Source organism: Guptibacillus spartinae (assembly GCF_028610625.1).
Taxonomy (GTDB): Bacteria; Bacillota; Bacilli; order Bacillales; family Guptibacillaceae; genus Guptibacillus; species Guptibacillus spartinae.
Map to the genome: position 1 here is coordinate 1 of NZ_JAQQWU010000003.1, position 230,686 is coordinate 230,686.

209 protein-coding genes, 3 pseudogenes and 1 riboswitch (1 of these 213 cut by a window edge) are annotated in these 230,686 nt (G+C 40.6%); of the genes and pseudogenes, 170 read left to right on the forward strand and 42 right to left on the reverse strand.

Features of this window, described 5'->3' with window-relative positions; genetic code table 11:
* Positions 1–258 precede the first annotated feature (258 nt).
* On the forward strand, positions 259–834 hold the full coding sequence (locus PQ511_RS06740; RefSeq protein ID WP_273851147.1) for a cupin domain-containing protein: 576 nt from the start codon (positions 259–261) through the stop codon (positions 832–834).
* Positions 835–923: 89 nt separating this feature from the next.
* On the opposite strand, the gene PQ511_RS06745 is transcribed toward PQ511_RS06740, so the two are convergent.
* Positions 924–1,388, reverse strand: coding sequence for a DinB family protein (locus PQ511_RS06745; RefSeq protein WP_273851148.1), 465 nt, complete (start codon positions 1,386–1,388; stop codon positions 924–926).
* A 347-nt stretch (positions 1,389–1,735) separates the two neighbouring features.
* On the opposite strand from PQ511_RS06745, the gene PQ511_RS06750 reads away from it, so the two are divergent.
* From PQ511_RS06750 to PQ511_RS06760, 3 genes are read left to right on the forward strand one after another with little or no spacing between them, the layout of a single operon-like run.
* On the forward strand, positions 1,736–3,022 hold the full coding sequence (locus tag PQ511_RS06750) for an ammonium transporter (protein ID WP_273851149.1): 1,287 nt from the start codon (positions 1,736–1,738) through the stop codon (positions 3,020–3,022).
* Between the two features lie 24 nt (positions 3,023–3,046).
* Positions 3,047–4,024 (forward strand): DUF294 nucleotidyltransferase-like domain-containing protein, encoded by a 978-nt coding sequence (locus PQ511_RS06755; protein ID WP_273851150.1) that lies wholly within the window; start codon positions 3,047–3,049, stop codon positions 4,022–4,024.
* Positions 4,025–4,756, forward strand: coding sequence for an exonuclease domain-containing protein (locus PQ511_RS06760; protein WP_273851151.1), 732 nt, complete (start codon positions 4,025–4,027; stop codon positions 4,754–4,756).
* A 233-nt stretch (positions 4,757–4,989) separates the two neighbouring features.
* Here PQ511_RS06760 and PQ511_RS06765 read toward each other — a convergent pair whose 3' ends face one another.
* Positions 4,990–6,348, reverse strand: coding sequence for an SLC45 family MFS transporter (locus PQ511_RS06765; protein ID WP_273851152.1), 1,359 nt, complete (start codon positions 6,346–6,348; stop codon positions 4,990–4,992).
* 417 nt (positions 6,349–6,765) lie between these two features.
* On the opposite strand from PQ511_RS06765, the gene PQ511_RS06770 reads away from it, so the two are divergent.
* A complete protein-coding gene (locus tag PQ511_RS06770) occupies positions 6,766–8,385 on the forward strand; it encodes a DUF2207 domain-containing protein (protein ID WP_273851153.1) in 1,620 nt (539 codons plus the stop codon).
* Positions 8,386–8,557: 172 nt separating this feature from the next.
* Positions 8,558–10,102 carry a glycosyltransferase family 2 protein gene (locus PQ511_RS06775; protein ID WP_273851154.1) on the forward strand — a complete coding sequence of 515 codons (1,545 nt, stop codon included), beginning with the start codon at positions 8,558–8,560 and terminating at the stop codon, positions 10,100–10,102.
* Positions 10,103–10,281: 179 nt separating this feature from the next.
* Here PQ511_RS06775 and PQ511_RS06780 read toward each other — a convergent pair whose 3' ends face one another.
* From PQ511_RS06780 to PQ511_RS06790, 3 genes are all read right to left on the reverse strand, one after another.
* Complete coding sequence (locus PQ511_RS06780; protein WP_273851155.1) at positions 10,282–11,370, reverse strand: HD-GYP domain-containing protein; 1,089 nt, start codon at positions 11,368–11,370, stop codon at positions 10,282–10,284.
* Between the two features lie 23 nt (positions 11,371–11,393).
* Entirely contained in the window at positions 11,394–12,095 is a 702-nt protein-coding gene (locus tag PQ511_RS06785) for an EAL domain-containing protein (protein WP_273851156.1), read from the reverse strand.
* Positions 12,096–12,294: 199 nt separating this feature from the next.
* Positions 12,295–12,990, reverse strand: coding sequence for a LytTR family transcriptional regulator DNA-binding domain-containing protein (locus PQ511_RS06790; RefSeq protein WP_273851157.1), 696 nt, complete (start codon positions 12,988–12,990; stop codon positions 12,295–12,297).
* A gap of 444 nt (positions 12,991–13,434) precedes the next feature.
* On the opposite strand from PQ511_RS06790, the gene PQ511_RS06795 reads away from it, so the two are divergent.
* The 4 genes from PQ511_RS06795 to PQ511_RS06810 all read left to right on the forward strand — a co-directional run bounded on the left by PQ511_RS06795 (position 13,435) and on the right by PQ511_RS06810 (position 18,045).
* The gene (locus PQ511_RS06795; RefSeq protein ID WP_273851158.1) at positions 13,435–14,229 is read left to right on the forward strand and encodes an SDR family NAD(P)-dependent oxidoreductase; all 795 of its coding nucleotides are present in this window, start codon (positions 13,435–13,437) and stop codon (positions 14,227–14,229) included.
* A gap of 39 nt (positions 14,230–14,268) precedes the next feature.
* Positions 14,269–15,741 carry an FAD-binding oxidoreductase gene (locus tag PQ511_RS06800; RefSeq protein WP_273851159.1) on the forward strand — a complete coding sequence of 491 codons (1,473 nt, stop codon included), beginning with the start codon at positions 14,269–14,271 and terminating at the stop codon, positions 15,739–15,741.
* Between the two features lie 13 nt (positions 15,742–15,754).
* On the forward strand, positions 15,755–17,188 hold the full coding sequence (locus tag PQ511_RS06805; protein ID WP_273851160.1) for an FGGY-family carbohydrate kinase: 1,434 nt from the start codon (positions 15,755–15,757) through the stop codon (positions 17,186–17,188).
* A 146-nt stretch (positions 17,189–17,334) separates the two neighbouring features.
* A complete protein-coding gene (locus PQ511_RS06810; RefSeq protein WP_273851161.1) occupies positions 17,335–18,045 on the forward strand; it encodes a MurR/RpiR family transcriptional regulator in 711 nt (236 codons plus the stop codon).
* A gap of 58 nt (positions 18,046–18,103) precedes the next feature.
* Here the strand turns inward: PQ511_RS06810 and PQ511_RS06815 are convergent, their stop codons facing one another.
* The 6 genes and pseudogenes from PQ511_RS06815 to PQ511_RS06835 all read right to left on the reverse strand — a co-directional run bounded on the left by PQ511_RS06815 (position 18,104) and on the right by PQ511_RS06835 (position 22,223).
* On the reverse strand, positions 18,104–18,442 hold the full coding sequence (locus PQ511_RS06815) for a hypothetical protein (protein ID WP_273851162.1): 339 nt from the start codon (positions 18,440–18,442) through the stop codon (positions 18,104–18,106).
* 24 nt (positions 18,443–18,466) lie between these two features.
* Complete coding sequence (locus PQ511_RS06820) at positions 18,467–20,317, reverse strand: DUF6792 domain-containing protein (protein ID WP_273851163.1); 1,851 nt, start codon at positions 20,315–20,317, stop codon at positions 18,467–18,469.
* Positions 20,318–20,321: 4 nt separating this feature from the next.
* Positions 20,322–20,921 (reverse strand): hypothetical protein, encoded by a 600-nt coding sequence (locus PQ511_RS06825; protein ID WP_273851164.1) that lies wholly within the window; start codon positions 20,919–20,921, stop codon positions 20,322–20,324.
* A 233-nt stretch (positions 20,922–21,154) separates the two neighbouring features.
* Positions 21,155–21,226 (reverse strand): annotated as a pseudogene (locus PQ511_RS23810) (hypothetical protein); the annotation flags it as partial.
* 38 nt (positions 21,227–21,264) lie between these two features.
* Positions 21,265–21,387, reverse strand: a complete 123-nt coding sequence (locus tag PQ511_RS06830; protein ID WP_273851165.1) for a hypothetical protein — start codon at positions 21,385–21,387, stop codon at positions 21,265–21,267.
* A 101-nt stretch (positions 21,388–21,488) separates the two neighbouring features.
* Positions 21,489–22,223 carry a PIG-L family deacetylase gene (locus tag PQ511_RS06835; protein ID WP_273851166.1) on the reverse strand — a complete coding sequence of 245 codons (735 nt, stop codon included), beginning with the start codon at positions 22,221–22,223 and terminating at the stop codon, positions 21,489–21,491.
* A 111-nt stretch (positions 22,224–22,334) separates the two neighbouring features.
* Here PQ511_RS06835 and PQ511_RS06840 point away from each other — a divergent pair, with 111 nt between their 5' ends.
* The 4 genes and pseudogenes from PQ511_RS06840 to PQ511_RS23800 form a co-directional block, all read left to right on the forward strand.
* Positions 22,335–23,459, forward strand: coding sequence for an acyltransferase family protein (locus tag PQ511_RS06840; RefSeq protein WP_273851167.1), 1,125 nt, complete (start codon positions 22,335–22,337; stop codon positions 23,457–23,459).
* 190 nt (positions 23,460–23,649) lie between these two features.
* On the forward strand, positions 23,650–25,098 hold the full coding sequence (locus PQ511_RS06845; protein WP_273851168.1) for a cell wall-binding repeat-containing protein: 1,449 nt from the start codon (positions 23,650–23,652) through the stop codon (positions 25,096–25,098).
* A gap of 62 nt (positions 25,099–25,160) precedes the next feature.
* Positions 25,161–26,582 carry a hypothetical protein gene (locus PQ511_RS06850; RefSeq protein WP_273851169.1) on the forward strand — a complete coding sequence of 474 codons (1,422 nt, stop codon included), beginning with the start codon at positions 25,161–25,163 and terminating at the stop codon, positions 26,580–26,582.
* A 417-nt stretch (positions 26,583–26,999) separates the two neighbouring features.
* Positions 27,000–27,230, forward strand: a pseudogene (locus tag PQ511_RS23800) (TM2 domain-containing protein); the annotation flags it as partial.
* Between the two features lie 139 nt (positions 27,231–27,369).
* Here the strand turns inward: PQ511_RS23800 and PQ511_RS06860 are convergent.
* The gene (locus tag PQ511_RS06860) at positions 27,370–28,710 is read right to left on the reverse strand and encodes a hypothetical protein (RefSeq protein ID WP_273851170.1); all 1,341 of its coding nucleotides are present in this window, start codon (positions 28,708–28,710) and stop codon (positions 27,370–27,372) included.
* A 597-nt stretch (positions 28,711–29,307) separates the two neighbouring features.
* Between PQ511_RS06860 and PQ511_RS06865 the strand changes: the two genes are divergently transcribed.
* From PQ511_RS06865 to PQ511_RS06895, 7 genes are all read left to right on the forward strand, one after another.
* Complete coding sequence (locus tag PQ511_RS06865) at positions 29,308–30,573, forward strand: glycosyl hydrolase family 18 protein (protein ID WP_273851171.1); 1,266 nt, start codon at positions 29,308–29,310, stop codon at positions 30,571–30,573.
* 198 nt (positions 30,574–30,771) lie between these two features.
* Positions 30,772–31,299 carry a sigma-70 family RNA polymerase sigma factor gene (locus PQ511_RS06870; RefSeq protein WP_273851172.1) on the forward strand — a complete coding sequence of 176 codons (528 nt, stop codon included), beginning with the start codon at positions 30,772–30,774 and terminating at the stop codon, positions 31,297–31,299.
* A complete protein-coding gene (locus PQ511_RS06875) occupies positions 31,300–31,944 on the forward strand; it encodes a DUF6241 domain-containing protein (protein ID WP_273851173.1) in 645 nt (214 codons plus the stop codon).
* A gap of 37 nt (positions 31,945–31,981) precedes the next feature.
* Entirely contained in the window at positions 31,982–32,512 is a 531-nt protein-coding gene (locus PQ511_RS06880) for a DUF6241 domain-containing protein (protein WP_273851174.1), read from the forward strand.
* 19 nt (positions 32,513–32,531) lie between these two features.
* The gene (locus tag PQ511_RS06885; RefSeq protein ID WP_273851175.1) at positions 32,532–32,726 is read left to right on the forward strand and encodes a hypothetical protein; all 195 of its coding nucleotides are present in this window, start codon (positions 32,532–32,534) and stop codon (positions 32,724–32,726) included.
* Positions 32,727–32,930: 204 nt separating this feature from the next.
* Positions 32,931–35,060, forward strand: a complete 2,130-nt coding sequence (locus PQ511_RS06890; RefSeq protein WP_273851541.1) for a PAS domain-containing sensor histidine kinase — start codon at positions 32,931–32,933, stop codon at positions 35,058–35,060.
* 243 nt (positions 35,061–35,303) lie between these two features.
* Positions 35,304–35,573: a hypothetical protein gene (locus PQ511_RS06895; protein ID WP_273851176.1), complete on the forward strand. Its 270-nt coding sequence runs from the start codon at positions 35,304–35,306 to the stop codon at positions 35,571–35,573.
* An 878-nt stretch (positions 35,574–36,451) separates the two neighbouring features.
* On the opposite strand, the gene PQ511_RS06900 is transcribed toward PQ511_RS06895, so the two are convergent.
* A complete protein-coding gene (locus PQ511_RS06900; RefSeq protein ID WP_273851177.1) occupies positions 36,452–36,670 on the reverse strand; it encodes a DUF2922 domain-containing protein in 219 nt (72 codons plus the stop codon).
* Positions 36,671–36,713: 43 nt separating this feature from the next.
* The gene (locus PQ511_RS06905; protein ID WP_224594531.1) at positions 36,714–36,932 is read right to left on the reverse strand and encodes a DUF1659 domain-containing protein; all 219 of its coding nucleotides are present in this window, start codon (positions 36,930–36,932) and stop codon (positions 36,714–36,716) included.
* 259 nt (positions 36,933–37,191) lie between these two features.
* Between PQ511_RS06905 and PQ511_RS06910 the strand changes: the two genes are divergently transcribed.
* From PQ511_RS06910 to PQ511_RS06945, 8 genes are all read left to right on the forward strand, one after another.
* Positions 37,192–38,256 carry an acyltransferase family protein gene (locus PQ511_RS06910; protein WP_273851178.1) on the forward strand — a complete coding sequence of 355 codons (1,065 nt, stop codon included), beginning with the start codon at positions 37,192–37,194 and terminating at the stop codon, positions 38,254–38,256.
* A gap of 290 nt (positions 38,257–38,546) precedes the next feature.
* The gene (locus PQ511_RS06915; RefSeq protein ID WP_273851179.1) at positions 38,547–39,551 is read left to right on the forward strand and encodes a LacI family DNA-binding transcriptional regulator; all 1,005 of its coding nucleotides are present in this window, start codon (positions 38,547–38,549) and stop codon (positions 39,549–39,551) included.
* 196 nt (positions 39,552–39,747) lie between these two features.
* A complete protein-coding gene (locus tag PQ511_RS06920) occupies positions 39,748–40,503 on the forward strand; it encodes a sugar phosphate isomerase/epimerase family protein (protein WP_273851180.1) in 756 nt (251 codons plus the stop codon).
* A gap of 42 nt (positions 40,504–40,545) precedes the next feature.
* Entirely contained in the window at positions 40,546–41,820 is a 1,275-nt protein-coding gene (locus tag PQ511_RS06925; RefSeq protein WP_273851181.1) for an ABC transporter substrate-binding protein, read from the forward strand.
* Between the two features lie 53 nt (positions 41,821–41,873).
* Positions 41,874–42,812 (forward strand): carbohydrate ABC transporter permease, encoded by a 939-nt coding sequence (locus PQ511_RS06930; protein ID WP_273851182.1) that lies wholly within the window; start codon positions 41,874–41,876, stop codon positions 42,810–42,812.
* Positions 42,812–43,633 (forward strand): carbohydrate ABC transporter permease, encoded by an 822-nt coding sequence (locus PQ511_RS06935; protein WP_273851183.1) that lies wholly within the window; start codon positions 42,812–42,814, stop codon positions 43,631–43,633. The genes PQ511_RS06930 and PQ511_RS06935 overlap by 1 nt, the downstream gene beginning before the upstream one ends.
* Before the next feature lie 21 nt (positions 43,634–43,654).
* The gene (locus PQ511_RS06940; protein WP_273851184.1) at positions 43,655–44,743 is read left to right on the forward strand and encodes a Gfo/Idh/MocA family protein; all 1,089 of its coding nucleotides are present in this window, start codon (positions 43,655–43,657) and stop codon (positions 44,741–44,743) included.
* Between the two features lie 24 nt (positions 44,744–44,767).
* On the forward strand, positions 44,768–45,817 hold the full coding sequence (locus PQ511_RS06945) for a Gfo/Idh/MocA family protein (protein WP_273851185.1): 1,050 nt from the start codon (positions 44,768–44,770) through the stop codon (positions 45,815–45,817).
* A gap of 42 nt (positions 45,818–45,859) precedes the next feature.
* Here PQ511_RS06945 and paaK read toward each other — a convergent pair whose 3' ends face one another.
* Complete coding sequence (paaK, locus tag PQ511_RS06950) at positions 45,860–47,206, reverse strand: phenylacetate--CoA ligase PaaK (protein ID WP_273851186.1); 1,347 nt, start codon at positions 47,204–47,206, stop codon at positions 45,860–45,862.
* A 291-nt stretch (positions 47,207–47,497) separates the two neighbouring features.
* Here paaK and PQ511_RS06955 point away from each other — a divergent pair, with 291 nt between their 5' ends.
* Positions 47,498–48,325, forward strand: a complete 828-nt coding sequence (locus PQ511_RS06955) for an alpha/beta fold hydrolase (protein WP_273851187.1) — start codon at positions 47,498–47,500, stop codon at positions 48,323–48,325.
* A 93-nt stretch (positions 48,326–48,418) separates the two neighbouring features.
* On the opposite strand, the gene PQ511_RS06960 is transcribed toward PQ511_RS06955, so the two are convergent.
* From PQ511_RS06960 to PQ511_RS06975, 4 genes are read right to left on the reverse strand one after another with little or no spacing between them, the layout of a single operon-like run.
* A complete protein-coding gene (locus PQ511_RS06960) occupies positions 48,419–49,516 on the reverse strand; it encodes a GerAB/ArcD/ProY family transporter (RefSeq protein WP_273851188.1) in 1,098 nt (365 codons plus the stop codon).
* Between the two features lie 15 nt (positions 49,517–49,531).
* Positions 49,532–50,623, reverse strand: coding sequence for a GerAB/ArcD/ProY family transporter (locus PQ511_RS06965; protein ID WP_273851189.1), 1,092 nt, complete (start codon positions 50,621–50,623; stop codon positions 49,532–49,534).
* A 26-nt stretch (positions 50,624–50,649) separates the two neighbouring features.
* A complete protein-coding gene (locus tag PQ511_RS06970) occupies positions 50,650–50,865 on the reverse strand; it encodes a hypothetical protein (RefSeq protein ID WP_273851190.1) in 216 nt (71 codons plus the stop codon).
* A gap of 37 nt (positions 50,866–50,902) precedes the next feature.
* Positions 50,903–52,483 (reverse strand): spore germination protein, encoded by a 1,581-nt coding sequence (locus tag PQ511_RS06975; protein WP_273851191.1) that lies wholly within the window; start codon positions 52,481–52,483, stop codon positions 50,903–50,905.
* A 146-nt stretch (positions 52,484–52,629) separates the two neighbouring features.
* Between PQ511_RS06975 and PQ511_RS06980 the strand changes: the two genes are divergently transcribed.
* Both PQ511_RS06980 and PQ511_RS06985 read left to right on the forward strand, forming a co-directional pair.
* The gene (locus PQ511_RS06980) at positions 52,630–53,826 is read left to right on the forward strand and encodes a Ger(x)C family spore germination protein (RefSeq protein WP_273851192.1); all 1,197 of its coding nucleotides are present in this window, start codon (positions 52,630–52,632) and stop codon (positions 53,824–53,826) included.
* A gap of 74 nt (positions 53,827–53,900) precedes the next feature.
* Positions 53,901–54,272 carry a hypothetical protein gene (locus PQ511_RS06985; protein ID WP_273851193.1) on the forward strand — a complete coding sequence of 124 codons (372 nt, stop codon included), beginning with the start codon at positions 53,901–53,903 and terminating at the stop codon, positions 54,270–54,272.
* Between the two features lie 168 nt (positions 54,273–54,440).
* Here the strand turns inward: PQ511_RS06985 and PQ511_RS06990 are convergent, their stop codons facing one another.
* Positions 54,441–55,091 (reverse strand): cyclase family protein, encoded by a 651-nt coding sequence (locus tag PQ511_RS06990; RefSeq protein ID WP_273851194.1) that lies wholly within the window; start codon positions 55,089–55,091, stop codon positions 54,441–54,443.
* A gap of 182 nt (positions 55,092–55,273) precedes the next feature.
* On the opposite strand from PQ511_RS06990, the gene PQ511_RS06995 reads away from it, so the two are divergent.
* The 9 genes from PQ511_RS06995 to PQ511_RS07035 all read left to right on the forward strand — a co-directional run bounded on the left by PQ511_RS06995 (position 55,274) and on the right by PQ511_RS07035 (position 65,025).
* Positions 55,274–56,389, forward strand: coding sequence for an NAD(P)/FAD-dependent oxidoreductase (locus tag PQ511_RS06995; protein WP_273851195.1), 1,116 nt, complete (start codon positions 55,274–55,276; stop codon positions 56,387–56,389).
* A gap of 176 nt (positions 56,390–56,565) precedes the next feature.
* Positions 56,566–58,176 (forward strand): gamma-glutamyltransferase family protein, encoded by a 1,611-nt coding sequence (locus tag PQ511_RS07000; RefSeq protein WP_273851196.1) that lies wholly within the window; start codon positions 56,566–56,568, stop codon positions 58,174–58,176.
* A 33-nt stretch (positions 58,177–58,209) separates the two neighbouring features.
* Positions 58,210–58,797 (forward strand): chromate transporter, encoded by a 588-nt coding sequence (locus PQ511_RS07005; RefSeq protein ID WP_273851197.1) that lies wholly within the window; start codon positions 58,210–58,212, stop codon positions 58,795–58,797.
* Positions 58,794–59,324 (forward strand): chromate transporter, encoded by a 531-nt coding sequence (locus PQ511_RS07010; RefSeq protein ID WP_159785525.1) that lies wholly within the window; start codon positions 58,794–58,796, stop codon positions 59,322–59,324. The genes PQ511_RS07005 and PQ511_RS07010 overlap by 4 nt, the downstream gene beginning before the upstream one ends.
* A 234-nt stretch (positions 59,325–59,558) precedes the next feature.
* Positions 59,559–60,164 carry a TetR/AcrR family transcriptional regulator gene (locus PQ511_RS07015; RefSeq protein ID WP_273851198.1) on the forward strand — a complete coding sequence of 202 codons (606 nt, stop codon included), beginning with the start codon at positions 59,559–59,561 and terminating at the stop codon, positions 60,162–60,164.
* A gap of 11 nt (positions 60,165–60,175) precedes the next feature.
* Entirely contained in the window at positions 60,176–61,339 is a 1,164-nt protein-coding gene (locus tag PQ511_RS07020; protein ID WP_273851199.1) for an FAD-dependent oxidoreductase, read from the forward strand.
* A 269-nt stretch (positions 61,340–61,608) separates the two neighbouring features.
* On the forward strand, positions 61,609–62,268 hold the full coding sequence (locus PQ511_RS07025) for a GntR family transcriptional regulator (RefSeq protein ID WP_273851200.1): 660 nt from the start codon (positions 61,609–61,611) through the stop codon (positions 62,266–62,268).
* Positions 62,269–62,284: 16 nt separating this feature from the next.
* The gene (gene gabT, locus PQ511_RS07030) at positions 62,285–63,643 is read left to right on the forward strand and encodes a 4-aminobutyrate--2-oxoglutarate transaminase (protein WP_273851542.1); all 1,359 of its coding nucleotides are present in this window, start codon (positions 62,285–62,287) and stop codon (positions 63,641–63,643) included.
* A complete protein-coding gene (locus PQ511_RS07035; RefSeq protein WP_273851201.1) occupies positions 63,643–65,025 on the forward strand; it encodes an APC family permease in 1,383 nt (460 codons plus the stop codon). The genes gabT and PQ511_RS07035 overlap by 1 nt, the downstream gene beginning before the upstream one ends.
* 104 nt (positions 65,026–65,129) lie before the next feature.
* Here the strand turns inward: PQ511_RS07035 and PQ511_RS07040 are convergent, their stop codons facing one another.
* Positions 65,130–65,852, reverse strand: coding sequence for a coiled-coil domain-containing protein (locus PQ511_RS07040; protein WP_273851202.1), 723 nt, complete (start codon positions 65,850–65,852; stop codon positions 65,130–65,132).
* 298 nt (positions 65,853–66,150) lie between these two features.
* Between PQ511_RS07040 and PQ511_RS07045 the strand changes: the two genes are divergently transcribed.
* The 6 genes from PQ511_RS07045 (at position 66,151) to PQ511_RS07070 (ending at position 72,697) form a co-directional block, all read left to right on the forward strand.
* Positions 66,151–67,371, forward strand: a complete 1,221-nt coding sequence (locus tag PQ511_RS07045) for a Gfo/Idh/MocA family protein (protein WP_273851203.1) — start codon at positions 66,151–66,153, stop codon at positions 67,369–67,371.
* Between the two features lie 93 nt (positions 67,372–67,464).
* The gene (locus PQ511_RS07050) at positions 67,465–68,199 is read left to right on the forward strand and encodes a GntR family transcriptional regulator (RefSeq protein ID WP_226654972.1); all 735 of its coding nucleotides are present in this window, start codon (positions 67,465–67,467) and stop codon (positions 68,197–68,199) included.
* A 263-nt stretch (positions 68,200–68,462) separates the two neighbouring features.
* Complete coding sequence (locus PQ511_RS07055; protein WP_273851204.1) at positions 68,463–69,713, forward strand: ABC transporter substrate-binding protein; 1,251 nt, start codon at positions 68,463–68,465, stop codon at positions 69,711–69,713.
* Between the two features lie 88 nt (positions 69,714–69,801).
* Complete coding sequence (locus PQ511_RS07060) at positions 69,802–70,659, forward strand: carbohydrate ABC transporter permease (RefSeq protein ID WP_273851543.1); 858 nt, start codon at positions 69,802–69,804, stop codon at positions 70,657–70,659.
* Between the two features lie 21 nt (positions 70,660–70,680).
* Positions 70,681–71,493, forward strand: a complete 813-nt coding sequence (locus tag PQ511_RS07065; RefSeq protein ID WP_273851205.1) for a carbohydrate ABC transporter permease — start codon at positions 70,681–70,683, stop codon at positions 71,491–71,493.
* A 34-nt stretch (positions 71,494–71,527) separates the two neighbouring features.
* Positions 71,528–72,697, forward strand: a complete 1,170-nt coding sequence (locus tag PQ511_RS07070; protein ID WP_273851206.1) for a diphosphate--fructose-6-phosphate 1-phosphotransferase — start codon at positions 71,528–71,530, stop codon at positions 72,695–72,697.
* An 87-nt stretch (positions 72,698–72,784) separates the two neighbouring features.
* Here PQ511_RS07070 and PQ511_RS07075 read toward each other — a convergent pair whose 3' ends face one another.
* Together PQ511_RS07075 and asnB are read right to left on the reverse strand one after the other, a co-directional pair.
* Positions 72,785–74,206: a peptide MFS transporter gene (locus PQ511_RS07075; protein ID WP_273851207.1), complete on the reverse strand. Its 1,422-nt coding sequence runs from the start codon at positions 74,204–74,206 to the stop codon at positions 72,785–72,787.
* A 302-nt stretch (positions 74,207–74,508) separates the two neighbouring features.
* Positions 74,509–76,329, reverse strand: a complete 1,821-nt coding sequence (gene asnB, locus PQ511_RS07080) for an asparagine synthase (glutamine-hydrolyzing) (protein WP_273851544.1) — start codon at positions 76,327–76,329, stop codon at positions 74,509–74,511.
* A gap of 330 nt (positions 76,330–76,659) precedes the next feature.
* Between asnB and PQ511_RS07085 the strand changes: the two genes are divergently transcribed.
* From PQ511_RS07085 to PQ511_RS07130, 10 genes are all read left to right on the forward strand, one after another.
* The gene (locus PQ511_RS07085; RefSeq protein WP_273851208.1) at positions 76,660–76,983 is read left to right on the forward strand and encodes a hypothetical protein; all 324 of its coding nucleotides are present in this window, start codon (positions 76,660–76,662) and stop codon (positions 76,981–76,983) included.
* 109 nt (positions 76,984–77,092) lie between these two features.
* The gene (locus PQ511_RS07090) at positions 77,093–77,239 is read left to right on the forward strand and encodes a hypothetical protein (protein WP_273851209.1); all 147 of its coding nucleotides are present in this window, start codon (positions 77,093–77,095) and stop codon (positions 77,237–77,239) included.
* A 128-nt stretch (positions 77,240–77,367) separates the two neighbouring features.
* Entirely contained in the window at positions 77,368–78,180 is an 813-nt protein-coding gene (locus PQ511_RS07095; protein WP_273851545.1) for a YitT family protein, read from the forward strand.
* Positions 78,181–78,328: 148 nt separating this feature from the next.
* Positions 78,329–79,003, forward strand: coding sequence for an MgtC/SapB family protein (locus PQ511_RS07100; protein WP_273851210.1), 675 nt, complete (start codon positions 78,329–78,331; stop codon positions 79,001–79,003).
* 155 nt (positions 79,004–79,158) lie between these two features.
* Positions 79,159–79,833 carry an MgtC/SapB family protein gene (locus tag PQ511_RS07105; protein WP_273851211.1) on the forward strand — a complete coding sequence of 225 codons (675 nt, stop codon included), beginning with the start codon at positions 79,159–79,161 and terminating at the stop codon, positions 79,831–79,833.
* A 440-nt stretch (positions 79,834–80,273) separates the two neighbouring features.
* Positions 80,274–81,863: an FMN-binding glutamate synthase family protein gene (locus PQ511_RS07110; protein ID WP_273851212.1), complete on the forward strand. Its 1,590-nt coding sequence runs from the start codon at positions 80,274–80,276 to the stop codon at positions 81,861–81,863.
* Between the two features lie 187 nt (positions 81,864–82,050).
* On the forward strand, positions 82,051–82,335 hold the full coding sequence (locus tag PQ511_RS07115; RefSeq protein WP_273851213.1) for a YhdT family protein: 285 nt from the start codon (positions 82,051–82,053) through the stop codon (positions 82,333–82,335).
* The gene (gene panF / locus PQ511_RS07120; RefSeq protein ID WP_273851214.1) at positions 82,332–83,798 is read left to right on the forward strand and encodes a sodium/pantothenate symporter; all 1,467 of its coding nucleotides are present in this window, start codon (positions 82,332–82,334) and stop codon (positions 83,796–83,798) included. The genes PQ511_RS07115 and panF overlap by 4 nt, the downstream gene beginning before the upstream one ends.
* Before the next feature lie 248 nt (positions 83,799–84,046).
* Positions 84,047–84,139 (forward strand): putative holin-like toxin, encoded by a 93-nt coding sequence (locus PQ511_RS07125; RefSeq protein ID WP_224594651.1) that lies wholly within the window; start codon positions 84,047–84,049, stop codon positions 84,137–84,139.
* A gap of 380 nt (positions 84,140–84,519) precedes the next feature.
* Positions 84,520–85,764: a M20 family metallo-hydrolase gene (locus PQ511_RS07130; protein WP_273851215.1), complete on the forward strand. Its 1,245-nt coding sequence runs from the start codon at positions 84,520–84,522 to the stop codon at positions 85,762–85,764.
* Between the two features lie 91 nt (positions 85,765–85,855).
* Here PQ511_RS07130 and PQ511_RS07135 read toward each other — a convergent pair whose 3' ends face one another.
* Positions 85,856–86,290, reverse strand: coding sequence for an acyl-CoA thioesterase (locus PQ511_RS07135; RefSeq protein ID WP_273851216.1), 435 nt, complete (start codon positions 86,288–86,290; stop codon positions 85,856–85,858).
* 169 nt (positions 86,291–86,459) lie between these two features.
* Between PQ511_RS07135 and PQ511_RS07140 the strand changes: the two genes are divergently transcribed.
* Positions 86,460–87,422 carry a 2-hydroxyacid dehydrogenase gene (locus PQ511_RS07140; RefSeq protein ID WP_273851546.1) on the forward strand — a complete coding sequence of 321 codons (963 nt, stop codon included), beginning with the start codon at positions 86,460–86,462 and terminating at the stop codon, positions 87,420–87,422.
* A gap of 86 nt (positions 87,423–87,508) precedes the next feature.
* Here PQ511_RS07140 and PQ511_RS07145 read toward each other — a convergent pair whose 3' ends face one another.
* Complete coding sequence (locus PQ511_RS07145) at positions 87,509–88,456, reverse strand: polysaccharide deacetylase family protein (RefSeq protein WP_273851217.1); 948 nt, start codon at positions 88,454–88,456, stop codon at positions 87,509–87,511.
* A gap of 279 nt (positions 88,457–88,735) precedes the next feature.
* On the opposite strand from PQ511_RS07145, the gene PQ511_RS07150 reads away from it, so the two are divergent.
* A complete protein-coding gene (locus tag PQ511_RS07150) occupies positions 88,736–89,317 on the forward strand; it encodes a transposase (protein ID WP_273851218.1) in 582 nt (193 codons plus the stop codon).
* Between the two features lie 63 nt (positions 89,318–89,380).
* On the opposite strand, the gene PQ511_RS07155 is transcribed toward PQ511_RS07150, so the two are convergent.
* The gene (locus PQ511_RS07155; RefSeq protein ID WP_273851219.1) at positions 89,381–89,857 is read right to left on the reverse strand and encodes a hypothetical protein; all 477 of its coding nucleotides are present in this window, start codon (positions 89,855–89,857) and stop codon (positions 89,381–89,383) included.
* 157 nt (positions 89,858–90,014) lie between these two features.
* Here PQ511_RS07155 and PQ511_RS07160 point away from each other — a divergent pair, with 157 nt between their 5' ends.
* Positions 90,015–90,980 carry an ankyrin repeat domain-containing protein gene (locus PQ511_RS07160; RefSeq protein WP_273851220.1) on the forward strand — a complete coding sequence of 322 codons (966 nt, stop codon included), beginning with the start codon at positions 90,015–90,017 and terminating at the stop codon, positions 90,978–90,980.
* Positions 90,981–91,039: 59 nt separating this feature from the next.
* On the opposite strand, the gene PQ511_RS07165 is transcribed toward PQ511_RS07160, so the two are convergent.
* From PQ511_RS07165 to PQ511_RS07175, 3 genes are all read right to left on the reverse strand, one after another.
* The gene (locus PQ511_RS07165) at positions 91,040–91,933 is read right to left on the reverse strand and encodes a glycerophosphodiester phosphodiesterase (protein ID WP_273851221.1); all 894 of its coding nucleotides are present in this window, start codon (positions 91,931–91,933) and stop codon (positions 91,040–91,042) included.
* Between the two features lie 366 nt (positions 91,934–92,299).
* A complete protein-coding gene (locus PQ511_RS07170; protein WP_273851222.1) occupies positions 92,300–92,806 on the reverse strand; it encodes a GNAT family N-acetyltransferase in 507 nt (168 codons plus the stop codon).
* Positions 92,807–92,906: 100 nt separating this feature from the next.
* The gene (locus tag PQ511_RS07175; RefSeq protein ID WP_273851223.1) at positions 92,907–93,044 is read right to left on the reverse strand and encodes a hypothetical protein; all 138 of its coding nucleotides are present in this window, start codon (positions 93,042–93,044) and stop codon (positions 92,907–92,909) included.
* Between the two features lie 237 nt (positions 93,045–93,281).
* Here PQ511_RS07175 and PQ511_RS07180 point away from each other — a divergent pair, with 237 nt between their 5' ends.
* From PQ511_RS07180 to PQ511_RS07235, 12 genes are all read left to right on the forward strand, one after another.
* Complete coding sequence (locus tag PQ511_RS07180; RefSeq protein ID WP_273851224.1) at positions 93,282–94,088, forward strand: histidinol-phosphatase; 807 nt, start codon at positions 93,282–93,284, stop codon at positions 94,086–94,088.
* Positions 94,089–94,380: 292 nt separating this feature from the next.
* Complete coding sequence (yhfZ, locus tag PQ511_RS07185) at positions 94,381–95,313, forward strand: GntR family transcriptional regulator YhfZ (protein ID WP_273851225.1); 933 nt, start codon at positions 94,381–94,383, stop codon at positions 95,311–95,313.
* A 68-nt stretch (positions 95,314–95,381) separates the two neighbouring features.
* On the forward strand, positions 95,382–95,744 hold the full coding sequence (locus PQ511_RS07190) for a PRD domain-containing protein (protein WP_273851226.1): 363 nt from the start codon (positions 95,382–95,384) through the stop codon (positions 95,742–95,744).
* A gap of 12 nt (positions 95,745–95,756) precedes the next feature.
* Positions 95,757–96,116 carry a DUF2620 domain-containing protein gene (locus PQ511_RS07195; protein WP_273851227.1) on the forward strand — a complete coding sequence of 120 codons (360 nt, stop codon included), beginning with the start codon at positions 95,757–95,759 and terminating at the stop codon, positions 96,114–96,116.
* Positions 96,117–96,137: 21 nt separating this feature from the next.
* A complete protein-coding gene (locus PQ511_RS07200) occupies positions 96,138–97,433 on the forward strand; it encodes a YhfT family protein (protein WP_273851228.1) in 1,296 nt (431 codons plus the stop codon).
* Positions 97,434–97,447: 14 nt separating this feature from the next.
* Positions 97,448–98,365 (forward strand): phosphotriesterase family protein, encoded by a 918-nt coding sequence (locus tag PQ511_RS07205; protein WP_273851229.1) that lies wholly within the window; start codon positions 97,448–97,450, stop codon positions 98,363–98,365.
* A 2-nt stretch (positions 98,366–98,367) separates the two neighbouring features.
* Positions 98,368–99,462 carry an aminotransferase class V-fold PLP-dependent enzyme gene (locus tag PQ511_RS07210; RefSeq protein ID WP_273851230.1) on the forward strand — a complete coding sequence of 365 codons (1,095 nt, stop codon included), beginning with the start codon at positions 98,368–98,370 and terminating at the stop codon, positions 99,460–99,462.
* A 50-nt stretch (positions 99,463–99,512) separates the two neighbouring features.
* Positions 99,513–100,667: a YhfX family PLP-dependent enzyme gene (locus PQ511_RS07215; RefSeq protein ID WP_273851231.1), complete on the forward strand. Its 1,155-nt coding sequence runs from the start codon at positions 99,513–99,515 to the stop codon at positions 100,665–100,667.
* 1 nt (position 100,668) lies between these two features.
* Positions 100,669–101,856, forward strand: coding sequence for a phosphopentomutase (locus PQ511_RS07220; RefSeq protein ID WP_273851232.1), 1,188 nt, complete (start codon positions 100,669–100,671; stop codon positions 101,854–101,856).
* Between the two features lie 12 nt (positions 101,857–101,868).
* Positions 101,869–103,149 (forward strand): serine hydrolase, encoded by a 1,281-nt coding sequence (locus tag PQ511_RS07225; RefSeq protein ID WP_273851233.1) that lies wholly within the window; start codon positions 101,869–101,871, stop codon positions 103,147–103,149.
* 188 nt (positions 103,150–103,337) lie between these two features.
* On the forward strand, positions 103,338–104,945 hold the full coding sequence (locus tag PQ511_RS07230) for an ATP-binding protein (RefSeq protein ID WP_273851234.1): 1,608 nt from the start codon (positions 103,338–103,340) through the stop codon (positions 104,943–104,945).
* Complete coding sequence (locus PQ511_RS07235) at positions 104,938–105,636, forward strand: response regulator (RefSeq protein ID WP_273851235.1); 699 nt, start codon at positions 104,938–104,940, stop codon at positions 105,634–105,636. Before PQ511_RS07230 ends, PQ511_RS07235 begins: the two co-directional genes overlap by 8 nt.
* Before the next feature lie 51 nt (positions 105,637–105,687).
* Here the strand turns inward: PQ511_RS07235 and PQ511_RS07240 are convergent, their stop codons facing one another.
* The 3 genes from PQ511_RS07240 to PQ511_RS07250 all read right to left on the reverse strand — a co-directional run bounded on the left by PQ511_RS07240 (position 105,688) and on the right by PQ511_RS07250 (position 108,756).
* Complete coding sequence (locus tag PQ511_RS07240; RefSeq protein ID WP_273851236.1) at positions 105,688–107,205, reverse strand: tripartite tricarboxylate transporter permease; 1,518 nt, start codon at positions 107,203–107,205, stop codon at positions 105,688–105,690.
* A 15-nt stretch (positions 107,206–107,220) separates the two neighbouring features.
* The gene (locus PQ511_RS07245; protein ID WP_273851237.1) at positions 107,221–107,670 is read right to left on the reverse strand and encodes a tripartite tricarboxylate transporter TctB family protein; all 450 of its coding nucleotides are present in this window, start codon (positions 107,668–107,670) and stop codon (positions 107,221–107,223) included.
* A gap of 72 nt (positions 107,671–107,742) precedes the next feature.
* A complete protein-coding gene (locus PQ511_RS07250; RefSeq protein ID WP_273851238.1) occupies positions 107,743–108,756 on the reverse strand; it encodes a tripartite tricarboxylate transporter substrate binding protein in 1,014 nt (337 codons plus the stop codon).
* A 421-nt stretch (positions 108,757–109,177) separates the two neighbouring features.
* Between PQ511_RS07250 and PQ511_RS07255 the strand changes: the two genes are divergently transcribed.
* The 38 genes from PQ511_RS07255 (at position 109,178) to PQ511_RS07440 (ending at position 149,787) form a co-directional block, all read left to right on the forward strand.
* Entirely contained in the window at positions 109,178–110,857 is a 1,680-nt protein-coding gene (locus PQ511_RS07255) for a serine hydrolase domain-containing protein (RefSeq protein ID WP_273851239.1), read from the forward strand.
* A gap of 24 nt (positions 110,858–110,881) precedes the next feature.
* Positions 110,882–112,963 carry a glycoside hydrolase family 3 N-terminal domain-containing protein gene (locus PQ511_RS07260; protein ID WP_420541668.1) on the forward strand — a complete coding sequence of 694 codons (2,082 nt, stop codon included), beginning with the start codon at positions 110,882–110,884 and terminating at the stop codon, positions 112,961–112,963.
* A gap of 55 nt (positions 112,964–113,018) precedes the next feature.
* Entirely contained in the window at positions 113,019–114,302 is a 1,284-nt protein-coding gene (locus tag PQ511_RS07265; RefSeq protein ID WP_273851240.1) for an exo-beta-N-acetylmuramidase NamZ family protein, read from the forward strand.
* Between the two features lie 243 nt (positions 114,303–114,545).
* A complete protein-coding gene (locus tag PQ511_RS07270) occupies positions 114,546–115,946 on the forward strand; it encodes a PTS transporter subunit EIIC (protein WP_273851241.1) in 1,401 nt (466 codons plus the stop codon).
* Between the two features lie 14 nt (positions 115,947–115,960).
* Positions 115,961–117,025: a DUF871 domain-containing protein gene (locus PQ511_RS07275; RefSeq protein ID WP_273851242.1), complete on the forward strand. Its 1,065-nt coding sequence runs from the start codon at positions 115,961–115,963 to the stop codon at positions 117,023–117,025.
* A gap of 4 nt (positions 117,026–117,029) precedes the next feature.
* Positions 117,030–117,935, forward strand: a complete 906-nt coding sequence (murQ, locus tag PQ511_RS07280; RefSeq protein WP_273851243.1) for an N-acetylmuramic acid 6-phosphate etherase — start codon at positions 117,030–117,032, stop codon at positions 117,933–117,935.
* A gap of 60 nt (positions 117,936–117,995) precedes the next feature.
* Positions 117,996–118,847 carry a MurR/RpiR family transcriptional regulator gene (locus PQ511_RS07285; protein ID WP_273851244.1) on the forward strand — a complete coding sequence of 284 codons (852 nt, stop codon included), beginning with the start codon at positions 117,996–117,998 and terminating at the stop codon, positions 118,845–118,847.
* Positions 118,840–119,856, forward strand: coding sequence for a serine hydrolase domain-containing protein (locus tag PQ511_RS07290; protein WP_273851245.1), 1,017 nt, complete (start codon positions 118,840–118,842; stop codon positions 119,854–119,856). Before PQ511_RS07285 ends, PQ511_RS07290 begins: the two co-directional genes overlap by 8 nt.
* 25 nt (positions 119,857–119,881) lie before the next feature.
* Entirely contained in the window at positions 119,882–121,153 is a 1,272-nt protein-coding gene (locus PQ511_RS07295) for an ABC transporter substrate-binding protein (RefSeq protein ID WP_420541672.1), read from the forward strand.
* Between the two features lie 12 nt (positions 121,154–121,165).
* Complete coding sequence (locus PQ511_RS07300; protein ID WP_273851247.1) at positions 121,166–122,122, forward strand: carbohydrate ABC transporter permease; 957 nt, start codon at positions 121,166–121,168, stop codon at positions 122,120–122,122.
* A gap of 12 nt (positions 122,123–122,134) precedes the next feature.
* Positions 122,135–122,959: a carbohydrate ABC transporter permease gene (locus tag PQ511_RS07305; protein ID WP_273851248.1), complete on the forward strand. Its 825-nt coding sequence runs from the start codon at positions 122,135–122,137 to the stop codon at positions 122,957–122,959.
* The gene (locus PQ511_RS07310; protein WP_273851249.1) at positions 122,946–123,911 is read left to right on the forward strand and encodes an N-acetylglucosamine kinase; all 966 of its coding nucleotides are present in this window, start codon (positions 122,946–122,948) and stop codon (positions 123,909–123,911) included. Before PQ511_RS07305 ends, PQ511_RS07310 begins: the two co-directional genes overlap by 14 nt.
* A 15-nt stretch (positions 123,912–123,926) precedes the next feature.
* Positions 123,927–124,832 carry an N-acetylmuramic acid 6-phosphate etherase gene (murQ, locus tag PQ511_RS07315; protein ID WP_273851250.1) on the forward strand — a complete coding sequence of 302 codons (906 nt, stop codon included), beginning with the start codon at positions 123,927–123,929 and terminating at the stop codon, positions 124,830–124,832.
* Between the two features lie 146 nt (positions 124,833–124,978).
* Complete coding sequence (locus PQ511_RS07320; RefSeq protein ID WP_273851251.1) at positions 124,979–125,110, forward strand: paeninodin family lasso peptide; 132 nt, start codon at positions 124,979–124,981, stop codon at positions 125,108–125,110.
* 60 nt (positions 125,111–125,170) lie between these two features.
* Entirely contained in the window at positions 125,171–125,815 is a 645-nt protein-coding gene (locus PQ511_RS07325) for a hypothetical protein (RefSeq protein WP_273851252.1), read from the forward strand.
* A 299-nt stretch (positions 125,816–126,114) separates the two neighbouring features.
* Positions 126,115–126,849: a YveK family protein gene (locus PQ511_RS07330; protein WP_273851253.1), complete on the forward strand. Its 735-nt coding sequence runs from the start codon at positions 126,115–126,117 to the stop codon at positions 126,847–126,849.
* Entirely contained in the window at positions 126,827–127,492 is a 666-nt protein-coding gene (locus PQ511_RS07335; RefSeq protein WP_273851254.1) for a CpsD/CapB family tyrosine-protein kinase, read from the forward strand. Before PQ511_RS07330 ends, PQ511_RS07335 begins: the two co-directional genes overlap by 23 nt.
* Positions 127,493–127,865: 373 nt before the next feature.
* Positions 127,866–129,686, forward strand: coding sequence for a polysaccharide biosynthesis protein (locus tag PQ511_RS07340; RefSeq protein WP_273851255.1), 1,821 nt, complete (start codon positions 127,866–127,868; stop codon positions 129,684–129,686).
* Between the two features lie 56 nt (positions 129,687–129,742).
* Entirely contained in the window at positions 129,743–130,897 is a 1,155-nt protein-coding gene (locus tag PQ511_RS07345) for a glycosyltransferase family 4 protein (protein WP_273851256.1), read from the forward strand.
* A complete protein-coding gene (locus tag PQ511_RS07350) occupies positions 130,882–132,033 on the forward strand; it encodes a glycosyltransferase family 1 protein (RefSeq protein WP_273851257.1) in 1,152 nt (383 codons plus the stop codon). Before PQ511_RS07345 ends, PQ511_RS07350 begins: the two co-directional genes overlap by 16 nt.
* On the forward strand, positions 131,996–132,892 hold the full coding sequence (locus PQ511_RS07355) for a glycosyltransferase family 2 protein (protein ID WP_273851258.1): 897 nt from the start codon (positions 131,996–131,998) through the stop codon (positions 132,890–132,892). The genes PQ511_RS07350 and PQ511_RS07355 overlap by 38 nt, the downstream gene beginning before the upstream one ends.
* 29 nt (positions 132,893–132,921) lie before the next feature.
* Positions 132,922–133,995, forward strand: a complete 1,074-nt coding sequence (locus PQ511_RS07360; protein ID WP_273851259.1) for an EpsG family protein — start codon at positions 132,922–132,924, stop codon at positions 133,993–133,995.
* A gap of 29 nt (positions 133,996–134,024) precedes the next feature.
* Positions 134,025–134,189 carry a YwzD family small protein gene (locus PQ511_RS07365; RefSeq protein WP_273851260.1) on the forward strand — a complete coding sequence of 55 codons (165 nt, stop codon included), beginning with the start codon at positions 134,025–134,027 and terminating at the stop codon, positions 134,187–134,189.
* 9 nt (positions 134,190–134,198) lie between these two features.
* Entirely contained in the window at positions 134,199–134,798 is a 600-nt protein-coding gene (locus tag PQ511_RS07370; protein WP_273851261.1) for a sugar transferase, read from the forward strand.
* 1 nt (position 134,799) lies between these two features.
* Complete coding sequence (locus tag PQ511_RS07375) at positions 134,800–135,438, forward strand: acetyltransferase (protein WP_273851262.1); 639 nt, start codon at positions 134,800–134,802, stop codon at positions 135,436–135,438.
* 22 nt (positions 135,439–135,460) lie between these two features.
* On the forward strand, positions 135,461–136,591 hold the full coding sequence (locus tag PQ511_RS07380; protein ID WP_273851548.1) for an aminotransferase class I/II-fold pyridoxal phosphate-dependent enzyme: 1,131 nt from the start codon (positions 135,461–135,463) through the stop codon (positions 136,589–136,591).
* A gap of 24 nt (positions 136,592–136,615) precedes the next feature.
* Positions 136,616–136,963 (forward strand): helix-turn-helix domain-containing protein, encoded by a 348-nt coding sequence (locus tag PQ511_RS07385; protein WP_273851263.1) that lies wholly within the window; start codon positions 136,616–136,618, stop codon positions 136,961–136,963.
* Between the two features lie 12 nt (positions 136,964–136,975).
* Entirely contained in the window at positions 136,976–138,130 is a 1,155-nt protein-coding gene (locus PQ511_RS07390) for a glycosyltransferase family 1 protein (RefSeq protein WP_273851264.1), read from the forward strand.
* Positions 138,102–139,280, forward strand: coding sequence for a glycosyltransferase (locus tag PQ511_RS07395; RefSeq protein ID WP_273851265.1), 1,179 nt, complete (start codon positions 138,102–138,104; stop codon positions 139,278–139,280). Before PQ511_RS07390 ends, PQ511_RS07395 begins: the two co-directional genes overlap by 29 nt.
* A 10-nt stretch (positions 139,281–139,290) precedes the next feature.
* Complete coding sequence (locus PQ511_RS07400) at positions 139,291–140,319, forward strand: glycosyltransferase family 2 protein (protein WP_273851266.1); 1,029 nt, start codon at positions 139,291–139,293, stop codon at positions 140,317–140,319.
* Positions 140,316–141,518: a CDP-glycerol glycerophosphotransferase family protein gene (locus tag PQ511_RS07405; RefSeq protein WP_273851267.1), complete on the forward strand. Its 1,203-nt coding sequence runs from the start codon at positions 140,316–140,318 to the stop codon at positions 141,516–141,518. Before PQ511_RS07400 ends, PQ511_RS07405 begins: the two co-directional genes overlap by 4 nt.
* Positions 141,505–141,921: an FAD synthase family protein gene (locus tag PQ511_RS07410; protein WP_273851268.1), complete on the forward strand. Its 417-nt coding sequence runs from the start codon at positions 141,505–141,507 to the stop codon at positions 141,919–141,921. Before PQ511_RS07405 ends, PQ511_RS07410 begins: the two co-directional genes overlap by 14 nt.
* Positions 141,922–141,953: 32 nt before the next feature.
* Positions 141,954–142,970 (forward strand): phosphotransferase family protein, encoded by a 1,017-nt coding sequence (locus tag PQ511_RS07415; protein WP_273851269.1) that lies wholly within the window; start codon positions 141,954–141,956, stop codon positions 142,968–142,970.
* Between the two features lie 23 nt (positions 142,971–142,993).
* Positions 142,994–144,184, forward strand: coding sequence for a glycosyltransferase (locus PQ511_RS07420; RefSeq protein ID WP_273851270.1), 1,191 nt, complete (start codon positions 142,994–142,996; stop codon positions 144,182–144,184).
* An 18-nt stretch (positions 144,185–144,202) separates the two neighbouring features.
* Positions 144,203–145,399: a glycosyltransferase gene (locus PQ511_RS07425; RefSeq protein WP_273851271.1), complete on the forward strand. Its 1,197-nt coding sequence runs from the start codon at positions 144,203–144,205 to the stop codon at positions 145,397–145,399.
* A 225-nt stretch (positions 145,400–145,624) separates the two neighbouring features.
* Positions 145,625–147,403, forward strand: a complete 1,779-nt coding sequence (locus PQ511_RS07430; RefSeq protein WP_273851272.1) for an ABC transporter ATP-binding protein — start codon at positions 145,625–145,627, stop codon at positions 147,401–147,403.
* A gap of 186 nt (positions 147,404–147,589) precedes the next feature.
* On the forward strand, positions 147,590–148,621 hold the full coding sequence (locus tag PQ511_RS07435; protein ID WP_273851273.1) for a glycosyltransferase family 2 protein: 1,032 nt from the start codon (positions 147,590–147,592) through the stop codon (positions 148,619–148,621).
* A gap of 65 nt (positions 148,622–148,686) precedes the next feature.
* On the forward strand, positions 148,687–149,787 hold the full coding sequence (locus PQ511_RS07440) for a polysaccharide pyruvyl transferase family protein (protein ID WP_273851274.1): 1,101 nt from the start codon (positions 148,687–148,689) through the stop codon (positions 149,785–149,787).
* A gap of 140 nt (positions 149,788–149,927) precedes the next feature.
* Here the strand turns inward: PQ511_RS07440 and PQ511_RS07445 are convergent, their stop codons facing one another.
* Positions 149,928–152,264: a right-handed parallel beta-helix repeat-containing protein gene (locus tag PQ511_RS07445; protein ID WP_273851275.1), complete on the reverse strand. Its 2,337-nt coding sequence runs from the start codon at positions 152,262–152,264 to the stop codon at positions 149,928–149,930.
* A 256-nt stretch (positions 152,265–152,520) separates the two neighbouring features.
* On the opposite strand from PQ511_RS07445, the gene PQ511_RS07450 reads away from it, so the two are divergent.
* The 14 genes from PQ511_RS07450 (at position 152,521) to PQ511_RS07515 (ending at position 165,160) form a co-directional block, all read left to right on the forward strand.
* Positions 152,521–154,449 carry an asparagine synthase-related protein gene (locus PQ511_RS07450; RefSeq protein ID WP_273851276.1) on the forward strand — a complete coding sequence of 643 codons (1,929 nt, stop codon included), beginning with the start codon at positions 152,521–152,523 and terminating at the stop codon, positions 154,447–154,449.
* A gap of 14 nt (positions 154,450–154,463) precedes the next feature.
* Positions 154,464–154,589: a paeninodin family lasso peptide gene (locus PQ511_RS07455; RefSeq protein ID WP_273851277.1), complete on the forward strand. Its 126-nt coding sequence runs from the start codon at positions 154,464–154,466 to the stop codon at positions 154,587–154,589.
* 74 nt (positions 154,590–154,663) lie between these two features.
* Positions 154,664–155,599, forward strand: coding sequence for a phosphoenolpyruvate carboxykinase (ATP) (locus tag PQ511_RS07460; RefSeq protein ID WP_273851278.1), 936 nt, complete (start codon positions 154,664–154,666; stop codon positions 155,597–155,599).
* Positions 155,592–155,882: a lasso peptide biosynthesis PqqD family chaperone gene (locus PQ511_RS07465; RefSeq protein ID WP_273851279.1), complete on the forward strand. Its 291-nt coding sequence runs from the start codon at positions 155,592–155,594 to the stop codon at positions 155,880–155,882. The genes PQ511_RS07460 and PQ511_RS07465 overlap by 8 nt, the downstream gene beginning before the upstream one ends.
* 33 nt (positions 155,883–155,915) lie before the next feature.
* A complete protein-coding gene (locus PQ511_RS07470; RefSeq protein ID WP_273851280.1) occupies positions 155,916–156,365 on the forward strand; it encodes a lasso peptide biosynthesis B2 protein in 450 nt (149 codons plus the stop codon).
* Between the two features lie 25 nt (positions 156,366–156,390).
* Positions 156,391–157,587 (forward strand): nucleotidyltransferase domain-containing protein, encoded by a 1,197-nt coding sequence (locus PQ511_RS07475; RefSeq protein WP_273851281.1) that lies wholly within the window; start codon positions 156,391–156,393, stop codon positions 157,585–157,587.
* The gene (locus PQ511_RS07480) at positions 157,584–159,371 is read left to right on the forward strand and encodes an ABC transporter ATP-binding protein (protein ID WP_273851282.1); all 1,788 of its coding nucleotides are present in this window, start codon (positions 157,584–157,586) and stop codon (positions 159,369–159,371) included. Before PQ511_RS07475 ends, PQ511_RS07480 begins: the two co-directional genes overlap by 4 nt.
* 30 nt (positions 159,372–159,401) lie before the next feature.
* Complete coding sequence (locus PQ511_RS07485) at positions 159,402–160,394, forward strand: metallophosphoesterase (protein WP_273851283.1); 993 nt, start codon at positions 159,402–159,404, stop codon at positions 160,392–160,394.
* Positions 160,395–160,563: 169 nt separating this feature from the next.
* Positions 160,564–160,767, forward strand: a complete 204-nt coding sequence (locus PQ511_RS07490; protein ID WP_273851284.1) for a hypothetical protein — start codon at positions 160,564–160,566, stop codon at positions 160,765–160,767.
* 65 nt (positions 160,768–160,832) lie between these two features.
* Entirely contained in the window at positions 160,833–161,606 is a 774-nt protein-coding gene (locus PQ511_RS07495) for a hypothetical protein (RefSeq protein WP_273851285.1), read from the forward strand.
* A complete protein-coding gene (locus PQ511_RS07500) occupies positions 161,606–161,872 on the forward strand; it encodes a PqqD family protein (protein ID WP_273851286.1) in 267 nt (88 codons plus the stop codon). Before PQ511_RS07495 ends, PQ511_RS07500 begins: the two co-directional genes overlap by 1 nt.
* Before the next feature lie 16 nt (positions 161,873–161,888).
* Positions 161,889–162,308: a S24/S26 family peptidase gene (locus tag PQ511_RS07505; RefSeq protein ID WP_273851287.1), complete on the forward strand. Its 420-nt coding sequence runs from the start codon at positions 161,889–161,891 to the stop codon at positions 162,306–162,308.
* A gap of 27 nt (positions 162,309–162,335) precedes the next feature.
* Positions 162,336–164,141, forward strand: coding sequence for an ABC transporter ATP-binding protein (locus PQ511_RS07510; protein WP_273851288.1), 1,806 nt, complete (start codon positions 162,336–162,338; stop codon positions 164,139–164,141).
* Positions 164,142–164,167: 26 nt separating this feature from the next.
* A complete protein-coding gene (locus tag PQ511_RS07515; protein WP_273851549.1) occupies positions 164,168–165,160 on the forward strand; it encodes a nucleotidyltransferase family protein in 993 nt (330 codons plus the stop codon).
* An 81-nt stretch (positions 165,161–165,241) separates the two neighbouring features.
* Here the strand turns inward: PQ511_RS07515 and PQ511_RS07520 are convergent, their stop codons facing one another.
* Positions 165,242–165,388, reverse strand: coding sequence for a BH0509 family protein (locus tag PQ511_RS07520; RefSeq protein WP_273851289.1), 147 nt, complete (start codon positions 165,386–165,388; stop codon positions 165,242–165,244).
* Between the two features lie 249 nt (positions 165,389–165,637).
* Entirely contained in the window at positions 165,638–166,792 is a 1,155-nt protein-coding gene (locus PQ511_RS07525; protein ID WP_273851290.1) for an amidohydrolase, read from the reverse strand.
* Positions 166,793–166,991: 199 nt separating this feature from the next.
* On the opposite strand from PQ511_RS07525, the gene PQ511_RS07530 reads away from it, so the two are divergent.
* From PQ511_RS07530 to PQ511_RS07615, 18 genes are all read left to right on the forward strand, one after another.
* A complete protein-coding gene (locus PQ511_RS07530) occupies positions 166,992–167,450 on the forward strand; it encodes an Lrp/AsnC family transcriptional regulator (protein WP_273851291.1) in 459 nt (152 codons plus the stop codon).
* 91 nt (positions 167,451–167,541) lie between these two features.
* Positions 167,542–168,390 (forward strand): M55 family metallopeptidase, encoded by an 849-nt coding sequence (locus PQ511_RS07535; protein ID WP_273851292.1) that lies wholly within the window; start codon positions 167,542–167,544, stop codon positions 168,388–168,390.
* 24 nt (positions 168,391–168,414) lie between these two features.
* Complete coding sequence (locus PQ511_RS07540; protein ID WP_273851293.1) at positions 168,415–169,341, forward strand: ABC transporter permease; 927 nt, start codon at positions 168,415–168,417, stop codon at positions 169,339–169,341.
* A gap of 1 nt (position 169,342) precedes the next feature.
* Positions 169,343–170,284, forward strand: a complete 942-nt coding sequence (locus PQ511_RS07545; protein ID WP_273851294.1) for an ABC transporter permease — start codon at positions 169,343–169,345, stop codon at positions 170,282–170,284.
* A gap of 12 nt (positions 170,285–170,296) precedes the next feature.
* Positions 170,297–171,319: an ABC transporter ATP-binding protein gene (locus PQ511_RS07550; RefSeq protein ID WP_273851295.1), complete on the forward strand. Its 1,023-nt coding sequence runs from the start codon at positions 170,297–170,299 to the stop codon at positions 171,317–171,319.
* A complete protein-coding gene (locus PQ511_RS07555; RefSeq protein WP_273851296.1) occupies positions 171,319–172,314 on the forward strand; it encodes an ABC transporter ATP-binding protein in 996 nt (331 codons plus the stop codon). The genes PQ511_RS07550 and PQ511_RS07555 overlap by 1 nt, the downstream gene beginning before the upstream one ends.
* Positions 172,295–173,896: a peptide ABC transporter substrate-binding protein gene (locus tag PQ511_RS07560; protein WP_273851297.1), complete on the forward strand. Its 1,602-nt coding sequence runs from the start codon at positions 172,295–172,297 to the stop codon at positions 173,894–173,896. Before PQ511_RS07555 ends, PQ511_RS07560 begins: the two co-directional genes overlap by 20 nt.
* A 71-nt stretch (positions 173,897–173,967) precedes the next feature.
* The gene (locus PQ511_RS07565; protein WP_273851298.1) at positions 173,968–174,336 is read left to right on the forward strand and encodes a DUF3899 domain-containing protein; all 369 of its coding nucleotides are present in this window, start codon (positions 173,968–173,970) and stop codon (positions 174,334–174,336) included.
* A 34-nt stretch (positions 174,337–174,370) separates the two neighbouring features.
* Complete coding sequence (locus PQ511_RS07570; RefSeq protein ID WP_273851299.1) at positions 174,371–176,377, forward strand: alpha/beta hydrolase family protein; 2,007 nt, start codon at positions 174,371–174,373, stop codon at positions 176,375–176,377.
* A 2-nt stretch (positions 176,378–176,379) separates the two neighbouring features.
* A complete protein-coding gene (locus PQ511_RS07575) occupies positions 176,380–176,994 on the forward strand; it encodes a pyroglutamyl-peptidase I (protein ID WP_273851300.1) in 615 nt (204 codons plus the stop codon).
* Positions 176,991–178,205, forward strand: a complete 1,215-nt coding sequence (locus tag PQ511_RS07580; protein ID WP_273851301.1) for a metal-dependent hydrolase family protein — start codon at positions 176,991–176,993, stop codon at positions 178,203–178,205. The genes PQ511_RS07575 and PQ511_RS07580 overlap by 4 nt, the downstream gene beginning before the upstream one ends.
* An 87-nt stretch (positions 178,206–178,292) precedes the next feature.
* Positions 178,293–178,401: riboswitch (SAM riboswitch) on the forward strand.
* A gap of 175 nt (positions 178,402–178,576) precedes the next feature.
* On the forward strand, positions 178,577–179,383 hold the full coding sequence (locus PQ511_RS07585; protein WP_273851302.1) for a MetQ/NlpA family ABC transporter substrate-binding protein: 807 nt from the start codon (positions 178,577–178,579) through the stop codon (positions 179,381–179,383).
* Positions 179,384–179,404: 21 nt separating this feature from the next.
* Positions 179,405–180,439 carry a methionine ABC transporter ATP-binding protein gene (locus PQ511_RS07590; protein WP_273851303.1) on the forward strand — a complete coding sequence of 345 codons (1,035 nt, stop codon included), beginning with the start codon at positions 179,405–179,407 and terminating at the stop codon, positions 180,437–180,439.
* Positions 180,429–181,103: a methionine ABC transporter permease gene (locus PQ511_RS07595; protein WP_273851304.1), complete on the forward strand. Its 675-nt coding sequence runs from the start codon at positions 180,429–180,431 to the stop codon at positions 181,101–181,103. Before PQ511_RS07590 ends, PQ511_RS07595 begins: the two co-directional genes overlap by 11 nt.
* Before the next feature lie 21 nt (positions 181,104–181,124).
* Positions 181,125–182,225, forward strand: a complete 1,101-nt coding sequence (locus tag PQ511_RS07600) for an alpha-hydroxy acid oxidase (RefSeq protein WP_273851550.1) — start codon at positions 181,125–181,127, stop codon at positions 182,223–182,225.
* Positions 182,226–182,237: 12 nt separating this feature from the next.
* Positions 182,238–183,335 carry an iron-containing alcohol dehydrogenase family protein gene (locus PQ511_RS07605; protein ID WP_273851305.1) on the forward strand — a complete coding sequence of 366 codons (1,098 nt, stop codon included), beginning with the start codon at positions 182,238–182,240 and terminating at the stop codon, positions 183,333–183,335.
* Positions 183,336–183,850: 515 nt separating this feature from the next.
* On the forward strand, positions 183,851–185,245 hold the full coding sequence (locus tag PQ511_RS07610) for an L-cystine transporter (RefSeq protein ID WP_273851306.1): 1,395 nt from the start codon (positions 183,851–183,853) through the stop codon (positions 185,243–185,245).
* A 189-nt stretch (positions 185,246–185,434) separates the two neighbouring features.
* Positions 185,435–185,935, forward strand: a complete 501-nt coding sequence (locus PQ511_RS07615; RefSeq protein ID WP_273851307.1) for a DUF6843 domain-containing protein — start codon at positions 185,435–185,437, stop codon at positions 185,933–185,935.
* Positions 185,936–185,973: 38 nt separating this feature from the next.
* Here PQ511_RS07615 and PQ511_RS07620 read toward each other — a convergent pair whose 3' ends face one another.
* Both PQ511_RS07620 and PQ511_RS07625 read right to left on the reverse strand, forming a co-directional pair.
* Positions 185,974–186,540: a histidine phosphatase family protein gene (locus PQ511_RS07620; protein ID WP_273851308.1), complete on the reverse strand. Its 567-nt coding sequence runs from the start codon at positions 186,538–186,540 to the stop codon at positions 185,974–185,976.
* A 44-nt stretch (positions 186,541–186,584) separates the two neighbouring features.
* Positions 186,585–188,549: a LuxR C-terminal-related transcriptional regulator gene (locus PQ511_RS07625; protein WP_273851309.1), complete on the reverse strand. Its 1,965-nt coding sequence runs from the start codon at positions 188,547–188,549 to the stop codon at positions 186,585–186,587.
* Positions 188,550–188,687: 138 nt separating this feature from the next.
* Here PQ511_RS07625 and PQ511_RS07630 point away from each other — a divergent pair, with 138 nt between their 5' ends.
* A complete protein-coding gene (locus PQ511_RS07630; RefSeq protein WP_273851310.1) occupies positions 188,688–189,065 on the forward strand; it encodes a DUF4870 domain-containing protein in 378 nt (125 codons plus the stop codon).
* Between the two features lie 63 nt (positions 189,066–189,128).
* On the opposite strand, the gene galU is transcribed toward PQ511_RS07630, so the two are convergent.
* Positions 189,129–190,019 carry a UTP--glucose-1-phosphate uridylyltransferase GalU gene (gene galU, locus PQ511_RS07635; RefSeq protein WP_273851311.1) on the reverse strand — a complete coding sequence of 297 codons (891 nt, stop codon included), beginning with the start codon at positions 190,017–190,019 and terminating at the stop codon, positions 189,129–189,131.
* A gap of 730 nt (positions 190,020–190,749) precedes the next feature.
* Here galU and PQ511_RS07640 point away from each other — a divergent pair.
* The 9 genes and pseudogenes from PQ511_RS07640 to PQ511_RS07680 all read left to right on the forward strand — a co-directional run bounded on the left by PQ511_RS07640 (position 190,750) and on the right by PQ511_RS07680 (position 200,137).
* A complete protein-coding gene (locus PQ511_RS07640) occupies positions 190,750–191,805 on the forward strand; it encodes a glycosyltransferase family 2 protein (protein ID WP_273851312.1) in 1,056 nt (351 codons plus the stop codon).
* Entirely contained in the window at positions 191,765–192,538 is a 774-nt protein-coding gene (locus PQ511_RS07645) for a CDP-alcohol phosphatidyltransferase family protein (protein WP_273851313.1), read from the forward strand. Before PQ511_RS07640 ends, PQ511_RS07645 begins: the two co-directional genes overlap by 41 nt.
* A gap of 130 nt (positions 192,539–192,668) precedes the next feature.
* Positions 192,669–193,064, forward strand: a complete 396-nt coding sequence (tagD, locus tag PQ511_RS07650) for a glycerol-3-phosphate cytidylyltransferase (protein WP_224596785.1) — start codon at positions 192,669–192,671, stop codon at positions 193,062–193,064.
* Between the two features lie 37 nt (positions 193,065–193,101).
* Positions 193,102–195,261, forward strand: coding sequence for a bifunctional glycosyltransferase/CDP-glycerol:glycerophosphate glycerophosphotransferase (locus PQ511_RS07655; RefSeq protein ID WP_273851551.1), 2,160 nt, complete (start codon positions 193,102–193,104; stop codon positions 195,259–195,261).
* Positions 195,262–195,379: 118 nt separating this feature from the next.
* On the forward strand, positions 195,380–196,582 hold the full coding sequence (locus tag PQ511_RS07660; RefSeq protein WP_420541669.1) for a CDP-glycerol glycerophosphotransferase family protein: 1,203 nt from the start codon (positions 195,380–195,382) through the stop codon (positions 196,580–196,582).
* A gap of 2 nt (positions 196,583–196,584) precedes the next feature.
* Positions 196,585–197,388: an ABC transporter permease gene (locus PQ511_RS07665; protein ID WP_273851314.1), complete on the forward strand. Its 804-nt coding sequence runs from the start codon at positions 196,585–196,587 to the stop codon at positions 197,386–197,388.
* A gap of 15 nt (positions 197,389–197,403) precedes the next feature.
* Positions 197,404–198,189: pseudogene (tagH, locus tag PQ511_RS07670) on the forward strand (teichoic acids export ABC transporter ATP-binding subunit TagH); the annotation flags it as partial.
* A 196-nt stretch (positions 198,190–198,385) separates the two neighbouring features.
* Positions 198,386–199,429: a UDP-glucose 4-epimerase GalE gene (galE, locus tag PQ511_RS07675; RefSeq protein ID WP_273851315.1), complete on the forward strand. Its 1,044-nt coding sequence runs from the start codon at positions 198,386–198,388 to the stop codon at positions 199,427–199,429.
* Between the two features lie 150 nt (positions 199,430–199,579).
* Entirely contained in the window at positions 199,580–200,137 is a 558-nt protein-coding gene (locus tag PQ511_RS07680) for a class I SAM-dependent methyltransferase (RefSeq protein WP_273851316.1), read from the forward strand.
* A gap of 112 nt (positions 200,138–200,249) precedes the next feature.
* Here the strand turns inward: PQ511_RS07680 and PQ511_RS07685 are convergent, their stop codons facing one another.
* Both PQ511_RS07685 and PQ511_RS07690 read right to left on the reverse strand, forming a co-directional pair.
* The gene (locus tag PQ511_RS07685) at positions 200,250–201,473 is read right to left on the reverse strand and encodes a DHHW family protein (RefSeq protein WP_273851317.1); all 1,224 of its coding nucleotides are present in this window, start codon (positions 201,471–201,473) and stop codon (positions 200,250–200,252) included.
* 21 nt (positions 201,474–201,494) lie between these two features.
* Positions 201,495–202,919 carry an MBOAT family O-acyltransferase gene (locus PQ511_RS07690; protein ID WP_273851318.1) on the reverse strand — a complete coding sequence of 475 codons (1,425 nt, stop codon included), beginning with the start codon at positions 202,917–202,919 and terminating at the stop codon, positions 201,495–201,497.
* A 341-nt stretch (positions 202,920–203,260) separates the two neighbouring features.
* Here PQ511_RS07690 and PQ511_RS07695 point away from each other — a divergent pair, with 341 nt between their 5' ends.
* From PQ511_RS07695 to PQ511_RS07750, 12 genes are all read left to right on the forward strand, one after another.
* Entirely contained in the window at positions 203,261–204,550 is a 1,290-nt protein-coding gene (locus tag PQ511_RS07695; RefSeq protein ID WP_273851319.1) for an ABC transporter substrate-binding protein, read from the forward strand.
* A gap of 235 nt (positions 204,551–204,785) precedes the next feature.
* Positions 204,786–206,066: an ABC transporter substrate-binding protein gene (locus PQ511_RS07700; protein WP_273851320.1), complete on the forward strand. Its 1,281-nt coding sequence runs from the start codon at positions 204,786–204,788 to the stop codon at positions 206,064–206,066.
* Between the two features lie 61 nt (positions 206,067–206,127).
* A complete protein-coding gene (locus PQ511_RS07705) occupies positions 206,128–206,979 on the forward strand; it encodes a carbohydrate ABC transporter permease (RefSeq protein ID WP_098445132.1) in 852 nt (283 codons plus the stop codon).
* Between the two features lie 107 nt (positions 206,980–207,086).
* Positions 207,087–207,878 (forward strand): carbohydrate ABC transporter permease, encoded by a 792-nt coding sequence (locus tag PQ511_RS07710; RefSeq protein WP_273851553.1) that lies wholly within the window; start codon positions 207,087–207,089, stop codon positions 207,876–207,878.
* A gap of 12 nt (positions 207,879–207,890) precedes the next feature.
* Complete coding sequence (locus tag PQ511_RS07715; RefSeq protein WP_273851321.1) at positions 207,891–209,609, forward strand: glycoside hydrolase family 35 protein; 1,719 nt, start codon at positions 207,891–207,893, stop codon at positions 209,607–209,609.
* A 13-nt stretch (positions 209,610–209,622) separates the two neighbouring features.
* Entirely contained in the window at positions 209,623–211,821 is a 2,199-nt protein-coding gene (locus PQ511_RS07720) for an alpha-galactosidase (RefSeq protein WP_273851322.1), read from the forward strand.
* 16 nt (positions 211,822–211,837) lie between these two features.
* The gene (locus tag PQ511_RS07725) at positions 211,838–212,827 is read left to right on the forward strand and encodes a LacI family DNA-binding transcriptional regulator (protein ID WP_273851323.1); all 990 of its coding nucleotides are present in this window, start codon (positions 211,838–211,840) and stop codon (positions 212,825–212,827) included.
* A 19-nt stretch (positions 212,828–212,846) separates the two neighbouring features.
* Entirely contained in the window at positions 212,847–214,025 is a 1,179-nt protein-coding gene (locus tag PQ511_RS07730) for a galactokinase (RefSeq protein WP_273851324.1), read from the forward strand.
* A 25-nt stretch (positions 214,026–214,050) separates the two neighbouring features.
* A complete protein-coding gene (galT, locus tag PQ511_RS07735; RefSeq protein ID WP_273851325.1) occupies positions 214,051–215,583 on the forward strand; it encodes a UDP-glucose--hexose-1-phosphate uridylyltransferase in 1,533 nt (510 codons plus the stop codon).
* A gap of 68 nt (positions 215,584–215,651) precedes the next feature.
* Positions 215,652–217,661, forward strand: coding sequence for a beta-galactosidase (locus PQ511_RS07740; protein ID WP_273851326.1), 2,010 nt, complete (start codon positions 215,652–215,654; stop codon positions 217,659–217,661).
* A gap of 59 nt (positions 217,662–217,720) precedes the next feature.
* Positions 217,721–218,713, forward strand: a complete 993-nt coding sequence (galE, locus tag PQ511_RS07745) for a UDP-glucose 4-epimerase GalE (RefSeq protein ID WP_273851327.1) — start codon at positions 217,721–217,723, stop codon at positions 218,711–218,713.
* Positions 218,710–219,789, forward strand: a complete 1,080-nt coding sequence (locus tag PQ511_RS07750) for a M24 family metallopeptidase (RefSeq protein ID WP_273851328.1) — start codon at positions 218,710–218,712, stop codon at positions 219,787–219,789. The genes galE (PQ511_RS07745) and PQ511_RS07750 overlap by 4 nt, the downstream gene beginning before the upstream one ends.
* 86 nt (positions 219,790–219,875) lie before the next feature.
* Here the strand turns inward: PQ511_RS07750 and PQ511_RS07755 are convergent, their stop codons facing one another.
* The gene (locus tag PQ511_RS07755) at positions 219,876–221,435 is read right to left on the reverse strand and encodes a zinc ribbon domain-containing protein (protein ID WP_273851329.1); all 1,560 of its coding nucleotides are present in this window, start codon (positions 221,433–221,435) and stop codon (positions 219,876–219,878) included.
* A gap of 6 nt (positions 221,436–221,441) precedes the next feature.
* Positions 221,442–221,924, reverse strand: a complete 483-nt coding sequence (locus tag PQ511_RS07760; protein WP_273851330.1) for a zinc ribbon domain-containing protein — start codon at positions 221,922–221,924, stop codon at positions 221,442–221,444.
* A gap of 178 nt (positions 221,925–222,102) precedes the next feature.
* On the opposite strand from PQ511_RS07760, the gene PQ511_RS07765 reads away from it, so the two are divergent.
* From PQ511_RS07765 to PQ511_RS07790, 6 genes are all read left to right on the forward strand, one after another.
* Complete coding sequence (locus PQ511_RS07765) at positions 222,103–223,512, forward strand: zinc ribbon domain-containing protein (protein ID WP_273851331.1); 1,410 nt, start codon at positions 222,103–222,105, stop codon at positions 223,510–223,512.
* 161 nt (positions 223,513–223,673) lie between these two features.
* On the forward strand, positions 223,674–224,339 hold the full coding sequence (locus tag PQ511_RS07770; RefSeq protein ID WP_273851332.1) for a DUF4867 family protein: 666 nt from the start codon (positions 223,674–223,676) through the stop codon (positions 224,337–224,339).
* A 15-nt stretch (positions 224,340–224,354) separates the two neighbouring features.
* On the forward strand, positions 224,355–226,136 hold the full coding sequence (locus tag PQ511_RS07775; RefSeq protein WP_273851333.1) for a solute:sodium symporter family transporter: 1,782 nt from the start codon (positions 224,355–224,357) through the stop codon (positions 226,134–226,136).
* Between the two features lie 24 nt (positions 226,137–226,160).
* Positions 226,161–228,206 (forward strand): alpha-glucosidase, encoded by a 2,046-nt coding sequence (locus PQ511_RS07780; protein WP_273851334.1) that lies wholly within the window; start codon positions 226,161–226,163, stop codon positions 228,204–228,206.
* Between the two features lie 93 nt (positions 228,207–228,299).
* Entirely contained in the window at positions 228,300–229,643 is a 1,344-nt protein-coding gene (sftI, locus tag PQ511_RS07785) for a sulfoquinovose isomerase (RefSeq protein ID WP_273851335.1), read from the forward strand.
* Positions 229,644–229,657: 14 nt separating this feature from the next.
* A protein-coding gene (locus PQ511_RS07790) for a diphosphate--fructose-6-phosphate 1-phosphotransferase (RefSeq protein ID WP_273851336.1) crosses the window boundary here: on the forward strand, positions 229,658–230,686 show its 5' portion. It continues 135 nt past the right edge of the window; 1,029 of the gene's 1,164 nt are visible here — the first part of the coding sequence; it begins with the start codon at positions 229,658–229,660; the stop codon falls past the right edge of the window.

Below are 230,686 nucleotides of genomic sequence, written 5' to 3' on the forward strand. Positions count from 1 at the left end.
TCGCTACGATAGCGTCCTCTTTTTTCATGTATATTTGGTTGAAAAGCTTCTATTATATTCTTTATTTAGGGTTAGCTATTAAGTCTAAGAAAAAAACGTTAGTTTTTCACTGGTCTCGAACCGTCCCCGCGAATCGCCGCGAATCCCCCCTACGATTCCCAGCGAATCACGACTTCACCACGAACCAAACTAGGCATCTATCACGGGTTCCTTTCTCTTACATAAGATATAGAAAATACTTCTAAGGGAGTGGTTCGAATGGCGGCACCTTATCCGAATACGAGTCATCTACAATACTTTTCAGACGTGAATCAAAATCGCTTGTTTACGCGTAACGAAATGAATTACATTAATCGGCTGGGGAGAGATGTCCTGAATACCCTTGGAAACGTATCTCTACTTGATATTTATCTTAGTCAGGGACGCGTCGTTGAGCCACATTACCATCAGAATGCGTCAGAACTTGTTTATTGTATGACTGGTGCAGCAGGTGTTTCACTGATTAATCCATTTTCGAATGAAGTTGTTAACTTAACGATCCACCCAGGTCAGGTAGCGAATATTCCTCAAGGCTGGTGGCATTGGGAAGTGGCTTATCAAGATAACACCCATCTTCTCGCCATTTTTGATGCGCCTTATCCGGAATATATATTTGGTTCTGATCTTCTAACCAAAACGCCAATCGAGGTGTTCGCCCATACGTATTGTTTAGATCCAAAGCAGTTACGAAAAGCGTTGAAGCCGTTAAATAATGAAACGATTATTATTGGACCAACCGATCAGTGTTTGGAAGGACATACTTATGAACAAAACAAGATTAATCATCATTATTAGTAACCTTAGTGATGTTTCATTTAGAAAGAACATCTTAATAGGGGAATTTAAAGTGGAAATAGGAATCAACAAAAGCAAACCGTTGATTTCTATTTTTTCATTTTCCGAATATAAATGATTTGGCCAATGTGGTTTGCGTTATGCGTTGCTGTGTTCGATAGAATAGCCCACCATTCCGCTTTCTCAGGAAACCCATTAACAGTAGAAGTGAGTTGATTGATATCAAGTATCTCCTGCCAATGCAGGAATACCTCTAATAGTTTCTCTTTCAAAGAGAAAAAGGTTTCTCCGTCGCTTATGAGAAAAGTGTTGGCATTTATAGACATGGTTGGCACTGCGTTAACTTGATTTTCTTTATACCTTAATTGCCAGGTTTCATTCCAATAAATAAGGTGCTGCACAATTTCAGCGATACTATGGCTCGTATCGTCAGGTTTCCAAAAGGCATCAGATTCAGAGAGACTATCAACCGCTTCAGAAAATGAAAGATACCAGCTACGATCATTTGCGTTTGCTAGAAGTTGGTCTAATAAAATCGTCTTTATATCAGCCATTTACATATCACCTCCTTAAGGGAAAAGGCCATTTTAAATAGTATATCATTGGCTAGGTGAATCCGTATCTCGAGCATCTCAAAGGGTAATGATGTGATATAAAAATGAGCTGATTCTTTCTTTTCACATTAGAAATCATCTCGTTTTCGTCCAAGAACGAAGCAACCTTACTACAAGGATCAATCCTGACTACTCCTCATATATAGTCAGAGAGATAATGTGACATGATTGTTGAAGACGATTTTTGTTCATGCAAAAATACTTATAAACATAAATGTCAGATAAATTCACATTTTCTGAAAAACACTGGTTTATTGGTGTTTTTAAAAATGAAAGGGGAAGTTGGAATGGATTCGATGTTTTTAATGAATAGTCTTTGGGTGATGTTTTCAGCAGTCCTAGTGATCTTAATGCTAGGCGGCTTCATCCTACTTGAAGCTGGTTCAACACGAATGAAAAATGCTGGCCATATTGCTGGTAAGACAATCTTTACTTTCGGAATTGCTTCACTCGTTTTTTGGGCAGTGGGATATGGGTTAATTTTCGGAGAAGGAAATGCTTTCTTTGGTTTAACAGACTTTTTCTATTCAGGTTATGAAATTGATGGTTTAGGACTCTCGGCGCCGGTTTTCTTCTTATTTCAACTAGCGTTCGCAGGAATTTCCTTAACAATCGCATTTGGTGGCTTTGCCGAACGCGCGAAATTAACAGCGTATATTCTGTTTGCGGTATTATTTTCAGTTCTCGTTTATCCGGTTATTGCCCATTGGATTTGGGGCGGTGGCTGGTTAGCTGAGCACGGAAAACAGGACTTTGCTGGTTCAACGGTTGTTCACTTAACAGGTGCCATGGGCGCTTTTGCCGCAACGATTCTTTTAAAACCACGAATTGGGAAATACAATAAAGATGGTTCTCCCAATAACATTGCCGGACATAACCAGGTATTCACGGCACTTGGTGTACTTGTTTTATGGGTCGGTTGGTTCGGATTTAATGCGGGTAGTACGTTATCCGCTGACGCTGCGTTCTTTGGATTTGTTGCGATGAATACCAACTTAGCAGCAGGTGCTGGAGCCGTCGCTGCCTTAGTTGTAGCATGGGCAGTGACAGGAAAAGCAGATGTACCAACCATGCTAAACGGTGGATTAGCTGGACTTGTTGCAATTACGGCTTCTTGTGCTTTTGTTGATACGTGGGCTGCGGTTGTCATTGGACTCGTTGCCGGATTCATTGTCTTTTACAGCATGCGATTTTTTGAAAAGAGGAAAGTGGATGATCCGATCTTTGCTTTATCCGTTCACGGTGTAGCAGGTGTATGGGGTACGTTATCAAACGGCTTATTCGCAACACCAGAACTTGCGACTGTTGGGAAGCCAGGCCTTTTCTACGGTGGCGGTTTCGAGCAGCTAGGCGTTCAAGCACTTGGAGTTGGTGCGAGTGGTGCTTATGCGTTTATTGTTTCATTTATTCTGCTAGTGATCATTAAGAAAGTGCTTAACGGTTTACGTGTTACAGAAGAAGAAGAGATTATCGGTCTCGATCTTAGTGAGCACGGTAGCTATGGTTATCCAGAATTCTTGGAAACGCGCCACCAATCAGGACATCAAGGAGAAAGCAGCTCAAAGTCCGGTTAATCGAAAAGAAAAGGGGCTATCGATATGGAAGATGATCATACTTATGAAGATCTAAAGAACATGAGACAACAACAAATCAAGCATGTTGCCACAGATCATTCTGAGCTGAATCATTTCCATGATCACCTGATCGGTCAAGTCGTGCATCGTGCATTAGAGAAAGTGAAAAACGAGTGGGGGCCTCCCCCGTCTCCTTTTTCATTTTTTTTAATGGGAAGCGGAGGTCGGTTTGAGCAAGCGTTATGGAGCGATCAAGATCATGGGATTGTTTATGAGATTGCGAGCGACGAGGCGCAGGACTATTTTCTTAAGCTTGGAAAAGAAATTTCGGATGGCATGTATTTTGTTGGCTATGAATACTGTGATGGGAACGTAATGGCGTCCAATCCACTTTGGTGTAAATCTGTAGAAGAGTGGAAACGGCAGCTTGAAAATTGGATGGAGGATGAAAGTTTTGAAGCGATTCGCCATTTATTGATTTTTATAGATGCCAGAGTGTTGGTAGGACGAGAGTCGCATATTAAGGATTTAAAACGTGTGATTCACACTCAAATCGCTAAATCACCATACTTATTAAAAAGAATGCTAAAAAATACGATGCGGCTTCAAAAGGGGATAGGTGTATTCGGACAAATACTCGTTGAAACGCATGGTTCTCACACCGGAGAAATCAATTTAAAACAAACCGCTTTATTTCCGTACGTGAATGCCGTCCGACTACTTGCGTTAAAAGAGGGAGTAATGAAAAACTCTACTTTAGCAAGACTCGATTCTGTGTCAGACAAAACAAGTCGTATAAAATATCATGAGTGCAAAAATAAATTTAGACAGCTTCTACAATTCCGCTTAGACTATGGAAAACAGGAGGATTATGAAGCTGTTCATTTTGTAACGATTGATTCTCTTCCGAAAGAACAGAAGAAAGAACTTAAAAGGATTATGAAAACAGGAATTGAGCTATACAATGACACCACAAAGACCATCGAAAAAGGGTGTTCCTAAATGAAGATGAATCAAATGGTTCAATATTTAAAGCAGCTCTCCGGCAAGGTGAATACGAGCATGTACGCCTCGATACAGGACCAGTCCAATCCTCATCATATTTCGATGCTAAGGCAGATGCAGAAAGAAATTAAAATGAAAAACACGTTGGAAGTTCCTTTAAATGAACTACGCGTTGTTGTGTTTGATCTTGAAACGACCGGTTTCTATCCGAATAAAGGCGATGCGATGCTGTCAATCGGAGCTGTGAAGGTAACAGGTGAAACGATCAAGGAAGAGACGTTTTATTCACTCATACAGTCAAATACAGCTCCTTCTGAAGAGGTGACCGATTTAACCGGCATTACAGCAGAAGATCTCGATTCAGCGCCACCTCTATCAGACGTCCTCGCTCGCTTTTATGAATTTATTAAAGGGCATACCTTAGTTGCGCATCATGCCAAGCACGAACAGGCCTTCATGCAGCATGCCACCTGGAGTTTGATGCGCGCCAATTTCGACCATCGCATTGTGGATACTTCTTTCTTAATTCGAATTGCAAATCCTGAACTAAAAGGGTTTCAATTGGAAGACTGCTGTGAAGATTGTGGAATTGAAGTAAAAGACCGCCACCATGCACTCGGTGATGCCAAAATGACAGCGGAGCTTTGGTGTCACTATTTGAAGAAAATTCAGGAGATGGGATTTAGGAATTTGCGTGAGGTGTATGAGCAGTTGGCGAAGATGGGGTAGGGGGAGAGCTATGCATCACTGGTGCATCACTGGGACGGTTCTCGTGATTCTTTAAATAAGAACGAAGAAAGTTATATGATTGTGAGTCATGATAGAGTACTAGTAAGTTTTTGATGATAACAATACTTAAAAACCAGGTGAACGAATCAATCAAATGATTCGTTCACCTGGTTTTTTGTTTATAAAGTTAGGAGAATCAACAGAACCGTCCCGCTGATTCACCGCTGATTCAATTACTTCGCATAAGTCTCCTTAATAATCGGAACAGCCAACGCCCCAACCACTAGAAACACACCCGAAAGCAAGATCATAAACGGCATTGAAGATCCGATCAATGGGAATAAAACAAAGCTTAAGCATGAAGCAATGATCTGCGGCAAACAAATGCTGCCGTTAAAGAGTCCAAGATAGGTTCCCATGTTATTTCCTTTTAGCGCATTCGTTAGAATCGTGAATGGGAAGGTCATCATCGCTGCCCATGCGATTCCGATTAACGTAAAGGAAATCACAAGTGCCCACTGGCTGTGAACGAAGAAGACAGATCCAAATCCGATTCCGCCTAGTAACAAGCTAATCGCATAGTAGAATTTTCTTGAGTTATTAGGGATTCGAGATAAAGCGAGAGACCAGAGGACAGCGCCAATTGATTGAACCGCTGTTAAAATCCCAAACCAGTTTCCTGCATCTTGATACGCCGCGCTAGAAGGATCGCTTGTATTCCAAACGTTTAATGCAATGGCTCCTGTGCCGTACGTCCACAAATATTGAAAACCCATCCAGCAGAACAATTGAACGAGCGTCACGGTCCAAAATACTTTTGGAGCGCTTCCGAGTAACTTAAAAACGTTTACTTTTTCCTTCGTTGATTCTTTTGTAATGCCATGATAAACCGCAAATTCATCTGGTGTATACTCTTTTACCTTCCAAACTGTAATAAGACTACAAACGATGAGGACACCAGCCCCAACATAAAAGGAAAGCACAACCGATTGTGGCACAACGCCTTTTGGAGCACTGTTTGAAATGCCGATCATCGTTAAGAGAAACGGGAAAATACTAGCTAACACAGCACCGCTGTTTGATAGAAAGCTTTGGATGGAATAGGCGAACCCTTTTTGTTCCTTATTTACCATGTCGCCAACCATCATTTTAAATGGCTGCATTGCCATGTTTGAGGAGACATCCATAAAGAGAATGGCAATGGCGCCAAACGTCATCGCTGTCACTGCCGTAAATCCAAAACTACCTGAATTGGGCAAGAGGCACATGACAATAACAGCTACAACCGCTCCAACGAGTAGATAAGGAATACGGCGACCAAGTCCTGGAATCCATGTCCTGTCGGAGAAATAGCCAACTAAAGGCTGGACAACTAATCCGGCAAGTGGTGGTAAGATAAAGAATAATCCGAGGTTATGAGGATCTGCCCCAAGCGTTTGGAAAATACGTCCCATATTGGCACTTTGCAATGAAAAGGCCATCTGAACACCTAAAAAACCGAAACTGATTAACCAAATTGTTGTAAGAGGGAGAGCGGGTAATTCTTTTTGATATCGTTTTTCGCTGGTTGTGGCAACTTGTTCTTGTAACATCGTTATCCTCCTGTACTATGAATTAATTCGTAAATGATGCCAATAATTAATGACATTTGTGCAATCGCTTGCATTTGCGATAAAAAATATATGCTGTAAGTTTCGTGACTTCGTACGTTCCTTTTAAAGGGTATGTACAACATGATAACACTTTATTTATAAGGATTTCTTCCTTAGTAGTAGTAAGATACTAAAGGAACACTTCGTTAATAAGGTAAAGCGTTTTCTTTGAATAGTATATACTACGATCAAACAATTACGCAACCGTTTGCATTAACATTTTTCTCTTTTGACAAGAGAAGATGGTACGAAAAAACCTCATTAGTCTAAAATTAATTTGTAACTTTTCTCCTAATTCTTCGTATATATAGTGATCGCATTGCACTTGTGAAACGTACCAGAAAGAAGGGAAAGCCTATGAAAAAAATGCTAGGTTTCTGTATTTTTCTATTTTTCTTCCTTATTCCAACAAATGTATGGGCTGTTGATTTTTCCATTGAATCCACTGATATTACAGCCGAGTTGCGCCAGGATGGTCAGGTCGATGTAACCGAAACCCATACGTATCAATTTGATGGTGATTTTAACGGCATTACGAGAACACTGATTCCGAAAGAGAACGCGACGATAAAAAACGTTCAAGCTTCCGAAAACGGAGCGAAACTTAAGGTGAAGAAAGAAGGAGACCTGTACAAAGTTTACCGCGGGGGCTCTGATGAAACCGTTACGGTTGATCTGACTTACACGATCAGTCAAGGCGTAGAACGTTTTGAAGATGTGGCACAGTTTTATCACCCTTTTTTCGATGATAGTAATGAAGCTACTTACGAAAAGATGACGATCACCGTTGTCCCTCCTGAACCGGCAGAAGTGAAAGCGGCTTTTGGCTATGATGAAGCTTATGATACGGTTGAATCGATCGATAATGGGACAGTGGTGTTCCGTCTTGGTGAAGTCCAAAGCGAAGAGAAAGGGGATATCCGCGTTGCGTATGATGCATCGCTATTTCCTGAAGCCTCTCTGACAGCTGAGAAACCGATGCTTGATCAGATTCTCGCCGAGAAAGAGAGAATGGATGCAGAAGTAGCCGCAAAAATAGCAGCGAAAGAGAAATGGAGTAGCGCAGCCCCCGTGATTGTTGGTGTGTTACTTCTAACTGCGGTTGGATTGATTGTTCAAGCTATCTGGAGAAAAAGGCAGACTGGATTTGAAGTTGAACGACAGCTTAATAGTAATGGACGATTTCCTGATACAAACATGAGCTTACCCGCGATGCTTTTATTTACAGCTGGCAGCTTGAAAACTTCTACCGTTATCGCTTCTTTACTTGAGCTAGAGAGAAAGGGAAAGATCAAGAAAGTTTCGGATGAAGAGTTTGAGCTGATAAGCAGAAAGACGGACTATGAACATGAAACGAGATTAATTGAATGGTTGTTTGATGACATTGCTTCTAGTACGACGTTTCACATTGACGATCTGGAACGCTATGTGGAAGAGAAGAAAAATCATGAGAAGTACCAAAGAAGTTTCTCGATGTGGAAGGAAGCGGTTCGGAAAGAGTATAAGCAAAATAACCTGACTGAAAAAGCGGTGAAGACACGCTGGGTTTCAGGTATAGCCGGACTAGTCTCTTTTATAAGCATTATTTTGTTTGCCTACCATGGGCTATTTCTCTGGATGTTTTCATCTACTTTACTTTTTGTTTTCTTCCTCATTTTTGCCATTGCGTACCGCCCATTAAATGAAGAAGGAAGAAGGGTGAAAGAGGAATTAACCCCACTTAAGCTAAGTGATGAGTGGAAATCGTGGGATAAGGAAGAACAAGTGCCTGCTTTGCTGTATCAAATTGGAGCAGGAAAACGAAAGATGTCCGCTTATGCCGCGCCTAATAATGACTGGATGGTTTATCTTCTTCTTGCTGAAACCTTTCAATCAGGCTTTGATCAAGCCGATCAACATACCGCCGTATCCGCTGCTGGCAGTGCGGGTGGGGGAACTGGCGCAGGTGGAGGTGGCGGTGGATCAGGGGCGTTTTAAAATATAAAGGAATTAGTGATAATAAACCGTAAAAAGCCAGGAGGTGAGAACTCATCCTGGCTTCTTAGTTTCCGCTGGATGCCAGAATAATGCTGTTTAATTGATATGATGATATACTATTACTTTCTTTGAAAAAAGAAAATATATCACTATATTATTGTGAGGGAAATAAATGAATTTAATTTCAAAACTGAAGTCAAAAATAGAAGATGATTATTATACTCAAGTTCCATATGAAATCATTAATAAAGAGCAGTTGGATAAGCGAAAGAAAGTGACAGTTATTGTACCGGTTTATAATGCGTTTGATTACTTAGAAAAAACGGTTGATTCTGTCATTGTTCAAACATTAGGATTCGAAAATATAACCTTAATCCTTGTAGATGATGGATCTAGTGACGGATCTCGTCATTTAATGAGAAAATTCTCTAAGTTATATCCTAATATTGTTTCAGTCTTTTTAAAGCAAAATACAGGCACGCCGGCGTTTCCAAGAAATCTCGGTGCCCATCTAGCAAAATCGAAATACGCGATGTTTCTAGATGCAGATGACTGGCTTTCTCATGATGGCATTCAAGTGTTATATGAATTAATGGAAAAAACAAAGGTTAATTATGCTGTTGGAAAGTCCATTCAGGTGGATTCAAAGAAAAAGTCAATCATTGGGCGATATGAGTCTAGTCAAGATCGAGAAGGAGTTTCGCCATTTTCAATTAAGCACTTATTCTATCATCTTGGTCCACGTGCTAGAATGATGAAATTAGATGTACTAAAGAAAAACAAAATACGATATCCAGAAATGAAGTATGCCGAAGACAAACAGTTTTTTATTGATGTGCTGTTAAAGTCACCTGAAATTTCCACTACTACCGAACCCGTCTATTATTTAAATCGAATGGATGGAAATGATTCACTTACGAAACAAACGGATGTTATGGAAAAAATGGATTCGAATATAAAGGTGTTAAAGTATGTATTAGATAAAAAGCTTCCGCCTTCTGAAGAAAAGATGATTGTGAACCGCTTGATTGAGTTTGATAGTATTACACGACTTTTTGATCGAAAGCATTTTTTGAAAAGTGCAGATAAACAAATGTATTATGATAAATTTCAAGAAGTCATTGACGTGTTTGAGGGCTACAATCGTCCTTACCGAATTGAAGATCATTTAATTAAACCAATTAGTAAGGTTATTTATACCTTGTTTATGGAGGATAAGTATCTTGAACTTGAACAATTGATTGATTGGTCGAAGAATGAAAAAAATAAAGAGCCCCAAATAATTAAATCTCGGCCTTATCATAAAGTGAATGTTGATGATGATAAACAAATCACTGTGCCCATTCCATTTGTGATTGAATCGTCAAATGTTGAGGTAATTGAAAATGAGATCAAGCTGAAATTAAAAGTGACTGGCCATAAGATACCTTCGTTTGAGCGGGTCAAACTTCAGCATAGAAAGCATATTGAAGAGGTCGAAGTTGTTGCTCTTAAAGTGGAAGAAGAAGAGCCAGGCGTGATGGAGATTAGTATGAAAATAGGAGATTTCCAGAGCGTTACTAAGGCGGGTTACATCTTTTACTTGATGTATGAAGATTATGAACAAACATTAGTACCCATCCGTATGGAAGAGGATTTGGTCATTCCATTACAATCAAATAAAGAGTTAATCATTTATTCTACTGTTAAAGATCATGTGGGATTGAAGATTAAATAGATTTAAAAAAGCCAAGGCGCGCCGTTGTCTTTTAAACATTAGAATATACGTTACTGGCCCCTCGTTTTGCCCAACCATATGAGGAGGCAGTGGCGAGGTAAGGATTAAAATGAATGTGGAACAGCAGCAAACCAGGATAATGAAGGAGAGTGGTGGCCCTTTACCCTGGTTTTGCTTCGTTACTGATCCAACCGGATACTCGTAATGCTAAGAGTAGATTCTTTCGAAATAAGAATGGAATCCTTCAACCCTTCAAGGTACGTAACGAAAGAGGCAAAAGGTTGATAGTCATTGATTTCGACTACTTTCGCCATTTTTCCATTTGATAATGAGACAACAGAACCAACTGGAAAAACGCCGATTTCAAGCATAAGTTGTTGAAGGATTGTAGGATCAAATTGTTCGGAATTTCCTAGCATAATCAAAAGGGCTTCATTTGCTGTATAACTTTTACTGTATGGGCGGTTTGAAGTAAGGGCGCAATACGTGTCAGCGATCATCAAGATCCGGTCAAACGGGGTTAAAGATTTTGCTTTCAATCCCCTTGGATAGCCTGATCCATCAATTCGTTCATGGTGGGTTCGGCAATAACGTGATATTGATTTTGGAAATCCTTTTGCTCTTAGAAGGTTATATCCTTCTGTAGCATGAGATTTAATCATATGAAATTCAAAATCAGAGAGTGTGTCTTCTTTATTAAGGAGATTAGTCGGGATAACGGTTTTTCCGATATCGTGGAGCATTGTGCCAATTGAAAAATCTTCGCTGCCTATGTAATGAAGTCTTTTGGCTAAAAGAGAGCTAAGCATGAAGACATCTATGGAATGGTGATAGCTATAGGAATCATATTCGTTTAACTCCATCATGAGATGAAATACTTCCGTATTGGAGATGGTTGTAAGAAAGGATTCTTCTAGCCATTGCAGTTTCTCGGTATCTTGTAAGGCATGGCCATAACGATAATCATGTCCAAGTTCCGTAAGCGTTTCAAAAAACAATTTACGGAGTTTCACTTCATGATCCATTAATTGATTTTTTCCAAAGTAAATCGTCTTTTTATTTTTCTTTTTGGAGCTGGAGTTGGATGGAGCTTGTAAAGGAGGAAAAGTTTTTTTAGTAACCCCAATAGAAGTCACTCCCCAACGTTTTAATTTCTCTAGCTTGGGTTTTGTGATTTGACTTCCTTCTTTAAGCAATAAAATATCGCCTTTCCAAATATCTTTTTCTAAGATATCACCTATCTTTAAATCGCCTAGCCTTTTTTTCATCTCGGTACCTCCCTCTTTTACACCTATCCTGTTCGACCACTCGTTTTCTTCTTACATTGCGGTTCCTCTAGTAAATACCCTTGTGCATAGTCAATTTCAAGGAATTTTGCCATGGATAAATCTTCTGCACGTTCAATTCCTTCAATCATTAATAGAAGATCATATTCTTTACAATCGTTTCTGATGGCGCGTAGTATACTTTGTTTGTGTTCGTCTTCTGAGAGGTGTTTTGAAAAAAAGCGAGCTACTTTTACAACATCAGGCTTGATTTCGTTTAATCGTTTTAAAGATGCAGGGTCATGACCAACATCTTCTAAAGCAATTTTAAATCCTAATTCTTTTAGCCATTTCATGCGCTCAAGAAAAAAGTTATTTTCCGAAGTTGAAAGCAAGTCACCTTCCGTAAGTTCTAGAATGAATCTAGGTGATTCGAGTTGTTGTGTCTCCATATAAGATTCGACTCTATTCTCGAAATCAGCATGTAGGATGGTAGAGGGGTGAATTTTTAAAAATAAACACGATGACGGGGCAAATGAAGTGTGAACCTGAATGGCCTTTGATAGAGACATTAACTCCAAATCAAATAAGGTATCCTGCTGTTGAGCCATATGAACGAGGTCGATAGCAGAATCAAAGCCATCATGCCTTATAAGAGCTTCATAACCAAAAATTTTCCACGTTTTAATATCCCATACTGCTTGAAAGCAATGGTAAATTCCGTCCAAACAATCACCCCTTCTTTTAACAAGTGTGGTTATTTATCCCACATTAGTAATTAAATAATAGGACTTATTATCTATTCCGTCCAATCGCTTTAAAACACTAAAATAATTCATTGAAACTAGCTTTAGTTGAGTTAAGTATTGGGATTGTTGGACTGAGACAAAAAAAGCATAAAATAAAAAAACCAGTAGGGATACTGGTTTAGTTCGGCAAATGAGGGAGCTGTTCAAGATTACTCTTCGAAATTCTGGCTTTATTTGACAATTCCTTAAAACAAACTTCATAACTTTGACCGGTTTGTTTAATGACTTCAATTTTCTTTATATTAATAATGAAAGATCGGTGCGAAAGAATAAAACTAGCATCAAGAGATTTCATTAAGCTAGATAGTGAATCGCTCACGATGTATTCCTTGTCCTTAGTATAAATACTTGTCTTTCTATTTTTTCGCTCAAGAAAGACAATATCTTGACACGAAATAAATAAATAGTCTGTACCTTGTTTGACAATCAATTTTCCAAGTGTTTCGTTAATGGTTTGTAATCTTTTTTTATGGTTTAAGTCGAAGCACACACCGATGGCTTCTTCGACAAACCCTTCATGATAAATTGGTCGAACAACGACAAGATGAAGTTTCCCCTCTAACTCGATTTCATACTCTAGTGTTTGACCATCCCATATCTTCGTATAGAAGTTTTGCTTCTCGATAGCGGTTTGCATCGGAAGAACATCAAATAGCGTTTTTCCAATTAATTGTTTTCGAGTATATCCTAACTTTTTTAACAATTGTGGTTCACAAAAAGTATAGACATAATTTCCGTTTTCCCGTATGACTTTAAATGAATCGCCCCATCGAACAGCATCTACTTCCCTTGTTCCCCTGAATATAACTGTCATCTCCTATCTCGCAAACGGCTTTTACTATTAAAATAAGAAGGTAATACTATTTTGTCAATGGAATAAGATTACCAGAATATATGATGACAGAGGGATTTGTGCAACTTAGACGAGTTATTATTTATATATTAGAATAATAATTAACGAGATAATGAATTGAATTAAGAAAACGCATTCTTAATCAAACGTTTAATTAATATGTCTTCATTCCCATTTAACTGTTTTTTAAGCATAATGATAGGTTTTAAAGCGTAGTTCATAAAAAGTTGAACTATAAAAGATTATGTAGCGAATTGACATCTTTATATTTATGAAGAAAATTTTCCTTTGAAATATACAAAAACATCATAAAAAGAGAAATTTCGAGCGAAATGCTTGTCATTCGTTTACCCAAGCATTAGAATGAACCTAGTTAAAATTTTCTGAAAGGTGGCCCGATGGAAGATGAACCCCGATTTAAAACAGATCACTGATTTTACAATGAACTTTTTTAGCCTTAAAGGAAAAGTTGCAATCATTACGGGAGGCAATTCAGGAATAGGACAGGGGTTTGCACTAGCATTAGCGAAAGCTGGAGCCGACATCTTTGCGGTGAGTATGGCAGAAGATGATAACCACACGAAGGAATTGATTGAAGCGGAAGGCGTTCACTATCATTTAATGATTGGGAATCTTACAGAAGACGGTTTTTGTAAAGCGGTTGTTGATCGATGCTTAGACGTTTTTGGGCAAGTCGATATTCTCGTCAACAATGCTGGAATCAACATTAACGAACCAGATGTGACAAAGTTTACGAGATTGCATTGGGATAAGATGGTTTCTGTTAACTTAAATGCGCCATTTGAGCTATCTCATGAAGTAGCCAAACAAATGATTCCACAGCGAAGCGGAAAAATCATTAATACGTGTTCCTTGTTTTCTTACCTAGGTGGTCAGTGGTCGCCAGCATATGCAGCGACCAAACATGGCTTAGCCGGATTTACGAAAGCGTATTGCGATGAACTCGCTCAATATAACATTCAGGTCAATGGCATTGCGCCTGGATACTTTGCAACAGACGTAACCAGAAGTACGAGAGACAACCTTGAAAGCAATCAGCGTGTTCTCGACCACATTCCAGCAAATCGCTGGGGAAATATCCAGGATCTGATGGGTGCAGTGGTTTTTCTCGCATCTGACGCTTCTAACTATGTAAACGGTACGTTACTAAACGTTGATGGCGGCTATCTCGTTCGATAATTTCGATTAAACTACGATAACGATAAAGGAGAATACATTATGAAAAACCTATTAGAACAGTTGAAATCACTACTTTCAGAGGGACAAATTGTAACCAGTGAAGAGGCTCTATACGATGCATCAGCCGATCGCTACAAAAAGTATGCGAAAACGAAAAACGTACTCGACGTTCCTGCACCGCTTGCCATTGTTTTTCCTCATTCCACAGAAGAAGTAAAAACGCTTCTTATGTTCTGTAACGAAAACAATATTAACGTGATCCCTAGAAGCGGGAAAACAGGCACAGAGGGTGGCCTAGAGAACTGGAAAGAAACCACGATTGTCATCGATGGTTCTAAGATGAATGACATTATTAAAATGGACACGTACAACATGCAGGCGACGGTTCAGTCTGGTGTGAAGCTACAAACGCTTGAAGATGAGCTTCGTAAGTTGGGCTATACAACTGGGCACTCTCCGCAGTCTAAGCCAGTAGCACAATTTGGTGGCCTTGTTTCCACAAGAAGTATTGGGCAGTTTTCTACTTTATACGGTGCGATTGAAGATATGGTTGTTGGGCTCGAATGTGTTTTTCCTGAAGGACAGGTTTCGAAAATCAAAAACGTTCCAAGACGTTCGGGTGGTCCAGATATTCGCCACATTGCGATTGGGAATGAAGGCGCGCTTTGTTATATTACAGAAGTCACGGTTAAAATTTTCAAATATACGCCAGAAAACAATTCTTTCCACGGCTATCTGATTAAAGATGTGGAAACAGGAATTAAGGTGCTACGCGAAGTAATGGTAAACGGTTATCGCCCTTCTGTTGCGCGCGTGTATTCTGAAGAAGATGCACGACAGCATTTTGAACATTTTTATAAAGATAAGTGCGTGTTGATTTTCACGACTGAAGGCCCTAAAGGCATTGTAGAGGCAACGAACACGGGAATTGAGGAAGCTGTCGAGAAGTTCCAGTCAGGCATAGTTGAAAAGGTTGATTCTTCGTTAATTGAAACATGGTTTAACAACTTAAACTGGGATGAAAGTCGAATCGAGCGAGAAGTACAGGATATGATCGATCACAATTCTCATGATGGCTTTACGACTGAAGTATCAGCAGATTGGGAAACGATTCCGAAGCTTTACAACAATGTGATTGAGCGTATTAAGAATGAGTTCGATCGCGCAGATGAGCTTACAATGCTTGGCGGCCACTCGTCTCATAGTTATCTAAATGGGACGAATATGTACTTTGTTTATAATTATACAATTAATTGTGCACCTGAAGATGAAATGCGCATCTACCACCATCCGATTCACCAGATTATTATCGAAGAAACATTGAAGATGGGTGGATCGATGTGTCACCACCACGGAATCGGGAAGTACCGTTCTGAATGGACGAAAGAAGAGCACGGCTCTGCTTATTACATGCTTGAAAAATTAAAAGAAGCGTTTGATCCAAAAGGCATCATGAACCATGGTACGATTTTCCCACAACCTAGCGAAGTGAAAAAGTACATTCGCAGCTAAGAGGAGGGAAACCATGGAAAATCGGTACATTATGGGTATTGATAATGGCTCACAAAGCACAAAAGTGGTCATTTATGATGTGGAAGGCAATGAAGTGGCCTTTGGTTCACAAGCGCTGCGTGAAACTTTAACACCTGAACCAGGCGTTGTTATTCATCCAGATGATGATTTGTGGGATAGTGTCTATTATGGTGTGAAAAATTGCTTAGCGAATTTTACAGGTGACCCAAGTGACATTGCAGCGATTGGCTTGTGTACGATCCGCTGCTGTCGTGTATTATTAAATCAAGACGGTGATTTAGCCTATCCAGCGATTAGCTGGATGGATGCTAGATTATCTAAACCATACGAGCATGAAGATGATCGGGTTCAGTATGTGACGACAACTTCAGGTTATTTAGGACTGCGATTAACGGGAGAAACCAACGATACGGCGGGCAATTGTGAAGTGTTTTGGCCGGTTGATCGTGAAACAATGGACTGGTCGGATGATGATCAAGTGATTCATGAAAATGGACTGCGCCGCGAGATGTTATTTAACCTTGTGAAGCCAGGTGAAAAGCTTGGATCCATTCGTAGCGAGCTTGCGAAGGAGTTTGGATTTACGGAAGGGATTCCTGTTGTCGCCACTTCGAACGATAAAGCGGTGGAAGTGCTAGGGTCAGGCATTCAAAATGATCGTTCCATTATGATTTCACTCGGCACCTTTATTTCCTCTATGTTATTAAGAGATCACTATTTTAAAGGGGCAAAAAACTTTTTTCCTACGTTTGCCTCCATACCATTCAAATACGTTTATGAGTCAAACGGGATTCGACGGGGCTTATGGACTGTGAGCTGGTTTAAGAAATTAATCGGTGAGGAGCTTGTAACAGAAGCCGAGAAGTTAGGCATTTCGGAGGAAGCGTTTTTAAACCAGAAAGCAGAGGAAGTACCTGCGGGTAGTGATGGCTTAATCACAATTCTTGATTGGCTAGCTTCCCCTGATAAACCGTATCGAAAAGGGCTCATGCTTGGCTTTGATCAACGTCATTCCAGGTATCACATATATCGTTCCATCCTAGAAGCGATTGCCTTTACGATCAAAAACAATATTGATGAGATGATAGATGAAATTGATTTAGATTTGCGCGAGGTTGTGGTTATTGGCGGCGGTTCAAAAAGTGACATCATGCTGCAGATTCTCGCTGATGTATTTAATTTACCTGTTCATCGTAGAAAAGGAAGTAGTAGCGCCTGTTTAGGTGCAGCAATTAGCGCTTCAACCTATCTAGGGATTTACGATGATTTTTCTGATGCGATTCACACAATGGTGAGAACAGAAAAAATGTTTGAGCCAAATGGGGAGAATCACCAGTTTTATAAAAAAGTAAATGAAACCGTTGTGCAGCAGGTGCGAAAGCATACGGACGAGATTTTTAAACTTTCTTATCCGATTTTTAAATAAGCTTTCTTGGGGAATCCTAGTATGGTAGAAACTGTTGATCACGATCGGGCAAGTAGGAGAAAGCAATTGTTATTTTCGTATAGGAAATAGCAATTGCTTGTTTTCGCTATGCGAGTATTTGGATAAGGCGAAAGGAATGAAAGAGTATGATTAAATTAGATACAAATCATTTAACGAAATTAGAAGAAGACGTTCACAGCAAGCTATCGGAAGTTGTGGCAACGAACGATAAATTAAAAATTCTTGAAGCCGCTGAGCTGTGTGAAGTGTCGCCGTCGAAAGTATCAAAACTGGTGCGGAAATTAGGGTTTGATAACTTTAAGCAATACAAGCTTTACTTTAGTGGCCAGCAAATTTATACGGAAAAGCAGAAGAAATCCAGTGAGATTGATCGCCTGATACAGTTCTTAGAAAGTTTCGACCCTGCGCTTATCGATGATTTTGTTTCGGTTTTTGAAAAATATAAAAAGATTATTATTTACGGACTTGGTCCATCGTTTATAAGTGCTGAGTATTTCGGCTATAAGCTAACGATTTCCTCTGATAAAAATGTAACGGTGGCACAAAGTGAGGACTTTGCAAGTCGCCTGGCGGATGAAGATACGCTTCTCATTGTTCTATCTGTGACAGGGAAATTTTCTTCTTTTGAAAATTTGTTTGCTGAAACGAAGAAGAAGGGCGCCACGATCATGCTGGTTTTAGAAGAGTATGTGAATACGCTAGACTCCATGGCAGACTATATTTTTTATTTATCGAAGGTTCACCAGGATAGCAGCCTGCTTCCCTTTGAAAAAACGCGAACGGTATTTTTTATTTTTATTGAAGAAGTGATTGCGAGGATGAGAGGGGAACGGTGAATAAGATAGGATGCGTCTTACTTTCTATGGCATGAGGTAAGACGCTTTTTAGTGGAAGTTAAGCAGAAGGAGTATCTTCATATGTGATCGTTAGACTCTGGACCTTTATATCGTCGGCCTGTCTGTCTAACGATTTTACCGCCTGTTCAGACTGGTTTTCTAAAGCTGTTAGCAGCGTGCGGTTTGCCATCGTATAACGCTCGGTTTCCTCTACCATTGCTTTAACAATTTCGCCTTGCTGATCTTCGCTAATGATAATAGTCCGTACCATATTTAGAAACTGTTCATCGATATGATGAATGTCGTCAATGGCATCCTGAAGTTGCTGTTGTTTAGATAATAAACTTGTGGATTCAAGAATTTGTTCTTTTACAGTTAACGAATGTAATTCTTTCAAGAAAAAACCTCCTTAGTCGACTCCTTAAATGAGTGAAAAAAGCTTAGAAACTCGGTCATCTTCACGAAACAAGTCTTCAATCGCTATGCGATATTTTTCAATATAGTCATATCCTTTTGTTACTTGCTTTCGAAGAGCAGACAGTTCATAGTCGAAATCAACACCTTGAAGAGGAGGAATAGATTCGTGAACAGAGATATGACGAATGGTTTTACTTATTCGACTGAAATAGATGTGCTTTCGAAGATACATGCTATAATGGGCGGGGTTTTGCTCAATATCATTTACTTTCGTGAAAACTTGATGCTTTTGTTTTAAGTATTCTTCCTCGATCTCTCGATTCACAGCGAGTTCGAACCGTCGAATGGCCTCTTCTTTTTCCTGAATGATGGATTTCCCATCTCGATACATGCGAAGAGATGCGGATATGTTCACCAGGATGGGCTCACCATTCTGACTTGTGGAGTAGACCATATCTGTACCCTGGTATGATTTATTGCCAGACCTCATAGCTTCAAGCATTTCAGCTATGCTATGACTGGATACGATCGTATCCATCAGTTGTTTGTATTCTTCTTTATTTAGAGTCTCCAAATGTGAGAGAATCTGCGTGTAATTATGATAAAGCCTGGTAGCTAAGATCGCATCTCCAGCGATTGGAGGTGGTTGGGGAATCACTGAATCGTAGCGAATCTGATCCATTTTCCAAATAATATCCTCAATGTCTTGTAAATCTTTCTCTACTTCCTCAAAAACATTAATAAGCTCATTTTTTTGGTCAGTTGTAATATAGTTGGCTTCTACTAACTTCCCGAAAATGGTGTCTCCGTTTTGCGTAATAACGTGAACATTATCGAGAAGCTTAGGAACTTTTTCGTTCATTCTTTCGACCATATCACTAAATTTTGATTGATCGAGCAGATAAGTTCCAGAGAGATTTGCGATAGCATTGCCTTCTAATAGGTCAGGATCGAAACCTACCAGAGCCTTAAGCACTTGATCATTTCCACCTTTTTTAGAGGCATCCGTATAATTGATGGCAAGCTGCTGAAAGTCTTCAATCACATAATCAGGAATTTCATCAACCAATTCTCGAATGCCATTGTAAGTGGGATTTGTATCGATCATGTCTACGTCCCCAAGTGTAACAAATCCTCTGACACCACTTGTCCCATATAACGGATCATCATAGGAGATGGTCTGGTGAACCCTGTTTGCTTTTTGACTGTAGTAATCTTTGGTGAAGGCTTCGAGAGCTTTGGGGTCTATGTTGTAGATAGCACTGAGGTTATGAGGCGAAATGGAAAACTTTTTTGAAACTTCTCTTTGAAAGTTAGTATCAGCCACCCATAACTGATAGTAATTAGTTTGTGCACCATTTACACTATAGACTTCATCAAATGTATCGTACAAAAGTAGAGCTGTTGTATTATTGTTATGGGCTAGTGAATGAGAAAGGCCAATTACCGAGACAGTATTGTCATTCTCCGAGATGTGAAATTCGTTTTTTACATCTTTAACAAATTCATTTGTCATCCTCGCTTGTGAATAATCTTTACCAGCAAACATTGCTTTAATGTTATAAGTCCAATCATCATATCCTTGGGACCCCTGAGAAATAACAAAAATTTCATTGATGTCATTTTCTTTTGATTTAAAATGAATGGCTGTACCGTCATAACCTGAAGAATCTCCTTCAAGTCTCATAGACTCAGATGAGTGAAAGATATCTACGTTAGCAGGAAGAACTTCCCCGAATTCTTCAAGATAAATTCGTTGTACTTCTTGAATGAAATCCTTATTGGAGAGATTGCTATATTCTAATTCTGTTATTCTTAGACGAAACTCTCTGGAAGTTGATAAATGAATCGTCATAAGTTTACTCACTTTCTGTAATGAATTTGATGGATTCCAACCAATTATAAGTAGTGGTTTTGTAATCTTTCATCACTTGATTACAGTCACTTTCAACATTACCCTTACTACACTCTGAAAGTGTTGTCACTTCAATAGCCCCGTTATTTTCTGTGTTCTGAATCAAGGCGACAATTCCAAAGTAACCATCTTCATCTTCATAAAAAGATCTTTGTATCGTACGTCCGTCTAGTTTTTTTTCTTGAAATTGTAGAGGGAGATCAAAATTTTCTTCAAGAGTTTGTAAGCTAGATTTCATAAATTCAGCTTTCATAAATTGATAGTATTTCATGTTGATTCTCGTACTTACATTATTATCTTTAAAACCAATACTATATTTTTCACTATCGTCTTGTACATAATACCCTCTTTCATCTATAACGCCCTCTTGAGGGAAGTTCATACTATAAGCTCCAGTTTTAGAAAGAAAAGGATAAAATCCTTCTTCAGTCTCGTTAATTGATTGAAGGAACCCCTTAGTAAACTCATCTTCAAATGCTCTTACACTCGGAAGTTTCTCAGCCTCTACTTTCTCTGGATCCGTTGTTTGATTTTCTTCACTCATTTGACAGCCTCCTATAAATATAGATAAAACCATGAGTAGACTAATAAATAACCTCATTGTTATCCTCCAGCTTCATATAGTTGTTGTAGGTTTCTTATTAAAAGATACAATAGATAACCTTTTCTTGGAATGTAACTAGGAGATTTTCTTGGTTGGTTAGCGAAGTGAGGACATTCGTACTAGTTTTTGGTGAAATTTGTGTGCTTAAGCTAAACGTTTGTTTATTACCATGCTTATCTTTGTGAAATGCTTTTTACATCCATTACTCCTTGAGCTGGAAAATCCATTTTATATCTTCTCGTTCCTGATAAGAAGGGATAAAATCCTTCTCTCGTCTCTTCAGTTAATTGTAAGAAACCTCTGTAAAGTCATCTTCAAAAGCTTGTACTTTCGGTAGATCTTCAGGATCAGTCGTTTTGAACTCATTATTTATTTGGCGGCCTGCTGAAAAGATAGGTTGCTTCATTGATTCCTCCAAGTTGATGGTTGTTTATCTCTTATATTAAAAGATACAATAATAAAATGAGTCACTTTTAAGATACAAACCGATATAGGAATGGCCACGCTTTATTTATGCCATCGGCTTTGATGATACTGCTCTGCTTTTTCGAAATAAGAATTTACCGAGATGTACCCAATGCTATAAAAATCCTCATCCGTGTCCCATAACTGATAAGCTTCTAAGCTATCGTCGTATTCATCCATTCGATTTTCGGGAACGGCATAGGCATCCTCATATTCCATATTCTGAAACTCCTGTATCGGAATGTAATAACGGGCGGAATCGATAGCTCCTTCTTTTACTAACTTCTTTAATGCTGAGCCGGAAGCAGCGTGATCGCGATGAGGATCTTTATAGGTTAAGGTATGGTGGCTCGCAGATGGGTAGCGTTTTTCCATTTCGAGTACGATGCTCATGACGTCTTCTTTTTTTATCTCTCCATCGGGAAGGTCATAAACATACACGTCTTCCTCTTCCACTTCTAATTCTGTAACGGATTTTTTGAATTCCTTTACTCGTGAGTCGCCAAATTCTTTTTCTGTAATAGGAGCTTCCTTCTTTTCGATTAATCGTTCATTTATCGTCTTTAGGGATTGACTTGCTTCTCCATGTGATAGTAAGACTACTGCTACTTTATTTCCTTTATCGAGCTGTCGAAGAATCGATGGACCAAGACTTAAAACTTCATCGTCTGCATGAGGAGCATAAAACACAGAAGTTTCTGGCTCGGTGTCTATCATACTGCAAGCATTGAGCGGACTGATACATAATAGTAGTAAAAAAAGGTAGAAAACTCTCATTTGAATCCCCCAAACTGGAAAATTGTCACTTTTCAATTCTATCAAAGTTTTTTTGCCTGGTGTATACTTTCATAGTAGGAGAAATAAGAATGTGTGTGAAAGGATTCTGGTATGTCTAAAGCTCAGCAAATGAAAAAGAAGAGAGTCTATTCCCTTGATATGTTGAGAGGGATTATTGTTGTTTTATCTGTTTTTTTAAGTACGATTCCTGCTGGTCGTATCGAGTATGAAAGTCTTCGCCATGCGGAATGGTATGGTGTGACTATTATTGATGTGATTCTCCCTACTTTCATCACAATTTTTGGGGCAAGTATGGCCATTGCCTATCAGCGCGGGGTGAAATGGGAAAAAATAATTAAGCGAACTGTTCGTCTCATTGTTTACGGTATTATTTTTACAATCATCGTTACGTGGAGTCTTGATTTTGCGACTTTACGATGGACTGGTGTTTTGCAGATGTTTGCTTTCCTTGGCATTGTCGCCGTTACCATTACATATTTTGTGAAGTCTCCCTTTAAACTCATGCTGATCGCTTTGTTGGTTTCTTCGATTTATGGAGGAGCTCTCCTTACATTCGGACAATCGTGTGAAGATCAGATGCCTCAACCAGACTGCAATCCATCTGGGATTATCGATCGTGCCATTTTCGGTGAAGACCACTTGTATCATCAAGGGAAGCGTGGATATGATCCTGAAGGGCTAGTCACTAGTTTTTCTGCGTTGTCGAATGTTTTGTTCGGCTTCGCCATCGGAAAATTAATTCTATCAAGAAAAGAAACCGGTGCATGGAAAGAACTGCTAGGAATTGGTTTGCTCGTCATCGCTTTATCTCTAATTTGGCATCAATTTCTCCCATATAATAAGCGATTATGGACCCCTGCATTTGCAATGCTTGCTGCTGGTCTAACGTCTTCGATGCTATCCATTCTGTATCTCCTTTTTGATAAAGGAAAAGTAGATGCGAAAGAGACATATATGAAGCCGATTGTTTGGTATTTAGAAGCATTTGGACGAAATAGCTTTTTAATTTACTTTGGTAAATTTATGCTGGCATCTTTGTTAATCCATCTTACGTTGAAGAATGACGGAAAGAATGAATCGTTGGCCACCATTCTTTATGATGGCCTAGCGTCTTTCGTTCCGCATCCTCAATTAGCCTATGCTCTTCTTAATTTGCTATTCTGGACGATTATTGCTTTTGTATGTCATAGGAAGAGATGGTATCTGAAAGTGTAAATGCGTAGAAAGAAAGAATTCGAACCAGGCTATTTGGATCGAATTCTTTTTTCATTTGTCATGTAAAGGATCAATCCGACTGCTTATTATTTCCTATTAATCGACAGAACCTCTCATGGTTTCTGGTTCCTAGTACCTATATAATAGAGTAGTGTTATGACACAATTTGGGAAAAATGGGGGATGGTTGCATGAGGAAAACGGTGCTTAATTTGTTCGTAGCTCTATTGTTTGGGGGACTATTAATCCCTATGAACGGGTATGCCGCAAGTGATGAGCATGGGGAATTGAAGAATGAGATTAATAAGGTGAGGCAGGAGAAGGGGACAACTTTTACTAAAGAAGAAATGGACAAAATGAAGACCCAGGTAAAAGAAAAGCTTGCGACTGATCCTAATAAAATCAAAACATTGACGGATTATTGGGAAAATGAACCGAATGATTCGTTCAATCAAGCGAATCTATTACATCTCGATGATACCGTATACGGAACTTTCGAATGGGAAGATGTAGATATCTATCAAGTTGAAGTGAAAAATCCAATGGAATTGCTTGTCTCTGGTACGGCGCAGAGAGGGATTGATCTTGGCTTTTTGCTTGCAGATGGCTATGGAAATTGGTTGGAGCCAGATGCTTCTGATGTCTACGATGGAATCCAATTTCAGCTCTATGTGATTCCAGAAGGAACTTATTATATTGGTGCAATTGATCTAAATGGTGGCGGCACTGATAGCATGTATGCCTTATCTGCTATGAATATGGAATATATTCAACGTATTTCAGGTGACAATCGCTATGAAACAGCAATTGAGATTGCGAGAGCAGGTTGGCCAGATGGAGCAGATAATGTCGTGCTTGCGACAGGGACTACTTTCCCAGATGCGTTAGCTGGAGCTCCTCTTGCCTTTCAAATGGATGCCCCGATTCTATTAACACCAAAAGCCAAGCTTGATAAGCGGGTCAGGGATGTAATGAAAGAGTTTGGCGTGAAGAAGGTGACAATTCTTGGTGGACCGAATGCTGTTTCATCAGCAGTAGAAAATGAATTGAAAAAAGAGTTGAAGTTAAGTGTGAATCGCATTCAAGGAGAAAATCGATACGAAACGGCAGCCGCGATTTCCGAGACGCTTCTTCCTAATCGCACAGCAGTCGTAGCGTACGGAGGGAATTTCCCTGATGCCCTATCGATGGCACCTTATGCGGCGATGTACGGTCACCCGATTTTTCTAACGGATAAAAATGAGCTATCGCAAGCAACGAAGAAAGCGATGTCGAGTTATACAAAAACGTATGTGATTGGTGGTCCAAGTGCAATCAGTGATAAAGTGGCGAAACAGCTTCCTTCCCCAACTAGAATTAAAGGAAATGATCGCTATGAAACTTCGATTGCTGTCGCTAAGAAGCTCGAACTTCCAACAGGTTTTGTCTTTGTCGCTACTGGTGAAGGGTTCGCAGACGCGTTAACTGGCTCAGTTTTAGCTGCAAAATTTGGTGCACCAACGATTCTAACAAAGAAAAATCAGTTGCCAGACTCTACTTATACGTTCTTTAAAGAAGAGCAAACAACGGATTACATTATTCTAGGTGGAGAAAGTGCTGTTGGAACGGGTGTGGAGGATGATATTTTTTCAGTAGATTGAGCGGTTGGTGCCTGTCACCACCCGGTATTTGTCACTAATTGTCGAGGCTGAGGGAGAAGTATGTGAATGAAAGGAATCGTGGGGGATATACGCCACGATTCCTTTCGATTTATAGAGGAAAGCAGGTAATGGTTATGAAAAAATGGAGCTTTATCTTATTGATATTGGCCGTAATCGTTGCATGTTCAAATGACAATAAGACAAAATCAACAGCTTCCATAACGGAATCTTCTAATACACTTGAGAATGAAGAAGATATCCCGCCAGCAGACGAACCAACTGGAGCATCTGATCAAGCGACTGATGAGAGTAATGAAGATGAACTATCTCCAGAAGAGGTTAAGTCCATTATTGAATCTGGTTTTAACCTCACATCGAGAGATACTGACTCAATAAAAAAAGTGAATTTCCACGGAGATGCTATCCCTGAATTTGTCACAATTTTGCGAGATGCTGAGAAGGATTTAATCACTGTTTATGAGTATGATTTGCAAAATAGAACATGGATACCTGTCTACGAAGATCATTCGCATGAAAACTACGGAGGTATGGAAAAACTTAACTTTCTAGAAATGGCAAATATGCTGGATGACAAAAAGAAAGAACAAGTGGTGATAGGGTTAAACAGTGGGAGCGGTGCCTTCCTTAGTTTCTATGTGTTGGGTGAAACTGAATCAGGGATTGGGGAGGTTCTTACAAAATGGGATGGAGACTACCCTCAAGGAAGTATTGCTTTTAAGGATGGTGCCTTAATTGTTAGGAGCAATGGAGAAGAAGTTGATCGATTTAGTCAGTTATATGATCAGGGGCAAGTTGCTTCTTCTAAGGAAAAGAATCTTCATTCAAGCGACACAGCTTCTATCCTCATTAATGAATTTTATTCTGCTATTGTGAGGAGGGATTATGAGATTGCGTATGCTCTAATAGGAGAACCATGGAGAAACAAAATGAGTTATGAATCTTTTTCTTCTGGGTACCAAGATACAACTTCTATTCACTTTTCAATTGATCATGTTTTAGAGCAGTCGAAGAATGAAATGCTTGTTAAAGGAACGATTAAGGCGGTGAATGAAGGAGAGGAAAATCCAAAAACATTTGAGGTTCAATATCTTGTTGGCTTGCAAGAAGGAGAATTGAAGATTAAAGAGGGAAAAGGACAAGAAGTCACTAATCAATCGGGTAACGATGTGAGCGTCCAATCGCCTAATCCAGAAGAAAAGTGGACGTTTGAGCAATGGGAAGCGGCAACTTTTAATGAAAAAGTGATCAAGATCGCTAGAACATGGGAAAAACATGTCTATCGAGATCCAAGCGTAGCAAAAGCGGATACTGTTTTGGTTTCAACAGCGCTTTATATTGAAGACAATTACACTTCTCTTCAACAATCAGTAGATTCGATTGAAGAGCTAATTATCCAATCTTATGAGGCACCGGATGTATCATCGTATGATCCGGAAGAAGCGTGTTTGGAAAGAATGGAATGAGCTTGTGGGTTTGAATGAGGTAGTATGATTTAGATGTGAAAATTAAATGTGACATGAATCTCTATATTTATCCAAAAAAACACCAATATGGTATATAATAGAATTTGTAATTAATGGTCATTTTAAGGGGGAGTAGCTTTGGGGATTAGCTGCTATATTCACGAAGATCGATCATCCGTCGGTACATGCGTCGGGTGTGGGAAATTTATTTGTGATGAGTGTAATACTGAAGTTCAGCGTAAGAATTATTGTAAAACCTGTATTAGTGAATTGATGACAGAGAGTAAAAGTAAGATTGAGAAGTTAGAAGAGAGTAAAAACAACTCAAATCCCATGGTTTTTATGAATGCTGGGGGAGGCGGGGGAGCAGCAAGCTCCGCAGCTAGTTCTAGTGGTTCGAATGGGGCTACAGTACCTGTTTATACGAAAAGCAAAGTAGTTGCAGGAGTACTGGGTATTTTACTTGGAGGAATAGGTGTTCATAAGTTTTATCTTGGAAGATGGGGATGGGGTATCATTTATCTATTACTGTGTTGGACTTATATACCTGCAGTGATTGGACTGATAGAAGGGATTATCTACCTCTGTTCAAATGAAGAAGCTTTTGCTGCGAAGCATGATCGGAATTATTTTAGACGGGCGGCATAGTTGTTCTCTATCAACTCTATCAACATAGCAATTTTAAAAAAAAGCAGCCTTTCCCAACTATCCGGAAAGACTGCTTTTTTGATTTATCATCCCAAAAGAATGGAACTATGGATAATTTAATCGATCATTAATAAAAAACTTATTTTAAATAATCAATTGTAACAAAAATGGAGTTAATAGGATTTCCGTTCTCATTATTTGAAGTGAAATAAAGATGTTCCTCATAACTATCCATCGTTAGCACGTATCCATCTTCGTCCGTAAAATTATTACTATTTTCAAATTTAGCATATACTGGATCTGGATTAAACCCAGCAATTACTTCATCAAAGGTTGCATAATACCTAGAAGCCTGCTCTTCATGGATTTTAACAGCATAAACGACTTGACTATTTTTAGAGATATAATAGATAGCGTCGGGATATTCTAAACGACGCCCATTACTTTCTTGAATCTCTGTTAGTGGAGGGCCAAATTCTTCTAGCAATTGCTCTCTTGTATAGTCAAAATGCAAGGCCTGAAAATACTCTAGGTAAAAATCCTCTATGTAAATGGTTTGAGAAGCGGTTGAGCGATTTAGATCTTCACTTGATGACTCCTGTTTAGGGTAATCATAGACAAGCTGAGTATCTTTCGAGCTAACCCCAACAAAGTATTCACTTTCAGCCGTACTCATATCAAAGAGGTAGGCCTTCCCTTTAGCTTGGTCTGAATAGAATTCATCCACGTAAATAGGTGCTTCTGTACCATAAGCCAGAAGCTGGGCGGCTTCTTCTTTGTTGAGTTGAATATCCTTACCTTCCAATGATTGCTCTTCCCAATGCTCCATCTTCCAACTATTATCTGCATTTACTATTGTGAATTTCCACATGGATCCCATTGTATTTAGATTATCGCCTGGGGACAGGGCTTGGATTTGGAGGCTATTTCCATTTTGTTTATAGGAAAATTTCACGTCATCTATTACGCTTGGAAGATAAGGAAAATCACATTCACAATAATACACTTCTGAAAGTTTTTGTAGCGTTTCAGTTGAAAAGTGTTCTGTTACATATGGAGCTACAGCTGGTTTAATTACAGAGTATTTCCCTGGATTATTTACTCCCCACCCGTTCTCTTCTCCTTTATTCATTAAAACAGTTCGGATAGCAGTAAGATTTGATTTTAGTATCTCCTGTACTTCTTGCTGATCTAGTGGCGGGACTGATTCTGGTTTTGTAGAAGTCTGATTCGACTGATTTACCTCTTCTTTTGGTTTCGGATCCTTATTTTCAGGTTCAGTGGTTTTAGCTGACTTTTCCTTTACCGTTTCTTGTTCTAATTCGGTATGGGGTTGTTCATCTGTTTGTGCTTTTGCTTCAGTATCCTCAACGACTGCTATGTTGGTAGTTTCATTGTGATTAAAAAAGCTTTCGTACCCAACATATCCACCAATAGCAAGCGCCATTGAAAGAACAAGTGTTATTATCGTCTTTTTCAAATGTTTTCCCCTTTTCAATTTTTATGAGTGCCTGTCACCATCCGAAGTTTATCAAAGCTTGTCCAATGCTAGATTTTCATTCATTCTCCATAATTTCACTGGATGTTTTCTTTTTCGTATAAGTCGATTAAGTAACAGGATAGCTTTATAGAAAATGAGATAGACTCTCTTATCTCATGAATCATAGCATCGTAATCCCCTTCGAATAGATTGGCCTTCTGTAAGTGTGGGTTTTATTTACCGATAACAATCTCCCTTTTATCTAAGATCAATCCATTAAATCTCAGAAGAAGACTTGGTTCCGTAAAGAAACACCTCCCAATAAAGTTATTATTATCCAAATTAGTATACTATAAATAATGGTACATTAGTCATGAATCTTTTGGATTAATGTGATAAGGTATTTTATTTTAAATTTAAATACATCCTTATTTAGTGGTGCAAAAGAAGTAGCAGAATGGTGGAGTTAGTGCCTGTCACCACCCGAAGTTTGTAACGATTTGTCGAATCAGTGTTTGGAATGTGGGGCATTCATGAACGCCTCCTTTACGAAATACACTTATAATATAGCCTGTTGCATAATTGGGAGGAGATTCTATGTCGGTTCATACGGTGGTGAGTGGAGATAATCTCTGGCAAATTTCATTGGCCTATAGTGTGCCAATTTCTACAATAAAGACAGTGAATGGACTTATGTCTGATCGGCTTGTTCCAGGATTAAACCTGTATATCCCGGATCAGGATCTACCTGAACGATTTTATCAGCTTAAACAGGGCGACACGTTTTGGAATCTCTCTCAACAATATAGAACTTCTGTTCAAGAGATTGTCGCTGCTAATCCGACATTGAATCCGACTGCTCTCCCAGTTGGGGCTAGGGTTCGAATTCCTACTACGCAGAAATATGAGATGGAAACGCTCGTCTTCTTTGATGCAATTGAAGGCTCGCCATATTTAGAAACGTTGAATAAATTAGCAGGATTAATCACCTATTTAGCTATCTTTACTTATTCGTTCACTCCTATGGGAGAACTCATTATGATAAATGATGATTTTATTTTGCAAAGAACAAAGCAGCTGAACATAAAGCCATTGCTCGTAATTAGTAATTATGATGTCCAAACGTTTAGCGCCGAGCTAGCTGATGTTGTTCTTCAAAGCAAGGAAAGAAGAAGGACCCTCGTGAAAAATCTCGTTACTATTGTGAAAGAAAAAGGGTATGCAGGCGTTAGCGTTGACTTTGAATTTGTGCCACCAGAAAGAAGAAGGGATTTTACAGCATTTTTGCAAGAGTTAAAGAACGGACTTGGCAATCTAACGCTCCAGCTCAATGCACATGCGAAAAGCAGCGATATGCCAACAAATCGACTCGTAGGTTTTCTTGATTATCGAGCTGTTGGTGAGATCGTGGACATCGTTTCCGTTATGACAATCGATTACGGTTATGCCATTGGACCACCAGATCCGATCGCACCGGTTTGGTGGGTGGAAGAGATGTTAATGTATGCAACGGGGCAAATTAACCGCCGTAAAGTGATGATGGCGATGAGTCTTTATGGATACGATTGGGCGTTGCCCACGCAAAAGCCAGCTGAAATGATTCCAGTGCAAAATGCGCAAAATCGTGCCATTAGTGGTTGGCTCCCCATTCAATACAATCAGACTGCCCAGGCTCCAACTTACAGCTACAACCTGCTAGATAAAGAGCATATCGTGTGGTTTGAGGACATTGAAAGCATGAAAGCCAAGTATAAACAAATGCAGGCCTATGATCTGCTTGGGGCTACTTATTGGCGATTGCGGTTTCCGTTTCCACAGAATTGGGCGTATGTGGAGAAGAATATGAAGGTCTTGAAAGGTTAAACAAACGTTTGTTTAATGTTCATATTGGAAGAATCACAAAAAGCATCGTCGCTTTCTGTGATTCTTTTTTATGTTATAGTTTTGAAGCTAAACCATTTTACGGTAAAATTCGTTATTTTTTGATTAAAATGGTCACTTTTTGAACCGATTATGGAAAGTAGGTCGTCTATCATACAGGGAAATCCAGGGGGGAGCTAGTTGGGGGAGAAAAAAAGAGAGAATGAATTTGAGAGAAATGAATTACTCCGGGAGTTGATCGATGATTTTGCAGAACCGATCAAGCGCCTAGCTTTTACATATGTGAAAAATTGGACGGTGGCTGATGATATTACGCAGGAAGTGTTTATTTCTTGTTTTAAAAACATCGACCATTTTAGGGGAGACAGTAGCTATAAAACGTGGCTATTTAAAATTACCGTCAATCGCTGCAAAGATTATTTGAAAAGTAAGTGGTTCAGGTCGATGATTCCGTTTCGTGGGGACGAAAAGGTGGAGGTGGGCACTGGACTTGATGAGATACTCGTTCAAAAAAGTGAAGGGGAAGAGATTTCTCAGAAGGTGCTTTTACTTCCGGTGAAATATCGAGAAGTGATCATTTTATTTTATTATGAAGATCTAAGTCTTCAAGAAATCGAAGAGTTAACAGGCATTAAAGCAGAGACGATTAAAACGAGATTAAGGCGTGCTAAATTGCAACTTCGTGAGCTTTATAAGGAGGTTGAGTAGATGGAGGACAAGCTGAAAAATCTTCGTAGGGATATGGATGAAACGGTTTTGAAGAAGGGTGAGGTGAGTGAGGAGGAGAAGGAGCGGATTTATTATAAAGCAATTAAAAATAGTGAGACTAAGAAAAAATCAAATCGACTGGCACCAGTTCTATCCATAGCCTTTTGTTTTATTCTGCTTATTCTCTTTTCATCCTATGGGTATTCAGACAATGTCATGAAAAGCCAAATTAGTGATAAGGGAAACCGCGAAGGGAAGACTGGAATTAGTAAAGCTATTGATCCTGTAGAAAATGAACCAACTCGTAATCGTGAGTCAATTCCACCAGAATCGCAGTTCATAGATTATATTCACGGGATGACCCATCAAAAAGTACAGGCTGAAGAAAAATGGGGCCTTTATGAAATGAATGATAAGAACATCTCGAATTTGTTGGATATTCTAGAAAATATCAAGGAACAGGAAACTTATGAACATTATGATTTCTATTACGAGACACTAATTCAATGGAAGCAAGGGAATTTCGAAAATGCTTTAGATGTACATAATCAAATCTGGAAATGGAATGGGGGGACAACTGGAAAAGCAACACGGTTGTTGACTGATGAAGAAGAACAAGAATTTATATCACAATACTATGAGTAAATCTTCCATTAATTAAATATAAGGAGTTGTTCAAAACATGCCATCCACCAAAACACTACTTATTTCAATCACATCAATCGTTATTCTCACTTTAGGGCTTGCCTATTGGTTTATCTCGGACATCAATGCGAATCTGACAGGAGAGAATGATTCAACGGAGGCGTCGTCAGCGGAGAGTACAGAAGAAGGAATTGATCCAGAACGCTACATTGATGACGGATCAAATTCCACAGCAAATGATGAACTTCCGAGTGAACAACATTTTATGAACACCCTTCACGGAATGACACATCAAAAGGTGCATGCTGATGAAAAGTGGACACTTGTTGAAATGACAGATGTGCGTATTGACGACATGCTCGCTGTTCTGGATCAAGTAAAAGGTACAGGAGAATATGAACATTACGATTTATATGAACAAGCGTTAACGAAGTGGAAGAACGGAAATTTTGAAAATGCGGTCTACATTCATAACGAGCTTTGGAACTTGAACAACGGATCAGTCGGAAAGGCGAGTCGGTTATTGTCTGCTGAGGAAGAGCAGGCATTTGTTAATGAGCACTACTAATGAAAGGATTGAGCGATAAATGATGAAATTAGAAGTTTCCGAAACAGAAAAATCCGTTTTTCTAGATGGGTTGCGGTTATGGTACAACAAACAAAGTGGGGCTATCCATCTGAAAGTGCCAGGAATGAAAGAACTTCATTACGTGAAAAAAGGCTCGGATTTATACGAACCATTGCTTCAAGAGGTTAAGCGAGTTTCGAAAACAGATGGCTAGGTGATGGGTGTTTTCGGTTTTAAACAAACGTTTAATAAATTTATAGCCTGGAAATTCTAGTGTGATTTACAGATTAATAGAAAAACAAGTAAACCGCTGCTCTAAAGTCAGCGGTTTATTTGTTTGGATAATCCTTACATCTATTTTAAAATATGAGATAATAACAGGAATGGAAACCAAATTATGGAGGGTGGCTTGGGCGCGGTGGTTTATGAAAAATATTATGAAAGAATCCCCCTCCCATTATTCGTAGTAGATTTAGAGGGTACTGTGATTTACTGTAACGAAGAAGGGAAAAAGATTCTTCCAGAAGATGATGATAGAGAGTGTTACGATATTGATTGTATTTGGAAGTCGAATGATCACCCTTCTCTTCCGCATTATATAAAGGAGCTAAGGAGTTCTTCATTAACGAATTCAATCGAAGTTGTTTTTACTTCGGTTTCTAGCAAGGAAACTCATCTTATTGAAATTTCCTCTCTGGAGAAAGATCGTTTGCTGTTCGTTTGTGTAAAAAGCATTTCCTCAAATCACGAGGACAATATGAGGCAAGAGTTAAGTGAACTCCACTTGAAACATGATTTTTTGATTGCTGAAAACCCTGACGGTATTATTTTTGTTGATCCAGAGGGCAATATTACGGACATTAATCGATCCCTTCAATCCATGATTGGCTATGAGAAGAGCGAAATTATCCATACATATGAACAGAATATCTCATTTAAAGAATTAAAAAAGATGAAATATTATACGGACCGAGCACTAAAGGGAAAGGCACAGGTTTATGAAACAAAACTTACTCATAAAAATGGAGATCATATTTATATTGAAGTTAAAACGATTCCCATTAAACTCAATCACTCTTATATCGGCGTCTATACGATTTTAAAAGATATTAGTGCTTATAAATGGGCGCAGCATGAAGCCTTTAAACAAGAAGAGCTTCTTCGTTCTCTCATCAATTCGATGCCGGAATTTGTGGTTTTTCAAAATCAGGATGGACAGATTTTAGAGATGAATCATTATGCGAAGAAATTGTTTAATTTAGAAGGACGTGATGTTGTAGGTAAAACCTTTGCTGAAATTGGTAGTCCGGAATGGGACGCTATTCCCCTGCTAAAGGAAGGTTTTCCGCAGAAACTAGGAGGGGAAACATCAAACATTCATTTTGAACATCAGCTTTTTCATAATGGGGAAGAACGAACGTTTGATATTGTTAAAGCAACTGGGCCATTAGGGGAAGAAAAGAGAGGGTATCTCATTTCGATTGGTCGCGATAGTACCCATCGAAAAAGGGTAGAAGAGGATTTGCTTGAAACAAAGGAGTTATTAGAATCCATTTTTTCAAATAGTGCAGATGGCATTTCTGTCATTAATTTAAATGGGGAAGTTTTAAAAACGAACCTGGCTTTTCAGCGACTATACGGGTATTCTGAAGAGAACATGCCTCAAAATATGATTGATCTTTATCCAGATGGCCATTATGAGGAAGCAACCTACATCTGTCAGACAGTAACTGATGGCAATGAAATCGTAGATTATGAAGCGCTTCGAAAGCATAAGGATGGCAGGCTAATTGAAGTTAGCGTCACCTACTCTCCGCTTAGAGATAAGGATGGCGTGGTGCTGGCGATATCAGCGATTACGCGGAACATTGGGGATCGAAAACGGACGGAAGAATTGTTATTGCGCTCCGAAAAATTGTCGGTGATTGGTCAATTAGCCGCCGCTGTGGCTCACGAGGTGCGGAACCCTCTAACGGCAGTAAAAGGTTTTATCCAATTATACAAAGGGAAAATTGATGGTAAAATCCACGAGTTGATGATGTCTGAAATGAACCGAATCGAAAACATTATTTCAGAGTTCTTATCTCTAGCAAAGCCACAAGCTGTGACGTATCAGCAGGCAAATCTCACAACGCTCATATGCGATACATTATCAATAATGGAATCGCAGGCGCGCATGAGTAATGTATGTATCGAAAGAGATTTCGGAGAACAAATTCATGGGGTTCAATGTGAAGTGAATCAAATGAAGCAAGTGTTGATCAATTTAATTAAGAACGGGATTGAATCCATGCCAGATGGAGGCATACTCACGATCCAAACAAGGGAAGAGGGCGAAACCTTTCGAATAGCAATCTCGGATCAGGGGGTGGGCATTTCGAAAGAACGCCTAAAGCATCTCGGTGATCCTTTCTTCTCCAATAAAGAGGGGGGCACTGGGCTAGGATTGGTAGTATGCTACAAAATTATTCATGAACATGGTGGTCGGATTGAATTTGAAAGTGAACTGGGCGTGGGGACTACGGTGAGTGTGCTACTGCCTTTATAATGGTGCCTGTCACCACCCGGTATATGTAACTAATTGTCGAATGAACCATTTGAATGGCATAAGGTTAACCTTAATTTGGTTAAAGAGGTAAATGGTTAAACGTAAATAGTAGATTACCAAGATTCATTTGAATCCAACTTTAATTGGAGCATCACTGGGGAATTTCATGGTGATGCTTTTATATAAATGGAAAAAAGTCATTTAGCTTTATTTTTCCTGATTTAATTGAAAAGGGGTGGGAACATGAAAACTAAACGTGATAGTGGAATTAAAGTAATGGCTTTCCTGATAGGATGGCTCATTCTTATTTTTGGAACGATTATCGGCATCATCATTTGGAATGTTTCTTTATCCTGGGTGAATGGTTTTGTTGTGATCATAAGTAGTTTTTTCTCTGGAACTCTCCTCCTTGGATTTTCTCAAATCATGACTTATCAAGAGCAACAACTAGCTGAAATGGAAGAAGTGAAAGTGATTTTGAAAGAGCGTATCAAGGAAAAAGGATTGAAGTAATCTCTTATTGATGGATCCTAGATTATCAGGATAGTCGTTTGTTCTTTTATGTAACATATTACAACCCTCCTCCAAATCTGACCCGGTCCTCCTCCTTCTCTTATCACTTGTTCTCCTCTCTTTTTCTCACTTGTATTTAAGAGTAGAAACGTTTGTTCAGCTCTATTACATTTGAAAGATAAACCTTTAAAACCCTTGTTCAGCTCTTGACTCTTTAACGCTCTTCATGACTGAAGGCACTAGATCAGATAGGAAACATTGGACAGAGAACGACTACCTTTACAGCGCTGACGAAAACATCAGCATTGTAAAAGTAGACGTTCTTACTGAAGTATACTGAGACCTTCTGAGGGTTCCACCGTATCACCCGATTTGAACGTTTGAATTTCTTCAACCGCACGCTTTCTACACATTAAACCAGCCCAATGTGCGTATTCTGCGGACGGCCACCTGTACCGTAGTACACCTGATTACCTACCCGAACCGTTAAGGCCGTTCTCGCCATAGCTTCCCACCACAGAAACCGGGAAATGCGGAATGTGGGAACGCTGAATTTTCTGCATCGGCTTCAGCTCACCTGACAAGTTTTGTTTTCAAACGTGTGGTAGGCATTCACGTTCTGACGCACCGCACACTTAAAGAAACCTCATATGCTTTTCTTTTAAAAAAGGTAGGAAGCGGGTTGTCGTTATGAAGTTGTTTATGTATGAATCTTTGGTTGAAGAAAGATTTATGTAAGAGTAGAGAGAAGGAAGAGAGAGTCGCTGTGATAGGGATGAACCAACGGGAACTCCACCTCGCTTTCGAGCGACATGGAGGACCTTCTTTTTTTTGGCACGGATGAAAGAGGAAGGACACATGCCCTTCCTCAAAATCATTTAGCCAATGGTAATGTCACTTTCGTTACGTTCAATGATGCGAGCACCTTTCTTACCTACAACGTCACCGCCACTTGTGGTGAAGCAGTTTTGGAGAATGACTGCATCCATGGCAACTTCGATCGCTACCGGGTTCACCGGTTCAATTGGATCAGTCAGTGTGATGGAAAATGGTTTGTTGTCACGCGTGGTGAATTGAAGTTCAATTGTTTTTGCCATAAGTGGTTTCCACCTTTCTTAATCATCGTGCTGCTCTTGGGACTTACGCCTGAAGATCAGAAGAGTCATTGCGTTCAACTGCAAACAGGTTGTGCTGTTGAAGCGGTGCTAGGGCTAATGCCACTGCGAAGAGGGCATCAGGCGTAGCCGATGTTTTCACATTATTGAAGTTCTTGCTGCGAAAGATCGACTTGCCGTTTTCATCTACGCCTACTTCAAGAACCAGGCGAAGCTGCGTGTCCATGAGAGATGCTGTTGCCATGTGAGTCACCTCCTTTCACTCTATATATCGTTTGGAAAGAGCGAAAAGGGGCATGGTGGGAGAAAAAAATATAGGTCCCTGTCACCACCCGGATTTTGTCGAAGGGGCCTTGCTGAAGTTGTTTCGTGGAAATGAATTCTTTGTAAGGATCATGTTAGCTCTATTAATCTTTTGTAAAGAATAGCCATTCTAACTCCATAGAGAGAAGTACATCCTTATAATAGAAGTATCAAGCCAAACCACAACGGGATGTGAGCTCATGCAAAAATCGAATCAAGGTTATAAGGAAATCATTTTTCTAAGTGCGATTACTTGTTTGTTTCTAATACTCGTTCATGTTTCGGAATTGTTTTTCTTTGGAGGAAAGCAGTCGTTGAATGAAATTAGTTCCATTCCTTATCAACTCAGTCAATTAGGTATCGCGATGTTTGCAGTGATTGTTGGGTTATATTTATTTAAAAAATCGGGTAATAAAAAAAGGGAGAAGCAGTTAAGTTCTTTTGAGGTTTCAAAAGTTGTTCTTTTGTTCGTTCTCTGGAGTCTTTTCTATCTTGTCCTTTTAAAAATAGTGATGAATGCACAGATGTTCATAGGCTGGAAAGATTCTTTCGTTCATATTGCGATGGGAAATTCTTTCTACCATTTGTTTTTTATTTCAGTTGTTCTTCAATTCCTTCTCATATTTCCTGTCCTAAAACTTGTTCATTCAAAACTGGGTTGGTCTCTTTTAACGATTGTTTCTGGAGTGGTCCATTACTATTTTCTATCTACTGCATTAACTGGAGGAAATGAATTTTTGTCGCAAGAGGGTTTGCTATTGAAGTGGATTTTCTTCTTTATATTTGGAGGTCTCTTAGCTCGTCACTGGGAAGGTGTACAGAGCCTTCTAAATAGGTTCAATCAATTAGGATTTGTTACATTAATTGGATTCATTGGTTACGAGGTGTTGTATTATTTCATGTATGGCTCTATCTTTCTTCAAGAATGGTCTCTGATGATAACAGTGCCGATCATCATGATGTCATTACTCGGAATATATCATTCAGTTAGAAAAGTGGTACTGCTTGATATTTTCTTTCAATCTATCGGTGAAAATACCGTAGGACTTTACTTCGTTTACCCGCTGATTATTTTTACTTATTCGAGCATCTTACCAGATGCTTTGTGGCAGAAAGAATATTTTGTTCTTGTTTTCACGATCGTGCTCGGAACTTCCGTTTTCGTTAGTAAGGCAGCCAAGCTGTTTTTATTCAACATTAGCGGGGTGAAAAGTCCCTTTGCTAAAACGAAAATGATGAATCAGCAGGAACTTCGAATTAATTAAACGGTTGATTAATAAAATAGGGAGTCCATTACGATTCACGTAATGGACTCTTTTCTATGTGGCTTTCACTGGTATATAAAAAGGATGCATACTAGACGAACGAAAGACTAAAAATAAATAATTTTCAAAAAACATTGTAATTCATCAAAATCTTCTCTATAATGAGCATCAACGACAACGATTGATCAACAAAATGTAATCCATTACATTTTAGCTTGAATTCTTTGCCAAAGCCATTTATAGTTTGGAATAAGACAAGTATTTATTTTAAACACTAGGAGACAATTGAAATGGCAAATATGACAGACGTGGCAAAACTTGCGAATGTTTCGACAGCGACCGTGTCCAGAGTGATTCAGAATCCTGAAGCTGTAAAAGAGAAGACGCGAATAAAAGTGCTTCAGGCAATTGAAGAGCTGAATTATCAACCGAATATTTTAGCGCGTTATTTTAGAAGGACTGAAACGAAAACCATTCTTGTAGTCGTGCCCTCTATTGTGAATAATGTCTTTCCGCAAATGATTGCAGGTATAGACCTTGTTGCAGGTCAGCATGGATACAAGGTTTTGCTTGGTAATACCTATCAAGATCCCGAAAAAGCATATAGTTATATTGAAGAGCTTAAGCAGAAGCAAGTGGATGGCATGATTTTATTAACAACCAGGCTTGATAAAGACGTGATTACGGATATTGCGGAGCGCTATCCAGTTGTCCTAACTTCGGATTTTATTGAAGGGTTAAATGTTCCGACAGTAGCGATCGATAATATTAGTAGTGCTCGTGAAGCAGTGGAACATTTGCTTCAACTTGGCCATAGCCGAATAGGAATGATTACCGGACCGCTAAACAGCTTGCTTTGTAGAGATCGGTTAAAAGGTTATCGACAAGCGCTTCTTGCGAATGAAGTTGCGATTGAAGGCGTGCTGATCCAAGAAGGGGACCACACGTATGAATCAGGGTATAACCAGATGAATAAGTTTCTGGCATTGGAAGAGACGCCGACTGCTATTTTTGCTGCGAACGATAGTATGGCCATGGGGGCAATCAAGGCAGTGAAAGACCAGAATATGAAAGTACCGGAAGACGTTGCGGTTGTGGGATTTGATAACATTCAGTTCTCAAAAATCTTTGAACCAGCACTTACCACAATAGCGCAACCCTTATTGGGAATGGGGAAACGCTCAATGGAACTTCTATTGAAACAAATTAAAGGTGAACCGTTAACGAAGAAACAGCTTGTTCTAGATACAAAACTGATTATCCGAGATTCATGTGGGTATAACAAACAGGTTTAGTCTCAATGACTATACTGTTATAACAAAATGTAATCGTTTACTTTATATACAGGAGGAATTACCTTATTTAATAGTGTTTTATTGATAAATACGATATTAAAATGTAATCCATTACATTTTTAAGTTAACTATTTTCAGGAGGTGATGGGGCTAGTCGTTCGGTACGTTCATTTCATTTTAAAAAGGAGAGAATAGCATGGCGAATATACCTGTTGCAGTACAGATGTACACATTACGAGAAGAAAGTGAAAAAGATTTTTCAGGGACATTGAAAAAGGTCGCCGACATTGGTTATCAAGGCGTCGAGTTTGCTGGCTATTATGATATGGCTGCGAAGGAACTAAGAAAGCTGATTGATGGTCTTGGACTCAAAGCGGCATCAAGTCATATTCCTCTTGACGTGCTGAAGAGGGATTTGAGTGAGGTCATAACGGCACAGCACGAGATTGGGAGTAAGAAAATAGTTTGTCCATTTCTATCACCTGAACAACGTAATGAAAAAGGATATACAGAGCTGATTCAAACGTTGAATGATGTTGGAAAGGAATGCGCGAAAGAAGGTCTTTCATTATGCTATCACAACCATGATTTTGAATTAGAGCGTCTATCGAGCGGTAAAACAGCCCTTGAAACGATATTGGATGAAACGAATCCAGAATGGCTAAAAGCAGAGTTTGATATCTATTGGTTAACACGTGCCGGTGAGAACCCGGTTGATTGGATGAAGCGGTATCAAGATCGCACACCTCTTGTTCATTTAAAAGATATGACAACAGATGGCGAGCAATTCTTTGCTGAACTTGGAACTGGTGGCGTTGACCTTAATGGTGTTCTTCAACAAGGAGATCAATCGAATGTTGACTGGTGGATTGTTGAACAGGATAAATGTAAGCGCTCTCCTTTTGAGAGTATTGAAATGAGTTTGAACTATTTTCTTAGCAAGCATTCTTAAAGCGTTTTTTAGGATCAGGACTACAAAATGAGGGGGTAAAGCATGAAGAAAATATCGGCTTTATTATCGGTGATGGTGTTGATGCTGTTAGCCGCATGTGGGGGAAATCAGGGTGCTTCTGGAAATGCCGATAACGGAGATGAGAAGGTAATTGAAGTTTGGCACTTAGAAACGGGCGAACGGGAAAAACTTTTCCAGGAAGTTGCAAAACAGTTTGAAGAAGATCATGAGGGTGTAAAGATTAAGTTGCTCCAAACACCCAATGATGCTTACAAACAGAAGCTAGCTGTTTCCATGTCAGGCGGTAATCCACCGGATGTATTCCAGAGCTGGGGTGGCGGCTGGTTAAAGCATTTTGTTGATCAAGGAAATGTTAAAGATATTACAGAAAATGTGGATCAAGATCACTATTTAGAAATGGCGCTAAATAACGGAACTTTCGATGATAAAGTGTATGGCGTCCCGTTAGGATTATCTTTGGATGTGATTTTTTACAACAAAGTAATTTTTGAAAAGTATAACCTTGAGGAACCAAAGACGTACGAGGAGTTTACTGAAATTATTAAGACTTTGAAAGAAAACGATGTTACCCCACTTGCGTTAACAAATAAAACGAAGTGGCCAGGTGCGTATTACTTAATGAACTTTGCAAGTCGAATTGGCGGTCCTGACTTATTTGAAAGCGCATTCAATCGAGAAGGACGTGGGTTTGATGATCCTGCTTATGTAGAAGCCGGTGAATACATCCAGGAACTCGTAAAAATGGATGCTTTCAACGAGGGCTTTAATGGGATTCCTTACGATGAAGGCCGCGGTCGTCAGCTCATGTATTCTGGACAGGCTGCGATGATGGATATGACGATTTCCTTTTTAAATAACGTTAGAGAAGAAGCACCACAGTTTGAAGATAAGCTTGGATTCTTTGTCTTCCCAACGATTGAAGGTGGGGAAGGGAATGATACACAAGTTGGTGGAGCTACAGGACCGGTTTGGTCAGTAGCCAAAGAATCTAAAAATCCTGATTTAGCTGCTGAATTTATCAAGGCGTTAACTAGTAAAGAAGCCGCACAGAAATTCACAGATCGTACAGGAACGCTTGCTGCCGTCAAAGATGTCGTGCCAGAGGATGAATTTGTTAAACAGTTCTATGATGTTGCGCAAAATGCCTCCCACATTCAAATGCCTTATGATCAAACGCTCCCTCCAGAGCTTGCAGAACTTCATAAAGATACAACCCAGGCGCTCTTTGGACTCTCGATGACGCCAGAGGAAGCTGCAAACAAAATGGAAGCAAAGGCAGAAGAACTGCTTGAATAAGTGAAAGAGGGGGGCGTCCCTCTTTCTTATCTACAGAAGGGAGAGCATAAAGCATGGAAACAGCTGAAGTGACGAGAAGCAGCGAGACGACGAAGGTTGTGCGTCAGGCGAAGAAGAAGAATATGAGGAAATTGGTCACGATAAGTCTGTTCACTGCGCCAGCGTTAATTGTTTACTTGGTCTATGTCGTCTATCCGATTCTATCAACATTGAGCTATAGCTTTTACAGTTGGGATGGCACAAGTGATAAGACGTTCATTGGTCTTGATAATTATGTCCAATTATTTCATGATGCGATTTTTTGGACCTCGCTTACGAACAATGCGTGGGTCGTGATGACATCTGTCTTTGTTCAAATTCCACTTGGGATGATCATGGCTTTAATGCTGTTTGCGCCTATTCGAGGGATTCGGCTATTCAGCAGTGTCTATTTTCTACCTTTTTTGATGTCAACCGTTGCGATTGGTTTGTTATGGGTTTACATGTTTGACCCGATTAACGGCATTATTAATCAACTTATTAATTTTCTTGGATTTGAGAATGTGGCATGGCTTAGTGATGAAAATACGGCTTTAATTGCGATTCTTCTCGTTGTTGTCTGGCAGTTCTCGCCTTTCTATATGATTCTTTTCAAAGCAGCTATGGTTGGTATTGGAGAAGAACTCTACGAATCTGCAGAAATTGATGGAGCGAACTCGTGGCAAAAGTTCTTTCATATTACGTTGCCGTTGCTTATGCCGACCATTGTAAGTTCATCCATTCTAGCGATAGTAGGTTCATTAAAAGCATTCGATATTTTCTACATTATGACCGGCGGGGGACCAAACCATGCGACGGAGCTAATGGGAACTTACATGTTTAAACAGGCTTTTATTAATTTTAATATGGGCTATGCAAGTGCGATTGCTTTTATTATGTTTTTGATCGCCCTCGTCGTTACGATCCTTATTCAAGTTGTTGATTATAATCGCAAGAAGAAAGGAGCTTTCTAATGGTCCAATCACTCAGAAAGATCCCTTTGTATTTAATCGGTTTGGTGCTACTCGTTTTCACTGGCTATCCGTTTATTTATATGATTTCCACTTCTTTAAAAGATCAAAGCACATTCTTCGAGAGACCGTTTGCGATTTTTACAACGATTGAATGGGGAAATTATGCGGACGTTTTTCAGATGGGTTTAACGCGGTATTTCTTGAACAGTATCCTTGTTTCGGTAGCAGCGGTCGTGGCTGTCATGCTGATTGCCGCACTGGCAAGCTATCCATTAAGTAGAATGAATTTTCGTTTCAATCGTGGGCTTTTCCTTCTCTTCATCTCGGGAATGATGCTTCCGATACATGCGACGCTGATTCCGATCTTTAAGCTCTCTCAAAATATGGGCTTGTATGATTCATTACTAGCGCTTCTTGGTCCATACATCGCTTTCAGTCTGCCGATATCGATTTTCATATTAACGCAATTTATGCAGGAAATTCCGAAGTCATTGGAAGAAGCAGCGAAGATCGATGGATGCTCTCATTTCGGGATCTTCTGGCGTATTATTCTTCCGATGTTAACCCCAGCCCTCATGACAGTTTTTATTTATAACTTCATTCACCTTTGGAACGAATTTATTTTTGCACTCGTCCTCGTGTCGAGTCCTGAAAATATGACACTGCCACTTGGTTTACAGGATTTTTATGGGGAGTTCTCAGTTAATGTGCCTGGTTTAATGGCGGCATTAACACTTGCAAGTCTTCCAATGCTCGTTGTCTATCTATTCTCGCAAGAAAAGGTTGTGAAGGGACTAACGGGCGGTGCTGTTAAAGGGTAGAGAGATAAAAGGAGTGAGAGAATGAAAAAGATTCACATAGGTGTGATTGGTTGTGGCAATATTAGCGATATTTACTTAAAAAACCTTCGGGATTTGGAAAGTCTTGAAATAGTAGCCGTGTCGGATTTGAATGAAGTTAAAGCAGTGGAAAAAGCAGAGAAATATAGCATTCCTCATGTTCTAAGCGTGGATGAACTTTTGGAAAATGAAGCGATTGATCTCGTGCTGAATTTAACCATACCGGCAGCACATGCGGAAGTAAGTCTACGAGTATTAGAAGCAGGAAAGCACGTGTATTCAGAAAAACCGCTCGCTATTACGCTAGAAGATGGGGAGAATGTTTTAGCTAAAGCGAAGGAAAAGGGACTTTTCGTAGGTGTTGCGCCTGATACATTTCTTGGTGGTGGACTTCAGACATGCAAGAAGCTAATTGAGGACGGCGCAATCGGTGAACCTGTTGCTGCAACGGCCTTTATGATGGGACACGGACCGGAAAGCTGGCATCCTGATCCAGAGTTTTTCTATCGTGCGGGCGCAGGACCTATGTTTGATATGGGGCCATATTATTTAACGGCGCTCATCCATTTAATTGGTCCAGTGCGTCGCTTAACAGGTTCTGCGAGAATAACGTCAAACGAGCGTACGATTACGAGCGAACCGAAGTACGGGCAGAAAATAAACGTGGAAACTCCCACGCATGTTGCTGGAATTCTTGATTTTGAAAATGGGGCAATTGGCACAATCATTACGAGCTTTGACGTATGGGGATCGAAAACTCCTTTTCTAGAAATCTATGGAACGAATGGGTCATTGAGTGTACCAGATCCGAATACGTTCGGTGGACCGGTGCTCTTGCGAAAACCAGGTGAGACCGAATGGACGGAAGTCGCATTTACACACGGATCTCTTGAAAATAGCCGGGGTATTGGGGTGATTGATATGGTGGACGCTTTACATTCAAAACGTGACATAAGGGCAAGTGGAAAGCTGGCTTATCATGTTCTTGAAATGATGCATGGCATTCATGCGGCTTCAGTGAAAGGTGAGCACTATAAGATGACAAGTACGTGCAAACAACCTGAAGCGCTGCCGAGTGAAATTTTATCTTAAAAAGATGGTGGAGGGAATGAGTAAATGGAAAAGTTGAAAGTAGCGGTTATCGGATGTGGCAGTATTGCGAGGCGACGTCATTTGCCGGAGTACCATGCTGAAAAGAACGTGGAAATCGTTGCAGTCTGTGATTTGGTAAAGGAACGAGCAGATGAAATGGTGAGTTTATATGGTGGTAGAGCTTATACGGATTATTTATCGTTGCTTGAAGATGAAATGATTGATGCGGTAAGTGTGTGTTTACCGAACGCATTACATGCGCCTGTCTCTATTGCGGCATTAAATGCGGGAAAACATGTTCTCTGTGAAAAGCCGATGGCGACTTCACGTGAGGAGGCGGAAGCCATGATTCGGGCAGCTACGGTAAACGGTAAAAAGTTGATGATCGCTCATAATCAACGGTTCGTTGCGTCACACGTAAAAGCGAAGGAGTTAATTGAAAGTGGAGAGGTTGGGGGAATTTACAGTTTTCGCACCACGTTCGGTCATCCAGGTCCAGAACAATGGAGCATTGATGGAGCGGGAAGCTGGTTCTTTGATAAAGAGCGGGCGTTCATAGGTGCAATGGGAGACCTTGGTGTACATAAATCAGACCTTATGCGCTATTTACTTGGAGAAATTGTTGAGGTTGGCGCGTTTGTGGGTACGAATGCAAAGGAAAACACAGATGTGGATGATAATGCGGTATGTATTCTTAAAACCGAGAACGGTGTGATTGGCACGCTGACGGCGAGTTGGTCTTATGTTTCAGGAGGAGATAACTCAACTGTAATCTATGGAGAGAACGCAGTGCTTCGCCTGGAAGATGACCCGGAACATTCGTTGGTTGTGCAGTATAAGAACGGAGATGTCGTCAAATATGAACTTCAGAAAATCCAAACGAATGAAGCAGGCGGACAGCAAACCACGCATGTGATCGAGCATTTCGTGGAAAGCATCGTAAACGATACGCTACCAGCTGTAAGTGGGGAAGAAGGGATGAAATCGTTGCAGGTAATATTAGCTGCATTGGAAGCGAACGAAACGAAGCGAGTGGTTGAGTTAGTGCCTGTCACCACCCGAAATATGTCATGAAATGTCGAACATGCTGACGATTCATCGTCAGCATGTTTTTATTTAGCGTATGAACGATCTAGGACTTGGCATTACCTTCGTCCTCTCATCGAGAACTCGCTTTGCTTTCCCTTCGGAACGTGGTATTGATTGTGGCTCTTTGAGACGAACTTCAACCGATATAAGCGTTTTCATTTTTATGGTTTGACCTAAATGCTTCACGAGTTTCTCTGCCATGGGATGATTGAAATTCATCTCTAGCTTCTTATAAAACTCCTGTTCTACCTCGACGTGCAACGTCACATGATCCAGATGCCCTTTTTTCTGCAAGTGAATCTGATAATGAGGGACAAGTTCCTCTAGGTCACAAATATATCGTTCAATCTCAGAAGGGAATACATTAACTCCACGAATAATGAGCATATCATCAATTCGTCCCTTCACTCGACTCATTCTTGTAGTTGTTCTTCCGCAGAGACACCGTTCTTTTGTAATGGATGCGATGTCACCTGTGCGATAGCGAATCGTTGGCAGAGCTTCTTTCGAAAGGCTAGTGAAAACCAGTTCGCCATACTGCCCGTCGTCGACTGGTTCGAGCGTATCCGGGTTTATCACTTCCACGAGAAAGTGATCATCTGCAATGTGGAGTCCGTCCTGACACTCCGCACATTCCATTGCAATGCCAGGACCCATCACTTCACTTAGCCCGTAGATATCAGATGCTTTTAGCTGGAACAATTTTTCGATTTGGAACCTCATTTCTTCAGACCACGGTTCTGCACCGAGGATGGCATGTTTTAAAGAAGTAGTGGCAGGGTCAATTCCTTGAAGCATCATCGCTTCCCCTATATTCAAGAGATAAGAAGGGGTAGAGCATATGATCTTAGGTTTGAAATCTTGGATGAGGGTGATTTGGTTGGCGGTGTTCCCACCGGAAATCGGAACCGTTGCGCAGCCGAGTTTTTCAGAACCGGCGTGAAGTCCGAGTCCGCCTGTAAAGAGGCCATAACCGTATGCGTTATGAAGAATATCTCCTTTTTGACCACCTGCGAGTGCAATGGACCTTGCGACGATGTCTGCCCAATTTTCAATGTCATTTTTTGTGTATGCGACCACGGTAGGCTTTCCACTCGTTCCAGATGAAGCGTGGATACGTATGACATCTTCCATAGGACAGGCGAGCATGTTGAAAGGATAGTTCTCTCGTAAGTGGTGTTTTTGAGTGAAAGGAAGGCGTTGTAGGTCTTCTAGTGACTGGATATCATCCGGTGTAATATGTAGATCTTTAAAAGTTTCATGATAGAAAGGGACATTGTGATAGGCTGATGTAACGGTGCGTTTTAAGCCTTCTAATTGGTGGGCGTGCATCTGATTCATATTCCACGTTTCTCTTTCTGAATAAATTGCCATACGGTTGCCTCCTTGTATGATACAAAATAAACGACTGTGAGAATTAGTGTCATATTAAAGGTACCTTTTTATGGAAGGGCGGTCAATGGGATTCGTGGGAATTGTGTCTTTGGTCGTAGGCTCGCGAATTCGCGGGTGCCTGTCACCGCCCGATATTTGCCTTTATTTGTCGAGTGATTTTTTCCTTGTATTTCGAGCATATTGGATATGAAAAGAGGGGTTTGCAAAAAGGTAGCGAACTTTGTAGAGGATACACCATATCAAAATTCATATTAAGGGAGAGGGTTACCTGTGTCGTTTATTGAAGTGAACGAAACACCGCTCTATTATGAAGATTATGGTCCAAAAGATGCACCGGCTTTGGTTTTTAGTCATTCGCTGTTTTTTAACTCGGATATGTTTCAACATCAGGTGGAGCATTTTTCAAAAGATTATCGTGTGATTTGTTATGACCATCGCGGGCAGGGGAATAGCGGTCGGTCTTCTTTAGAAAACCTCGATATGGATACGCTTACAAATGATGCGGCAGCATTGATTGAAGGTCTTGGTATTCAGAAGTGTCATTTTATCGGAAATTCGATGGGCGGGTTTATTGCGCTTCGATTGGCAGCTAGAAGGCCAGATCTGCTTCATTCCTGTGTCGTTCTAGGAAGTTCTGGTGAAGCGGAATATAAGAAAGAAGAATTTCAGCCGCTCGTGACTCAGCTTCAGAAGAACGGAGCGGAAGAAGTACTTGATCCATTGATGTACATTATGTTTGGTGATGCCTCGCTTGCATCGTTGACGTTCGAAAGGGAGCGAAACATCTGGCGCGATTACATGAAAAAGCTTGATTCATCGATTGGCGATGCGGCTCACCAGGTGATTCACCGAAACAGTGTGCTTAAAGAATTAGAGGGTATTACGGTACCAGTGCTAGCGATTGCGGGTGAACAGGATCACGCTTATTCCATCGAGCTTTCTGAAAACATTGTGAAGAAAGTCGAGAATGGGCGATGTGAAGTTGTTGGAAAAGCAGGTCACTCTGTGGCACTTGAGAAGCCTGAAGAAGTAAACAAACGTCTCGAAAGGCATTTTGTAAGAATGAAATCTAAGCTCGAACGAAGGGCTAGAATTTGAGAAACGACCTGATATAGTAGCATGGTTAAAGCCTTCTATCTCGTTAGGATAGAAGGCTTTTTAGGATATAAGAAGAGCCACAAAAAAAAACATTCATTTTTGTGCCCGCCAACGTTTAACGTGCATCACTAGAAAGAGTAGTAGGGGAATCCCCATTTGAAACGGAGGATGAATATAATAAGGAACGACATTTAAACCGACCTGGATATGCTCTAGATAATTTTGTTCCATTAGAATGGAGGTAACGAGCGCTGTGCATGTAATGATGACCATTAGCGTTTTCCATCTTTTTATTGTAAAAGCGGTGGAAAGACTGATGGCAGATCCAAATAAGAAGATGATAATTTTGATGAATCCGCCAATCATGAGAATCAGAATGGCGATGGGATCAAGACGTTGAATAATGTCTTGGATATTGATTCTTCCGATCGTCTCCAGTAGAGGAAAAGTAGAACTTGCTGCTTGAAAGGCGCCTATTACGCCGATTTGAAAAATCACCGTAATGGTAAGGATGAGACCACTTAGAAGGATAGCGTACATGCCTGTCTTTTTACCCTCACTTTTTTCAAATAAAAAGGGTAGTAACATCGTGAACACAACCATCTCTCCAAATGGAAACGTCAGCACCAGTGGAAAAGCGGTTTTAAGTACAGGGCTCCAGCCATCCTCAAGAACGGGCAGCAAGTTTTCAACGTGAAATAGATTGGAAACTAAAATTAATCCGATAAATATAATGCCTAAACACATGACGATAATGAAGAAAATTTCTGCTGAGCGCCCGATCACTTCAATACCCAGCAACCCGCCATAAAGAATCACCACGCTAATGAGAAGATTGATAACGAACAAAGGAGTTTGATTCAATGTTGAGGTGACGATGAGCTCCCCAAAGTCTCTTAGTACTCTTGCTCCAATATAAATGAAATAGAAACTATAAAGAATCGCAATGATTTTCCCTGGCCATTTACCAATGATTTTTTGTGCATACTCGGATAAGGGGAGATCGGGGTAATGTTTAAATAACGAAGCGTATATAAAAAATAGAATAAATCCTCCACTCATCCCTAATAAAATGGTGATCCACGCATCTTGTCTCGCCTCCATCCCAAGGCCAACGACAATCGAGCTTCCTAGTTCAAATAACACCATGATGGAAAATAATTGCTTGGATGATAATTTCACGGTCCCCATGTGATCCCTCCTTCCTTACACTTTATGAGCTTTCTTTTTGACTTTAGCGATAAGGAGTAATAGGAGTGGAAGTATGATACAGATTGTAAAGCTATATGGAATCCAGGAAGTTGATGCAAATTCATTCGCATAGGTATCGTTAGGAAAGACAACTAATGAGAGGACGAGCAGGATAATGCCAAGTGGAAAGGTAAGGATACGGTAATCTTTCACACCAAGGACTTGTGCAAACCCCATCGTTGAGGCGTAGAAAAGAACAACCAGCTTAAAGAAGATCGTTAGCATCCAAATAATCGCAACAATCACCTCAATTCGTTGAACAAAGTTACCAAAACTAATCTTTTTTCCAAGAACGTAACTTGGATGAGATTGAATAATGGTTTCGTTCACACCGAGAACAAGAAGGCAGGCAAAAGTGATTGTAAGTAAGATCAGTCCTCCAACTAATGTCCCTAAAAAGAGACTTTTTCCGGTTTTTTTTGAACGAATCGCAGGAGAAATCATTAAGAAAACAATGAGCTGCAAATAAGGAATACTCATAGAAAGAGTTGCCCCGTTCCAGATTGGCTTTACCCCATCTTCCATAACCGGTAGTAGATTTGTGAATTTGACATCCGGTATAGAAAAAAGCATCCAAAGAAAAAATAGTCCAATTACCCAGGGGAAGAAGATTTCTCCGCATCGAACGATTGTTTCAAGACCAAGACGTGTTGCGAAAATAACGAGACTGATAAAGAGAATGCTAATGACTTCGACCGGTGATTTCACTAGAATATGGGTCGTTAAGAAATTAACTAAATCCCAAACCACTGTGGAAGCGAGCATAAAAAAGAAGCTAATGAAAATAAGTGACAAGGCTTTTCCTAACCCTTTTCCAAGAGTGACTTCACAACTTTCAAGTAAAGTGAGAGTAGGGTTTTGTTTTGAGAGCGCATTAAATAATAAGATAACAAGAAGCCCTCCGGATAGGCCAACGATTCCTGCGATCCACGCATCTTGTTCCGATGCGGCGGCTAATCCTGATGGGATGATGAGAATGGAACTTCCAATTGTAAATAGAATGACGATAATGGTAAATTGTGTAGCTGATATTTTGGGAGGTTCCACATTTCTCACCATCCTTTTTTGACTTGTTATTGAAAAAGAAATTGGGCTGGTTTAAAAAGAATCGTAATAACATCGAACGGCGTTGGAAGAGAATATCCAAGGATCTGAGCCATCGATAAATTGAATGCGATGACTAGTGTGATGGAGAAAATCCAGCGATCCTTCTTATGGTTTTTTAATAGAGGGCGCTCAAACAATACGATTGCTACGATGGCGACACATAGACCAATGATCTGCCACATGTTATTTTTCCTTTCGCTAGAGATGACGTTTGGGGGATCAATTGGATTCAGGATTAGGGTGCTTTTCTCGAACTTTGTCCTTAGGCTTTAGAAAGGTAGGGCGTGTAAACATCCGAGACATGGGCGTACGGAAAATAACATCCTTTTGATCTTTTAATTTAAATGGTGCCATTGGCGACATGTAAGGGACCCCAAAGGAGCGAAGGCTACAGAGGTGAAGAACGATGGCAATTAAGCCAATGATCATACCGAACAACCCAAATGTTGCCGCAAGAAACATGAGTGGAAAGCGCAGCATTCGAACGGAAATCGCCATGTTTATCGCAGGCATAACAAAATTACTGATGGCTGTTAAAGAAACGACGATAATCATGGCAGAAGACACAATGCCAGCTTCCACGGCAGCTTGTCCGAGGACAAGCGCTCCAACGATGGAGATGGCAGATCCAATGGCTCGAGGCATTCGTACACCCGCTTCACGTAAAATCTCGAAAGTTAACTCCATCAAGAGAGCTTCGATTAACGCCGGGAAAGGTGTTCCTTCTCGTTGAGCAGCTAGACTAATGAGAAGTTGGGTTGGCAGCATTTCTTGATGGAAAGTCGTAACGGCGATATAGGCTGATGGTGTAATTAATGCTAGGAAAAATGAAAGGAAGCGCATCAGCCGAATCAGAAAACTCACATCAAAGCGCTGATAATAATCCTCACTAGATTGAAAAAATTGAACAAAAACAGCCGGTACAAGAAGGGCAAATGGCGTGCCGTCAATAATAAGTGCAATGCGTCCTTCTAGTATTCCAGCTGCAAGTGTATCGGGACGCTCCGTATTAAAGATCGTAGGAAAAGGAGAATAGGCTTTGTCTTGAATGAGCTCTTCAATATACCCACTTTCAAGAATGGCATCGATGTCTATTTTGTTCAGACGTTGCCGAACTTCTTCCACAATTTTATCGTCAGCGACACCATTTAAATAAATGAGTGCAACATCCGTTCTCGTCTTTTTTCCAATAGGCTTTGTTTCAATCCAAAGATTCGGATCCTTGATTTTCCGACGAACCAAAGCTGTATTTGTGCGGAGGGTTTCAGAAAATCCATCTTTAGGACCGCGAATGACCGTTTGCGAAGAAGGTTCGTTTATTCCTCGATCTTCCCATCCTTTTGATCCGATTGAAAAACCTTTTGTATATCCTTCTAGAAGTATCACCGTATCGCCAGAGAGAATGTGTTGAAAAAGGACATCAAAGTCTCCGATTTCGTTTATTTCGCCGTTTGCAAGAGCGAAATTCTTCAAAATCGACTTTGTGTCCAAATCTTCGGCTCCTTGATCAGAAATCTCAGTTTCTCGAATCGTAAGCATCAGGGGTTTGATAATAAAGTCTTGTATGAAATTTTTATCGGCTAGCCCCTCAGTATAGATCACGGCAAGAGAAATGGTGCCATCTGTTCCTGCGACTATTTCTCGGATGACAATATCGGTGCTTCCACCTAATGTTTTCTTCACTTTTTCTATGTTTTCCCTTAGATTAACGGACAAGTTAGTTGCCAGGTTCGATTCAGGCTTTTCTTTTATGTTCGCTTTCTTTTTCTTCATATCTGTTAACTTACGTACATATCTCATTGTGAAAAACCCCTCAAATGCTCTCTTCGGTCTATTTTTCAACTTTTTCGTTCATTTTATTCAGGTAGAGGCAAACATGGATGAATGTAAATGCTCCTTTTAGAAGACGATAACGGTTAAAGCAGGCTCGCGATAGGAGACATTCTATGAAAAGGACCCTATATCAAATAGTTAGTGGGAGTTTGATTCTTATTCTACTTAGTGGCTGTTGGGATGCGAATGAACTGAATGAGTTAGCGATTGCGGTCGCTTATGGCATAGATAAAGTTGACGACGAATATCTTGTGACAGCGCAGGTAGTGAATCCAGGTGAAATTGAACAGGCTGGTGGATTCACAACCCCGGTAACCGTCTACCAAGAAAACGCGGCTACACTACTTGAAGCATTTAGAAGAATGACAACCATTGCCCCGAGAAGAATTTATGGCTCGCATTTACGGATCTTGGTTATTGGAGAAGAACTGGCTAAAGAAGGCATTGGAGATGTCATTGATCTGCTGTCACGAGACCCGGAGATCCGAAATGATTTTTATATCGTCGTGTCTAGAGATGTGATGGCGGGCGACACGCTTCAAGTGTTAACCTCGCTTGAAGATATCCCGGCCAATAAACTATATGCAGCGTTGGAAACGTCTGAGAAAAATTGGGCTCCTACCTTAACAGTAACCCTTGATCAGCTCTCCTCACATTTAATGGAGGGAGGTATGGAGCCGATGTTAACCGGTGTTGAAGTGAAGGGGAAAGTTTCTACAGGGGAAAGTAAAGAGAACGTGACTCATATTGAGCCTCAAACCCAACTGCAATACCATGGAACCGCTGTTTTCAAGGAGGACAAGCTGGTGGGTTGGTTAAATGATCCAGAAAGTAAAGGGGTTCACTATGCCCTGAATCGAGTGAAAAGCACAATTGTCGTCGTTCCATGTGAAAGTGGCGGAAAAGCAGGAATTGAGTTAATTGATACAGACGCAGAATTGAAGGCGAAGGCCATTAATCATCAACCTTATGGAAGTATCCATGTACAAGTAGAAGGGAAAGTATCTGACGTTGAATGTCGGAAGCTTGATTTATCGAAAAAGGAAACGATATCTGACTTAGAAAAGAAAACGGAAAAAGATATTGAAGGAAAGATCCGCGATGCATTAACCGTGACACAAGGGGAGTATGAGGCTGATGTATTTGGATTTGGAAAAGCGATTCACCGTTCTAGCCCAGCTTATTGGAAAACAGTTGAAAAGAATTGGGACCACCACTTTAAGGATATGCCGGTAGACGTAAGCGTGGATGTTACGATTCGAAGAACAGGCACCATTGGCAATTCCCCTCTTAAACGGATTGAGGAGTAGGAATCTGAATAACTTTGTGTTTCTTGTTCCATACTAGATCAATAGTAAGGCAACTTGTCGGGAGGGTAATGCGTATGTGGAAGATGCTAACAAGTGGTTGGAGTTTAGTGATAGCAGCGATTCTGTTACTCACTTTCTCCAAAAGAGCGAGAAAAGGCGCAAAACAAGCGATCGTAAAAGGTGCAGGGGCGACCATTGATCTTTCCAATCAATTAAGAGGAAATGGATCAAAAGCAGGAAAACCAGCTAATGGAGAGGATACCGAAGTCAGATATCCTCCGTATGTTGGTTATGAAACAAGTAAGAGTTTACCTGAAAAAGCGGGTAAAACCACTCCAATTCGCAAAGTAAATCCAACTCGGTTTAATAACGCAAAGAATGTGATGAATGATGAAAGAATGCCGCATCAGATGGCTGAAATTGCTGAGGAGTTTGATTTGTTTTAAGGGTATGGAAGTGCGGTTTGCGCGGTTCGGGTGGTGCCTGTCACTGCCCGAATGGTGTAAATTTTTGTCGAATGGGAAACTAGAAAAAGAGCCTGTAATCTTTGTTTGCAGGCTCTTTTTCTAGTTTTGACATTCCTTTCAGGTTCCCTATCCTACAAAGTGAGGGGGTTATTCAACTTCCACCGCTACCGCTCTTACCGGTGATCCATCCAACCCTTCAAGCTTTAAAGGCAGCGCAATGATAAGTGGGTTTTCAAAATCAACCTGGTCAAGATTACAGAAATTCTCTCCAATGATACCGTTCTTCGAAGTAATGGCTTCATGAACTGGGAAATTGGAAGCGCCTGGTTGATCAACATTAAGCGCATCAATAAAGAAAGTGGTGACGCCTTTTTCTAGCAACGCATTTATGACGTCGACGGATAGATAAGGGTAGTTAAAATAAGTTTCAGTTCCTATCATTTTTGACCAGCCAGTATGAAAGAGAGCAATTGTCCCTGGAAGAATGCTCTCAATTTGGTCGGCTACATCACTAAATGTGATCTGTTCGCCGGGTTCTTTGCCGGTTACATCAATAACGTGCCCCGGTCCCATCACGTTGGTTAAGTTTAATTGATCAATTGCGTCGCCTTGCTTTTGAAAATGAAATGGGGCATCAAGGTGTGTGCCTGTATGTGTGCAAATATTCATTTGGGTTACCTGATAGCCATCTTTGTCATGCTCCGCTACTGGATAAATGTTCGGCTTCGGATCCCCTGGGAAAACAGGCGTTTCATTCTGAACTGGAATTGAAAGATCAATGATTTTTTTGATATTCATATGGAACTCTCCTTGTTAAACAAACGTTTGATTAAAGGTGAGAATAGCCGTAATCTTCTACAGTCTTTCCTTTTGTTCAGTTTGACATGAACTTTCTTCAATCACAAGTTAAGCTGTGATTGTGTCTCCCCTCACATTCCTGTAAAATACCTAATCAGACAAACGATGAAAAGGTGTAAGATATGAAATCTATGATTGTAATTGGCTCAGGTATTTTAGGCGCATCGACAGCTTATCATCTCGCGAAGCAGGGAGTGGATGTGATGCTCGTTGACCGGAAAGATGCGGGGCAGGCAACAGAAGCGGCAGCAGGAATAGTATGTCCTTGGTTAACGAATCGCCGTGGTGGCGCTTTTTACCGTCTTGTTGAAGCGGGGGCGCGCTATTATCCGGAATTAATTGAAGCATTAAAAAAAGATGGCGAGGTGGAGACTGGATACGCTCGCATTGGCGCGATTAACATCTACTCTGGTGAAACAAAGCTAGAGCGGAAACTTGCTCTTGCGATGGAGCGGCGTAAAGATACCCCTGAAATGGGAGAGGTTTCACGACTTTCCGCAGATGAAACACATGCGCTGTTTCCTCCGCTTTCGGATCATTATGCGGCGGTTCATGTGAGTGGTGCCGCACGTATAAACGGTGGAGCATTAAGAAATGCGCTTATTAGTGGGGCAAAAAAGCACGGGGCGAAGATAATCCATGGAAGTGCCTCACTTTTATGTGACGATGCAAAGGTGAATGGCGTCGCGGTAAACGGTGAAAGCTACATTGCGAATAACGTGATTGTTACCGGAGGTGCATGGGCGCGGGAACTGCTTCAGCCACTCGGAATGAAGTTTCTCGTTACGCCTCAAAAAGCCCAAATTGTCCACCTGGATTTGCCTGGGATGGATACAGGGAAATGGCCAATCGTGATGCCGCCTCTCATTCAATATTTCCTTCCGTTTGAAAATGGCCGAGTGGTTGTGGGGTCTACACAGGAAGATCAGGCAGGCTTTGATCAGCGCGTAACGATGGGCGGGGTTCAGCATATTATTGATCGTGCATTGAAAGTGGCGCCCGGTCTAGCTGATAGCACGTATGTGAAAACAAAAGTAGGCTTCAGGCCGTTTACGCCTGGGAATGTACCGATTGCAGGTGCAGTTCCTAATGTAAATGGACTACTTGTGGCAAATGGTCTTGGAGCTTCGGGGTTAACGAGCGGTCCGTTTCTTGGTGCTGAGCTTGCGCGGTTGGTGATTGGAGAGAGAAATGAGTTGGATCTTGGAGATTATGATCCCGGGCATGCGTTTGGATGAGTCGTCTAAAGATATGCTTTAAGTGTTAGAAAAATAAAAATACTCAAAAGAAAACCTTTTCATTCAAGAGGACTTCCTATATAATGGGAAAATCTCTGAGGGATGAAAAGGTTTCTTTTTTGTAGAATGTTAGGTTAAGAATACGGTGCTTCTAACTTGAAAGGAGTTCGATAACCATGACTACTGATTATTTACATTACCCCTATGCTTCTCAGCGTATGACAACAGTCGCGAATAAGGGGATGGTGGCAACCTCTCAGCCATTAGCAGCACAGGCAGGACTAGATCTATTAAAAAGTGGAGGGAATGCGATTGATGCGGCGATCGCCACGGCAGCGGTCCTCACTGTTGTCGAACCAACGTCTAACGGGATCGGTGGTGATGCGTTTGCTCTCGTTTGGACGAAAGGTAAATTACACGGGTTAAACGGTAGCGGACCTGCGCCGCAATCGATCTCCATTGATTCAGTCAAAGAACGTGGGTATAATGAAATTCCAAAATACGGCTGGATTCCTGTTACTGTTCCTGGGATTCCTGCCTCGTGGGCGGCATTGTCGAAGCGATTTGGGAAGCTTTCATTAAAAGAAGCGCTGGCACCTGCCATTCATTATGCGGAGGAGGGCTTTCCGGTTTCTCCGATTTTAAGTAAGTTTTGGAAAGGCGCGTACACTAAATTTGCAGAAGAGTTCAAGGCAGAGGAGTTTCAACACTGGTTTGAAACGTTTGCGCCGGACGGTCGTGCACCTGAAGTAGGCGAGGTTTGGAAATCGAAGGGGCACGCGGAGACATTAAGGCAAATCGCTGAAACCGATGCGGCATCTTTTTATAAGGGAGAAATCGCGGATCAGATTGATGCTTTTTCAAAAACGTATAATGGATTTTTGACGAAGGAAGATCTTGCGGCATTTAAACCTGAGTGGGTCGATCCGATCTCAGTTCAGTATCGTGGGTATGACGTGTGGGAGATCCCGCCAAATGGGCAGGGACTGATTGCGTTGTCTACGCTGAATATCGTAAAAGGGTTTGAGTTTGATCATAAAGAATCTGTTGATACTTATCATAAGCAAATTGAAGCGATGAAGCTTGCTTTTGCGGATGGGCAGAAGTACATTACGGATGAGCATGACATGTCGGTTGCTGTTCGAGACCTACTTTCGCCTGCATATGGTGAAAGTCGCCGTCAGTTAATTGGTGAAGAAGCGCTCTTGCCGTCGCCTGGTCAACCGCCTAAAGGTGGAACTGTTTATTTAGCCACGGCTGACGACGAAGGGAACATGGTATCATTCATTCAAAGTAACTATATGGGCTTTGGTTCAGGATTGGTGGTGCCTGGCACCGGGATTGCGCTTCAAAATCGCGGACATAATTTTTCGATGGATCCTGAGCATGATAATGCGCTAAAAGGTGGAAAACGGACGTATCATACGATCATTCCTGGATTTCTTAGTAAAGATGGTGATCCGATTGGCCCGTTTGGTGTCATGGGTGGATTTATGCAGCCGCAGGGGCATTTACAGGTAATTACGAACCTGATCGATTTTCATTTGAACCCGCAGTCGGCACTCGATGCGCCGAGATGGCAGTGGGTTGAAGGGAAAAGAGTGTGGGTGGAGTCGACGTTCCCTCCTCATCTTGCTGAGGCGCTCAGTCGAAAAGGACATGAAATTGAAGTTCAGCTTGAAAAAGGGGCATTTGGTCGCGGACAAATTATCTGGCGTGATCAGCAGTCAGGTACCTTATTTGGAGGGACAGAATCAAGAACAGACGGAACAATTGCCGCTTATTGAGAAGGGGCGTAATGTTTCGGAAGGTGGTGGATCATGCAGCAGTGGCATCTTTTCCTCGCTTTTTTTAGGGTGGGAATGCTTGGGTATGGAGGAGGACCTTCTTCTATTCCGCTAGTACATAAAGAAGTTGTCGAGAAATACAAATGGATGGATGATGATGAGTTTGCTGATATTCTCGCCTTGGGAAATTCACTTCCAGGGCCAATCGCAACAAAAATGGCTGGGTATATTGGTCATCGAGTGGCAGGCATAACGGGCATGCTGAATGCCGTACTGGCAACGATTGTGCCGACAATTGCAATTATGATCTTCTTGTTAACGTTTCTCTCTACCTTTCGAGAGAAGGCGTGGGTGCAGGGAATGACGCAGGCAGTTGTTCCTGTTGTTGGGGTGATGCTAGCCGTCTTAACGTATGACTTTTTCAGAAAAGCACAGGGGAAGTTAGGGTGGCTTTTAACAATCGCATTGACCATTGTTTCCTATTTGCTTATTGAGATGGTTGGTGTGCATCCTGGGATCGTGATTGGGTGTCTACTGCTTTATGCTCTTCTTAAGCCGACTCCGACCGGTAAAGATGGGAAGCATGAAAAAGCAGAGTCGAGAAAGGAGCCATCCACATGATTTATTGGGATATTTTTGTGGCCTTTTTCATACCTGGTATTGTCGGTTATGGCGGTGGTCCTGCTTCCATTCCACTTGTGGAGAATGAAGTGGTCGGTCGGTTCGGTTGGATGAGCGTGAATGAATTTAGCGAAATGCTCGCGATGGCAAATGCGCTCCCAGGGCCAATTGCAACGAAAATGGCAGGATATATTGGGTTTCAGCAGGGTGGTGTTCTGGGTGCGTTTGTTGGTGTGTTTGCGACAGTGGCGCCTTCGCTTGTGCTGATGATCGTGCTTTTGAGTCTTTTGAATCGGTTTAAGAACTCTCCAAAAGTGAAGAAAATGACGGCCCTTATTCGTCCGACAATTGCGATCTTGCTTGGCGTAATGGCATTTCAGTTCTTTGCGAGTTCCTATGAAGGAGCGGGACTCGTCCAAACGATCTTTTTGATTGTGGCTAGTTTTGTTTTGATGGAGAAGATGAAAGTGCATCCGGCGTTTGTGATTGTGGGGGCGCTGGCTTATGGAGCGGTGTTTTTGGGGTGAAGAGTAGTTCGCGAGTGCCTGTCACCACCCGGATTAGATCGAATGATGTCGAGTTATGCGGTAGAGCAATTTCTCTTTAGGAGAAATTGCTCTACCGCATTTTTAAGTTTAAACGGTGAAAAGAGTAATCCCATGTGAGGTTGCCGTTTTTTGCGAATAGGTTTAAAATGTGAGTGTACTCATAAATGAGCATAGTCATAAATTAATTAACAAGTAACCAGTTAGGGGGCTATGATGAGCGGACTACGTGAACAAAAGAAGCAAGCAACGAGGAAGACAATTATGGATGTTGCTAAAGAACTTTTTATTGAAAAAGGCTATGAAGCGACATCAACAGAGCTTATAGCCAGGTGGGCTGGGATCGGTTCAGGAACCTTATTTAATTATTTTCCTTCTAAAGCAGAGCTTCTTGTTGAAGTCATGCGAGCGGAATTTTCAGGTGGTATGCGAGAAAAGAAGTATATAGGTTTAGAGATTCAGGAGACAGCTGAAGCTACAGTTCGAACTTATTTAAAGAAGCGTTTGGAAGGCTTTAGTTTGCTAGAGAAGAAGCTATTTCGAGAATTGATTGTGGCGTCATTAAATGCTTATCAAAATAAACCAGAATTCCTAACCAGCTTGATGGAGCTCGATTTTATGTTTATAGAAGAGATGGAGGAACTGCTCAAGAAAATAAGAAATGTAGGAATGTTACCAGAAAACTTCGAAGTAGAAATCGCTGCAGAGCTTATTTATAGTTCAGTGATGTTTGAAACACTCCTTTATCTTTACCAGGAAGATCGAAGTATTGAAGGAGTGTTGGAACAAACCGGTCGTAAGCTTACATTTATTTTGAAGTGAGGTGAATCAAGTTGAACGTATGTATTGTTGGTGGTGGGATTGCAGGATTAACCCTTGCTTATTGTTTAAGTGAGAGCGGAAATAATGTCACGATTGTTGAGAAATCCCCTTCGATACGGACGGAAGGATACATGATTGATTTTTTCGGAGCGGGTTATGATGTCGCTGAAAAACTGGAAATAATTGAGGAGTTAAGGCGTATTCATTATCCCATTGAGTCTCTTGCTTTTTTGAAGCCAAGTGGTTCGGAGAAATACAGGATTCCCTATCAATCTCTTCGTGAGTTGTTAAATCAAAGGCACTTTAATTTTATGCGTGGCGATCTTGAAAAAGTGCTTTATGAGAAGGTTCGAGAACGGGTTATGTTTCGATTTGGGGTATCTCCCGAACAAATTCAAGAGGATGGGGAAAAGGCAAATGTGAGCCTTTCAGATGGTACGAAGCTTACATGTGATTTAGTCGTTGGTGCAGATGGGATGCGATCGAAAGTTCGGTCTCTCACGTGTAAGGATGAGAAGGAGCCAATCCGCTATATGGGTTATTATACAGCGGCTTACATTATTGAAGATCCGGCTTTTCTTGAGAAAATTGATAAGAGTTTTTATACGTGTTCTGAGCCGAATCGTCAGGTTTCTGTCTATCCGATTCGAGGTAATAAAGTGGCAACCTTTTTCTTATATCGCTATCCGAAACAGCAGGGACATGTGCAAAAGGAAGAAGCACTGGAGCAACTGAACGAAAATTTTGGTCATATGAATTGGATTGTTCAAGATTTGCTTGAAGCTGCCAAAGAGGCGAAGGACTTTTACTTTGATGAAGTGTCGCAAGTTGAACTACCTAAGTGGCGGACTGGAAAGGTTACTTTTGTGGGGAATTCCTGTCAGTGCATTTCGTTACTTGCCGGGCAGGGGGCTTCTATGGCGATGGCAGGTGCATATACCCTTGCGAAATCGCTTGAGGAATATCCAAATGATTTGGAAGCTGCGCTTACAGATTATGAACGGTCGCTTCACCAGGATATTGTGAAACTTCAGAAGTCCGCTAGAAGGTTTGCGAGCTTCTTCTTGCCATCTTCTTGGTGGGGGATTTTTGTAAGAGATGCATTGACGAGAGTATCGGTGTGGCCAGGAGTGAAGAAGTTCGTGAATTTTAGTACGGTGCGGCTGCCGAAATAGCGGGAGCGGGTGCCTGTCACCACCCGGTTCTAGTCGAATGATGTTGAATGAACAGTTCTTACCTCTTATGAGGCAGGAACTGTTTTTAGTATGTAAGGTGTATTGGTAGTATTCCCATAGCATTTATTCTACTTTTTTTAAATGTGGAACACGTATAGACCAAAAGGTTTATTTTGTCAGAAAACATTGAAATAATTGTCAGTTTAATCTAAACTATCAGATAAATCAATAAATTGTATACAATTATTGGACACAATAGGTGGTTTGAGATGACAACTAAAAAACGAAATGAAGAGTTAGCTTATGAAAAGGTGAAGCGCGCCATTATGTTACGGAGACTTTTGCCAGGACAGCGTGTGACGGAGGAGTGGGTGAGTGAGGAAATCAACATGAGCCGTACTCCTATTCGAGCAGCTTTTAAGAGAATGGGGAATGAAGGGCTTTTAGAAGTTTTACCTCATCGAGGAACTTTTGTGTATAACCCCTCGGATAAAGAGATTGCTGATGTATTTCAATTACGCGTTGTGTTGGAGAGTTATGCCGCTCAACTAGTAGTCCCGACTGTTTCTGAAGAGAATGTTCGGTACATGGAAGAGTTGCTAGCAGAAGAGAAGCGGGCATATGAGACAAAGGATTTTGAAGAGTTTATGAGGGTGAACGCCCTTATCCATACATTTCCTGCAAAGCTTTCAGAAAATAAATTCTTGCTTCAACAAGTGGAAACGCTTAACCAATGGTCAGATTGTTATCTGATTTTGAAAGATGAATTTTATACGGTGCCAATTAAAGAGGTGAAGTCGATTCCAGAGCATCAATGCATGCTGAGTGCTTTCGGGGAGGGAGATGTTGAAGGAATGGCGGACGCGATTGAAGCTCATCTTCTTTCCACATTGAGTGATTTATCTGGAAAGCGATCAGTTTTTAATTAATTTAAAGGAGTGATAGATCATGACAAAAAAGGCTTCGATTCAAACAACTTTACCGGGACCTGTGGCTAGTCAATTGTTAGAACGACGAGAGAATATTGTACCTAACGCTGTAAGCTGCGGCATTCCAACTTTTGCTAAAGAAGCTTCTGGCGCAAGAGTAACAGATGTTGATGGGAATACGTTCATTGATTTTGCGGGTGCGATCGGCACGATTAATGTTGGACATTGCCATCCTCGAGTGAAGGAAGCTTTGCATGATCAAGTCGATAAATACATTCATACCGGGTTTAATGTGATGATGTATGAGCCTTATATCGAATTAGCTGAAAAGCTTGCAGCGTTAGCTCCAGGTGACCATCAGAAGAAAGTTCTCCTTCAGAATAGCGGAGCTGAAGCAGTAGAAAATGCGGTGAAAATTGCCAGGAAATTTACCGGGCGTCAGGCGATCGTTACCTTCCAGAATGCGTTTCACGGTCGAACATTGATGACGATGTCGATGACAAGTAAAGTGAAGCCTTATAAGTTTGGATTTGGTCCGTTTGCACCTGAAGTGTACAAGGCTCCTTTTCCGTATGCTTACCGGAAGCCTGAGCAAATGAGTGAAAGTGCATATTCGGATTTCATGATTCAGCAGTTTAACGATTTTTTGTTAAAAGAAGTAGCGCCGGAAACGATTGCAGCTGTGGTGATGGAGCCTGTCCAAGGTGAAGGTGGTTTTATCGTACCTGAAAAGTCATTTGTTCAAGCGGTTAAATCAATTTGCGAACAGCATGGCATTCTATTCGTCGCAGATGAGATTCAAACGGGTTTTGCACGTACAGGGAAATATTTTGCATCCGAGCACTTTGGCATTGTGCCTGACCTTGTCACCGTATCAAAATCGTTAGGAGCAGGGACGCCGATTAGTGGTGTGATAGGTAGGAGAGAAGTGATGGATGCAGCGGATCAAGGAGAGCTTGGTGGAACGTATAGTGGAAGTCCGCTTGGATGTCGTGCAGCGCTTGCTGTTCTCGATGTCATTGAAGAAGAAGATCTCAATCAGCGTGCGCTTCAAATCGGTGAGAAAGTAAGAGAACGATTTACTTATCTCTCGAAGGAGTTTCCTTTTATCGGAGACGTTCGCGGGTTAGGTGCCATGAATGCGATTGAGATTGTTGGGGAAGAAAAAGCACCAGACAAGGAGTTAACGAAAAAGATTCTAGCAGAAGCTCAGCAGAAAGGACTCCTTTTACTTGGTGCTGGTGTCTATGGAAACGTAATCCGATTCTTAATGCCTCTGGTGATTACAGATGATGAATTAGAAGAAGGGTTATTTATCATTGAAGAAGCTATGCGAAAGGTTTCAGCTCACGCCTTGCATAAAGGAGTGTTGTAATGGAGGGGGAAAAGAAGAAGCTCAAGAAAGTATTGTCGAAATTCGACCTGCTCTTTTTAGCCCTTGGTGCGATGCTTGGCTGGGGGTGGGTGGTCTTATCCGGAACGTGGTTAACTTCTGCTGGATCATATGGAGCCGTTCTTGCTTTTGCGATTGGTGGGTTTCTTGTTATTTGTGTAGGGCTAAACTATGCTGAACTCGCCTCCGCGATGCCGCGAGTTGGCGGGGAGCATGAGTACGTCCATCGTGCCCTCGGTGAAAATGCGTCATTTGTGGCGTCCTGGGCTATTACACTGGGGTATGTTTCCGTTGCAACATTTGAAGCAGTCGCTTTGCCTACTGTGATTGATTATTTATTACCAGACTATCAAGCGGGCTACCTTTGGACAATTGCCGGTTGGGATGTCCACCTAAATTGGGTATTGATTGGCTCAGCTGGTGCCGTCATTATTACGCTCATTAATTATATCGGACTTAAACAAGCAGCCGTCCTGCAGACGGTGTTCACTCTTGTGATTGTGGCAGCTGGATTGTTATTAATTTTTGGAGCGGGAATGAACGGAGAGCCTGCTCATTTAACCCCACATTTCATTGGCGGAATGGGTGGCATCATGACGGTGCTCGTGATGGTTCCGTTTTTATTTGTAGGTTTTGACGTGATTCCTCAGGTTGCTGAAGAGGCTAACCTTCCTCATGCTCAAATCGGAAAATTTCTTGTTGTGTCAGTTATCGGAGCCATCATCTTTTACATAGCGATTGCGATTGGTGTGTCACTCGGAATGAGTCAGGAACAATTGGGTTCAACGGAGCTGGCGACGGCTGATGCAATGGGGAATTTATTTGGGTCAGCACTTTTTGCGAAACTATTGATTCTTGGAGGAGTGGCAGGGATTATTACAAGCTGGAATTCGTTCGTAATCGGCGGCAGTCGTGTTCTCTATGCCATGGCGGAATCTGGTATGCTACCAGCGTGGTTCGGACGTCTACACCCTAAATTCCACACACCGTCGAATGCGATCCTATTTATAGGAATTCTATCGATGTTAGCCCCACTCCTCGGAAGATCGGCTCTTGTTTGGATTGTCGATGCAGGTGGACTAGGAATTGTCGTCGCATACTTTCTCGTAGCCTGGTCATTTATTAAACTTAGAAAAACTGAGCCAGAGATGAAGCGACCGTTTCGAGCCGCTAAATCGCCTGTTTATGGTTACCTTGCACTGATTATGAGTTTTGGATTTATTGCCCTCTACTTGCCAGGAATGCCTGCCGCATTGATCTGGCCATATGAGTGGATTATGGTTGCTGCTTGGGGCATTATTGGATTGTTTTTCTTTATGAGAATGAGAAAGGGCGTCTATAAAGATAGTGGCGTTGGGATGTAGTGCGCAGTTCGCAGGTTCGCAGGTTCTCAGGTGCCTGTCACCACCCGAATGGAGTCATACTATGTCGAAAACTCCCTGGCCGATTGGCCAGGGAGTTTATTCTATTATTCTACTGGGATTAATTTTACCGGTCCTAGCGTTTCAATCATATCCCCATCGGAAGTGAAGAAAACAAAATCGCCGGTTCCTACAATGCTGTCGCCAAGAATTGTATTGACTGTTGGTAATCCGCTTGAGTTATAAACGAAGAAGTTCGTACCTTCGCCGATGTTTGTAACCTGATATCGTCCTTCAGGAATGTCGTTACCAACGATATATTGTCCTGCCGTGAGTTTGATTGGTTCTTCCTTTTTCTTTACGATCGTATCTTCAAGCTGATCAATTTCCTTTTTTTTCGCTTTGATCGTGTCATCTAGTTTGCTAACTTCGTCTTTTTTCGCTTTCACGTCATCTTCCAGTTTACTCATTTCTTTCGTTGTGCTTTCACGTTCTTTTTTTAGCTTATCAATGTCAGCAGAAATGCTGTCTTTCTTATCAATCAATTTTTTGACTTCCTCCGCTTTTGCTTCAGCGTCCTTCAACTTTTGAGCTTCCGTTTCAAGCTGTTCTTGAACCGTGCTGATCTCTTCTTGAATGGATAGCAGTTTTTCTCCCTCTTCTTTTGCTTCCTCCTCAGCGGAAGTGATCTCTGTTTTGATTTTCTTCAAGTCTTCCGTGTAGTTTTCTTCAAGGTCAGCATTCCCAATTAACACGCCGATTAAGACGCTGACTAGGATCGTGGCGATTGCCCCACCGATGGAAAGGGTAAGAATTAAGCCTTTTTTCATCACACATTCCTCCGAACCTGTCTTAGTAAGCTACCATCCTATGTATATTGTGAAGGTAGGCCATTTATCACAGGAAATCGGGCGGTGACAGGCACCACCCGATGTTTGTTCTTATTTGTCGAATAGCTCTACCATTTGAAAATCCTTCTTGCATTTGTGAATGCGCTTTCACTATAATGGGTTAAAAGGTAGTGATGTTTATTTAAACATACTTACAAAGTAAGTCGATTTTGAATGTGAAGGGATTCTGTCAGCGGTGTTTTAATTCATGAAATCATTCAAGGAGGTTTTTTTACTAATGAGTAAAGCGGCTAAGGAGCTACGAAGTCGGTATATTTCTCGTAACAAGAAGTTTGATTATTTACCAGATTCGGATCGGTATCTTTCTAAGCAAGTTCCACCTTCTTACAAATTTGCGATTATAGGTAGTGGGAACATTGGACAGGAGCATATGCGTGTAACCATGATGGAAGGGCGAGCGACCGTGCATGGTATTTATGACCCTAATCCGAAAAGCATTGACCAGGCAAAGTCGCTGTTTTCCAACTTGGCAGGGGAATCGGCTCCGCTCACTGTCTATCAAACGTTGCAAGAAGCCTGTCATGATCCAGAAGTTGATGCGCTCATCATTTGTACGCCGAACTATACGCATATTGACATCGTGCAAGAAGCGATACCTTCAGGAAAACATATTTTACTAGAAAAGCCGATGGCTACAACACTTGAAGACGCTTATACGATTGCAGAGCTTGCGAAAGATTACGAGGCAGTGTTTCAAATCGGTCTTCAATATCGCTATAAAGCCATTTATGCTGAAGCCATTCATGAGGCACTTGAGCGGAAATCGATTGGTGATGTAAAAATGATTAACATGATGGAGCATCGTATGCCGTTTCTTGATAAAGTGGCGCAGTGGAATAAGTTTTCGAAGTATTCCGGTGGAACGCTCGTGGAAAAGTGCTGCCATTATTTCGATCTTATGAATCTATTTGCGCAGTCCAAGCCGGTTGAGGTGTATGCGAACGGTGGCATGGACGTGAATTTTAAGGAGTTTAAATATCAAAGTGAGCAATCGGATATTGTAGACAATGCGATGGTGACAGTGCGCTATGAAAATGGGGTTCGAGCGAGTTTTCAGCTTTGCATGTTCGCGCCGATGTTCTATGAGGAGCTTGTCGTATGTGGGGATGAGGGGCGTCTTAAAGTATCCGAAAACGAAGATTTTCTTGGCGCACCACGTCCACGCAATCAATTTGAAATCATCCTTGGGGAAGGGAAGCCTTCACGCATTGCGACACCGTGCTATCCATCGTATATCGAGGAAAGTGGGCATGGAGGAGCGACGTATTATGAACATGTTTATTTTATCGATAACCTTGAGAAAAAGCCGACCACAACAGCAAAGGTTACCGAGGGTCTCTGGTCTGTCATTGTTGGCGTTGCGGCAGAGCAGTCAATGAAGTCTGGCAGTCCGGTTCTGATTGATCAGATGCTGAAGGAAAAAGGACTTCTTGTCTAAATGCGGACTTCCCTTTTAAAGGAAGCTTCTTTTTCGCTATAATAAGGATAGGAAACGAGCCACACAGTTGGTGGCTCAAGAGGAGAGGCTTATATGTCATCAGATAAACTGAACCATAATAAAGGGGAAGCGCTTTACCTTCAAATAAAAGACGTTCTGATTAAACGAATTCAAACGGGTGCCTGGAAACCGAATACGCTCATTCCTACTGAACAGGATTTGATTAAAGAGTTTGATGTAAGTCGTACGACAATCAGGCAGGCAATCTCTATTCTTGTGCAGAACGGGTTGTTAGAGAAAAAGCAAGGTCGTGGAACAGTTGTTAAACCACAGAATTTGATCGGAAATCTTGGCAAGCTAAAAGGTTTTGCAGAAGAAGTACTTGAGCGTGGGCAAACGCCGCATTCGAAGGTGTTGCGAGCGGAATTTCGTGATGACCTTTACCACGAGAACGATATGCTGAAGGTAACGGAAGGCGAACCGATTCTTCTTGTAGAGCGGATTCGCTTTGCGGATGAGGTGCCAATTGCCCTTGAGCGCACATGCTGGCCAAAGGAAATTGGTGAAATTTTAATTAAGTATGATCTTAATCAGGCGATGTATTATGAAGTGCTCGAACAGCATCAATTTTATCTTAAAAAGGCGAATGAGCGGATTACGGCGATTAACGCGACGATTAATGAAGCGGATGCGCTGGGTATTCGACCAGGGGAAGCTCTTCTTGAGATGACGCGCCTTAGTCTTGGCATTAATGATCATCCAATTGAGTATACGAAAACGAAGTATCGTAGTGATCAGTATCATTATAATATTGAACTTGAGCGGTAGGCAGGATGGTTTGCACCTGCCTTCTTTTAAGGCTTTACGCCTAGAAGAAATTGCGTAAAGCAAATAGTTTGAAAATTTTTATTTTTAATATTGAAAGCGCTTTAATAATGTGTATAATAAGAAATAAGTTCAATGAATTGTCACTAAATCAAATCAGTACCTCAAAGAGGTGCTTTTTTAAAGGAGGTAAAGGTCATTACGTTTTAACTATACGATATGACGTTACTATTTTAAATTGAATTCATTACAAGGGGGCAAAAAGAGTGAAAAAGCAAATGCTGTTGTTGATGATGGTGGTTTTGTTGATGGGTTCTGTCCTTGCAGGTTGTGGGAATACGGATGAGACGGGTGGAGCAGAGTCAGGGGATGCGAAGACGATTAATTTCCTTCATTGGCGTGGAGAGGATACGGAAGCATTTAATGCCATTATTGAGAAATTTGAAGAAGAGAATCCAGACATTAACGTTGAAATGAATGCGCTTCCGTCAGATTCATACATTGCGAATGCTTCGGCAACGCTTCTTTCTGGAAAAGGTGCTGACGTATTTGCTAGTTTTCCAGGAAGTCAGTTTGAGGCTCTACAGGAGTCTGGTGCATACGTAGAGCTAGGGGATCAGGCATTTATTGATCGTTTCTCAGAAAATATGCTTGGCGCTGGTCAAAAAGATGGCAAGCAGTTAGCAGTACCGTATCAGCTTGTCTATAACATTCCAGTGTATAACAAAGGCGTTTTTGATGAGCTTGGTATTGAGCCTCCAAAAGATTGGGATGGCTTCCTTGAAGTGAGTCAAACCTTGAAAGATAACGGATACGATCCAATTCTATTTGCAGGAGATGTGAGTCCTAGTCAGTTTATTAACCCAATGGTCATGAACAATCAGCCTTCTGATGAAGCTTTTGCGAAATTGGAAACTGGTGATGAGAAGTTAACGAATGACTGGTTTGTTAAAACGTTAAGTCAGATTAAAGAGCTAAATGACAAAGGTTATTTCCAGAAAGATCCGCTTGGAACGAAAAAAGAAGGAGCGGCTGCGCTATTTGCTCAGGAAAAAGGCGCCATGCTTGCGCTTGGATCGTACATGATGGCAACGGTTGCGGAGCAAAATCCTGATATTGAGCAAGGATTGCTTTCTCCGATCACAGTTTCTGAGGATGAAATGAAGTACGAAGGCATCCATACCTCAACATTTATGCTTGGCGTTAATTCGAAGTCTGAGCATCAAAAAGAAGCTTTGAAGTTCATTGAATTTTTAACTAAGCCTGAGATTGCGTCCGAGTATGCGAATGCAACAGGACAATTATTAACGGTGAAAGACGTCGAATATGATTCTCCAGAACTTACTGAAACAGCGGCATGGCTTGATAAGAAAACATTGTTCCAGCCACGTTATACCCTTTCAAAGGAACAAGTAAGTAAAGCGATTGAGACAGCGATTCAGGACGTTCTATCGGGAGTAGAACCTGAAGAAGCTGCGAAAAAAGCGCAAGAAGAGGTAGACCGTGCAATCAAATAACAATGTGGAGCGAGTAGGGGGAGCGAGAGTCGCTTCTCCCTACGTTGCTTCAACGGCGAAAAAGCGGAAAAAGAAGTGGAACTGGGCACTGTTTTTCTTCGTACTCCCGGGCTTTATCATTTACAGCGTGTTTTTTGCAGGCCCTACGGTTGCCGCGCTTTTTCTAAGCTTTACGGATTGGAATGGAATTGCGCCAACGTTTAATTATGTTGGTTTCTCGAACTATACGAATATGCTGACCGACGATCCGATTTTCGTGCAATCGCTCGGCAATAACTTGAAATTCACGCTTGGCGTATTAATTTTCCAAACAGTCCTAAGTTTGTTCTTTGCGATGTTATTAGTGAAAAATACGAAAGCGAATATCTTTTACCGGGCGGTTTACTTTTTTCCAACGATTGTCGCTTCGGTGTCAGTCGCCTTCGTTTGGACATTTATGTACGACCCGAATATTGGTGTAATTAACAATATTCTTTCAGCAGTTGGTTTAGAAAGCCTCGCAAAATCATGGCTTGGCGATCGGAATATCGCGATTTATAGTCTCGCTTTCGTTCAGTTTTGGGCGCATACCGGGCAAATGCTGATCATTTTTGTTGCTGGTCTTCATGCAATTCCGAAAGAGCTGTACGAAGCAGCTGAAATTGAAGGGGCAAGCAAATGGCAGACGTTTAAAAGCATTACGTGGCCGCTTCTGGCACCGTCAGCTACAATTGTTGTCGCGTATACAACAATTCAAAGTTTTAAAGCGTTCGATTTAGTTATCGCGATGACCGGCGGTGGTCCGTCATATGCAACGGAAATTCTTTCGACGTTCTTATATCATGAAGCATTTATTAACTTTCGATTTGGCTATGCTTCAGCCGCAGCGGTAATCTTTATGATCATTATCGCGATTGTTACGGTACTGCAGTTTAGATTGCTGAAATCAAACGATGTAAAATTTTAAGAAAGAAAGGAGGAACGTTCCATGAAAAAATTACCTCAACAGCTTGTTCTTTTCATTTATGCGGCGATTATTATTCTACCTTTTAGCATGGTTTTATTTGCGACATTTAAAACGACACCTGAGCTATATAAAAATCCGCTCGGCATGCCTGAGAGCTGGTCGTTTGCCAATTACCAGGACCTTTTTCTAAAAGAGTCGATGGTCACGTATTTTATGAACAGCGTGATTGTAACTGGGGTCAGCGTGGTCTGTATTATCTTTTTTGCAAGCTTGATTGCTTATGCGATTATTCGGATGCCTAAAAAAGCGGGTCTTGCGCTGTTCGGGTTCTTCGTTGTTGGCATGATGGTACCAACACAAGTTAACATGATTCCGATTTACCTGCTTGTAAATAAGCTTGGCATGCTAGATACGCTGAGGGGCGTCATTTTTGTATCAATCGGATTTCTCATTCCGATCGCTGTGTTTATTTTAACCGGATTCATGAAAACGTTACCTGATGGACTGATTGAGGCTGCAAAAATTGATGGAGCAAGTGAGTGGCAAACGTATTTACGCGTTGTAATGCCGCTATCGCTTCCATCGGTTGCTACGGTTGTTATATTTGCATTCGTCATTGTTTGGAACGATCTTCTTTATCCATTGCTACTGCTTAAATCAAGCGAAGTGAAAACACTTCCGATTGCGTTGCTTGATTTCCAGGGACAGTATTTAACAAACTATCCGATGATTTTCGCTGGGGTGATCATTGCTTCCATTCCGATGATCGTGGCGTATGTGTTCTTGCAACGCTACTTTGTTGCCGGGATGACGGCTGGTTCAGTGAAAGGATAAGCGGGCGTTGGTGGATAGAGAGGTTGGTGCTTAAATGATGAAAAAAATTGCGATTGGTCAGGCGGGTGGACCAACTGCGGTCCTGAATGAAAGCCTTGCCGGATTTTTAGATGAAATCGATCAAGATGTGACAGGGGTTCTTCAAGGGTTTCAGGGGCTAGTGGAGGGGCAGTTGATCGAGATAAATTCCTCGGTACGATCTCACGCGAAGGCAAGTCGAAGCGCTTCAGGCGCATGGCTAGGTGCTGGACGTTATACAATGAGTGATGCTCGTATGGCTCAAGCAGTGGAAAATTTGAAGGTAGCGCAGATTGATACGCTTGTGTTCATTGGTGGAAATGGAACGATGTGGACGTTACGTGCTTTATCGAAAATGGCTGCATATATGAACGTTGATTTACAGGTTATCGGCATACCGAAAACGGTCGATAATGATTTGGCTGAGACGGATCACGCGCCTGGTTTTGGAAGCGCAGCACGATATGTGGCACATGCTACACGGGATATGAGTAAGGATCTTGAAGCGATGCGGAACTTTGAACAGGTACGGATCATTGAAACGATGGGACGAAATGTTGGCTGGCTTGCTGCGGCAAGTGGTTTGTTGAAGGTGTATGAGAATGAAGGTCCTCATTTTATATGCTTACCTGAGCAGAAACATGATGCTGTTGGATTAGTTGAAGGGATTCGTAGGGCGATTAAGGAATATGGCTTTGCTTCTGTCGTTGTAAGTGAGGGAGTGAAGCTAGATGGGAGCCATGCTGTCGCTAAAACGGTGAACGGACGCGAAGTACTTGGTGGTGTTTCGGAACAGCTCGCCGATCTTGTAGAAGCTGATCTAGGCGTCGTAGCACGTGCTAATATTCTTGGGATGAATCAGCGAGCAAGTCAGCTTGCGTGTTCAGATCAGGACCGAATGGAAGCGTACCAAGCTGGTATGAAAGCAGCTGAACTTGTACGAGGGGATACTTCAGATGTAATGGTCATGTTTCGGCGAGCAGCTGGGGCGAAATATGTGTACGCACTAGATACAGTAGGACTCGATCGGGTCGTAGCAGGTGGAGAACGGGCATTGCCTGAATGGTTTCAGAAAGCACCAGAAGCTTATTATAACTGGTTGAGGCCATTGGTTGGTGATGGGAGTAGTACGAGTGCCGCAAGTGCCGCAAGTCGCAAGTGCCTGTCACCACCCGAAGATTGGTGATATGAGTCGAAATACCGAGAAATAAAAAAGCGGTTCGCCTCGAGGTTGAGGGGAACCGCTTTTTCTTTTCTGCAGTATAAGTTGATATTAGTTGATTTGTTTAGCAACATGATCTTCATCAAGTTCTTCAAGATGCATGAGTTTTTGTAGCTTCTTAGATAGGAGCAATAGTATGATACCTAGACCAAGAGCTGCAAATCCTAAATACATAAAGATTTCAAGATATCCCGCTGATGTAGTAAGTGAAGCAATGTGGCCAGCAAGATAGTTGGCAGCAGCATTACTTAGGAACCAAACACCCATTAAGAGTGAGGCAATTTTCACTGGGGACATTTTACTTACTAGAGAAAGACCAATTGGTGAAAGAGATAGTTCGCCAAGTGTATGGAAGAAGTATGTCACTACCATAAAGAGCATACTTGCTTTCATTGCGATGTTTCCTTCATCGCTTCCTGTCATCATCACGGCAGGAACCATAACCATAAATCCAACACCAAGTAAGATTAAACCAAATGCCATTTTTGTAGGTATTGCAAAGTCACCGCGTCTCGATTTTGCTAATTTCAACCAAATTGCTGAGACAATAGGTGCAAGCAAAAGCACGAACATCGGGTTTAGTGATTGGAAGAAGGATACTGGTACTTCATAACCAAAGATCGTTCGATCAATAAAGTCTCGTGTATACAAGGTAAAAGAAGCACCAGCTTGTTCAAATCCTGCCCAAAAAGTAACCGTGAAAACAGCCAAAATTAAAATAACGGCTGTACGTTGCTTTTCAACTTTTGTAAGTGGCTTAGCTTTTCCTTTTACTGTAGGTGTAACTCGGTTACTTGACGGGGTGCGCCCTACATTACCTAGATATTTCTTCGCAAGGAGATTAAAAGTTATCTGTCCAATAATCATCCCGATTGATGATGCTAGGAAAGCATATTTGAAACCAAACGTTTCTACGCCACCTGTATTTGAATAGAAAACATTTGCGTATAACAGACCTGCAATCAATGGTGAAATTAAGCCACCAAGGTTTATCCCCATGTAAAAAATGGTAAACGCTGAGTCTTTACGCTTGTCGTTTTTACTGTATAGCTCTCCAACAAGAGTGGAAATGTTGGGTTTGAAAAATCCGTTACCAATAATCAGTAACAATAACCCGGTATATAGACCCCATTGTTCTTGGACAGCAAACAGTGTAAAATCACCGATGGCCATAGTAATTCCACCGATGGTTATGGCGGTTCGTAACCCAATAAATTTATCGGTTAAATAACCTCCAATTAATGGTGTGAAATAGACAAGACCGGTATACATGCCGTAAAGTTGAAGGGCTCTGCCCTGGTCCATGCCTAATCCACCACTAATTAACTCAGCAGTTAAATAAAGTACGAGAATTGAACGCATGCCATAATAGCTATAACGTTCCCACATTTCTGTGATAAACAGAAGATATAAGCCGGGAGGGTGTTTAAGCTTCCCTTTTTGCGTTGGCTTTTCGTCTATGGTTGTGTCCATAATCAAAACCTCCAATTTTTTATAACTTCCCCATTTTAGCAAATTATTTGTCAATTTAAAGCGAAATAGAAAAAGTGCGCCTAATTAAAATGTTCACAAATTTGTAAAAAATACAGGTGGGTAACACAAAAAGGATGTCGAAATTAAAGTTTTTTTGTTTGTAAAACGCTTACAAACCGTATGATTGAGGATTGTTACGAAATATGTGGAACATAATGAAAAATAGACAAAGCATTCTAACGATTACAATTAGGTTAATAAAAATAAGGAGAACGACCTAGTCGCTCTCCGTGTAAAATGATCTAGCTAACAAGCTCGATGTCATACTCATCTAGCCAAGCATTCACTTGAATCAGATAATCGAGCAATCCTTTTATTTGTTCGGTATTCAATCCTTCTGCCTCATTTGAAGCAATCGCTCGAACTTTTTTAGCATCGATAAGCGAGAGAATAGGAGAACTTGGATCATCGAGAATCTCCAGCATCCATTTTTGTACGCCTTTTAAGTAAACAGGGTCTTTATCACTTGGATAAGCACTTTTCTTACGATAAAGAACATCGTCCGGAAGTGTTCCTTTTAGAGCGCGACGTAAAATGCCTTTCTCGATGTTATCCACGTTTTTATAATCGATTGGCACATTCCATAAGTATTCCACAATACGATAATCACAGAATGGTACGCGTACTTCAAAGCCCGTTTTCATACTTGCACGGTCTTTACGATCGAGCATAAACGGTAAGAAACGAGTGATGAAAAAATAAGACATTTGACGCTGCTTCGCTTCAAAGTTACTTTCGCCCTCAAGAAATGGAATCTCTTCATACGCTTCAGCAAAACGATTTTTCTGATATTGCTCAGGCTGAATTTGTTTTTTTGTTTCATCAGACAGCACAGATGAGATTCCCTTCAGGTTCACAAGCCATGGGTAAATCTTCGCATCCAAATATTTTTCCTGATGGAACCATGGATAACCCGAAAAGACTTCATCGGCAGACTCACCGGAAAGCGCAACGGTGGCATCTTTTTTCATTTCTGTAAAAAGGAGATAGAGGGACGTTTCGATTTCACCGACGCCAGGTAGATCTCGTCCTCTCATAGGTTCAAGAAGATTCGAAAGTAGCTGATCTGCCCCAAATGTCACCGATTGATGTTTTGTCCCAACGTGGTCAGATACTCGTTTAACCCACGGCTCATCCATATCATGTCTGAGAAAATCTTTCTGGAAATGATCTTCGTTCTGATCGAAATCAATGGAGTAGGTACCTAGTGTTTTATCTGACTGCTTGAATTCCTCAGCTGCAAGGCTAGTGAGACCACTTGAATCAAGTCCGCCAGAAAGCATCGAAACAACCGGCATATCTGAAATAAGCTGACGTTGCACGGTATCTGTTAAAAGCGTACGGATCGTTTCAGTTGTAGTGTCCACGTCATCCGTATGAGGTTTGGATTCAAGCTTCCAGTAACGATGTTCTTCAATGGAGTTTGCGGATGCAATCACGTAATGACCTGGACGAACTTCATCCATTCCTTTAAAAATCGCCTGACCCGGTGTCCGCATCGGCCCCATACCAAAAATCTCAGCAAGACCCTTACGATCGACTTGTGGTTGTACAGATGGGTGCGCGAGAATCGCTTTAATTTCAGATCCGTAGAAAAGGGAATCTCCTTGTTTTGAATAGAAAAGAGGTTTGACGCCGAGATGGTCACGGCCAAGGAAAAGCTGCTGTTCTTTTTGGTCCCAAATCGCAAATGCGAAAATGCCGTTAAAATGCTTCACGCATTCTTCTTTCCATTCCATATAAGCGTGCAGGACAACTTCTGTATCAGAATTAGATATAAAAGAATGTCCTTTCTGCTGTAGCTCTTTTTTAATTTCTCGATAATTATAGAGTTCCCCGTTATACGTAAGAACAAGTTGTTGATCTGATGACGTCATCGGCTGCTTTCCGCCTCGCGGATCAATGACAATCAAACGTCGATGAGCAAGTGCTGCCTGTTCCGAAAGCCAGAATCCTTCCTCATCTGGACCACGGTGAGCGATAGAATCTGCCATTTTCTTTAGCGTATCTTGTTCCGTTGATAGGTCACCAGACCAGTTAATCCAACCTGTAATGCCACACATAACAATTCCTTCTTTCTGAATAGATTGCTTCACATTCCTAAATCTCGAAAGTACTTTCCAATCGTATTCCTCTTACTGAGGGAGGGTCAACATGTGAAAGAGACTGTAAAAATGGATATTATTACCTTAGTTGGAATAAAGGTAGTTTAATAGTCACGGTGTTTAGGAAGAGGTGGAAAAAATTAGTGCCTGTCACCACCCGAATGAGCTCAGCTTTTGTCGATTGAGCTGGTAGGCTCTTTTCTCCTTGTGGACAATTATTTTCACACAGTGATAAAATTATTAAGATGTGGATAAGTATGGTAACAGAAGGAGGGGGGCGAAATTGCGATGAGATATTTACTATTAGTAGTATTGTTTGGTTTTCTTGTATTTGTGCATCCGGCACAAGAATTAAATCAATATGACTATCATTCGGCAGATAAGCCGACAATCTCGGAATTCGTTTACCTACCAGATGCCAAAATGATTTCTTATCCTTCTTCAGTATCTCTTCAGAAGCATAAGCTCTTCGGATTTTTTATTCCTTTCACAAGTGAGTATGAAGGAAAGCCTCATCTAACCTACCTAAAGAAAAAGTTAATGCTAATTGAGGCTTTTCCTGATGCCAAGGGTTTTCTGAATGTAAATGCTGTCCACTCGAATTACCTCTAATATCTTAAAAAAAAGCCGATTTCGTTAGCAGCTATGTCATTTTTTGATTGGATTTGTACAACTTGGTTTTGTGCTTGAATCAGAATTTATAGCTGAGGTGAAGAAAATGATGAAACAAACATTATGGTGGAAAAATACGCTTGAATGGTTTGGGTGGAGTGCTCTTCTGGTCCTCCCATTTTGGGGAATGATCATACTCTCATCAGAACTCTCAGGTCACCATATGATACATCTCATTTTGTCTTATTTTAAATAAGAACAAATGATGTAGTGGAAGATTGAGGAGGCAATATTTTGAGTGATAGTAAGCCGTTAGAAGAGTTAATAAATGAAACAAAGATTCATAAAAAAACACCGCTTCAAGAGAAAGCAAGAAGAACATTCATGATTACATTAGGGGCCATAATTATGGCTGTCGGGCTTGAAGTTTTTCTCGTACCAAATCAAGTTATTGACGGAGGAATTGTCGGTATTTCCATTATGCTCTCGCACTTAAGTGGAATTAGTCTGGGGATTTACTTATTCGTTCTGAACCTGCCATTTATTTATATAGGCTACAAACAAATAGGAAAAACTTTTGCATTCTCCACGCTTTACGGCATTGTGGTTTTATCCATTTCAACTGCTTTGTTGCATCCGGTTCCCGCCTTTACCGATGACATTCTTTTAGCCACTTTATTTGGCGGCGTTGTACTGGGAATTGGTGTCGGAATGGTGATCCGTTTTGGTGGTTCTCTAGATGGAACGGAAATACTTGCGATACTTGCGAGTAAAAAGCTTCCGTTCTCCGTTGGGGAAATCATTATGTTTGCCAACCTCTTTATCCTTGGTAGTGCAGGGTTTGTCTTTAGCTTTGATCGTGCGATGTATTCCCTCCTTGCTTACTATGTCGCGTATAAAATGATTGATATTACGATCAAAGGTCTAGATGAGTCGAAGTCGGTTTGGATTATCAGCGACAACCATAAAGAACTCGGCGATGCGATTCTAAGTCGTCTAGGTAGAGGCGTGACGTATTTGCACGGGGAAGGTGCTTTTTCTGGCGATGATAAAAAAGTGATTTTTTGCGTTATTACAAGATTAGAAGAAGCGAAATTAAAAGATATTGTCGCAGATCATGACGATTCCGCGTTCCTTGCGATGGCAGATATCGCGGAAGTGCGAGGCGGTCGTTTTAAGAAAAAAGATATACACTAATGAAGCTAATCGAGAGTTGCGGAGGTTTTCCTCTAGCAACTCTTTTTTTCATTTTTGATCAAATCCTAGGGTAGTCGCTATTCTCTTTGATCCATCGATCCTTTTACTGGTAAAATAATAGAAATATCTGTTGGAGGGCGGTAGTCAAATGGTGGTCGTAGTCGTAAAGCTTTGTATTTCCGCTTGTTTAGGACTCATGATTGGAATTGAAAGAGAATTAAAACATAAACCTCTTGGTTTAAAAACGTGTATGGTCATCGCCGTTAGTAGCTGTTTGTTAACGATCGTTTCCATTGAATCCGCTGAAACGTTTTCGGAAATATCCTCAAACATCCGAACAGATCCTATGCGACTAGCGGCGCAGGTCGTTTCTGGGATTGGTTTTATTGGAGCCGGCGTTATTTTAAGACGAAACAATGATGCCATTTCCGGATTAACAACTGCAGCCATCATTTGGGGGGCTTCTGGACTTGGCATTGCAGCAGGTGCTGGTTTTTACTTTGAAGCGTTTGTTGGGGCAAGTTTGATCTTGTTTAGTGTCAATATTCTTCCGTGGGTTATTAAAAGGATTGGTCCAAGCCAGCTTAGACAGCGTGAGATGAGAGCGAAAATTCGGCTTCAACAAGGGACAGACATAACAGCGTTTATGAAAACGATCCAGGCAAAAGATTTTGAAATCAAACACGTTCGGGTACGCGATACGAAAGAGAAAGACCATCAAGTCGATCTCCGCGTGCTTACCTTCGAAGCGAATCATACAACGAGTATCTATCAGGAGCTGAGAGAACTTGAAGGAGCGACGTTTGTGGAGGTAGAGGGATAATGGTGCCTGTCACCACCCGGTTTTCCTCATAATTTGTCGATAGACCATCAGCTTTCAAAGAGGTGGTCTTTCGTCTCATTCTAATGTTTCTAGCAGATGAATAAAGTAGAAATAGGGTGCGATCTTTCACACTACAACGTTGGGGATGACGAACGATGGTAATAGTCCTAATTAAACTATGCATTTCTGCTTTGCTGGGATTATTAATTGGAATTGAGAGGGAATTAAAGCATAAGCCACTTGGTTTAAAGACGTGTATCGTGATTGCGGTAAGTAGCTGTTTGTTAACAATCGTTTCGATTGAGTCTGCGGAGACGTTCGCGGAGCTTTCTCCGAATATCCGTACCGATCCAATGCGATTGGCAGCTCAAATTGTTTCTGGGATTGGTTTTATTGGAGCTGGCGTTATTTTAAGGCGAAATAATGATGCGATTTCAGGATTAACAACCGCAGCAATTATTTGGGGAGCCTCAGGTCTCGGCATCGCTGCTGGCGCCGGTTTTTATTATGAAGCGTTTGTTGGGGCTGGTTTGATCCTGTTTAGTGTCAATATTCTTCCCTGGATCATTAAACGTATCGGCCCAAAAGCGCTGAGGCAGCGGGAAATGCGAGCGAAATTAACGCTCAAAAAAAGTGTGAATGTCAGCAATTTCATGAAAGCCATTGTAGCGAATGATTTTGAAATTCGTCACGTGCGCGTCCGTGATACGAAAGAAAAAAACCCTCAAATTGAGCTTAAACTGATGACGTTCGAGAAAAATCATACGACTGACATTTATGAACTGCTTCGAAAAGTGGATGGTGTGAATGAGGTAGAGGTGGAGGGGTGATGTGACTGAGGGTGCCTGTCACCACCCGGTATTTGTCATATCTTGTCTAATTGAGAGAAGGAGATAGGGTAGCCTTCTTTCTAAAGGTTGTTAGAGGTTAGGAGAGTGTGACTAAAATGAGAGGCTTTTTTCGAAAATTGGTTGGTTTAGAAAAGTGTATGATTTGTAAGAAGAAGCCAGTTCGTCCTCACTATTATTTGGATGATGAAGGGAATCAGAAACCTGTTTGCTTTAAATGTGTAACGTATGCGGAAAGAAGAGCTTATCGGAAAGCTTAATGGGTATTAAATAAATATTTGTTTAAAGGGGCCTCGTACATTCTGACGTTCGAGGTTTTTTTCGATTGTTTGGTCTTGAGAGATTAGAGGAATAACAAGTAATGAGTGCGCTTACTTTCGGTCTAACCTAGAAATGAAGTTGATTAAAAAGGAGTGAAGCGAGTGACTGCCCTTACGACGATCATTAGTCTATTTTTTGCGGTTTTTGTCATTGTAATAGCTGTTCCACTTATCTTTTTCCTTAGGATTTGGAAAAGGGATGAGCAGCAGGAGGAGCATTCAATTCTTCGTAATTATCCTCTACTTGGACGGGTGCGGTACATGACTGAAAAGATTGGACCTGAACTAAGGCAATATTTATTTAACAACGATAATGAAGGCAAGCCTTTTTCACGTAGGGAATTCCAAAATACGTATTTGTCGGCTAAATATAAAGAGCGGATGATTGGGTTTGGTTCTGAGCGAGAGTTTGAAAAGCCGGGATTTTACATAAATAACACCATGTTCCCGACTCAGCGTGAAGAACTACGAATTGATAATACAAGAAAAGTTCATACGAAAACTTATCATATCGACAAAGACCAGTTATTGAAACGAAAAGAGCATCTTGAGGACAAAGAGGTAGATCCTTACTTACTTAAAGATGAAGATGCGGTGATCATTGGGGGTCACTCTTGTCGAAGTCCCTTTAAAGTTAAAGGGTTAATTGGACAATCTGCAATGAGTTACGGTTCTCTTGGTGAGAATGCGATAACTGCTCTGTCGAAAGGACTGGGGTTAGCTGGCGGAAGCTGGATGAATACGGGTGAAGGCGGATTATCAGACTACCATCTAAAAGGAGAGGTAGACATCATTAACCAGATTGGACCGGGTCTATTTGGTGTTCGAACCAAAGATGGTGAATTTTCATGGGAGGAATTTAAACGAAAAAGTGAAATCGACCAGGTGAAGGCCTTCGAACTAAAATTAGCTCAAGGCGCAAAAACACGCGGTGGCCATGTCGATGCTGCAAAAGTAACCCCTGAGATTGCAAAAATTCGAAATGTAGAACCGTGGAAATCTGTCGACAGTCCGAATCGATTTTACCAATTTCAAACGTTGCCAGAGATGTTAGATTTTATTGAACGTCTCCGTGAAGTAGGCGGAAAACCGGTAGGAATAAAAATCGTTGTTGGAAACCTTCATGATGTCGACAGGTTAGCAGCGTATATCGCTGAAAGCGGTACCGGCCCAGATTTTATTACAGTGGATGGTGGGGAAGGTGGCACAGGTGCATCTTATCAGGAGTTAGTAGATGCGGCAGGACTCCCGATCAATTCCGCTCTTCCAATCCTTGTGAAAGCACTTGAAAAATACCACGTTCGCGATCGAGTGAAGATTTTTGCTTCTGGAAAGCTCCTAACGCCTGATAAAATTGCAATGGCATTAGCAATGGGAGCCGACCTTGTGAATATTGCGAGAGGGATGATGTTTTCTGTTGGGTGCATTCAAGCGGAAGTCTGTCATACAAATCAGTGCCCAGTCGGGGTTGCAACAACTGATCCGAAGAAACAAAAGGCACTTATCGTAGAAGAAAAATTTTATCGAACGTGTAACTATGTCATCTCATTACGCGAAGGGTTATTTAATCTAGCGGCCGCGGTTGGAATTGATTCGCCTACTAAGTTTCAACATCATCATATCGTCTATCGGAACGGCAACGGCGATATTGTTCCGTTATCCGATTTATTAGTAAAAGGAAATATGTCATGAACGAGGGTAAATTCAATAGGCTCTATTTTTCGCCATTTCCGTTACTTGGGAATGGTTTTTTCCTATAGAAATTCGATCAAGTAGGTGGCCAAAAAGTTCATTTTCTCTTAAAGAGAAACAATTTTAGTTGGAGTGGGTGACCCTTCTGGTTATAATAGAACGAGGTTTGTTGTGAAGGAGGAAAAGTATGAAACAACACGAAGGATCGCCTAAAGATGATCCGCGATACCGCGTGGCGAATCGTGAAGCGCTCATCGGCGTTGGGCTTGTATTAATTAATTTCATACTATGGTATGGATTTGCCTACGGTTTTGGATCAAAACCAGTAGAGGAATATAGTTATATCTGGGGATTGCCGGCGTGGTTTTTCTACAGTTGTCTTCTTGGAACCGGGGTTGTCATCGTCCTTGTCATTTTAGCGGTCGTCTTTCTTTTCAAAGAAGTGCCGTTTGATGAGGAGGAGGACCAATGAACGGGGAAGTTGTCATTCCGCTCATCATATTTCTTGTTATCATTTTTCTCATTGGTTTTTATGCGTCTACTCATTTAAAATCAACGTCTAATTTTTTGCAGGAGTATTTTCTCGGCAGTCGGCAGCTAGGTGGATTTATTCTCGCCATGACGATGATTGCAACTTATGGAAGTGCAAGTAGTTTTATCGGTGGGCCTGGTGTGGCTTACACCTTGGGACTCGGTTGGGTGCTTTTATCGATGACACAGCTTGCAACCGGCTATTTTGTCCTCTCTGTTCTTGGGAAAAAATTTGCGATTATGGCTCGGAAAATTCGTGCAGTAACGCTGATTGATTTTCTGAAGGAGCGGTACGAAAGCAAGGGAGTTGTCATTTTATCTGCGCTTAGTATCATCATTTTCTTATTTTCGGCGATGGCAGCCCAATGGGTTGGCGGTGCAAGGCTAATAGAATCTCTGACGGGTTTACCCTATACGGGAGCACTGTTTATTTTTGCTGTATCCGTCCTAGTGTATGTTATTATTGGAGGCTTTCGTGCGGTTGCGATCACGGATACAGTTCAAGGTATTGTGATGCTAGGCGGCACGCTCGTTATCCTCATTGGAACGATTGTTGCGGGTGGAGGGGTAGAAACTATTGTCGCAACGTTAGCGACAGAAAACCCGGATCTAATCTCTCCATTTGGAGCAGATCGGTCGTTAACTCCGCTCTATGTCTCATCTTTCTGGATTCTCGTTGGTGTTGGTGTGGTTGGACTGCCCCAAGTTGCTGTACGAGCCATGTCTTATAAAAGCTCAAAAGGCATGCATCGAGCTCTGATTATTGGAACAGTAGTTGTAGGTGTCATTATGCTCGGTATGCACCTAACCGGTGTTTTTGCGCGAGCGGTTTTACCTGGGATTGAAGTTGGAGATACGGTTATGCCAAGAATAGCGTTAGAAGTACTGCCATCATGGCTCGCCGGGATTGTGCTAGCTGCCCCTATGGCTGCAATTATGTCGACGGTCGATTCTCTATTGTTACTTGTAAGCTCTGCCATTGTAAAAGATGTTTACTTAAATTATGTAAAACCCGACGCAAGCGATCAAACGATTAAACGATTTAGTGTAGGAATCACGGCGGTACTTGGCGTATTGGTGTTTGCTATGGCAGTAAATCCGCCTGAGCTTCTCATTTGGTTGAATTTGTTTTCGTTTGGTGGACTTGAAGCAGCGTTTATTTGGCCCGTTGTAATGGGGCTCTATTGGAAGCGAGGAAATGCAAGCGGGGCGATGGCTTCCATTCTTGTAGGCGTTGGCAGTTATATTGGGTTTAATACATTTATGCCAAACGCCTTTGGCATGCATACCGTTGTATTACCAGTGCTGCTGTCGCTTATTAGTTATGTAGGAGTAAGTTTGATGACCGTGAAGAAACATGCCGCGGTGCAAACAGCGGTAGAGTGGAAATTGTGGAAGGTATAATGGTGCCTGTCACCACCCGGTTTTTGAGAGAATTTGTCGAATGAAAAGTAAGGATGCTCATATTAGAAATAAGTGGGCAAAAGGCCACGATCCTTACTAATTAATCCTCACCGGATCTTTTATTTTGTGCACAACATAGGTAAATGGTCTATCCAATAAAGGTATCGGTCTATGATAAGATGATAAGTATCAGCTGCAAAGCAGGGTGGGCGGCGGTACCCCGTTGATGAAAGGGGGTGCTGCCTATAATGATGAGCACATTTGAGGCGCTTGTTTTGATGATTAGCTTTGCTTCTCTCGTGGTCACAATTATTACGGTTTCTAGTAATAAAAAGAAGTAACCCACCCTGCCCCGGCCAAGGATTAAGGTGAGTTACTTTTTTGCCTTTTGAGCCGCCGCTCGTCATGCGGAGCAGCTGTATGGACGCTGGTGCGAGAGCACCGGCGTCTTTTTTTATACCTTATGTTCTCTAACTTTATTATATGCAATTAGGGTTATTGTGGCAAGAGGGTGATTCGGTCGGTTCGAACCGTCGAACGGTGCCTGTCACCACCCGCTTTTTGGGTGATTTTGTCGAACGAATTTCATGTTATGCACATCATATTGTATTATGAATAGACGAAATACACACAATAATCAGTTAATACGCTACGTTATGTATAATGCCCGCATTAAGCTGCTTTGATATAGTTGATAAAAAGCTGAAAAGGATGAGTGTGAATGGGAATAAATCGTGAGCGTTTACAGAGTCATCTTGAAGAACTAGCTAAGATCGGAAAGATTGGTGAGACGGGTGTTTGCCGTTTAGCTCATTCGAAGGAAGATCGAGAAGCGGTGGAAGTTGTAAAGGGATGGATGGAGGAGGCAGGATTAGAGGCTCGAATTGACGGCTTTGGGAATTTAATCGGAAGGGTAGAGGGAGTTAAAAAGGACCAGCCAATTCTGATGCTCGGATCTCATATCGACTCGCAACCATATGGCGGTCGCTTTGACGGAACGGCTGGCGCACTTGGAGCGATTGAGGTTGTACATACAATGAAAGATAGCGGCATAACACCGAATCGAACAATTGAGGTGATTTGTTTCTCAGATGAAGAGGGGTCTCGTTTTAATAAAGGGGTATTCGGTGTGAGAGCACTTGCTGGCTTGCTTGAGGAAGGGGAGCTTGATCGCAAAGATAAGACAGGGATGACGAGGAAAGAAGCGCTGAAGGAATTCGGAGTTGAGCCTGATCTTACGAAAAGTCCCGTATACAAAGAAGGAGATATCAAAGCTTTCTTGGAACTTCACATTGAGCAAGGTCCAGTTCTTGAATCCAAAAATAAACCAGTAGGAATTGTGTCAGGAATTTCTGGTCCTATCTGGCTAACGGTTACGCTTGAAGGTTTTGCAGGACATGCTGGTTCCGTCCCCATGCCGTTACGTAAAGATGCTATGGTCGGAGCAAGTGAAATTATTACGAAGTTCAATCAACTTATTAAAGAGGAGGGGCAAGAAACAACAGTCGGAACGGTTGGAAGTGTTCAGGTCTTCCCAAACTCTCGTAACATCATTCCGGAAAAAGTGGAATTTACGCTGGATTTACGTGATATTGATCTTGAGCATCGCACCATGCTCGAAAAAAAGCTCTATACGATTATTGAAGAAGCGGCATCAACTCACAGTCTCGCATATACGATCACTGAAGACACCAGAAGTGAACCACGCTATTGTGCTGACTGGATAAAAAAGATTATGAGCGAAGAAGATGATAATCTCGGATACGATTCACCTGTATTAATGAGCGGGCCGTTCCACGATGCCCTATTTATGTCATATATCAGTGACTACGGTATGATTTTCGTTCGATGTGAGAAAGGGATCAGTCATAATCCGCTTGAATTTGCGGAAATGGATGATATTGAGAAAGGCGTTCAATTGCTCTATCAAACGGCAATGCGGATGGCGATGGAAGAAGAGGGGTGACAAAACCCCTTTTCACTATATCGAAAATACGAAAACTAAAAAAAGGTGGCCAGTTTTATTTCAGCAGGCCACCTTTATGCTGTCTATTCTCTTAAATCGAAGAATGGTCCAACTTTTCAAATTGAATAAATGCATCTTTAATATGTTCAGGGATTAACTGTGCTCTATTGCTATTCACATTATAATTCACTTGTACAACCTCGGCTTTCACGAGGAGTTCATCATCTCGTTTAATCGTATGTTTCAGTTCAAAGCTAGATTTTCCAACCTTCGTAACGCGACAATAGACATCAAGAACATCATCTAATTTCGCCGGTTTTATGAACTCAATGGTGATCTTTCTTAATACAGGATCAAACAAGTCATCAGAGAACTGGTGCAAACGGTCACCAAGGACGTGTCGGAAATACTCGGTTGTAGCAACATCGATATAAGTGGAATAATGAGCATTAAACACAATTTTTTGACCATCAATCTCGGAATAACGAACGCGAATAGGGTAAGAAAAACGCTCATTATGAAACATGATACACCTCAGATTCCTTTTTTTCTTCATATTAACACAATATTCAGTTTATAAATTGAGCATTATTACGAAATTTCCCGGGTAATGTCTCTATGTAGAAATCGGATTTGGACTTTTGTCGTGAAAACTGTAGCATAGAGAAAAAAAGAGCTAGGAGTGGAGAATAATGGTGAAACCGAAAGTGTATCTTACTAGAAAATTACCAGATGAGATTATTAATCAGCTAAGCGAGAAATGTGAGTTGCGGATGTGGAGCTCTGAGGAAGAACCCGTCCCTCGAGCTGTTCTTGAACGAGAAATTCAAGAAGTGGACGGCCTATTTTGCATGTTAACGGAAGAAATTGATCGTTCACTTCTTGAGAATGCTTCTAACCTAAAAGTAGTAGCGAATATGGCTGTAGGTTATAACAATATCGACATAAGTGCGGCTAAGGAAAAAGGAGTAGTCGTGACAAATACTCCGGGCGTTCTAACTGAAACGACAGCTGACTTGACGTTCGCTTTACTAATGGCGACGGCTCGGAGGATTCCTGAAGCTTCTACTTATTTGCGTAAGGGGAAATGGGAAGCCTGGTCTCCTATGCAACTAACAGGTCAGGATATACATGGGTCAACGCTAGGGATTATTGGCATGGGGAGAATTGGAGAAGCCGTAGCGAAAAGAGCGAGAGGGTTTGATATGAACATTCTTTATCATAATCGTCGAAGAAATCAAGAGGCGGAAGATAAATTGGAACTTCAATATGCGGAACTCGATCAGCTCCTAAAAGAATCTGATTTTGTCTGCGTTTTAACACCGCTAACGGCTGAGACGAAGAACCTAATCGGAGTAAAAGAACTGAGGATGATGAAAAAAACGGGCATTTTGATTAACACCGCAAGGGGCGGTATTGTAAATGAGGAAGCTCTTTATCATGCACTCAAGGAGGAAGATATTTGGGCTGCTGGGTTAGATGTTTTTGCAGAAGAACCGGTATCACTCCAGCATCCACTCTTAACCCTTCCTAATGTCGTGACCCTTCCTCATATCGGAAGTGCAAGCGTAACGACAAGACTTAAGATGGCGGAAGTAGCTACAGAGAATTTATTAAAAGTATTGGACGGAGAAAAACCCCCTCATCCGGTTGGATGAAGGGGTAAGAGGAGAGAGCGAATCGACTAGTGCCTGTCACCGCCCGCTATTTGTCGAATGAATATTTTTGTTCTCTATTTCGTTACCTAGCTCAATTGAAGAATTTCTTTAAAATCATCAATGGAATGATAAGGTCTAACCGAATTTCGATGTATTTGAAGCATGTCATCTCCAGGTGAAACATATCCTGCTTGTACCGTGAAAGCTAAATCTATTCCTGCAGCCTTCATTGCCTCCATCGTTTCTTCATCGTAGGCGCCGTATGGATATGCGAGTGCGTTTGTTCCGCCGATTTGTTTAATACTTGTTTCGACATCTTCTTCTATTTCAGGAAGCGATTTTGAAATTAAAAACGCTGTCCCATCTTCTTTGTGATTGTGAAAGCGATTAGTATGACTAGCAAACTCAAAAACATCGCTCGATGCTTCAATTTCCTCATAACTCAAATATTGGTTTGTTATTGAATCATAAGGTTCAGTTTGATCATTGTTTCGGCTTGTAATTAAAAACTCAACAGCATGAAAGCCGTATTCTTTCAGTACTGGATAAGCCTCTATGTAGTTATTTTTATGACCATCATCAAACGTTAGCAAAACACTATTTTTAGGAATATCGATTTTATTCGTTATGTATTTTTCGAATTCTTCCAGTGTTAGTGTATAGTAACCATGATCATGCAAAACTTTCATTTGTTTTTTAAAGTCTTTTAATAAAACAATTGTACTTGCTAAATTTCCTCCTGCATCATAATGTCGCGCTTTTAAATCTTTTTCTTCAAGTATGTGATGATAAGTTAAGACAGGAATCTGCTCCGCAGAAGCAATTTCAGTGGCTTCTGAAAGTTTTTTTTCTCTTAGCTCTTCTTCATGTAGTATTTCTTTATCGTTATCTTCAGTAATAGAGGCTTCAACGGTCGAACTACTTTCTTCTTGCGAAGGTATAAACTCAGTACCGCCAATCTCATTCCAGCCAAATCCTACTAAACTCCCAAAAGCAGCTAGTAAAATAAATAAAATTAGGTGTATTTTCCTCATATATTTATCCCCCTTTTTACCCAATACTTACCTATCCTACCATTAATTAATTTATATTTGGGTAAAAATGGGTTAATCTTTACAAATATATTTCAAAAATTTCAGTAGGTGGCGGGTGCCTGTCACCGCCCGTTATTTGTCGAAGAGATTCAATTGACGAGTAGGAAATGGGAGATTATTCTTGGAGAAAGGGCAGAAAATAAGTAGAGGAGGAAGAAAATTGACGAAGGTTCTAATGGGAAAGTCGCCTGTTAATACTTACACAACACCCATCATGAGATGGTGAGAAAACCGAGGATCTGGCTACCGAATTATTTCTATCATATTGTAAGCAGGGGAAACCGTAAGGACATACTTTTTCAAGATGAAAGAGATTACCGCACATTCTTGTACATCCTTCAGCAAGTCTTCGAAACACATCCGTTTGAAATCGCATCTTATTGTTTAATGAACAATCACTATCACCTTCAACTTCGATCAAAAGAATTTCCCATCTCAAAAATCATGGGTCTCGTGAACAAACGATATGCCACTTATTTTAATAGCCGATATGAGTTAACGGGTCACGTTTTTGAGAAACGTTATTTTGATGAGCCACTCAATACTCCGACAAATATGTTAGAAGTTAGTCGCTATATCCATCTAAACCCGGTGAAAGCAAATCTCGTCCTAAAATCATCAGATTATCCATGGTCCAGTTACCGTTATTATGCGGAAAAAGATACGATGATAAAACCGTACATTAACCTCCTTCCATTAGTAGAAGGCTATCCGGGAACACTGCAAGAAAAGAAAAAACAATACTGTGACTATGTCTCCGCACGACAGGAACTCATTTTGGCTTCCCCTTCATCAACATAACCAAAAGGATCATCAAAAAAAGATGCTCCGCACAGCATCAGCATCTTTTCCTTAAACAAACGTTTATTTATAATCCCATAAGACTCTAAACTCCCCATCTTCTTTTGCGACAAATACCACCTGAACGATATCGAAATTCCCAAATTGATTTTGAAAATGCTGGGTAACTTTGATGGCGTAGACCTTTTTCATAATGACGCTATTTACCCCAGAGCGCCAATTTTTCTTCGTTTTTACTTTGCCAATATCAAATGTAAATGAGGTTGCACCGATATCCTGCGTGATCAGTTCAGAGCGCAGTTGACTGTACTGTTCATCGGAAAAACGGTTTTGTATTTCAGAATGAAACAGTGCCCAGGATTTTTTGAAATCACCGCTCTGTTCATACAGATAAAATTCCTTTACCGTTGCTGCCGCTCGGGATTTTGGTTGTTGCCAAATCCAAAAGGCGATGCTGCCACCGAGAAGCAGTAAGACAAGTGAAATTAGGAAAGCTTTCCCTGTACCTTCGCGCTTCCTCCTCGTTTTAAAATACGACAACGTTTCGTCCTCCTTGGAGCTTGACTATTAAAGTGTATGACGATTGCCCCGTTCGAAGACTGGTAATATCTGATTTCACGAAACATTAATCTTTTAAAGAAGCATTCCACGATATAATAATAAGGATGATTAATAAACACATAAATGGAGGAGTTATATGAATCGAAAGGTACTCTGGACATTGCCAATTTTAATTTTCATAGTGGCATGTTCTGAACTTCATAGTAATAATGCTAGTTCTGATCCTCATACTGAAGCAAGTGCAGAAAACCAGGGGACATCAAAACAATCTGAGTTATCGGATGAAGAACAATTTTGGGAATACCTTTATCAGAATGATTCTGACGAAACCGTTTTAAATGAGATGAAGAAACTATTTAGTGAAGGAGTATCGGTGAATACCGTCAACGACGATGGGATAACTCCAATCACCTACGCTGTTATGGAAGGCGATCAAAAGCTTGTTGAGTTTTTCCTGCGAAACGGAGTGGAGGTTCACGATCACGAAGAAGCTGATCATCAAGAAAACGAAGAACGCCATCACGAAAAAAATGAAAATTTGTTAGAAATCGCTGTTGAACAGGAAAATAATGAAATTATTGACCTGCTTTTAAAAATGGGGGCTCATTTTGAAATCGGCAATGAGCAAATGTTAGCTATTGCAGTTCAGGAAGAAAACCCAGAGCTTATCAAAATCCTTCTACATAATGGCTACAATCCAAATCTTGAAATGAAAGTAGATGAACGAGATTTTACGCTCTTAAACTATTCCATTATGGAAGACAATGAAGAGATCACTACCTTACTTCTCAATGCTGGGGCAAACCCAAATTTCGCAGCCAATAATGGTGAAGTGAGTGCCCTTGTTACTGCCATCATACAGGAGAAACCTGCTGAGCTCGTATCGCTTCTATTAGGTAGAGGTGCTGATGCAAATGCACGTTTTGAAGGAAAACCTTTGTTGTTTAAAGCGATCAAACAAGACAATCCTTCTCTTGTTGAAGCACTACTCGTTGCAGGATCCCTTCCTTTTTCCGTTGAGGAAAGTGAAGAGGCGTATGAATTAGCGGAAGAGAGCGATCAAACAAAGGTTGCTGATTTACTGGAACAATATGGTTGGTGATATTAAAAGAAAAAGTCCGTATTGGTAACTAACCAACGAGGACTTTTTTGTCATCATATTTACTTGCCGTGAAGAACATCATTTAGACGGTCAGGATAGTTCGTAAACATCCCCGTTACGCCCCAATCTAATAGGCGCTTCATTTCTTTTTTGTCATTTACCGTATAAGGGTGGATGAGCAACCCAGCGTTTCGTACATTTTGAACATAGGTTTTATCAATTTTTGATGCAGACATTCCGACACCAACAGCATACTCGGATAATTCTTGCAGTTCGTCCTCTGAAATCGAAGCAGGTTCTTTATAAGAAATAAGCTGAATAAGTGGCAAATTTGGGTTTAAGTTGTGCATTTTTAATAAGCTTTCTTTACTAAACGATTGGATTAACACTTTGCTGGATCGTTCGTTCACGCCTGTTAAATTGTATTTGTTAAGAATACGAAGCAACTCTTTTTCCATGCCAGGATAAACGTCAGGAGATTTTGTTTCAATATAATAGCGTGCCCCTGTTCCAAAGGTTTGAATGATTTCTTCAAGTGTTGGTACTTGAATTCCTTCGTAAGCTGGGTCAGCCTTTTCCGGATATTTTTCATTAAACCAGCTTCCCGCGTCTAACGTTTTTATTTGTTCTAGCGTATAGTCTTTTACGAGACCTGTCCCATTTGTCGTCCGATCTACTGTCTCATCATGCATCGCGATAAGTTTTCCATCTTTCGTCATTTGAAGATCTACTTCAATGTAGTCTCCTTTCATCTCTTCCCCTAACCTATAGGATGGGATTGTATGCTCAGGAGCATGTCCAGAAGCTCCTCGGTGAGCGACATTTAACAGTTTGCTAGAGTTCATACCTGGTTTGCTTTCATTTGCACTTACTAAGGCAGTTCCAGTGGTCAGAAGACTACCAAACATAAGAAGGGACATTGCTAGAACTCCAATTTTCTTTCTCCGCTTCATCTTTATCATCCTTTCGTAATTAACTACTACTCGGATTATATAGATTCTATGTAAATTCCAATTTACTTTAATCGGATTATTCCCTTAGCTAGTTGGTGATGAAGAAAGTGGAAGAGAGGGAAATGTACTTAGAAATAAGGGAGAGGTCTCTTGAATTCTAAGAATAAGCGAGCCCTCTAGGAAAATATTACGAGAAAGTGAGACTACAGTATTAGTACCTTTCTCGTAAAAAAGTTCATGATTTTAAAACAAATGGAGTGCCGTGGAGCGCTGGTGAGCGAGTCACAAGTTCGCTAATCGCGAGTGACAGGCACCACCCGTAATCTGTCAGTTTATGTCGAGGGAGTGGGCGTGGGCCAACCATCTTTACTTTTTTCTTAAAGTTGGAGTGGCGGAGAGTTTTCTAACATAGATTTTTAAACTTTCAATATGCGGACTTTCAGATTCGATCGTTAAGTTATTGGATAGCTTTTTTTCGATAATGTAATTGGTCAGGAAACTGCCTTTTGTTTCAAAACCTAACCGTTTAAAGCTTTTAATTCCCTGGCTGTTTTCTTTGTCTACCATCCCATAGATCGTGGTGATTCCTTTGTCCAAAAGATATTTTTGAAAAACAGGAAGTAATGCTCGGGCAATACCTTTTCTCTGCACACTTCGGTCTAAAACAACATAATCAATTAATACCATGTGATTAATTCTTAAGCGATAACTTAGAAATCCTGCAATCTCTCCATGATCATGACAAATAATAAGTACTTCATGAGCATAATTCAATATACTTTTGATTGTAGTTTCAGGGACGTCAAAATTTTCTATACAAATAGAAAGTAAAGTAGGGTCATCCAATTCTTTTTGGCGATTACGAATATACAACCTTCATTCTCCTTTACGTTATTAAAATAAATACATAAGATGATGTTATTGGTGAAAAAATGGAGTTAATGCAGCTTCACTGCACTAACTCCAGGGAAAATTATTCAGCAGATTCTTCAGCAGGAGCTTCAGTTGGAGCAGCTTCTTCTGTTGGAACCACGATCTTCTTGTTTACTTTCTTTCTTTTCTTACTGCCTTCTAAAATCTCATCAAGCAAATTGTGTAGGAATTCACTCATTGAACTTCCTCCTTCAAAAAGTATTTGAAATGTTTTCATTTCATATGGTATCTTACGCTCGCTTGTCCGAAAGGTTCGGACAAGTATGGAAGTCTGAGAAAAATGTATGAATGCCACATACTTATTTAGGACAATGAAAATATTCTGTAAATCATCCATTCGCTTATCTTTTGTTGTGAAGAAATATGATAGGATTAAAAATAGGATGATTTTCTAGTTTATGGAAGGAGAGGTTTTATGAAATTTGATTATCACACGCACCACGAACGTTGCGGTCATGCCGAGGCTACGATTGAAGAGTACATAAAAGCAGCAATTCAAAATGATCTCCAAATGATTGGAATATCTGACCATTCCCCGTTCTTTGCAAGTGAGAAAGATCGAGCGTTACCGCGCATTGCCATGGCAAAAAGTGAATTTTCTTCTTATGTTGATGAAGTTTTAAGATTGAAAGAAAAGTATCGAGGGAAAATAGATGTCTTACTAGGCGTGGAATCTGACTTCTTTCAGGAGCACTATCCGCTCTATAAAAGCATTTATGATCAGTATCCATTTGATTACATTATCGGTTCCGTTCATTTTAGTAATGGTTCTAATATCTTTGATAAAACTCGCTGGGAGAATTTATCCGAAGAGGATATTCGTAAAGAGAAAGAGCATTATTACAAATTAATTGTTGAATCAGCGGAAAGCGGTGTTTTTGATATTTTAGCTCATATTGATGCAATGAAAGGCTTCTATCCTGGTTTTACAAATATCGAAACCCCTGAAGTAGAAAAAGCGATTAAGCGACTCGGTGAGCTTGGATCAACCATTGAAATCAACACGTCAGGTAAGCATAAAGATTGCGGCGGCTGGTATCCAGCAAATGATATGCTCGAAATGGCATACCATTATGGCGTTGGTGTTACGTTTGGATCTGACGCTCACTGGCCTTCACGGGTCGGAGAAGAGTTTGAAGAAGTTCGTGCGAAGCTTAAGGAGATTGGGTTTAAGAATTGGACAGTGTTTCGAGAGCGTAAGAAGGAGTTTGTTGGATTGTAAGAGGGCGTATAGAGAGAGTAGACCCAAAGTCTACCCTCTCTTTTTTTATGAAAATCAAAAATCTTATTTCAAAAAATTGAATAATCCAGCTTTAATTTAATTCTAGATAAGCAGGAGGGCGCGAAAAGAGCAACAATAAGAACTAATAACTAACATAACTTATAAATGTAAGAAAACGTAGAATGATTAAATGAACCTTAACCTATTTTTTCAGAATATTCATTGAAATGTTTCCGATTTTGGGTTATTCTATAAAGTGAAAATACGAAAAATTGTATATTGAGGTGAGAGGATGAAAGGCAAATGGGAGAAACTATACAGCAAGAATGGACTTGCAGCTAGGAGAATTGCTGCAAATCTATTAGCGATCGAGCCAGGAAGCCGTATTCCTCGCGTAAGTGATTTTGCTACAGAAACATCACTTGGAAGGGGGACAATTCAAGGAGCTTTACGTCTATTGGAAGAAATCGGAGCCATTGTTCTTGAAGCCAGGGGCCACCTTGGTACGTTTCTTGTTAGAACAAACCGAGAACTTCTTTGGGATATTGCAGGACTTGGTTCTGTTATGGGGGCTATGCCGTTACCCTACTCGAGAAAATACGAAGGCCTTGCTACCGGTTTAGTTCAAGTGCTTGAAAGAATGAAAGTTCCTTTTAATCTTGCCTTTATGAGAGGATCTTCAAATCGAATTGATGCTTTGAAAGCTGGAAGGTATGATTTTGTTATTGTTTCAAGACTTGCAGCTGAGCTTGCTATCGAGAATGATGCTAGCATCGAGATGGTGAAGAATTTTGGGGATAACTCATACGTCTCGGGCCATGAAATTGTTTTTTCAGACCCTAACAATACGTCTATTCAAAGCGGGATGCGGGTCGGTATTGACTATTCTTCAGCTGACCAGCATCTTCTTACCGAGTATGAAACAGAAGGTATTAACGTCCAGTTAATAGAAGTAAATTACATGCAGTTGATGGAGATGCTAAAAAACAATGAAATTGATGCTGCAGTTTGGAACAAGGATGAGATCCTTCATTCTGAAAAAATGGGAAAAGGATCATTCCGTTCAATTAAAGCTCAGGAATTAAGTAGGAAAGTGAATGAGGCAACTATGCTCTTAAGTAGAGAGAGAGTAGAACTAAGAGATGCCTTACTTGACCTATCTGTAAGTAACGTTATAGAGTTACAAATTCAAGTTGAAAAGGGAGAGATTTATCCGCATTATTAGGTAGGATTTCAATAAGGATTTCCTATAGTTTTAATATACTAAATACTGTATATTGGAGGGTTGATTTTATGACTACAATTAAAGAACGATTAGATATTCTGAAAGCAGGTGATGTGATTAGTTCAGAAGCTTCAACTATCGCCGAGCAAGCCGTTCAAAGGTTAAGCAGTCAGACGCATAAGCTCCTTCCTCAAAATAAAGTAGAAATGCTTGTCACTCATCTTGCATCCGCCTTAACGCGTATCTCGCGTGGAGAATCGATTGATGCGCCCCCGGATGAGCTCATTTTGGAAATAGAGAAATCCGATCTCATACAAGTAGCAAAAAGGGAGATTAGCTGGATTCAATCCAATTGGGCCGAGGAAATTCCTCAATCTGAAATTGCCTTTTTGAAAATACACTATGTCACTATTTTTCAAGAAATCAAATAGGAGGAGATTTAAATGAAAATTGTTGTAGGTGGTCAGGTTGATAAAAAGGAAGTAGAAGCTCTAGTGAAGGAGCATGGACCTGAAGGAGTGGAAACCTCAGTTAAATCAGATGTAGAAGCCGCAATGGCGGTAAAAAGTGGTAAGGCAGATTACTATGTTGGAGCATGTCACACTGGTGGTGGCGGCGCGTTAGCAATGGCGATTGCTATTATTGGAAAGCCAAGCTGCGAAACGGTTTCAATGCCTGGAAGGAAACCGAATGAAGAGAAGATTTTACAGGCAGTTCAGGATGGAAAAAAAGCATTTGGTTTTACTGCAGACCATATTGAAACTGCCGTGCCGATGATCATGAAGGCAATTAAAGCACAATAATTTTGGAAGGGGGTTCATTAGATGGAAATGGTTCTCGTCATTTTAATAGGGGCTATGGCAGCTGTTCTTGCGAATTTGAATTTGGCTGTTTTTAACGATGGCTTACGACCAATTGTACCTGAGAATACGGAAGGGCGCATGGGACGTAAAGAACTCGGTTTAACTGCTTTTGCTATGAGTTTTGGACTTGTTGTTGGTTTTGGGATTCCGTTTACCATTACAGCAAGCATTATCCTTATCCATAGTATTTTGCTAGGAACAGATATTATTGGATTGATCACTCCGCGAAATAAATGGGGTACGCCTGTTGCAGCACTTGTAGGTGGAGCATATGGTGCAGGTTTATTAGTTGGACTTGAAGGATTTGTGACTTTATTTGAGAAATTACCATTAAATTTTTTAGATGCGATGGGGCAAGTGGGGTCGCCAGTCGTGGTAACTTTCATGGCATTTCCAGCTCTAGCTGTGGCATTGCAATTCAGTGTTAAAAAAGGTGTACTAACGTTTATAACTTCGGCCATTATCCGGCAGCTAGCTGTATGGTTAAATGAAAGCGGTGCCATGACTTTCGGTGATACGACGGTTACGTTAAATCAAGAAGGAATGGCTCTCATTACTGGAATGATTTTCTTAATTACATATGCTGTATGTCAAAAACCTGAAGGGGACGGAAGCGGAATTGATCTTGCTTCCGTTTTCAGTGAGAGAGTCGATCGCATTAAAAAGCATGTCGTTTACTTCATGATTATGGGTGGGCTTATTGCTGCGGCTACGAACCTTTTGATTATGGCTGGAGATCCAATATCTTTAAATTTAATTGCAGACGGAAAAATAACAGATGCTGCTATTGCGGCTGGAGCTCGTGCACTCGGATTTATCCCTCTAGTTGCTAGTACGGCGATTGCAACAGGTGTTTATAGTCCAGTTGGATTTACGATTATTTTCGTCGTTGGATTACTTGTTCCAAATGTATGGGTTGCAGCTATTATCGGTACTATTACTGTTTTTCTAGAGGTAATGCTACTAAGCCAGATTGCTCGTTTTCTTGATAGATATCCTGGTGTACGTCAATCAGGAGAAAATATTCGTACCGCAATGAGTCGAATTTTAGAAGTTGCTCTTTTGATTGGTGGTGCAAACGCAGCTAATGCTATTGCTCCTGGCCTCGGGTTCTTTATCATTGCAGGATTTTATTTGTTAAATGAAATTGCGGGCCGACCAATTGTGCGAATGGCTGTAGGACCGATTGGCGCGATCGCAGTTGGGATTTTGGCTAATATTCTTGTCGTTCTCGGACTTATGCAAATACCACAGTAGAAGGAGGATCTAAAATGATTCAAACGGTTAGAGGACAAATTGATACTACTGAACTCGGGGTTTGTTCAGCTCATGAACACCTTTGTATTGACCTATCACGAATCAAAAAAGATCCCGACACGATTCTTGATGATATAGGTGGAATGGAAGATGAACTTCGCTACTTTAAAGCTTCAGGTGGACAGGCGATGGTAGAAGTTACGAATGACGGAATGGGGCGTAATGCCACTCTCCTTAGGAAGTTAAGCGAAACAACCGGTGTGCATCTTATCGCAAGTACAGGATTTTATAAAGACCCATTCCTCCCAGATCACGCAATAAAATGGGGGCGAGATCAGTTTGCACAACATATGATTGATGAAATAAAAAATGGGATTGATGGAACAGACGTTTATCCCGGGGTTATTGGAGAAATTGGGAGCAGTCATTATGAGATCAAGCCTATTGAAGAAGAGCTCTTAACTGGGGCAGGAATCGCAGCAATGGAAACGGGCCTTCCGCTCACCACACATACAACACTCGGAACGATGGGAGTCGAGCAAGTTGAACTTTATTTTGCTCTTGGATTGCCAATGAACCAATTGATTGTGGGGCATCAAGACCTTAATCAAGAAGATGAACGAGTACTTACTGTTGTGGAAGCAGGGGCGTTTGTAGGATTTGATACGATTGGCAAAATTAATTATCGACCTGATGAAGACCGAATTAAAACGATTTGTCTTCTAATTGAAAGAGGATATGGTGAGCAGATTTTATTATCTACTGATTTAACAAGAAAGTCACATTGGCATAAGCATGGTGGCATTGGATATGACTATGTTCTTAATGAATTTGTTCCTCGTTTAAAAGAAGCTGGTGTGTCTGAGGAGGATATTCGAATGATGTTAATTGACAACCCAGCGCATGCTTTCAGTCGAAAGGGGAGCGCATAACATTGAAATATCAGGAGTCTGTCATACCTCAGATGTCGGTTGAAGAAGCAACAAAAAAGCAGTTTGAAATTGTCGATTTTATTACGAAAGAATTTAAGGATAATGAAATGTTTCAGGATGGTGATCGCGGTGTGCATCCGATCTATAAGCGTCCTAGAACAACTGCGAAAGTTGAAAAAGTGATGGCGAATGTATTTGGAGCTAATCAAGCGGTACTTGTGCGAGGATCGGGTACTGGTGCCATTCGCTCGCTCTTAAGTGCCCTCCTTGAACCGGGAGAATCCATGATTATTCACTCTGCACCTATTTATATGACAACGAAAGAAACGATTCGTATGCTTGGATTACGAACTGAAGAAGTTAATTTTAATGACTACGATGCCCTTAAACAGAATGTTACACGTTCAAAAGCAAAGGTTTTCTATATCCAACACGCAAGGCAGCAACCAATCGATACCTATCAGCTTAAAGAAGTCATTCAAATAGTGAAATCAATCAAACCTGAAATGATCGTGGTTGTTGATGACAATTATTGTGCCTTGAAAATGCCTGGCCTTGGGATTCAAGCCGGTGCGGATTACTCTACTTTTTCCGGATTTAAGCTACTAGGTCCTGAAGGGGTTGGGGTGGTAGTAGGAGAGAGTGCAATCGAAATCATTCAGCAGCGAAATTATTCTGGAGGTAGTCAAGTTCAAGGACCAGAAGCGATGGAGTTGCTTAGGGCATTACCTTTTGCCCCGGTCTCGTTAGCGATTCAGAGTCAGCAAGTTGAGATTTTGTGTGAGTTGTTAAACAAAGGTGAAGTGCATGGAGTGAAAGAGGCTTATATTACAAACTCTCAATCAAAGAATGTCATCGTTGAATTGAAGGAGCCGGTTGCTCAAGAGGTGATTGAACGCAGTAAGACTTTTGGAGCAGCAACCTATCCAGTTGGTGCCGAATCACGGTTTGAACTCGTTCCAATGATTTATCGAGTATCTGGTAGTTTTCTTGAGAGTACACCAGAATTAGTTGAATACGGGTTACGTATTAATCCTATGAAAGCTGGAGCTGAGACCGTTATTCGTATTCTTCAAAATGCTTTGCGAGATGAGTAACGATACATCTAAGAAAAGATTTATACGCTGTCGTTTAGGAGGCTATTACATTGTTTCTTTCACTTACAAAGAAGAGGAATCCGGAGCTCATAAAAGCGGGAGTAAGCCTTCACCAATCTGGGCTTATTCCCCCTAATACGTATGTTCTCGATCTTGACACAATAGCCAAAAATGTTAGGAGCATGGCAAAGGCTGCTAAGGAGAATGATTTTGCTTTGTATTTTATGAGTAAGCAGCTTGGTCGTATTGGTGAACTTGGAAATTGGATTGCGGAACATGGCATTGAACAAGCTGTTGCCGTTGAATTTGAAGAAGCTTTCCGATTACATCAGTCAGGTGTCAAAATTGGAAATGTGGGTCATCTCGTTCAACCTGGCAAACATCAGTGGGGTGAAATTCTCGGCATCGAACCAGAGGTTGTTACAGTCTTTTCAATTGAGCGAGCGAGACAGGTGTCAGAGGCAGCTATAAGACTAGGAAAAAAACAAGATGTCATTTTGAGAGTTATTCGTCCATCCGATACTATTTATCCTGGGCAGTGGGGAGGATTTCAGTTAGAAGAACTTCAATCAGCTATTCCAGAGCTTAAGGAACTCGAAGGAATTGAAGTGATGGGCGTTACTTCTTTTCCATTACTACTTATGGATAAGGAGGGGGAAGAGTTACGATTTACAGAAAATCTGAAAACGATTCTTTCAGCAAAAGAAATACTTGAAGCATCCGGATTTCAGATTCGACAGGTCAATGGGCCGAGTGCAACGAGTACAGCAACCATTCCAATGCTCAAAAAAGCAGGGATTACGCATGGGGAACCGGGCCATGCTCTGACAGGTACTACACCCCTTCATGCGGTGCGCTCGCTTCCTGAGGATCCTGCTATTATTTATGTCTCTGAAATCTCTCATGTAGACAAGGAAAACGTCTATGTAATTGGAGGAGGGTTTTATGAACGAGGAAATATGACCGGTGCCTATGTCGGAAGCTCTCCTGAACATATTTTTGATGCTTTTTTGAAAGGAAAGTCTCTTAATTCGGAGTACATTGATTACTATGGAAGACTCGAACAAGGATCGCCTGTATCAATCGGTGATACAGCAATCTATGCTTTTCGAACACAAGTGTTTGTGACTAGAGCGAACGTCGCCCTTGTGCGTGGGTTACATGATGGTGTTCCAGAAATCGTACATTTCGAAAGGAGAGGATAGAATGGGACGTATGGTAGTGCTCATTCTTGATAGTTTTGGAATTGGTGCAATGGATGATTGTGATGACTATGAACCAGGGGACTGTGTAGCAAATACGTACGAGCATATTCGAAATAAAGTTAGGCTTTCTATTCCAACCATGTACTCATTGGGACTTAATCAGCTAGTCGATGGAACAGGGATACCAAAAGGAGCTTATGGAAAATCAAGACTTGCGCATTTCGGTGCTGATACTTACATGGGACATCAGGAGATCGTTGGAAGTCTTCCAAAACATCCCGCCAAACGTTTGATGAAAGATATTCATGAGGAGATAGCAACTCGCCTTCTGAGTGAAAATTTCAATGTAGTTTATCCTATTGAGGATTTGCCAGTATTGTTAATTGACGATGCGATCATTGTTGCGGATAACATTGAATCCACTTCTGGAAACATTATCAATGTAACGGCAGACTTGAAAAAGGTTTCGTTCGACTACGCGCTTAAAGTAGGAAGGGTTGTTCGAAAAGTCGTTGATACGAGTCGCGTCATAACGTTAGGAGGACCTCACACGTCGGTCGAGCACTTTCTATCAGTCATAAAGAAAGGAGAAGAAGGTCAATGGGGGATTGATAGCCCTAAAGCGGGAGTATATGGTGAAGACTATCACGTTCGTCACCTTGGATATGGCATTAATGTCCAACGGCAGTTCCAAATTTTAGCGGAATCTAAAATTCCGGTTTATCGAATCGGAAAAACGGCTGACGTGCTAGAAGGTAAAGACCTCGCTTATTCGATCGTCAATACAGCAGAAGTGCTTCAACAATTGAAAGAATCATTTATAAGCGAAGAACATGGGGCTTTTCTAGTAAATGTACAAGAAACAGACCTTGCTGGTCATGCAGAAGATACGAAATGGTACGCCTCGCTTCTCGAAATAGTAGATAACTGGCTGAAGGATTTTATCCCACTACTTAAAGAGGATGATATTTTAATTGTAACAGCCGATCATGGGAATGACCCAACAATCGGACATTCAAAACATACGAGAGAATTTACGCCTCTAATGGTTTCCGGGCCAAAAGTGAAAGCAGTATCAATCGGTACAAGAGCTACAATGGCAGATATAGGTGCAACCCTAAGTGATTATTTTCATATTGACCCACCCGAATCAGGTACGAGTTTTCTTAATCAAATTCTTGAAAGTTAAGGAGGAGAAAAGGTGACAAAACGAATTTGTGTATTGATGGTAATATTTCTTCTGGTGACTACCTCTCTTTTTTCCACGTCAACTGCTGCTAAAGGACAAAAACTAAGTCACGGTAGTCCTAAAAGGGCTGGGATGGATGCTACAAGACTCGAAGAAATTGATAGCGTAGTGAAAGACGCAATAACTAATAATATTACTCCTGGTGCAGTAGTATTAGTGGCGAAGGACGGGAGAATTGTAAAGGAATCCGCTTATGGAGATGCTCAAAAATATGATATGGGTACTCTTTTAGAAAAACCAAGGAAAATGAAAAAGAAAACGATCTTTGACCTTGCCTCCTTAACTAAGGTGATGGGAACCACACAAGGAATTATGAAGCTTGTTAGTGAGGGGAAATTATCTGTAAATGATCGTGTAGCAAAATATATCCCTGATTTCGCTTCGCATGGTAAGGGTGATGTCACAATTGCTGACTTGTTAACACATACCTCTGGTTTAACTCCATGGCAACCAACTTATTTTCATGCTAAGAATTCGGAAGAAGTGCTAACCTATATTAATAATCTTCCACTGGAATACGAAACTGGAACAGATCGCCGCTATAGTGATTTTAGCTTTATGATGCTCGGCTTTATCATTGAGGAAATAAGCGGAGAGCGACTTAATGATTACCTCCAAGAAAATATTTATAAGCCATTGAAATTGAAGGACACCATGTTCACACCATCTGATCATCTTGATCATAAAATTGCAGCGACCTCATGGGGGAATCCTTTTGAATATAAGATGGTCGATGATCCGGATTTCGGTTATTTCGTACCTGAGCGGGCAGAGGATTTTGACGGGTGGAGAAATAGAACCCTTGTTGGAGAAGTGAATGACGGCAATAGTTATTATGCAAACGGGGGTATTGCAGGACACGCTGGATTATTCTCCACAGCGAGAGATCTTGCCGTGCTTGGACAGACAATGTTAAATGGGGGGAGTTACGGGAAAGTGAAGCTATATGACTATGAGGTTATCAAAGACTTTATAACTCCTCAGCGTTTCGGACAAGGATATGGATGGGAACTCGATAAAAGCTGGTACATGGGAGGTAAGCATTCTGAAAAAGCATTCGGGCATACAGGTTTTACAGGGACACAAGTGATCTTTGATCCTGCTTATGATCTTCAAATCATCGTTCTAACAAATAAGCAAAATAATGGTCCACTTGAAACAGGTTCTTATCCTAGTACTGGAGGACTTTCAAAACAAATTTCAACTATTGTATATGAATCAATACAAAAATAAAACCAAGGGGTTCAAGTACGTCACTGGTGGCGTACCTGAACCCCTTAAAACATTCACTACCGCGAGTGACAGGCACCACCCGAATACCACCCGAATCACGCTACCCCTTTCTCCTGCCTCTTGTGCTCAATCTATCTCATCGTTAGAATAATAGTAAGACAATTCAGTCAGGAAGTGTAAGCGAATACATGAATAGGATGAAATCTCTCTCTCTGCAGACAAAATTATCATTAATGATCCTTGCTTTATTATTTACAGTATTGCTTCTTCTTGGGTTGATTTTCACTCATTTATATTCGACCAGTATTGAAGAACAAATGGGGGAGAGAGCGCTTAATGTTGCTCAGTCCGTAGCGACCATGCCATCTGTTCTCGATGGGATGAAGTTGGAAAATCCTTCTGAAGCGATCCAACCCATTGCAGAAGAGCTTCGGTCCAAAACTGGCGCGGAATTTATTGTAGTTGGTGATCAGGAAGGGATTCGCGTGGCACATCCTTTGGCTGATCGCATTGGCAAACATATGGTGGGTGGCGATAGTCAGCGTGCTCTCGAGAAAGGGGAATCCTACGTATCGAAGGCGGAAGGTTCTCTTGGCTCATCCCTGCGAGGGAAAGCGCCGATTCTTAATAATGGGGAAATTATCGGTATTGTTTCCGTTGGATTCTTAACGGAAGATATTGAACAGAAAGTGGATCAGTATGAATTAAAGGTTATGAGTTTAATAGGAACCATCTTATTACTCGGTTTAGCTGGTGGTTTTTTCATTGCGAAGAATGTGAAAAGGTCTATTTTTGGGCTCGAACCATCTGAAATTGGAGCAATGTTTCTAGAGCGAAATACCATTCTCCAAACGATTAGAGAAGGGATTATCGCCGTTGATGCAAAGGGAGTCGTTACGCTTGCGAACCAAGAAGCTCATCGGATGCTTGATCGTCCTGAAGATGAGGTTCTAGAAGGAAAAGATATATTGACGATTCTACCGAATACAAGGATGCCAGAAGTATTACGTTCCGGAGAGGCAGAGTATGATCAGGAGATTGCCATCGGTCATAATCATGTCATTGTGAACCGCATCCCAATTATTCAAAAGGAGAAAATTACAGGAGCTGTTTCAAGTTTTAGAAGGAAAACAGAGATTGAAGCGTTATCTCGAGAGCTGTCACAAGTGCAAAGCTATGCCAGTGTTCTTCGCTCACAGACTCATGAATATGCCAACAAGCTGTATACGATCCTGGGTTTAATTCAGTTAGGTGCCCATGAGGAGGCAATTGAATTAATACATAAGGAAGCGATCGGTTACCAGGAGGTTGTCCAGCTTTTGGTGAAGGCTGTGCCAAATCCGATTATTTCAGCTCTGCTTTTAGGTAAGTATAATCGTGCGCATGAGCTCCATATTCAATTTTCAATTGATGAAGAAAGTAATCTGAGTGATTTTCCTGAGCGGTTAGAGCCAGAGAAAGTCGTTACGATTATTGGGAATTTAATTGATAATGCGATGGATGCTGTTCTTACGAATAGAGAAGGGGAGCGGCTAGTTCATTTGTTTATGACGGATATTGGAAGAGATTTGATTTTTGAAATAGAAGACTCTGGAAATGGGGTGGCGGAAGAGGAGATGGCTCGAATTTTTGATAGAGGGTTTAGTGGGAAAGAGGGAGAAGACCGAGGGATCGGCCTTTCTCTTGTGAAAAATGCACTTGATTATCTTGGGGGGTATGTCACCATCTCAACAAGCCGTTATGGCGGAGCTGCGTTTACAGTGGTGATTCCTAAGGAGGAACAAACAAATGTCTGAGATCGAAGTGTTAATTGTAGAAGATGATTCACGCATTGCTAAAATTAATCAAAAGTTTACGGAGAACGTTCCTGGTTATACCGTTATCGGCGTTTCTTCAAGTATAAAAGAAGGTAAGGAATTACTTGAAATCGTTGAGCCAGACCTTGTTTTGCTCGATATCTTTTTTCCTGAGGAGAGCGGGCTCGGTTTACTCTGGCATATACGGGAACATTATAAACAAACGGATGTCATGATGATCACAGCTGCAAAAGAAATTGATGCGGTGCAAGAAGCACTAAGGGGAGGCGCGATTGATTACATCATTAAGCCTGTTATCTTTGAGCGCTTTAAGCAAACGCTTGAGAAATTCAAGCAGACGAGGGGACAAATGAATCGTCAAAAAGTGGTGAGTCAGGAAGAAGTCGATCATTTATTTACAAGACAGGCAACCACGGGTATGGCTACTTCTCAAGCAGTACCAAAAGGGATTGATCCTTTAACTTTATCTAAGCTGAAAGAAGTCCTCGTGCGACATGCGCCTCAAGGCATGACAGCTGAGGAAGTTGGAAGTGAAATGGGGTGCAGTCGAACTACAGCGAGACGCTACTTGGAATATATGGTTTCGCTCGGTAGGGTTCATGCTGATCTTTCCTATGGAACAGTAGGTCGTCCTGAAAGACGCTATCATTCAAGAAAGAGTGTTATGTGAAAAGAGCCGCTGGAAGTAGAGTTTTGACTCTACTTCCAGCGGCTCTTTCGATTAAGATGCTAAATGTTCCTTTTCTTCCTCTGTTGGCTTTTTGCTGAACTTGCTTTTTATAACAGGTAAGGTAAGAGAAAGGAGTGAGAGGATAAGCAGAACGATCGTAACTTTACTATCAAGAAACGTCATATAGTTGCCATTTGATATTGTGAGCGCCTGCCTAAAGGATTGCTCCATCATGCCTCCTAGAATAAAAGCAAGAATAAGCGGGGCTGCTGGAAAATTAAGCAGTCTCATAATAAAGCCGATTATTCCAAATGCTAGTAAGAGATAAAGATCGAACGTGCTAAAACTAACTCCGTAAACGCCGATCATGCAGAAGATAATAACGAGCGAGATTAATAGCGCCTTAGGAATATAAAGGATTCTCGCGATAAAAGGAATAAGCGGTAAATTCAAAACTAATAAGAAAAGATTGCCGAGATACATACTGGCGATCACTCCCCAAAACACGTCGGGATGATCGGTCAGCATCAATGGGCCTGGCTGCACACCGACGACAAGAAGTGCACCAAGTAGAACAGCAGTTGTGCCTGAACCTGGAATCCCAAGTGTTAATAGCGGAACGAAAGCGCCACTCGTCGCGGCATTGTTTGATGTTTCTGGCGCGGCAAGTCCTTTAAGATTTCCCTTTCCAAAGGAGGAAGGGTCCTTCGAGATTTTCTTCTCAGTGATATAGGACATAAAGGAAGCAATCGTAGCACCTGCGCCAGGAAGAACACCAAGAATAAAGCCGAGAACGGAATGGCGCGCAATCGGTCCTGAGATTTCCTTTGCCTCTTTTTTCGTGATTTTCAAAGAGCCAACATTTGTGTTTCCGTTCATCATTTTTGATTTTCGAGAGAGGATTAACGAGCAGACTTCTGCTAGCGCAAAAAGCCCAAGAGCGATGATTAAAAAGTCGATTCCTTCAAGAAGGTTTGGGTTTCCGAACGTAAAACGCTGTGTTCCTGTTTGCTGGTCAACGCCGATTGTCGCGATGATCAAACCGATCGTAGCAGAAATTAAAGCTTTCACGGTTGAGCCTTCAGATAAGCTTGCAATGGCCGTTAATCCAAGAAGCATAAGGGCAAAATATTCAGTCGGTCCGAATGAAACCGCAAAGCTAGCCATTAGAGGAGCAACTAACATGAGAGCAACGACGCTCACGGTTCCGCCTGCGAAGGAAGAAATTGCGGCTATGGCTAGTGCTTTCCCGGCATATCCCTGTTTCGCAAGCGGATAGCCATCAAAGGAGGTTGCCACGGTTCCAGATATTCCTGGAGCATTCAATAGAATCGATGACGTCGATCCTCCAAAGACGGCACCATAATAAACACCTGCCATTAGAATAAGGGCAGAAGCGGGGTCCATCCCATAGCTTAAAGGGATCATGATCGCGATAGCTGATATAGGACCGAGTCCCGGCAGCATCCCGATCAAAGTTCCAGCTAATACGCCAATGAAAACGAATAGGATATTTTGAAAAGTGAGGACGACTTGAAAGCCGTAAAGCATATTCGAAATTGTATCCATGATTTTTCCTCCTTTCTAAAAGGGAAGTATGCCCTGCGGTAAGTAGATTTGAAGTAGGTAGTTAAAAGAAAAATAAAGAACAAGGGTAAAGCCGATTGAAACAGCAGATAAGGTTTTCCATTTTGTATAACCTAGCATCCGTGACGTAAAGAGTAGAAAAAGAATGGTTACAACGACAAATCCTAAAAGTTCAAATAATAGAATATAGACGAAAATCAGACCTGCAACCGCAAGCAACATGAGTACTTCATCTTTCTTAAGATCACTTTTCTTCCGATCTTCTGTAGGATTTTGGATAAAAAGTAAGATCGAGAGGGCAGCAAGCAAAAATCCTAGCCCTTTCGGTAATGCGTCAGCATCTACGATCGAGTATGGGAAAGTTGGGATCTGAAAGCTCAGAACGAGATATAAAATTGAAATAAGTAATAGAACAATGGCTACTTTCCGTTCAACACTTCCTATCATGACAACACACCTGCCTTTTATTAGATACGAAAGATGAAAGGCCAGCCTGTGACTGACCTTTCGCTATCCTTTTTATTTTGCTAAGCCGACTTCTTTCAATAGTTCTTCCATTGTTTTGTATTCTTGATCAAGAAAATCTTTGAATTGATCACCAGACATAAAGTTATCATTCCAACCAAAGTTATCGCGCTGCGTTTTCCATTCCTCAGTTTCCATCATGTCTTTCACTGCTTGCTCATAAAATTTAGCTGCCGCAGGGTCCATATCTTTTGGTCCCATAATGCCTCTCCAGACGACAAATTCATCATCAATTCCTTGTTCCTTTAGCGTCGGAAACTCGGATACTGTTTCCCCTTCAAGAGGCTCAGGAGATGTAATGGCAAGAACTTTTACCTTACCAGCACGTGCTTGTTCAGTTGCTTCCGCAAGGCCAGTTGAATAGACATCGACTTTATTGCCAAGCAGCATGCTCATACCGCTTCCATCTTGCGCAGAAACGTATTTCAGTTGCTTAATATCAACGCCAGCAGCTTTTACTGCTTTCACAAAAGCCATATGATCCATGCTTCCAGGAGCAGAGTCTCCAACAACTGAGACCGCTTTTGGATCTTCTTTTAGCGCTTCAACAAGATCATTCATGTTGTCGTAGGGCGAATTGGCTGGAACAACAAATGCAGAGTAATCAGCGATGACACCTGCGATTGGTGTAAAATCATTATGAGCAAGTTTTGATTGCCCATTTAAAGGAACAAACAAGATTGGAGGCGAGGTAACGAAAAGAGTGTGATTGCCGCCTTTTTTGTTTACATACGACCAACCAACGGCACCGCCTCCACCAGGTTTGTTAGCGACAGCCATTCGCTTGTCAATAATGTTTTCTTTCTCCATCACTTTTGAGATCGTTCTTGCGGTTGTATCCCATCCGCCGCCGGCTCCTGCTGGTGCAATCATTTCAATCGGTTTATCAGGACTCCATTCTCCGCTTCCTTCTGCCGAACTTTCCACAGAACTTTCATTACTTCCACATGCGCTTAAAAGTAAGGCACTACCCAACAGTAAAGACATCACCATGTTCTTCTTTCTCATCACCTGTAAAACCCCTTTCGTTTATGTAATCGCTTTCAATTCGATAAACACACTATATCTAATGAAGTAAGGAAGCGTAAGAAAACGGAAATAAGGAAGGTTAGTTTCTTTTTGTGTATTTTGTTCATAAAGTTCACAGAGACCTCTTAAACAAACGTTTATTTAATGGTAAAAGCCTCATTTCTGAAATAAAGCTACATGCTTAATAAGATCAAGATGTTGTATTATTTCAAATTCCTTCTAATGACATAGGTATATTGCTATACAAATCGGGCAAAATTTCCTCTACTCATGACTTAAGTGGTATAGACGACTATAAAGGAAGAGGTTACGATTTGAATAGAATATTCTGAATGTTAATTCATTTAGAGAGGGAGGAGTCATTCATTTAGCTGCAATCATTAAAAAAGAGGAGGGCACTATGAAAAGAAAAACGCTGTCACTGCTTCTAACTACGGCACTTGGAACGTCACTTTTAGCTCCTGGATCAGGATTAGCTGCACCAGGTCCGACAATCGAAAAAGAAGGAAAGATTAACATGCATCAATCGAGAAAAGCTCACCCAAGGTTTTCCTGGGATAACCCTGGACCAACTTCTCCCGTTCTTCACCCTGGCTCAATTAAAGGAGCTGGCATGCGAGCAGAACCGCTTCACGAAATCGATGGTTTGCTGGAAAACGCCATTGATGAAAAGGTAATGCCTGGGGCAGTGGCTTTTGTCGCACGAAGAGGACATATCGTAAAGGAAGAAGCCTACGGTTATGCGGCCCAATACTCAGATGATGAATTTAACGAAATGGACAATCCAATTCCAATGAGCGAGGATACTATTTTTGATCTTGCTTCAATCAGCAAACTTTTCACTACAACAGCAGCGATGACGCTCTATGAGGATGGGGCTTTTCAACTTGATGACCCTGTCGCGAAGTACATTCCAGAATTTGCAGCGAACGGAAAAGAGAACGTCACCATCGAACAGCTCATGACACACACATCTGGATTTAAGCCTTGGATTCCGCTCTACACAATCGAAGGTAATCGAGAAGATCGTCTTCAATATGTTTTCAATTATCCACTTCAAGCAGACCCCGGTACCGAGTATACATACAGCGACCTCAACATGATTACCCTTGGTGCCCTAGTTGAACGGTGGTCGGGAATGCGTCTCGATGAGTATGTAAAACAGGAAATTACTGAGCCTCTAAAAATGCATGACACGATGTACAATCCACCAGCAGAGTTAAAAGAAAGAATCGCCGCAACAGAATACCAGCCGTGGACGAACCGTGGGCTTGTCTGGGGAGAAGTTCATGATGAAAGTGCCTGGTCACTCGACGGCGTTGCTGGTCATGCAGGAGTCTTTTCAACAGCATCGGACCTTGCGAAATTTGCTCATATGTTTTTGATGGAAGGACGTTACGGTGGAACGCGTATTCTTAAACCAGCGACCGTAAAACTTTTAACTGAAAACCGAATTCCTGAGTTTCCAGGAGATGACCATGGCCTGGGTTGGGAGCTCCAACAGGGTTGGTTCATGGATGCGTTATCTGAAAGCACGACGCTTGGCCATACCGGGTATACCGGAACGTCAATTGTGGTTAGTCCAACCAATCAAACGATTGCGATTCTCTTAACAAATCGCGTCCATCCTACTCGGGAGACAGTGTCAACTTCCCCAACGAGAAGGGAATTTGCAAGAAAAGTAGCCGACGCGATTCCAGTTGCGATGGATAAAAAGGCAGATCCGTGGTTTGCTGGTTATGGCAATAACGAGTCAAAACACTTAACGGCTGAAGTTGATGTAAAAGAAGCAACGACACTTTCGTTTGATACGTGGTATCAAATGGAGGAAGGCTATGATATAGGAACAGTTGAGGTTTCAGAGGATGGCGAGAAGTGGACTGAGGTAGCGTCACTAACTGGGGCGAGTGAAAGTTGGGAAAGAGAAGAAGTTACAATTCCGGCTGATACAACACAGATTCGATTTACTTATCATACAGACGGATCAACGAATAAGCGCGGATGGTACGTCGATGCAGCTAAGCTTGATCAAGAAAAAATCACATTCACAAGCAATGAATGGGTGAAGAGAGCTTATTAATTTTTAATAAACAGGAGGGGTAAAATGAAAGCACGAAAAATAGCTGTGGGGATATTAGCGTTTGTGATGATGTTTTCACAAATGTGGTTGCCAAAGGCTGGCGCAGAAGGTGCACCACAAATCATTTTAATGGAAAACGTTCCTGAAGTAAGCGCAGAGTTTGAAGGAGATACCATCACCCTTCATCCGCTTCACATTTATGAAGATGGTCATTTTATGAAAACAGATCAGAACCTAACGTGGAAGTCATCAAATAAAAATGTTGCGAAAGTAGATGAGGATGGGCAGGTTACCTTAACAGGAAAACATGGACGCACATTCATTCGGGTTTCTGATGGTGAAAACAGCGACCGCATTGCGATTGATTACAAGGTAAAGAAATCGCATAAAAAAGAGTCTGCTCCGGCGATCGTAAAGCAAAAAGGAAAGCAGTACAACTTAATTGAAAACGCGATTGAGGGCATGACGATGGAAGAAAAAGTTGGGCAAATGCTCATGCCGGATTACCGAAACTGGGATGGTCAGAATGTGACTGAGATGCTTCCAGAAATCGAAGCACAGATCAAACAGTACCATCTTGGTGGTGTGATTTTATTTCGAGAAAATGTCGTAACGACGGAACAAACAACAAAGCTTGTTGCGGATTATCAAGAGGCTTCTGAAAAATACGGCATGCTCATGACAATTGATCAGGAAGGCGGAATCGTTACGCGTCTTCAGTCTGGAACGGATATGCCTGGGAACATGGCGCTTGGCGCAACGCGTTCTCCTGAGCTTGCCAAAAACGTTGGACATGCGATTGGCGAAGAGCTTGCTTCACTTGGAATCAACATGAACTTTGCACCTGATATGGATGTGAACAACAATCCGGATAATCCTGTTATTGGCGTTCGTTCGTTTGGCGAAGATCCAGAGCTTGTTGCCGACCTCGGGATTGCTTATACAAAAGGACTTCAAGAAACAGGCGTAGCGGCAACAGCGAAGCATTTCCCTGGTCACGGCGATACGGCCGTTGACTCTCATCTAGGGCTTCCAGAAGTTCCTTATGACAAAGAGCGTCTCATGCAAGTAGAGCTCTATCCATTCCAACAGGCGATGGAAGCAGGAATTGACGCCATCATGACCGCCCACGTCACGTTTCCAAAAATCGATGATACAAAAGTGATTTCAAAGAAAGACGGCACTGAAATTTCGCTTCCTGCAACGCTCTCTCATAAAGTATTAACCGAATTAATGCGCGATGAGATGGGCTATGAGGGCGTCATTACAACAGATGCGATGAACATGGGCGCGATTCAAGATCATTTCGGATCGGTCGACGCTGCGATTCGCGCGGTAAAAGCAGGAACGGATATTGTTTTGATGCCGGTAGGTCTTCCGGAAGTGGCGGAAGGGCTATATGAAGCGGTGGAAACAGGTGATATTCCTGAGGATCGGATTGAAGCTTCCGTTGAAAGAATTTTAACATTAAAGGTGAACAGAGGCATCATCAAGTCTGAGAACCCTATTGATGTAGAAGACCAAATTGAAGAAGCCCTTCAGACGGTTGGTTCAGCTGAACATAAAGCGGTTGAGAAAGAAGCTGCTGACAAGTCGATTACACTAGTGAAAAATGAGAATGTTTTACCTCTTGATTCAAACAATGATGATCATGTTGTGGTGGTTGGCAGAAGTTTCGTATCTTCGCTAGGTGACGCCGTAAAAGTGCAGCATGAAAATACAACAGTGATTGAAGCAAATGCCAGCTACACGTTAACAGACGAACAGCGTGAAACGATTGCTTCCGCAGATCAAATTATTGTTGGAACGTATACGTACAGCGTGGGGACACGTTCGCCTGAACATCCACAAATGATGATGGTTAACGCCATTATGAATGAAACAGATGTACCGGTTATTGCAGTTGGAATACGGAATCCATACGACATTATGGCGTATCCGAACGTAGATAGCTATTTAACTCAGTATGGTTTTAGAACAGCTAGCTTTGAAGCCACAGCCGCCACTATTTTTGGTGATAATGCACCAACAGGAAAGCTACCGATTACGATTCCGGGGGAAAGCGGCGGCGTCCTTTATAACTTTGGGCATGGGTTAACGTACTAAGACTGTCGGGAAGAAGTTCTTCCCGATTCTTTAAAAAATGGGGAGGCGTTTTAACGTGAAAAAGTGGTTCGTTATGCTGTTAACAACGATTCTTGTTCTATCATCACTATCTGTCGCATTCGCTGATAACAACGGAAAAGGGCATGGCCGTGGCCATGGCCATGATCATGGTAAGCACAAAAAGAAGCTTGAACTTGGTGTGGAAGTCTTACTCGATGATCAAAAAGAACTGATTGAAGGCAAAAGCGTTGGGCTAATTACAAACCCAACAGGTGTGGATCAGGAACTGACAAGCATCGTTGATTTACTTCACAATGATGCTGACGTTGATTTAAAAGCTCTGTATGGCCCGGAGCATGGTGTTCGTGGTAGCGCACAGGCAGGAGAGTACGTGGAGTACTATATTGATGAGGAAACGGGGCTCCCCGTTTATAGTCTCTATGGATCTACTAAAAAACCGACTCCTGAAATGCTAGAAGGAATCGATGTGCTTCTATTCGACATTCAGGATGTGGGCACACGCTTCTACACGTATATTTATACGATGGCGTATGCGATGGAAGCGGCGGCAGAAAATGATATCGAGTTCATCGTTCTCGATCGCCCGAATCCTCTTGGTGGAGAAGCGGTAGAAGGACCAGTACTCAATGATGAGTATTCTTCATTTATTGGAAAATATGAAATACCCCTTCGCCATGGTATGACAGTTGGTGAGCTTGCATCACTTTTTAATGAAGAATTTGAAATTGGAGCAGATTTGACTGTTCTGGAGATGAAGCATTGGAAGCGGGACATGTATTATGATGACACCCCGCTAGAATGGGTGCTCCCTTCTCCCAATATGCCTACTCTTGACACAGCCCTTGTATACCCAGGTGCTGCCTTGATTGAAGGAACCAATGTATCTGAAGGTCGAGGAACAACAAAACCATTTGAATTAATTGGGGCTCCGTTTATTAACTCGACAGAGCTTGCCGATGAATTGAATCGTCTTGATCTTCAAGGAGTAGAATTCAGAGCTGCCTCATTCACGCCTTCTTTCTCAAAGCATGCGGGGAAACTGACTCACGGTGTGCAAATTCATGTAACGGATAAAGAAACGTTTGAGCCTGTTAAAATGGGACTTAGTCTTGTGAAAACCATTCATGATCTTTACCCAGAAGACTTCGAATTCCGTGCAGAAAACAGTGATGGCGTTTCGTTCTTTGATCTTCTCGTAGGAAACGGTTGGATTCGAGAAGCGATTGAAAATGGCGAAAGCGTCGAAGAAATGCAGCAGCAGTGGGAAGAAGATCTGGAAAATTTTAAAGAAGTAAGAGAAGAGTACTTGCTTTACTAAGGGTTGAAGAGCACTCGTGAATATGGCGAGTGCTTTTTTATGTAATAAAACTTCACGAAAACACTTACATTATTAAATAAAACTTGTTAAACTTAAATTATTAGAAAATTCAATACAAACGTCAGGAGAAGGGAGGATTACTTGTACATTAGGGAGCCAACTGATTACATAGCAAAAGATGTATGAAGAATTGAAGGATATGGAGACGTGTCATGAAATCATCAGAAGAAATGGGGAAAGCTTGTGAGAAAAGAAGAACGCTTAGCTAGTGAAATTTTACCTCTTCTCGGTGGACCATCGAATATTCAATCATTAACCAGTTGTATGACGAGACTTCGCGTAACGCCAATTGATTCGTTAAAAGTAGAACTCGACCAGTTAAAAGAAATTGACGGGGTACTCGGTGTGGTGGAGGCCGAAACGATCCAGGTCATTTTAGGACCGGGAATCGTGACGAAGGTAGCAGAAGAAGTTTCTAAGATGAGTGGCGTAGAAGCAGAGGATTTGGATGACGATGAGGATATCTTTGAAGGACTCGCAGCTCAAACGAAATCAGATCTGAAGCAAAAGAATGCAACGCCTTTTAAATTGTTCTTAAGAAAAATAGCGAGCATCTTTATTCCGCTCATTCCAGCGATCGTTGCATCGGGATTAATCGCTGGAATTACGAACATTGTCATTCGTTCAGGTGTCGATCCTGAAACGTCACTTGTATCCATTCTTAATTTTATTGGTTGGGGACTCTTTGGTTACCTTGGTATTTTCGTTGGGATTAACGCAGCAAAGGAATTCGGTGGGACCCCTGCATTAGGTGGGATTGCCGGCATTTTGATTATTAACCCGGCCCTTGCGGATATTACGCTCTTCGGTGAACAGCTCGTTCCTGGTCGCGGTGGTTTAGTCGGTGTCATGCTTGCTGCCTTTTTCATGGCTTGGACCGAGCGCCGTGTCCGTCGCTTTGTTCCTTCTTCACTAGATATTATCGTAACGCCAACGATTTCGGTGTTAATTACAGGATTTGCCACGTTAATCGTGCTTCAGCCGATCGGCGGATTTGTGTCAGATTTGATTACGAAAGGTTTGCTAGGATTGATTGACGCTGGTGGTATTTTCTCCGGACTTATTCTTGCGGGAACGTTCTTGCCACTTGTTGTAACGGGTCTCCATCAGGGACTAACGCCAGTTCATATGGAGTTAATTAACACAATTGGTGACGATCCACTGCTTCCAATTCTAGCAATGGGAGGCGCCGGTCAAGTTGGGGCAGCTTTCGCCATTTATTTTAAAACGAAAAATAAGAAGCTACGAAAAGTGATTAAAGCAGGATTACCCGTTGGAATTTTAGGTATTGGGGAGCCGTTGATCTTCGGTGTAACATTACCCCTCGGTCGCCCATTCGTCACAGCGTGTCTCGGGGCAGCGATCGGAGGCGCTTTTGCGGCATTCTTTAAAGTTGCTACCATCGCGATAGGCGTATCAGGCTTACCGCTCATTTTCCTAGTAAATTCAAATCAAATTCTTTATTACATTATTTCACTAGTCGTTGCGTACTTCTTTGGCTTTATCTTTACGTATCTCTTCGGATTTAAGGAAGAAATGACGGTGGCGATTGATAAAGGTGCATCAAAGTCTACTGCAGCATAGAGGGAGGTACCGACGTGCTCGGATTATCGATCTATCTTGGAAGTGATTGTGATATGGAAGGGAAGTTAAAAAAAGCACAGTCCTTTGGAATGAAGCTACTTTTCACTTCCTTACATATTCCAGAAGATGATCACTCCATCTATCAAATGCGATTAAAAGAGCTTGGTCGTTTGGCAAGAAAATATGAGTTGGAACTGGTGGCGGATATTTCGCCACAGTCTATCTCTTTTTTAGGAATTGAAAACTATGAAGAGCTAATAGAATGGGGCCTGACTGGGATTCGTCCTGACTATGGGTATACGGATGATTTGATCGTTTCGCTATCTCAAAAGATGAAGGTGGGGCTAAATGCGAGCATTGTAACAAAAGAGGAAATTGAGCGATGGAGCGAGATGGGGGTAAACACTAGCAATCTTGAAGCGTGGCACAACTATTATCCGCGCCCAGAAACGGGTCTTGAAGAAACTTTCTTCGCAGAACGAAATACAATGTTTCTCGAATATGGCATTCAAACAATGGCATTTATTCCAGGAGATAACCAGTTTAGAGGACCTATTTATTCAGGCCTGCCAACGCTTGAAAAGCACCGGAGCTTGCCCCCACACGTTGCCTGTGCTGAACTGCTTTACCGGTACAAAGTGGATCATGTACTCGTTGGGGATATTTCACTTAGCGATGAACAGATGGAAAAGCTTTCGCTACTTTCTGAGGGGATCATTCCACTTGATGTGGAAAATCCCGATCATCAGTTTGAAAGATTCCATGTCGCGGGGCGACATGAAAATCGCCCTGATCCTGCGCGCGATGTGATTCGATCAGTTGCTTCCCGGCGCTTTCAAGATCGTCCGGACCCATTGCCATCCGTAGAACGGAAAAGCGGGGCCGTGACGATTGATAATGTGAACTATGGTCGCTATGCTGGAGAAATCCAGCTAACAAAACGAACTCTACCAGCAGACGATCGAGTGAATGTGATAGGAAATGTGACTCAGAGTGATTTGCCACTTTTACAATGGATCGGGGCGTCACAGCCCTTTGACTTACGATTGAAAAATGATGCGACTCATGAAAGGAATTAGTGAAATGAATTTAACGAACATCCAGACAGAGCGAAGAAATCAACAAACACTTGAGATTGATCAGATGACAACGTATGAAATTCTTCACGTAATCAATGAAGAAGATCATGTAATACCAGAAGCCGTTAAAGCATCGCTCCCTGTCATTGAACAGCTCGTTGATCAGATTGTTGAAGCTTTTCAACAAGACGGTCGCTTAATTTACGTAGGTGCTGGAACGAGTGGAAGGCTTGGTGTGCTTGATGCTTCAGAATGTCCACCTACATTCGGCACTCCGTCTGAACAAGTGATCGGGGTTATTGCCGGAGGAGATCAGGCGCTACAATATGCTCTTGAAGGAGCAGAAGATGATGAAGATCAGGCCGTAGAGGATATGAAAAGGCTGAGCCTGACGACAAATGATGTCATTGTTGGCATCGCGGCAAGTGGAAGAACGCCTTATACAGTGGCGGCTATGGCGTACGCAAAAACGGTAGGAGCCACGGTTGGTGCGGTTACTTGTAGTCCGCATTCGAAAATGGAGGAAGTCGCTCATTACAGCATTGTCGCAAATGTAGGGCCAGAAGTGGTGACAGGCTCAACAAGATTGAAAGCAGGAACGGCTCAAAAGCTAGTGTTAAACATGCTGACAACGGCTTCCATGATAAAAATAGGAAAAGTATACAGCAATCTAATGGTCGATGTTGTGCCAACGAACCGAAAACTTGTGCAGCGCGGAAAGAACATTGTCGCTGAAATTGCAGGTGTACCAGTGGAAGAAGCGGAGAAATCGTTAGAAACTTACGGGTCGACGAAGGCGGCTATTCTTTCATTGTTAACAGGATTAACCGGAGAAAGTGTTCACGCTACGTTAGAAAAGTATGATGGTCATTTAAGGAAAGCGATTGAATCGACGGTTGTGCCAAGCTAGGTGGAGAGGATATGCTAAAATGAAATGATTGGAAATTTATAAGATAAAGGTGGGCTAGTTATGAACGGTGGCCTGATCAGTCTTCAGGAATCAATCACTTCATTAAAACCTTCAGAACGAAAAGTAGCGGAATATATCATTCATTATCCAGAAGAGGTCATTAATCTTTCCATTCAAAAGCTCTCGAAACGAACAGAGGTCAGTGAAGCGACCATTATTCGCCTTGCTCGTACGCTGAATTACAAAGGATTTCAAGAACTAAAGCTTCGTATTGCAGGTGATCTTGCGACAAAGCAAACGAGTAAGTCGTATCAAGAAATTTCGATTGACGGTACAGTTGATTCGTTTATTGAAAACGTATCAAATAACAACATTCAATCGATCAATGATACGATCTCGGTTCTTTCAAAAGAAGAAGTAGAGAAAGCGATCGCCGCACTTAGTCACGCACGCAAGATTGCGCTATTTGGAATCGGAGCTTCTGGCTTAATTGCACAGGACTTCAAGCAAAAGCTTTCCCGAATCAACCGCTGGTGTGAAGCAGCCGTTGATTATGATACGCAAGGTACGATTAGCGCGAATCTCGAGAAGCAAGATGTGGTTTTCGGTATCTCCTACTCAGGTCAGACGAACGACATTATTGAGTCGCTTAAAATCGCAAAGGATAACGGCGCCACCGTCATTTCGTTAACGAAATATGGCACGAATCCGGTATCCGATCTTGCTGATATTAAGCTTTTCACGAGCTCGCTTGAGAAAAGCATTCGAAGTGGTGCGATGAGCTCCCGTATTTCTCAGCTTAACGTGATTGATATTTTATACGTAGGCATGACGAGTCGAAACTACGAAGAAAGCGTAGCGGCGCTTGAACGCACCCGAAAAGCGGTAGAGGTTGCGAAAAAACATGATTGAAATTGACGCATATCTTCACAACCTTATTGACAAAAAGGAGCTCCCTGGCGCTGTTCTTCACGTTCAACACAAAGGGAGCACCGTTTTCCATCGCGCATACGGTGGCTTTATCGATTCGAACCATCACCCCCACACCATGAAAACCACAACGCGATTTGACCTTGCTTCTTTAACCAAAGTGATGGCAACCCTTCCGTCGATTTTGTGGCTTGTTGACAACACTTCTGTTGAACTTGACCATACCATTCATACCTACATCCCAGAGTTTTTACACCCAGAGATTACGATACGTCAGGCGCTTACCCATACGACAGGACTAGCAGCCGATCTTGTGCCATCCGTTCAACGTGATGACCAGCGTGATGTGTGGAACGAAGTCGTGAATGCTTCCCTTATTCATGAACCAGGCACAATCGTGAAATATAGCGATCTTGGAATGATTTTACTAGGGGGCGTCATTGAAAAAGTGACTGATCTTCCGCTTTCCACTTTTGCAGAAAGAACGCTCTATCATCCGTGGGGGTTAACACAAACCAATTTTCATCCAGATCAACCGTTAAAAATTTCTTCCACAGAGTGGGCGAAAGACCGTTATTTGCAAGGAGAAGTGCACGACGAAAAGGCGTTCCATCTAGGCGGCAGCGGCAGTGCTGGGCTCTTTTCTACTGCGAATGATGTTGGGAAATTTGGCTCTTATTTTCTTTACCCTGAAAAGCAAGCGGTGCTCACACAAGCGCTCATGAGAAAAGCACGAAATCACGTAGCTGAAAACCGTGGCCTTGGATTTGAAGTGTGGAGCGGAAAAGGCACTACTTTATCATGTGGAGGGGGGTGGTCAGAAGGAAGCTTCGGCCACACAGGTTTTACGGGAACGAGTTTATGGATTGATCCGCACGAAGAACTGATCGTCACCTTTTTAACAAACGTCGTTCAGTATGGGAGAAAACACAACATGAAGCACATTCGGCCTCATCTTCATTCCATGATTCACGCTTATTTTACTAACTAAACAAGGGGGAAAAATGATGAACAAAATGAAAGCGTTTACTTTAACGGGGTTCTTGGCGTTTATTTTAGTCTTATCGGCATGTAGCTCAGAAAGCGGGGGGAATTCAGGGGATTCTGAAGCTGGTGAAGACAGCGTGACGCTAACGATTGGAAGCTGGCGAACAGAAGATAAAGCAAGCTATCAAAAAATCATCGACAAATTTAATGAAGAAAACCCGGACATTAACGTTGAATTCAAGCCTTCAAAAAACACGGAATATAACACGCTTTTGAACACAGCACTGAAAAGCGGGGAAGGACCTGATATTATTCACCTTCGTCCTTATACGCCCGGGATCGAGCTTGCGGATGCAGGATATCTTGAGCCGCTTGATGATCTAGAAGGACTCGATCAATATCCAGAAGAAACGCTTGCCGCTTCAAAAGGATCGGATGATAAGCAGTACGGTGTGCCGCTTAATATGAGTACGACGCAAATGTTTTATAACAAGAAGATGTTTGAAGAGATGGGTCTTGAAGAACCCAAAACGTGGGATGAGTTTATCGCTTTAAATGAAAAAATTAAGAAAGAAGGCGTGACACCAATCGCACTAGGGACAAAAGAAGGCTGGCTCCTATCATTATCACATGGCATCATTGGCCCTGCTCAGTATGGTGGCAATGAATTTGTTGATCAAATTACAGCGGGCGAGACCGATTTTACAAGCGATGAATTTCAAAGCTCGATTGAGGCAATGGATGAGCTAAAACAGTTTTTCCCTGAAAACTACGAGGGGCTTGGTATGGAAGATATCCGTACAATGTTCTTTACAGGGGACGCGGCGATGTTCCCGCTTGGAAGCTGGGAAATTGAAGTGTTACGAGAAATGAATCCTGATCTTGACCTTGGTTTCTTCCCGATGCCATCTGCCGTTGGAAAAGAACCGACAATTACAACATGGGTGGATGGTTCTTATGCGGTCAATGCAAGCTCTGAGCACAAAGATGCTGCGAAGAAATTCCTTCAATTCATGACTACGGAAGAGTTTGGCACGTTGTTCACAGAAGAATTTAAGATGATTAGCGCGATTCCAGGAATTGAGTCGGAGGATGAGCTTGTGAATGCGCTCGGAAAAGCTGCAGAAGAGCAGTCGACACCTTACTTGATGCTCGTTCACTTTGCAGGCGGTAACCCATCTACGAAAGCGACAATTGAAACGGAGCTTCAAGGCATGTACCTTGGTGAACGTACGCCGGAAGAAGTAGCGAAGGCCGTTCAAGAAAGCGCACAGTCCTGGTATGAGCCACTACAGAAATAAGGGGCGGAGAATATGAAACCAGCTACGAATCCAAATTCAGTTGTCAAAATGAAGAAGGAGAGGAATTGGAAAAGGTGGACCATCCACCTTTTTCCTATTCCTGCCCTATTGATTTATGGGCTTTTCATCGTTTATCCATTATTCGCAGCGCTAACGTACAGTTTCTTTGATTGGAAAGGGATTGTGCGCGGCGAATTTGTTGGGTTAAAGAACTTCAAAGATCTCTTTACACTCGAGCCGTTTTCAGGACTGTTCTGGGGAGCTTTTGGCCACAACATTCTTTATTTTGTGCTACAGATGATCTTCCAGAACGGTCTTGCTTTTATTCTGGCTTATATTATTTATAAAAAGGTAAAAGGATCAGAGTTTCTTAAAATTGCTTATTTCCTGCCAAGGCTTTTATCCGTGATCGTTGTCGGATTTTTATGGAAGCTGATTTTAAATCCAAACTACGGGGCTCTAAATGTCATTCTTGAGAAGCTAGGGTTGGAGCAGCTTCAAAAAGCGTGGCTCGGTGATCCAGATACAGCGCTTATTTCCATTATTCTCGTCAACTGCTGGTATGGCATCGGATTCGGCGTGCTCATTTTTCTTGCGGGTCTTCAATCGATACCAAAGGAACTGTTTGAAGCAGGGAAGCTCGACGGGGCAGATGGCCTTTCGATGATTCGAAAAATTGTTCTTCCGTTAATGGTTCCTTCCTTTATGATCATGACGGTGCTTACGTTTATTCAATCGTTCGAAGCGTTCGAACTTGTCTACGCGATGCAGGGATCGCAAGGAGAACCTTATCATTCGACGGATACGCTTGCAATTTACTTTTATCGCCTTGCATTTGGCGGATCTGCAGGAGGCTCAACGACAGCTGTCGGATTAGGATCAGCACTTGCGGTTGTGCTCTTTCTCTTTATCTCATTCTTTACCGCACTTTATTTACGCTACATGCAGAAAAAACAAGTGGACATGTAAGGAGGCGAACTGATGAACCATACGATCTGGACGAGACCGTTTTACTATGTATTTGCTTTTCTGATCGCAACGATCAGCATTTATCCCATTCTCTTAATGATTCTCTCGTCTTTTAAAACGAGTGCGGAGATCTTCACAAGCCCCCTCTCACTACCTAAGACGTTCAACCTTGATACGTATCGGAACTTACTTGAGATGATTCCGTTTACGACGTATTTTATGAATAGCGTGTTTGTGAGCGTGATTTCGGTTCTGTTGATACTGATCACATCATCACTTGCCGCTTTCTATATCGCACGTTTTACGTTTGTTTGGAATAACATCATTTTCTTTTTCTTTCTCATGGGGATGATGCTTCCAATCAAACTAGGGATCGTGCCTTTGTTTATTTTAATGAAAGATTTGAACCTATTAAACTCCTTATGGTCGCTGATTTTTATGTATGTGGCGACGGGGATCCCACTCTCGATTTTGATCTTAACCGGTTTCTTCCGAACAATGCCGCGAGAACTTGAAGAAGCGGCACGAATTGATGGAGCTGGAAACCTGCGTATTCTATGGAATGTCGTGCTTCCTCTCATGCGTCCTGCGCTCGGAACCGTCATGATCATTCAGTTTATCCAGTCTTGGAACGACTTCTTTTTCCCGCTTATTTTTATTACAGATGATCTGAAAAAAACGATTCCCGTGGGCATGCTTTCCTTATTCGGAGAATACTCTGCAGATTGGGGAGCGCTTTTTGCAGGATTGACGCTAGCCTCCTTGCCAATGATCGTGCTTTTCTTCATCGCTTCGAAACAATTTATGGAGGGGCTGACACAAGGTGCCATCAAATAAAAAAGTATATATGGGTATAGACGGCGGTGGCACGAAGACAGTCGGCCTGATTTGTAATCAGGATGGGGTCATCCTATCAAAAAGTGTTGCGGGGTCGACGAATATCAAGTCGCGCCCAGAAGAAGAAGTGCGAACGGCAATTCATCAGGTGATTTCGGAATTAATGTCTGGGGTAAAAGAGGGCGAGCTTAGCGGGGTATTTGTTTCAACTGCGGGTGGCGATCGTGAAGAAGATCAGCTGCGCTGGAAGCATTGGTTGATGGAGGTCCTGCCAGGATTTACAGGAGGACTTGAGGTTCAAAATGATGCGTACGGGGCGATGGCAAGCGGAACCTATTCCATGGAAGGAACGGTTTTGATCGCAGGAACGGGATCGATTGCTTATTCCTTAGATGTTAGAGGTTCAAGGCGAGTAGGTGGCTGGGGCTATTTGTTTGGTGATGAAGGAAGCGGTTATGAGATTGGACAGCATGCGCTTCGAACTGTTGCGATGATGCATGACGGGAGGGCGAACGTCGATGAAGCTTTTTGTAGAGAAGTCCTGTCCTTGTTAACGTTAAAAAGTGCCCCCGAGATGATTACGGCGATTTATGAGGCTCCCTATGCGCGTATGAAAATCGCTTCGGTAGCTGAGGTGGTGATCACCCTTGCGGAGAAGGAAAATCCAACAGCTATGGATCTCGTTCAGCAAGCTTTTCAGAAATTGAACGAATTAATTGAGGCCATTGAGGTTCGGAGTGGAAGGCTTGTGGTTTGTGGAGGGTTGATGGAGTCGCCTTTTTTCCGGAAGGGGTTTCTTGAGGAAGTGAGGAAAAATGGCATCAATGTATTTTTTCCAACCTTATCCCCAGCAGTAGGGGCTTGTATTTGCGCGCTGATTAGGAATGGAGAGCCGATCACGGAAGAACGAAAAGCAAATCTACAGTCGTCTTATCATGTGATGAGCGGCTAGCGGGGAGAGATGCAAATGAGTGATGAAAAAAAAGCAAAAACGGAAATGAGAAATGCGAAATCAGAGAATCTTCATCAGTTTTCAACGTTAGAGATTATTGAGCTTATGAATGAAGAAGATGCGAGTGTGGCTGGCGTTGTGAAAGCCGCTCTCCCCCAAATTGAGAAGGTGATCAATGAGGTTGTGACTGTAATCAGAAATGGCGGGAAACTCTTTTATTTCGGTGCGGGGACGAGCGGTCGTCTTGGTGTATTAGATGCCTCTGAGTGCCCGCCTACTTTTGGAGTAGCAGCGGATCTTGTAAATGGCGTTATCGCAGGAGGGGACCGGGCGCTTCGTTATCCCATTGAAGGAGCGGAAGACCGTCGGGAACTTGGTGCTGAAGATTTGCGGAAACATGTGAGTGAACGTGACATGGTGATTGGTCTTGCATCAAGTGGAAGAACGCCTTATGTGCTGGGTGCGATGGAAGCGGCGAATGAAATGGGGGTAAAGTCGGCAGGGATTTCCTGCAATACGAATGCTCCGCTATCAAAATTCGTTACATACGCGATTGAATTACCGGTCGGACCAGAAGTGGTAACAGGATCCACGCGCTTAAAAGCGGGAACGGCGCAGAAGATGGTGTTAAATATGATTACGACTGCTTCCATGGTTAAGCTCGGTAAAGTCTATCGGAATTTGATGGTCAATGTTCAAGCGTCGAATGAAAAGCTGCGGAAGCGCACGATTTCGATTATTCAGGAGTTGACGGGAGTTAGTGAGGGGGAAGCCGCGCGTTATAGTGAACAGGCGAAAGGGGATGCCAGGGTGGCGGTGCTGATGGTGTTGTTGAAAGTGGATGCGGGGGGAGCGAATGAATTGTTACAAAGTAAGAATGGAAATTTTGTGAATGTGATGGAGGATATCGTAAAGGATTAGGAGGTTTTCAAGGTTTCCTTAATGGGAACCTTTTTATTTGAAAATAGTAGTTGCTTAAATTGAATCAGTCATAGTAATATTTAACTACAATCGTTCGTTATAAAGTCCTAGATCTAACTTGTTAATATTGAAGGGAGGCGAAGAAATTGAAAAAAGAATGGAAAAAACCAACTTTAGAAAGTTTAGATGTCAAAATGACAATGAAATTTCATCATTACTATCCACCGAGTAATGATGACGATTGTGAACCGGACTTTCCAGGTTCATTAGACAGTTAAACTATTTCGTAGCCAATATTTTGAATGGCAATAGAGTATTGCAAGCTGGAGGACTTCAAGATGTTTGAAATTGTTACTTCTCCAAAACAACAACAAAAGTTTGAACAAACATGGGAATACTTTTGTAAATTATATAACTGGAAAAATGATCCTTACGCTAAAGATGGAGTAAGGTATAATCTGCTTATTTCACCAAGAAAAATAAGCAACCGTAAAACGATTGGCACAATTGAATTCATACCGTACTATCCAGGAAATCCAGAATCGACAGTAGAAGGCTCTGGGAGATATCAATTTTCAGAGTTAGATGCAGTTAAGTCAAATCCAGGGCGTATTTGGGAAATTGATAAGCTTTGTATCCATCAAGATTATCAAAACCAGGGGTATTTAAATGTATTTATGCATATCTTCTATGATCATGCTAGTAAATACCGTCCTAAATACTATATCGCTCTTATTGAGAAAAAGTTTTATCGTGCTCTACGAATTTCGTATGGTCTTTCAGTTGAACAAATAGGTGACCCATTTATAGGGCCAAATAACTCCTTACTTCCAGTTATTTTTAATATCGAGAACATGATGCAAGATCATGTTGAAGTAAGAAATAAATTAAACCTTATAGAATCCTCTAACAATGCTCAGAGAACAGTGACGAACACATCAAATTCTTTTCTGAAAAAAATTCTCGATAAAATCTGCTTTTAGTTTTAACGTATCTATATGGAACAAAAATAGTGGTGAATAACAAAGCAAATAACTAGAGTAGGAGACCTGGTTAGCCAAGGGTCTTCTTTTTCTATGTTTAGATGTTCAAGGTAATTAAGTAAATGATCGATTTGTCTGTTGACATGTTCTTTATATAGAACTAAAATAGTAAATAATCACAATTGTTAGAAAAAATATATTGGAGAGTTATTTTCTCGGTTAATGGAACTTTGGAGTAGGGTGTTCATTATAAAGAATATACGAATTTGAAATTAAAATCTATTAAAAAGGTGGGCCTTATGTCTAAATTTCAGTATGAAAATAACAGTAGTAGTTCTCCAGAAAAAGAAATTAATCTAAAAGAATATTTTGCCGTTATTAAATCTCGATTTTGGATTGTTATTGTTCTAGCAATTCTTACGACTGCGGGAGGATACTTTTACAGTCAATACACATACGTACCTCTATATGAGACTTCTACAAGAATAATCGTAGATACTGAAAATCAGGATATGAAGACATTAATGGTCATGATTAAGGACCCTATTATTATGGAGAAAGTTATAAAGGAATTAAAGTTAGAAACCACTGCAGAAGGAATGGCAAACCGAATTACCGTTGAACAAGTGGATGAATCTCGAGTGGTTCGAATCTCAGTTATTGATACAAATCCTGAAGCAGCTGTTGCCATTGCTAATGCAACTGCTAAAACATACAAAAGCGAAGTTGTAAAACTTCTTGATTTTAAAGAAGTACAATTGCTATCTGAGGCCAAAGTAAATCCATATCCTATTAACGAATCACAAAATAAAGTCGTATTGGCTGCTGCAGTATTCGGATTAGTTGCTGGAGTTGGTTTCATCTTCTTGTTGGATTCTTTGGATGGCACAGTAAGACGTGAAAGCGATATAGAAGCAATCCTTGGTGTCCCTGTCATTGGAAATGTTTCTAATATGAATAAAAAGAAATTTGTCTCAAAAAAAAGAAAAGCGAGAAGCTACGAGGTAAGGAGTGAGTCAGTTGATCTCAAGTAAAAAGGGACGAGCTACTTTAAAGAAACGAAATTTAATAACTCTTTCTCACTCAAATTCCATTATTTCAGACCAATTTCGTACCATTCGAACGAATATGCGTTTCTTAGCAAAAGAGAATGAGGAACGCGTTTTCCTTATTACTTCTCCTGGTGTTGGAGAAGGTAAATCAACGATGACAGCTAACCTGGCTGTTTCATTAGCGCAACAAAAAGAAAAAGTGCTTTTAATTGATGCCAACCTTCGCTCTCCAACTGTCGATCAAATATTTAAAGTTTCAAATGAAGTTGGTTTAACAGATGTGCTAACTTATAAAAAAAGTTTTCAAGATGCCGTTCATCATTCTGAAATAGGAAGATTAGAGATTCTTACAAGTGGTCACCGTGCAAGTAATCCTGCGGAGTTACTTGGAAACGAGATGATGAGAGAGTTACTAATGAAGGCTAGAGAAAAATATGATTTTGTTTTAGTAGACTCGCCTTCAGTTTTAACATCCACTGAAACAAGAATGCTTGCTAATATATGTGATGGTATTATTCTCGTTTTAAATAGAGGCAAAACAGATCTTGAGAATGCTGCAAAAGCAAGAAGAGTATTAGAATTGGCGCACGCTAACCTTATGGGGGCAATCATCAATAAGAAATAAGTATATGTTGATGTTCTTTATTAAGAATTTAATTATAACATAAAATCTGGCGATGCCTTCTTGCCATTATCAATGAAGGCACTCGGTCACACTGTGGGTTTACGAACCTTAGACGCTAGTCGTCGATGGTGTGGTGTGAGGATGGGTTAGATGCCCATTTTTATATTTAATTTAGTGTTCTTAATAAAGTTCTAAGTATGAGGTTTTGGAGAACCTCATACTTAGAACTTTATTCTTTAAGGGGCAATGCTTGTGAAACTAACGGAAGCTTATTTTAAATCGATTAAGAAGGCGAACAGGTTAAAGAGGATAGACTCATTGCTGTTTCAATTGAAAAAAAAGAATTTAATAAAGTAGTGAGGGGAGGAAAGACATGACCTACCGACAAAGGTTGCCTTTTTTCATTTTTATTGATTCATGTATCGTTTTAACTGCCATCTTCTTTAGTCAATTTCTAGTTGGTGCAACGATCCATGTAATCACCTTCTCAGTTATTTTAAGTTCAGCTGTTATCTTAATCAGTCATCATTTATTTTCATTTCGCTTTAACTTATATAAGAAAGTTTGGGAATACGCAAGTATAGGAGAGTTAGTCGTTATCCTTCAAACGGTTACCTTTTCTATTCTAATCGCTGCTATATTTCAACAATTTATTCTAAAGGAGATCTCATTTAGACTGTTGATGACTACATGGATTCTTCATTTACTATTCATAGGAGGGTCACGCTTTTGTTGGCGAATGTACCGTGACACAGTAATGAACAAACCGAATAGCAAACGAAATACTCTTATCGTTGGAGCTGGCTCAGCTGGAACGATGGTAGCAAGACAATTACTGAAAAACAATGATTCTGATCTTTCGCCAATCGGATTTATTGACGATGATCGACGGAAACAGAGTCTTGATGTTTATGGGATCCCCGTGCTAGGTGGAATCAATTTAATTGAAAAGAAAGTAAAAGACTATGATGTTCAGAATATTATTATCGCGATTCCATCCTTAAGTAAAAAAGAACTACAGAGAATTTTTCAAGAGTGCGCTAAAACGGAGGCGAAAACGCAAATACTTCCAATGCTTGAAGACCTTATGACTGGCAAAGTTGCAGTTAATCAATTTAGAGATGTGAAAGTTGAAGATTTACTTGGACGAGAGCCAGTTAAATTAGACATCGACATCATTTCAAACTCGATCACAAACAAAACTGTTCTAGTGACTGGAGCTGGTGGATCAATAGGGTCAGAAATTTGTAGGCAGATCTCACTTTTTCATCCAAAAACACTCATTCTTTTAGGACATGGCGAAAACAGCATCTATGCTATTGAATTAGAATTAAAAGAAGTCTTTCAAAATACGGACATTGAGTTTGTTACTGAAATTGCTGATGTGCAAGATGCAGGGAAAATGGTCACTGTGATGGGACTCTACCAGCCTGATGTTGTTTATCACGCGGCAGCTCACAAACACGTACCGTTAATGGAAAGGAACCCTGAGGAAGCTGTAAAGAATAATTTAATTGGAACCTTGAATGCTGCCAATGCAGCTAGTTGGAGTGGGGTTAAAACGTTTGTGATGATCTCCTCTGATAAAGCCGTTAATCCAACAAGTGTTATGGGAGCTACAAAGCGCTTGTCAGAAATGGTTGTACAAAATCTTGATCGAAAGAGTACTACTAAATTCGTTGCAGTAAGGTTTGGGAATGTTCTAGGAAGTCGTGGAAGTGTCATTCCGTTGTTTAAGAACCAAATTCAAAAAGGTGGTCCAATAACAGTTACTCATCCCGATATGATCCGATTCTTTATGACAATCCCTGAAGCATCCCGACTTGTCATTCAAGCAGGTTCACTGGCTGAAGGTGGAGAAATTTTTGTATTAGATATGGGCGAGCCAGTTAAAATCGTAGACTTGGCAAAGAACTTAATTAAACTATCAGGACATTCGGTTGATGATATCGGGATTGAATATAGCGGCATTCGTCCTGGAGAGAAGTTATATGAAGAGCTTCTTAATAAAGAAGAAGTGCATTCGGATCATGTTTATCCAAATATTTATGTTGGTAAGACGTCCGAGCTGTACTTAGAAGAAATCGAAGAGCTGATCGAGACTTTTTCTGATATGGAGAAAGAAGCGTTAAAGAATAGATTGTTGCAACTGGCTAATCATAAAGTAGTGTCGCAACCTCTGTTGTCAGGTTAATTCTTCAGCACAAGATGTTCTTTATTAAGAATGATCTTTGAATAGGAGGTGCGTATATGCCCGCTAAAAAAGTGTTGTTTTGTGCAACGGTTGATTATCATTTTAAAGCTTTTCATTTACCGTACTTAAAGTGGTTTAAAGAAGAAGGATGGGAAGTTCACATTGCGGCAAGTGGGGAACTAAAATTGCCTTATACGGATCGTAAATTCAACATACCAATTCAGCGATCTCCTTTCCAAATGAAAAACATTGAAGCGTATAAAGAACTGAAAAGAATTATGGATGAAAATCACTATGATATTATCCATTGTCATACTCCCATGGGAGGGGTGCTTTCAAGGATAGCTGCTAGAAAGGCAAGATCACAAGGAACGAAAGTGATTTATACAGCGCATGGATTCCATTTTTGTAAGGGTTCACCACTATTAAATTGGCTTGTGTATTATCCTATTGAAAAGAAGTTGGCAAATGAAACAGATTGGCTCCTCACGATTAATCAAGAAGATTACCAACTTGCATTGAATCGTTTTAACGCAACTCAAGTGGAATATGTGAAAGGTGTTGGGATTGATACCAACTCCTTCACGCCACTTATAGAGGAAGAAAAAAGAAAACGAAAGCAATCATTTGGATACCATCCAGATGATTTTTTATTGTTTTATGCAGCAGAATTTAATCCGAACAAAAATCAAAAGTACTTACTAGAGGCACTAGCCCTATTGAAAGAAAAATTACCAAGGGTGAAATTATTGCTTGCAGGTAAAGGGCCACTTCTTCAAAGTTGTCTAGCTCTAAGTCACACGCTTGGTATAAATGAGTATGTTGATTTTCTTGGCTTTCGAGACGATCTGAAAGAATTAGTTCCAATGTGCGATATTGCTGTTGCATCAAGCTTACGTGAAGGTTTACCAGTTAACATTATGGAAGCCATGTCATGTGAACTGCCAGTTATAGCTGTTGACAATAGAGGACACAAAGAGCTAGTTGTATCTGGGAAAACGGGCTGGCTCGTTAAATCCGAAAGTCCAGAGCAGTTAGCAGCTAAAATCAACGATCTGGCAATGGATGAAGTGACTAGAAGAGCGTTTGGAAAAAACGGGAGAAAAAGAATACTTAACGATTTTAGCGTAGATCAAATCCTCCAGCATAAAAAGATGATTTACACCTCATGTATACAGGAAACGGAGGAGGTAAATTGGGCACTCCAGTAAGAGTTCTTCATGTTGTCGTGAATATGAATCGGGGCGGAGCAGAAACTTTGATTATGAATTTATATCGTAATATTGATCGATCAAAGGTTCAATTCGATTTTCTTACTTGCAAAGAAGGTGTATTCGACTCAGAAATAAAAGCGATGGGTGGAAAAATTCACCGTATTCCTTATGTCAGTGATGTAGGTCATAGGGGATATGTAAGAGGGCTTAATCAGTTTTTTCATCGTCACTTTTATTACCAGATTGTTCATTCGCACCTGGATAAAATGAGTGGGCTTGTGCTTAGGGCCGCAAGGAAAGCTAGTATCCCGAATCGGATTGCACATAGTCATAATACGAGTAGTGAAGGAGGGCAAGTAACTAAATTTTATAAGTGGTACGTAGGGCTACTTATCGATAAAAATGCGAATCATTTATTCGCATGTTCCCTGCTTGCAGCAAGATGGCTATACGGTAGTAAATCTAGAAGTAGCACGATAATAAAAAATGGAATCGAGTTTGAGAACTTCTCTTTTTCTAAGGAAATTAGGAAAGAAATAAGAAAAGAATTAGATATAAGCAATGAGACATTTGTGCTTGGTCATGTCGGTCGCTTTGCGAAGCAAAAAAATCATCATTTTCTTATTGAGGTTTTTAGTGATTTTGTGAAAATCAAAAAAGATTCTCTTCTACTATTAGCGGGCGATGGCCCATTACGATCTGAAATAGAAAGAAAGGTGAAAAAGTTACGTATCGAAAAGAATGTTAAGTTTCTTGGTATTCGTAGTGATGTTAACCATGTTTCGCAAGCTTTCGACGTATTTGTATTTCCATCTTTTCATGAAGGCTTACCCGTTACATTAATTGAAGCACAAGCTGCTGGCCTGACCTGTTTCATTTCAGATAATATAACCACTGAAATTGATTTAGGAATGAAGTTGATTCATCAACTTTCGCTTGACGACAAAACTAGTTGGGTCGATCATTTATTGACCTTTTCGGAGAAGTCGACTTCTCGATATCAATCGCCACTTGTCTTTACATTGAAAGGTTATAACATCCTTCAATCAGCCAGACAGCTGGAAGAGAATTACTTAAGAATGGGGGGAGAAATGAATGAAGAAATTAACCATCTTCACCCCAACGTACAATAGAGCTTATTGTCTTTCTAATTGCTATGAGAGTTTAAAAAGACAAACAAACATGGGTTTTATCTGGTTGATTATCGATGATGGTTCAACTGATGAAACTGAGGAATTAGTTTTTAAATGGATGGAAGAACGTGCAATAGAAATCCTTTATATTAAGCAGGAAAATCAGGGGATGCATGGCGCACATAACACCGCTTATGAAATCATTGAGACAGAACTAAATGTTTGTATTGATTCAGATGATTTTATGCCTGATGATGCGGTTGAGAAAATCTTAACCTTTTGGGATAAATATGGCAGTAATGAAGTTAGCGGGATAATAGGCCTTGATGCCTACACGGATGGAAGTATCATAGGAACAAGATTACCTAAAGGTTTAAAAAAATCAACGCTTTTCCAACTTTATCAAGAACATAAAGTGACAGGCGATAAAAAAGTCGTTTATCGAACAGAATTAACTCGAGATTTTCCCTATCCACTTTATAAAGGTGAAAAATATGTCGGTTTAGCGTATAAATATTATAAGCTCGATCAGTATTTTGAGATGATTTTATTAGATGAGGTACTCTGTTATGTAGAATATCTGGAAGATGGTTCCTCTCATAATATGTTTAATCAATATAGACGAAACCCAAGAGGATTTGCCTTTTACCGAAAAGAACTAATGAAGCTACCTTTTGCCAATTCTTTATTTAAATTCAGACAGGCAGTTCATTATGTTTCAAGTAGTATGATGGAAAAGAATCCGAATTATTTACGAGAAGCACCATCCAGAGTTATGACGCTAAGCGCTACACCTTTTGGAATTGCTTTGTATTTCTATATCATGTTTAAAACTAGACATGTAAAGACGACTACGTAATCAATTATTGATTTGAAAGGAATATCCTTATGACGATTCTATGGATGACACTTGCCATAGTTTTTCTTTTTGGTTATTTTGCAAGATATGCTTCTGCTACCGTTATTACACATGGATATTCGCATGTTATTCGTCCAAGTAAGTTGTTCATACTTGGATCTATGCTAACTCTAGTTACGGTCGCCGGCTTAAGGTCCAACATTGGCGACACCTTCAATTACGTTAATATTTATGAAGAAAATACGTTTACCTGGGAGTATGTCCTAAACCATAAAGATATTGGCTTCGGGATTCTCCAAATGATCCTAAAAGCAATATCCAAAGACCCACAAATTATGATTTTCACAACAGCACTATTCACAAATGCTCTTATTGTCATTATTCTTGCTATCTATTCAAAAAGGATTGAACTCAGTCTATATGTTTATATTACCGGCGGACTTTTTCTAGTATCGATGAATGGAATTCGTCAGGCGCTCGCAGGAGCTATTGCTTTTACAGCTACGAAATATTTAATAGAAGGAAACTTTATTAAATATTCGTTGATTGTCGTGTTAGCATCCTTTATTCATCAGAGTGCACTCATTTTACTTCCCATTTATTTTGTTGTTCGATTTAAGCCATGGTCGAAGGCGACGATCGCGTTATTAATCCTTTCAATTATTATTGTTATGGGGTTTGGAAAGTTTTCTTCTATTCTTTTTTCAGCCATTGAAGATACTCAGTACGGAGGGTACGAAGATTTTGATGAAGGGGGGGCAAGTAGTCTAAGAGTTATTGTCATGGCAGCACCTTTAATTATTGCCTATCTTGGAAGAGAAAAGCTTAAGAGATTGTTTCCAAAAAGTGATGCCATCGTGAATATGACTCTGCTGAGCGTCGTGTTTATGATTGTCTCAACCCAAAGTTGGATATTTGCTAGATTCACCATTTATTTTGGACTCTATCAACTCATTCTGATTTCCTGGATTGTCGACCTCTTTAAGCAACGTGATCAGAAGGTCATTTATTATGGAATCCTTGTTTGCTATCTTGCTTATTATTATTACGAAAATGTAATCAGCTTAAATATTATTTATAAGAGCAATTTCTTAACTTGGTGATAATAAATCATAATGAAGGAGAGAGTTATGTGGGAGCACCACTGAGTATTACACAGGAAAAGCTTCAAGAAGTCTTATTGCTAGCAAGAGATAAAGGGAATCTAGACGGAGATTTATCTGCTTCACTTCTAGTAGAGGAGATTAAAGACAATCTTTTATCTTCTAGTATGGTCAACTTGAAAGAAACACCTTAGGTTAGCGAGATGAAGCGATTAATAGATGTAGCAGTCTCAACAACTTTACTCGTTGTACTATCGCCGATCATAGGCGTTTTAAGCCTAAAGGTTAAGAAAGATATGGGAACACCAGTCATCTTTAAGCAACAAAGACCCGGACTAGATGAGGAACCATTTCTTTTATGTAAGTTCCGAACGATGGAGAATTTAACCGGTGAGAATGGCCATTTACTTTCTGATGAGCATCGCGTGACTAAGGTTGGAAAGTTTCTCAGAAAATATAGCCTTGATGAACTACCTCAGCTTCTCAATGTGTTAAAAGGTGAAATGAGTCTAGTAGGACCGCGACCTTTGTTAATGGAGTACTTACCCCTCTATTCAGAAGAACAAAAGATTCGCCATCAGGTGAGGCCAGGCATGACAGGGTGGGCACAGGTGAACGGAAGAAATGCAATCACGTGGGAAGAAAAGTTTAAGCTAGACAGCTGGTATGTGCAAAACCAATCCATGCTACTAGATTTAAAAATTTTATTACTTACGATTATTAAGGTCGTAAAAAAAGAAGGCATTAACCAGCAAGAAGAAGTACCTATGGAAAAATTCAAAGGATCGAAAGAAGTGATTTGAAATGGACGTTATCGTAATTGGTAATGGCGGTCATAGCAAAGTTATTCAAGACATGATCCGATCTCTTCATTATAAAATCATTGCGATTCTTGATAGCAAGTACATTGAACATAAAATAGAATGTGAAGTTAATTATGCTCCTATTGAGTCGATTGATGAATACTTAACACCTGAGGTAAGAGTTGTAATTGCCATAGGCAATAATGCTGCAAGAAAAAAGGTTTCCAATCAATTATCTCTTCATTCAGAACAGTACTTAACTGTAAAGCATCCATCTTCTGTTGTAAGTTCAACCGCATTTATTGGAGCTGGGACGGTAGTCATGCCAAACGCGGTCATCAATGCAAACTCAATAATTGGTGATCAATGCATTATCAACACGGGAGCCATTATTGAACATGAAAATAAGGTTAATAATTACAGCCACGTGTCACCTAACGCAACGCTAACCGGGAACGTGATAACTGGTGAAGGCGTACATATAGGAGCATCAGTTACCGTCATACCTGGTATATCAATAGGAAACTGGTCTGTTATAGGAGCGGGAGCAACAGTGATTGAAGATATTCCAGCCTTTTCAACGGCTGTTGGATGTCCTGCAAAAATCATAAGAAAAGGTGGTGATGTGATTGCACAATAAAATCTATCTTTCCCCGCCTCACATGTCAGGAAATGAACAGAAATATATTCAGCAAGCATTCGATTCCAATTGGATCGCCCCATTAGGAGCTAATGTCGACGCTTTTGAAAAGGAAATAGCCACTTACGTAGGAGCCAGTGATGCCATCGCAGTCAGTTCAGGAACTGCAGCAATTCACCTGGCTCTTTCTTTATTAGGGGTGAGCAGCGGGGATCAAGTTTTCTGTTCAACGTTAACGTTTGTCGCTAGTGCTAACCCAATTCTCTATCTAGGAGCAGAGCCTGTTTTTATTGATTCAGAACCTGATACATGGAATATGTCTCCCAAGGCACTTGAACGAGCTTTTGTAGATGCTGCTAGAGAACAGAGACTTCCAAAAGCAGTCATAGTCGTTCATTTATATGGTCAAAGTGCCAAAATGGATGAAATTCTTAACTTGTGTAATCGGTACGAAGTACCGGTCATTGAAGACGCTGCTGAATCACTTGGCTCCACTTATAAAGGAAAAGCGAGTGGTACTCTAGGTAAATTCGGGGTTTATTCCTTCAACGGGAACAAAATCATTACGACATCAGGTGGAGGGATGCTTGTTTCAAATGATCGACATGCCATTCAACAAGCGCGTTTCCTTGCTACTCAAGCACGTGATCAAGCTCACCACTATCAGCATAGTCAACTGGGTTATAACTACAGAATGAGTAATATACTTGCTGGGATTGGTAGAGCGCAACTGGAAGTCTTAAATGAACGTATCGCTTCAAGGCGTAAGGTGTTTAATACTTATCTTCAGGAATTAGGTGATTTATTAACCGTTAACTTTATGCCTGAGATGTTAAATACAATGTCTAATCGATGGTTAACTGCACTAACGATTAATGAAAATGCTTTTTCCACAACTAGTGAGATTTTAGAAATTATGAGAAACCATAACATTGAAGCAAGACCGGTGTGGAAACCACTTCATCTTCAACCTTTATATCGTGGTGCGAAGTATTATCCACACAAGGAGAAGAGTCACGTAGCGGAGAGGCTATTTTGGTCAGGAATTTGTCTTCCTTCTGGCTCTAACCTGTTGGAAGGTGATCAAATGTATATTATCGATAGTTTTAAGAAAGCTCTTCGTATGAAAGAGCCAGTTAGGGAAATGGTATGAGTCAGAAATGAAGAGGTATATCATATGATAGGACAAAATATTCTTAAAATTCGAAAGTCAAAAGGGCTTACGTTATCAGAGCTTGCTGAAAGGGCAAAGGTTTCTAAATCATATCTGAGTAACATTGAAAGAAACCTTAAACAAAATCCTTCTATTCAGGTTATTGAGAAACTGGCTTATGTTCTAGATGTAGAGCTGAATGTATTGCTACATGAAGATGAAAAGAGACCTAATTTATCAGAGCAAGAATGGGTCGCTTTTGTAGAAGAGTTACGGAAATCTGGTATTCGGAAAGAGCAGTTACGCGAGTATAAGACAATTTTGGAGTTTATTAAGTGGCAGAATGAAATATGTAAATTAACAAAAAACTAAAGGGGGGAGGGAATGAAGGAGAAGTTAAAAATCTTGCATGTTGTAGGTGCGATGAACAGAGCAGGTACCGAAACGATGCTAATGAACATTTATAGAAATATTGATCGGACTAAGGTTCAATTTGATTTTATTTCTTATTCAAATTATGAGTCTCATTATGATAAAGAAATCATTTCTCTTGGTGGACGAGTGATTAAGCTTTCAAGAACTTCATCTATAAAAGAACTATATAAAGTAATGAAAGTTAATGGTCCTTATCAAGCCATTCATTCACACACACTTTTTCATTGCGGTATTGCTAACGCTGCAGCATTATTAGCAGGTGTGAAGATAAGAGTATCACATGCGCATACGACAGTAGATGATAGTAATTCGATTATTAGGAAAGTATATATTAAAGTAATGCGTGTCATGATCCGCTCTTTCTCCACCCATTTCCTAGCTTGTAGTAAAGGAGCTGGGAATTATTTATTTGGGGAAAAATTAATAAATAATAAAAGGTATGCCTATTTCCCCAATCTTATAGACTATGAGCCTTTTTTAAAAGAACCTCGGTCAAAAGTAGCCTCTTTCAAACTACAAGAAGGGCTAGGCAACAATATTGTGGTTGGTCATGTTGGAAGATTTATTGAGGCAAAAAATCAACTGTTTCTATTAAAGACATTGAATGAACTTCTTATAAGGAATAATAATGTAAGACTTTTATTGGTAGGAGACGGTGATTTAAAGGTTGAGATTCAGAAACAAGCCGAAGAAATGAGTCTTTCAGATAAAATCTGTTTCACAGGGATTAGAGAAGATATTCCAGTAATGATGCACAGCATGGATGCATTTGTTCTACCATCACACTATGAAGGATTGGGATTAGTACTTCTCGAAGCACAAGCTGCTGGTCTTCCGTGTATTGTTTCTGAAGCTATTCAGCCTGAAGCTGATTTGAATATTGGGAAAATGACTTCTTTGTCACTAGAGCAGTCGCCAGCAGAATGGGCAGAAGAAATATTAAAAGCAGTAGGTAAACAAAGACTAGATTCAAAACAAGTAGAAGAAGGGTTTAAAGAAAATAATTATACGATGCAAGCAGGTATAACTAGACTCTCAACTTTATATAAAGTTGACGAAACAGGAGGAGGGATTTATGAAGAAAGTCTTAATCGCTTCCTTTGATATGGAGGTGGGGGGAGTTGAGAGAAGCTTAATTGGAATGTTAAATCACTTTGATTATGATAGCTATAAAGTGGATTTAATGCTGTATAGTCACACCGGTGATTTTATAAATCTCATTCCCGAAGGCCCTACCCTTCTAAAAGAAAAGAAAGCATATAAAACTTTTCGAATGTCAATCGGCGAAACGATCAGATCAGGTAACCTGCCTGTTGGAATGACACGATTGTATTCAAAGTACAAAGCGAACAAGAATCAGTCACAAGAAAATGGATACAAGCAGATGCAATACATGTGGAAGTATTCGCTCCCACTTTTACCTCGGTTGGATCGTGATTATGACGTGGCAATCAGTTATTTATGGCCACATTATTTCGTTGCAGAAAAAGTAAAAGCTAAAACGAAAATTGCATGGATTCATACAGATTTTTCTACTGTTGATACGGATGTTAAGTTGGATCTAGATAATTGGAAAAAATATGACTACATTGTAGCTGTTTCTGAACAGTGTAGGACAGCTTTTACAAAGAAATACCCTACTCTTAAACAAAAAGTGTTGGTGTTAGAGAACATTACCTCACCTGCAGTAATTAGAGGATTGGCAGAAGAAAAAGTCGAAAATCCAATGAAACAGGACTCCAGATTCAAAATCGTTACTGTAGCACGCTTTTCATATGCTAAGGGAATAGATCAAGCTGTACTTGCAATGAAAAAATTGATAGAAAGAGGTTATACAGATATTGCCTGGTATGTTGTTGGTTACGGTGGGGATGAAAAAAGCATAAGAGAATTAATCAGAATTCATAGGCTTGAAGATCAGTTTCATTTACTCGGTAAAAAAATAAATCCTTATCCATTTATAAAAGAAGCAGACCTCTATGTGCAGCCATCAAGATATGAAGGCAAGGCTGTAACAGTGAGGGAAGCGCAAATTCTTTCAAAACCAGTCCTTATCACAAACTATCCAACGGCATCCAGTCAGGTTCGAGATGGAATTGATGGAAGCATTTGTGAACTAACTTCTGAAGGAATTGCTGAAGGAATTGAAAATTTGTATCGAAATCAGATAGTAAGAAAATCACTTGCTTATCATTGTGAAAGGATTGATTTTAATAACAATCAGGAGCTCCAGAAGCTTTACAAACTAGTTTAGGAGAAACCTTATGTATCCAAAAGTTAGCGTGGTCGTTCCTATTTACAAAGTAGAGAAATACATTCATCGGTGTGTAGATAGTATTCTAAAACAAACGTACAGGAATTTGGAAATCATCTTAGTGAATGATGGCTCTCCTGATCGATGTGGGGAAATTGCGGAACGCTACAAAGCAAAAGATCATCGAATTAAGGTTATTCATAAAGAAAATGGTGGATTATCAGATGCTAGGAATTATGGTATGAAACACGTCAGTGGAAAGTACACTATTTTTGTGGATAGTGATGATTGGTTGGAAAAGAATATGGTTGACTATATGGTGACTTATAGTCAGAAGTACGAAGCCGATGTCGTGCAATCGGCTTTTTATTATGCCTATGATGACAAACTCTTGCTTGATAATCGTCAAATTCCTGCAGATGAATCTCCGTTAATCATGAATAACAAGCAGTTGATGCAAGAGCTTGTTGTGAACGAAAAAGTGAAGAACTTCGCATGGGGGAAACTCTATAGGACAGATTTAATTAGAGATATTAAGTTCCAACAAGATGTTTTATTTGAAGATATTTACTGGGCTTGCCTGGTGATGCAGCGAGTAAACAATTTCTTATTAACGTACAAACCTCTTTACAACTACTATCAACGTAACGATAGTATCGTTTCAAACTATTCAATACGGAATCTCGATTTGATTAAAGGGCTTCGAGAAAGGCACGTCTTCATTGAAAAGTACTACAGTGAGCTGATTCATGAGTCGTATAAAGCGATACTAGAAGCGAGTTTAATTCATTACAATTTATTAGTTTTAAAAAGGAAGCTGGATAGGGAAGGGACATACAAAAATGAAATAAAGGGATATGTCTATAAGAATCGTCATTATCTCAAGGATGCAGTTAAGGGGGATAAACAATTAGCTAGGCAACTGAATTTATTTCTTCTAAGTCCTTATTTGAATATTACCTATCTTGCCTTTAAAAAAGCATTAAGGAAGCTGAATCTCCTTTCGCAACCGGAGGGATTAATAAGAATTGAGCAATGATAAGAGGAGAAGAAAAACAAATGATGAGCCTACTAAAGAAGTTGGTTACTAATTTGATTATCTATATTTTTTGTTGTCTTCCAATAAAGCATAATAAGATCATTTTTTTTAGCTATTATGGCAGCCAATATGGAGGAACTCCGAAGTATATTTCTCAGTACATTCAAAAAAACTATCCATCAGATCGTTTTGATGTGGTCTGGGTATTCTATGACCTATCCTCTAAACAATATTTAAAGGGTGTTAGGAAGGTTAGAACAATGTCGCTCAAATATTTTTATGAATTATGTACAGCGAAAGTGGTTATTACAAATTATCGAACGACAGAGCTGTTTAAAAAAAGAAAGAATCAGTATTATATTCAAACATGGCACAGTTCTTTGCGATTAAAGCAGATTGAAAAGGACGCAGAAAAAACTCTCCCAGCTCATTACATTCGAATGGCAAAAAAGGATTCTTTGAAATGTGACTTGTTGTTGGCTGGATGTAAATACAGTACAGAGATTTTTAATCGAGCGTTCTGGTACAATGGGGAGATTTTCGAACACGGTACACCAGGAAATGATTTGTTGTTCGAGAGTGGAGAAGATAACAAAAGAGAAATCTATGAAAGATTAAACATTCCTAAACACAAAAAAGTATTCCTTCATGCCCCAACATTTCGAAAAGGTAACAATCTAGATGTATATGACGTCAACTACGAGAGTCTAGCACGTACATTAGCTTCAAAATTTGGAGGCGAATGGATCATTTTAGTAAAGCTGCATCCGCATCTCGCCTCAAAATCGAGTGAAATCATTTCTGATCGAAATGTAATGGATGTTTCCTCTTTCGATGATATTCAAGAATTATTATTAATAGCGAATGTACTACTTACCGACTATTCTTCTTTAATGTTCGATTTTTCGATTACGAATAAACCATGTTTTTTATTTGTTCCTGATATAAAAGAATATACAAGCCAAGATCGTGGCTTGTATTTTGAATTAAAAGACTTACCTTTCAATACCTCTATTAATCAAACCAATTTAGAAGAAGAAATAAGAGAGTTTGACCATGACAAATACAAACGTGATATAGAGAATTTTTTAAATCGAGTAGGCTCTTTTGAAAACGGAAAGGCGTCTGAGCAGTTGGTAAAAAGAATTGAAGAGGTTTGTTTCAAAAAGACAAGGAGTGAAGTGGATGAAGCAGTATAAAATAGGATACACGACAGGGGTTTTTGATCTATTTCATGTAGGGCATCTCAACATTCTAAAAAAAGCAAAAGAGCAATGCGATGCGCTGATCGTAGGAGTAAGCACAGATGAACTTGTGATGGAATATAAAAAGAAATTACCTGCTATTAATCATAAAGATCGGATGGAAATAGTAGAAGGAATTAAATACGTTGACTATGTTGTTCCCCAAACAAATCAAGATAAATTCATGGCCTGGGAAGAATTGCAATTTGATGTCTTATTCCATGGAGATGATTGGAAGGGGAGCACATTATTTAACGAGTTAGAAAGTCAGTTTAATTTAGTTGGAGTAGATATTGTTTATTTTCCATATACAAAGAATGTTTCTTCTACGTTGGTGAAAGAGAGAATTAGGTTATAACTAGCTGTTGATATGGTGAAGGGGTCGCTTTAATGCACAAGTACATTAAGTTAAATGATCAATTAAGTATAAACAAAGATATGTCTCTGTTTAAGTTAAGTAAATTATTATTTAATTGTAAACCGTTGATGCCTAAGAATCCTTTTAAAAGGTTGGTTGTATTACTAAATTATATTCGTAACGCCTCGAAAGAAAGCCAGTTAACTTTTTCACTTCCAGGAGATATTATCTTAAAAGTGAATGACGTTAACTATAAAATAATTAACTATAATAATGACGTTATCTATACTGTGGTAAGTGAAAAAAATGAAGAAGTCATTGATAATATCTTAAAGTTTAATAATGATAGTCAAATGTATGAAAAGATAATAGATGTTGATAAAGAAAGGAGAATTATAACAGGTAAATTCTATAATGGCCATCATCCTGATCTAACTAAATACAATAGAAAGTTAACAAGAAAAATGAACCAACTTTTTTTAAATCTAATCTCAGAATCGGAATTAAAGGTTGTTGATATTAAAAGTTATTCTGCCTCATTATTAAATGATATTGAACTGATTTTAGATAAGAACTCTACCATTATTGATGAATGGCATATCAACTATATCAAAGAATTTGCAACAAAAACGTACAGTGCTGTTATCAAAAGTGGATCGGAGAAAACAATACCTCTTACTTTAAGCCATGGAGATATAAAAAGAGATAACATAATAAGCTATAAGAGTAAACTTGTTCTAATTGATTGGGAATTTTGTGCTTATCGCTCTCCAACATTTGATATTCTAAAATTCATATCGAGGTTCTCCCCAGATAATAAAATATCCTATTGTGTTTTACTTAGTAAAATTAAGATATTAAATCAGACACCCCGTAAGAAGTTAGAATCCGAAATTGAAATATATTTAGATCAGAATACCTTTACTCATCTTAACTTGTATTATTTAGAAGATATTTTACTAAGATTAAGGCAATTTGAGAAGAGAGATTTTGCTGCTGACGCCACAAAAATTATTAAAAGTATTGAAAGAGGAATCAAGTACTACTGATATGATATAAAGGGGGCGATTATTTGAAGAAAAACATTTTATTCGTGATTGAATCTTTGGATTGCGCAGGAGCAGAGAAAAGTTTAGTTACCTTACTTTCTATGTTGGATTTTGAAAAAGTTTCAGTTGATTTACAGTTGTTTTCTTACGGCCAAATTTTAGAAGATTTAGTTCCAAAAGAAGTGAATATTTTAAAACCAATTCAATACACATTGTTCTCACAGTATAATTTAAAAGATTCACTAGTAAATGCATATAAGCAAAAAAACTATAATATGTTAATTTCAAGATTTAGATATTCTACATTTATTAGAATGAGAAATTATCGAAATTCTCAAAAAGCTAGAATATATTGGGAAAACACTTCAAATGTAATTGAAAGTAATTCGAAAAAGTATGATGTCGCGATTAGTTTTGCCCAGGGAGTACCAACTTTTTATGTCTCAGAAAAAGTACATGCTGAAAAGAAATTTGCGTGGGTTAATGTTAGTTATAAATTAAAAGGGAAAGATAAAGATTTTCAGAAAAAACACTATGATAAATTTGATAAAATTGTAGCGGTATCTGAATCAGCTAATGAAATTTTTTTAGATACATTTCCCATATACAAAAAGAAAACTACTGTAATTTACGACATTAATAATCCGGAATTTATTTCAAGTATGGCTGATATAGGAAATGGCTATACAGACAATTTTAATGGTATAAGGATATTGACGATAGGGAGATTAGCTAAGCAAAAAGGTTATGATATAGCAATAGAAACTTGTAGGAAATTAAGAGATATAGATATTGATTTTAGGTGGTATGTATTAGGCAAAGGTCCACTTAAAAAGGAAATTGAACAATTGATTATTGATTATAATCTAAAGAACCATTTTATTCTCTTAGGTGTTGAAGCAAACCCCTATCCTTTTATAAAAAATGCTGACATATATGTTCAGACTTCTAAATTTGAAGGATATGGCCTCGCATTAGCTGAAGCACGTATGTTGAATGTGCCAATTGTTACTACCCGTTTTGATGCTGTATATAACCAAATGATTGACGGTAAAAATGGATTGGTTGTGGACATGGAAGCCGAGGCGGTTAGTAAAGGGATTGTAGAAATCATAAATAATGATCAGCTACGAGAAGACATCATAGATTATTTGAAAGTCGAAAAAAAAGGAAACTTAGAAGAAATTCAAAAGTTTTATCAACTAATAGGGTAAAGAAAGTGAGTTAATCCTATGAAAAAGAAGCTCTTATTTATGGTGATCAACATGAATGTTGGTGGGACAGAGAAAGCATTATTAAATATGATTTCTGAAATGCCTAAAAAGGAGTATGAAATTACAATATTAATGCTAGAGAAGTATGGTGGTTTTCTAGACTCTATTCCAGAAGGTGTAACAGTAGAATATATTGAGGGTTATAATTTGCTAAAGAATCTACTAAACAATCCACCTAGACAAATCATTATGGATCATCTCAGGAAAGGAAAGTTATTAAAAACTTTAACCTATGGGGCAATTTTTTTGCTCGCAAAGTTTTTCGGAGAAAGAACTCTTTACTTTAAGTATTTGCTAAGAAAAACACCCGTTTTAGAAAAAGACTATGATGTCGCTGTAGCTTATGCAGGTCCGATGGACTTCATAAGCTATTTTGTTGTGAATAAAATAAAGGCAAAGAAAAAGCTTCAATGGATTCATTTTGACGTATCAAAAATTGGATTCAATAGAAAGTTTGCGAAGAAAACATATAGGAATTTCGATAGTATCTGCACAGTATCTGAAGAAGCGAGGAAAAAGATAATTAGTGCAATTCCAACATATGAAAACAAGATTCACACTATACTGAACCTTGTATCACCTAAAAGCATACTTGACCAATCTAAAAAAGAAGGAGGATTTTCTGATAAAGAATTTACTGGGTTGAGAATATTAACTGTTGGAAGATTAGCACCTGAAAAGGGGCAGGATATAGCAATTTTGGTTTTAGAACGCCTTATTAGAAGCGGATATAACGTCAAGTGGTATTGCTTGGGAGAAGGGAAGTATAAAGAAAAATATGAGAAATTATTATCAAAGTTGAATCTGAAGGATAACTTCATCTTTCTAGGATTGGATACAAATCCTTATACTTATATTAATCAATGTGATATCTATGTCCAACCCTCAAGGTATGAAGGATACTGTATAACTGTAACAGAAGCCAAAATTTTAAGAAAACCTATTATTACGACAGATGTTAATGGAGCAAGAGAACAAATCATAGATGGCTATAATGGATTGGTTGTTGATATACAAGAGAATGAAGTTTACGAAGCAGTTAAAAAATTAATAATAGATCAATCCCTTAGAGGGAAATTCACAAAAGCACTTTCTGACCTTGATGTAAACCATACAACTAATATTAGTAAAATACTTAATATTAGTAGTTTTTAGGTCACCATACCTATTACAAGACGTAAATGTGGTGGAGATATAAACGTGCTATTAATAACTTCTGAAAAAAAAAGGGCCTCCTATCTTAATAGCTGAAGTGTAGTTTATTAGAGGGGTTATTGAAAGTGACAATTCAATTGATTCATATATGTACAAGACATTTTAATATAATAATGATCCTTTTCAATATCATATATTTATTATATACAAAGAAGGTGTGAAAAAATGAGAGATTCCACAAAAAAATTACTAAAGTTATTCAATAAAAGAGAGAAAAAGAAATTAGTTATCTTATTTGTCATGATGATTGTAGCAGCATTGTTTGAGACTATTGGTATTGGTCTAATCGTTCCATTTGTTGGAATTGTAACTGATCCAGGAATAATTGATACCCAGCCTATATTATCGTATTTTTATGTAAAAATGAATTTCGAATCATCTCAAGCATTTATTTCATTTTCTGTGGTGGTTTTACTCTTTATTTTTGTATTGAAGAATATTTATTTACTACTTTTTAATTATGCTCAAGTGAAAGTAGTGTTAAATCAGCAAGTGAAACTATCTCGAACATTATTTAAGGAATATCTAACTAAACCTTATACTTTCCATTTACAACGAAATACGGCCGATTTACTAAGAAATGTAAATGGTGAAGTCCCCAAAGTGTTTCAAGGAATTATCATGTCGGGTTTACAATTACTTACAGAATCACTTGTTAGTGCGTGTATCTTAATTCTACTATTAACTACTGCTCCATTAGCGACTTTAACTTCTTCTATTTTATTAGGTGGAAGTGTTTTTTTATTTTTTAAATATTTTCGTCAAAAGATTTCACAACTAGGCAAAGAGCAACAAGAGGTAAGCGGTACAATGATCAAATGGGTGAATCAGGGTTTAGGAGCTAGCAAAGAAGTTAAAGTCTCTGGAAAAGAAGATTTTTTCATAAAATCTTATGCTGCTCAGAGTCAAATTAAGGCGAATAATAGTGTGTATATGAAGATTCTTGAGCAGGTTCCAAGGCTATTTATTGAGACATTACTAGTAACCATTGTACTTTTGACAATGGTGATTATTGTTTTCCAAGGCACAGAAACATCTGTCATAGTTTCAACTATGGCATTATTCGCAATGGCCGCCTTTAGAATAATGCCTTCAATTACACGCATAGTTGCCTTAATAACCACCATTCGATATAGTCAACCAGCGTTAAAAGTTGTTTATGAGGACTTATTCATGAATAAAGAGTTGAACTATAATGATGGAATTCAATTTAAAAAACCATTTAGTATGGACAAGGAAATTAAGTATTTTAATGAATCAATAAAACTAAACAAAGTCTCATTTAGCTATCCAGGTCAAAAGGATTATTCAGTTAAGGATGTGTCTTTAAACATACCAATTGGCCATTCTGTAGCATTTATTGGAGAATCTGGAGCAGGTAAAACCACTCTTGTAGATCTTATCCTTGGATTATTCACTCCAGAGAAAGGAACAATATTAGTTGATGGTAATAATCTTGCAGACCAAAGAACACGATGGCAACAAAAAATTGGCTATGTTCCTCAGTCGATTTTTCTTTCAGATGATACCATTCGTGGAAATGTTGGTTTTGGAATCGATGCTGAGAAAATCAATGATAAGGAGGTATGGAGAGCATTAGAGCAGGCTCAATTGAAAGAGTTTGTTGAAAAACTGCCAGATAAATTAGAAACAAAAGTAGGAGAACGTGGAGTAAGAATTTCAGGAGGTCAACGTCAACGTTTGGGTATTGCTAGAGCATTGTATCATAATCCGGAAATATTATTCATGGATGAAGCTACATCAGCATTAGATAATGATACTGAAAAAGAGATCATGAAAGCGATTGATAGTTTGAAGAGAGATAAAACATTGATAATTATAGCTCATAGGTTAAGTACCATTGAGAATTGTGATGTTGTTTTTAAACTAAGCAAAGGGAGACTTGTATCAATAGAAAATAAATTAAAAAGAACAATTATGTGAGGATCTAATATGAATAGGAAAATAAAAGCAAGATTATTGGTTCAGATGAGGATAACTACCATCGGCTAGTCAACATGTAGATTAAGTACTATTGAACATTGAGGTATAGTGTATCAATTTAACGTTGGTAGTTAGATTTTATTAAAATAAGATGAAAGCGATCAATTAGATGAAGAGGGTGAATCTATGGAGAAGCCGATAATAAGTGTAATTGTACCTATTTATAATGCTCAATTATATCTATCAAAATGTATAAATTCAATTTTGAATCAAAGCTTCTTTTCTTTTGAACTCATACTTATCAATGATGGATCGACTGATAGGAGTGGGGAGATTTGTGATGCTTATGCAAATGAAGATAATAGGGTTAGAGTTATTCATAAATGTAATGAGGGAGTAAGTATTGCAAGAAATACTGGACTTAATGTTAGTAGAGGGAAATATCTAATGTTTGCAGATGCGGATGATTATGTTGAAAAAAGTTGGTGTAAGTTATTGTATGACTTAATTGAAACCCACAAACACTCGATGATAATAAGTGGATATAATATTTATAATTACGAAAATAACGAAAGAAGAACCAGGACGCTAGGAGAGGGAAGCGTTATAGATATTGATAAAAGCTCATTTTATACGCTGTACGAAAAAACACTTTTAAATACACAGTGGAATAAAATTTATGATGCGAACATTATTAAAAGCAAAAAGATATTCTTCAAAGAAAAAATTTCTCTTGGAGAAGATTTATTATTTAATCTAGAGTATTTAAAACATGTGGGAGATAAAATTTTTATTTGTAATATTCCTTTATACAATTATATTAAAAGTGAAAAAGAAAGTTTAGATAACAAATTTCATGAGAATTTATTCGAGATATATAACATTTTATTTTCTGAAATGTATAATTGTATGAAGCTTTTTAAAACAGATATAGAACATATTAGACCAACTTTCTATAATTCATATTTAACAATGATGAACTCAACTTTGGAAAATACTTTTAGAAAAGAATGCACACTTTCATTTATTAATAAAGTAAAACATAATTCTAAAATATTAAAAAGTAAAGAATTTAAAGGTGCACTTAAATATGCAAACTTAGAAGGGTTTGTACCAACTTATATCATGTTATTAAAATTAAAAAAATACTTATTAATCTACTGCTTTTTGAAGATCATTCATCTTAAAAAGCGCTTCCCTAATTTAAAGTTTGGCTAGTTAAAATGAAAGTATAATAATTTTGTGTAATTTCTCTTTATAAATAAAAAATAGAATGCTGGGTGATGAAATTGAAGAAACTGTTAGTTGATATGTACTTAGCTTCAAATTTAGGCGATGATCTATTTTTAGATATACTTGCAAACAAATTTAAAACAAGCAACATAACTTTAAATTATTATAATAGTGATTATGATGAATTTATAGCTAATTATAATAATATCAATAGAAGACAATTTTCAATTTTAGATAAAATATCAAGTCGATTAAGTAATGATATACAAAAAGATAGGCAGACTGCAAAAAGTTTCGACGCACTGGTTTTTATTGGTGGGTCAATTTTTATGGAAAATAACTCTTATCATAGAGCTTTATATAATAAGAGAATGAGTTTAGCTAGGGAATTCGGCAGATTAAGTAAACCAATTTATGTACTTGGAGCAAATTTCGGACCTTATAGTACTGTGTCGTTTTATAATGAATATCTAGCTTTTTTCGAGTTGTGTAGTGATGTATGTTTTAGAGATTATTATTCTTACAACTTGTTTTCACATCTACCTCAAGTTAGATATGCACCAGATATAGTTTTTCAATTAAGTCCAGGAAAATATAAAACTAAGTCTACTAAAAAATTGGTTGGATTTTCTATTATTGATGTGAGGAAAAAGAAAGGGTTATCAGAATATTATGAGGACTATATTAGAAGTACAATAAAGTCAATAGAAGTATTTCAAAACCTTGGTTATGAATGTTGCTTAATGTCATTTTGCAGTAGAGAAGGGGATTTGAAAACTATTAATACAATAGTAGAACGGCTATCTCAAAAAAAATTAGAGAAAGTTGTAATTTACAATTATCAAGGGGATATTGGAAGGACCTTGGAAGTAATAGCTACTTGTGAGTTATTTATTGCTGCGAGATTTCATGGGACTATTTTGTCATTAGTATTAGATACCGGTATAATACCAGTGATTTACAACGAAAAGACAACAAATGTACTTAAAGATATTAATTTGGATCAACTCATAGTTGAAATGGAAAATATACAGTTACAATATGACTTACCAACAATTCAACAAGGATTTAATAATAAATTAGATATTATACCTATTAAGAAAGAGTCAGAAAAGCATTTTCAATATTTAAGTGAATACTGCACTGAATAATATTTAATATTTAATTAGATCACTTTGTATTAATAGTGTGATTTTTTAATAAACTGAACTATTACTCCAATTAGGATAAAAATTGAGGTAATAGCTCAGATAAAAATATATAATAGTAGGATATATAACTCAAAAATTAACTAATCAAGAATACCATTTATAATATTATTTAAACTAATTGCATTTTCATTAAATATAGGTTGAATATTTTGCAAAAAATTATCTCTATACACTGCAATGTTTGAATTTATTCCATCCAAACCTAACTTCATTGTCAATGTTGATTTAAACACATTATTTTCTAAAATAACGGTCTCTGCTAGGACGTTGTATGAATAGATGAGGTAATTATTTGATTTGGAGTTTTTAAATTCAAATATATTGTTAGATAGTTTTATTAGTTTCCAATTTCCTCTAATAGAGAATGCCCCATCAGAGCTCCCTCGAAAATCACTATTTAAGATATTTAAATTAATAGGAAGGTTTGGGGTAAGATAAAATAACACATTATTTTGCCATTGAAATTCACAATTATTAAATTCATAATTTTCGGAAATACTGCCAGTACCTAGCCCTATTCGACCGGTGTTAATAAATCTACAATTTTTATAACTGCCACCAGGTAAGCGTAAAATGATATTTTGAGGATGGTTTGTATCTTTGAACAAAGTATTATCGAATATCCATCCTGTTTGTGCAGCGTTAGGTACAAATATAAGTGGTTCTGACCCCACTCCTTCAAAACTACAATTTGATATCGATTGTGGGGCCCCATTAATTGATAAAACAGAAGGGGTATTCTCTCTTGTTGAATAGTCATTATCAACTATAATTCTACAATTTCTTACAGCAGATGAGTAAGGATTTGTATTGGAGAAGCCTAGATTACTGTTATAGAATAAACAGTCACTTACTAAAATTGATTTCGCTCCGGAAACTCCTATACTACCGTTGTATATGTGATTGTTGGAAAAAATTGCATCTCCCTTTAAATTAATTTCAGATTTAATGAAAAAGTTCCCATTTATGATACTTCTATTAGCGCCATTTTGTATGATTAAAGATTTGGATAGTTTGTTATTAGTAATATTCAAATGTCTACCACTTACAGCAATGATATCGTGTGCGCTATTATCATGGAAGTGATTATTATCGATAAAAATATATTGGTTTATGTCCCTAGCATCTTCTATATCAATACCACTCTGTGGAGCTGTCCCACTAATATGATGGATTGTACAGTCTTTGATAAGAACGTGTTTTCCTCCTGTTAAACTAATCCCTAGTCTTCTACAATCATGTAGATTACATTTTTCTATAAATATGTTTTTAGGAATATGCGGAACACGGATAGAAATGGTAGAACCACTTGAAGAGGGTAATTCTTTTTGGTGAAGAATTACTTTTGCATATTCTGCACCAATTGGAACTTCTACTTCGTCAAAAAATTGATTCTCAACTTTTGATGATAAAAAAGTATTATTCTTTCTATAAAATACTACATCATAGATATCTGTTTTTATATCATTTCCTAGTCCTCCATAGCTTCCACCATAAAGTCCAAAATAACCATATTTCTTAATTGAAGCTTGTTGCATAGAAATATTTAATTTGTACCTAATCCTATTCGATTGATTATTAACTGTACCGTCAATTAGACTTATCCCACCAGATTCGAATTCGTCGCCTTTAATAGTTTTTAATGTTCCATTCACACTAGCAATAGTAATAGCATCTCCAGTGCAGTTAAACACTTCTAGATTATCTAAAGTAATAAACCTTATATTACTACCTTCTAGAGGAGTATCATACCCAACCGAGATTCCATAGCCGAATTCATGAGTACTTGGAATAGTAGTATAATCGTGATTATCCTTATCACCTTCAATCCGTCCATTAGTAACTCTAGAATACTGTTGATTTTCATCAAATTTAATTATGGCGTACTTTATTAACCCATTATTTCTTACCTTCAGAGTAGAACCATTTAAATCTAGTGTCATATAACTTCTAGGACGAATAGAACTGTTCTCATCAATTAAATAAAGTCCAGTAGGTAGTACTACTTCTTTATAATGTTGTTGAGCAGCCCACACTAAGGCATTATTAATCCCAATAGTTGTGTTCACAGCGTCAGTGCCGTCATTTTTTACGTTCCATCTTTCTAATTCTAGTACATAGGAAGATTGATTATTAGAAGAAGGAATACTCGTATTTATACTGGGTCTCCATTTACCATCCTGATATTCTAAAATGTTTCCTTCTGTAGGTGAAACACTAGTAGTATCAATATCGTTAATATTCGCTGTAGTTAGTTGGGATAATCTATCTATATCGTTATTGTTAGCTAATAAAAGGTTACCAGTCTCTGATCCAATAAACAGTTCATTCGTATCTGTACAAAGTCCAAATTCACCAACATGTAGAAGAGGTAGCTCTGCCTTTAAGCAGCTCTTAATTTGAATCTTTTGAGCCATTAATTACACCTCCATTTTAATAACTTACGTTTCTTAATTAACATATGTATTTATGTTTAAAATGCTTGTACTTATTGAAAATTTTAGTGATATTTACTTAGATTATTAGAGGAATTTATATTGCTTTTCTTAATAAAATATAGTATCGTTCTATATATAGAACGATACTATATTTTATTAAGAAAAAGTTTGGCGTTCTTCATTAGATGAAGCAAGTAATTTTGATTTAGAACATATAGAATTGAGGAGAATCATTATGAGTGCAATCACAGGGATCTATCATGTTAATAAGAAGCCTATAACTACAGATGTTGTCAATAATGTAATGGGTTCTCTTAAAGAGTTTCCTTGCGATGATTCCCAGTTTTGGCTCAAGGAAAATGTTTTCCTCGGGTGTCATGCTCAATGGATCACACCAGAATCGATAAATGAGCAGCAACCATTTTATGATTATGAAAAACAATTGGTCATTACGTCAGATGCCATTATTGATAATAGAAGTGAACTATTTGATATGTTGCAAATAGATCATGGTGATAGAAAAACTATGACTGATAATCAATTAATTTTACTAGCTTATATAAAATGGGGTGAAAATACCCCGAAATTCTTAATTGGTGATTTTGCGTTTATGATCTGGGATGAAAGGCAGCAGGAGTTTTTTGGGGCAAGGGATTTTTCTGGTAGTAGAACACTCTACTATTATTACAGTGATCAAAAGTTCGCTTTTTGTTCAATTAATAAACCATTATTTCAATTACCCTATATCAAGCCTAATTTAAGAGAAGAATGGTTGGGTGATTTTCTCAGTATTCCATGGAATTTTGAATCCATTGATACCACTTCTACTGTATTTGAGGATATAAATCAACTGCCTCCTTCTCATAGTATTTCAATATCCCACGGTCAATTAAAGCTTACAAGATACAATACTTTGATAGAAGGTGAAAAACTAAAATTAAAATCAAATGAAGAATACGAGGAAGCTTTAAAGGAAGTATTCGAACGTGCAGTTACATCGAGACTTCGCACACACCGTAAAGTAGGTGCACATCTTAGTGGCGGATTGGATTCTGGTTCAGTTGTAGGAATTGCAGCAAACTCGCTAAAGCGAGAGAACAAACAATTACATACCTTTAGTTATATACCTGCTAAAGATTTTGTTGATTGGACACCTAAAAATCGATTAGCTGATGAAAGACCTTTAATAAAGGCTACAGTTAACTATGTAGGCAACATAAATGATAACTATTTAGATCTTGAAGGGAAAACTCCTTTTTTTGATATCGATGATTGGTTAGATGTATTGGAGATGCCGTATAAGTTCTTTGAGAACACTTTTTGGCTAAAAGGAATTTTTGAAGAAGCACACTCTCAAAACATAGGCGTTTTGCTAAATGGACAAAGAGGTAATTGGACGATTTCTTGGGGGCCAGCCCTTGAATACCAGGCTCGACTATTAAAAAAAATGCAATTAATGAAATTGTATAATGAAATATCCCTGTACAGTGAGAATATAGGAGTTAGTAAATCTCGTATATTTTCTATAGTTAGAAGGAAGATATTTTCTATGTCTTCCTTGAAGAAACAACCAAGTCAATTTATACAGATGATTAATCCAGAATTTGAGAATAAGTTAAATTCTTTTGATAAATTAAGAGATTACGGAATTGATTTGAACGGGAATTCAAACGATAATGTTTACGATATTAAAAAGAAACAATTTCAAGATTTATTTTATTGGAATATTACGGGGACCTATGGCTCTAAATTATCACTACGTTATTCTTTATGGGATCGTGATCCTACAAATGATTTGAGAGTTGCAAGGTTTTGTTTATCAGTTCCAGAAGAACAGTTTGTTAATGAAGGGCTATCTAGGTCACTTATCAGAAGATCAATGAAAAACATCCTTCCAGATGAAGTAAGACTGAATCAACGTACAAGAGGAATCCAAGGGGCAGATGGGCTACATCGGATGATGCCTGTTTGGAGGGAGTTTATCGCAGAATTAGAAAATATGTGTAGAGATTCCCTTGCGAAAGAATATCTGAATATTGAAATTATTAAAGAGGCAATACGTTCCTTAAAGTTTGAACCAAAACCAGAAGATGTCTATGAGATGAAATTTCGAATATTAATGCGCAGTCTCATTTTTTATCGATTTATAAAAAAATTCAACTGAAAGGGGGTGGGGAAATGAAAAAAGCATGGTTGAAGCCTGAGCTTGAAGTACTTAAGGTTGAAATGACAATGGCGGGACCTGGAATTAAAACTCCAGATGCAGTCCAGCCAGATGTTGATGAAGCTGTCCATTATAGTTAAATACTTAATTAGTATCTTGGCCCTTATAACTTCATATAAGGGCTTTCTTGTAAATAAAATTTGGAGTGAGCTAAATGGATACAGAAAAATTTTTATTTAAAGCATTTGGATTTATTATTAGAAGTGATTACTATTTTAAAGAATTAAGTTTTTTAATTAATGAAGATAACTTGCTTCTAGCGGATATAGATATAAGAATTGAAGATTTATCTACGGTTTGGAGAGAAGAAGGAGAAATTGGGAAATTCAATGTGAAAAAGAATCAAACTTTATTTCAGGTTAAAGACACTGCTGTTTTCTGTGTTAAGGATGGAAATGAAATATTGGTTTCCCCGTTCAAAGAATCTGACCAAGATAAGGTTAAGCTCTATATATTAGGAACTTGTATGGGGATATTACTGATTCAAAGAGAGGTATTGCCTTTACATGGAAGTGCAATATCGATTGCTGGAAAGGCATATGCTATAGTCGGCGACTCAGGTGCAGGTAAATCAACATTGGCTTCTGAATTTATGAAGAGGGGGTATGATTTACTAACTGATGATATTATTCCTGTCATTATTACTTCTGAAGGCAAACCTACTGTTGTTCCAAGTTATCCTCAACAAAAGTTGTGGATTGAAAGTTTGAGACAATTCGGGATGGATTCAAGTAAATATCGCCCACTCTTTGATAGGGAAGAGAAATTTTCAGTTCCATTAAAAAATCAATTCTGTAATACCTCGTTACCCCTGGGTGGTGTTTTTGAATTAGTTAAGTCAGTACAGGATGGAATAGAAATAGCCAAGATTACTAAATTAAACAAGTTACAAATCCTTTCTACTCATACCTATCGCAATCAACTCATTTCTAGATCTGAGAAGTTGGAATGGCATTTCAAGGTAATATCAGAATTAGCAACTAATACTTTTCTATATCAACTTAGACGTCCACCTAATTGTTTTACAGCAGCTGATTTGGCAGATCAAATTTTATATCAAATCAATAAGGAGGAGCCTTTACATGCTTAAAAACAGTTTAATCAATCCTACTCAATTAGTTAGTCAGGTGCCAGGAAATATAGCAAGCGATATGGATGGTGAAAAAGTAATTCTTAGTATTGAAAACGGTAAGTATTACAATTTAGGCGAAGTAGGTGGTGAAATCTGGAGTCGACTTTCTAAACCAATAAGACTTAATACACTAATAACAAACTTAATGGAAGAGTTCAATGTAGGGCGAGATGTATGCGAAGCCGATGTTCAGTATTTTCTGGGGAAGTTACTCGACGAAGGTTTAGTAAAGGTAGATTAACAACTTGCCCTCTTATTTTACTTGAAGGGAATAGTGTATTTAATGAGAAAGCTAAAAACCTATCTCTCATTTAATAGACAAACAAGGAGTCTGATACTTGAGGCATATTTCTATTTAGGAAAAGCTAGATTGGATAAAAGTGCTTCATTTTCCAAAGTAGCACCTACTTTAGGGGTGAAAATGGATGAGACTGATTATGAAACGAAAGAGTTACATCAAAAAACTATACGAGTGATCTCACAAGTAATAGACATTGTTAGTAGATATACTTTCTGGGAAAGCCAATGTCTGGTCAAAGCGATCGCAGCTATGAGAATGCTTGAAAAGCGTGGAATTGAAAGCACTTTGTATCTTGGAACAGCAAAAGATGAATGTGGAACTTTAATTGCACATGCCTGGTTACGCAGTGGGTCTTATTATGTTACTGGTGCAGAAGGAATGGACAGATTTACGGTAGTAAGTCAGTTTGCTAAAAGGGTGTAATCTTACAAAACAGAAGGGACAAGCTATGGAGAAATTTAATTATCTTGCTCTGGACAATATCCCAAAGGAATTAAAGTTATTACTCAGAATAGTAAATTCAGACAAAATAGAAGAAGAATTGCGGGGGGAATCTGACCTATTATTAGGAATAGATTGGCATCTATTTTTAAAACAAGCCAGACATCACCGTGTATATCCATTAATATATGTTAAGTTAAAAGATGTCAACGAAAATATCATTCCTCCTTTTGTAATTGATCAATTAGCAAATGATTATAAGAGAAACACGTTTCAAATGCTTCATTTGAGTGCAGAGTTGGATACACTAAGTAAGGTGTTCTTAAAAAAGAACATTAAATCTATCTTTTTAAAAGGACCCGTTCTTGCCCAAGATTTATATGGAGATGTGTCACGTCGAACTTCAAGTGATTTGGATCTTCTTATTTCAATTAATGATTTATCTAGGGTGGAAGAATTATTGGTAAGTGAAGGATATGAAAAGGATGATTATATTGAAACGGTATTTAGTGAATGGAAATGGCGACATCATCATGTGACTTTTTTTCATTCAAAGAAAAGAACAAAAGTAGAAGTTCATTGGAGAATGAATCCGGGTCCTGGCAAAGAACCACGTTTTGCAGAATTATGGGAAAGGAGAAGAAAAAGTCCTTTAACTGTTACGCCTGTCTATTTGTTAGGAAAAGAAGATATGTTTTTATTTCTTGCTTCTCATGGGGCGAGGCATGGTTGGTCAAGGTTAAGGTGGTTAATTGATATTAAAAAGCTTTTAGAATGCCCGGTTAATTGGGTTAAAGTTAAGCATTTATTAAAGGAATTTCATTACGTTACAACAGGTGAACAAAGTATTCTTTTAGCTTCAGGGCTTTTGGGTGCAAAAATCCCCAAAGAGTTTAATTATTTTAAAGCACATTCAGAAAGAGTTGCAAATCAAGCGGTATTTTATTATGAAAACATGGTGAATCTACACACGGTTCCTGTTCCTGAATATATGGCTAAATATCATAAAAAACACTTGTACTCCTTAATGTCTTTGCGACATAAAGTTTTATTTCTACTGAGTTTTTTACATCCATATCCCGAAGATGCAATAACACTTCCACTACCAAAGTTTTTATATTTTCTTTATTACCCATTACGACCATTTTTATGGGGGTGGAGAAAGTTAAGGTCATCATTACCCCAAAGGGGGACAGCAATGTGAGTAATATCATTTACTTTTTGAAGCAAATTCATTTATTCTCAGGAAAAATACTTTACTTTAATTTAATTGCAATGATGTTAATTGGCTTACTTGAGGGTGTAGGGATTCTCTTGTTAATTCCATTAATAGGTATGACTGGAATTGTTAAAATTGATGTTAATGATATACCATTTTCAACATTTTTTCATTTTCTTGAAGTACTTCCCAATAATCTGAGTTTACCTCTAATACTTGGATTCTTTATTGTGATTGCTATTAGTCAGCATATCGTTCAACGTCATATTACTATTCAAAATACAATTATCAATCAAGGTTTTCTGAAGCATATCAGGTTAGAAACATATAGGAGAGTGCTTCAGTCCAATTGGGGATTTTTTGTTAAGAAGAGAAAATCTGATCTCATTAATATTTTATTATCTGAAGTGGCTAGAGCATGTGTTGGAACAAACTCACTACTCCAATTTTTATCCTCACTCATAATTACTTCTATCCAAATTGTCCTTGCTTTCCTTTTAGCACCGACAATAACTAGTTTTGTCATTCTTTGTGGTTTTGTTCTGCTCTTTTTCAACCGAAAATTTCTTAAGCATTCTCTTGCACTTGGAAAACGCAACTACGAACATGCTAGAATTTACATGGCAGGGATTACAGACCAGATCAATGGAATAAAAGACATCAAAAGCAATACGCTTGAAAAGTCCAGAATGAACTGGTTTAGTGGTATAACCGAAAAAATGCAAAATGAACAAATTGAGTATACGAGATTGAAAACAACGTCGCAATTATATTACAAAGCTGCTTCTACTATTTTAATTGCGCTTTTTATTTATATGGCTATTAACCTGTTTAATGCGCAGGTTGGTCAACTCACCTTAATCATTGTTATTTTCTCAAGACTATGGCCAAGGGTTGCAGGTATTCAAGCATCTATGGAACAAATCGCAACAACTCTTCCTTCATTTAAGGCAGTGAAGGCTCTGCAACATGAATGCGATCAAGCAAGCGAATTTGATATAAAAGAAAGTAAAATAAAATCAATAGAATTTAACCAACAAATCGAATGTCGGAATGTTTTTTTTCGTTATAACGAGGAAGGTTCTTATGCTCTATCAAATGTAAATCTCAGCATTCCTTCTAATCAGATGACTGCATTTGTTGGAAGGTCTGGAGCTGGGAAAAGCACATTGATCGATTTACTTATGGGATTGAATCAACCACAAAAAGGTGAAGTTCTCATTGACGGTGTTCTTTTAAAAAGCGAACATCTTCTCTCACTCAGGCGTTCGATTAGTTATGTGGCGCAGGACCCCTTTCTTTTCAATACTTCCATACGGGAGAACCTTGTATTAGTTGCTCCTGAATCCAGTGATGATGATTTGTGGGAGGCACTAGAATTCTCTTCTGCAGCTGAATTTGTGAAGAGACTACCAGATGGTCTTGATACTTTAATAGGCGATAGGGGGATTAAGCTGTCTGGTGGGGAACGGCAAAGACTAGTTCTCGCGCGAGCTATTTTAAGAAAGCCCCAAATTCTAGTTTTAGATGAGGCCACTAGCGCGCTTGATACGGAGAATGAATCAAACATACAAGAAGCGCTCGAGCGATTGAAAGGGAAGATGACAATCATCGTTATTGCGCATCGATTATCAACCATTCGCAACGCTGATCAAGTGATTGTCCTTGATGAGGGGAAAGTCATCCAAAAAGGCGGATTTAATCAACTGGCTAATGAGAAGCGAAATGTGTTTAGTCAACTCCTTCATAATCAGGTGAAGGCAACCTAATAATTGAACGTTGATTGGTGGCGGTTCTCATTGAAAAAGCGTAGATGGATTTTTTTAAGTTTATTACTTACTCTTTTTCTTTTCTTTAATGGTTATGTCATATGGGACAATTCCAGAGTTATAACAGTTGAAGAAGATATTGTAGTAAAAGACCTTCCTGAAGAATTTGAAGGGTTTAAAATTCTTCAAATATCTGACCTTCATGAGAGAGAGTTTGGGAACAATCAAGAAAAACTGCTTAATGCTATTAACTCAGTTGATTTCGATGCGATTGTTTTTACTGGCGATCTTTTGAATGATGTAGATAGTAAAAATTACAATTCTTTTTATACGTTACTTGATGGCATTAACAACAAGAAATATGCATTTTTCACCCCTGGAAATACTGATCCAGAAATTTACGAGTTAAATTCAGATGGAAGATTTGTGAAAAATGAGTTTGTTACTGGTATGGAGAAGAAAGGTGTAAAGCTCCTTGAGTCTGCTCAATCAATTTCACGCAATGAAGCTAAACTCTCTTTTGTAAATTTTGAGTTGTCGCTCATGACTCCTGAATCCCAAACACAAGACTATAATGGAAGGGTTCGACCTGAATTCGCCATTCTACCAGAGTATCGTGAGTACGAAAAGAAGCTTGTTGATGAAGTGAGTGAATTCAACACACAAGATAATTCGGATGTGCTGATTGCGCTAAATCATTATCCGGTCATTGATGCTAAGATTGATTATATTAACAACCAGAAAAGCTATATGTTTAGAGACTACGACCTTATTATTGCCGGGCATTATCACGGGGGACAAGTCCGCCTTCCTTTTGTAGGTGCATTGTTTGTACCAGAGCCATGGTATGAAAAAGGCGGACTCTTACCACCCCAAAACAGGGTGAAGGGACTCTGGGAGTATGCAGATACAAAACAGTATGTTAGCGCCGGGCTTGGGAGTAGTGATGCCATCTCGTTTATTAACTTTCGGTTATTTAATCCTCCAGAGATAAATGTCCTTACTCTCAGTAATAAGAAGTAAATTCGGGTTTATTATGATTTAGTCATAATATTATAATAAAAACGGAATGTTGTTCTTTAAAAAGAACAACATTTGTAATATAATCAAATTAATCAGAAAAGGGATTGAATCTAACTCCCCAGACTGAGATGAAAAATGCTGTTCATTATATTGAACAAAGGGGTGTCCTATGAAAATGTCACTAGAAGGTAGTGCGAAACCAAAAGTGTTAACTTATCAGTCAATTCGATTTGAAACAGCTCAAAGTTGGAACCCTGGAAAAGGAAATCGAGATCATCCAGGTACTGGGAACGGGGGAGTTAATTTCCCACCAGGAAATCCCAACCCTCCAGGTGGTGCAGGTACGCCAGGTAAAGGAAAAGGTAAAAAGTAGATTTTATTAAGGAATGTGTGTTAGCAAAGAGTCGCTAACACACATTTAAAGATAGGAAGATCAATATGGCCACCAACTTTATTAAAATTGGAGATCATGTTATTAAGATGGTATATGAATCTGAAAAGGTGTTCTTTTTAAAGAATGAAGTTCAGTTCAGGAATGTAACTAAACAAATCGATTTAGAGATTACTATTATTCATGAATTTAGTACTCCTTTCACCGACTACAACGTCCAAATCACCAAAGAACCTACTAAAATAACCTACCGTCGCTCCGACTACTTAATCGAAGTCGATCCAGAATACAAAGAGGCTACCCTATATGTGCACGACGAACTGGCTCTGAAACATGCATTTATGAATCTTTACAGTTCTTTCATCAACTATCACAACTGGGGACTACTCGTTCATTCCTCATGTGTTATCGAAAACGGTAGGGCACATATTTTTTCAGGTCAATCAGGGGCCGGTAAATCAACTGCTGCGAAGCTCTCACATCCAAGAGAACTCCTTTCTGATGAAGCTTCTATTCTTAAGGTCACAGATCAGGAAGTGACCGTCTATAATTCACCGTTTAACAGTGAATTAGATTCGAGTGATCTCGCATCGGCACCATTAGCTAGTATACAGCTTTTACATCAATCTCTTCAAAATCGGAAAGAGAGCATATCCAAATCAGATGCGTTCATTCACCTGATCGATAAAGTTTTTTATTGGGAGCATAGTGATGAGGAAACTAGGAGAATCCTCCATATGTTGCAACAGCTCGTTGAAACTGTTCCAGTCTACAATCTTCATTTTCAAAAGAATAATTCTTTCTGGGAGTTGATTTCTTAATGAAACGTTATGTTCAAAATAAAAATTATGATGTTACCCAGCTTGATGATGAATACGTGGTGTTGAATACAGATAACTACACGGTTACGAAATTGAATGAGGTAGGCGGATTTTGTTGGAGGTTGTTACATGAAGAGCAAACGATCGAATCGATCCTGAAGGCAATTCATAAAGAATTTCCTGAGGATGGCCAACCGAACGAGGGAGAAATTGAAGAGTTTATCATGGATCTTGTTCATTGTGAATTAGTCCATCATGTTAGTTAATCAGGAAACCTTTTCAGTGTTGAAGCAGCTTGTGCAGGAGAACGGGAGTATTGAAATTCCTGCCAAGGGAAACAGCATGTTCCCTATTATTCAGGAAGATGATCCATGCCTATTTACCGAGTGTCAGCCTTCCTTATTGAATAAAGGTGACATTGCCCTTTTTTATACCTCATCTGGTCAATTGGTCGGGCACCGTTTGATTCGAACGGCATGGCAGAATGGTGAACGGTATTATACGTTTAAAGGTGATACCAATCTAGGCGTGGATATCCCTGTTGTAGAATCAGCTGTTATTGGGAAGCTTGTTCACGTAAAGAAAAAGAAGTTCCTTCTCGACGTCGACCATTTTCCAGCTGTCGTCTGGCGCTGGGTGATTCTGTCTTTTCCATTTCTTTCAGGCGTTCTACGTCAGTACTTAAACAAGAAGAGTAAGTGACCCCATTAGCTTTTTGGAGTGAAGAAGATGAAGACTACCTTTTTAATGAAAGTAGAACGCCTACTTAAACAGTATTTTACCCTGAAAGACTTTCGAAGAACGTATAGGATGCTAAAGCCATTTATTATAAAGCATAAGATGGCCTATTTCATTTTATTTACTTTGATGGTCCTAGATATTTCATTAACCATTGCCTTTGCCTGGTTTTTTGGGAATATCACGGATGCGGCTTTACAGGGTGATTTTGAAAAAATGCGATGGCTTGTCCCACTGGGGGGCGGGTTAATTCTCATTAGTATTGTGTCTTCTTTCCTAGATATTTATTTTGAAACGGCTGCAACGAACGCGGTGAAACGGGATGTGAAAAACCATTTGTTTCATCATATTTTAAGATTGCCTCCATCAAGTGCTTCTAGTATGCATTCTGGTGAGCTTTTGTCTCATTTTAGTAATGATGTTCATAATATCGATGGTGTCATTGGGTACAACCTCATCAATCTGATTCGACTGCCCCTCATTTATATTGCTGTTTTCATTTTCCTTATTCAAATCAATTGGACACTTTCACTGATCAGTTTATTAATCGCCCCTGTTGCGCTTCTTGGTGGCATGTTTTTTGGACTTTTGTTACGGAAGAATGGCAGTAAGATTCATCGTTTAGTTGGGCGGATTAGTACACTTCAAAATGAGACATTTCATGGTTTTCAAGTTATTCGTGCATTTACACTTGAGAAATCGATTTATTCTAAGTATGAGTTAGAAAACAAGAATCTTTATAGGCTTGAAGTGGAAAATGCGAAGCTTCAGGGATGGTATTACGCTGGAGGTCAATTGGTTAGTTCATTATCTTTTATGCTGAGTCTCTGTATCGGTGCCTATTATGTATCTACTTCTGTAATGACAGTAGGTGCCCTCATCATGTTTATCAATCTTGTAAACCACCTCGTTTATCCCTTAACAGGACTTGCCGGCCAATGGGCTGGATTTCAACGATCTGTTTCAGCATTAGAACGAGTATTCAATGTTCTAGACCAACCTCCAGACTCAGACGAATTGTCATCTCCTATCAATCAAAGAAGAGATGTTTTAAGCTCTATTCAATTTAAGAATATAACGTTTCAATACGATGATCATAAAACGATTTTTCAAAAGTTTAACCTTGCTATTCCAGCTGGAAAGGTCGTCGCCCTTGTTGGACCAAGTGGTGCTGGTAAGACGACATTGTTCAATTTGTTACAGGGATTTTATCGATCACAAGGTGGAGAGATACGGATCGATAATCAGTCGATCGATAGCTATTCGCTCTCTGAACTCCGAAGTATGATCGCGCACGTTCCTCAGGAAACGTTTCTATTTGGAGGTACGATTAAACACAACCTTCAGGTTGCTCGGCCAGGCATAACAGAAATTGAAATGGTCCAAGCAGCACGTCATGCCAGTATTCATGAGTTTATTTGTTCTTTACCTGATGGCTATGATACAGAAATAGGGGAGAGGGGAGTCAAGCTGTCAGGAGGTCAGAAGCAGAGAATTTCGATTGCGAGGGCTATTTTGAAAAATTCACCAATTCTTTTGTTGGATGAAGCTACTTCAGCCTTAGATAACGAAACAGAACAATTTGTAAAAGAAGCTCTTGATCAATTAATGGAAGGAAAAACAACGATTGTGATCGCGCACCGTCTTTCTACTGTTCAAAATGCTGATCTCATTATTGTAATGGATGATGGAAGGGTAGTTCACAGTGGAACGCATGAGCAATTGCTTCGAAGTTGTCCACTCTATCAAAAACTTAATGGCCATCACTTTTCTGAAGAGAAAACTGCTATATCCTAGCACGTGAAAGGGTGATTTTTACATTGGTGATTGAACTTCTACAGTCGATTTATGATTATAAAACTAATTTGCCGAAAGACGAAAAATGTTATGAAAAAGTCATGATGTGTGAGCAGTTACCTTCTATTGCTCCACAACTTTATACGCTCTTAAAAGATCGAAGTCTTTTAAATCAAACACCTTCTACTTTTCAAAAGTACTTAAAAGAAGCTTATACTCAAACCCTTTTCAGGAATCTCTTTATCAAGCATCAGACAGAAGAGATCGTTCGAGCCCTAGACAAGTTAAGGATTGAAGTCATTCCATTAAAAGGGGTGTTTTTTGCAGAGAGGTATTTCGGCGAATCAGGTGCGCGGCCGACATCTGATATTGATCTATTGGTCAATGGTTCGACCATTCATCAAGCAATAGATTGTATTAAGGAATTGGGGTTTGATCTTGAAGAGGAAGCCTTACCTGGACATTTTCATTGTAGTTTAAGCAAAGAGTTACCCGGATCTTTGGTTCCGCTTTCTGTTGAAATTCATTGGAATATCGTCAAAGAGGATACATCAAATCTAGATATCGCAGAACTCTGGGAAGAAGCCACTCCTGTGAATGGATATGACTATGTTTATGAACTCTCTTTCTATCATACTTTTTATATGATGTGCCTACATGCATGGCGTCATAATCTGGATTCAATCAAATGTTATTTGGATCTGATGCAAATCCTTTATGTGGGTAATGACCAGGTTGATTTTTTACAATTAAGGCTTGATTCCAGGCGACATAAGACATGGACGAGAGTGGTTCGGACGCTTACTATTTTATATCAAGACTTTCCTTTTATGAGGAAAGTGAGGTGTTTTCCTTATGAGCGTCCCATCCGTTACGCGATCTCAACGAAAACGACCGGAGCTATGAAATACGTGAACTTTGTAGATTACCACCTTTTAAGCTATGATTCTCCCAAACATGGTTTGATTGGTTTGTATACTGGTATGAAAGAGCATATGCCGATTCAGAAATTGAAGTAAGAGCAGCTAACATTCAATTGGATAAACAAAAAGCGTCCGGAGCAAGATTGTTCTTGCTCCGGACGCTTTTTTCTATTGGTCTTACATCAAGTCCGCTGGTGAATCATCAAAGTAGAGCCAGTGAAAATATTCTACTTCCGCATCAGACATTTTAAGAACATCGTCTCTGTTCATCGTCGTTTTGTCGCACAAAAGATCAATAAATTGGTTTCGTGCTTGCTGGCTCATTGTAAATCCTCCCTGGTATTTTAAGCGGCGATTCGATTTTGGTAACCGCTTTCAATTTGTTAATTCCATTATATATCTCATAATGAGATCATTCAAATATCATTTTGAGATATATCACCTAAAACCGATGTGGTTTTGGTATGAAAGTGAGCGGATGTTCAGAGAAATAGAGCGTAAACAGGAATGTATGTTCGTTTATTTCGAGAAAAGACCCCCACGCCATGATATGCACGGGGGTCTTTGGAAGTTTTAACTTAACTCTGGATTTTGATAGACGAGCTCTCCATTAATATACGTTGCAGATAAGCGAGTTCTCATATCAAAAGGGTCACCGTCCCACATTACGAAGTCGGCGTCTTTTCCTTCTTCAAGAGATCCAACGTGGTCCTCGACACCGAGGTGTTTTGCTGCATTGATCGTAATGGCTTTCCATGCATCAGTTTCTTCCATTCCATGTTTTACGGCGAGGACAGCGCTTTGAAGGAGGTTTTCGATACCGACGACTGGGTGGTCTGTTGTAATGGAAACAGAAACGCCCGCTTTTGAAAGAATCCCTGGTGTGTGCCAGCCTTTGTCAGCAAGCTCGATTTTGCTTCTTGTTGAGAGAGTTGGGCCAACAGCGGCTGGGGCACCTGAAGCAGCGACGTATTCAGGAATTTGATGACCTTCCGTACAATGTTCAATCGTGATGTCAATATCAAACTCTTTTGCCAGTCGTAGGAACGTTACGATGTCGTCGGCACGATGAGCGTGAGCGCGAATAGGGATTTCTTTTCGTAATATTTTCACGAGATTTTCAAGCCCGAGATTATCTTCTACTATTTCTTCGTTATCGATTTTCTCCATATATTGTTTCGCACGCCTTAACTCCTGACGAAACATCGAAGCAATGGCCATCCTCGTAATCGGTGCTTTACCCTTTTGGCCATGAAGGCGTTTGGGATTCTCGCCAAATGCTGCTTTCATTCCTGACGGTGCACGTAAGATCATCTGATCGACGATTTTTCCTTCTGTCTTCAAAGTGACCATTTCCCCACCGATGACGTTTGCGCTACCTGGTAAAACTTGTACCGTAGTAACCCCAGCTTTACGAGCATCCTGGAAACCCTGATCAGCAGGATTAATACCATCGAGCGCACGAACTTCAGGGGTGATTGGGCTACTCGTTTCATTAAAATCATGGCCTTCTGCTCCAATCCCTTCTTCATGTACCCCGAGGTGAGTATGTACATCAATTAGACCAGGACTAATGACCGCGCCTTTGACATCAATTGTTTCTGCTTCAATGTGCTCATCGGAGAAATGACCAATTTGTCGAATGTTTTTTCCCGCAATTAAAAGGTTTGCATTTTTAAGTACTTCGCCTGTTCCAACAACGATTGTAGCGTTTTTAAATAATTTCATTTGAAAAACTCCTTTCCAATAATGGGATGAATTCTCACGAAAGTGTTGCAAAAAGATGACTGAAAATTTATACTGTTCTTTAAATTACTATTTTTAATACTAAACGATTAAAATAGTATTGTAAATAGACTAGAAAATATAGATATAGGTCTAAATACATAATTGATTTATCGAAACATTACTGAAAGGCGGAATCAATTTGAAACAGCCAGGTGGGGTCTTTATTGATGAGTTAGATCGTAACATCATTAAGTTTCTGTCGAAAAATGGGAGGATGTCATTCACTGAAATGGCAAGCAAACTAGAAGTAACGGAAAAGACGGTTAGAACCAGGTATAACAATATGATTGAGAACGATGTGATCGAGGTAGTTGGAGTGGTTAATCCAATTACGTTAGGCATTAAGATGGGCGCGATCGTGCAGTTGAAAGTGGTGCCCCAAGAGATGGATCACGTTATTCAGGAGTTACAGAAAATCCATGTCGTTCGATTCATTACAACGATTTCTGGTGAGTATCCGCTTTTGGCCCAAATAAATGTGCGTGATTATGAAGAAATCAACGAAACAGTGAAACAAATTCATGCCATTCCTAACGTTACTTCAACGAATGTGATGGTGCAGATGGATGTGTTTAAGAATACATTTGAATTTCTGTAAAAAAAAGCGTTCGCGCTTTTTTTATAGCATAATTGGTCGGAATATTTCGTTAAAGTTTAACGCTTCAACTACTAAAAGGGAGAGTGGGCAAATGAAGATTTTCATTTCTGCAGACATGGAGGGCATTTCAGGAGTCGCTACAAATGTGCAGTTGAAAAAGAATGATGAGTATCAGCGATTTCGGAGACTCATGACGCTGGATGTAAATGCGGCAATTGAAGGGGCATTTAAGGGTGGTGCAACTGAGGTCGTGGTGGCAGATGGCCATGGGAATATGTCGAACATTCTAGTGGAGGAGCTTGACGAACGGGCAAGGCTTGTGTCAGGGAATAACCGGGTGATGTGTCAGCTCCAGGGGTTAGATGAAACGTTCGATGGCATCATGTTCGTTGGTCATCACGGGCGAGAAGCAGGATCCGATCGCGCCGTTATTAGTCATACTCTGGCTGGGATTTGCGTAGGTGAAATGCGGATCAACGGAAAAGTCGTCGGCGAAACCGAAATGAATGCAGGGGCAGCAGGATCATTCCATGTGCCACCCATATTTGTTTCAGGCGACGATGCGTATGTAGCGGAGGTGAAAGAGACTTTCCCGGACATTGAAGCAGCAGTTGTGAAAACAGGGGTTGATCGCTTTGCAGCAGAGCTTATCCCGCCAGCCCGAGCACGAAAGTTGATCAAGGAGAATGCAGAAGCGGCAGTGCGAAAAGCGAGCAACATAAAACCATATCTCGTGGAAAGTCCAATCACGTTTGACATTGAATTCAAAGGGCCGCAGCAGGCATTGATGACGACAACGATTCCAACAGTAGAAAAAACCGGTCCAAAATCGATCCGTTTTACGTGTGATGACTACATGACAGCCTACAAACAGATGTGGGGATTAGTGATTATCGCCATGTCCGCGACGAATGGCGTTCTCGGTGAAGTGAACGCATAAGGGTGAGGGAAAGGGGAGAGGTACTTGTACATTGTGAAACGAATTTTAACGATGCTTCTGACGATCTGGGTGATCACAACGTTAACGTTTATTATTATGCATTCGATACCGGGTGATCCGTTTGCGTCTGACGCTGATGTTCTTCCAGAAGAAGTACTTGCAAACATGCGGGCGAAATTTAATTTGGACGAGCCATTACCCGTTCAATATGTTCTTTATTTAAAAGACCTGGCTCAATTTGATCTTGGTCCATCCATTCAGTCAGAAACGAGAGATGTTAATACGCTAATTGCCGACGGTTTCCCGGCATCTGCAGTACTCGGCTTACAATCCCTTGTAATTGCACTCGTCTTTGGGCTACTGCTTGGGATTATTGCTGCATTGAATCATAACGGAATTCTAGACTATGCATCAATGGGTTTTGCTATTCTAGGTATTTCGATTCCAAGCTTTATTCTCGCTCCGTTACTGATCAATTATTTTGCGGTCGATTGGGGGATGTTCCCGGTTGCTTCATGGGGAACGTGGCAACATACAATTCTTCCATCCGTTGCCCTGGCTACAGCGCCACTCGCGATTGTGGCACGGTTTATGCGATCAAGCATGCTGGAAGTGATGAATCAAAATTATATTAAAACAGCTGATGCGAAAGGGTTGGCGATAACTGGCATTGTGATTAAGCATGGAATTCGAAACGCGCTTATCCCAGTTATTTCGTTTATTGGTCCGCTGGCTGCGTTCTTACTAACAGGGACATTTGTTATCGAGAAAATTTTCGCGATACCAGGAATCGGTAAATATTTCGTTGACAGCATCTTTAACAGAGATTTCCCAGTTATTCTTGGAACAACTATTTTCTTCAGTACGATTTTGATTGTGACATTGTTTCTTGTCGACATCTCGTATCGAATTGTGGATCCAAGAATTAAATTAAGCAGCAAGGGGGAGTAACATGATCGAACAAAAGAGTGATACGCTATTCCGTCCCGTTGATCGGAGTAGGTTCGAGAACGAGAAAATTGTTCGACCGAGCATCAGTCAATGGAAAGATACAACAATGAAGATCCTTAAGAATAAGCTTGCCATACTTGGCCTTATTCTTCTTATTATCATTTCCATACTTGCTATTATCGGACCACATCTAGTCCCATTCAACTACTCGGATCAGAATCTGTCTGGTAAAAACCTTGCGCCGAATGGTGAGCATTGGTTTGGTACCGACTCGCTCGGAAGAGATATGTGGGCGAGGACATGGTATGGTGCGAGAATTTCCTTGACGATTGGCCTCGCGGCAGCCGCTATCGATTTAATTCTTGGTCTTCTAGTAGGTGGGATTTCTGGATACATGGCCGGTCGCGGAAAATTCGGTGATCGCGTAGATGGCTTTCTCATGCGCATCGTAGAAATATTATACGGCATTCCTTATTTACTTGTTGTCATCCTTCTACTTGTTGTGATGAAGCCTGGACTTTGGACGATTATTATTGCGCTATCAATTACAGGATGGGTTGGCATGGCACGGATCGTAAGGGGACAAATTCTTCAACTTAAAGAACAGGAATATGTTGCTGCAGCGGAAAAACTCGGGACACCTCACCGTAGGATTATCTGGCGCCATTTATTCCCGAATATGATCGGAATTATTATTGTAAATCTTACTTTTACGATACCTCAGGCCATTTTCGCAGAATCCTTCTTAAGCTTTATCGGGCTAGGCGTTCAAGCACCGATTGCAAGTTGGGGAACGATGGCAAATGATGCACTCGGTGTTATTTTAACAGGTCAGTGGTGGAGGCTTTTCTTCCCAGGATTCATGATTTCTTTAACGATGTTTGCCTTTAATGTATTTGGAGATGGCCTTCAAGATGCGCTAGATCCACAGTCAAAGCAGTAAGGAGGAAAAAGAGTGAGTCGATTACTAGAGGTCAATGATTTAAAAGTATCGTTTAAAACATATGGCGGAGAAGTAAAGGCAGTACGAGGAGTTGATTTTCACATTGATCAGGGTGAGGTTCTTGCGATCGTTGGTGAGAGTGGTTGCGGTAAGAGCGTGACGGCTCAATCCATTATGGGACTGCTTCCGAAGAAGGTAAGCATGATCAAAGGGGGGAGCGTGACGTTTAATGGTGAAGAAATTCTCGGACTTCCAAAGAAAAAGATGCAAAAGCTAAAAGGGTCAGAGATCGGGTTGATTTCACAGGATCCGATGACGTCCCTCAACCCAACGATGAGAATCGGTAGTCAGATTGCTGAAGCGATTAAGAAGCATACAAACTACTCGAAAAGTCAGGTCTATGCAAGAGTCATTGAACTTCTTCATCTCGTCGGCATTCCAAATCCAGAAAAACGCTACAAGCAGTATCCACACGAGTTGAGTGGGGGGATGCGCCAGCGGGTGTTAATTGCGATGGCTTTATCCTGTGAGCCGAAGCTCTTGATTGCGGATGAGCCTACGACAGCACTGGACGTCACGATTCAGGCGCAAATTCTAGATTTATTGAAAGACATCCAGAAGCGACTTGATACCTCTATTATTTTGATTACCCATGATCTCGGTGTCGTGGCCGAAGTTGCTCAGCGTGTAGCCGTCATGTATGCAGGTGTCGTAATTGAAAGTGGCGAAGTGGAAGAAATTTTTGAAGCACCCAAACATCCCTATACGTGGGGATTACTCCATTCGGTACCGAAATATGAGAAAGGAAACCACGAGAAAAGTCGTCTCGTACCAATTGAAGGGTCCCCGCCAGATTTATTTGCGCCACCAGTCGGATGCCCATTTGCCGCACGGTGTGAGTATGCGATGGAGATTTGCGTTGACCAGATGCCTGACGTAACGAAAAGCTCCCCAACTCATTCCGCGAGATGTTGGCTAAATGATTCCCAAGCACCAAGCGTCAAAGACTTTGTAGCTGCAGGAGGTGAGAGATGATGAGTGAGCCATTAGTTGAAGTACAAAAAGTTAAAAAGTATTTTAACGTAGGGCGAAATGAAGCCGTAAAAGCAGTAGATGATATTTCATTTTTCATTAACAAGGGGGAAACGTTCGGTCTTGTAGGTGAAAGTGGTAGTGGAAAGTCGACGCTAGGCAGAACCATCGTCGGTCTCCACCAAGCAACAGATGGGCGGATTGTCTTCGGTGGAAAAGAGACAACCTCTCTAAAAGGAAAGGAAGCGAGAGAGTTAAATCGAACGATGCAAATGATTTTTCAGGACCCACACGCATCGTTAAATCCACGGATGAGAATCATCGACATTATTGCGGAAGGCATCGATGCGCATGGCCTTTTAAAAGGAAAAGAGAGGAAAGAGCGAGTTTATGAGCTTTTGAAAAAGGTAGGTCTCGATGCCGAGCATGCAAGACGTTATCCACATGAATTTAGTGGCGGTCAGCGACAGCGGATCGGGATCGCCAGGGCACTTGCAGTCAATCCAGATTTTATCGTAGCGGATGAGCCCATTTCTGCGCTGGACGTATCAATTCAGGCGCAAATTGTGAACTTATTAGAGGATTTAAAAGAAGAGGAAGGTCTCACCTACCTTTTTATCGCGCACGATCTTGGGATGGTCAAGCATATCAGTGATCGAATCGGCGTCATGTATCTTGGTCAACTTGTCGAGTTAACGGATAGCGAGTCATTGTTTGATGATCCGCTTCATCCTTACACGCAAGCGCTACTTTCAGCTATTCCGATACCCAATCCAAAAGAAGCGTCTACGAGAGAGCGGATTGTGCTAGAAGGTGATTTACCAAGTCCGATCACCCCACCTTCTGGATGCCGATTCCGTACAAGGTGTGCGCATGCGATGGATATTTGCAGCAAAGAAGTACCGGAGTGGAAAGAAGCAAGAGAAAACCATTGGGTTGCCTGTCATCTTTTTAATGAAACTAAAGGGGGAAAAGAGTATGAAAAAAATCATTTATAGTTTGTTGATGGTCTTAACCGTCATTCCATTTCTTGCAGCATGTGGTGGCGGTGAAGAGTCGTCAGGTGACGGGAATTCGAGTCAAGAAATCACAGTGAATGCGACGAGTGAGCCACCATCTCTCGATCCAGCACTGGCGACAGATACGACATCAGGGTGGGTCATCGATCATCTATTTGAAGGGCTGTATCGAAAGAACAAAAGTGGTGAAATTGAACCAGCGATTGCAGAAGAGACAGAGGTGTCTGAAGATAAGCGAACGTACACGTTTACATTGAGAGATGCGAAGTGGTCGAACGGAGATCCCGTCACAGCTGGTGATTTTGAATACGCGTGGAAACGTATTTTGAACCCTGAAACTGGAAGCTCGTTTGCATTCTATCTCTACTACTTGAAAGGTGCAGAAGCGTATAACAAAGGCGACGGATCAGTTGAAGATGTGGGCGTAACAGCCGTGGACGATAAGACGTTAAAACTAGAATTGAAAGAGCCGACTGGATTTATCGAAAAGCTCCTTTCATTCTGGAGTTATTATCCTGTAAATCAGTCCGTGGTGGAAGAGAATGAGAACTGGGCAGCTGAAGCAGATGGTCTTGTAAGTAACGGTGCATATGCAATGAATACTTGGGAGCATGATAATGAGCTGTCTGTTACGAAGAATGATGAGTACTGGGATAAGGACAACATCAACATGGAGAAAATCACATGGAAAATGGTGAATGATGCAACAACATACTACCAAATGTATAAATCAGGTGAGCTTGACATGATTCATACACTTCCAATTGATGTGATTTCATCTGAAAAGGATAGTGAAGACTTTAAAATCAAACCGTATTTCGGAACATACATGTACATGTTTAACGTAGATAAAGAACCTTTTACAAATCCTAAGGTTCGTAAAGCATTCGCGATGGCGATTGATCGTGAATCGATTACTGAGGAAATTGCTCAAGGTGGGGAAACGCCAGCTTATGCCTTCGTACCAAAAGGTGTTGATACGCCTAACGGTGATTTTCGTGAACAAAAAGAGAACTATTTCGATGAAGACTATGAAGATGCGAAACAATTGATTGAAGAAGCGAAGGAAGAAGAAGGATGGGATGAGCTTCCTTCAGTAGAGCTTATGTATAATACGTCAGACAACCATAAGAAAATCGCTGAGGGTGTGCAGGAAATGCTGAAGCAAAACCTTGGTGTTAACGTGACGTTAAATAACCAGGAATGGAAAACGTACCTTGATACTACGAAGCAGGGGAACTTCCAGATGGCGCGTATGGGGTGGATTGGTGTCTACGTCGATCCAACGCCAATTCTAGATTATTATCTCGGAGATAGCCCGAACAACAGAACAAACTGGGTGAATGAAAAATATGATTCTCTTATGGCGGAATCGAAGGAAGTTCAGGATGAAGAAGAGCGTATGAAGATTTTGCATGAAGCAGAGGATGTGCTAATGGAAGATATGCCGTTTATGCCTGTCTATCATTATTCTCAGAACTTTTTAACATCTACTGATTTTGAAGGCATTGTTTATCCTGTCAACCGCTACCCAGACCTCCGTTTTGCAGAAAGGAAATAGAGAGGTAAGCCCCAGGAAGATCTGCTTTAAGAGCGGGTCTTCCTTTAGGCTTATGAAAGGGGACGTTTGGAATGTGGAAGTTTATTATATCGTTGATTCTTTCGGCGATTTGTTCGGTAGTTCTTTGGGGATCTGATGGAATTGGTACCCTGAAATTAGTGAATGAGGCTTTTTATTGGGGAATTATTGGGCTTACCTCCGGGGCTTTTCTTCTTATTCTTCGAACTGGATTTCTCGGATTATTGTTTGAAGGGTTTTACAAGATTCAGAGTTTGGTTACGCCACGTTCGCGTGCGATGCAGCGTGTAGATGATCAATTGAAAGAGGATCGTGGTTTTCAATTTTGGAAAGAGCGGGTGATGAGAGCAGGGATTACGGTATGCTTCGGCATTGGAGCTGGCCTCAGTCTGCTTTCGTTTGCAGGAGTTCTAATGATGTAAGAGGAGTTTGAAGAAAAGAAAGGAAGTGTCGATCATGGAAGTGAAAATGGATAAGAAGCAAGATGTGATGAGCGAGGAATCGTTGTATGAAGTAACGTTTGTGGGAGATCCACAGCTCTCGCCAAAGGGAGATTTCGTAGTTTATGTTAAAAAAGTGATTACAGAGAAAAAAGAGTATGCGTCAAACCTGGTCCTGGTCAACCGTAATACTGGTATTGAGCACGATTGGACTGCTGCGTCTGGCGAGTACAAAGATCATTCTCCACGATGGTCACCGGACGGAAAGACGATCGCTTTCGTATCAGACCGTTCTGGTGAGAAGCAGATCTGGTTGATTTCGACAGATGGAGGAGAAGCGAGACAGTTGACAGCCCTGAAGAAGGGAGCTTCGGCACCTGTGTGGAAGCCAGATGGATCTTCGCTCCTCGTGTTAAGTAAAGATGGAGAAGCTGAGGCTGACGAAGAAAAGAGCGCAGGTAAAAAGCCGCTTGTTGTGACTGATTTACGTTATAAAGCAGATGGACAGGGGTTCCTTGATGCATCTCATTTGCAGGTTGTTCAGGTAGATGTGACGACAGGCTCTGGAAATGTGACATGGTTAACAGATGCACCTTTTGATCATTCATTTCCAGCTTGGGCACCCGATGGAAAACAAGTTGCCTATGTTCAAAGCCGGTACGAAGAGCAGGGGTCATATATGCGATCGGATCTTTATGTTCAGCAGATTGAAGGGAGTGAGCCAGAGCGTTTAAATGAAGATGGAGGAAGCTTTATGGCGCCGAACTGGTCCCCTGATGGGGAAAGCCTCTCCTTCATCGGTCATGATTTTGTACATGAAGGAGCAACGTTAAATAAAGTTTGGACGGTCGATCTCGCAACGAAGACGTTTCGTTGTTTAACAGAGAACGTTGACCTCGAGTGTACCGACGTCTTAATTTCTGATTTGCACTGGGGGAATGCCCTTGCGGGAGCTCAGTGGAATTCGGATAGTTCTGGGCTGTACTTTCTCGCAAGTGAGAAAGGCAACACAGGAATTTACTACACAGACCAGAATGAAGGGATTCGACGAATAACGGGCGGTGACAGGCACCACTACGCTCTACACTACAACGCGAAGGCGGACGAAGCGGTGGTTGCGATTAGTGACCCTGAAAGCATCGGGGATATTTATACTGTGACGTTTAAGGAAGACGACGTGCAGGAGGTGCAAGTATCGGACGGTAACACTGAATTCCATCAGAAATATACGGTTTCGTCGCCTGAAAAATTTACATACTCTGGGAAGGATGGGCTAACTGTTCAAGGGTGGATGATGAAGCCGGTAGGTTTTGAAGAAGGAAAGCAATATCCGATGATTCTCGAGATTCACGGAGGCCCCCATATGATGTATGGGCATTCGTTTATGCATGAATTTCAAATTCTTGCTGCGAAAGGATATGCTGTGTTGTTTACCAATCCTCGCGGTAGTCACGGCTATGGGCAAGAATTTGTGAATGGATGTCGCGGTGACTATGGTGGTGGAGATTTTGAAGATCTAATGGCTGGAGTCGACATTGCAATTGAAAAATTTTCCTTTATAGATGCAGAGAGGCTTTTTGTAACAGGTGGGAGCTATGGAGGCTTTATGACGAACTGGATCGTTGGTAAGACGGATCGATTTAATGCAGCCGTCACGCAACGGTCAATTTCAAACTGGCAGAGCTTTTATGGGGTCAGTGATATTGGATACTTTTTCACAAAGTGGGAAGTCGGCAGTGATTTAGATGAGAATCCTGATAAGCTATGGCATCACTCACCATTAAAGTATGTAGATCATATCCAAACACCACTGCTGATCCTTCATAGTGAAAAGGATTACCGCTGCCCCATCGAGCAAAGTGAACAGCTGTATATCGCGTTAAAACATCGAGGGAAAAAGACAACATTTGTCAGATTTCCAGATTCAGACCACAATTTATCCCGAAGTGGCCATCCAGAGCTTCGTGTTGAGCGGTTGAAGCATCTTGCTGGCTGGTTTGAACAGCATTCTGGAGGGTGCTAAATATGAAGAGACTCCTACTAACAGGTTTCCAACCTTTTTTATCTCATCCAATTAATCCTACTGAAACGATTGCAAAAGGGTTGGATTCACAGGTAATCGGTGACTTTAACGTATCAGGTAGAGTGCTTCCGGTTGAATTTGGTCGAGCTTCAGAAGAGCTTTTTGCGCATGTAGAGGATATTGAACCTGACGTTGTATTGTTGCTTGGATTAGCAGCAGGTCGCAAGAAGATTACTCCCGAGCGTATTGCGATCAACGTCAATGATGGTGTGAAAGATAATGCTGGTAAGACTCCTGTAGATGAACCAATTGAAATAGACGGCGAGAATGGTTTATTTAGTACTTTGCCAATTCGTGAGATGGTAGATTCCCTTCATAAAAAAGGAATCCCAGCTTCTATTTCAAATTCTGCAGGCACCTATCTTTGTAATTACGTGATGTATCAAATGCTTCATTACATTAAAAAGAATGATTTTAAAATGAAGGCTGGGTTTGTTCATTTGCCACCTTCTTTTGAACTGGTGCTGAAGGAGCCTGAACTTACTGGGTGGCCCATGCAAACTCTTTTTGATGGTGTGAAAGAAATGATTTTATCGGTGGGAGGAGGATACGAATGATCACGGTCATCAAAGGAAGCATTTTTACTGGTGAAGAGTGGCTGGAAGATTCAGCAGTTGCTTTCAATGAAAAGGAAGTCCGTGCTGTTGGGGAAAAAGCGAGAAATATTGAAGCAGATACTGTTATTTACGCTGATGGTAAAACCGTGTTACCAGCTTTGATCGATTGTCACGTTCATCTCACAATGGATGGAGAACCTGATCCGTTCGAAGTTATGCTAAAGGAAACAGAAGCAGAGATGGCTTTTCGTGCGATTCGAAATGCTCATTTGCATCTTTCTGCAGGTGTTTTAACCGTACGAAGTCTCGGAGCTAAAGATCATGTTGACATTTCGTTTCGCAATTCAGTGAAAAAAGGTGTCGTCAGCGGACCTCGTATTGTTGCGAGCGGTGAGCCTATCGTGATGACAGGAGGGCATGGCCATGTGATGGCTGTGGAAGCAGATGGAGAAACAGAGGTGCGGAAGTCAGCTCGTCTATTGTTAAAAAAGGGGGCGGATGTTGTCAAGTTGATGGCAACAGGGGGAGTGATGACCACTGGTGTTGAACCAGGATCACCTCAGTTGAGTGAGACTGAGATGAGAGCAGCATGTGAAGAAGCAAACCATGCAGGTCAGACAACTGCAGCTCACGCACAAGGAGTTACAGGAATTAAGAATGCTATTCGAGCTGGAATCACTTCGGTTGAGCATGGAATTTTCTTGGACGATGAAGCGATTGAGTTGATGATTCACCATGGAACACATTTAGTTCCGACGCTCGCAGCACCGTTCCATATTGTTGAAAATGGTATAGAAGCTGGTATTCCTGAGGATGCCGTTCGCAAAGCTGAAGCGGTGATGACGGATCATCGTGAAAGTTTTATAAAAGCTTATCAAGCAGGCGTGAAAATCGCTACTGGAAGTGATGCGGGCACTCCCTTTAACCTGCATGGTGATTACGTAACCGAAGTGAAGTTGATGGTTGAGAGTGGAATGCGTCCAATCGATGCACTAAAAGCTTCAACTATAACCGCGGCACAACTTTTACAAGTCGATAGTGTCACTGGATCCATTGAACCAGGTAAGAAGGCAGACCTCCTCCTTGTAAATGGAAATCCAATCGAAAACATTGAGAACCTTAGAAATATAGAGCAAGTCTATCAATCTGGGAGAAACATATCGAATGAATTTATAGGAGAAGGGCTTCTTTCGACAAATAACGGGGAGTGACAGGCACTCGCGGTTTTTCTTAATCTGCCCTTGACGACCTTAAAGAAAGATACTATACTATTGAAAATAGTTAAATAATATTGAAAACTCTTATCAAGAGTGGCAGAGGGACTGGCCCTATGACGCCCGGCAACCATCTCAGTTCGTGAGAAAGGTGCTAATTCCAGCAAACGAGCAATCGTTTGAAAGATGAGAGGGAGTTCAAGCACGGCTGATTTGTCATTCAAAATCACTCAACTCTCTCTGTTCTTACAGAGGGAGTTTTTTTATTGGGAGGGATCGACCGCTAACCGCTAAAGGGAGTTTTATGCTTTTAAGTTTTAGTGCTAGAACGCTTTACATGATTACATACTACAGGAGGAGATTTACGGATGAAGAAATCATTTTACTTACTTGGTGCACTTTTACTGATTTTCCTGGCAGCTTGTTCAGGAAACGAAGCTTCTGGAGATTCTGAAGATGGTCCACTTAAGGTTGGGGTAACGGCTGGGCCACATGAAGATGTGATGAACAAAGTAAAGGAAGTAGCAGCGGAAGATGGATTTGAGATTGAAGTGATTGCATTTAATGACTACGTTATGCCGAACAAGGCGCTTGATGAAGGGGAACTTGATGCAAACGTGTTTCAACATGAGCCGTATTTAGATGACTTTGTGAAAGAACGTGGGTTAGAGCTTTCGAAAGTAGCGACAACGATTAATTTTCCAATGGGTATTTATTCCGATAAATATAAGAGTCTTGATGAATTGCAGGAAGGTGACAAAGTCGGATTGCCAAACCACTCAACTGGTGAACCGAGAGCGCTAATGCTTTTTGAGGAAGCTGGGATTATTGAGTTAAAAGACGGAGTAGGTGTTGAAGCGACAATTAAAGACATTGAGAAAAATCCTAATAACCTTGAGTTTGTACCACTCGAAGCTTCGCAGATTCCGAGACAGCTAGGTGAGCTTGCCATTGCGGCGATTAATACGAACTTTGCGATGGAAAGTGGCCGTGTTCCGAAAGAAGATTCTCTTGAAATGGAGCCAGAAGATTCCCCTTGGGTGAACGTGATCGCAACGAAAACGGAGAACAAAGAGGATGAGCGGATTCAAAAGCTAGTAGACTACTATCAGTCAGATGAAGTGAAGCAGTTTATTCAGGACGAATTTAACGGATCTGTCGTAGCATCCTGGTAATTCGAAAGAGGAGTGAGTGAGATGATTCGATTAGAAAATATTACGAAAACGTATAAAAGTGGCGAGACGGTAACAAAGGCAGTCGACGATGTTTCGTTACAAGTTGAAAAAGGAAGCATCTATGGGGTTATCGGGTATAGCGGTGCTGGTAAAAGTACGCTTGTCCGCATGGTAAACCTCTTAGAGCGACCGACGGATGGAAAAGTGTTTATAAACGATATTGAGCTCACTTCCTTATCAACGGGTAAGCTTCAAAAAACGAGACAGCGAATTGGCATGATCTTTCAATCATTTAACTTGTTGAAAACAGGTACCGTTCACCAAAACATTGCAATTCCGCTAAAGTTAACAGGGGTTCCGAAAAAAGAAATTGAAAAACGTGTGGCTAAATATTTAGAGATTGTTGGGCTATCGGATAAGCGCGATGCTTATCCTTCCCAGCTCTCTGGCGGTCAAAAACAGCGCGTCGCTATCGCACGTGCGCTTGCTCACGAGCCGGAAGTTCTTTTATGTGACGAAGCAACAAGTGCTCTTGACCCTGATACAACCGAATCCATTTTAGCCCTGTTGGAACAAATTAATCGTGATTTTGGTATTACCATTTTACTCATTACTCACGAAATGCATGTAGTTCAGAAAATCTGTCATGAAGTAGCCGTGATGGAGAATGGGAAGGTGATCGAGCAAGGCAGAGTGGTTGATATCTTTAGTCAACCGGCCACATCCACAGCAAAACGATTTGTACAGTCGCTCTTTCAAGATGAGCTGCCAGAGGCGCTCGTTACGCGTTTGAAAGAAAGCGGTCAGATCGTAAATCTTTCTTTTATCGGCGAGCGCTCTGGAAGTCCTGCTCTTGCTCATGTTAGTAAAAAGTTTGATGTATATCCGTCCATTTTAGCCGGAAATATTACGCAGTTAAAAGATCAACCATTTGGCAGACTTGTTGTTCATTTGGAAGGGAATGCGGATGAAACGAATCGAGCTGTCGCCTTTCTAGAAGAAAGTGGCGTTGTCGTCGAAGGTTATGTTCAGGAGGTGGAGGCACATGTCAGCTAAAATTTCGGAATTCCTCGACCTATGGGGAGCAGATATTTGGAAAGCCATTATAGAAACGTTTCAGATGGTGGGAATCTCCCTCCTGATCTCAGTATTAATCGGGCTTCCGCTAGGCGTTCTGCTCGTATTAACACGACCTGAAAAAGCACTTGAGAACAAGGTTCTTTTTCGCTTACTAAATGCGGTTATCAATGTGATCCGATCGATTCCCTTCATTATTCTACTTTTTTTCATTTTACCTTTTACGAAAATGATTGCAGGCACAACAATTGGCGTGAAAGGCGTCATTGTGCCGCTTGTTGTTTTTACTGCTCCGTACATTGCGAGGCTGATGGAGTCCGCTTTACTTGAAGTGGATCGCGGTGTCGTGGAAGCGTATGAAGCGATGGGCGTCAAAACGAGGCACATCATCTGGCATGTACTTGTCAGAGAATCGCGCTCCTCGATTGTGCTTGGGTTAACGATTGCCACGATCGGCTTAATTGGTGCAACAGCTATGGCTGGTCTTGTTGGTGCAGGTGGTCTTGGAGATCTTGCTTACCGCTATGGGCACTTGAGGTATGAAGTTGATGTCATGTACGTGACCGTCTTTTTGCTTATTGTCCTGGTGCAGGGGCTGCAGTCGTTTGGGAATAGTTTATCGGCTCGATTGAAAAAGGATTAGGTGGAAGGAGATTTGACGAGTATGATCGCAGATACAACTTTTCCTGTTCAGTATGAGCAGTTGGAGAAAGTGGCGAAACATAGATTACCTAGGGAAGTTTTTGATTATGTTCAGAGTGGTGCTGGAGCTGAGGAAACGCTTCGGGCGAACCGCCAAGCGTTTGAGCAGTGGAAACTTGTCCCTCGGTTTTTAAAAGATGTATCGCACCTTTCAACACAAGTGAAGGTGAATGGAACTGAAATTGCGGCACCGATACTTCTTGCGCCAATTGGGATGCAGGGGATTGTTCACGAAGAAGGAGAGCTTGCGACAGCTCGGGCTGCTGCAAAAGAAGATCTCCCGTTTGTTTCAAGCACGGTTTCTTCTTATTCCATGGAAGAGATTGCATTTGCAAGTCATGGCACAAAGTGGTTTCAACTCTACTATCCGAATGATTCTGCTATCGCTAAAAGTTTGGTAGAGCGAGCTGAGTCTGCTGGGTATGAAGCGATTGTGATAACGGTGGATACGACGATGCTTGGGTATCGAGAGCGGGATCGCTCCAATCGTTATTCTCCTTTTCTTCTTGGTAAGGGGATTGCAAACTATAAAGCTGATCCTGTGTTCAATGAACGATTAAGTTTGTCTAAAAATGGTTCCATTTTAGATGAAATGAAAAAGGTTTTCTATAAACCCTCTCTCTGTTGGGAGGACATTACGTATTTGAGAAGCATCACGAAGCTTCCGATTTATTTAAAAGGAATTTTGAGTGCAGAGGATGCGCAGTCTGCAGTTAATTTTGGCATTGAAGGGATTGTCGTCTCCAATCATGGAGGACGTCAGCTTGATGGGTGTCTTTCTTCTCTTGATGCTCTTTCTTCTATTAAAAAGGAAGTCGGTGATGAGCTGACAATCTTATTTGATAGTGGGATTAGACGTGGCTCGGACATCGTTAAGGCACTTGCACTTGGGGCTGACGCTGTATTTGTTGGTCGCCCCTATCTTTATGGACTTGCGGTAGATGGAGAAGTAGGGGTACAACAGATGTTAAAGCAGCTTAAAGAAGACCTCTTTATCTCCCTCTCGTTAGCGGGAGTTTCTTCATTAAAAGAACTAAACAAAGAATGGATCCAGCGAGCTTAGGAGGAACGTAAAATGGAAGCGATACAAGTAAGAGCAACGCCTGGTCACTATGAATGTCGCAAAGGAGTGCTTCGCGAATTACCGAGGCTACTTAAGTTAGGACGTTTTAAGAAAGTATTTGTTCTTTCAGGACAACGGTCATGGGAAGCGGCTCAAGAATACTTTCCGGATCTTTCTGATTTTCATACGGCATACTCTACTTACAGTGGCGAGTGTTCTGAAACAGAAATTGCAAGACAAGCTGAATTAGCAAGTATTCACGAGGCTGATTTGATTTTAGGCGTTGGAGGCGGAAAAGTGCTCGACGTTGCCAAAGCCGTTGGTGACGAAATTAATATAGATGTAGCACTTGTGCCAACGCTTGCTTCTACGTGCGCGGCCACAACACCCCTTAGTGTGAAGTATACAGATGAAGGCGAATTTATTACGTATACTATTTTTCCGAGAAGTACATATCTTGTTCTTGTAGAGCCCGAAATTCTTTTGCGGGCACCGATCGCTTATTTACGAGCGGGAATCGGTGATACGCTTGCCAAATGGTATGAAGCGAGAGCGTTAATTGAAGGCTTACCTTCAATGCATGTCTCTGTACAATTAGCCTATGAGGTTGCTAAAAGCTGCCGCGATGTACTTGTGAAGGACGGTGATCAAGCGGTTCAAGATCAGCAAAAAGGTCATTTGAGCGATTCATTCATCCGCGTAGTTGAAACGAATCTTTTATCAGGTGGAATGGTGGGTGGACTCGGTGATGGCTACGGACGAATTGCTGGAGCGCACTCGATTCATAATGGGTTAACCCATGTTGCACAGACACATTCGTTTCTTCATGGTGAAAAGGTTGCATACGGTATTTTAGTACAGCTTGTTTTAGAAGGAGAGTGGGAGGAAGTAAGAGGGTTATTTTCATTCTATGAGCAAATTGGTTTGCCGCTCTCATTGGAGTCACTCGGTATTCAGTCTGCCAGTGTAGAAGGTGTCGGTGATGTGATTGCTGAATTCGCGACGAAAGAAGGCGAGTCAATTCATTTTCCCGCGGAGTCAGCCGTTTCGAAAACTGATGTTATAGAAGCGATACGAGGTTTAGAAGCGTTGCAACTAACGTTAACCTGAGCTGATTGCTAAATACAAGAAAAAGTCCCCTGGCTACGTGAACATCCAGGGGGCTAGCTATGGTAAGGAGATCTTGCGAGCAGGTCAAGGTGGCGATTATGGTGTTCACGTAGGTGCTGCTCGTCATGAGGATTTGTTTTAAAGACGTTCTTGATAAGCAATAAGATGGTCATTGAAATTCCTCCTTTTAGTATTTAGATGTTAGCGGCGGTTGATAATGTCTTGTTCAAGCACATAAATGTTTTCCATTAGAAGCACCTCCTCTGTTTCTTTTGTTACTCTCATTCTACGCCGCAACAGAGTGAATTAAACCGGCCAGCGGTTCGGTTTTTCTCTCATCCTTAAGAAGGAGATTTCCTCAGTCTTCTTCTCCCCATTCGACAAATAACGGGGGGTGACAGGCACTGTCCCGCTTGACAGTGCCACAATATGGTAGTATTTTAGATTAATGCCGACTAAACTTATAAGGATTATATAGTTTGTCCAAAAGAAAAAAACATAAGGGGGAATTTAGTATGGATACATTTTTAGTTATTGTGAATATTGCCATTTTACTTGTTCTTATTGGTGTATTAATTAAGATGCAACAGAAGCATGTATCTTTTAGTAAGCGGGTTTTTGCCGGATTAGGTTTCGGTGTAGCACTGGGGGTTTACTTGCAAATTGCGTTTGGGGCTAGTTCGGAGATTGTGAGTCAAACATCCGATTGGTATAGCATTGTCGGTAGTGGATATGTTCGATTGCTGATGATGATTGTTATTCCACTTGTAATGGTTTCGATCATCCAATCCATTACAAATCTTGAGAAAACGTCAGAGCTTGGAAAGATGTCAGGTTGGATTATTGGCATTCTTGTTTCGACAGCGATGGTTGCGGCAATTGTTGGCGTCGGAAGCTCGCTTATTTTTGACTTGAACGCCGAGCAAATTGAAGCAGGGCAGGCGGAGCAGGACCGAGGGAGCTATCTTGAAGAAACCCTTGGTAGTGTAAAAGATATGAGTACGCCGGATAAGATCCTTGCTTTTATCCCAGCGAATCCGTTTGAAGATATGACTGGAGCTCGCCCAACTTCTACAATTGCAGTCGTTATTTTCTCTGCAATCGTTGGGATTGCGGCACTCGGGGTACGAAGGAAAAATCCAGAGCAGGCTGCTGTATTCACAAAAGGTGTTAATGCCGTTTATGCGATTGTGATGCGTATCGTGACGCTTGTACTTCGCTTAACACCTTTTGGCATCATGGGCTTGATGGCAACAACGGTCGCTCAGACGAACGTAGCTGGAATTCTGGAACTCGGGAAATTTGTTCTCGCATCATATCTCGCTTTACTTGTAATGTTTATCATTCATTTGATTCTCATTGCGACAGGCGGATTAAATCCACTCACTTATTTAAAAAAGGTGTTACCTGTACTTACATTTGCGTTTACTTCACGCTCAAGTGCTGGAACCATTCCATTAAATATTTCTGCACAGAAAAATAGTCTTGGGGTGGATGAAGGAACAGCGAATATGTCAGCTTCGTTTGGCGCTACGATTGGTCAAAACGGTTGTGCCGGCATCTATCCTGCGATGCTCGCAGTGATGATTGCACCAACAGTTGGCATCGATCCACTTAGCCCAGGGTTTTTAATTCAGCTTGTGTTGATCGTAGGCATTAGTTCATTCGGCGTCGCTGGTGTTGGCGGCGGAGCCACTTTTGCAGCCTTAATTGTGCTTTCTTCAATGAACTTGCCTGTTTATTTAGCAGGACTTCTTATCTCAGTTGAGCCGCTTATCGATATGGGGCGTACGGCGCTTAACGTAAACGGTGCGATGACGTCAGGTACACTCACATCTCGTATTCTTGGTAAGTTTAATCATAAGAAATTTAATGATTCTAACGCAATTGAGAAAGATATTGCTGTATAAAGAAAGAGAAATCCCGCTTCGATTAGGAAGCGGGATTTTTTTGATTCTGGTGCGCTTTGCTTCGTAAAATTGGCCAAAGCGCACACCGTGGAGTAAATAGGAATGATTTTTTTCAAAACTGTAGAAGGAAGGAAGTGAGACAGTCACCGTCGAAATGAAAAAGGGTATAAATGGTCAGGGGGGAAGCGAATGCATTGGCTCAGGCTGTTGGTTTTAAGTCTAGTAATCATCGTGACTGCTTCTTGTTCATCGCAGGCTACAACGGTTCAACACGATACAACGGATACCATTCATTTAGTTCCAGAAGGATTTGAAGGAAAACTGATTGTCATCTATAACGTAGAAGGCGCTCCAAAGTTGAAAAAGGAAAAAGGATTTACAGTGATTCCTTACAATCAAGATGGGACGTACTTAACATCAACGGAAGATATGGAATATGGAGCGGTTACGGATGAATTTTATTACGTTGATCAAAAAGATAAGCGCACCCCCATCGAGACAAAGTGTACGTATCTTTTCCCAAATAGCGGCATTACAGTAGCGGAGCGTCGCTTACTTTATAATGCTTTTTACTTAACGCAATCACACTGTAGCGAGGACTTCCACGGAAAGGGTCCGGAAAATGCGGACAATCGCAACATAACAGGAAGCGTGGAAGAGAAGCTTAAGCAAGAAGGATTATTGGAATAGCTCTAAACCTCACAAGAAAACGACGGCAAGCCGTCGTTTTAATTTGTTCTATTCCATATTCTCTCGACATTTAGCAAGGTTTCTCCGTCAAATGTCAGACAATAAACGTCAGGCATATCCAGACTACGCCAGAAATTGACATCGTACTGACGATCAAAATGCCTCATGATTAATACCATTAAATTTCCGTGCGTTCCAATGGCTATGCTTTGTCCATAATAGCTGTTGAGTATTTCCTTCAGTGCACGGATGCCGCGGTTACGCGCTTCTTCATTGGATTCTCCGCCTGGATGAGCATACGTTTCATTACGCCAAACAGCTTCAATGGCTTCTTGGAAATGTTCAACTGGTTTTTCGGCAAGCGTTCTTTCTTTAAATGCTTCAATGATCTGGATTTCCTTATTGTAATGCTTAGCGATGCCTTCTACTGTCTGAATCGCTCGCTTGTAAGGGCTAGATAAGATGACGTCAATATGCCTCTCCAACATTTGTTGGGTTAACAACTTTACGTCTTTTCTGCCAGCTTCGGATAGCTCCCTCCCATATTCATCTGGAGAATATGTTGAGTGTGCATGCCGAACCAGATAGACTTTCGTTTGCTTCATAGCTTCACCTCTTTAAAGTGGCGGGGGTCAGGCACGTGCCCCGTTCATTTTCTCTCAAGCATAACACGGGTAAGCTGAGTACGGTTTTTCACTCCAATTTTCTCATAAATACGGCTCAGATGTTTTTTTATCGTTACTTCACTTAAAGAAAGCGACTGAGCTAGCTTAGCGTTTGAGTAACCTTGAATAACAAGCGAAACCACTTCCTGTTCACGCGCGGTGAATTGGTAGGAATGGTGGGGAATCTCAGTTAGATTTACGCCAAGGGCACTGGCGAATGTTTCAAGATAGTGGGAAAGACGAGCATTTCGTAAATCCAGTTCATAGGTTTTAGAAGGACGATTTGGACCATAGTCAAAATGCATCGCTTCTGGTATTTCATGAAAGCGAAACTGTTCTAACAACTCTTGATAGAATGGTAGGGGCGTCGAGGCAACAAGAATCCCTTCGGTTAGCACGAGAGGAAGAAGATGATAAAGGAGTGCTTTTTGATCTTCCATCTGTTTGGGGCTTTTCACGCCAAGGTATCGAATGACCCACCCCGATGGCGTATCTTGAGAAAGAATGCGCCTTTCTTCCGCGGCGGGTATCCTCTTGAAGTAACTTCTCGTTACTGGACTAGTCTGCAATTTTCTAAGGGTGTTTGCCTGAATGGGAATTAAGAACGCTATTCCTTTCACAATTCCATTTCTTTGTCGAAGCAACTTTACATGTTCAATTCCCACAGACTCAATAGTTTCTTTTGTGATAAAAGAAGGTTCCTGTTTATTGAGGTGCTTAACTGTTTCTTCCTTTTGATTATCCACCACGTAGGCAGGCGGGAGATCTTCGCTGACAAGAGCATTCTCTTCTATATATGGAAGGATCTCATTCCAATCATCCTGATTTGCTGAAGTCATTGTGTATGTGGGTAATGTTTCATGATCAAATAGCGCCGCTCCCATTATCGGTTCTCCAAGTAAATAGAAAAACTCGCTAATTTCATTAGAATCGATTAGGCGATCGAAGTTAAAAAAGGAACGACAGTAGAGCAAAGCGCGTTTCCAGAGCTGATGATAATAAGAAGGCTTCCTCCTTCTCAAATCATCTCGCATCGCACGTTGGAAAAGCATATTCAACTGCCAGCCGGATTCGGTTTCTTCAAAAAAGGAAAGTGAGACGAGCGCTTCGAAATCTTTTCGCGGTATAGTTCGATCAAGCATAACCTCAAGCTTTTCCTGTTGAATGTAGCGCCCAATCGAGGCTACTTCTATGTAAGGGAGGAGGTGATCATCTTTAAGCTCACTAAGCCATTCCTTTACAACAGTGCGATAAATTTTATGCTCATCTTGCTTATTCCATTCTTGCGTTTCGTTTAACTTCTGCACGCATAGGGATAGCGCATAAGGATTACCGCTTGAAAATTCCCATGCTAGCTTTGTTAGCTCGGGCTTAAGCGTTTGAAAAGCAGAATCGAATTGTCCTATACTGAATCCTTTTAATTCCATCATCGTGATAAACGGGTACCAGATCGATGCTCTCCAAGAAGCATTTAGCGCCTTACGTCCGCAGAAAATGAGGATGCTTGAAGAGGGTAAAGATGGAAGGAAGGACTGCCTAAACCATTCATCTAGATTTTCAAATCGTTCGTAGGAATCAATCGCAATCACAAACCGAATGCCTTGCTCTTCTAAATGTTGAATGTGCATATGGATCGCTTCTAATGGGGAGATGTATAAATTTGAAGCACCCATCTGATCGAGCAATAGTTGAAGAAAAGCAGCTGGTTCAGCTTTTGAATATTGCGCATTAACAAGATAGAATACAACGTCTCGGTCCTTTGCTTCTTTTTGATAGTGAGTTATTAGCTCGCTTTTCCCAGTTCCAGGTTGGCCATAAACTGAAAGAATACCGCTTCCTTTTTGATCTAGCAAATGAGAGAAGGTAGCTAATTCTTTTTCTCTTGTAATATTAAATGGAAAAGCCTTCGCCTGACTTTTGTCATGGTTGGGGTTTTCTGGAAGGATCATCCGTATCACGCTCCGCTATAAAAGATTACTCGAAATTTGTCTAAGTAGTATACTTTCGTATACTACCCTTCGATTCCTGCTTTTGATAAAATAAATTAATAAAATATTCTGAATTTAATAAGTGAAGGAGGTATAGTAGTGGATGCAGGAAATAACCCTAAGAGAATGACGCCAACTCCACGAAAAACGTCTAGTGGATTGGAAGAAAATGTCGCAGGACTGTTGACCTACGTGTTGGGGTTTGTAACAGGCATTATCTTCTTGTTAATTGAAAAAGAAAACAAGTTTGTCCGCTTTCATGCGATGCAGTCGATAGTGGTTTTTGGAGCTTTCTTCATTGCCAGTCTTGTATTAAATGTCATACCTGTGATTGGTACTATTGTGTCTGTTCTGATTCTACCTCCACTAAGCTTAATTGTTTGGATTGTATTAATGGTAAAAGCGTACCAAGGAAATCGGTATAAGCTTCCCGTTGCTGGTGATTTCTCGGAAAAACAGCTAGCAAAGATGAAATAATAAAAGCCGCGTTTCTCTGAAGAAACGCGGCTTTTAAATGGAGAAGAGCTCATATCGTTCAGTCTACTTTTTTGTGGTTAACTCTTGATCAACCACTTGTTTTAAGTAGTTCATGACATCTTTTTGAAGATCTGGACGTGTGAGAGCAAAATCGACGGTTGCTTTAATGAAACCGAATTTATCACCAACATCGTAACGATGGCCCTCAAATTCATGAGCAAAAACCGCTTGCTGTTCATTTAATACTTTAATCGCATCCGTAAGCTGAATTTCGCCACCTGCCCCTTTTGGAAGGTTTTCAAGAATGGAGAAAATTTCAGGAGTTAAAATATAGCGTCCTAAAATGGCATAGTTCGATGGTGCTTCTTCAAGGGAAGGTTTCTCTACAAGAGATTTAATTGGAATGATCCCATTGTCGATTTGTTCTCCTTTTGGCGCGATAATTCCGTATTTTGAAACGGCATCGTCCGCTACTTGTTGCACACCGACAATCGACGTACGGTAACGATTGTAGCTGTCCATAAGCTGTCCGATACATGGTTGCTCGGATTTCACAATGTCATCTCCAAGTAGAACTGCGAAAGGCTCATTGCCGATAAAGCGACTTGCGCAGTTAATTGCGTGCCCAAGACCTTTTGGTTCTTTTTGACGGATGTAATGAATGTTAGCTAAATTAGATATTTGCTGAACTTCTTTTAACATCGCTTCTTTTTGCTTTTTAATCAATGTTTCTTCAAGCTCATATGATTTATCAAAATGATCTTCAATTGCGCGCTTTCCGCGACCACTAACGATGATAATATCTTCAATTCCAGCTGCAACAGCTTCTTCTACAATATATTGAATTGTTGGCTTGTCCACGATTGGTAGCATTTCTTTCGGCTGTGCCTTAGTTGCCGGTAAGAACCTTGTTCCAAGACCAGCGGCAGGTATAATGGCCTTTCTTACTCTCATGTTGAATCCTCCCAGTAACTAATTGGTGTTAATCTACAAATAAGTGCTTACTAATATTAACATATTTCCCGACTTTTTTCCTGATTTTTCTCAAAGAAGTATAATGCTTTTAGCACAATGGTCTGAGGGGGGATTGCTTCCCATTCTAATGGAAAAAATCCCACTATACTGGAATTTTCGACAGCAAAAGTCGGTATCCTTCTTAATTTTTCAATGTTATGCTATTCCTCATAAACGTCGTTCATTTACGGTATCATTTTCCCATTCATACACCTTTTCATTGTTTTATTTATGTAAGGTAGGGTAAAGGAACGATAACTAACTATCCTTTAATTTGGTGCTACAAATACCTTATACCCATTGTAAGCAAAAATATGTGTTCTTTTTTAGGTGAGTTGTAAAACTAGTCTCTTTGTAGAATAGCCATTTATTACAAGCCATTCGAAGGCCACAATCTTAGTTAATATGACGAAGCATGTCATATGCTGTAATTGATCACTAGGCATTCAATTGCGCGTCTAATATCTGTCACTAATTAATATGAGGATGTAACCACAAACTTGAAGTTGTTCACACAATTGAAAGAAAAAATCTGATTTTACCTTATTTTTACAATGATTATTTAGTCGAATTCATGTATACTTAAGTATTAGATTGAAAAGGTTTTATTTAAAAATAGTCTCATAGAGAGAAAAAGAGATAAGGCGAAGTTGTGAAGGGATGAAAAGAAATGAAAGAACTATTCTTTTCCGTGCTTCTCGTCGTGAAGAATGAAGAGAGGTATATACGAAAGTTGCTTGAAGGTGTCTTGCAACAGGAGTTTCCTCAACATTCATATGAAATTCTAGTCGTTGATGGAATGTCATCTGATCGAACGAAAGATATTATAGAAGATGTTAGTTTAAATAATCCTGGAAGAATCCGATTGTTTGAAAATCCCAAAGAAACCCTGCCTACAGGATGGAATCTTGCCATTCAGAATGCGAAAGGAAAGTACATTTTGAGGGTAGACGGTCATACGATGATCCCGAAAGGTTTCCTAACAGGGTATTATGACTTAATTCAGCGTAAGCCAAATATGGACTGCGTTGGAGGTGTTATTCGAACGGAAGGAAAAGGATTTTGGGGAACAATTAATGCGTACGTTTACTCACATCCTATGGGAGTGGGGAACTCGATGTTCCGCATTACAAAAAGCTCCAGCAAATGGGAAGGACTTGTAGACACTGTTCCTTATGGTGCATACAAACGTGAAGTATTCCAAAAAGCCGGATTGTTCAACGAAAACTTAAGAAGAAGCGAAGATATAGAATTTCACGCGAGGGTTAGAAATCAAGGCGGAAAGTTTTATTTATCGAGTGATATTGCTTCCACGTACTTTGCAAGGGATAGCGTAAAAACGTTTGTGAAAAAGTCTTACGCTGATGGCAAGTGGGGTATTATTGCTTCTAGAAGTACTAAAGGCGTCATGAGGTTTCGACAGCTTGCTCCCTTAATGGCATTTCTTACGGGAACAGGCCTTGGAATTGGAGCGCTATTTAATGATGCCTTCTTAATAGGCTTACTATCGTTAGTTGCCATTTATCTGATGATGATCGGTGTTTCTTCACTAGGCGTTATCAAACAACATGGTTTCCGTGCATACTTTCCAACGGTCATGCAGTTCTTTCTGCTTCACTTTTCAAGAGGCCTTGGTTTAGTAGGCGGATACTTTAGCAAACAATACTGGAAGGTGAAGACCGGTCATGAAAAATGGGCAAGAATTACTACCGACCACATTTCTTGATAATGAGAAGGTCCTTTCTTATCGAAAGCAGTCTCAAACGTTAAGTTATAAAGAAGACTTGTGGTCATGGTATGTACTGCGAAGAATTTCCATTTACATTACGATTCTTTTTTGTAAAATGGGTGTAAAGCCAAATACAATAAGCTGGTTTAGTGCATTGTTTATGATTATCTCAGGCTTATCTCTTATGATTGCCACACCATTATCGATTGTTTTTGCAGCACTGTTCTATAACATTGGCTATTTGTTTGACTGTGTCGATGGTGAAGTTGCTAGAATTACGAAGCAAACGTCATCAAAAGGGTATTACATCGACATTATTATACAAGCAGCAGCATTGCCAGTCTTTTTATCGATGGTTTTAACTGTCTTAAGACAAGCTGGGATGCTTGATGTAAACATACTCCAGATGACAATCATCTATGTGACAGTTGTTGCCATTATTATGGCTTTGCTCGTTCCAATCGCGTATCAACTAACGAAGCTTACAATGTCGCAATCAACCACTCAGGATCCGGTTAATTCGATTCGAGATGGTTCGTTCTTTTTTGATATTGTAGCTGTTCTGCTTGGCCTACCTGGGTTCTTTGTTGCTGTTGTGATCATCGTAATGATTGAACAGATAACTGGCGCAGAATTTCTACTTTACTATATATCGTTTTTCCTTGCCATGCTTGTGATAAAGACAGGTTTGCGCGTCATCATTACATCACGCTCTTTTGATAAAGAGTAGACTTGTTTACAAATCTATTATAAAACAAATCAAGTACGCGTGATGTTAAGTATTATTAAAGATTGTAAATTGTATGTTAATTCGTGTCTCGTGAAGAAACTATTAAACACTAATAACTGGAGGGGTCGAAATGAAGAAGGTTTTGACTTACGGTACGTTTGATTTATTGCATTGGGGACATATCAATTTATTGAAGAGAGCAAAGGATCTTGGCGACTATTTAATTGTAGCCATTTCAACGGATGAATTTAATGAAATTAAAAATAAAAAAGCATACCATAGCTATGAAAATCGCAAAATGATTCTTGAAGCGATTCGCTATGTTGATGAAGTCATTCCGGAAGAGCATTGGGAACAAAAAGTGGATGATGTGAAAAATAACAATGTTGACATTTTCGTTATGGGTGATGACTGGGAAGGGAAATTTGACTTCTTAAAAGACCATTGTGAAGTGGTTTATCTCCCTCGTACAGCAGGAATTTCAACAACAAAAATCAAGAAAGAACTGCTTGTATCTAACGGCTGAGCAGTGAGAATAAATAGTTGGGGTGCTAGGAATTGTGATGGGACAAATTAGCGTAGTTTTAACCGTTTATAATAAAGAAGATTATATTGAAAAATGCCTGGATTCTTTACTAGAGCAGTCTTATCAAGGTTTTGAAATTATCTTGATTAATGATGCCTCGACAGATCGTAGTAAAGAAATAATTCAGCGTTATCATGACCCGAGACTCGTTAGCTATCATTTAGACACGAATGTTGGTGTCTCAAGAGCACGCAATATGGGGATTGATCATGCATCAAATGAGTTTATCTATTTTATGGACGGTGACGATTACCTGGCCCCGTATACGCTTGAACTTCTCTTTAGCAATATTGGAGAAGATCACCTGATTGGCGCTTCCATTTTTAAAGCTGGTAAAATTGAAATCCCGTTAGAAATTGGAGAAGATTCCTACCAATTACGGAGATTAAGAGGCGGTCGAAAGATTAAAGCGCTGCGACGTAGAAGTGCGACGAACTTATTGATTCGAAAAGACTTTATCGATATTCATCAGCTGCGTTTTGATGAAGAAGCGTCGTTTTACACGGATTTATCTTTCTCTATTCCGGCTATTGTGAATACGGAAGAGATCCCGATGATTTCAGGGATTCCCACTTACTTAAAAGGGGAATGTTACGATCCGATTGATCATCCTACGTTGATGTTGCATTCGGTCGAGGAAAAGCTTCCTGATCTCTTTTATATTTATCACAAAATGAAGCTATCTTACGGAGATACAAAAAGCATTAGCCGTTATTTGGACTTGCTTTTGTTGAACTATTACTCAAAAAGCATTACAAATAAAGCGACGAAAGAATCATCTGTGTTGTTTGATCATTTTACCGCTTTAAAAAACTGTCTTGCCCTCGTGGCCCCAGGAAGAATAAAGCGAAGAAATTTAGTTGAGCGTAGAGAGCATCGCCTTTTGCAAAAAGGGAAGAAAGAAGCCGTTCTAAAGTCAATGAAATTTCGCGTTCGCTTAAGACAGTGGAGAAGAGCATTAAGAAAGAAACATTTACTCATGAGTCAGCTCTATCGAACCGTACTTGTGAAAATGCCGATAAAAGAAAGAAAAGTCCTTCTTGAAAGCTTTGGCGGAAAAGGTTATTCCGATAGCCCACGTTATATTTATGAAGAGCTGTTAAAGAGTGATAAAAAATATCAGTATTTGTGGGTATATGACAAACAGAAAAAAGACATCCCAGGTGATCCAAAGCAGGTTCGTCGCTTAAGCCCGGCGTATTACTATCATTTAGCTACGGCGAAATACTGGGTGTCGAATGCCAGAATGCCAAACTTCGCAATTAAACGTCCAGAAACGGTCTATTTGCAAACCTGGCACGGTACGCCACTGAAAAAGCTTGCCGCTGACATGAAAGAAGTTCGAATGCCAGGTACTACAACTGAAAGATATAAGCGTAACTTCTACAGAGAAGCACAAAAATGGGATTATCTTGTTTCGCCGAACGATTATTCAACGGAAATATTTAGAAGAGCGTTCAAGTTTGGTAAAGAAATACTCGACGTTGGCTATCCAAGAAACGATATTCTGTATTTAGAAGAAGAAGAGAAAAGCAAACGTCAGCAAGAAATCAAAGTGAAATTAGGCATACCGGCAGATAAGAAAGTGATTCTTTATGCGCCAACGTGGCGTGATGATGAATTTCATGGCAAAGGCCAGTATAAGTTTGATTTAAAGCTTGATTTAAGAAAAATGCAGGAGAAGCTCGGGAATGAGTATGTGATTGCTTTACGCATGCACTATCTAGTAGCTGAACACATTGATACGACAGGTATGAGCGACTTTGTGTATAACCTTTCTGACTATGGCGATATTGCTGAGCTTTATTTGCTGTCAGATGTATTAATTACCGATTACTCATCCGTTTTCTTTGATTTTGCAAACCTGCGTCGTCCGATTCTTTTCTTCACTTATGACATCGAAAAATATCGCGATTCGCTTCGCGGCTTTTATATGGATTTTGAACATGAAGCACCTGGTCCCTTATTAAAAACATCCGATGGTGTACTTGATGCAATCCAAAACTTAGAAAGAATTACGATCGAATACGAAAGTAAATTTGATGCGTTTTATGATAAATATTGCCATCTTGATGATGGGAAAGCAGCGAAGAAAGTCATTAACAGGGTTTTTGAACCCGAACAAAGTGAACTGTAGACTTTAAAGAAACAGGGTACTGCCGCTGATAAAGGCGATATGGCACTATCCTGTTTTTTCAAAGTAATCAAGCTTTATAAACGAATTTATTATTTGTCGGGAGTAAGGTGTCCATTTCATGAAAAAGCTATTAAAGATGTTGAAAATTTATCCATTGATGAAGGCGTTCAGTCGACTTCTTTTTGTTATGCTGGGGCGGTTTCCGGCCAACAAGCGTCTTGTGATTTTTGAGAGCTTTTCTGGCAAGCAATATAGCTGTAATCCAAGAGCAATCTACGAATATCTTGTGGAGCACGAGTATGATCTTGAAATGATTTGGAGCGTAGAAGAAGCGCATGCCGAATTTTTTAGGGAAAGGGGTATACCTACTGTAAGACGTTTTTCGCTAAGATGGTTTTATTTAATGGCACGGGCCCGTTATTGGATAACGAATAGTCGGATGTCGCTTTGGATTCCAAAACCGTCTCACACTGTTTATGTCCAAACGTGGCACGGAACACCTTTGAAAAAGCTTGCGGGAGATATGGCGGAAGTGCATATGCCTGGCACAAATACGCTCTCCTATAAAGATCATTTTTATAAGGAAGCGGCGAAATGGGATTACTTGATTTCGCCAAATCGCTACTCAACAGAAATTTTTGAGCGAGCGTTTGGCTTTAAGAAAAAGATGATCGAATCCGGCTATCCTCGTAATGATCGCCTTCATCTTGAAAATGATCAAGAGCGAATGACGTCATTAAAAACGGAGTATCATATCCCAACAAATAAAAAAGTTGTCCTTTATGCTCCAACATGGCGAGATGATGAATTTTATCAACCAGGCAAATACAAGCATGAACTAAAACTAGATTTAAATTTGTTACGGCGCGAACTCGGTGATGATTATGTTATTGTATTAAGAATGCATTACTTGATTGCTGAGCAATTTGATCTTTCTCCTTACGAGGGATTTGTGTATGATTTATCCGTAGGTGTGGATGTGAACGATTTGTACTTGATGTCAGATGTATTGATCACGGACTATTCATCTGTCTTTTTCGATTATGCGAATTTGAGAAGACCGATTATTTTCTTTACCTATGATCTCGCATCATACCGAGACAAATTGCGTGGCTTCTACTTTGATTTAGAAGTTGAAGCGCCAGGCCCTGTAGTGACAACAACCGCAGAAGTGTTAGAAGCCATTCAAACGTTTGAGAAGGAAGGTTTTGGCGCATTCGAGGAAAAGTATAACGATTTTTACGACACGTATTGTTACCTCGAAGGAGGATCTGCTACCAAAAAGGTTGTTGACCAAATTTTTGTTAGTGAGGCAAAATAAGCATGAATTCGATGATGGCAGTTTTAAAAGAACAGGTTAGCAACTTTTACTTAATTAACCGGCTCTCGGTTTACCAAGTAAAAAGTACAAATAGCAACAACTACCTTGGGATGGTATGGGAAATCTTAAATCCTTTATTCCAAATGAGTATTTACTGGTTTGTGTTTGGATTTGGGATCCGTAACGGTAACCCTGTGGATGGCGTTCCGTTTGTGCTATGGATGTCTGCTGGACTTGTTGTCTGGTTCTTCTTTAATCCAGCTGTTATACAAGGATCAAAGTCGATCTATACAAGGATATCCATGGTCTCAAAAATGAATTTCCCGATGAGTACCATTCCGAGTTATGTAATCATGTCCGTTTTTTATCAGCATTTGATTCTTCTCGGAATTTATTTTGCAGCCGTGTTAATAACAGGTCAGGGACTCTCCTGGCACTTGATTCAGCTGCCCTATTACATGTTTGCATTAATCATATTAATCTTTGCGATTTCTCTTATCACGTCGACGTTATCAACGATTGTAAGAGATGTGCACAAAATGCTTCAGTCGTTTATACGGATGTTTCTTTATTTAACTCCAATCCTTTGGACAATTGATGATTTACCTGGATTTATCCAGATTGGAATGAAACTTAATCCGCTATACTATATAGTGGAAGGCTACAGAGATGCACTTCTCGGCATGGGATGGGTTCATCAAACGCTTCAATACACTCTCTATTATTGGGTTGTTGTTGTTCTCTTATTGATGATTGGTTCCTACCTGCATATGAAGTTCAAAAGTCATTTCGTAGACTATATTTAATAAGGACTGTCGTTTATGAGCTATTCAGTTAAATTAAATGGGATTACGAAAAAATATAAAATGCATAGGCAGAATTCCGATAAGCTGAAGGACATCCTTCTTCCTGGAGGTTATGGCGAAGATTTTTACGCGATTCGTGACTTAACCTTTGAAGCTAGGGAAGGCGACGTTGTGGGTATTATTGGTGTTAACGGATCAGGTAAATCAACGTTTTCTAATCTTGTTGCCAACATTACCCCACCTACGAGTGGAGAAATTGATGTGAAGGGCGATGTCTCTCTTATTGCGGTTTCGGCCGGATTAAACAAAGAGTTGACGGGTCGTGAAAACATCGAGTTGAAGCTTCTGATGATGGGGTATAAAAAAGATGTTATTGAAAAAATGAAGCCTGATATCATTGAATTTGCAGATATCGGCAAATTTATTGATATGCCTGTTAAGAAATATTCAAGTGGTATGAAATCTCGACTTGGATTTTCAATTTCCATTAGTGTCGATCCTGATGTATTGATTGTGGATGAGGCACTGTCGGTCGGGGACAAGACCTTTGCGGATAAGTGTTTAGTGAAAATGGAAGAGTTTAAAGAACGAGGAAAAACAATCTTCTTTGTTAGTCATTCGAATGGACAGATGAAGAAGTTTTGTAATAAGGCGATTTGGCTTGAACATGGCACGATCCGTGAGTATGGCGCAATGAAAGACATCATGCCAAAGTATGAAGCTTTTATTAAGGAATACAAATCGTGGTCGAAGGAAGAAAAGCGTCGTTTTAAAGAAGAAGGTATGAAGAAGCAGGAAGGCCTTTTAGCTGCTGATTCAGAAGATAAAGGAAAACGAAAGAAATCCAAACTGTTGTTTAGATGATTTGCTTCCTTCTATAGCAGAATCGCTCTCATCGAGAGCGATTCTTTCATTATTTGCGATGAATTCATGGGAATGAATGTGATATGATGAGAAGGAATTTTTTGGTGACATTATAAGAAGTGGGGGAGATAGAATGGCTATTTTAGTAACAGGCGGTGCTGGATATATTGGAAGTCATACGTGTGTCCAATTACTTAATCACGGTTCTGATATTGTTGTCGTGGATAACTTTTCGAATAGTAAAATGGAATCGCTTGATCGTGTGAAAGAGTTAACTAAGCGGGATTTTCCGATTTATGAAGTGGATCTGCTTGATCGATCTTCTTTAGAAATGGTATTTGAAGCAAATGAAATTGAAGCGGTCATTCATTTTGCAGGCTTAAAGGCCGTTGGTGAATCAGTTTCTATGCCACTTCATTATTACCATAATAACTTAACGGGCACGTTCGTTCTTTGCGAAGTGATGGAGAAGTACAATGTAAGGAATATTGTCTTTAGTTCATCAGCTACTGTATATGGTATGCCAGACGTGATGCCGATTACTGAGGAGGCGCCGCTAAGCGCGACGAATCCTTATGGCCAAACAAAGCTTATGATTGAACAGATTCTTCGTGACCTTTATGTGGCTGATTCAAATTGGAGTATTGCCCTTCTCCGCTATTTCAATCCAATTGGTGCTCATGTTAGCGGACGAATCGGAGAAGACCCGAATGGTATTCCGAATAATTTGATGCCGTATATTAGTCAGGTAGCCGTTGGGAAACTTGAGCAGCTTAGCGTGTTTGGTAATGACTATAACACGGCTGACGGTACAGGTGTACGTGATTACATTCATGTCGAGGATCTAGCAAATGGTCATTTAAAAGCTCTAGAGCATATTCTTGGTACGACAGGTGTTGAAGCGTATAACCTCGGGACAGGCAATGGCTATAGTGTCCTTCAAATGGTGAAAGCTTTTGAAGAAGCAACCGGGAAAGAAGTGAAGTATTCCATTGCACCGCGGCGTCCAGGTGATATTGGGGAGTGCTATGCTGATCCAACAAAGGCAGAAACAGAGCTTGGTTGGAAAGCAGAAAAAGGCATTGAAGAAATGTGTCGCGATACATGGCGCTGGCAGTCGGAGAACCCAGACGGGTATAAAGAAGGAAGTCGTCAAGGGGGTCAGGTTCGAACCTGACCCCGTTCACAAACAACTGTCCCTATAAAAAGAACATTGTAAAGCTCGCTCTTTAATAGAGCGGGCTTTTATGTATAGGTGAGGCATTCTTGTTATAATACCTATAGTGGTATTTATATAAACTACGTAATTGATTATGGAGGTTTTAAGATGGCAGGTAAACGTTTTAAACCGGGGAAGGCAGATCGATTGCTAGACCCGAAGCGAAAGGAAATCATCTCACCTGAACAAGTTATTGCTCATCTTGATGTCACGATGACTGATCATGTAGCTGATTTTGGTGCAGGGAATGGGTACTTTACGTTGCCATTAGCGGAAGTGGCTGAGCACGTCTACGCGGTTGATATTGAAAAGCAGATGTTGGATCTTCTTAAGAACCGCGCGATAGAATTAGGGAATATTGATTACATTGTTAGTAGTCTTGAACAAATTCACCTGGCGGATCATGTAGCGGACAAAGCAGTTGCGGCTTTTGTCATTCATGAAGTGCCTGATCTGAAGAAAGCTTTTGGTGAATTTAAGCGAATCATTAAACCGGGACAGCAGTTACTAGTGCTTGAATGGGAAGCCATTGAAATGGAGATGGGCCCTCCCCTCCATGAGCGCATTTCTTCTCAGAAGATGAAGGAGATTTTTGAAGAGAATGGTCTTAAGCCAGAGGTGCATCATTTTCATGAGTCGGTTTATGGTGTGACAGCAACACTGTAGGGGTCAGGTTCGAACCTGACCCCTAAGAAAGACGGTTGTTCTCGTAGTGAAAACTAAAAAGCCATCTCTCACTATAATGGAGAGATGGCTTTTTGCCTTTTGACTTTAAGGGTTACTCTGTTTCTTCTTTCATTGGCGTCGAAAAGCGAAACGATTCACCTTGGAGCATGGCATCATTGTAAAGGAAAAGCACAACATCAAAATTTTTATCTGCCATATAATCTGTTAGAATCTGATCATCGTTATAGCGGATATCATAAACAGTCGTATTGGAAAAATGTTGAGCAATGTGAAACGCGATTGGATTTGCGTAAGAGTCTTTTAAAATCAGCAGGCGACTTTCTGTTTTTACTGCTGGATTTTCAATTGTAATTTCGGCTGTGTTATTCATATAAAGGCCGCCAAAATCAATTGGATTATTATCTCTGAATATGTCTGTCCCATAGACTTGTTTAAAATTTCGCTCTTTCCCATTCCAGGTAATTGAATAGTCATCAAACAGGTTATCTTTCGGCAACATATGACAGATTTTTTCTCCTGTTGCATCAACCGTTAAATAAAGTTGATTGTTATAGCTTCCGATAAATTGTTTGTCGTTTTGGCACGTTAATTCATAGTCGCTCTCGTCCTCGTTCATTTTCGAATAGTACTGTGAATTCTTAGAGAGAAGTGCAGCCACTTTTTGATAGCCTTCAAAAGCACCAAACATGTTCCAGTGATGGTCTGTTTTAAAGTACCGCTCTTTCAATTGCTGATCCGTATATTCTTCTTTAAATTCTTTCCCAACATCGACCATCGGAATGTTTTCTTGATCAAATAATGAGAAGAAATAATCTTTCTTTTCTAAACCAGTCCCTTCTTCAATGTAAGAAGGGAGAATGTCGATCGTATTGACTTTATGAGGTAGCGAAGCAAAATAAACTTCTTTTCCTTCATCCTTCATCGTTGCTGCGAATTCATTTAAGTTATTAACAGCATCATCAATATGGCTAGAAGGCTTACTATAACTTGGTTTAGGAATAATCCAATTCGAGTCGGATACGTAATAGTCAAAAATATAGGTTTTGTTCGTCATTTGCTGATATTGAAGATACGATTTTAGCCAGATGTTTCGACCTGGAAATTGATCGAGAAAATAAGATTCGAATTCGTCCATGTATTCTCCGCTTGAAACGTTTTCAATCGAAAGATCGGGATTTTGAGCAAGTTCTCTTTTTTCAACATCAGATACTTCGATGTCTGCGGAAACGGTGAGATAGAAGAAAACGGAAAATATAAATGCAAAGAATGAAATGATGAGGATCCATTTCCTCGCTTTTTCAAGTCGCTGAATCATTACAAAGCTCCTTTATAGACATTAAAATCTAAAATAAATAAATGGGTTATAACTAGAATTAACAAGGCGAATCATAGCAAAAATGACTAATGTCATATAGATTGCAGGTTCAGAGAAAAGAGTGACAAACTGAACTCCCCTTACTTTAATCGCTATTCTATTGAAAATTTTTCCGATATTTGCAAGGAAAGGTGTACTAAAAATGACGCCAGCTAAGAATAATACCCAATTGTCATTCCACTGCAGCAGGAACATTGAATCTACAAAAGCAACCTGATTCAGGCCAAACATAGTTTGTAAGTAATCAAAGGAATAGGTAAAGTTGTCGGCACGGAAAAAGACCCAACCGATCATAACAAGGAATAAAACATAAATGTGTTGAAGCGGTGACCATTGCCGACTTAACCACTTGCCAAAACCGAGGCTTTCAATAACAATAATCGCCCCGTAATAAAACCCCCATGCCATAAATGTCCAACTTGCTCCATGCCAAAATCCAGTAATTGTCCAAACAATTAAAAGGTTGCGAACCTGAATAAGCTTTCCATGACGATTACCTCCTAATGGAATGTAGACGTAATCTTTAAACCATGTTCCAAGAGAGATATGCCATCTTCTCCAGAATTCTGAAATGCTCTTTGATATGTAGGGGTATCGAAAGTTTTCAAGAAAATCAAAGCCAAACATTTTCCCGAGACCAATCGCCATGTCACTGTAACCAGAGAAATCGAAATAGATTTGTAGGGTGTAGGCAATCACACCAATCCAGGCCATCATCACACTCATTTCTCCAGCTGGAGTATTGAATGCTTGGTCTGCTACAATGGCAAAACTATTTGCCAATAGCACTTTTTTAGAAAGGCCAATAATAAAGCGCTTAATCCCCTCATGTACCTTATCAGCTGTAATGGTACGTGAGTGAATTTGTTGATCAACGGTGTTGTATCGAACAATTGGCCCCGCAACAAGTTGAGGGAAAAGAGCAATATACAATGCAAGCGAAAAAATGTTTTTCTGAACGGGCGCGTCTTTTCGGTAAATGTCAATGACATAGCTCATCGCCTGGAATGTGAAAAATGAGATTCCAATTGGAAGCGGGAGTTCTCCGAGTTCAAAACTTGTTCCTAAGAAGGTGTTGACGTTAGATAAAAAGAACCCCCCGTATTTGAAGTAACCGAGTATCGCAATGTTACCGAGTATCGATAAAGTTAGTAGAAATTTTTTCAGTCGCAACTGATTTTGAAAGTAATCAATTCCTCTACCAAAACCATAGTTCATTACGATTGAGAAAAGCATAAGAAAGACATATTGTGGCTCGCCCCATGCATAGAAAACAAGACTTGCAATGAGCAGTACGATATTGCGAAAGCTTTTCCTTGCAAAAAAGTAAGAAAATAAGACGATTGGGAGAAATGCGAATAAGAAAACAAGATTACTAAATACCATATAGATCCTCCAACTTTAATAATAATTCTCTTAATAACTATAGCATTTATATCTTAGGTAAATAGTTTGATTTGAAAAATTTACAAAAAATTAAAATGATTTGAAAAGAATTGCAGTTAAAATAAAAGATTGAACTCTTTTCTAATTTTTTTATGCAAAAATAGGTGAGCCTACGTAGAAGGGGGAGAAGATCAATAGAAGGAAATTAGAGGGAATCTTAAAGTAAAATTATCAGTAAATATTTACTTGACTATTAGGCCTTTGTACCTTAATCTAAAAATATGAATACGCTTTCATTTTCTTTTTCGGTATTGTTTAGTAAACAAACAGGAGGGGTTAAGGTGAGGAAGGTAATGGGTCGAGTAAGTATTTTATTGATTCTTATGTTAGTTCTCGGTGCTTGTTCTAGTAATAGTAGCTCGAGTGAAGGGTCAGGCGATGGAGAGAGCGGCGGAAAGAAGGTTACAGCATGGGCGTGGAACATTAACGTTCCAGTTCTTAAAGAAGCAGCCGAGAAGTTTAAAGAAGAAAACCCGGATTTTGAACTAGAAGTTGTGGAACTTGGTCGTGAAGACGTTTATTCAAAATTAACGACTGGTCTCCAAGCTGGAGGAAAAGGATTGCCGGATATCGTTCTTGTTGAGGATGATCGAATCCAGGGGTATATGGAAACATTCCCTGATGCATTTGTAAACGTGTCGGATAAGGGATTTGATGATAGCAAAGAGAGCTTTCCTACTTATAAAACCGATCTTCTGTCAAAAGACGGAGCGATGTATGGCTTCCCATTTGATGGTGGACCGACAGGCGTTTTTTACCGCACTGATTATTTTGAAGAAGCTGGTGTGAATCCCGACGACATCAAGACATGGGATGACTTTATTGACGCGGGTAAAAAAATCAAAGAAGCGACAGGAAAAGCAATGCTTGGACTTGATTTGAACGGTGATGACGGTCTTTATCGGATGATGATGACGCAGCAAGGGACATTCTATTTTGATGATGAAAAGAACGTGAACTTCACTTCTGAAGAATCAAAAATGGCAGCAGAGAAAGTGAAAATGATGAAAGAAGCAGGCCTAGTGAAAGATACAGTGGGCTGGGATGCCTGGATTAGTGCCATGGCGCAAGGCGATGTGGCAACAGCTCCGTCTGGTGCATGGTTAAGTGGGTCAATTACACAACAGGCGAAAGATACAGAAGGTAACTGGGGTGTGTTTAAGCTTCCGGCATTTGAAGAAGACGGTAACCGTGCAGCCAACCTTGGTGGTAGTAACTACGTGATTACAAGTGCGAGTAAAAACCAGGATATGGCTTATGATTTCATGGAATTCTTTACAACAAGTGAAGACGTTCAGTTAACCGCTATGGACAATGGCTTGTTCCCAACGTTGAACACGATTTATGAAAGTGAAGCTTTCACGAAAGATGTGGAATTCTTTAACAACCAGCCGATCTGGGAGCTATTTGCGAGTGAAATGAATGATATTCCATCTGTGAACTATACAGGGAACTATGCGCTTGCAAGCGATGAGTCCATTAAAGCGCAATCTGAAGTGATGAATGATAAGAAATCGATTGAAGAGGCGTATAAAGCAGCGGCTGATCGATTGAAGAATCGCATTCAATAATGGTTGGGGTCAGGTTCGAACCTGACCCCTCATAAAGACAAAAACGAGAAAGTGTCCGTCACCGATGGACACTTTCTTCTTCGTTACGACCACCATTAATTGGCAAGTAAATAAACTAGTAAAATTTTAGTAAACATTTACTTGACTCTGTTTACCTATTCGACTATTCTAATAAGTGTAGACGCTTTCATTATGAATTTTGAAAGTTTTCAGTAATTAATTGGAGGGGTAGTCGATGAAGAAGGTAACGGGTCTAGTTAGTATAAGTATGATCCTTGTGTTAAGTCTGTTTCTTGCGGCGTGTGGGAATGGCGGAAGTGATAGTGAAGGATCAGGTGATAGCAACAAAGTAACAGCTTGGGCTTGGAATATTAACGTACCGGTGCTTGAAAAAGCGGCCGAGAAATTTAAAGAAGAAAACCCAGACTTTGAACTTGAAGTTGTTGAAATGGGTACGGATGATGTTTACTCGAAACTAACAACGGGTCTTCAAGCAGGAGGTAAAGGTTTACCCGATATCGTTCTTGTAGAAGATGATCGCGTTCAAGGGTATATGAGTGCTTTTCCGGACGCTTTTGTAAACGTTTCCGATAAAGGCTTTGATGAAATGAAAGATAGCTTCCCATCTTATAAGACAGAGCTTGTTTCAAAAGATGGCGCCATGTACGGCTTTCCGTTTGATGGTGGACCAACTGGCGTTTTCTATCGTACCGATATTTTTGAAGAAGCTGGCGTAAATGCTGAAGATATCAAAACATGGGATGACTACATCCAAGCTGGTAAAACCATTAAGGAAAAAACAGATAAAGCGATGATCGGTTTGGATCTTAATGGCGATGATGGTCTTTACCGCATGATGTTGAATCAGCAGGGAACATTCTACTTTGATGATGAGAAGAACGTAGCGCTTACTTCTGAAGAATCAAAGAAGGCAATGGAAGTCCAACAGACGCTTAACGAAGAAGGTCTTGTCAAAGAAACTGTCGGTTGGGACGCGTGGATCAGTGCAATGACTAGCGGTGATGTGGCAACAGCTCCATCTGGTGCATGGTTATACGGTTCCATTACACAACAAGGCAAAGATACTTCAGGTAAATGGGGATTAATTGAGCTTCCGGCATTTGAAGAGGGTGGAAATCGCGCATCGAACCTAGGTGGAAGTAACTACATGATTCCTAGTGCGAGTAACAATGCTGATCTAGCATATGACTTTATGGAATTCTTCTCAACAAATAAAGATGTTCAATTATCAGCAATGGAAGGCGGCTTGTTCCCATCATTGAACACGATTTACGATAACGAAGCTTTCACAAAAGAAGTTGAATTCTTTAGCAATCAGCCGATCTGGAGTCTACTTGCTGATGAAATGGATAGCATTCCTTCTGTTAACTACACAGGAGACTACGCAGTAGCGAAAGATGAAGCTGTAAAAGCACAGTCTGAAATCGCAAATGGCAAAGCCATTGAAGAAGCGTTAAAAGCTTCAGAAGATCGTCTGAAAAACCGTATTCAATAAGCTACAGAAATCATCAGGGGTTGATTCATATCAACCCCTGTCATGCTAAGGTGGGATATTCATGAATCGAGCGAAACGTTTTCCGTATTTATTCGCAGCTCCGGCCATTCTGCTTTTCCTAGCATTTACCGTCTATCCGATTATCGCGTCGTTCGTTCTCAGTTTTCAGGAACGAGTGGGTGGAGAATACGTTTTTGCAGGATTGAAGAACTATACGCGCCTCTGGAACGATGATATTTTCTGGACGGCAATGCAAAACACATTCATTATCTTTGTTGTTCAAGTCCCAGTTATGATCATTCTTGCAATGGTACTAGCCAATGTGTTGAACAACCAGCTGTTAAAGCTAAAAGGATTTTTCCGCGTTTCTTTCTTCCTACCGGCTGTCACGTCACTTGTCGCATACTCAATCTTATTTTCAATCATGCTGCAAGAAGAGGGAATTATTAACACGGCATTAAGCTACATTGGAATCACTGCGATTCCATGGCTATCTGATCCATTTTGGGCGAAAGCTTCAATCATTATTGCCATGACGTGGAGATGGACGGGATATAACATGGTTATTTTCCTTGCTGCGCTTCAAAACATTCCAGAAGATTTATACGAAGCCGCTTCTCTAGATGGCGCGAATAAGTTTAAGCAATTTTTCTACATTACCGTTCCACAACTAAAACCCGTTATTCTTTTTGCAGGTATTCTATCCACAATCGGAACGCTTCAACTTTTCGATGAACCGTTCAACTTAACTGGTGGTGGACCAGCTGATTCAACGATGACCCTTGGACTTTATATTTATCAAAGTGGATTCGAATACTTTGACTTTGGCTATGCTTCCGCCATTGCCTACGCGGTAGTTGTCATGGTAGGTATTCTCTCCATTATCCAATTCAAGATAGCAGGTGATGAATAATGGCTAAGAACCTAGAGGTAATTGAACAGTCGACAAATAAACTCACCCTTGCTGAAAGGCAACAAAAGAAACCGAAGAAAAAGAAGAATAAGCTAAAAGCTGTTTGGATGTATACGCTTCTCGGTATTTTCCTTGTTGTTTCGATCTTCCCGTTCTATTGGATGTTTATCGGGGCAACGAACGATTCTAGTAAAATGTTCACGAACCCGCCAACGCTTTTACCTGGCGATCAGTTTATGACGAACTTAACCAATCTAAATGAGTCAATTGGTATTTTCAGAGTTCTGTTTAACTCACTCTTCGTCTCAGGACTTTATGTAGTGATTGCTCTTGCCGTTTGTGCGAGCGCAGCATACGTTTTAGCAAAATACAATTTTAAAGGGAAGAAATTCATCTTTACCGCTTTCTTGTTGTCCATGATGATTCCTTACCAGGCAACTTTGATTCCGTTGTTCCAAATGATGTCTGACTTTAATCTATTAAACACGTACTTCGCGGTTATTGCACCGCAACTTTGTTTCCCGTTTGCGATTTTCTTGTTAAGACAGAACTTCCTGGCGTTCCCAACAGAATTGATGGAGTCAGCGCGTCTTGACGGTGCGAGTGAAACACGTATCTTTATCTCAATCGTGATTCCGTCGATGCGACCAGCTCTAGCAGCTGCATCGATCTTCCTATTTATGACGCAGTGGAACAACTTCATGTGGCCGCTCGTTGTGTTGAACACGAACGACATGTACACATTCCCTGTTGCCCTATCTAGCTTAATGGGACTCTCTTATATCGACTACGGTCAAGTGATGATGGGCGTTACGTTAGCGACTGTTCCGATCATTGCATTCTTCTTAACTCTGCAAAAACAATTTATTTCAGGTATGCTCGGAAGCGCCTTGAAATAGGAGGAGGCTGTTATGCTAGAAGCGAGAAAGAACCAATTTTACCTAAACGACGAACCGTTTCAAATCCTGTCAGGAGGTCTCCATTATTTCAGGGTTGTCCCTGAGTATTGGAGAGATCGCCTTCAAAAGCTGAAGGCCCTCGGGTTGAATACAGTAGAAACGTATATTCCATGGAACTTTCATGAACCGAAGAAAGGTCAGTTTCATTTTGAAGGAATGGCTGACGTGGAGCGGTTCATAGCTGAAGCACAAGAAATCGGACTTTACGTCATTCTAAGGCCGTCTCCTTATATTTGCGCAGAGTGGGAAATGGGGGGTCTCCCTTCATGGTTACTAAAACAGGATGATATGGCACTTCGCTGTAGTCATCCTGCTTTTCTAAACCACGTAGAAGATTATTTCAATGAACTTCTTCCGCGACTGAAGCCATTTTTACAAAAAAATGGTGGACCGGTCATCGCGTTTCAAATTGAAAATGAGTATGGCGCTTATGGGAATGATCAGAACTACCTTTCTTTCCATAAAGAACAATATGAGAAGCACGGCATTGATACGTTTTACTTCACTTCAGACGGCCCGGATTTCATTAAGCAAGGTTCAATGGAAAATGTGGTAACGACCCTGAATTTTGGCTCAAGACCAGAAGAAGCGTTTGCGGCTCTTGAAGCGATGAAACCTGATTCACCGAAAATGGTGGCAGAATTCTGGATTGGCTGGTTTGATCATTGGAGCGGTGAACATCATACGCGTGATGCGAAGGAAGCAGCAGAGGTTTTCCAGAAGTTAATGGACATGGGGGCATCGGTTAATTTCTATATGTTCCATGGTGGAACGAACTTTGGTTTCTATAACGGGGCGAATCATTATGAGCAATATGCCCCAACGATTACGAGCTATGACTATGATTCCCTTTTAACAGAGTGGGGAGATGTCACAGACAAATATTTCGCCATGGCGGATGTGTTGAAAAGCGTAACGGAGGTTTCAACTGAAAAAGCTTCTAAAGTAGAGATAAAGAGCTATGGCAAAGTTCAGCTAACAGAGAGTGTCAGCCTATTCGACGTCCTTCAGGATGTAGGAACAAAAGTCGAGTATGTGACACCACTTAGCATGGAAAAGCTTGACCAGAACTTCGGGTATACGCTTTACCGTACGACGATTCATGAGACGGGGACGTTAGAGCTTGATACAACGGCCATTCGTGACAGAGCTTTTATTTATGTAAACGGTAAGCATGAAGCAACAGTTTCTGTAAACGATGAGACAAAATCGGTCATGATTCCTTTCCGAGACGAGGCAAATACATTTGAAATTTTTGTTGAAAACCTGGGCCGAGTGAATTATGGCAAGCATCTTTCTGATCAAAAAGGAATTGTGCAGAACCTCTGGTTAAACAATCAATATTGGTTTGACTGGGAGATGACTAAGATTGAAGGAGATCGCCTTCCAAAGACGTATACAGCAGGGGAGCGTTATCCTAAGTATTTCAAAGGCACATTCACGATCGATCAATGCTATGATACCTTTGTGGATTTGGAAGGATTTACAAAAGGGAATGTGTATATTAACGGATTTAACCTTGGTCGCTACTGGCAGACGATGGGACCACAGCAGCGTCTCTACTTACCAGGACCACTCTTACATGAAGGTAAAAATGAAATCGTTGTTCTCGAATTAGAGGGACACACGGCAAGTAGCGTTACATTAATGAACGAACCTAAACTCGGATAAAGGATCGATGGCCATGAGCATTCTCGTTAATCAACAGCAGTTTCATCTAACAAATGGAAAAATCAGCTACATCTTTCATGTATTAAAAAATGGGCATTTAGGTCATTTGTATTTCGGAAAAGCGCTTCGTGCGCGCGATTATCGTCATTTTCAGAGAACAAACAACCCAACACCGGCTAGCTGTCATACGTATGAGGACGATGCAGCTTTTTCGCTTGAAACGCTTCAACAGGAGTATCCTGGCTATGGAAAAGGCGATTTTAGAGAACCTGCCTTAATGGTATCGGGCCAGAAGCCGATTGCGAACTTTGTATACAAATCACATGAAGTGGTGAAGGGAAAGCCTCGTTTAAAAGGTTTGCCAGCAACGTATGCGAATACAGGCGAAGCAGAGACGCTCCTCATTGTGTTAGAAGATTCTTATCAGGAAGTAGAGCTCGAGCTTAGCTATACGATTTTTGAAAATGAAGCGGCAATCGCTCGCAACGCTCGTCTGATAAATAAAACGGATGTTGAAATTTCCATTGATCGAATGATGTCGCTGTCGGTTGATTTGCCTCAAGCTGATATGGAAATGGTGCACCTCTCAGGTACATGGGCACGTGAACGTCATGTGAAGACGAGAAAGTTAGAGCAGGGAATTCAGTCGATTTCGAGCATACGAGGAGCAAGTTCTCATCACCATAACCCGTTTCTTGCTTTAAAAGCGCAAGATGCGACTGAGCATACGGGAGAAGTGCTTGGTTTTCAGTTCGTATACAGTGGGAATTTTCTTGCGCAAGCAGAAGTCGATCACTACGGTGTCACGCGCGTACAACTCGGGATTCATCCATTGGGTTTTCAGTGGAAACTTAGTCCGGGCGAAACATTCCAAACCCCAGAAGCGATCATGGTTTATTCAGATCAAGGGATGAATGGGATGAGCCAGACGTTCCATTGCCTGTATCGCCATCAGCTGATTCGCGAGCAGTGGAAAACCAAAGATCGTCCTGTCCTGATTAATAACTGGGAAGCGACTTATTTTGATTTTAATGAAGAGAAGTTGGTTCACTTTGCAAAGGATGCGAAAGAACTTGGGGTGGAACTATTCGTTCTAGATGATGGGTGGTTTGGTAAACGGAATAATGACCGGTCTTCGCTCGGGGACTGGACAGTGGATTTAGAAAAGCTTCCGGATGGCATCGCGTCGCTTGCTGAAAAAGTGAAGAGCACCGGACTTCAATTTGGATTGTGGTTTGAGCCAGAAATGATTAGTCCTGATAGCAATTTATTCAGAGAGCACCCGGAATGGGCAGTAGGTATTCCTGGTGAACACGTTACGTTAGGACGCAATCAGCGAGTGCTTGATTATACTCGAGCGGAAGTGGTTGACTATATTTTTGATCGAATGAAGGCGATCATTGAGGCGACAAACCTGGATTATATCAAGTGGGATATGAATCGAAACATTACGGAGGCCTACTCTGCAGGTTTAGAGCACCAGGGTGAATTTTTCCATCGCTACATTCTAGGGGTCTATGATCTTTATGAGCGCTTAACATCAGAGTTTCCAAATGTATTGTTTGAATCGTGCGCTGGCGGCGGTGGTCGTTTTGATCCGGCTCTTCTCTACTATGCACCACAAGCGTGGGCAAGTGATGATACAGATGCAGTTGAGCGGTTGAAAATCCAGTACGGTACCTCTATGGCATATCCGATTTATAGTATGGGTTCTCATGTCTCAGCCGTTCCGAATCATCAAACGCTTCGAGAAACACCTCTTTCCATGAGAGCAGATGTGGCATACTTTGGGACGTTTGGGTATGAGCTAGATCCTTCTAGCCTTTCAGCTGACGAAAAAGAAATTGTGAAAGAGCAAATTAAACGATATCAGTCGTTTCGTCATCTTGTTCGTGATGGGGAATTTATCCGACTGCAGAGTCCGTTTGAAAGCAATGAAACGGCTTGGATGATCGTGTCAGCCGATCAAAAAGAAGCACTTGTCGGCTGGTATAAAGCATCCAGCACGCCAAACCCACGTACGAATCAATTTTTGAAGGTGAGAGGGTTAGCAACAGATCGGGTTTACGATGTTGATGGAGAGGTTTATTTCGGAGATGAACTGATGTTGCACGGTCTGCCGCTTCCAATTGAATTTAACGGGGCGAACGGCGAGCAAGCGGAGCGTGGTGGTGACTTTCAATCGAAAGTGTTTTACTTAAAAGCAGAATAAAAAAAGGATGATGGCCATGGCAACGATTAAGGACATCGCACAAAAAGTGAAATGTTCCACTTCAACCGTTTCACGCGTCCTCAATTACGATGAAACGTTATCAGTATCAGATGATACGAAAAAACGAATTTTTGAAGTGGCAGAAGAACTTTCATACAGTAAGAAGCGCGGAAAGAAGTCGCTTACACCGAAAATCGCAATCATTCACTGGTATACAGAAAAGGAAGAATTGAACGACCTGTATTATATGTCGATTCGACTCGGAGTTGAGCAGCGCTGTCAGGAAGAGCGACTTGAACTCGTGAAAATTTTTAAAGATAACTATGATGAATTAGAAAAAGAAAACATACAGGGTATGATCGCGGTTGGTAAGTTTAGTAGTGATGAAATTGCTTCATTAAATAAAGTAACGCCAAATATCGTTTTTGTAGACTATGATCCAGATAACGAACGCTACGATGCGGTGGTCGTTGATTTTGAGAAGGCGACAAAAAAAGTACTCGATTATTTTACAAGTAGAGGTCATGAGCGAATTGGCTATATTGGCGGAAGAGAAACGTTTCGTGACGCTAGCGCTGAAATTGTGGATGAACGTGAGCTTACGTTCAAACGCTATATGACAGAGTGCGACAAAAATCATGAAGCTTACGTCTATACGGGATCATTTACGGTTGATGACGGCTATTCCCTTATGAAGCGTGCCATTGACGAGCTTGGTGACGAGCTCCCAACCGCCTTCTTTGTTGGGAATGACACGATGGCGATTGGTTGCCTTCGAGCCCTGCATGAAAATGGGGTAGCTGTCCCAGAGCGCGTTAGTTTAATTGGCGTAAACGACATTAGCGTTTCAAAATACGTTTATCCCGCTTTAAGTACGGTTAAAGTGTACACCGAATTAATGGGTGAAACCGCAGTTGGACTCTTAATGGAGCGTCTCCTGAGAAGAAAAGTAGCTAAAAAAGTAACAATGTCGACGAAATTAAAGCTGCGGAAAAGCAGCAAATAAACGAGGCCGGGTGAAAAAAATGAAATCCCTATACGCACATTTTCGAAAGGTGTTCGGAGACAGTGGCGAGATAAGAAGTTTCTTCTCGCCAGGGCGTGTCAATTTAATTGGCGAACATACAGATTATAATGGAGGCCACGTATTTCCATGCTCACTTAGCATTGGGACCTATGCGGTCGCTAGAAAACGTGAGGATTCACTCATTCGTTTTTATTCCATGAACTTTAAAGAGAAAGGAATTATGACGGTTCAAGCGGATCAGCTCGTTTACGATGCTGAGCATGACTGGGCAAACTATCCAAAAGGCGTCGTATCGATTGTAAAGCAAGCAGGTTATGCTATAAGCGGCTTTGACGTGCTTTACTACGGCAATATTCCAAATGGAGCCGGATTATCTTCTTCGGCATCCATCGAGTTAGCGACGGCCGTCCTATTGAATGAATTAAATGACCTTTCTCTTGAGATGATTGATATGGTAAAAATGAGCCAGCGTGCGGAAAATGAGTTTGTTGGTGTAAACTGTGGAATTATGGACCAATTTGCAATTGGAATGGGGAAAGAAGAAGCGGCAGTTCTTCTTGATTGCAACACACTAGAATATAGCTATAGTCCGGTAGTTCTTGAACACGCTTCACTAGTCATTGCAAATACGAACAAACGAAGAGGGTTAGCAGATTCAAAATACAATGAGCGACGTTCTGAATGTGAACGTGCCCTGAGCCAGCTTCAAGAGCACCTACAGATTGAGTCACTAGGTGATCTGACGGTAGAAATGTTTGAAGCAAATAAGCAGCACATCACAAATCCGATTGATCAGAAACGGGCAAAGCATGCGGTTTATGAAAACGTTCGCACGATTGAAGCGGCGAAACGATTAAAAGCGGGCGAGATTGACGGATTTGGTCATTTAATGAATGAGTCGCACGTTTCCTTACGAGATGATTATGAAGTAACGGGTCTTGAGCTTGATGCTTTAGTTGAAGCTGCCTGGGCAGAAGAAGGTGTCATCGGCTCGCGTATGACAGGAGCAGGATTTGGCGGCTGTACAATTAGCATAGTAGAAAATCAATTTTTGAATTCGTTCCAAACAAATGTGGCGAAAACTTATAAAGAGAAAACGGGTTTAACACCTGAATTTTACGTTGTAGAAATAGGTGCAGGAGCAAGAGAAATCAACCAACTTTCAGAAGCGCTATAAATCTGGAGAGGAGTGGAGAGAAACCATGAGAAGCATAGACCAAGAGATTAACCGTCTCCTCCAATATGGATTGAATAAGCAGCTTATTCATGAGTGGGATTTATGGTACGCGCGAAATCAAATGCTTGACGTGCTTCAGCTTGAAGAGATCGATTCAAGTGATGTTCCTTCGAATATCCCTGACAGCCCTGTTACGATTCTGAATCAAATTTTAGGTTGGGCCTATGAAAATGGGAGACTTGTTGAAAATACGGTCACTTATCGTGATTTGTTGGATACGAAAATCATGGGATGTTTAACGGAAAGGCCATCAGGTGTGATTGAGAAGTTTGAAACGACTTATGAACAGGGTGGCCCTGAAACGGCAACGGCTAACTTTTATCAGTATTCAAAAGACGTACACTACATTCGTACGGATCGCATTGCGAAAAATGAGGATTGGCTAACGAAAACGGAATACGGTGAGTTGGAAATCACGATTAATCTTTCCAAACCAGAGAAGGATCCGAAAGCCATAGCCGCTGCGAAAACGATGAAGTCAAGCGGCTATCCTGAATGCTTGCTTTGTAAAGAAAACGTTGGGTACGCAGGACGAATCAATCATCCAGCGCGACAAAACCTTCGGATGATTCCTGTCACATTAGAAGAGAAACAGTGGTATTTGCAGTATTCTCCCTACGTTTATTACAACGAACATGCGATTATTTTATATGGTGAGCATGAGCCAATGAAAATTTCGCGCGGCACGTTTGATCGCCTGCTTGAATTTGTTGGGAAGTTTCCTCATTACTTTATCGGCTCAAATGCAGACTTGCCAATCGTTGGCGGTTCGATTTTGAGTCATGATCATTTTCAAGGAGGAAAGCATGACTTCCCGATGGCCAAAGCGGAAGTGGAACGTTCAGTTGTCTTGTCAGCTTATCCGAATGTCACTGCCGGCGTTGTAAAATGGCCGATGTCGGTCTTACGTCTTCAAAGCATCGATCGCGAAGAGCTTGGTAAACTTGCCGATGCCATACTTCAGTTTTGGAAGGGATATAGCGATGAGCGTGCTGAGGTTCTAGCGTTTACGGGCGATGAGCCGCATAACACGATCACACCGATCGCTCGTCGGAATGGCGACTTCTATGAACTTGATCTCGTGCTACGAAACAATCGTACGACAGAAGAGCACCCAATGGGATTATTTCACCCTCATGCGGAAGTGCATCATATTAAGAAAGAAAACATCGGCTTAATTGAAGTAATGGGACTGGCAGTGCTGCCAGGTCGGTTACAAGAAGAGCTTCACTTGCTTGGTGAATCACTAATCGGTGAAAAACCATTAGAACAAATCGAACGTGATGAGCGAATTAGCAAGCATGTTGTTTGGGCAGAATCACTTCTTGAAAAATATTCAGATCTGAACTCAGCAAATGTACAGGATAGGTTGCGGGATGAAGTCGGATTAATCTTCTCTGACATTTTAAGCCATGCTGGTGTCTTTAAACGAACCGCATCAGGACAGAAAGCGTTTGACCGATTTACAAACGCTCTGAACACTCATTTAAATCAATAAGAGCTTGCCGATTCTGGCGAGCTTCTTTTCAAATTAGCAAATACAAAAAGGCTAAAGGAGCTAACATAATGTATGTAGGTGTCGACTATTACCCGGAACAGTGGCCGAAAGAGCGCTGGAGTGAAGACGTGCGATTAATGAAAGAACTTGGTGTGAATGTTGTGCGCATCGCTGAATTTGGATGGCAGCTGATGGAGCCTGAGGAAGGGACGTATGATTTCGCGCTTTATGATGAAGCGATTGAGTTGATGACGAAGAACGGAATCAAAGTGGTGCTTGGAACACCAACAGCAACACCACCTGCTTGGATGTGTAAAAAATACCCTGAAATTTTACCTGTCGATCCGAATGGAACGGTTATCTCCTTTGGAGCAAGACGTCACTATACAGTAAACAGCGAAGTGTACCGTCAGTTTTCAGCGAAGATTGTAGAAGAAATGGCGAAGCGCTACGGTCAGCATGAAGGAATTATCGGTTGGCAAGTAGACAATGAATATGGTCATGAAAAATCGGATCGTAGCTATGGCGATGTCGATCAGCAGGCGTTTCACGTATGGCTCCAGGAAAAATATAAAACGCTAGATGCGTTAAATGAAGCTTGGGGTACCGTCTTCTGGAGTCAAACGTATACAAATTGGTCTCAAATTCCTGTGCCACGTAAAGTGTTCCAGGAACATAATCCAAGCTTGCTTCTCGATTTTGATCGATTCTGTGCGGATGCGTATACTTCTTACAATAAGCTTCAAACCGATCTTCTTCGAAAGAATATTCGCTCTGATCAATGGATTACGCATAACTTTGTGTACACCGATCAGGCAATCAATCAGTGGGATATGTCGAAGGAACTTGATTTTATTTCATTCGATAACTACCCGGTGTGGGGCGGCTTACCTGAGCCCATTGTGCCAGCTGCAATTGCGCATCAGCATGATTTGTGTCGTTCTTCTAAGGACGGGAAGGGTTTCTGGGTGATGGAAGAGCTTTCAGGAGCGCAAGGTTGGAGCCGTATTGGTTACTTGCCACGTCCGGGTCATATTAAGCTTTGGACGTATCAGGCGATTGCTCGCGGTGCTGAAGCGATTGTGTACTTCCGCTGGCGTGCCGCTCGTTTTGGAACGGAAGAATTTTGTCACGGTGTTCTTGATCATGATGGAAAACCAAAGCGCAAATACAATGAAGTAAAAGAAGTGATCGATTCCTTAAGCGTGTTTGGAGATGAGTGGATTGCATCAAAATATCGGGCGGATGTAGCGGTTTATTATGATGTTGAAAACGCCTGGGCGTGGGGCATACAGCCACAAAGTAATGCGTTTGAATACAAGCAAGAGTTCCTGCGTTTCTACAGTCCTGCCCATCGCATGAATGCGATGACGGACATCGTAACAAAAGATAGCAACCTTGACGGATATAAAGTGCTTGTTGTACCGGTTTATTTCCTAACCGATCCAGCAGTTAATGAGAAAATCTCACGCTTTGCGGAACAAGGTGGAACCGTGATTCTTTCTTATCGCGCAGGAGTGAAAGAACAGAACAATTTTGTCGTAGAAGATACGCTTCCAGGCGCACTACGTGAGCTCGCGGGTGTTGAAATCAATGAGTATGAATCGCTTCAACTTGGTCAAAACAATGAGGTTCAAGGCGTACAGGGAGCGCTTAATGGTGTGAACTCTGTCGCTTCCATTTGGTGCGATCTCGTTGAGCCAACAACAGCAGAAGTGCTTGCGGAATATCGCGGCTGTTTCTATGAAAAAACCGCGGCCATTACGAAAAACCAGTATGGAAAAGGTACGGTGTACTACATTGGGTCGGCTCTTGAAGAAGAGATGATGGATGCTTTGTATGCAGAAGTTTTCCAAGAAACGGATATAACGACGATTCGTTCAAGTGAGAACGTGGAAGCTGTTACGCGTACCGGAAAAGATGGAACAATTTTCTTATCCGTTGTAAATCACTCGACGGATATTGACGGAACGGTAACACTTCCAGAGGGTACGTGGGTTGATGCGGTTTCACACGAGGAATATCGAGGAGAAATGACAGTGGCGCCGCTTGGTTCCTATGTGCTGAAGCTTAACTAGTATTTTCCGGGAAATATCGATCGTATTCGACGATTCATGATTTAATTGGAGGGGAAAACATGGCGATTTTAGTCACTGGTGGTGCCGGGTATATCGGTAGCCATACGGTTATGTATTTACTAGAGCAAAATGAAGATGTTGTCGTACTCGATAATTTAACAAAAGGACATGAACAAGCTGTTCTTAACGTTCCTTTGTATAAAGGAGATTTAACAGATGGAAAAGTGATCGATCAAATCTTTGCGGATCACGACATTGATTCTGTGATTCACTTTGCTGCAAGTTCGCTTGTTGGAGAAAGCGTGACAAATCCGCTTGAATATTATCGAAATAACGTAGCGGGTTCTCAGGCGCTTGTATCGAAACTCGTTGATCATGATGTGAAATACATCGTGTTCTCATCGACGGCTGCCACTTACGGAAATCCAGAGCGAACGCCGATTGAGGAAGATGACGTGACAAATCCAACGAATCCGTACGGAGAAACGAAGCTTGCGATTGAGAAGATGCTGCGCTGGTGTGATGATGCTTATGGCTTAAAATCAACTTCGCTTCGCTACTTTAATGCAGCTGGTGCCGATCCAGAAGGGGAAATTGGCGAAGATCATCAACCGGAATCGCATCTCATTCCAATCGTCCTTCAGGCGGCGCTTGGTCAGCGCGAAAAAGTATCGATTTTCGGTGATGATTATGATACGAAAGATGGCACGTGTGTTCGAGATTATATTCATGTGCTTGACCTTGCGCAGGCTCACTACCTTGCGTTGAAAAAGATGAAAGAAACGAATAAGAGCGGTGTTTATAACCTTGGAAATGGCAAAGGGTTTACGGTAAAAGAAGTGATTGATACGTGTCGTAACGTGACGGAAAGATCGATTGAGGCGGAAATAGCGCCTCGTCGCAATGGAGATCCAGCGACGTTAATCGCTTCGTCGACAAAAGCGATAAATGAACTTGGATGGAAGCCGGTCTATCCAGAGCTTTCACAAATTGTTGCGCACGCGTGGAGCTGGCATCAAAATCATCCTGAAGGGTATGGCGATCAGGCATGAGTATTGAGAAGGTACGGTTATTTTTAGAAGAACAAGGATATGATGGCGTTTTACTCAGAAGGCGGAACAATTTCTCTTGGGTCACAGGCGGGAATACGAATTACATCGTTCAGACGATGGAAGCAGGCGTGGCTGACTGGATTATTACGCGTGAGCAGGCGTATCTTGTGACGTCGAAAATGGAAGAGCGCCGAATAGTTGAAGAAGAATGTTCCGATCTGTCGTTTTCTTTTGAGGTGCTGTCTGATGATTGGTACAAACCTGCTGAGCATTTAATTGAATCGGTAACGACAGGAGTGCGGATGGCAGCTGACATGCCTTATGCAGACTGGGATGTGGTTGATGAAGAGCTAGGGAAATACCGCTCTGTTTTGACAGCGGATGAACGTGAGCGTTATCGCAATCTGTGTCAAAAAGCTGCCAAAGCGGTGGAAGAGACGTGCCGTGAAATTGAACCTGGTCAAACGGAAAAAGAAATTGAAGCACATCTAGCTGCGAAGATTCTTGCGGGCGGTATGTCGATTCAGGTGCTTCTTGTTGCAACAGATGAACGCATCTATCGCTATCGCCATCCGATTCCAACTGAGAAGAAGCTTGATCGTCATGCGATGATTGTCATTTGTGCAGAAGAAGCGGGCCTCGTTGCGAACGTGACGCGACTCGTGTACTTCGGCGAACTTCCAGAAGAATTGCGTCAGCATAGCGCTGCGGTTGCAAGGATTGATAGCGTGATGAATCACGCTACAAAAGTTGGAGCCACGGCTGGGGAAGTGATTCAAGCTGGTATTGCAGAATATGCGGAGCAAGGCTTCCCGGATGACTGGAAACTTCTTCATCAGGGTGGACTCACCGGATTTAATTCGCGCGAATTCCTTGCGAATCCGGAAACGCCCCATAAGATTGTCGTCAATCAAGCCTACGCATGGAATCCTTCTTTGCCTGGTGTAAAGTCGGAAGACACGGTTCTTCTCACCGAAAAGGGACTTGAATTTATGACGTATACCGGTGAATGGGTTTACCAGGAAGTTGAGGTAGAAGGCGTTACGTTTGTTCGGAACGCGGTGTTGGTGAGGTAGATGAAAGTGAGGGAAGGGGGTCAGGCTCGAGCCTGACCCCCTTCGCAAACAAAAAACTTCAAAAGTCCACCTACAGCGGACGCCGCTCAGTCGGTTCTCCGCCTCTTCCAATAAGCACCACAAATAGCGAGAAGGGTAGAGAAGATCAAGCATTTGAAAAATGTCGCGATGGCGGAGAAACCGATAAAAAGAAATGGAACGTCTGTCATGTCTTGAAACTCACCGGCTGGTAAATCGAGCGTAGTTGTGAAGCCTGTATTTAAGCCGGCAGCTAGTAAAGACATCATAAAAGCATAAAGCAAACCAAATACAACGATCCGATGTAGTTGTATAGCGCCTCCCTGTTGCATTCTGTAGCCTGCCCATAGGAATAAACCGATGGGGAGTAGTAACCCGATGATCATATAAAGTTTTAAGTTTCCTGGATTACTTGATAGGAAGCTAAAGAGTGAAAAAGGGTTATTTGTTTCAATTTTTAGCCCACCAAGAGCCGAATACATCATCTGTAGTTTCTCATCTAGCAAGTTCATATCGAACGTAAATGAAGAAAGGTTGAGCGTATTCCATAGAATAAATCCGCCTTGAAACACGATGATCAGAAAATAGCTTGCGGGAATGTCGTCAAAGCTAAGAAATGGGTTCGCGTCAGACATGAAACGATAGAGTACTAGAATCATGACGGCGATTGAAACGGAAGTTCCGAATAGAATTGTTCTTATACTTTCTTTTAATGGCGAAGAAGTTAATTGTTTCATCGTGCCACTTCCAAATAAACTGCCAATAAACGAGAAAACTGTCCCGAGGAAAAATGCAGCAAAGAAAGCTTTTATGAACGGATAGTTGTTTTCGATCGACAAATTTGCAACCATACCGCTTTCTTGTACTGAAGCGTCGAATTGGAATCCTGCGATTAGAGCAATAACTGCTGTTAGCATGCCATAAAAAAGTCCGATTAAAAGTGAAGATAGCCAGTATTGTTGAATCGTTCCTGAAGCTTTACGTCCGTACAAATACCCGGCAATCAGTAGTGAAAGAAGGGGCAGTAAAAGGAGGATCAGCATGCCTGACTGAAGCTCAAGGTCTCCTCCAGATCGCTTACCAGATTCTGTTATATCGAACGAAAGCGTAGAGTTAAGAAGATGAGCTGCCATCCAATAATCCGTCATTCCAAAGAAGGGATCCGTTAGAGCGTTTTCCGTACCATAGTTTTCATAAAAATCGTTTGCGACTTCTGTTGGGCCAACCTCGAGCTCATTTAGGGTTTGTTGAAATGAAGCGGCCTGCTGCTGAAACCCTTCTGATACAACCAAGGACATGATGCCCACCGCGAGAAAGGCAAGAAAGGCGCAGAGTATGGCCAATCTTTTATTGATTGCGCTGAGATCTGGAATCGAGTGAGACGTCGCCACCTTTTCTTGGGTACGTTCCGCTTTGAAAGGGACGAGGGAAAGTTGAAAAGAACCACACTGTAAACAGTATTGGTCGTGACCGCTATTCTCTGATCCGCACTCTGAACAAAATTTTGGTTTGGCGCCCGCTGTAACACTTGAAGCCTCTCCATAAAGTTGAAAAGTCCCATCATAATGACAGTAATTGTCGCCAAAAGGCACCTCGTTGCCACATGTTGTACAGTACGTGATAGTCAACACCTCCTAGCCGTTTTTCAAACCGCAACAACCGCAAAATTGAGCAGACTCCGGTACTTCCTCCTTACACATTTCACACGGTTTAGTTGCAAGGGTTTGAGGGGGGGCTGCTATTAGAACTTTGTTTCCGCAGCTTCCACAAAACGTATCCTCTACTTGAATGGGGGCTCCGCATTCACAAACGCGTTCGCTTGATTCTTTTTTCATTTGGCTAAGGGCACGATTCGCTTGATAAAGTTCCAAGTCATATGGAAGAAGGCGCTCAACTTGTTCAGTTAAATCGGGGTGCTGGATTTCTCCTTTTCGAAGGAGGCGATACGTCAGCTCTCCAAGCTGGTTGATGACTTTCATGCGATTTGAAGCAGCATCACTTGCGTGTTTTTTTAGCTGGGAAACTTCCTGTGCCGTTTGGAGTCTGGTTTTTCCTTGGTTGAGTCCATCTTGAAGCTTTGACAAACCTCCGCCTATTTTCGTTTGTAGATCGGACATATCCCATCTCCTCCTTGATTCCGTTCGCTTATTATAGGACAGAGGCGAACGAGTGCTTTTCTCGACCTTTTCATAGATATGAGAAAAGTACGAAATCATGTTAAAAATCGATTTGGAATAGCAGTCATAATTAGAAATCCCTCCCATATGATTTGGAATAATGGGCGGAGGTGGGAAGATGAATTGGTGCAATCAGTGTAAGAGGAGCGAGGCTGGAGCGTTTTGCGTTAAGTGCGGACAGAAAGTAGTGAGAAATAAGCAGTCACCATTAAAGAAATCGAGAGGGCTATTATGGGGAGGAATCGTTGGAGGGATACTCCTGATCCTGATTGGTAGTTTTTTAACGTTAAAATGGATCACTTCTCCTGAGCGAACAGTAGACCGGTTCCGAGATGCCGTGTTAGAAGAGAATTATGAAGCGATCGGAAAGTTCATTCCTGACACAAATCCATTGCTTCCTCAAGAAGCCGAGCTTGCGAGTTTTGTTTCGCTATTGAAGGAGCATCCTGACCAACGAACGCTTCTTATTCAAGATTTGGAGAGACAGGCAAGGGGCCTAAGCGATCATATGCTTATCAAACCGAATGAAAACTTGCTCGTTCAAATGACGCTAATGGAAGACGGGAAGGCATTTTATCTATTTAAGGATTATGTGATCGCTTCTTCTCTGATTTATGTAGAGGTGGGAACGCAATTTAATAAAACTACGCTTTTCATTAATAAAGAAGAAAGCGGAACGATTGGAGAAGACGGTAAAAAAATCGGGCCTTTTTTGCCAGGGAGCTATCAGTTTGAAACAAAATTAGAGAATGAAGGGTATACGATGCGTGGAGAAGCTGAGGTCGAACTCGTTCCGTCTGAGGAAACCGTGCAGGTCGATTTGCCTGTTAATGGTGCGTTTGTGATGCCGGACTCGAATTATGCAGATGCCCGCCTATTTATAAATGGAAAAGACACTGGTATCGCGGTAGGTGATGCCGAGGGAATCGGTCCTTATCCAACTGACGGATCTGTTGTTATGCATGCAGAAAAACAATTTGAAGCAGGTGTTGTAAAAAGCCCTTCTGTTCATTTTGAAGGAGAAGCTCCGTACTTTTCGATCGACTATCGCGAACCGGGGCCTGTCGTAATCGAAAAGGAAGGCGCGGCTGGGGGCTCAGAAGTAGTGCAGAGTCAGGATGAAACTAAGTTAATCATCTCCGCTGTTAATACGTATTTAAATGATTGGATCTATGCGTATGAAAATCTTGAAACAGATTACTTTTCAAACCTAACACCAGAGCTACAATCGTATTTTGACGAACGCTTCCAGTCTGTCAGAGAAAATCATGCTGCTTTTACTGGAGAGATTGTAGAGGCGGCCTTTGATCTCGACAGCCTCTTAATTGATTCATCTGGAAAGAAAGCAGAAATCGACGTTCTCGTTACGATGGACTCAGCGGATCATGAGCAAGGAGAAACCAACGTGGAGACGGAAGTGACTTCAAGTGGTTTTCACTATAAGTTAGTGAAAAGCGGCGGGAAATGGTTGATTGAAAGCCGAGAAGAAGTGGAGTACGTTGATTTAACGAATGCTGTTGTTTATTAAAGTGGTAGCGTGCTGGGGGTCAGGTTCGAACCTGACCCCCTATTACAAAAATACTGATAATTTCAAAAAAACTATTGCATTCGTGAATGCGTTTACAATATAATATGATAAAAGGTTATGATGTTTTATTAAACATCACTACTTATATCGGAGGTGCGGATATGATTGAAGTGTTACGCGAGGTAAATCCACATTTACATGTGCAGTCAGTAGATTCTGAAGCTTTTCGAACGTACGGGAAGGTTCTTTCAGATTTTCCATACGAGCAAATGGCCAATTTAATGAAGGAAACGGAAATTCCTAAACAAGGAAATCACTACGTTCCTTCGAATAAAGAGCTTGAAGCGCAATCGCTTAAAGCGTTCGTTGAAAACAGCTACTATGGAGGGATGCCGGTACAGATTGGATACTGCAATGGCAGAAATTCCGCATTAGGTGGTCTTGAATTTCATAAGGGGAGCGAAATTAACGTTGCGATCACGGATTTTGTGCTCCTTCTCGGTCATACCAATGATATAACGAATCATACATACGATGTGAAGAATATAGAGGCGTTTTATGTTCCAAAGGATACAGCGATTGAAATGTTTCAAACAACGCTCCACCTTGCCCCTTGTAAAGTGAGCGATGAAGGATTTAAATGTACGGTGATCTTGCCAGAAGGAACGAATACGCCATTAGAAGATGCACAAAAAGGACATGATCCGCTCCTTTTTATGAAAAATAAATGGCTACTTGCCCATCCAGAGCATGAACGATTTATGTCACTTGGGGCACACAAAGGAATTGTCGGTGAAAATATAACAGTTGCTTACAGCAAGGGATAAAAGGAGGACAACCTTATGTCGGGTATCACGTTTACACTAGTTTCATGCGTCTTTTTTATGGCGCTCGTCGCATGGGTTTCATACTTAAAAACAAGAAATTCCGTTAATGACTCAGATGGTTACTTTCTTGCAGGTCGAGGGTTAACGGGTGGATTTATTGCAGGTTCTCTTTTACTTACAAACTTATCTGCCGAACAGTTAATCGGTTTGAATGGACAAGCTTATCGAACGAACCTTTCCAACATGGCCTGGGAAGTGACAGCGGCGTTCGCCATTGTCATCATGGCGCTTATCTTGCTACCTCGCTATCTTGGCGGTGCGTTTTCAACGTTACCTGAGTTTTTAAGTAAACGTTATGATGAAAGCGTTCGCAGATACACGGTTATCCTGTTTATGCTTGGGTATATGTTTGTAACGATTCCGTCTGTCCTTTACTCTGGGGCACTTGCGATTCTTCGTCTTTTTGATGTACCAGAGCTACTCGGGATTTCATTTGAGTCGTCTGTCTGGCTCGTCATCTGGGTAATTGGGATTATCGGTGCCATCTATGCCATCTTCGGTGGGTTAAAAGCGGTAGCGGTATCCGATACGTTAAACGGAATTGGTCTCCTTTTCATTGGACTTATTGTTCCAATACTCGGCTTCTTTGCCCTTGGAAATGGCGATATGCTAGAAGGAATTAAAACGATTACCACGGAAAATCCTGAGAAGTTAAATGCGATCGGATCAAGCACAGACTCTGTTCCGTTTTCGACCATTTTTACCGGAATGATTTTTATGAACATGTTCTACTGGGGAACGAATCAGTACGTGATTCAGCGAACGCTTGGTGCGAAGAACCTTGCGGAAGGTCAAAAAGGGGTTCTGCTCTCTGGATTCTATAAACTAACTGTTCCATTTATGATGATGATTCCAGGAGTTATTGCTTTCCATCTCTATGGGAGCTCAATGGATCCAGTGGATCTCGCTTATCCAACGGTTGTGTCGAATTTGCTTCCGACGTTCATGTCTGGTCTCTTTCTAGCTGTCCTTCTCGGCGCCGTATTCTCAAGTTTTAACTCACTATTGAACAGTGCCGCAACGATGTTTGCGCTTGATGTGTATAAAGCAGGTATTAACAAGAACGCAACGGATCGTCAGCTGATTAACGTGAGTAAATATTTTGGAAGCGTTCTCGCGCTTGTCTCTTTCTTTATTGCACCAATGCTGATGAATGCACCAGATGGATTATGGGATTTGATTCGCCGCTTTACAGGGTTCTTTAACATCCCGATCATTGCCATTGTTCTTGTTGGGATTGTTTCAAAACGCATCCCTGCACTTGGAGCAAAAATCGCAATTATTTTCCACGTGATTACGTATTACATGCTTGTATGGGGATTAAACCAGCTGTTTAACATTGAAATTACGATGAACTTTATTCATATTTCAGCCATCCTTTTCCTTATTGAGGTTGCGATCATGATGGTCGTTGGGCGCATTCGTCCACTACCTGAAGCGTATGAATTCCGAGCGAATCCAAAGGTGGACATGGTGCCGTGGAAGTTTACGATTCCAGTATCTGTTGTTCTCATTAGCCTTGTCGTGATGGTCTACATTCTCTTCTCACCAATTGGTTTTGCCTACGAAGGTGGAATGATTTCTGGATGGTTCTGGCCAGCGATCTTAGGAACGGCTGTCGCTGGAGCAATTTGTTACCTTCTTGCCCTCAAATCATGGAATAAAAAATACTCTGGCTTTGTTACAAGGAAGCATGAAGAAGCAGTTAACGCTGAAAAGAAATTTAGAAGCGCATAAACGATAAGAATGTAGGGGGAAATCATGTTGCATACAAAAACGATCAAACCGAGTTTTGAATTGAAGCAAAATGGAGAAGAATTTGACGTTCATCTGGACAATCGCTTACTGTTTCGTCATTCACCAGCCCAACCATTTGTTTTCGTTGGTAGCGGTGAAGAAACGATTGATATGTACAGAGGAAATTTTAAAATAAAAGATTATGTTGTGGAACGAGTAGCTCTTCGCTATGCAACAGTACGGTATGAAGGAGAGACGTGTCGCATCGGATTTCGCCACTTTTCTCACGATCATGAGCTGTTAACAATGGTATTAAAGCAAGACAAAGAAGGTCTGCGCGTATCGTTTGAGCTCGTAGATCCTCTGTTTAATCGTTTCTGGTTACGCGTTGCCGCTAATGCCGATGAGAAAATTTACGGGTGTGGGGAACAGCTTTCCTATTTTAATTTAAGAGGAAAGAACTTCCCACTCTGGACGTCTGAACCCGGTGTAGGACGGAATAAATCGACTTATACGACATGGCAAGCCGATGTGAAAGATCAAGCTGGTGGTGACTATTATAATACAAATTATCCACAGCCGACCTATGTATCTACCAATAAATATTATTGTCACGTCGAAACAACGGCTTTTGCAGATTTTGATTTTCAGCGCGATGATTTTCATGAGCTGCACATTTGGGAAGCGCCGGCCTCGATTCTGTTTGAAACAGGACAAACGTATAAAGCTCTCGTTGAAAAATTAACCGCTCGACTCGGTCGGCAACCAGAGCTTCCCGACTGGATCTTCGATGGGATCTGGCTAGGCATGCAGGGAGGAACGGAACGCGTACAAAATAAGATTGATCGTGCGATTGAAAAAGGAATGAAAATAGGCGCCGTTTGGTGTCAGGATTGGCAAGGGAAACGCGTAACGTCATTTGGTAAGCGATTAATGTGGAACTGGAAATGGAATCCGGAGGAGTATCCTGAACTCAATCAAAAAGTGAAGGAATGGAAGGAAAAAGGCATTCGTTTCATGGGGTACATCAATCCTTATGTTGCTGTTGAAGGAGATTTGTATCGTGAAGCCTATGACAATGGCTATCTTGCTACGGCGTTAAATGGCGGTGATTATGTTGTTGACTTCGGTGAATTCTATTGTGGCGTTGTTGATTTTACAAACGAAGCAGCGTGTGAATGGTATGAAGACGTCATCCAAAAGAATATGATTGATTTTGGAATGGACGGATGGATGGCTGATTTTGGTGAATATTTGCCAACAGACTTAAAGCTTCATAGCGGAGAACCAGCAACCAAAATGCACAACGCCTGGCCCGTCATGTGGGCAAAAGTGAATCATAACGCCGTTCAAAAAGCAGGACGCTGGGGCGATATTGTTTACTTTATGCGTGCTGGTTACTCAGGTAGTCAGGGATACTGTCCATTGTTATGGGCTGGGGATCAAAGTGTTGATTGGAGTCTCGACGATGGTCTTGCTTCCGTTATTCCAGCCGCACTATCTGCTGGAATGAGCGGAAATGGCGTTCATCATAGCGATATCGGTGGGTACACAAGTCTTCATGGCAACAAGCGAAACAAAGAGCTACTGCTTCGCTGGGTTGATATGGCGGCATTTACACCTGTTATGCGAACGCACGAGGGAAATCGTCCTGATGATTGCTTCCAGTTTGATCAAGACGAAGAGACGCTTGAGCATTTTGTGAAAATGACAAACGTTTATACAGCACTGAAGCCTTATCTAAAAGCATTAAGCAAAGAGAACGCTGAAAAAGGAATTCCAATTCAACGACCGATGTTTATGGAGTATGAACATGATCTCGCTTCTTATAACATTCAATATCAATATATGCTAGGTTCAGAGATGGTGGTCGCACCCGTATATGAAGAAGGAAAAGAAACGTGGTCTGTGTATTTGCCTGAAGATGAGTGGGTTCATTTATGGAGTGGTAAGGAAACAAGTGGAGGCCAGGTTGAAGTGAACGCCCCAATTGGTGAAACGCCAGTTTTCTATCGCAAACGTTCGGCGTACGCAGATATTTTCCAAAAAGCAGGGCAGGCAATAAATTAAGAAAGTGTATTAAAAGGTTACTACCTATTTTAAAACATAATAATGTATGGTATAGTATTTGTAACAAACAGAGGAGAAAGGTTGTGACCAATCGTGCCGAAAACGAGCATTCTATACGTACCAATTGGGAGAAAGACGTTTGATCTAGAAGCTGGAGAGCTACAGCGAAAGAAAAGTTCAGAATTTCTGCATAGCGTGACCGAGAACGTGATTGAGCCAGAGGAAATCATTACGTCTCCTGAAGATCTTGAGGCTTTTCTTGAAAACGTTAACAGCGAAGATATAATTGCAAGCATCTATCAGAGCGTCACGTTTGCGGATGGGGAATTTGTTGAAGCGTTAATTAAAAAAGTGGAAGCGCCAGTGATCGTCTGGTCCGTACGTGAGCCAAGTGTCGGAGGAAGACTTCGCTTAAATTCCTTAACAGGCGGAAACAGCACAAGTCATGTACTTCGGTGTGCGAACCACCCATTTAGCTTTGTGTTTGGGAATGGTGATGAAGCGCAGGTACAAAAGAGAATTAAAGTTCAACTCAAAGTGCAAAAGGTAATTGAAGATCTGAAAGGTCTTACGATTGGTGTGATTGGGGAACACCCACCAGGTTTTTTCTTCTCAGGAACGGATGAAGAAGCGCTTCAAAAACAGCTTGGCGTGACGGTGAAAAACTTTGATTTAAACAAAGCGTTTGAGGAATGCGTCAAGCTACCTCGTGAAAAATGGGAAGGCGCGATTGAACGAGCAGAGCAACAGGTGATTGGGCTAAATCGGAATGAAGAAACGGTACAGCGATTTGCTCAGTTTACGACGTATGTGCAGGAACAAATTGATGCAGAAGACGTATCAGCGCTTGCCATTCGCTGCTGGCCGGACTTTTTCAATGAGCTTGGCGCTGCGGCATGCTCAACCCTTTCTCAGTTTACAGAGGACGGAGTTGTATCATCGTGTGAGTCAGATATTCATGGATCGGTATCGATGTTTATTTTGCAACAGCTAACAGGAAGTGCGCCGTATCTTGGAGATATGGTTCACGTGAATGAAGCAAGTAATTCGGTTGTGTTCTGGCATTGCGGTGCTGGCGCTTATTCGCTCGCCCATCCTGATCAAGGTGCACGCCCAGGCGTTCATCCAAACCGAAAGCTCGGCTTTACGATGGAATTTGGATTAAAACCAGGTCGCGTGACGATGTTTCGCGTTGGCTATACGCCAGAAGGATATCGTTTGCTTGTGATGCGAGGAAACGCACTCGATACGCCTCAGCGCTTCAATGGAACGTCTGTTGAAGTGGAACTAGAAACCGAAATCAATGACACGTTATATGGATTAATGGAAGAAGGTTTCGAACCACACTATGCCATTATTTATGATGATGTAGCCGATGAGCTCGTTGAACTTGGAAAGCAGCTTGGTCTGAAGACGACGATCTATACAAAGAACTGAAGGGAGACAGTTGCATGAAAAAGGTCGCTATTGGTCAGGCCGGGGGACCTACGGCCGTAATAAATGCTACCCTCGCAGGGTTTGTGAAAGAGATCGAACGCGATCATTCTCTGCTTTTTATACACAATGGTTATGAAGGATTAGCGCATGGTATGTATTTAGACGGTGATGATGAGATGCTAAGTCGCATTCATCTTCATCGAGACGTACCTGGGGCGTGTCTTGGATCAGGTCGGTTTCCACTGACAGATGAGCATATTGAAAAAGGTGTGCGCTTGCTACGTGAGCAGGGAGTTGATGTGCTTGTTTTTATCGGTGGTAACGGTACGATGGAGGCGCTAGCGAAAGTAGAATTGGAAGCGAAGAGGCAAAATTTTTCCCTTCAAGTAATCGGACTTCCCAAAACGGTGGATAACGATCTCGGTGGTACAGATCATGCCCCTGGCTTTGGAAGTTCGGCTCGATATGTCGCTCAGGCGACGCGCGATATGAGCCGCGACCTCGCCTCCATGCAGAATTTTGAAAAGGTTCGTGTACTTGAAACAATGGGAAGAAATGCAGGGTGGCTGGCTGCGGCATCTGGGCTTCTTAAGGAGTATGAAGAAGAAGGGCCACATTTTATTGGTATTCCAGAGCGGCCAATTCAAGCAGAAAAGCTTCTTGAAAATGTAAACAGCGCATTGAATCGGTTTGGGTATGCCACGGTCGTTGTGAGTGAAGGCGTTTGTTTTGGAAAGACGGGTCAAGTAGCGAGAGGAAACGTCGCTGGTAGAACAGTGCTTGGCGGGATTTCCAATGAGGTAGCTGGCTTTTTAAAAAGTGAGTTAAGCGTTATGACAAGAGCTGAACTTTTAGGCATGAATCAGCGAAGTTTTTCTGAAGTCGTTTCCGACGTTGATCGAGAAGAAGCTTATCGTGTGGGGAGCGTTGGAGGCGAATGGATTCGTGAAGGGGTTTCAAATGTGATGGTCTCCATCCAACGAAATGCTCACCAGCGCTATTCAGTAAGGATGACCCCGATTGAACTTCGAAAAGTGGTGGCT

Excerpts from the sequence above, each read along its gene's own strand:
- PQ511_RS07460 (WP_273851278.1), top strand. The coding sequence starts at position 154,664 with ATGGATACAGAAAAATTTTTATTTAAAGCATTTGGATTTATTATTAGA.
- PQ511_RS06915 (WP_273851179.1), top strand. The coding sequence starts at position 38,547 with ATGGCAAATATGACAGACGTGGCAAAACTTGCGAATGTTTCGACAGCG.
- murQ (WP_273851243.1), top strand. The coding sequence starts at position 117,030 with ATGAATTTAACGAACATCCAGACAGAGCGAAGAAATCAACAAACACTT.
- PQ511_RS07495 (WP_273851285.1), top strand. The coding sequence starts at position 160,833 with ATGGCCACCAACTTTATTAAAATTGGAGATCATGTTATTAAGATGGTA.
- PQ511_RS06840 (WP_273851167.1), top strand. The coding sequence starts at position 22,335 with ATGTCTAAAGCTCAGCAAATGAAAAAGAAGAGAGTCTATTCCCTTGAT.
- PQ511_RS07090 (WP_273851209.1), top strand. The coding sequence starts at position 77,093 with ATGAAACAAACATTATGGTGGAAAAATACGCTTGAATGGTTTGGGTGG.
- PQ511_RS07645 (WP_273851313.1), top strand. The coding sequence starts at position 191,765 with ATGAAAAATGGGCAAGAATTACTACCGACCACATTTCTTGATAATGAG.
- PQ511_RS07230 (WP_273851234.1), top strand. The coding sequence starts at position 103,338 with ATGAATAGGATGAAATCTCTCTCTCTGCAGACAAAATTATCATTAATG.
- PQ511_RS07775 (WP_273851333.1), top strand. The coding sequence starts at position 224,355 with ATGTCGGGTATCACGTTTACACTAGTTTCATGCGTCTTTTTTATGGCG.
- PQ511_RS07145 (WP_273851217.1), bottom strand. The coding sequence starts at position 88,456 with ATGAGGAAAATACACCTAATTTTATTTATTTTACTAGCTGCTTTTGGG.
- PQ511_RS07375 (WP_273851262.1), top strand. The coding sequence starts at position 134,800 with ATGGACGTTATCGTAATTGGTAATGGCGGTCATAGCAAAGTTATTCAA.
- PQ511_RS07100 (WP_273851210.1), top strand. The coding sequence starts at position 78,329 with ATGGTGGTCGTAGTCGTAAAGCTTTGTATTTCCGCTTGTTTAGGACTC.
- PQ511_RS07490 (WP_273851284.1), top strand. The coding sequence starts at position 160,564 with ATGAAAATGTCACTAGAAGGTAGTGCGAAACCAAAAGTGTTAACTTAT.
- PQ511_RS07165 (WP_273851221.1), bottom strand. The coding sequence starts at position 91,933 with ATGAAGCGGAGAAAGAAAATTGGAGTTCTAGCAATGTCCCTTCTTATG.
- PQ511_RS07715 (WP_273851321.1), top strand. The coding sequence starts at position 207,891 with ATGCTAGAAGCGAGAAAGAACCAATTTTACCTAAACGACGAACCGTTT.
- PQ511_RS07150 (WP_273851218.1), top strand. The coding sequence starts at position 88,736 with ATGGTGAGAAAACCGAGGATCTGGCTACCGAATTATTTCTATCATATT.
- PQ511_RS07250 (WP_273851238.1), bottom strand. The coding sequence starts at position 108,756 with ATGAGAAAGAAGAACATGGTGATGTCTTTACTGTTGGGTAGTGCCTTA.
- PQ511_RS07195 (WP_273851227.1), top strand. The coding sequence starts at position 95,757 with ATGAAAATTGTTGTAGGTGGTCAGGTTGATAAAAAGGAAGTAGAAGCT.
- PQ511_RS07440 (WP_273851274.1), top strand. The coding sequence starts at position 148,687 with ATGAAATTGAAGAAACTGTTAGTTGATATGTACTTAGCTTCAAATTTA.
- PQ511_RS07385 (WP_273851263.1), top strand. The coding sequence starts at position 136,616 with ATGATAGGACAAAATATTCTTAAAATTCGAAAGTCAAAAGGGCTTACG.
- PQ511_RS07370 (WP_273851261.1), top strand. The coding sequence starts at position 134,199 with ATGAAGCGATTAATAGATGTAGCAGTCTCAACAACTTTACTCGTTGTA.
- PQ511_RS07545 (WP_273851294.1), top strand. The coding sequence starts at position 169,343 with ATGATCGAACAAAAGAGTGATACGCTATTCCGTCCCGTTGATCGGAGT.
- PQ511_RS06940 (WP_273851184.1), top strand. The coding sequence starts at position 43,655 with ATGAAAAAGATTCACATAGGTGTGATTGGTTGTGGCAATATTAGCGAT.
- PQ511_RS07690 (WP_273851318.1), bottom strand. The coding sequence starts at position 202,919 with ATGGTATTTAGTAATCTTGTTTTCTTATTCGCATTTCTCCCAATCGTC.
- PQ511_RS07115 (WP_273851213.1), top strand. The coding sequence starts at position 82,051 with ATGAAACAACACGAAGGATCGCCTAAAGATGATCCGCGATACCGCGTG.
- PQ511_RS07035 (WP_273851201.1), top strand. The coding sequence starts at position 63,643 with ATGGAGGGGGAAAAGAAGAAGCTCAAGAAAGTATTGTCGAAATTCGAC.
- PQ511_RS06935 (WP_273851183.1), top strand. The coding sequence starts at position 42,812 with ATGGTCCAATCACTCAGAAAGATCCCTTTGTATTTAATCGGTTTGGTG.
- asnB (WP_273851544.1), bottom strand. The coding sequence starts at position 76,329 with ATGTGTGGCATTACAGGTTGGATTAACTGGTCTGGTGACCTATCAACG.
- PQ511_RS07105 (WP_273851211.1), top strand. The coding sequence starts at position 79,159 with ATGGTAATAGTCCTAATTAAACTATGCATTTCTGCTTTGCTGGGATTA.
- PQ511_RS07415 (WP_273851269.1), top strand. The coding sequence starts at position 141,954 with ATGCACAAGTACATTAAGTTAAATGATCAATTAAGTATAAACAAAGAT.
- PQ511_RS07665 (WP_273851314.1), top strand. The coding sequence starts at position 196,585 with ATGAATTCGATGATGGCAGTTTTAAAAGAACAGGTTAGCAACTTTTAC.
- PQ511_RS06920 (WP_273851180.1), top strand. The coding sequence starts at position 39,748 with ATGGCGAATATACCTGTTGCAGTACAGATGTACACATTACGAGAAGAA.
- PQ511_RS07025 (WP_273851200.1), top strand. The coding sequence starts at position 61,609 with ATGACAACTAAAAAACGAAATGAAGAGTTAGCTTATGAAAAGGTGAAG.
- PQ511_RS06880 (WP_273851174.1), top strand. The coding sequence starts at position 31,982 with ATGCCATCCACCAAAACACTACTTATTTCAATCACATCAATCGTTATT.
- PQ511_RS07565 (WP_273851298.1), top strand. The coding sequence starts at position 173,968 with ATGTGGAAGTTTATTATATCGTTGATTCTTTCGGCGATTTGTTCGGTA.
- PQ511_RS07475 (WP_273851281.1), top strand. The coding sequence starts at position 156,391 with ATGGAGAAATTTAATTATCTTGCTCTGGACAATATCCCAAAGGAATTA.
- PQ511_RS07555 (WP_273851296.1), top strand. The coding sequence starts at position 171,319 with ATGAGTGAGCCATTAGTTGAAGTACAAAAAGTTAAAAAGTATTTTAAC.
- PQ511_RS07160 (WP_273851220.1), top strand. The coding sequence starts at position 90,015 with ATGAATCGAAAGGTACTCTGGACATTGCCAATTTTAATTTTCATAGTG.
- PQ511_RS07525 (WP_273851290.1), bottom strand. The coding sequence starts at position 166,792 with ATGAAATTATTTAAAAACGCTACAATCGTTGTTGGAACAGGCGAAGTA.
- PQ511_RS07740 (WP_273851326.1), top strand. The coding sequence starts at position 215,652 with ATGTATGTAGGTGTCGACTATTACCCGGAACAGTGGCCGAAAGAGCGC.
- PQ511_RS07340 (WP_273851255.1), top strand. The coding sequence starts at position 127,866 with ATGACCTACCGACAAAGGTTGCCTTTTTTCATTTTTATTGATTCATGT.
- PQ511_RS06990 (WP_273851194.1), bottom strand. The coding sequence starts at position 55,091 with ATGAATATCAAAAAAATCATTGATCTTTCAATTCCAGTTCAGAATGAA.
- PQ511_RS07235 (WP_273851235.1), top strand. The coding sequence starts at position 104,938 with ATGTCTGAGATCGAAGTGTTAATTGTAGAAGATGATTCACGCATTGCT.
- PQ511_RS07595 (WP_273851304.1), top strand. The coding sequence starts at position 180,429 with ATGTCAGCTAAAATTTCGGAATTCCTCGACCTATGGGGAGCAGATATT.
- PQ511_RS07465 (WP_273851279.1), top strand. The coding sequence starts at position 155,592 with ATGCTTAAAAACAGTTTAATCAATCCTACTCAATTAGTTAGTCAGGTG.
- PQ511_RS06865 (WP_273851171.1), top strand. The coding sequence starts at position 29,308 with ATGTCGGTTCATACGGTGGTGAGTGGAGATAATCTCTGGCAAATTTCA.
- PQ511_RS07765 (WP_273851331.1), top strand. The coding sequence starts at position 222,103 with ATGAATTGGTGCAATCAGTGTAAGAGGAGCGAGGCTGGAGCGTTTTGC.
- PQ511_RS07075 (WP_273851207.1), bottom strand. The coding sequence starts at position 74,206 with ATGGACACAACCATAGACGAAAAGCCAACGCAAAAAGGGAAGCTTAAA.
- PQ511_RS07095 (WP_273851545.1), top strand. The coding sequence starts at position 77,368 with ATGATTACATTAGGGGCCATAATTATGGCTGTCGGGCTTGAAGTTTTT.
- PQ511_RS07620 (WP_273851308.1), bottom strand. The coding sequence starts at position 186,540 with ATGAAGCAAACGAAAGTCTATCTGGTTCGGCATGCACACTCAACATAT.
- PQ511_RS06740 (WP_273851147.1), top strand. The coding sequence starts at position 259 with ATGGCGGCACCTTATCCGAATACGAGTCATCTACAATACTTTTCAGAC.
- PQ511_RS06765 (WP_273851152.1), bottom strand. The coding sequence starts at position 6,348 with ATGTTACAAGAACAAGTTGCCACAACCAGCGAAAAACGATATCAAAAA.
- PQ511_RS06875 (WP_273851173.1), top strand. The coding sequence starts at position 31,300 with ATGGAGGACAAGCTGAAAAATCTTCGTAGGGATATGGATGAAACGGTT.
- PQ511_RS07190 (WP_273851226.1), top strand. The coding sequence starts at position 95,382 with ATGACTACAATTAAAGAACGATTAGATATTCTGAAAGCAGGTGATGTG.
- PQ511_RS07085 (WP_273851208.1), top strand. The coding sequence starts at position 76,660 with ATGAGATATTTACTATTAGTAGTATTGTTTGGTTTTCTTGTATTTGTG.
- galE (WP_273851327.1), top strand. The coding sequence starts at position 217,721 with ATGGCGATTTTAGTCACTGGTGGTGCCGGGTATATCGGTAGCCATACG.
- PQ511_RS06745 (WP_273851148.1), bottom strand. The coding sequence starts at position 1,388 with ATGGCTGATATAAAGACGATTTTATTAGACCAACTTCTAGCAAACGCA.
- PQ511_RS07450 (WP_273851276.1), top strand. The coding sequence starts at position 152,521 with ATGAGTGCAATCACAGGGATCTATCATGTTAATAAGAAGCCTATAACT.
- PQ511_RS06830 (WP_273851165.1), bottom strand. The coding sequence starts at position 21,387 with ATGAAGCAACCTATCTTTTCAGCAGGCCGCCAAATAAATAATGAGTTC.
- PQ511_RS06825 (WP_273851164.1), bottom strand. The coding sequence starts at position 20,921 with ATGAGTGAAGAAAATCAAACAACGGATCCAGAGAAAGTAGAGGCTGAG.
- PQ511_RS07585 (WP_273851302.1), top strand. The coding sequence starts at position 178,577 with ATGAAGAAATCATTTTACTTACTTGGTGCACTTTTACTGATTTTCCTG.
- PQ511_RS07720 (WP_273851322.1), top strand. The coding sequence starts at position 209,623 with ATGAGCATTCTCGTTAATCAACAGCAGTTTCATCTAACAAATGGAAAA.
- PQ511_RS07570 (WP_273851299.1), top strand. The coding sequence starts at position 174,371 with ATGGAAGTGAAAATGGATAAGAAGCAAGATGTGATGAGCGAGGAATCG.
- PQ511_RS07615 (WP_273851307.1), top strand. The coding sequence starts at position 185,435 with ATGCATTGGCTCAGGCTGTTGGTTTTAAGTCTAGTAATCATCGTGACT.
- murQ (WP_273851250.1), top strand. The coding sequence starts at position 123,927 with ATGAGTGATGAAAAAAAAGCAAAAACGGAAATGAGAAATGCGAAATCA.
- PQ511_RS06780 (WP_273851155.1), bottom strand. The coding sequence starts at position 11,370 with ATGAAAAAAAGGCTAGGCGATTTAAAGATAGGTGATATCTTAGAAAAA.
- PQ511_RS06895 (WP_273851176.1), top strand. The coding sequence starts at position 35,304 with ATGAAAACTAAACGTGATAGTGGAATTAAAGTAATGGCTTTCCTGATA.
- paaK (WP_273851186.1), bottom strand. The coding sequence starts at position 47,206 with ATGGCAATTTATTCAGAAAGAGAAACGTGGAATATGAATCAGATGCAC.
- PQ511_RS06945 (WP_273851185.1), top strand. The coding sequence starts at position 44,768 with ATGGAAAAGTTGAAAGTAGCGGTTATCGGATGTGGCAGTATTGCGAGG.
- PQ511_RS07300 (WP_273851247.1), top strand. The coding sequence starts at position 121,166 with ATGAAACCAGCTACGAATCCAAATTCAGTTGTCAAAATGAAGAAGGAG.
- PQ511_RS06985 (WP_273851193.1), top strand. The coding sequence starts at position 53,901 with ATGTGGAAGATGCTAACAAGTGGTTGGAGTTTAGTGATAGCAGCGATT.
- PQ511_RS07600 (WP_273851550.1), top strand. The coding sequence starts at position 181,125 with ATGATCGCAGATACAACTTTTCCTGTTCAGTATGAGCAGTTGGAGAAA.
- PQ511_RS06960 (WP_273851188.1), bottom strand. The coding sequence starts at position 49,516 with ATGGGGACCGTGAAATTATCATCCAAGCAATTATTTTCCATCATGGTG.
- yhfZ (WP_273851225.1), top strand. The coding sequence starts at position 94,381 with ATGAAAGGCAAATGGGAGAAACTATACAGCAAGAATGGACTTGCAGCT.
- PQ511_RS07770 (WP_273851332.1), top strand. The coding sequence starts at position 223,674 with ATGATTGAAGTGTTACGCGAGGTAAATCCACATTTACATGTGCAGTCA.
- PQ511_RS06930 (WP_273851182.1), top strand. The coding sequence starts at position 41,874 with ATGGAAACAGCTGAAGTGACGAGAAGCAGCGAGACGACGAAGGTTGTG.
- PQ511_RS07325 (WP_273851252.1), top strand. The coding sequence starts at position 125,171 with ATGTTTGAAATTGTTACTTCTCCAAAACAACAACAAAAGTTTGAACAA.
- PQ511_RS07380 (WP_273851548.1), top strand. The coding sequence starts at position 135,461 with ATGTCAGGAAATGAACAGAAATATATTCAGCAAGCATTCGATTCCAAT.
- PQ511_RS07660 (WP_420541669.1), top strand. The coding sequence starts at position 195,380 with ATGAAAAAGCTATTAAAGATGTTGAAAATTTATCCATTGATGAAGGCG.
- PQ511_RS07520 (WP_273851289.1), bottom strand. The coding sequence starts at position 165,388 with ATGAGCCAGCAAGCACGAAACCAATTTATTGATCTTTTGTGCGACAAA.
- PQ511_RS07045 (WP_273851203.1), top strand. The coding sequence starts at position 66,151 with ATGAGTAAAGCGGCTAAGGAGCTACGAAGTCGGTATATTTCTCGTAAC.
- PQ511_RS06805 (WP_273851160.1), top strand. The coding sequence starts at position 15,755 with ATGGAAAATCGGTACATTATGGGTATTGATAATGGCTCACAAAGCACA.
- PQ511_RS07305 (WP_273851248.1), top strand. The coding sequence starts at position 122,135 with ATGAACCATACGATCTGGACGAGACCGTTTTACTATGTATTTGCTTTT.
- PQ511_RS06970 (WP_273851190.1), bottom strand. The coding sequence starts at position 50,865 with ATGTGGCAGATCATTGGTCTATGTGTCGCCATCGTAGCAATCGTATTG.
- PQ511_RS07610 (WP_273851306.1), top strand. The coding sequence starts at position 183,851 with ATGGATACATTTTTAGTTATTGTGAATATTGCCATTTTACTTGTTCTT.
- PQ511_RS07135 (WP_273851216.1), bottom strand. The coding sequence starts at position 86,290 with ATGTTTCATAATGAGCGTTTTTCTTACCCTATTCGCGTTCGTTATTCC.
- PQ511_RS07655 (WP_273851551.1), top strand. The coding sequence starts at position 193,102 with ATGGGACAAATTAGCGTAGTTTTAACCGTTTATAATAAAGAAGATTAT.
- PQ511_RS07330 (WP_273851253.1), top strand. The coding sequence starts at position 126,115 with ATGTCTAAATTTCAGTATGAAAATAACAGTAGTAGTTCTCCAGAAAAA.
- PQ511_RS07175 (WP_273851223.1), bottom strand. The coding sequence starts at position 93,044 with ATGAGTGAATTCCTACACAATTTGCTTGATGAGATTTTAGAAGGCAGT.
- PQ511_RS07240 (WP_273851236.1), bottom strand. The coding sequence starts at position 107,205 with ATGGATACAATTTCGAATATGCTTTACGGCTTTCAAGTCGTCCTCACT.
- PQ511_RS07780 (WP_273851334.1), top strand. The coding sequence starts at position 226,161 with ATGTTGCATACAAAAACGATCAAACCGAGTTTTGAATTGAAGCAAAAT.
- PQ511_RS07430 (WP_273851272.1), top strand. The coding sequence starts at position 145,625 with ATGAGAGATTCCACAAAAAAATTACTAAAGTTATTCAATAAAAGAGAG.
- PQ511_RS06885 (WP_273851175.1), top strand. The coding sequence starts at position 32,532 with ATGATGAAATTAGAAGTTTCCGAAACAGAAAAATCCGTTTTTCTAGAT.
- PQ511_RS07560 (WP_273851297.1), top strand. The coding sequence starts at position 172,295 with ATGAAAAAAATCATTTATAGTTTGTTGATGGTCTTAACCGTCATTCCA.
- PQ511_RS06980 (WP_273851192.1), top strand. The coding sequence starts at position 52,630 with ATGAAAAGGACCCTATATCAAATAGTTAGTGGGAGTTTGATTCTTATT.
- PQ511_RS06770 (WP_273851153.1), top strand. The coding sequence starts at position 6,766 with ATGAAAAAAATGCTAGGTTTCTGTATTTTTCTATTTTTCTTCCTTATT.
- PQ511_RS07640 (WP_273851312.1), top strand. The coding sequence starts at position 190,750 with ATGAAAGAACTATTCTTTTCCGTGCTTCTCGTCGTGAAGAATGAAGAG.
- PQ511_RS07360 (WP_273851259.1), top strand. The coding sequence starts at position 132,922 with ATGACGATTCTATGGATGACACTTGCCATAGTTTTTCTTTTTGGTTAT.
- PQ511_RS07700 (WP_273851320.1), top strand. The coding sequence starts at position 204,786 with ATGAAGAAGGTAACGGGTCTAGTTAGTATAAGTATGATCCTTGTGTTA.
- PQ511_RS07685 (WP_273851317.1), bottom strand. The coding sequence starts at position 201,473 with ATGATTCAGCGACTTGAAAAAGCGAGGAAATGGATCCTCATCATTTCA.
- PQ511_RS07435 (WP_273851273.1), top strand. The coding sequence starts at position 147,590 with ATGGAGAAGCCGATAATAAGTGTAATTGTACCTATTTATAATGCTCAA.
- PQ511_RS07255 (WP_273851239.1), top strand. The coding sequence starts at position 109,178 with ATGAAAAGAAAAACGCTGTCACTGCTTCTAACTACGGCACTTGGAACG.
- PQ511_RS07580 (WP_273851301.1), top strand. The coding sequence starts at position 176,991 with ATGATCACGGTCATCAAAGGAAGCATTTTTACTGGTGAAGAGTGGCTG.
- PQ511_RS07535 (WP_273851292.1), top strand. The coding sequence starts at position 167,542 with ATGAAGATTTTCATTTCTGCAGACATGGAGGGCATTTCAGGAGTCGCT.
- PQ511_RS06845 (WP_273851168.1), top strand. The coding sequence starts at position 23,650 with ATGAGGAAAACGGTGCTTAATTTGTTCGTAGCTCTATTGTTTGGGGGA.
- PQ511_RS07605 (WP_273851305.1), top strand. The coding sequence starts at position 182,238 with ATGGAAGCGATACAAGTAAGAGCAACGCCTGGTCACTATGAATGTCGC.
- PQ511_RS06820 (WP_273851163.1), bottom strand. The coding sequence starts at position 20,317 with ATGACGATTCATTTATCAACTTCCAGAGAGTTTCGTCTAAGAATAACA.
- PQ511_RS07200 (WP_273851228.1), top strand. The coding sequence starts at position 96,138 with ATGGAAATGGTTCTCGTCATTTTAATAGGGGCTATGGCAGCTGTTCTT.
- PQ511_RS07680 (WP_273851316.1), top strand. The coding sequence starts at position 199,580 with ATGGCAGGTAAACGTTTTAAACCGGGGAAGGCAGATCGATTGCTAGAC.
- PQ511_RS07290 (WP_273851245.1), top strand. The coding sequence starts at position 118,840 with ATGATTGAAATTGACGCATATCTTCACAACCTTATTGACAAAAAGGAG.
- tagD (WP_224596785.1), top strand. The coding sequence starts at position 192,669 with ATGAAGAAGGTTTTGACTTACGGTACGTTTGATTTATTGCATTGGGGA.
- PQ511_RS07015 (WP_273851198.1), top strand. The coding sequence starts at position 59,559 with ATGAGCGGACTACGTGAACAAAAGAAGCAAGCAACGAGGAAGACAATT.
- PQ511_RS07130 (WP_273851215.1), top strand. The coding sequence starts at position 84,520 with ATGGGAATAAATCGTGAGCGTTTACAGAGTCATCTTGAAGAACTAGCT.
- PQ511_RS07510 (WP_273851288.1), top strand. The coding sequence starts at position 162,336 with ATGAAGACTACCTTTTTAATGAAAGTAGAACGCCTACTTAAACAGTAT.
- PQ511_RS06995 (WP_273851195.1), top strand. The coding sequence starts at position 55,274 with ATGAAATCTATGATTGTAATTGGCTCAGGTATTTTAGGCGCATCGACA.
- PQ511_RS07065 (WP_273851205.1), top strand. The coding sequence starts at position 70,681 with ATGAAAAAATTACCTCAACAGCTTGTTCTTTTCATTTATGCGGCGATT.
- PQ511_RS07220 (WP_273851232.1), top strand. The coding sequence starts at position 100,669 with ATGGGACGTATGGTAGTGCTCATTCTTGATAGTTTTGGAATTGGTGCA.
- PQ511_RS07395 (WP_273851265.1), top strand. The coding sequence starts at position 138,102 with ATGAAGAAAGTCTTAATCGCTTCCTTTGATATGGAGGTGGGGGGAGTT.
- PQ511_RS06975 (WP_273851191.1), bottom strand. The coding sequence starts at position 52,483 with ATGAGATATGTACGTAAGTTAACAGATATGAAGAAAAAGAAAGCGAAC.
- PQ511_RS07590 (WP_273851303.1), top strand. The coding sequence starts at position 179,405 with ATGATTCGATTAGAAAATATTACGAAAACGTATAAAAGTGGCGAGACG.
- galE (WP_273851315.1), top strand. The coding sequence starts at position 198,386 with ATGGCTATTTTAGTAACAGGCGGTGCTGGATATATTGGAAGTCATACG.
- galU (WP_273851311.1), bottom strand. The coding sequence starts at position 190,019 with ATGAGAGTAAGAAAGGCCATTATACCTGCCGCTGGTCTTGGAACAAGG.
- PQ511_RS06810 (WP_273851161.1), top strand. The coding sequence starts at position 17,335 with ATGATTAAATTAGATACAAATCATTTAACGAAATTAGAAGAAGACGTT.
- PQ511_RS07725 (WP_273851323.1), top strand. The coding sequence starts at position 211,838 with ATGGCAACGATTAAGGACATCGCACAAAAAGTGAAATGTTCCACTTCA.
- PQ511_RS06800 (WP_273851159.1), top strand. The coding sequence starts at position 14,269 with ATGAAAAACCTATTAGAACAGTTGAAATCACTACTTTCAGAGGGACAA.
- PQ511_RS06910 (WP_273851178.1), top strand. The coding sequence starts at position 37,192 with ATGCAAAAATCGAATCAAGGTTATAAGGAAATCATTTTTCTAAGTGCG.
- PQ511_RS07260 (WP_420541668.1), top strand. The coding sequence starts at position 110,882 with ATGAAAGCACGAAAAATAGCTGTGGGGATATTAGCGTTTGTGATGATG.
- PQ511_RS06775 (WP_273851154.1), top strand. The coding sequence starts at position 8,558 with ATGAATTTAATTTCAAAACTGAAGTCAAAAATAGAAGATGATTATTAT.
- PQ511_RS07005 (WP_273851197.1), top strand. The coding sequence starts at position 58,210 with ATGCAGCAGTGGCATCTTTTCCTCGCTTTTTTTAGGGTGGGAATGCTT.
- PQ511_RS07390 (WP_273851264.1), top strand. The coding sequence starts at position 136,976 with ATGAAGGAGAAGTTAAAAATCTTGCATGTTGTAGGTGCGATGAACAGA.
- galT (WP_273851325.1), top strand. The coding sequence starts at position 214,051 with ATGAGAAGCATAGACCAAGAGATTAACCGTCTCCTCCAATATGGATTG.
- PQ511_RS07425 (WP_273851271.1), top strand. The coding sequence starts at position 144,203 with ATGAAAAAGAAGCTCTTATTTATGGTGATCAACATGAATGTTGGTGGG.
- PQ511_RS07760 (WP_273851330.1), bottom strand. The coding sequence starts at position 221,924 with ATGTCCGATCTACAAACGAAAATAGGCGGAGGTTTGTCAAAGCTTCAA.
- PQ511_RS06760 (WP_273851151.1), top strand. The coding sequence starts at position 4,025 with ATGAAGATGAATCAAATGGTTCAATATTTAAAGCAGCTCTCCGGCAAG.
- PQ511_RS07710 (WP_273851553.1), top strand. The coding sequence starts at position 207,087 with ATGTATACGCTTCTCGGTATTTTCCTTGTTGTTTCGATCTTCCCGTTC.
- PQ511_RS07000 (WP_273851196.1), top strand. The coding sequence starts at position 56,566 with ATGACTACTGATTATTTACATTACCCCTATGCTTCTCAGCGTATGACA.
- PQ511_RS07010 (WP_159785525.1), top strand. The coding sequence starts at position 58,794 with ATGATTTATTGGGATATTTTTGTGGCCTTTTTCATACCTGGTATTGTC.
- PQ511_RS07285 (WP_273851244.1), top strand. The coding sequence starts at position 117,996 with ATGAACGGTGGCCTGATCAGTCTTCAGGAATCAATCACTTCATTAAAA.
- PQ511_RS07345 (WP_273851256.1), top strand. The coding sequence starts at position 129,743 with ATGCCCGCTAAAAAAGTGTTGTTTTGTGCAACGGTTGATTATCATTTT.
- PQ511_RS06900 (WP_273851177.1), bottom strand. The coding sequence starts at position 36,670 with ATGGCAAAAACAATTGAACTTCAATTCACCACGCGTGACAACAAACCA.
- PQ511_RS07500 (WP_273851286.1), top strand. The coding sequence starts at position 161,606 with ATGAAACGTTATGTTCAAAATAAAAATTATGATGTTACCCAGCTTGAT.
- PQ511_RS07400 (WP_273851266.1), top strand. The coding sequence starts at position 139,291 with ATGTATCCAAAAGTTAGCGTGGTCGTTCCTATTTACAAAGTAGAGAAA.
- PQ511_RS07625 (WP_273851309.1), bottom strand. The coding sequence starts at position 188,549 with ATGATCCTTCCAGAAAACCCCAACCATGACAAAAGTCAGGCGAAGGCT.
- PQ511_RS07125 (WP_224594651.1), top strand. The coding sequence starts at position 84,047 with ATGATGAGCACATTTGAGGCGCTTGTTTTGATGATTAGCTTTGCTTCT.
- PQ511_RS07410 (WP_273851268.1), top strand. The coding sequence starts at position 141,505 with ATGAAGCAGTATAAAATAGGATACACGACAGGGGTTTTTGATCTATTT.
- PQ511_RS07295 (WP_420541672.1), top strand. The coding sequence starts at position 119,882 with ATGAAAGCGTTTACTTTAACGGGGTTCTTGGCGTTTATTTTAGTCTTA.
- PQ511_RS07070 (WP_273851206.1), top strand. The coding sequence starts at position 71,528 with ATGATGAAAAAAATTGCGATTGGTCAGGCGGGTGGACCAACTGCGGTC.
- PQ511_RS06905 (WP_224594531.1), bottom strand. The coding sequence starts at position 36,932 with ATGGCAACAGCATCTCTCATGGACACGCAGCTTCGCCTGGTTCTTGAA.
- PQ511_RS06750 (WP_273851149.1), top strand. The coding sequence starts at position 1,736 with ATGGATTCGATGTTTTTAATGAATAGTCTTTGGGTGATGTTTTCAGCA.
- PQ511_RS06925 (WP_273851181.1), top strand. The coding sequence starts at position 40,546 with ATGAAGAAAATATCGGCTTTATTATCGGTGATGGTGTTGATGCTGTTA.
- PQ511_RS06835 (WP_273851166.1), bottom strand. The coding sequence starts at position 22,223 with ATGAGAGTTTTCTACCTTTTTTTACTACTATTATGTATCAGTCCGCTC.
- PQ511_RS07730 (WP_273851324.1), top strand. The coding sequence starts at position 212,847 with ATGAAATCCCTATACGCACATTTTCGAAAGGTGTTCGGAGACAGTGGC.
- PQ511_RS07575 (WP_273851300.1), top strand. The coding sequence starts at position 176,380 with ATGAAGAGACTCCTACTAACAGGTTTCCAACCTTTTTTATCTCATCCA.
- PQ511_RS07245 (WP_273851237.1), bottom strand. The coding sequence starts at position 107,670 with ATGATAGGAAGTGTTGAACGGAAAGTAGCCATTGTTCTATTACTTATT.
- PQ511_RS07040 (WP_273851202.1), bottom strand. The coding sequence starts at position 65,852 with ATGAAAAAAGGCTTAATTCTTACCCTTTCCATCGGTGGGGCAATCGCC.
- PQ511_RS07180 (WP_273851224.1), top strand. The coding sequence starts at position 93,282 with ATGAAATTTGATTATCACACGCACCACGAACGTTGCGGTCATGCCGAG.
- PQ511_RS07205 (WP_273851229.1), top strand. The coding sequence starts at position 97,448 with ATGATTCAAACGGTTAGAGGACAAATTGATACTACTGAACTCGGGGTT.
- PQ511_RS07405 (WP_273851267.1), top strand. The coding sequence starts at position 140,316 with ATGATAAGAGGAGAAGAAAAACAAATGATGAGCCTACTAAAGAAGTTG.
- PQ511_RS07445 (WP_273851275.1), bottom strand. The coding sequence starts at position 152,264 with ATGGCTCAAAAGATTCAAATTAAGAGCTGCTTAAAGGCAGAGCTACCT.
- panF (WP_273851214.1), top strand. The coding sequence starts at position 82,332 with ATGAACGGGGAAGTTGTCATTCCGCTCATCATATTTCTTGTTATCATT.
- PQ511_RS07355 (WP_273851258.1), top strand. The coding sequence starts at position 131,996 with ATGAAGAAATTAACCATCTTCACCCCAACGTACAATAGAGCTTATTGT.
- PQ511_RS07050 (WP_226654972.1), top strand. The coding sequence starts at position 67,465 with ATGTCATCAGATAAACTGAACCATAATAAAGGGGAAGCGCTTTACCTT.
- PQ511_RS07750 (WP_273851328.1), top strand. The coding sequence starts at position 218,710 with ATGAGTATTGAGAAGGTACGGTTATTTTTAGAAGAACAAGGATATGAT.
- PQ511_RS06755 (WP_273851150.1), top strand. The coding sequence starts at position 3,047 with ATGGAAGATGATCATACTTATGAAGATCTAAAGAACATGAGACAACAA.
- PQ511_RS07455 (WP_273851277.1), top strand. The coding sequence starts at position 154,464 with ATGAAAAAAGCATGGTTGAAGCCTGAGCTTGAAGTACTTAAGGTTGAA.
- PQ511_RS06795 (WP_273851158.1), top strand. The coding sequence starts at position 13,435 with ATGAACCCCGATTTAAAACAGATCACTGATTTTACAATGAACTTTTTT.
- PQ511_RS07705 (WP_098445132.1), top strand. The coding sequence starts at position 206,128 with ATGAATCGAGCGAAACGTTTTCCGTATTTATTCGCAGCTCCGGCCATT.
- PQ511_RS06790 (WP_273851157.1), bottom strand. The coding sequence starts at position 12,990 with ATGACAGTTATATTCAGGGGAACAAGGGAAGTAGATGCTGTTCGATGG.